Here is a 226,912-nt window from a genome sequence, read left to right as displayed (position 1 = left end):
TCGCCTGCGAGGCGATGGCCGACTGGGCCGGCGAACGGGTCGGGCTCGCCTTCATCCCGCCCGGCGAGCCTTGGCGCAACGGATGTGACGAATGCCTGAACATCAACATCTTCTGGTCGCTGGCCCAAGCCCGAGTCGTGATCAGCGACTGGAAGGAGGACTACAGCCGGCGCCGACGACACAGCTCGCTCGGCTACCAAGCCCCAGCGGTCTACGCTGCCGCTTGCACCCACCGTTGACATGCTCCCCCCTCCTGAAAAGGAGGGGGATTCCTACGGCTCGCGCCGTGGGGTTTTCTGCTTCGTCGCCGACTGCCCGCCCGGAGAACTCCGTTGAGGTCTTACACCGGCTCCACAGACGGTCACCGCCAGCCCGGCGGCCAGAAGGTTGCGTGCTGCGTTCACGTCCCGGTCGTGGGTCGTGCCGCAGTCACACGTCCAGGTGCGGACGTTGAGCGGCATCGTGCCCTGCAAGGTGCCGCAGTGGGAGCACAACTTGGACGAGGGGAAGAAGCGGTCGACCGCGATCACTTCCCGCCCGTACCAGGCGGCCTTGTACTCCAGCATGCTCCGGAAGTCCGACCACGCCGCATCCGAGATGGCGCGGGCAAGTTTCCGGTTCTTGACCATGTTGCGCACGGTCAGGTCCTCGATCACGATCGTTTGGTTGTCACGAACGAGACGAGTGGTCAGTTTGTGCAGGTGGTCTCGGCGACGGTCGGTGATCCTCGCGTGGATCTTGGCGACCTTGCGCCGGGCCTTGACCCGGTTAGATCCGTCGCCCTTGGCCTTTCGGGAGAGGCTTCGCTGAGCCTTGGCCAGGAGGGCGCGGTCCTTGCGTTCATGCCGGGGATTGGCGATCTTCTCCCCGGTGGACTGGGTCAGCAGGTGATCCAGACCGACATCGATTCCCACTGCCGAACCGGTAGCGGCAAGTCGCTTGACGGCCGGGTCCTCGCACAGCAAGGAGACGAACCAGCGCCCCGCGCCGTCCTGCGACACGGTCACCGTGGACGGGGACACCCCCTCGGGCAGCGGGCGCGACCACACGACGTCCAGCGGTTCGTTCATCTTCGCCAGAGTCAGGCCACCGGCACGGAAACGGAAACCACTGCTGGTGTACTCGGCAGATCTCCGCGACTTCTTCCGCGACTTGAAGCGCGGATACCTGGCCCGCTTGGCGAAGAAGTTACTGAACGCTGTCTGCAAGTGCCGCAGACACTGCTGGAGCGGCACGGACGACACGTCGTTGAGGAACGCCAGTTCCCCGGTCTTCTTCCATGCGGTCAGCATGGCCGACGTGGCGTTGTAGTTGATCCGCTCTTGCCGCGCCCACGCTTCGGTGCGGGCGGCGAGTGCAAGGTTGTAGACCTTGCGCACGCACCCGAACGTGCGCGACAGCTCGGCCGCCTGCGCATCGGTCGGATAGAAGCGGTACTTGAACGCCCGCTTCACACACGTCGTGGCCACGCTCACAAACTAGTAGACCGTCGTAGCTAATTTTTGGGATAAAGGTGACGTAGTTTGGTGCGTGCGTCGTGGGTGGTGAACTGCCAGTTCACTTGGCGTTGGTCGGTGTTGGTGGCGTTCTGCCAGGCCGAGAGTTCGGTGTTGAGGATGTCGAGGTCGTTGATCCGGCGGTCGAGGCATTGGCGGGTCAGCGCGGAGAGTTCGATCTCGGCGATGTTGAGCCATGACCCGTGTTTGGGCGTGTGGTGGATCTCGAGGCGTTGGGCCAGCGCGAAGGCCTCTTCTGGTTCGAAGGCCTCGTACAGTGAGGCGATGGTGTGGGTGTTGAGGTTGTCCATCACCAGCACCACGGCCTCGGCGTCGGGGTAATCCACGCTCAGCAGCTGTTTGATCTGGCCGGCCCAGTCGATCCGGGTCCGCTGGGACAGTGCCTGAACTCGACGCCACCCGCGCAGGGGTTCGACCCACACGAAGATTGAGCACGTGCCGCAGCGGATGTACTCGCTGTCCTGGCAGGTGTCGTGGCCAGGGCGGGCCGGGAGCGGGGCGCGGGCATGGTCGAGGAGCTGGTAGGGCTTCTCGTCCATGCACACGACCGGACGTGCTGGGTCATAGGGCCGGGCATAGATGGCCAGTACGTCTTCCATCCGGGCCGCGAACTGCGCGTTTGCCTTCGGTGGGATGGTCCAGCACTTCTTCAGATGAGGACGCAGTTTCGTTTTTTTAAGACCCGCCCGATGGTGGAGTGATCCAGGTTCGGGATGTCCTCGACCAGCGCGACATGCTTCTCCAGCAGCCGCAGGGACCACCGGGTATAGCCCTGGGGTGGCTGTGAGCATGCCATCGCGATCAGCCGGGCTTCGACCTCACCGGTCACCGGCGAGGGTACCGGCGGCAGCTCGCGCTTCTTCCGGGCGATCGTGGCGTGAACATCGCCACCGGTCTCGGCGAACCGCTTGGCCACCAGCCGCAGTGTCTCGCCCGAGACTCCGGCCCGGGCCGCGACCGCGTCCTGCGAGCCGATCGCGCCTGCAGAGGTGTCGAGCGCGAGCAGCACCCGCGCCCTTCTGATCACCGAGGCTGGATGGATACCCGTCGTGGTTACCCGAACCAGCTCTTCACGATCAGCCGCGGTCAGCACCACCGGCCTCTTCTTCTGCGAACCCATCACCCCAACTCCCGTCCGGCAGAAGGGAAGCAACATCTGCCGGACCCCACCATCCCAACCAAACAACCCAGAACTAAGCAACGACACGCTACTAGCTAGATCACGGCTGGTCCTTCGTGCGGGCGGCTGAGGCTTGCCGGATGTCCGCGGCGGAGCTGACGTGCCGCTCGGTCTCCTGGGGGCCGTGCCAGTCCAGGCACACGGCGGTGGCATCGTCTTGGAGCCGGCCGTCGGCGGCGTCCCGGACCGCGGCCGTCAGCGCCAGCACGGTCTCCCGCGGGTGCAGGTCCCGGGTGCGCTCCAGCAGGGCGGGCAGGTCGACCAGCTCGCCGTGACGTTCAAGCATGCCGTCGGTGAACATGAGCAGACGGTCACCGGGCCGCAGATCGAGGTCCTGCACACGATAGGGGTGGGGGGTCAGCTCGGACAGCCCGAAGGGGTGGTCCACCTCGCAGATGATCTCCTCCACAGTCCCGTCGCGCATGCGCAGCGGCCAGGGATGACCTGCGTTGACGAGCCTGGCCCGCCCGGTGTGGAGATTGATGCGCAGCAGCTGCCCGGTGGCGTGACCGTGGCCGTGGTCGATCAGTGCCTGGTCGGCCCGGTGGGCCTGTTCGGCCAGGTCGGCGCCCGCCCGGCGGGCGCCGCGCAGGGCGCCCACCAGGACCGTGGCTGCCAGGGCGGCATCGATGTCGTGCCCCATGGGGTCGGTCACCGATACGTGCAAGGTGTCGCGGTCCAGGATGTAGTCGAAGGTGTCACCGCTGAGCTCCTCGGAGGGCTCCAGGCTCCCGCACAGGGTGAACTGTGCAGCCTCGCACGACAGCGACGGGGGCAGTAGCTGGTACTGGATTTCAGCTGCCAGGGTGGGGGGCTTGGAGCGTTTGCCCCAGGTGTAGAGATCGGTGAAGCGCCCGTTGGCGATCACGACGTAGGCCAGGACGTGGGCGGCTTCCCCGACCGCATCGAGGACGTCCTCGCCGGGGCCGACCGGCAGGAGCAGTTCCAGCAGCCCGATCGCATCTCCCCGGTTGGTGACCGGCACGATCACCCGCTGCCCTTGGCCGGTCGCCTCCTGATACAGCCGCTGGGTACGGATCACCTCCTCGTAGACGCTGCCGAACAGGGGGATCCGCTCCGCTTCTCGCCCACCCTCAGCGGGGGCGGTGGACAGCCGCGCCACCGCCTTCCCCGTCAGGTCCACGATGAGGAAGGTGACCTTCGTGGCGTTGAAACGCCGCCGCAGGTCCTCCGCGATCACGTCGACGGCGTCCGCCGGCGCCGCTGTCTCCGCTGCCGTCAGCAATCGGGGAAGTCCACTCTGCCCACCACTCACGACTGCGGTCCCTTCAACCAGCCCCTCCCACCAGCTTGGGGATCGCCGCAGTGAGCGTCAATCCGTGTGCAGTCACGCTCCGGCATCCGCCCGCCGACGCGGCCGCCACGGCTGCTCTGGTATTAGACTCGACGAGGGGGCCGGCCGAAGCCGACCCATTTCTGGCAGCCAGAGGCAAGGTGTATAAGCCCGGTCGTCTCGACGGGCCCATGTCTTATGAGACACGCCAGATTCTGGAGAACGACGGCTACCGGGCGCTGCTGGGACGGTGAACCGGCGACCGGGTCCAGATCCGTTCCCACAGCGGCGGGAACCTGACGGGGGCCTTTCCCGAAATCATCGCCGCGGCCTCACAGCTGCCCGACTACACTGCGCTCGACGGGGAACTGGTGGTGTGGGAGGGCGGCCGGTTGGCCTTCGAGCGTCTTCAGCAGCGCGCGCACGTAGACCTCACCGCGACAGCCCTACTGGGCTCGCCGTGCGGCACTGGAACAGCTTTCGCTGACCACAGCTGGCAAGCTCCCTGGGCCCTGTGTCCCTCCGCTGCCGAACCCAAGCAGGCCGCCGAGTGGCTGGAATGGTCGACGGTCGGGCTGAAGCGGCTCGTCCAGAACTCCGAAACCCTGACCACCTGGGCCGCCATCACCCTCATGACCAGGCGTCTCACCCGGAGCAAGAAGGACCCCGCCCGTCCGCTCCTCACCCCACCACTGTCGGCGCGCGTCCGCTGGATGGCCTACACCATGGCCGCCACCACCGCGGCAAGCACGGTGACCGCAGCGAGAGCGACTATGACAGCCCGGCCGGTCCGAGACGGCAACAGATCGGTGACGCCTTCACACTCCGCCGCACCACGCTGATCATCGGACTCAGATTCCAGCCAGTAGGCCCCCAGCAAGGACTCAAAGGGCACAGCGAGGTCACCGCGATCATCCACGACATGGCTAACGACTGATCAAGGAATCAGAAACAGCTGCTTAACCTCGAAGTTTCGTGACGGTCCGCCGACGGAGTCGGTGGACCGTTTTCGTGTCGTGGGCTGAGGCTGTGCAGGCCGAGGGCCCGAGTGTCGTCTCGGGGGGGCGCCGGATTCCACTGCTCCGGGTGTTGGGGTGCTGTCGAAGGGACGGGAAATCCGTTGGTCAGCCAGGGTCGGGCAGTTGGGTGAGCCGGTCGAGGCCTGCGGTGATGTGACCGGTCCAGGGCCAGTGCCGGGCCAGGCGGAGGATCCGCCGACGGCCGGTGGTCACGAGCTGTCCGGCCGCGGTGAACAGGCGGAGCCTCAGTCGGCGGGGTTCCCAGACACGGGCCTTGCCGGTCAGGGCGAGCATCGGCATCCAGGCCAGCAGGTCGAGAGCGATCTGCACGATCTCCAGCCAGATCCGGTTCTGGGCCATGCGGTGCAGGGGCAGGTTCCGCAGGCCGGTGGCCCGGGCGTTTCGGATGCGGTCCTCGGCCCGGGCCCGCAGCCGGTGACGGAGCTCGAGCTCGGCGATCGGCCGGCCCGAGGTGTTGGTCGCGAAACAGGTCAGCCGCATGCCGTCCGCATCCGTGAGCCGCAACTGGGCCCCGGGGTGCGGTCGTTCCTTCCTGACGATCAGCCGCATGCCCTTGGGCCAGCCGTCCAGAACGTCGCCGGTGAGTTCGGCGACCCAGGCGCCGTCGCGGATCTCGCCGTCCGCCTCGACGGCCGCCGTCCAGGCCGATGCCGGAACCTTCATCACATGCTGGTGGACCTGCTCGGTGATCACCATGCCTACCGAGTAGGACAGCCACCGTCCCCGCTGAGCGAGCCAGGCGACGAAGTCGTGGGTGCCGCCCGCGGAGTCGGTGCGGATCAGGGTGCGGCGCCCGCGTCGGTACTTCTTCGGCAGCTGGGCCAAGGCCAGCCGGGTGGCGGTGATGTGGTCGGCCGCCGTGTTCGATCCCGCGTTGCCTGGTCTGAGCAGAGCCACGACCGGTTCACCCGTGCCGCCCGGCCCGTGGTCGACGAACCCCATCAGCGGGTGGTGGCCGTAAGTTCGCTTCCACGTAGGTGCGGCGTCCTCCTTGTCCGAGTGCGCGATCACCAGCACACCATCGAGGTCCACGGTCACCGTCCCGCCCGCGTCAGGCGCTTCCCGGCCGGCCAACCGCCAGACACGTCGGCGGACTTCAGCCCGCGCGGCACGGATGGCCCGCAGGGCCTTCTCCTCGGAGGCTGCGAGGGTGTCGACGAGGCGGGAGACCGTCGGGTCGGAGGCCACCGGCCCGAACACGGCCGACTCGGCCCGCAGCATGGCGACATCCGCGAGGCAGTCCCCGCCCAGCGCGACCGCCAGGGCCACGTCCAGCAGGATCTTGCCCGGATCGTGCACCGCCCGAACCTTCCGCCACGGCGTCAGCGCTGCTGATATCGCGGCGTCCAGGCCGGCCTTGCGGACTGTCTCGACCAGCAGCACACCCCCGGCCTGCGAGACCACCGCCCGGCCGCCGCCCTCGATGCGGACACGCCGGTACGACCGTACGACCCGATACGCTTCTTCACCTGGAGAGTGCTTCTTTCCGTGAAGCCAACAGGACCCTAGACAAGTCCCATCGTTGCAGGTCAGGAGCACTCTCCGCTTATTTGATCAAGCATCGGACACCCCACCTCGTGAAAGCGCGAGGTTAATCACAGACGGGCATGGCACACCGCTCGCTGTGATCCTCACCGGCGGCAACCGCACGACGTCACCCAGCTCATGCCCCTGCTCGACGCCATCCCACCGATCAGAGGCCGTACCGGACACCCACGATGCAAGCCGGACTCCCTCTTCGCCGACCGCGGGTACGACCACGACATCTATCGCGACCAAGTCCGACGACGCCGCATCATCCCGGCCGTCGCCCTGCCCTTGCCGAATACCTCATCCCCGCAGTCCGGACGCGCCTCGTGGAGTGCTCACGAGGACATCGCAGCCCCCAACTCGATTGCGCGGCACACCCTTGGCACTCTCACCCCACTCGCCCTCCCGGTCACGAGGTGACGAGGTGACGAGGTGACGAGGTGACGAGGTGACGAGCGAAGGTCAGGGATCGGGTGAAGATTTCCTCGACTTGGGCATCAGGCAGCCGGTGCCAGCCGTGGTCGCCGCCCGTGACTTTCCACAGCCAGGCCGGCACCTGGGCCTGCTCCAGTGCCGCGGCGAGGGATTCGCTGTGTGAGCAGGCCACCAAGGTGTCCTCGTCGCCGTGGACGAGAAGGAACGGTGGCGCACCGGCGCGGACCTGGGCGACGGGGCTGGCCGCGCGGGCGCGCTGCGGGACTGCGGCCGGGGCCGCGCCGAGCAGCAGGGCCTCGGGGGTGGCAGGGTCTTCGGGAGCGAAGGAGCCCCGTGCAGTGGTCAGGTCGCTCGGGGCGTACCAGATCACCGCACCGGCCGGTGACGGGTCGGTGTGTGTCAGGGCGAGGAGTGAGGCGAGGTGTCCGCCGGCGTACTCTCCCAACACCACCGTCCGCTCGGTGTCGATGTCCAGTTCTGCGGAGCGCAGGGTGAGCCAGCGCAGCGCGGCGCGCAGATCGTCGAGCGCGCCGGGGAACGTGGCCTCGCCGCTGAGCCGGTAGTCGGCACAGGCCACGGCGAAGCCCGCAGACGCGATGCGCGCGAAAGGCCCCGGAACCCAGGACCGCATGCACGGGCCCATGTCATCGCGTCGCCCCCGGCGCCAGGAGCCGCCGTGCACGAACAGCACCAGCGGAACAGGCCCTGCCTGGTTGACCTTTGGCAACCACAGGTCCAGCTCCAGCGGACGGCCGCCCTCGACAACGCCGTAGGGCACGCCGCGCAGCTCGCGTACGCCGGGCTCCCTCTCATCGGCGGGCGGCAAGGGGGCGCGGTCCGGGTGGGGCGCGACGATCAGTTCCCGCACCGAGGGTTCGGCTGACGTCATCAGGTCCGCCACTGGTGGTCCGGCAGGAAACGCACGTCGTACTGCTCGGGGACGCTTACGAACTTGCCGGGTTCCGGGATGACCGGCTCGGTGGGCAGGCCGAGTTGCTCGGCGGGCGCGCCGAGGTTTTCGAAGAACCGCTCGAAAGTGCTCCCGGGGCCGGCGGCGACGCCGACGACCTGGCTGTGGTGGCGCTCCATACGGTAGGCGTGCGGGCAACTCTTGGGCACGAAGCCGAAGTCGCCGGGGGTGAGCAGCTTCTCCTGCTGGTTGCCCTCGGTGTCCTCGACGAACAGCCGGACCGCGCCGGCGGCGATGTAGAAGACCTCGTGGGTGTCCGAGTGCAGGTGGGCCGGGATGAGGTCGCCCTTGGGACCTTCGACGGTGAAGAAGTTGAAGGTGTTCTCGGTCTGCTCACCGCCCGCGTAGATGGTGACCAGGTCACCGAACAGGTGAGCACGGTCGCCCTCGCCCTTCTCGATGAAGTAGGGCTTGCCCACCTCGGCGGGTATGCGCGAGGCCCGCCGGTATCGGGTGGCGTACTCGATGGTCATGGGTCTCCTCGGATCGGCTTCCACCAGGAATGTCAGGTAGCCTGACATGGAAGATGCCGGTGGGCAACCCTTGAGGCGAGCCCGACCCCCGTCCCCTGTCGCCGTGAGGAACACATGCAATCCACCCGCCGCAACCTCCCTCAACTGCTCGGTGATGCCCGGCGCTGGTTCGAAGAAGGGCTGCTGGCGGCCATGGAAGCGGGCGGTGCCGCGCCGGTCTCCCCGACGCAGGCGCAGCTCTTCGCCGTACTGGACGACGAGGGCACCACGGTCTCGGAGCTGGCGCGGCGCATGGGCGTGACCCGGCAGACCGCACACCAGGCCGTGCACGGCCTGATCGCCGCCGGACTGCTCGAACAGGTTCCCGACCCCACCTCCGCCCGGCAGCGCCTGATCCGGCGTACCCGGGAAGGGGAACGCGCGCACCGCCAGGCCGGCGTCATTCTTGAACGGCTGGAAGCGCAACTCGCCGAGCGGATCGGCCGGGAGCCGGTCGACGCCCTGCGGAGGGCGCTGGAGGCGCAGTGGGGCCAGCCGCCCTCCCCCAGGTCAGAATGAGGCCGCTGCCGCGCGGCCGTCCGCGGTCAGCGGCTCCGTGCAGATCCTGCGGGAGTGGGTGGGTCCGCTCTTGGACGCGCACACCGAGCTGGAGGCAGATCTGCAGCCGCTGATCGCGAAGGTCCGCCCGCCGCGCCCGACGCCCAGCGCAGGCCGCCCAGGAGGTGGCGGCGGAGGGCCGGGGCGGTGTAGGCGTCGATCGCGTGACCCAGCGTTGTGCAGACGGAACGGCCGGCGCCGAACTCCTTGCACCAGACCACGGGGTGATCGTCGCCCATGCCGCCGCCCTCGTAACCGGACTCGTCGATGGTGGCAAGGACGCGTACGCCGGGTCGGCGCGGATTGCTGCGGAAGTCGTACCACTCGTCGTTCCCGTCCCACCGCAGCGGGAGGTGGGCCATCGCCGGATGGCTCTGGTCTTCGACCAGCACGGTGCCGGGCTGGACGGCGGGGTGGCGGGCGAAGCGCGCGCCGAGCAGGTCGCCGTAGTACGGCCACTGGTACTCGGTGTACGCGGCGGAGTGAACGCCCATCAAGCCGCCGCCGTCCGCAATCCAGCGCCGCAGCGCTGCCTGTCCGTCCGGGGTGAGCACCTCGCCGCTCGTGGACAGGAAGACCACGGCACTGCGCCCTGCCAGGGAGGCATCCGTGAAGACCGCGGGGTTCTCGGAGGCCTCCACCGTGAAGCCGTGCGCCTCGCCGAGCTCGCGCAGTGCGGCCGTCCCGGCGTGGATGGAGTCGTGGCGGTAGCCCGTGGTGCGGGTGTAGACGAGAACGTCCGACAGGTGGCCGGTGTGGGGCATGGTGGCACTCCGAGGTGTGACAGGCATGGGAGTTGCGGAGGTCGGGCCCGCGTTGTAATGGGGTCAAGGCAGGGCGGCAACCCCCGATCCAGCAGTACAGGGATGAGCGTCGGTCGCCCAGGAACTCACGCGGAAGTCGTCAGGGCCGCGCGGGTCACGGGATGGTTGAACTCCCGCCCGGCGCAGTAGCGTTCGACCTCGTCCAGGGCGCTCCGGGTGATGCGCTCGAGCTCGCCGCCGAGCGAGCCGGCGATATGCGGGGTCAGGAGTACGTTGGGCAGCGAGTACAGCGGCGATGTCTGCGGCAGCACCTCGGGATCGGTGACGTCGAGGACGGCGTGGATGCGTCCTGACGAGGCTTCTGCGGTGAGGGCCTGGGTGTCGATGAGCGAGCCCCGCCCGGTGTTGATGAGTGTGGCGCCGTCCCGCAGGAGCGACAGCCTGTGGGCATCCATCAGATGGTAGGTCTCGGGCAGAGCGGGGGCGTGGAGCGAGACGACGTCGCAGACAGCGAGCATCTCCTCGAGGTCGACGAGCCGGGCTCCCAACGCCTCGGCCGTCGCCGCGTCGATGTGCGGATCGGCCAGCAGGACTTCGAAGTCGTAGGGGCGCAGCAGCTCCAGCACCCTGCGCCCCACCAGGGATGCGCCCACCACGCCGACGGTCTTGCGGTAGTTGCCGAAGCCGGGAAAGCGCGCCGACCAGTCCAGGGCGGCTCGATGTTCGCGGTAGAGCCCGCCGATCTCCAGTACTCGCTTGTTGGCGAAGAGGACTGCGGCGACGGTGTACTCAGCGACAGGTACGGCGTTGGCGGCGGCCGCGGTGGAGACGAGGAGTCCGCGGTCCCAGCACGCCTCGGTCACGTGGTGTTTCACGCTTCCCGCGGCGTGTACGACGGCCTTCAAGGCCGGCATTCGGGCCAGCACGGTGTCGTCGAGCGGGGGGCATCCCCAGGATGTGATCAGGAGTTCGACAGTCGCCAGGTCCGGAACCTGGCCGAAGTCCTCGGCGACGAGCTGCGGATCGATGTCGACGTGACGGGTCAGCCGTTGGACGGCGGTCGGCGGGAAGAGGGCATCGCGGTGTGGGCAGCCCATGGCGAACAGGGCGCGCGGGCGTGGCTGGGTGGATGGCATGGGGATCCTCAAGACGATGGCCTACTTGACCGCGCCGGCGGTCATGCCGGACTTCCAGTACCGCTGGAGCATCAGGAAGAGGACGATCAGGGGGGCGACGGACACCAGCGATCCGACGACGGCCAGGAGGTAGTCCTGCGGGTGTCCTTGGGAGAGCGCGGACGAGTACCAGACGTACAGCCCGAGGTTGACCGGATAGAGGTGCTTGTCGGACAGCATCACCAGGGGCAGGAAGAAGCTGTTCCAGATCTGGGTGAACTGGAAGAGGAAGATGGTCACGAAGGCGGGTGCGAGCATGGGGAAGGCGATGCGGCAGAAGGCCTTGAACTCGCCGGCCCCGTCCATCCGGGCGGCCTCCAGCACCTCGTTGGGTACGTAGGCCGCGCTGAACACGCGGGCGAGGTAGACCCCGAACGGGAAGACGAGGCCGGGGACGAACACGCCCCAGAAGGTGTTCACCAGACCGGCTTTGGCAGCGATCAGGTACAGCGGGATCGCCATTGCGGTTCCGGGGACCATGACGCCCAGCAGGACGAAGGAGAAGAGCTTCTCCTTGCCGGGGAAGGCGAGTTTGTCGAACGCGTACCCAGCGGCCACGCTGAACACCGTGGCCAGCAGCGCGCCGACACCCGCGTACAGGACCGTGTTCGCCAACCAGCGCAGATAGATGCCGTTGTCGACCTGGAACAGGTGGCTGAGGTTGTCGAAGAGCGCGAAGTCCTTGCCCGGTGCGAAGCCGTTGGTCGCGAAGAGGTCCTTGCGGCTCTTGGTGGACGACAGGACCAGCCAGAGCATCGGCAGGAGTGTGTAGAGGGCGGCGAGGCCCAGCATCGCGGTCACGCCGGTCTTGGACAGCAGGGCCGAGGAGCGCTTGCGGGGGCTCCGCGGACTGCGCCCGGTCGGCCTGCTCCGGCTCTTCCGGTCGGGGGCCGCCGCGGTGGGCGCCGGGGCGCTGAGTGTCGTTGTCTTGGTCACGCCTGGCTCCTGCTGCGCGAAAAACGGGTGACTAGGAAGGACAGCACCGCGGCGAACAGCGCGATGAGCAGCGAGGCTGCTGCTGCCAGACCGAAGTCGTTGTGGGTGAAGGCGGCGGCCTGGACGTACATGTTGGGCGTCCAGCTGCTGCCGATCGAGCTGGAGGCGCTGTAGATGACCTTCGGTTCCGTGAAGAGCTGGACGGACCCGATCACCGTGAACAGCACGGACAGGGCGATGGCCGGGCGGATCATGGGCACCTTGATCGACAGGGCGGTACGGATGCCGCCCGCACCGTCGATCTTCGCCGCGTCGAGGGTCTCGCCCGGCACCGCCTGGAGCGCGGCGTAGAAGATCACCATGTTGTAGCCGATCCACTCCCAGACGGCGATGTTCGCCGCCGAGAACACCGCGTTGTCCGCCGACAAGAAGCTGATGTCGAGGCCACCGGCGCTGAGGAAGCCGATCACCGGGCTCAGCCCCGGGGTGTACAGGTAGACCCAGATGAGCGCCGCGATCAGACCGGGCACCGCGTGCGGGAGGAACAGCGCCAGCTGGAAGAAGGCGCGTGCCTTGACCAGCGCCGAGTCCAGCAGCAGGGCGAGGGCCAGCGCGCCGCCGATCATCACCGGGATATAGATCGCGACGTAGGCGGCGATGGTGATGAATCCGTCGCGGAACGCCGGGTCCGACAGGGCGCGGACGTAGTTGTCCAGACCGGCGAAGACCTCTTCGGTGCCGCCGAAGCCGAGGCCGGACGTGCGGGTGGTGAACAGGCTCATCCAGCCCGCGTAGAGCAGCGGGGCCACGGTGACGGCGCTGAAGAGAACGAAGAACGGTGCCAGGAGCATCGCGGCGGTGCGTCGCTGGGCACGGGCTGACAGGCTTGCCATACCGGCCTTCCTCAATGAGAGCGGGAAAGTGCGGGTGAGCCGGGTGCTGGCGGTGCCGGCACTGGCTCACCAGGGGTTTCGCGACTACGGGGCGAGCGTCATACCGCGGTGCTGGATGTCCTTGACGGTGGCCTTCTGCGCGCCGGTGAGGACGTCGGAGAGCTTCACGTTGCCCTCGGCGACCTTCGGGAGTTGGTCGATGATGGCGGTGTTCGTGGTCCCCATGACGGGGCCCCACGTCCATCCGGGCACGACCGCGTCGTACGACTTGCTGCCCACGGCGTATACGTCCTGGCCGCCGAAGTAGTCAGTGGGGAAAGCGGACTTGGTGACCGGCACGAGCTCGGGGTCGGCCGGGAACATGCTGCTGGTGCCGGAGGAGACCCACGCCTTCATGCCCACGGGGTCGGTGGTGATCCACTTGATGAACTCCGCGGCGGCGCCGCTGTTCTTGGCACCCTTCGGGACGACGAAGGATGAGCCGCCGTACATCGCGGAGGCCGGCTTGCCGTCCCAGGTCGGCACCGGGGCCACGGCCCACTTGCCCTTCTGGTCGGCGACGGTTGCCTGCTGCGCTCCTGCGCACCAGCTCGCGCAGACGTAGGCGACGGTCCGGTTCTGCTGGACGCTCGTCCAGAACGGGTCGAGCGAGCTCAGTGAGCTGACGAGGTCCTTCCGGGCGAGGTCGCCCCAGAAGTCGGCCACCTTCCGGGAGGGGGCGTCGTCGAGCGAGACCTTCCAGGCGTCCTTTTTCGTGGAGAACCACTGTGATCCGGCCTGCCAGGTGAGGGCGCTCAGCAGTCCCGGGTTGTCGGTGTACAGGACCCCGCCGCGGGCCTTCGGGTCGGCCTTCTTCACCCGCTCGGTCATGTTCCGGTACTCGGCCCACGTCTTGGGGACGTCGATCTTGTGCGTCTTGAAGAAGTCGTTGCGGTAGTAGAGCATCAGCGGCGCGGCGTCGCGGGGTACACCCCACGTCTTGCCCCCCAGCTGGACCAACTTCCTTGTCGACTGCGGAAAGCGCTTGTCCACCAAGGGGCCAAGAGTTCCGTCGAGGCTCTCCAGCTTGCCCTGAGTGGCGAACTCCGGCAGCTGGGGGTACTCGACCACCGCAACGTCCGGGACGGTACCGGCCTTCACGGCGTTCGAGAGCTTGGAGTAGTACTCCTGGCCCGACGGCACCGTCTCGAAGTTCACCTTGATGTCGGGATGCGTCCGGTTGAAGGCCTCAGCCACCTTGTCGGAACCCTTGACGAAGGACCAGAAGGTGACCTCGCCGGTCTTCTTCTCCGCCGCGGATCCTCCGTTGTCCGTGCCGCCACATCCCGTGGCCAGCAGGCCGAGTGCCGCGACAGAACAGACCATCGCCGTCAGACGTCTACGAAACATGATGTGCCACCGATCGTTCGCTTGGGTGTCACCGCAATCATTCGTTACAGACGACAGCTAGTCAATGGATTCACTTTCGTTTGTTAGAAACGAAGCAATATGGCATCACATGATCAGGCGCTGGTCCGGCGGTCGGCGCCGCAGGACGCACGCACCCTCAGCTCCGGGCGCAGCAGAATCTCGGCCAGTGGCGTGGAGGGGTCGGACAGCCGGCGTACCGCCAGGTCCAGGGCCCACGCCCCCACCGCCTGCTTGGGAGGAGCCACCGCGGTGAGGGGGACCTCGCTCAACTCGGCGACCTCGTCGTCGTAGGTGACCAGGGCCAGATCCTCCGGCACACGCAGCCCCCGAGCGCGCAGAATGCCGACGAGAGCGATGGCATCGATGTCGTTGTGCACCAACGCCGCCCGCACCTCACCGGCTTCCACGGCCTGGACCACTTCCTCGAAACGCGCGTCGGCCAAAGCCGCAGCACCAGAAGTGGTGATGCGGTACTCCGGCCCCGGCGTCAGACCCATGGCCTCCACGGCTTCGGCATATCCAGCACTGAGGAGAGCCGTGTTCGGGCTCTCGGCCCTGGCGACCAGGGCCACTTTCTCGTATCCCAGCCCAGCGAGGTGACGTACCGCCAGCGCCGCACCGTAGGCGTGGTCGGAAGCCACCTGCTCAAGCCGGCCGGCCCGTAGCCCCGCCCGGCGCTCCACCAGGACAGCAGGCACCTCAAGGCCGCTCAGCCACTGCTCGGCCTCGTCCAGAGGGCGCAGGCCCGGGTGCAGCATCAGGAGCAGGCTGTCGATGCCGCCGGCCATCAGGTGGCGGACCTGCTCCTGGTTCTCCGCAAGAGACTCACCCGACACGGCCAGCACGACGCGGACACCGCGCGAGCGGGCCGCGTCCTGAACGCCGCGGATCACCTCTGCGTAGTAGTAGCCGCCAGGAGGCACCACCAACCCGACCACGTAACGCTCCCCCGCGGCGGGCGGGGCCGGGGCCGGAGACTCCGCTGCCGGCACGTCGGCCGCGGGAACCAGCGCCCTCGCACCGCCGTGCACACGAGTGAGCAGTCCCCGGCCTGCCAGTTCCCGTACGTCCTGGCGCAAGGTGACGGCGGAGACGCCCATCTCCGCCGCCAGTTCCTTCACCGTGATCGAACCTTCGCGCTCCACCGCGCGCAGGATCGCTTGCCGCCGCTCATCAGCCAACACCTTCAGTCCCCTCTCGGTAGCGAGTGAGTAGTCCTCTTTCACTCGATAACCGAAAGATATCAATCAAAGGTCAACATCGGCTTGGATCACGGGTATTCATGAAGGGACAGCGGCCGCTCAGCGCGACGGCCTGTCGTCGACCTCGACGAGGTTGTGGTCGCGGAGGGTGTAGAGCCGGCCCCCGTGGACGTTGACGTGCGGGCCGCTGTACCAGGCGCCGTTGATGCCTGCTACGACGGTGGTGAGGGCGAACGTCTTCGGGTGGAAGCGGAAGAGCGTGGTGTCCGAGACGCCGTAGACCACGCCACGGTTGACGACCATCGCGGCGAAGCCCTTGGAGACACTGCTCGCATCGGCGGTGTGCACCGTCTTCCGGGTGTTCACGTCGATGACGAACAACTTGCCCGCCGTAGTGAGTCCGTAGAGGTTTCGTCCTTGCACCGCCAGGGCCGCCACCCCGGCGGACTGTTGCGTATCGACGCGCCACTTCTCCTTGCCGGTGACCGGATCGACAGCGACGATCGTGGCGCGCGGCCCCTCCTGGGAGGCGTTGTCGCCGCCCAGATAGGCGATGCCGTCCCGGTTGACCACGGCCCGGACAAGCTGGACGTCGTCGATCGGATTGACGTAGGAGGCCGACTTCCCGGTCTTGGGGGAGTACGTCCACAGGGCGCCGCCGCCCTCGGTGTCGGACTGCACACCGACGAGGAGCAGCTTGTTGTACGGGTCCCACGAGAGGTCCAGCGGCCGGTTCTGCTCACTGGGGAAGTGCGCGGTCTGCCGCGGTTGCTGTCGCTTGGCGGGGTCGTACCGCCAGATGCCCTGCGCGTTGTACTGGCCGGTGTACAGGACGCCTTCGATCACTTCGGCGTCCTTGGCCTCGCCGGGCGCCTGGAGGTTGACGACCTCGCCGGTCTTCAGATTGTGCCGGGCGATGGCGCCGTTGCCGCCGAGGTAGACGTACCCGCGGCCGGCGGCGATCCCCATGCCCGCCTGCGCCCCGGCGACCGCACCCGCGTCGTGCAGGTCGGTGATCACCGACGTACGGGCCGACACATCGATCTCGGCGACGAAGCCGTAGCCCGAAACGACCGCCAGCTTTCCGTCGACGTGGTCCACACCCCAGATCTCGCCGAGGTCGGGCCCGTCGAACTCGACCGCGGAAATCGTCTTGTCCGCCTTCGAGTAGGCCTTCACGCCCGTGTCCGAGGCGAAGTAGATGCGCTCTTCGTCGGCGGCGAACGACTTGACCGTCGTGCCGTCCGTGGGCACCACGGTGTACGAGGAGAGGTCCTTCAGGTCCATCACGGCGAACTTCGCGGGATCGACCGCGCCCGAAGTGCCGACGACCAAGTGCCCGTCCGTGACAGTGAGTTCCCGCAGGCTGGGGTCCTTCTCCATCTCCTTGGGCACGACGGAGGTGAACGTGTGTGTCTCTCGGTCGAAGGCGAACAGAGACGCCTTGCTCGCGCCACCTCCGCCGGCGAGGACGCTGCCCGCGCCGAAGAAGACGGTAGTGTCGGAGGCCGCGACCGCCCTGGCCAGGGTCGCCTTCGGGTCGGGGGTGCCCCGGTCGGTGACGGTGCCAGTGGCGGGGTCGTACTCCCACAGGACGGGCGCCTTGCCCGGGGCGCCGCCCACGGCGTAGACCATGCCGTCGGGGGCGACCGCCAGATCGCGGATGTCGCGGTCTTCGGTCCTGCCGATGGCCACGGCGGGCTTGTCCGGCGTCTTCAGGTCCCATCGGAAGAGGTTCGGCTTGCCCTGGTCGGCCTTGACCAGGAAGCCGATGTAGAGATACCTGCCGGTGGAGTCCGCGGCGAGCGCCTGGATGGAGGGCTCGGGCCCTGCGTCGAAGGTGGTGTGCGAGACGACCTTGCGGCTCGGGAGATGGAACCCGATCACGCTGGGCGGGTTCAGGTTGCGTGACCCTATGTAGACGATGTCACCGACCAGGAGCCCGCTCATCAGCGAGAACTGGACAAGGCCCGGGCCCAGATCGGTCACCACGGTTGCGGGCCCCGCATCGTCCGCGGCATGAGCCTGCGTGGCGACGAGGGATTCGGCGACCGCCGCCAGCCCCAACGCGCCACCGGCCTGGAGCAGTCGGCGCCTGCTCAGGGAAGAACTGTCGGTCATGTGTGCTCCTCGATGTGTTGAGTCTGCGGATCGAGCCTGCGGATTCACGTCACGACAGGTCGAAGATGCGGATGTCGTCGTGCTGGACGATCCGCGTGGGTACGTCGCCGTTCTCGATCGATTCCGAGGGACGGTAGAGCCCCCACTTGATGTAGCCGTGGTCGGCAGGGTTCTCCGGCTGGTAGGTGCGCACGTTGTCGTACGAGAAGATCTGCGTGTAGTCCGCCTGCCCCGGGAGCTGCGCGGAGACCTTGAAGTAGCCCGTCTCGTCGGTGGTCCAGCGCGCGTCCACGCGGAAGTTCATCCACTTGTTGATGTAGGGACGGAGGTCCGGCACGACTGTCGTCTGCTTGTTCAGGTGCGGCGACCGGAACGCCACCTCGTTGCGCTTCGTCATGAGGTAGAACGCCGGGACATTGCCGCCCGCGTACTTGCCCTGGAAGATGATGTCGCCCGACTCGCTGTCTCCCGGCTCGTACGGCTTCCAGTCCTTGAGCAGCACACTGAACTCGTAGCGCTGGATGTCGCCCACGTTGAACTGCCCTGCTTCAAGCAGGTCCGTCGCGCTCTCGCTGCGTGGCGCGCCGTTGGACTCGTACGCCGGATCGCCGAGCGTCACCTTGTGCTGGACCGCGTACGAGCCTGCGTGCCCGGGCTGTACGACGCCGGACGCGTCCGGTGCTGTCGCGTGTGTGGTGGTCAGGCCTTCGACCCCTGAGTTCAGGGTTCCGCTCTCGTAGTCCACCCGAAGCGCTTCTGCGGCGTCTTGTGCGACCTCCGACGTGACGTGCGAGGTCATTTGCGCATCAGCGTCCTGGGCCTGCGACAGCAGGAATGGAACGGCCAGCGCTCCCGCGCAGAGTGTCGTCGCTACCATGCGAAGCTTGATCATTTCAACCCTTCGACATCATGGGACTGCAGGTCGGGTGGCGGTCGACACGGGGCGAAGCGAGGCGCCTGCGCCTGCTTCGGCCGGAGTGCCCGGATGGCACACGCTCGGCGCCGTCATATGATGCAGCCGTAAGCCACAACGGCCAACCGTCATCACTTGGGTCGAGATCGAAGGCGCCGCCGCCCGCTGCATGGTGGCATGGTTCCGAACGATATCGAAAGACTGCTGCAAGAAGGTGTTGAATCTCCGGTGGAGCTCCAGCACCGCCTCGCTTCTACCGGCATGACGTGCTGTGACTCATTAGAGCCAAGCCCAGGGCTCGCTCGTCGATGTTTCGTTCGATGAAATGAGGTGCTGAATGACGCACTCGACGAGCGAGCCGCGGACAACCTCAGGCCGCCGCCTACTGCTGCAGGAACCACCTACGCCACACAACGCACCCGCGCCCGTTCCCCGCCCGACACAGCTTTGGGTGTGCCGCGCCGCCCCCTACCCCCGGAGCGTCGCAAGCCGGGGTGCCGGGTGCGATAAGACGACGCCGGCACCTGCTCAGCACCCTCCGGCCAGGCCGGTGAATGCTGTACTGCCACCGCAACACCGTACTCAACCGGCTGCGCCGCCTCGAACGGCTGACCGGCCGACTGCTGGACCACCCGCGCGATCTGGTGGACCTCACCCTGGCCCTGGAGGCATGCCGGACCGGGTCGGCGGACGAGAGCTCTCACTGCCGACAGCATCGGCAGCGCTTCGACAGCGTCCGACTTCGGCAGGAACTCCCCCGCGCTACGGCCGTCATCCCAGGCCGCCCCTCGCACGAGAGCGTAAGGAGAGTGCCCGGCCCGCGCCGCGGCAAGAACCTCCTCGACGGGGCAGCCGGGAGTCGTCCCAGTTGCTCGCCGCCCAACTGTCCCCCGTAACGACGATCTCCCCGCTCTGCCCCACATCGACGTGTACGAACGAGCCGGTGACCACCGCGAGCACGGCGTCGTCGACCGCTCTCAGTGGCCTCGTCAACGCATGTCAGCAAGTCGCCGCCCAAGCTCCATACGCTGCGCGACGCCCACCGAAAGCAGCAGTGTCTGTACCGAGATCCCGTGCAGCGAGAACGGTGACAGCGACGACCATGTGGCGCCGTCCTTCCTGCCCTGGAAACGGATCACGAGATCCAACAGCACGATCGAGGACACTCCGAGCGCGGCCAGCACCAGGAGCAAGCGTGCGGAGATTTGAACACCGAAGTATGCCGCGGCGACGCCCCGGCACCAGCCCGCACCAGCTCTGCCGCGGCGGCGCCGGTCGATTCATCCGGCGGCGTCGCCGAGTTCGTCGACGCCGCCGGCGCAGGCCACCGCAGGACCGTGTCCGGCCGTACCGGCAGGCGCAGACGGCGCAGCACCTCGTGGGGCAGGGGCGCGAGGAGTGCGGCGAGCACGGTCCAGTCCTCGGGAGCGAACTTCACTTTCTCCGGGCCGAGTTGCCGTTTAAGCACGTCATGCGGTACGGAAGGTAGGTGCTCCCCCAGATCTCATTGCCCGCCGAGCCGGAGCGCAACGACCACGTACAGGCTCACGGACGTCGTCAGAAGCAGAAAGGCGAGAACCGTGTGGACGACGAGCCCTCGTCCCGGGGCAAGGCCCAGGTATGCCCGGGCCGCTCGGCTCACCCGGGGGCGGGGGACTCCTCGCGCGGCGTTCGCGTCGGCCTTCTCGATCGCTCGGCGAAGCTTCCCGCGGGATCTCTTCGTCGTGATGCCCAGGCGCACACCATGGGCGTCGCACACCACCAGGGTGCGGTGCGGGCCGCCGTACGAAAAGGTCGTGAGCAGGCGGACGGTGGCGATCCGGTTCAGGTCGACGGAGCGTTCGCCGGTCAGGGTGTGCGCGGTCAGGTGCGACGACGAGTGCCGGAACGGGGCTCGTTCCTCGGACAGTTCGGTGAGGAGGACGGGGCCAATGATCCCGCACAGCAGGGCGAGCAGGGTCGGTGTGTCTTCGGGGACTGCCCCGGTGCGGGCCAGTCCGTAGCCGGCGAGGGGCAGCAGAAGGACAGCCACCGCCAGTCCCGATCCCACGCGCGCACGCGTCACGCTGCGGGTTGTGCTTGCTTCCACTGACGCCCCCGTCTCTGCCGAAGGGCACCAGCATGCCTGCGCGGTGAGTCCCGCGCACTGCCTGTGTCCGGCAATCTTTCGGCGCGGGAACCGTCGGCGGCAGGGGCCGTACTTAGACCCGACAGCCAACACCTGATCGTCCATCAGGTCGAGGTCGTTCCACGCCTGCTGGACCTGCCCGGAGGCGCGACCCGTTTCGGTGTCGGTGAGTTCGCCGATGATCGCCTGGGTGGCGGCGACCATGGCGGTGAGGGAGACGGTGCCCCCGACTCCCTCGATGGGCGTGACGATCACATGGTCGGCGTCCTCGGTGAGCGGGGAGGAGGGCAGGTCGGTGAGGACGCAGCCGGTGGCGCCGCGTTCGTGGCCCATCCGGGTCAGGCCGCGCAGGGCGCGCGTGAGACGCCAGACATTGAACGTGAGCAGGCAGTCGCCCTCCTGCAGCCCGGCGACCTGGACGGCCGCGGCGGTGGCGGAGCCCAGGGCCAGCTGAATGTCGTAGCCCATGATGGCGCCGAGGTGGCCCAGGATATGGGCGGGTCCGGCCCCGCTGCCAGAGCTGACGATCACGGTGCGGCGCGCTGCCCTGATGGCCTGGGCGGTGACGCGGATCGCCCGGAGGTTCTCCTCAGTGGCGAGCGAGGTCACGTTGACCGCGTCCCGGCGGAGCATCTGGGCGGCGGCGTCGGTGGCCGGCGTCGGTCCGAGATCGCCGGAGGCCACGGAACCGAGGTACAGCGCGCGCAGCTCCTGCCGCAGGTCCGTCCAGCCCTCGAAGCCGAGCTGCTGCGCGGTGCCTACGACGGTGGAGACATTGACGCCCGCCCGCTCGGCGACCTCGCGGGCCGAGGAGTATGTGGCGAACTGCGGTGCCCGGACGAGGACATGGACCACGCGTTCGGCCTGCGAGCCGAGCGTACTGTGCCCCTGCCGCCCGGCCAGCCATGCCTCGATCGACACTCAGTGCGGAGACGACGCTCATCGCCCCGTACATCTCCGAGTTCCTGCCCGCCCGGCACCGCGGTCGCTTCGTCGCCCGGACCGTCGGCTTCCTCGCCTTCGGCTACGTCCTCGCCGGTCTCCTCGCGCCGGTGGTGATCTCCACGCGCCCCGAGACCGGCCGGCGCATCGCCGCCGTGATCACGGCGGCGTCGGTCGTGCTGCTGCTGTGGTGGTGGCGCAAGGACCTGCCGGAGTCACCGCGCTACCTGGTCTCGCAGGGCCGGCTCGACGAGGCCGCGGCGCCGACCACCACAATCGCTACGTCACCGTGCACGCCTACCACCCGCGCGGCGTCAACCAGGCTCTGCGCGCGGGCGTCCGCTGCGTCGAGCACGGCAATCTCTACGGCAACCGGCTCAAGGACATCTCCGTCCTGACGAAGCCTCGGGAACATCTCCGGCATGTCATCAAGGCGGGCACGCCTATGTGACCTACGCGAGCACCCGCGGCACGCTTCGGCCGATGCCGCGGGAGCGTTGTGTGGCGCGTCGCCACTGCTTGAGGGATGTGCCCGTCCTTGAAGTGCTCTCCTCCCTTCGCAGGCTCAGGAAGGAGATTCCTGCTTACCTTGCGGCAGCGGGCTTGACGCCACGGGTGCGCCTGACGACTGCCCTCCCGGCAGCCGGGATCGTCACGAGGCCGATCCGGTACAGGTGCAAGACGTTCCGGGCCGCGTTCCAGTCGGCATTCGCCGACCATCCGCAGTCCGGGTTCTTGCATACGAACGTGGCCTGGTCTTCGCGGCTGCCGGGCGTGATGAATCCGCACGCGGAGCAGCGCAGGGAGGTGTTCGGGGCGGGGACCTTGACCAGGGTTCCGCCGTTTCGGGCGGTTTTGTACGTCAGCAGTGTCACGGTGCGGCCCCACGCCTCTTGGCTGATGGAACGGTTCAGGCCGGACTTCTGCGCGACGTTCTTCCCCGGGTTCTCGATGGTTCCCTTGGCGGACTTGACCATGTTCGTGATCTGCAACTGCTCCACCACGACCGTGCCGTACTGCTTGGCGATGGCGGTGGTGGTCTTGTGCTGCCAGTCGGTTGCTCGGCGCGTGGCTCTTGCGCGGAGCTGCTTGATCCGGTCGTAGGTGGCGTGCAGCCGGTTGGAGCTGCGCTCTTTCGGCTTGCGGAAGCTCTTGCGGTGCGCGGCGCGCTGTTCCAGGCGGAGCAGTTTGGCCTTCTCATCCGGGTTCAGCCACTTGTCCCGGTCGGCGGTGCCGTCCGGGAGTCGGGGCGGCCGGTCGTGGTCCTGGTGGTTGCCGTCGGACAGCGCAAGCGGCAGGTTCACCCCGGCGTCGATACCGACCTCGGGACCCTGGTGGGGCTCCGGCTTGGGCTCAAGGGTCTGGATACGGAAGGCGATGTGCCATCCGAGCCCGTCTTTGACCAGCCGTGCCCCGGTGATCCGGTTCTCCTTGTTGGCGAGCTTGCCGACGGGGAGATCCTTGGTCCAGCGGAACCGGACACGGCCCACCTTGGGGATGTTGACCATGCCCCACCGTCGGTGTACTCGCTTGATCTGCAAGTCCCGGCCCTGCGGGATGTCCACCGACAATGCCGTGCGGAAGCGGGCCTTGAAGTTCGGCTCGTCCGCACGCCCGTCCCAGCAGTTCCGCCACGCCTGGAAGTACGTCTTGAGTACCGCCTGCGCGGCCTGCGCGGGCAGCACCGCGTACCAGTCGATCTCCTTGCGGGCCTGCCGCAACGCCTGATCCATGCGCGTCAGAGCGCGCTGACACTTCGGCGTCATCTGCCACAGGTCGTGGAGCTGATTCCACATCGCGCGTGCCGCGTGCGCCTGGTCATCCATGAGCCGGACCTGTGCAGGCGTCAGCGCCAGCCGGGCGCGGTGCCCGAACTGCCGCTTCTCCCACACGAGTTCACCCATGACCATCACCCTACTACAGTTGGCTTATGTCACCACGATGGAACCCGAATCCTGACGTGCGCACCGGCCGTCACGTCGTCTATAACCTTCACGTCCACTTGGTATTCGTCACCAAGTATCGGCGTAAGGCATTCACCGACGCCATGCTGACGCGCACCGAGGAGATCATGCGCGACGTCTGCACCGACTTCGAGGCCGAACTCAAGCAGTTCAACGGCGAGCAGGACCATGTGCATCTGCTCGTGCACTATCCGCCCAAGGTCCAGCTCTCCAAACTGGTCAACTCCCTCAAGGGCGTCAGCTCCCGCAGGCTCCGCCAGGAATACGACAGCCACGTCCGCCGCTACCTATGGGGCGGACACTTCTGGTCCGGCTCCTACTTCGCCGGATCCTGCGGCGGCGCACCGCTGACCGTCGTCAAGCAGTACATCGAGAACCAGCAGCGCCCCACCGGCTGAGGACAACACTGCGGACCCGTGCGAACGTGCGGGTCAGAGCAGCCCTGAGATGGCCTTCACCCCCGCCGTAAACGGCGGAGCACTGGCCAAGATCAAAGGTAGAAACAAGAAAGGCAAGGAGGTCTTCCCACTCCTTGCCACTCTTAACTTATAGCGCACTGGGGGGCTTGCGGCAAGGCCCCCACCATCCCGCACAATCGCTGGCCGAGGCCCGAACCTGCGGAAATGGGAGATCTACGAAGTGCATGTGTTGTTGTCGGTCGACAGGTCGCGCGGTGGCGTCGAGCCGGTGGTGGGACTCGCGTCGCCGGTGTGGACGCTCGGTGCCGAGGTCCGCGTGTGCGCACCGTCGGACTTCGCAGCCGTGACCTCGGATCGGAGCTGATGACATGACCTCCAGTACTTCCACGACCACCAGTGCGTTCCACCTTCCCGAGCGTCTCGCCTCCAAGGCTGATGCGACCCTGATCGCCGGCGACGAGGCACACTTCGCGGCCATCGCGAGCAGCCTCGACCAGGCGATCACCGAACTCTCCGACCGTCTCGACGCCCTGCGCAAGGCTCCCGGCGGCATCGGCCGCGAGGCGATGGACCGGGACTCGGAGATCCACCGGCTGACCGGCCGCCTGCGCGCCCTGCGCCGCTTCGGCCTGGATCTGTGTCTGGGCCGTGTCGTCGGCGCGGACGACGCCGAGCCCCTGTACATCGGGCGGCTGGGCCTCACCGACAGCGAGGGGCGCCGGCTGCTTGTCGACTGGCGCTCCCCCGCCGCCGAGCCGTTCTTCGGGGCGACCCACGCCAACCCGATGGGCCTGGCGAGCCGCCGCCGGTACCGCTGGACCGGCGGCCGGATCAGCGACTACTGGGACGAGGTGTTCACCGCCGACGGCCTGGAGCAACGCGCCGCCCTCGACGACCAGTCCGCGTTCATCGCCAGCCTGGGCAGCAACCGGTCGGCCCGTATGCGCGACGTCCTCGGCACCATCCAGGCCGACCAGGACGCCATCATCCGCGCCGGTTCGCGCGGCGCCCTCGTCGTCGACGGCGGCCCCGGCACGGGCAAGACCGTCGTCGCCCTGCACCGCTCCGCGTACCTCCTCTACTCCGACCCGCGCCTCAGCCACCGCCGGGGCGGTGTGCTGTTCGTCGGTCCGCACCGGCCCTACCTGGACTACGTAGCCGATGTCCTGCCCAGCCTCGGAGAGGACGGCGTACAGACCTGCATCCTTCAGGACCTCGTCACCGAGGGCGCCGCGGCGACCGTGGAGACCGACCCGGACGTAGCCCGCCTCAAGTCGTCCGCGGACATGGTGCGAGCGATCGAGAAGGCCGTCAGGTTCTACGAGGAACCGCCCGCCAAGGGCATGACCGCCACGACTGCCTGGTCCGACATCTGGGTGAGCGCCGACGACTGGGCCGAGGCCTTCAAGGCGCCGAGTCCGGGCGCTCCGCACAACGAGGCGCGCGAGCAGGTCTGGGAGGAACTGGCCTCGATCCTCATGGACAAGCAGGGCATGGACGAGGACGAGGACGGCGTCTCGCCCGATCTGTTCCTGCGGTCCCTGCGGCAGGACCGGGATCTGGTCGCGGCCCTCAACAGCGCGTGGCCGCTGCTCGAGGCCGTCGACCTGGTCTCCGACCTGTGGACGGTCCCCGCCTACCTGCGCATGTGTGCCCCGTGGCTCGACCGCGACGACGTGGCGAAGTTGCAGCGCAAGGACGCCCCCCAGGCCTGGACGGTGTCCGACCTGCCGCTCCTGGACGCGGCTCGGCAGCGGCTCGGTGACCCGGAGGCCGCGCGGCGCAAGCGGCGGCACGACGCCGCGGTCGCCGCCGAGCGCGAGCGCATGGCCCTCGTCATCGACGACATCATCTCGGCCGCCGACTTCAACTCGGCCGGCGACGACAGCGAGGGCGCGGTGCGGATGCTGCGCGGGAAGGACCTCCAGGACAGCCTGATCGACGAGAGCGCGCTGCCCACCGCCGACCCGGACCGGCTCGCGGGACCGTTCGCGCACATCGTCGTGGACGAGGCCCAGGAACTGACCGACGCGGAGTGGCAGATGCTGCTCCTGCGCTGCCCGTCCCGGAGTTTCACCATCGTCGGTGACCGCGCCCAGGCGAGGCACGGGTTCACGGATTCGTGGGAGGAACGCCTGGAGCGGGCCGGGCTCGACCGGATCAATCAGGCCTCTCTGAGCATCAACTACCGCACTCCGGAAGAGGTCATGACGGAAGCCGAGCCGGTCATCCGGGCCGAGCTCCCCGACGCCAACGTTCCGACGTCCGTCCGCAGCAGCGGCATCCCCGTCGTCCACGGACCGGTCACGGACCTGGACTCGATTCTCGACACATGGCTCGCCGCGCACGACGACGGGATCGCCTGCGTCATCGGCGACCCCGCGTTCCGGGCGACATCACGCGTCCGGTCCCTGACCTCGGAGCTGTCGAAGGGCCTCGAATTCGACCTGGTCGTCCTCGTCGACCCGGAGGAGTACGGCGACGGTATCGAGGGAGCGGTCGACCGCTATGTCGCGATGACCAGGGCGACGCAGCAACTCGTCATCCTGACGAGTTCCTGAGCCGGGAGAGCCGGCGTGATCGCCGTCGAAGGTTGAGTGCCCGAGCCTGCCGTATACGTGGCGGGCTCGGGCACACCGTCGTACCGGTCAGCGTGCCTCAGGCGCGGTCGTCGACGAACTGCTTGAGTTCGGCCTCGAAGTCCCCGCAGACCTCGCGCATGACCTCCTCAGTGCACGTCAGCATGGCATCGGTGAATGCCTTGCGCCGGTACTTGGTGACAAAAACCCAGTGGACGTGCAGGTTGTGAACTACGTGGCGCCCGGTGCGCACATCAGGATTAGGGTTCCATCAGGGTGACATAAGCCACCGCAGTAGAGTGATCGTGATGAACGAACTTGTCTGGGAGAAGCGGCAGTTCGGGCACCGTGCCCGGCTGGCGCTGACGCCTGCACAGGCCCGGCTCATCGACGACCAGGCGCACGCGGCCCGCACCATGTGGAACTGCCTGCACGACTGGTGGACGATGCTCCCCAAGGACAAGCGTTCCCTGGCCGCCGCCGATGCGGCGATCCGCCAAGCCCGCAAGGAGATCGACTGGCTCGGAGTGCTCCCCGCCCAGGCCGGGCAGGCGGTGCTGAAAACGTACGTCCAGGCGTGGAAGCACTGCTGGGACGGCCGCGCCGACGCACCGAACTTCAAGGCCCGCCTGCGCACGGTGATGTCCGTGGACATCCCGCAGGGTCGCGATCTGCAGATCAAGCGGGTGCACCGCCGTTGGGGCATGGTCAACATTCCCAAGGTCGGTCGGGTCCGGTTCCGCTGGACCAAGGATCTCCCGGTCGGCAAGCTCGCCAACAGGGAGAATCGGATCACCGGGGCGCGGTTGGTCAAAGATGGACTCGGATGGCATATCGCCTTCCGCGTCCAGACTCTGGAATCTAAGCCTGAGCCGCACACCGGCCCTGAGATTGGCATCGACGCCGGGGTCAACCTTCCCCTTGCCCTGTCCGATGGCAACCATCAAGATCACGGACGACCCGCCCGGCTCCCGGATGGCACCGCCGACCGGGACAAGTGGCTGAACCCGGAGGAAAAGGCCAAGCTGCTCCGCCTCGAACAACGGGCCGCGCACCGCAAGTCCTTCCGCAAGCCGAAGGAGCGCAGCTCCAACCGGCTGAACCGCACCTACGACCAGATCAAGCAGCTCCGCGCAAGAGCCACGCGCCGAGTCGTTGACTGGCAGCACCAGACCACAACGAACCTCGCCCGCGCCTACGGCACGCTCGTGGTGGAACAGCTCAACATCGAGAACATGGTCAAGTCGGCCAGGGGCACCATCGAGGAGCCCGGGAAGAACGTCGCGCAGAAGTCCGGTCTGAACCGCTCCATCAGCCAGGAGGCAAGGGGCCGCACCGTGACCATGCTGACGTACAAGACCGGCCGCCACGGCGGCACCCTCGTCAAGGTCCCCGCCCCTGGCACCTCCCTGCGCTGTTCAGCCTGTGGGTTGACCACAGCGGGCAGCCGGGAGGACCAGGCCACGTTCGTGTGCAAGAACCCAGACTGCGGCTGGTCCGGCAACGCCGACTGGAACGCGGCACGGAACATCTTGCACCTGTACAGGATCGGCCTCGTGGCGATCCCGGCTGCCGGGAGGGCAGTCGTCAGGCGCACCCGTGGCGCCAAGCCCGCCACCGCAAGGTAGGTGGGAATCTCCTTCCTGAGCTTGCGAAGGGAGGAGAGCACTTCAAGAGAAGAACGGGTTCCAGCGCTCGTCGGCCCCTTCACCGGACCGGACGGCACGCAGTCGCTGGACATGATCCTTCCACTCGCCGGCGCCTGCCGTCACAGCTCACCTGACCTGTGCAAACACTGAGGTCGGTCACAGGCCCGGCGCCGGAGGCGGACTCGTCCTCAGGTCCCCGCATCCACCCCCCTCCTGCACCCATCGCTCTACAAAAGGGGTCCGGCGGTCATACCGGGGGATGACGGGCCGCCGCGTCCGAGTACCGCAGGCGTGGGCCGGAGTCCGCCCCGGAGGCTGACATCCGGGCTCCGGAATGCGGCGACGATAGAGGGAGAAATCCTGCTGACTTCCCTGACGTGCCACGGGCACCGCCGGGCGGTCGCGCCTGCCTCCGCCTCCACCCGACGGGAGTCTCTTTCGCCGTGGCTACCTTCCTTTACAAACTAGGGCGCCTCTCCTTCAGGCGGCGCCGCTATGTGGCACTCCTGTGGGTGCTGCTCCTGGGCGGCATCGGATACGCGTCCTCGGCCGCGCCCGCGCCGCCCGCCGACTCGTTCTCCATGCCGGGCACGGACTCCCAGAAGGCCTTCGACCTGCTCGACGAGCGCTTCCCCGCCGCCAGCGCGGAGGGCGCCACCGCCCGAGTCGTCATCCGCGCGCCGGAGGGCGAGAAGATAACCGACCCCGCCGCGAAGGCGGAGGTCAACCGACTCGTCGCGGCGCTCGGCAAGGGTTCGCAGGTCGCCGGCGTGGCCGACCCGTACAAGGCGAACGCCGTCAGCAAGGACGGCACCACCGCTTACGCGTCCGTCACCTACAAGGTGATCTCGACGGAGCTCACGGACAAGACGCATGACGCGCTGACGGACGCCACCGACAAGACCCACGCCGAGGGCTTCACCGTCGAGACGGGCGGTGACGCCGTCCAGGCCGAGCAGGAGATGGGCGGATCGGCCGAGCTCATCGGCATCGCCGTCTCCGCGGTCGTCCTCGTCATCACCTTCGGCTCGCTGATCGCCGCCGGACTTCCGCTGCTGACCGCCATCATCGGCGTCGGTATCGGTGTCTCCGGCATCGCCGCCCTGGGCAGCGTCCTCAACCTCTCGGGCACGACCTCGACGCTGGCGATGATGATCGGGCTCGCGGTCGGGATCGACTACGCCCTCTTCATCGTCTCCCGCTACCGCGCCGAGATCGCCGAGGGCCGAGAACCGGAGGAAGCGGCCGGCCGGGCCACCGGAACCGCGGGCTCCGCCGTGGTCTTCGCCGGGCTGACCGTGATCGTGGCTCTCGCGGGTCTGTCCGTCGTCAACATCCCCATGCTCACCAAGATGGGGCTCGCGGCCGCGGCCACGGTGGCCATCGCCGTACTCATCGCGCTCACCATGATTCCCGCGCTGCTCGGCTTCGCGGGCAAGCGCGCCCTGCGCCGCAAGGACCGCAAGAACCTCAAGAAGAGCGGCGCGGACAGCAAGCACAGCAAGGACACCAAGGCCACCAAGGACAACAGGGCCCTCACGAAGCAGGCCGCCGCGCACAGCGCCAAGGCCGCCGAGAACACCAAGCCCAACCTCGGCACCCGCTGGGCGCGCCTGGTGCTGCGCCGCCCCGTCACCGTGCTGCTGATCGGTGTAATCGGTCTGGGCGCCGTCGCCATCCCGGCGACGAGCCTGGAACTGGGGCTGCCCGACGAGGGGACGTCGGCGCCGGACACCACGCAGCGCAAGGCGTACGACTTGCTGTCCGAGTCGTTCGGGGCGGGCTTCAACGGCCCGCTGATGGTCACCGTCGACACGGGCGGAACGAAGGGCGCCGCTGCCGCCGCCAAGACGGTGGGCGCGTCCCTCGCCAAGGTCGACGGCGTCGCGGCGGTCACGCCCGCCTCGGTGAACCCGGCCGGTGACACGGCGATCATCACGGTCGTCCCGACCACAGGCCCGAGCGACCACAGGACCGAGGAACTCGTCAGGACGATCCGCTCGAAGGCGAGCGGCCTGGAGGCGGACACCAAGTCCGATGTCCTGGTCACCGGGCAGACGGCGATGACCATCGACTTCTCGCAGACCCTCGACGACGCCCTCCTGCCCTACCTGGGTCTCGTCGTCGGGCTCGCCTTCCTGCTGCTGATGCTGGTCTTCCGCTCGGTTCTCGTCCCTCTGAAGGCGGCCCTGGGCTTCCTGCTGTCGGTCGCCGCGGCCCTCGGCGCCGTCGTCGCCGTGTTCCAGTGGGGCTGGCTCGCGGACATCGTCGGCGTCGACCAGCCGGGCCCCATCATGTCGATGATGCCGATCTTCATGATCGGTGTGGTGTTCGGCCTGGCGATGGACTACGAGGTGTTCCTCGTGACGCGGATGCGCGAGGCGTACGTCCATGGGGCCCGCCCCGCCGAGGCGGTCGTCACCGGCTTCAAGCACGGCGGACGGGTCGTCGGCGCGGCCGCGGTCATCATGATCAGTGTCTTCTCCGGCTTCATCATGGAGAACGACGACATGATCAAGATGATGGGCTTCGGGCTCGCCATCGCGGTGTTCTTCGACGCCTTCGTCGTCCGCATGGCCATCGTCCCGGCGGTCCTCGCCCTGCTCGGCAAGTCGGCCTGGTGGCTGCCGCGTTGGCTCGACAAGCTCCTGCCCAACATGGACGTCGAGGGCGAGAAACTGCACAAGACGTTCGCGCCGTCGTCGTCACCGGCAGCCGAGGACGAGGACGAGGACGAGGACGAGGACGAGGACAACGACGACGAGGAGGAGCGGGAACTGGAGCCCGTACGCGGCTGATCCCTTGTGGTCCGGCCCCGCCCGGGTCTCCTCCCCGCCACAAGCCCGCCGCCCCGGTGATCACGGTCACCGGGGCGGCGGGGGTGTCTCAGCTGCGGATCATCGACATCAACTGCCCATGGGTCTCGGCGTCGGCGGCCACCACAAGTCCCCGCCCCTCAGCCCGGGTCGGGGCGCCGTCGATCCCGGTGACGACGCAGCCGGCGGCCCGGCACAGTGCGATGCCTGCGGCGAAGTGCACACTCCCGATGAGGTCGGCGCCATCGGTGACGTACGCGGCCCGCTTACCGGCCGCGACCCAGGCCAGCGCCAGCGTCGTCGACACGACCCGCGGCCGGAACCGCTCGACGAACGCGGGGTGGGCCAGCAGGTCAACGGCCCGGAAGCCGGGCCGGTTGATGAACGGCGGGTCCAGGTTGACGTCCACGAGCGAGGTGGCGGACGTCGGGGCCAGCGGCTCGTCCACCCCGTCGCGCCGCACCCATGCGCTCGTCCCGTCCGTGAAGAACACCTCGCCGCTGAACGGGTCGGCCACCGCCGCCGCCCCGTCGCGCAGCGCCACGTTGACAGCAACGAGCATGCTGCCGGCGGCGTAGTTCAGCGTGCCGCACAACGGGTCCACCAGCCATTGGCGCGCGGCATCGGCCGTACCCTGCTGCCCGCCTTCCTCACCGACCACCGCGTCGTCGGGGCGGGCGGCGCGGATGACGTCGACAATGGCCTTCTCGGCCTCCACGTCGGCGGTGGTGGCAAAGTCCCCCGCGCCCTTGTCTATGCGGGTGAGGTGTCGCCCGTACAGGCTGCGCACCACGTCGGCACCGGCACTCGCCGCGGCTGTCGCGACCGCGGAATCGTCAGAACTCGCAGATGAGTTGATCACGCGGTGCAGAGTATCGGGCGGCGCCGAAGACGGCGGCGGAAAGGCCACCGCCGGCTCCGGCACTGGTGCGGATCGCATGGTGGACGGGTCGTTACGACGCCACTCGGCGGGTCCCGGCTTCCAGAGCGCTCGGCTCCGTCAGGCCCAAGTGGTCGCGCAGGGTGCTGCCCTCGTACTCCGTGCGGTACACCCCGCGTTCCTGGAGCAGCGGAACGACCGTGTCGGCGAAGACGTCGAGGCCGCCGGGGGTGATGTGCGGGACGAGGATGAAGCCGTCGGCCGCGTCCGCCTGGACGAAGTCGTCGATGGTCTCGGCCACCGTGGCCGGGGAGCCGACGAAGGACTGGCGGTTGCCGGTCTCGATGACGAGATCACGGATCGACCACTTGTTGGCGGCCGCGCGCTCCCGCCACTCACGGGCCGTGGCCAGCGGGTCGCGGTACATGCGGACCTGGGCTCGGCCGCGTGCAATGGTGTGCTCGCCGAGGTCGGGGTCGATGTCGGGGAGCGGTCCGTCCGGGTCGTAGCCGGACAGGTCACGGTTCCAGACGAACTCCAGGTGCTTGATCGCGGTGGCGCCGCTGACCTGCTGGCGGCGTACCTCGCGGGCCAGTTCCGCCGCTTCGGCGTCACTCTCGCCGAGTACGAACGTCGCGGCGGGCAGGATCAGGAGCTGGTCGGGCGTACGGCCGTGGCGGGCGAGGCGGCCCTTGACGTCCGTGTAGAACGCCTGCCCTTCCTTGAGGGCGCTGTACCGGCTGAAGATCGCGTCGGCGCTCGACGCCGCGAACTCGCGCCCCTCGTCGGAGTCACCGGCCTGGAAGATCACCGGGCGGCCCTGCGGGCTGCGGGGGACGTTGAACTGCCCGCTGATGTCGAAGTGCTGTCCCTGGTGGACGAAGGCTCCGGCCTGGGCGTCGCGCAGGAAGGTACCGCTCGCCCGATCGGCGACGATCTCGTCCCCGTGCCAGGAGTCGAACAGCTCGCTCGCGGTGGTCAGGAACTCCTTGGCGCGCGAGTACCGCTCGTCCTGCGGCAGGAACCCGCCGCGCCGGAAATTCTCACCGGTAAACGCGTCCCAGGAGGTGACGACGTTCCACGCGGCACGCCCGTCCGAGAGGTGGTCGAGGCTGGCGAACTGGCGAGCGACCTCGTAAGGCTCGTTGAAGGTGGAGTTGATGGTGCCGGTCAGCCCGAGGCGCTCGGTGACCGCGGCGAGCGCGGTGAGGATCGTGAAGGTGTCGGGCCGCCCCACGACGTCCAAGTCGTAGATCTCACCGCCCTGTTCGCGCAGGCGCAGGCCCTCGGCCAGGAACAGGAAGTCGAACTTGGCCCGCTCGGCGGTCTGCGCGAAGTGCGCGAAGGAACTGAACTCGACGTGGCTGCCGGCCTTCGGGTCGCTCCACACGGTGGTGTTGTTGACGCCCGGAAAGTGGGCCGCGAGGTGGATCTGCTTGCGAGGCATGGTGTCGGTGGTCCCTCCGGCTCAGACGGTGGCGGTGGCGGCGTAGCGGTTGGCAGGGCGCGTGAGCCCGAGGAGTCCGCGCAGGGTGTCGGCCTCGTACTCGCTCCGGAACCCTCCGCGCCGCTGCAGCTCGGGGACGAGCCCCTGGGTGATCGCGGGCAGGTCGTGCCCGACGACGCCGGGACGCAGCCGGAATCCGGTGAGGCCCGCCAGCTGCAACTCCTGGAGCAGATTGGCCAGTTGAGCGGGGTTGCCGGTGAAGATCCGGGCGTCGCTGGTGTACGTGTAGCCCGCCAGGCCGTCGAGCCGTTCGCGCCGTGCCGCCGCCGCGGCCGGGTCGTCGTCCAGGAAGACCACCAGGTCGCCGAAGACGTGAAGGGGCTCGTCCGCCCGTCCGGCCGCGGCCTGTGCCGCACGGATCTCGTCGACGACGGCACGCGCCTGGTCCGCGTCGTGCGGGGTCACGAATCCGATGTCGGTGGAACGCGCGACGAGTTGGAACGGCACGCTCTGGTGGGCCAGCGCGCTGACGACCGGCTGACCCTGGGGCGGCCTGGGGGTGATCGAGGGGCCCTTGACGCTGAAGTGCCTGCCCTCGAAGTCGATGTAGTGCAGCTTGTCGCGGTCGATGAAACGGCCGGTGGCGACGTCCCGGATCTCCGCGTCATCCTCCCAGCTGTCCCACAGCCGCCGCACCACTTCGATGTGGTCGGCGGCCTCGTCGAAGAGGTCGCCCGTCAGCTCCTTCACCTCCGGGCTGTCCAGGTCCTCGATGCGGAGGGCGGGGAACGTACGGCGTCCGAAGTGCGCGGCCTCGTTCCGGCGTGCCGAGACCTGTACGCGCAGTCCCGCGCGCCCGGAGCTCACATAGTCGAGCGTGGCGATCGCCTTGGATATGTGGAACGGCTCCGTGTGTGTGGCCACCACGGTCGGTACCAGACCTATGTGCCGGGTGAGCGGGGCGACGCGGGCGGCGATGAGGACGGCGTCGAGGCGCCCGCGGACCTGGTCGGTACGGGTGTCGGGCTCCGTGAAGTGCGAGGACTGTGGCCCGAGTCCGTCCTCGATGGTCACGAAGTCGAGCAGCCCGCGCTCGGCCTCCTGGACGAGGTCGGCCCAGTAGCGGGCGGTGAACAGCTCCCGGGGCCGCGACACTTGCTCACGCCAGGCGGCCGGGTGCCAGCCGGCGCCGTCGAGGGCAACGGCGAGGTGCAGCGCGGGGGTTGAAGAGGGCAGCAAAGAAGACGAGGACACGAAAGGGTGCCTTCCTGATCGACCGTACGAGATGAGCGACCCTCGGGCGGAGGGTGCGACGGCGAAGAATGCGATCAGGAACAACAGAGCGCGCCGGCGACGCGCTGGAGGTCGATATGGGCGCGGGTGTACAGGTGCACCGGGCGGTACGGGGCGAGGACGAGGGCGCACAGACGGGACACCTGGGTCATGACCGCCCCTCCCCTCTCATCGCCAGTACACACTGCATTGTCAGCAAGAACGGTCCGCCCCCGCCGTCTGTTCCCGCTTCCGGCCCGGATCTCGCACGGAACCGGTCGTGTTGGTACCGGGAGGGCTACGACTCCCCTCGCCGGGTCAGTCCTCGGCGCGATGAAGCCGGATCTCACGGTTCACGAAGAGGTGCACGTATCCGCACTTCCAGCAGATCAGGCCCGTCGCCGTCTCGTCCGCCCACGCCAGCTTCATGAACTCCATGCCGGTGCTGTTGAGCTTGATGCCCCGCTCACGGAAGAGTTCGCTGCGGCACACCTGGCAGGTGATCCACATCTCGCCCAGCGACGCGCGTACCGGCTTGGCCATCTTCGTACTCCCCCGAGTCCGTCCGCCCACCCCGAACAGGGCAGCGTGATCACCTTACCGCCCGGTAGTACCTGACACCCCCGACAGGGTTCATCGGCCCGACTGCGAGATTCCGTCGGTGAGTTGACCCGCGAGATACGGCATGCGACATCAGCCGCTCTGCGCCAGGGAACCGACCCAGTCCTCGACGGTGACGACCTCCGCCCACTGCGGGAACACTTTCCCGATGAGGGTCCGGTGCACCTCCGGATCGAGGTCGAGGCAGGCGTCCGACAGGACGGTGAGGCCGAAGTCCAGGTCGTTGGCCTGACACAGGGTGTGCAGCACCACGCCGCTGGTCGCGATGCCCGCCAGGACGAGGCTGTTGATGTCGCGAGCCCTGAGCACCAGGTCGAGGTCGCTGCCCGAGAACGCGCTCGCCCGTCTCTTGGTGACCACGGTGTCGCCCGGCCGGGGCGCCACCTCGTCGTGGATCTCGGTGCCGGGAGCCCCGTCGGTGAACAGGCCCGCCTGCAGAACGGTGGCGAGCGTCCTGTTGCGCGGGCCGGCTTCGGGCTGACCCGGCCGTAGCCGCATGACCACGTAGGTGACGGGGATACCCGCCGCTCGGGCGCCCGCGATCGCCCCTTTCAGGCGAGCCAAATAGCCGGATCCGTCGTCGGCGATGCGGACGACATCCCGCTGGACGTCCATCACGAGCAGAGCGCTGTTCGCCTTCACCATGCTTGCCGGTCCCTTCCCTCACAGAGGCCATCGAGCGGGGCCTCCATGGAATCAGAAGAGGGTGAGAAGCAGGGGCCAGTGCCGTGAAGAGTTCACCGCGTTCCGGATCCGGTGTCCGAGCCACGCTGTGCCGCGAGGTGGCGCCAGGGCCGTGAACCGGCGTCTGCCGGCGTGCCGTCCAGGATGCGGGCCGTGCTCGTGGCCGGTTCGAGGATGACCGTGGCCAGGCTTGCCCATCGCTGTCCCTCGGGCAGGTTCATGTCGGGCAGGCAGGTGAGGGCCGCCTCGCCCTCCCCCGATACGAGGAGACCGACAAGGTCGTCGGGCGACTGCGGCAGAGCGGTGGGCGTCAGGCGCTTGCGGATGAGGTCGTAGCGCTCGCCGGAATCCGGCTGGTGGAGCCACGCCTTCTCCCCGACAGCAGGAGCCGGTGTGAGGAAGTGGTTGGTGCGCACGAGCGTGTCCCGGTCGGATTCCACCGCGAACACACCCTCGGGACTCAGGTCGAGGAGTACGGCCTCGGAGGTGTCGAAGAGGGCGAACGATCCCGACGAGGCGATCGGAGCGCCGCGCACGATCTCCACGGCCTGCGCCACGCTCCCCGCTTCCTCGAGGACGACGGCGGCCAGGACGTGCATGGGGACCGCCGACGCCGTCTCGGCGGTGGCCCAGGATGTTGAAGTGCAGTGCGAGACCTGCGCTGTTGATGCCGATCTTGCCGAGGATGCCGTGTTCGGTGAGGCCGACCACGTCGTGGGTTCCACCGCGGGATTCCAGGGTGTGCCAGTAGGGGTTCAGCTCGACATGCCAGTCCCAGGTCTGGATTCCGAAGGTGTCGACGGTGCCGGCGGCGCCATCCGTGCGGCGGACGATCGTCAATCATTCGCCGGGTGGGACAGTGGCGCTGCGGGCGAGTATCTCGGTGCGGGCGTTGAGCGCCGCGATGCGCCGGACGTCGCCACCGGCGCCGTGCGCGATGCCCTCGACCTCCGCCCGCGCGCGGGGGCAGAACGCGTCGATGGTGTCGAGAGCGCGCTCGGCGTCGGCGCGAACCTGGTGCGGGCTGATGCCGCCGAGCCGGAAGAAGCGGTCGTACCCTGCGATCCCTCCGGGAAGGGTGTCGCGCAGTCGCTCACCGCGAGCTGCTCCGCGCGCGAACGGGTCGGACGAGGCGACCTCGATGTGGAGGCGTTCGGTGGGGCGGGCAATCATGACGGCGTTCTCCTCGGGGGGTGGGGGATGTCGGGGCGTGGTCCGCCGCGCGTCGGTCACACGCCCGGTGCAGGGGTCACCGCGCGGCGCCGGGTGCGCCCCGACGCCCCGTACACGACGGCGGAGACCACGAGTCCCGCGACGAGGGACAGGTTCGCGCCGCCGAGCGACGACGAGACGGGGCCGGTCCAGAAGCTCGTACTCACGCACAGGACTCCGGCGAGAGCACCGGCGAGGAACGCCATCACTCCCGCCCGGTGCACGCCCGCGTCGTACCAGAACGGGCTGCCGCGACGCTCGTCGAGGAGCTGAGGGCCGTCGTGCCGATGGACTGGAGGGTGAGACCCGCGCTGTACGCGGTCAGACCGTTGTTGGCGAGGGTGTTGAGGACGACCGCGATGACGAACAGCGGGATGAACCAGCTCGGGAGGATGCCCTCGAGCGCCGCCTCCGGGTCGCTCATGTCGAGCGTGGTGGCGGCCAGGGCGCCGACGCCGGTGAAGAGCACGCTCGGCAGGAAGGCCCCGAGTGCCGTCCACCCCGCCACCGCCATCGGCTTGCTGTCGCGCGGCAGGTATCGCGCCAGGTCAGGGCTGTTGCTGTACGAGAGCGGGGTGGACGCGATGATCGCGAAGCCGCCGATGAGCGTCACCCAGAGCTGGGCGCCGTGCAGTGATTCGGCGGGCCGGTAGGACCAGTCGGTGTGTCCCAGTACGTAGCCGCTCACGACGACGAACACGACGGTGAGGGCGACACTCAGCACGGAGTACAGACGCACGATCGTGGCGTGGCCGTACACGCTGACCACGAGGGTGGCCGCGGCGATGCCGCAGATGATGACGCCGTCGAGGACGGGGCTGTCTGGAGCGCCGAGGCGCCGGGCGAGCCCGAACGCGGCGACCGAGGCTGCGGACCAGTTCAGTGCCAGATAGGCGGCGGAGATCAGCCAGCCCGTGAGCGCGATGACGGCCTTGTTCCCGTTGACTCCGTACATGGCACGGGAGACGACCGAGCCCGTGGTGCCCGCGGCCGGCCCGCTGACGGCCAGGACTCCGGTGAGTGCCCACAGCAGGTTGCCGGCGACGATCACGGCCAGCGCCTGTCCGAGGGTGAGGCCCATCAGGACCAGCGCCCCACCGACGACGAGGCTCAGGTAGCTGACGTTGGGGGCCGCCCACACCTCGAACAGCTCCCGGGGTCGGCCGTGCCGCTCCTCTTCCGGGATGTAGTCGATCCCGTGCGCTTCCAGCTGTCCTGTTCCACGGCCGTAGCCACGTCGCTGCCGGCGGTGGCTGTCAGGTCTCTGGTCGCCATCGCGTCCTCCCTTGAAGCGTCACGGCATGACCGAGCGACCCTATTGGTCGCACGCCCAATAGAGGAGATCTAATAGCGGAGGGTCGCGAGACGTCAAGGGTTCACCGGAAAGACGTCGGCGGTACAACGGCAGCCGCACCGTCGATACGCCATGTTCAGGAGGCGGCCGGACGCCCGACGGGCGCCTCGCCCTGACACCCGCCAGGACGACGGTCACTCACGGACCGCGACGACGGAGGCGCGCGCGAGAGCTGCCAGAGTGGCCCGACCCGCCAAAGCCGCCGAAGCCGCCAGGCAGGGAACGACCCGACGTCTGCCGCCCGGCATGCGACGGCTCGTCCCTGACCTGGCGGCCCCGTGCATGGGGTGGGGTTACGCGGCCGGCTTGCCCGGCTGGTCGTGGGTCGAGCAGTGGATTCCGCCGCCACCCGCGATGGTGTCGATCGTCGAAGGACTCCCGCCGGCAGTACCAGACCCTCTCCACGTCCACCGACGCCGACGGCACCCCGATGGCGGTCACCAAGCTCCAGGGCCCGGACTACTCCCGCATCCGGTCGAGTGACGTCAACTTCGTCGCCGTGTACGCCAATTACTACGTGTGCAACGGTGCCGTGATCTCGGCCCAGTTCGGTGACACCCGCGCGGACGCCGGGGCCAAGGCGGCCCTCCAGCGGCTGTTCCCGGGCCGCACCGTCGAGCAGCTCGACATCGACAGCCTCGGAGCGGGCGGGGGCGGCATCCACTGCGTCACCCAGCAGCAGCCACGCCCGTAGCGACCGCGACCGGTGCCGGGCTACGGCTCGGCACCGGTACGTCGAGGCACCCCGCCCCACGTGCACACGGTTTAGGATCAGCGACGCCGAGGCGACAACCATGCCCTCGGCCGACTCGACGCGGTGAAGGTGGAGCACCACGTCAAGTGCCGTGGAAGGGGCGGGGAGCAGTTCGTGAGCAAGAGTGGGGCGTCCATATCGGACGAGGAATGGGAGCGATTCCAGAGGGAGGCCGAGGCCGGAACTCAGGGTGCGCCCGAGGAACCGTCGGCCAGGGCCCGGATGGTGACGCGACGGCTGCGCGAGGAGACCGGCCGGCCCGAGGGGTGGCGGACTCACCAGCCGGCCCGGCAGCGGCGCGGCAAGGGCTGGTATGTGGCCGGCCTGATCCTCGCCGCGGGCACGCTGTTCGTGGCGCTGGATCCCGGGCGCGTGACCGACTGGTTCGACGGTGGAGGTGGCGACACCCCGCTCGCCGCGGAGTCGGAACGTCCCGACCAGCCGCCCGCGACAGAGTCGGCGGCCCAACAGCCCACCCTCCAGCAACCGTTCAGGGGATCGCCGGCGGCGCAATGGGGTGACGGAACGGCGGGGATCACCGTCCCCGAGGCCCGGGCGACCGGCTGGATGAGCAAGGCTCAGGTCTCGCAGACGCTCGACAGGTCCCGGGACTTTCTTGCCGCGTCCAATCTGGATTCCGGAGTGCTGCTCGGACAGCCGCCCGAGAAGGCGATCGCGTTGATCAATCCGAAGCAGAAGGACGTCCAGGACTACCTGGCGACCGCGTTCCGCGCACCGAGCAAGGACGCCGATCCTCTGCGACTGTTCAGCCGCTTCGCGACGGAGAAGGTGCGTCTCGTCGGGGACGTGGTCAAGACGCGCGGGCGGATCACGTACCGGGAGGGCAAGCGCGGTGCGGTCGAGGTGAGCACCGACGTCACCTACGTCTACCCGGTCGCGCACGCCACGGAGGGAAGGGACGAGGTCGCCCGCACGATCGTGCGCCGTGAGGTGGTGATGAGCTGGGACGATCCGGCGAAGGTGATCATCGAGCCGGGGACGTTCTCCCTCGTCTCCTACAAGTCGGACACCGCCAACGGCGGCTGTGACAACGACACCGGTTTCTACGTCCCGGAGTTCCGGTCCGCGCGTACGGCATCCGGCTCGGGAGCCGGCCCCGAGGTCGACCCGTACGACCGGAGTACGTCGATGGACGCGCGCATGCAGGCCGCCGACGATATGGAGTGCGGGACCGCGACACGGTTGTGAGCGGTGCCGGGACGCGAGCGTGTCGACGCGAGGACTACTCGCTCCGCGTCCCGTACCAGCGCCACTCGGTGAGTCGTGGGCGATCGGGCAGTGCGGTGCGTCCGGTCGCCCACAGCAGGTTGTGCCAGGCGTCGCCGCGGACGGTGACGTGAGGGAAGAGCTTCCGCAGGACGCGCAGGCACAACTCCCTCGGCGGCGACCACTGCCGGTTCAGTCCCTGAGCGATGTCGTGGGTGTGCACGAGCGTCTCGACCACGGCCATCGCCGCAAAGCCCTCCGGGTCCGAGGGTCCGAAGACGTGGTAGGAAACGGTGGTCGACGGGGTCGTGCGCAGGACGGACGCCATCAGGCCACCACACGCCTCCAGGACGGTGAGGAGGCCGTCGGGGCCCGCGGCCCGGTCGACGAAGATGACGTTCACCGGTCCACCACTTCGGTCACTGCTCGTCCGGAACGTCACCGCAGGCTTCGCGCCCGGCGCGCCGCAGGAGCAGGCCGATCGCCACGGTCACAGCCATTGACGCGGCTCCAGTCCAGGCCGCTGTGGTGTATCCGGATTCTGCGGGGAAGGCCGTTGTCGTACCGGTATGGGCGGCAGTCACCAGGCCGCCGAGTGCGCTGCCGAGACAGAATCCCACGCTGCGGACGACTTGGTTGAAGCTCATCGCGCTCGAGGTCTCTTCTTTCGGCGTGACGGCGAGGATCTCGGCCGGCATGGCGGCGGAGAAGGTTCCGACGCCCGGGCCGAGCAGCCCCATCACGGCGAAGGCCAAAACACAATTGGCCGCGCGCCACCGCAAAGACAACCCGATGCCTCCGGATGGTTGGGCCCTGCTGGTTCCGCACCTCACGAGCGCGCCGCTCGGTCTGTCGAATACGGCCCACAAACAGGTATGCACGTGAGGCAAGGCGACCCCCACCACCACGATCTGGTACTCCCGCGCAGAGCGCACCTTCATCCGGCTACCGAACTCGGCTGCTCAGCGGCCTGCCGTCCTGGCCCGCGGCTCCGCGATGCTTGACGGCCTGGTCCCCGCCACCATGCTCACGATGGGCCGGCTTCTGCCGGCGCCTGACCGCCCGGCATTCCGCACCGCTTTGCGCTCGTCGAGCTCCATCCCCCCGGGGCGCGCATCATCAAAGGAGGGGAGACCATCGACGAGGAGTGGCGATGAGGTTGTCGTTCCTTGAACCTCTCTACGCGGAGCCGGGCCCGTTCGCCTCCGTGTACCTGGACACCTCCCGAAACGTCGAGCATCCCGAGCAGGCGATCGCGCTGCGCTGGAGGCGGCTGCGCGAAAGTCTGTCCCGGCAGGGCTCGGAGCGGGCGCTGCTCAACGTACTGGAGGAGGTGGTCGGAGCCGACACTGAGGTGCCAGGGGTGCACGGGCAGGCCATCTTCGCCGCCCACGACACGCTCGTCCTGGACGGGGAGCTGCCCAGGCCGCCCGAGCACGACTCCGCGCGCTACAGCACCCTGCCGGACACAATGCCCCTGGTCACCCAGCACCTCCCGGAGATCCCGTACATGGCCGTAGTCGTCCACTACGGCGGCCTTCCGACCGCCGAGACCCACGGCTGGGTAACTCTGGAGGCGCAGACCGGCACCTGGCCCTCGTCCACCGTCACCCCGGGTGAGCGGCTGCACCGCAGGGTCGCGGTGGCTACCTGGCACCGCGTCTCGCTCCGGCTCGGCCACCGGCTGGACGAACGGGCGCGGCGCGCCCATGCCGACGCCGTCGTGGTGGGCGGGGACGAGTGGGCGTGCAACGTACTGATCCGCCGCCTGCCGCACACCCTGCGGGACAAGGTCGTACGCGTGGGCGGCCGGACCCCCACCGACACCGGACGCGCTCTGTTGGAGCCGCAGCTCGACGGCGTCTTCCGCGGTCGCATGGCCGCGCACGACCGGGAACTCGTGGACACCTTCATCGGCCGGCGTGCTCTGGACGGACCCATGACGCACGGGCTGGCCGCCACCGTCGCCGCCCTCCAGCGTGCCCAGGTCGCGGCACTTCTGCTGAACCGACCGCCAGGCTCTTCGCTGCGGCTCTGGGCGGGCCCCCAGCCCACTCAGCTCGCCCTGACCGAGGCAGAGCTGATGACCTTCGGTGTGCGGGCCCCGCGCGAGGAACCGGCCGACGTGGCCCTCGTCCGGGCCCTCGTCGGCACCGGTGCCGAACTGGTCGTCGTGCCGGAGAGCGAGCTGAGACTGTACGAGGGTGTGGGCGCCCTGCTGCGGTACACCGACCTGGGGACCCCGTCCTGACGCCGATGCGCTGCGCCTCCCGGATCACGGGTCGCCCCTTGCAACCGACCGCCCCGGATCGCGCCGCGCGCGGAACATGCCGACACTGGGCTGGAGCGGCAGCGCGGCGTACGAGCGGCGGACGGGGCGCGTGGGCAGGAGCAGGAGCGGCGCGGAGGAGACGGACGTTGCGATCACCTCGCCGAGGACCTGGGCGGTGGGCGTGCCAGCGGTGGCCAACCCGCTGCGGTACTCCTTCGGCTGCCCGGGTTGCGCCCGGCCGGAAACGGACCGCGCTCACCGGCACCGCAACGGGGACTGTGGGAAGGCAGCAAGCACGTGAGTAACGAGGCGACGTCGGGCGGCAAGCACGATCACTCCGCGCGGCTTCTGGAGCGCACCACGAGCGGGGCCACCGGTGCCACCGCCGCGGCGCCGCGGTCCAATGGTTCATGAAGGGAGCCCCGAGGACCTGGTCCGCGCGGCCCTCGCCGTGGGCGTGACCGACGTCCGTCTCCTAGAGGCCGTACGGAGCGTCCCCCGGACGGAATTCGTCCCCGCGGACGAGGTGGCATCCGCGTACCGGGACACGCCCGTTCCGCTCCCCCACGGGCAGGTGACCACCCAGCCCTCGCTGATCGCCATGATGGTCTCTGCTCTCGGCCTCACCGGAGACGAACAAGTCCTGGAGGTCGGGACCGGCTACGGCTGGCAGACCGCGCTGCTGGCTCGCTTGGCCGCGTACGTCGTCAGCGTCGAGCGCTGGCCCGACCTGGTCGACCAGGCCCGCCTGCGGCTGGCCGGGCAGGGCATCGGCAATGCCGACGTCGTACTCGGCGACGGGACCCTCGGCATGCCGACCCGTGCCCCGTACGACGCCGTCATCGTCTGCGCGGCCTTCCCGCGAGTGCCTGAGCCGCTCGTGGATCAGCTCCGCACCGGTGGCCGGCTCGTCCAGCCGATCGGGCAGGGCGGGCTGGAGCGCGTCGAGCTGTACGAGCGGCGGGCCCACAACCTGGTGCACCGCAGGATGGTCACCGCGGCCCGGTTCGTCCGGCTGTACGGCGCCCAGGGCTAAGACCAGCTGTGACGCGCTCAGCGCTGATAGGTCCCGACCAGGGTGCCGGAGGCCAGCTCCCTGCCCTTCAGGGCACGGTGCACGTCCTCGACGCCCGGGTGATCGTGCAGCGGCAGCGGCTCGGACAGGGCGTACAGGCGGAAGACATAGCGATGCGGCCCGTGCCCCGGTGGAGGCATCGGCCCTCCCCAGCCCACGCGGCCGAAGTCGTTGGGCCACGGCAGACCCGCCTGGGGCTTCTGGCCCTCCGCCGCCCCCGTGGTCTCCGGATCGATGCCGGTCACCAGCCAGTGCAGGAAGGTCGTCCCCGGCGCGTCCGGGTCCTCGCACAGGAGCACCAGCTCTGTGGCCTCGTGCGGCACCCCCGACCAGGTCAGGGGTGGTGAGATGTTCTCGCCCTCCCCGCTGTACCGACGAGGGATCACCGATTCGTCGTCGAAGGCGGTGCTGCTGAGTTCAATTCCGCTCATGCGCGCCGCCATACCCGCAACGGCGGCACCGCCACCGGTCCACACCCCCAAAACCCCCGCTCGGCCGAGTCCACCCGCCCCCCGGAAGCGGGGGTGAAGATGGCAGTGTGCCCACAAGGATCCTGCTCAAGGGTCGCCTGGCGCGGGCAAGACGACCGCCCTGCGTCGGCTGGCCGCGCTGCTGCCTACCCACTCGGCCACCGGCTTCACCACGGAGGAGATCCGGCAATCCGGCGCCCGCGTCGGTTTCGCCCTGGAGACCCTGGCTGGCGGACGGGAAGTGCTCGCCCATGTTGACCTGCCCGGTCCGCCACGGGTAGGGAGATACGGCGTCGACCCTGGTGTCATGGATCGACTGGCGCTGCCGTCGCTTCGGTCGACAGCAACAGGGCGGCTGGTGCTCATCGACGAGCTGGGGCGGATGGAACTTGGCGTGCACGGCGTTCCGGCACGCGGTCGAGGCGCTGTTCGTCACCGAGGTCGACGTCGTCGCCACGGTCCACACGCAACGCGATCCGTTCACCGACGCCCTCAAGCGGCGCGCCGACATCGAGGTCGTCCACCTCACTCCGGCAAACCGGGACGTCCTGCCGGGGAAGCTCGCGGCCCGGCTGCAGCAGGCCCGAACGCACGGAGGGCCTCCGACTCACGGATGAGAGGCCGGCCTCTGACGCGTAAATAGCAGCAGGTCAGCATGGGTGTGGGCATGACTTGGCGCCCGGTGGTCGTTGGAGGCTGCCAGGCGTTCGGTTCGGGGAGGGTCAGGCCGCGGTCTCCAGCGGGTTGAGGGTGACGGTGTAGCCGAGTTGGTTGAGCTGGTTGATCGCGCGGCGGGTGGCCCGTTCGGGGTCGCGCTGGGTGAAATAGGTGCCGCGAACCGGGTGCCGAGGGCGGCGACGAGTTCTTGGGACGCCAGCCATTCCTGTGGCCGTCCGAGACGCTGAGCCTCACCGGGGTTGAGGAGGAACCGCCAGGTTTGCCTGCCTGCGCGCTCCACCCAGGCGACAGCGGAGCGGCAGGCAGGTCTGGAGGTACCCGGGCTGCATCTCCTCGTCGAGGAATCGCTCCACGTAGTCCCGCTCCTCCTGGGATGCAGCCGCCAGCTCGTCGGCATAGCGCTCGCGTGCCTGCGCGGGCGTCAGCCCGCTCCGGCAGGACCGGGAGATCCGGGTGAGGAGGACCGCTCGCCGGAAGCGCTTCAGGTCGTGTGCGGCGACTTCCTCCAACAAGGCCGGTTCGACGTGCCATGGCATGGTGCCGAGCAGGTGCTCGCGCACCACGCGATCGGCGGCGGGGTTCCGCGCGGACCAGGTCAGCAGACGGAGGTGATGCCCGCTCTGCGCCTGGAGGATGCCGGACCACATGCTGTCCCATGCATCGGATGCGGCACGGTGGCGCTCCATCCACTCCTCGACGTCCTCTTAGCCGTCATGCTTGTCCGGCCCGAACGGGAGGCAGTCGAGGGCTGCGGTGAACACGTCCTCGTGCAGGCCGTGTTCACCGAGTACGAGCTGGGCAGGTGTCGGTGCGGTCAGCAGTTCGGGGGTGATACTCAGGCGCGTTGCCGAGCGGCGGTGGAGCTCAGCGACAACGGCGCGGATGAGCGCTGCCCCTCCCTCCCTCCAGCCGAGCACACCGAGTCACGCCTCAGTGCACTCCCGCAAATACCGCGCCCGGTAGGCGTCCGGGCAGGCGGCGTGTGACAGGGCGACACGAGGACGTCGACGGCCAGAGAGACGACCCGGCGCACGTCCTCGCCATCGACGGTGGTGTCCTCGCAGCCCATGCACAAGATCGCAACAACGGCGGACGGTGGAACCTGATCCGTCCGACGGCTCGTCCTGAGAGGCAATGCCGAGCAGAGGGGAAGCCGTGGTGCAGTGGGATCGGCCGGCCTGGAAACGGGGGCGTGTGCTCGCCGGGCTCGCCGTCGTGACGGCCGGGCTGGTGGCCTTCCACCGGGCCGTGCCCAACTCCGTGGGGCACCTGGGCAGTCTGCTGGAGCAGTTCCTGCCGTGGCTCGGCCTGGTGGTCGTGGTGCTGCTGCGCCGTTCCGCGATCGCGTTGGTGACCCTGCTCCTGCCGGTGGCGGCATGGACGTACCTCTGCGGCGGGCTGCTGTTGCCGGGGGCGGCACGCGCGCACACGACCTGGTCGTGGTACAGCACAACGTCAGTGATGAGAACGCCGACCCGGCGGGTACCGCCCGCTCCCTGGCCGACGCCGATCCCGCTCTCATCGCGCTGGAGGAGCCGGTCCCGGCGGCGCTGCCGGTCTACGAGAAGACGCTGGCCCCGCAGTACCCCTACCACGCGGTCCGGGGCACGGTCGGACTCTGGTCGCAGCATCCGCTGACCGGGTCCCGGGCGGTGGACATCAAACCCCGCGGGATCACGGAGAGTTGGCAGCGCGGGTTGCGAGCCGTGGCGCACACTCCACAGGGCGAGATCACGGTGTACGTCGCTCACCTGCCGTCGGTCCGCGTCGGGGCGAGCGGTCTCGGATCCACGTGGCGCGACGAGAGCGCGGGCAAGTTGGGCCGGGTGGTCGTTGCCGAGAAGGTGAAGCCGGTGATCCTCATGGGCGACCTCAACAGCACGCGATCGTGGGTTGGCCCCGCTGACCTCACGCTTGAGCGCGGCGCGACGCGGCTTCGCGTTCAGCTTCCCCGCCGCGTTCCCGGTGGCCCGGATCGACCAGGTGATGGCCCGCTCGGCGACCTTCACCCATATCCGTACGCTGCCCGAGACCGGCAGCGACCATCTGCCCGTGGCCGCCCGGATCGCGCCCGGCCAGGGATGAAAGTGTGCGGCCGCCAGCGCGAGTCGGTGGCAGCCGCACAGGGTCTCAGGACAGTTGGCCGGCCAGCGGTCCCAGTACGGGGATCCACTCCCTGACCGAGACGTCACTGACGAGCCCGTTCAGGCGGAACGGATCCTTCTCCGTGGCAGCCAGCGCCGACTGCTTGTCGGCGGCGCGGAACAGGAGCAGCGCGCCGGGCGCGTACTCCTCGGCGAAGGGGCCCGAGACGAGGTTGATCCCCTGCTCGATGAGCACGCCGAGGAAGTCCCGGTGGGCGGGCGGACGGCGTCGCGGGCCGCGGAGTCGTCGGTGTAGGCGTAGGTCACGGCTTGAAGTGCTCTCCTCCCTTCGCAAGCTCAGGAAGGAGATTCCCACCTACCTTGCGGCGGCGGGCTTGGCGCCACGGGTGCGCCTGACGACTGCCCTCCCGGCAGCCGGGATCGCCACGAGGCCGATCCTGTACAGGTGCAAGATGTTCCGTGCTGCGTTCCAGTCGGCGTTGCCGGACCAGCCGCAGTCTGGGTTCTTGCACACGAACGTGGCCTGGCCCTCCCGGCTGCCCGCTGTGGTCAACCCACAGGCTGAACAACGCAGGGAGGTACCGGGCGCGGGAACCTTGTGCAGGGTGCCGCCACAACGGCCGGTCTTGTACGTCAGCATCGTCACGGTACGGCCCCATGCCTCCTGACTGATGGAGCGGTTCAGGCCGGACTTCTGCGCGACGTTCTTCCCGGGTTCCTCGACGGTGCCCTTCGCGGACTTGACCATGCTCGTGATGTTGAGCTATTCCACCACGACCGTGCCGTACTGCCTGGCGATGCTGGTCGTGGTCTTGTGCTGCCAGTCAACGGCCCGGCGCGTGGCTTTTGCGCGGAGCTGCTTGATCTGGTCGTAGGTGCGGTTCAGCCGGTTGGAGATGCGCTCCTTCGGCTTGCGGAAGGACTTGCGGTGCGCGGCCCGTTGTTCACGGCGGAGCAGCTTGGTCTTTTCCTCCGGGTTCAGCCACTTGTCCCGGTCGGCGGTGCCATCCGAAAGCCGGGCGGGCCGTCCGTGATCCTGATGGTTGCCATCGGACAGGGCCAGGGGAAGATTGACCCCGGCGTCGATGCCGATCTCAGGGCCGGCGTGCGGCTCAGGCTTAGATTCCAGAGTCTGGACGCGGAAGGCGATGTGCCATCCGAGTCCGTCTTTGACCAACCGCGCCCCGGTGATCCGATTCTCCCTGTCGGCGAGCTTGCCGACCGGGAGATCCTTGGTCCAGCGGAACCGGACCCGACCGACCTTGGGAATGTTGACCATGCCCCAACGGCGGTGCACCCGCTTGATCTGCAGATCGCGATCCTGCGGAATGTCCACCGACATCACCGTGCGCAAACGGACCTTGAAGTTCGGCGCCTCCGCACGACCGTCCCAGCAGTGCTTCCACGCCTGGACATACGTCTTCAGCACCGCCTGCCCGGCCTGGGCGGGGAGCACTCCGAGCCAGTCGATCTCCCTACGGGCCTGGCGGATCGCCGCATCGGCCGCGGCCAGGGAACGCTTGTCCTTGGATTAGACGGCGCGGCCGTCTGGGGCATGGAGCCATCCCGGCCACGTGCTGTACGGCAGCGACTGGCCGTTCGCCGCGCAGAACACCGGCACCTACTGCATCCAATTCCTCGAGAGCTACCCGGACTTCGCCCCGGGCGCAGGCGCAGGCCATCAACCGGGGCAGGGCCGAGACCTTCTTCCTCCGCGTTGCCCGCACACCTGCGGAGCGGGTCGACTGGTGCCCTGCGGGCAACGTTGTTGTCCGTGGTGGTTCAGCCGACGTGCAGGGGCAGTGACGTCAGGCCTCTGAGCAGGGTGCTGCTGCGCCACGTGAGGGTGGCCGGGTCCGTGGCGAACGCGAGGGTGGGACGGTCGTGGAGGAGTCGGCGCAGGGCGATGGTGGCTTCGGCGCGGGCCAGGGGCGCGCCCAGGCAGTGGTGGAGGCCGTGACCGAAGCCGAGGTGGCTGTGGGGCGCGCGGTGTATGTCGAACCGGTCCGGGTCTGGGAAGTGCAGTGGGTCCCGGGACGCGGCGGCAAGGGAGATGAGTACGGCGTCGCCCGCAGGGATGTGTGTTCCGGCGATGTCGAGCGGTTCGGCGGCGAAGCGGAACGCGCTTGCGTGTACGGGTGAGTTGTAGCGCAGCGATTCCTCGATGGTCGCGCCGGTCAGCTCGGGTTCGGCCTTGAGCAGGTCGAGCTGGTCGGGGTGGGTGAGCAGTGCGTGGAGTGTGCCGGAGATGAGGTTGACGGTGGTTTCGTGGCCCGCGACGAGGAGGAGGAAGGCCATGCCGAGGAGTTCTTCGCGGGTCGGAGGGGCGTCGCCGGTCGTGGTGTCGGCGGTGGCGAGGATGCTGAGCAGGGCGGAGTCCGGTGTGCGACGTTTGCGTTCCGTCAACTCGGCGAGGTAGGTGGTCAGTTCGGTGGCCGGCGAGGTCGCGCGCTCTGGGTTCTCCGGCATGACCAGCGCGTTGGACCAGGCGTGGAAGGCAGCTCGGTCGGATGCGGGGATGCCCAGGAGGTCGCAGATCACGGTGACCGGCAGGGGCAGTGCGTAGGCGCTGACCAGGTCGACGGTCCCGTGGTGCGGGAGTTCGGCGAGCAGGTCGGCGGCTGTGGCTTCGATCCGCGGGCGCAGGGCGGTGATGCGGCCCGGGGTGAAGTGGCCTGCGACCAGGCGGCGGAGGCGGGTGTGCTGGGGTGGGTCGGTCTGGAGCATGTTGCGTCCGATGGCATGTCCGCCGTCGTCGTGCCAGGAGGAGGAGTGCCGGATGTCGTTGCGCAGGCGCGGGTCGGTCAACGCGGCGCGTGCCGCGTCACGTGTGACGACCAGCCACGTCTCCCCGCTCTCGGGGACGAGGACGCGGTGCACGGGACCCCTGGCCCGTAGGGCCGCGTAGACGGGGTAGGGGTCCGCGGCCACGTCGTGCCCGTCAGGGGCCAGGTCGTTGAGGGTGGGTGGCTGAGTGCTCATTCCCATTTCCGTCACACCTTCCAGAGACGGGACACCGCGTCTGCGAGCGCCGTGGCCTGGGCATGGCCGGCGCGCGCGGCGCCGGGCCTGGGCGTATCCGCGGCCATGTCGCGTCCCATGGCGCGGCGGGAGGTACGGTCCGGGGACACCAGCAGGATGTCGGCCCCCGCGGCCGCGAGTTCGGCCGCCTGTTGCTGGGCGCTCGGGTGCGGGCCCGGCGCCGAGGTCAACGGAGCGATGGCCAGGACGCGGCGGTAGCCGCGGGCGAGATGGATGTTGGCGGTGGCGCGGCTGCCGCCGTCGATCCAGCGACGCCCGGCGGCCGACGCCGGAGGCCAGACAATGGGGACGGCACAACTGGCCGCGACCGCCTCGGCGAGGGTGACCTGTCCGGCGGCGTCGAACGCCTCCAGGGATCCTGTGTGCGCGTCGATCGCCGTGATCCGCAGATCCGTGTTCCCGGGCCAGGCGGTGGCGTCCCGCAGCAAAGCGGCGATGGTGGGACGGACGTCGGCCTCGGGTGCTGTGCGAGCGGCAAGGGCGGCTCGTCCCAGCCGTTGTACGGACCGCTGCGAGTCACGGGAGCCGAGTGCCGCCCAGAGAAAACGCAGGGTCTGGGCGGTGGTGACCGGCAGGTCGATGCGATCGGCTCGGGCCAGCTGCCGCTCGTACATTGCGCGAGCGGATTCGCCGCAGGCCAAGCGTGCACCAAAGATCGCGCCCGCCGACGTGCCGATGACCACGTCCGCACTCAGGAGATCGATTCCCGCGTCGGCGAGACCGGCCAGCACTCCCGTCATCCAGGCCCCGCCCACGGGCCCGCCACCGCCCAGCACCAGCGCCGTGCCGTCTCTGTCGCCCTTGCCGCTGATCTCGCTCTTGTTGCTCACGTCGCTCATGTCGCAACCCCTCGAAACCGTAAACGGGGAGTACTCCCCACTTCTCGTATCGACGTTAGCATCAGTACTGGGGAGCACTCCCCGGTACCGTGAAGGGCAATGAAGATGGCAGACAGCGCGGACCGCCCGGACGGAACCGCGGACACCGGCAGCGGCAGCGGAGCTGGCGGCGGCAAGGACAGTTCGGGCGCCGGCGCACCCGTCCGCCGCCGAGACGCGCGGCGCAATAGAGACCTGCTGCTCGAAGCCGCCCACGAGGTGTTCACCGAACTGGGCCTCAACGCGCCGCTGGACGTGATCGCCCGTCGCGCCGGCGTGGGAAACGCCACCCTGTACCGGCACTTCCCCCACCGTGCCGCACTCGTCGACGCGGCCTTCCGCGACCAGCTGACCGGCACCATGGACGCCGGCGACCGCGCCCGGGACGTCGACGATGGCTGGACAGGGCTGACCGGCTACCTCCAGGCCGTCTTCACCGTCCTGGCCACCGACCGCGGGACGAACGACCTCATGACCACCCACCTCGAGGGCGTCGAGTCACTGGAGGCCGTCCACGCCCACAACCACCGCACCGTGGAACTCCTCCTCGAACGCGGTCGCCACCAGGGCACCATCCGCCCCGACGTCACCACCGAGGACGTGCTCTTCGCCCTGGCCGCACTCGGCCGCGCGGTCCCCGCGCTCACCACGGCGACCGCCCCCGACGCGTGGCGTCGGCCCCTCGCGCTCCTCTGCGACAGCTTCCGCGCCGCACCGACGTCGCCCCCGCTCCCCTCCCCCGCGCTCACGCCCGAGCAACTCGACGACACGTTGCACCACTTCAACCGCTGAGGGCCGAACGCGTCCGCCATGACCGTCCGCGAAGGCGCTCCGCGTCCGCCGCCGGAAGTCCTCAGAAGTCCAAAGGTGGCACACCGGCCGCGCGCCACGGATACGGTCATCAGGTGGAACAGGACGAACGGCTACTTCACAGCTCGTCGTTCGGTGCAGCGGCGACCGCGTACGCCGAGCACCGCCCGGACTATGCGCAGGCCGCGGCGCGCTGGGCGCTCGAGCCCGCGCCCGGCCTTCGAGTGCTCGACCTCGGCGCGGGAACCGGCAAGCTGACCGCCACGCTCGTCGAGCTGGGCGCCGAGGTCATCGCGGTCGAGCCCGACCCGGCGATGCTGACGGAGCTGCGCCGAACGCTGCCGACCGTCCGCGCCCTGCCGGGCAGCGCCGAGGCGCTACCGCTGCCTGACGCGTCCGTCGACGCCGTCGTGGCCGGCAATGCCATGCACTGGTTCGACATGGACGTCGCGGGACCCGAGATGGCCAGGGTCCTCGCACCCGGTGGCGTGCTCGCCGGCTTGTGGAACGTCTTCGACAACCGGGTCGACTGGGTTGCCGGACTCGAGCGGATCAGCGGGAGCGCGGCCATCGGCCCGCGGGACACGCTCAGCAGTTGGCGCGCCCGGACGGCCGACATGCACCTTCCCGGCGTCGGCTTGGCGGCCCGGTTCGGCTCGCCGGAGCAGACCGAGTTCCCGCACGGGCAGCGCCGGACCGCCGACTCCCTCGTCGCGACATTCGCGACCAAGGCGGGGATGCTGGTCATGCCGGAACAGGAACGAGAGGCCGCGCTCGACCCGATCCGCGCCTTCCTCGCAAGTACGCCGGAGACCGCCCGAGGCGAGTTCACCCTCCCGATGCTGACCGGCGTGCTGCGCGTCCGACGACTGTGAAAGTCATCAACTCCGCGACGGGCACGCCGTTCCCGCGCCCGGCTGCTCCGCGACGACGGTTCGAGCACCGGTTCTGTCCGATCGTGTGAACTGGTGTGCGTGCCGGGTTTGTTGGGACGTAGGTTATGCGGTGGAAACAGTTCACGCCTCGGTTGGAAGACGGACGGTAACCATGACGGACCACGCGACGACGCCCGGAGCTGCGGCTCACCAGAAGATCGACACGTCGGTTCCGCATTCGGCCCGGATCTGGAACTACTGGCTGGGCGGTAAGGACAACTACCCCGTCGACGAGGAGGCGGGTGACGCGTACAGCGCGCTGTTCCCCGGCATCTCCACCATCGCCCGCAGCAGCCGCGCCTTCCTCCGCCGCAACATCTCGTACCTGGTCACCCAGGCGGGCATCCGCCAGTTCCTGGACATCGGCACCGGCCTGCCGACCGGGGACAACACCCACGAGGTCGCCCAGCGGATCGCCCCCGAGACCAAGATCGTGTACGTCGACCACGACCCGATGGTCCTCGCGCACGCCCGCGCGCTGCTCACCTCGACCCCCGAGGGGGCGACCGCCTACGTCGACGCGAACCTGGCCGACCCCGACCGCATCCTCGCGGCGGCCGCCGAGACGCTGGACTTCACCCGCCCCACGGCTCTGATCCTCAGCAACATCCTGGGCCACATGGGCGACTACGAGCAGGCGCGGACCATCGTCAAGCGGCTGATGGACGGACTGCCGTCGGGCAGCTACCTCTCCATCAACGACGGGTCGCGCGGCATCGACGCCGGCTTCGAGCAGGCCCAGGACGGCTACAACAGCTCGGGCGCCGTCCCCTACTTCCTGCGTCCGGTCGACGAGATCACGGCGTTCTTCGACGGCCTCGAACTCCTGGAACCCGGCGTGGTCTCGGTGCCGTTCTGGCGCCCGGAACCCGACTCCCCGGCCCCGCAGCTCATCGCCGAGCACGGCGGCCTGGCCCGCAAGCCGTGATGGGTAACTCCCGTTCCGCGGAAGGGAGTTACTGACCAAGCACTCCCGGAGGCCGAGGCCGGCCGCCGTCGCCGGGGGCGGATCGGGCTACGCGTCCGGATCGTCGTTCCGCCACCGCGGGCCGACGCCGAGTCTGCGCCGGCCGGAGTCCGTCGGCTCCGCATCGTCGGCGGAGGACGGCTCGGGGTCGAAAGGCTGTGGGGCGGCACCTGCTCGCTCCGCGGCCGTGCGGCCTCGTGCGGCGCGCGCGGGCTCAGTGGCCTCGTCGAGGCTCGGTCCGGTGCCCAAGGGGCGGCGGGAATGGCTCACGCGGCAAAGTCTCGCAGGTCACCGAGGCAGGTTGCACCACGCACAGCGCCTCATCACAACGCCCTCACGACAGCGCTGTCACGACAGCGCAGACGGTCTCTTCGGTGGCGGGACCTTGGGCAGCGGTTCCCACAGCGGTCGCGATCCGGCTGCCCACGTCGCCAAGGTGCGTCGATCGACCAGGCACACCCCCCACCTCCGACGTACTGAGCGCCCCCGCAGCCGTCACGGCCCATCAGATCCCGTACCGCGTACTCGAAGTCACGATGGTGCGGGGAGTCCAGCTGAGGCAGCGCCTACCGGAGACCCTGGCTGCGTACACGCGCGACAGACCGCCCTTGCACCCACCCCCGCCACCAGGTGAGGCGGGAACCACGCAATGTGACATGGAGTCATCCGGCCCCCGCCGAATGGCGTAAGTGCGATGGCAGGAGGAAGGGAAACGACCCTAAATTTCCGCCATGGCTCGATTCGTAGGCTTTTACCCCTGTATTACCAAATCAGTTGTCGCCTCCTTCGCCGGTGCGGCTATCGCGGTCGGCCCGGTCGGCGGCGTCGCGGCCGCGGTGCCCCGCTCCGACGGTGTGAGCAATGAGATCCAGACCGCGCCGGGGACGCCGGACGCACCGGAGGTCTCCGCCCTGTCCTGGACGGTCACCGACGTCGGCACCGGCAAGCTGCTGGGCGCCAAGGAGCCGCACCTTCGCCTGGCGCCGGCCAGCACCCTCAAGACGCTGTTCGCGCTGGCTCTGCTGCCGCAGCTGCCCGCCACCACAGAACACACGGCCGTCACCGCCGACATCGACGACGTAGCTCCCGGCAGCAGTCTCGTCGGCGTGCACGAAGGCACCAGCTACACCGTCGGCGACCTGTGGCGCGGTGTCTTCCTCAGCTCCGGCAACGACGCGGTGCACACACTCGCCAGACTGAACGGCGGAATGGATCGCACGCTCGCGCGGATGCAGGCCACCGCGGACCGGCTCGGCGCGCACGACACCTCGGTGCGCTCCGCCGACGGGTTCGACACTCCAGGGCAGTACTCATCCGCGTACGACCTGTCGCTGTTCGCGAAGGCAGGGTTGCAGAACCCGGACTTCCGTCGCTACTGCGGGACGAAGTCGGCCCAGTTCCCGGCCGCGGGCGGCCCCGACTCCTTCGGCATCCAGAACACCAACCGCCTCCTGGTCGGGTCCCACGGCGTGGAGCCCTATCCGGGGCTGATCGGCGTGAAGAACGGATACACGTCCGAGGCCGGCAACACACTCGTCGCCGCCGCGACCCGGCACAACCGAACGATCCTGATCACCATCATGAATCCGCAGGACAACGCGGCCAACGCCGTCTACGAAGAGAGCCGCGAACTCCTGGACTGGGGCTTCGACGCCGCTCCACAGGCCGTGGCGGCAGGGCAGCTGCGAGGGTCGGCCCCGCCCACCGCGCCACGTCACTCCGAGGCGGCCCACCACGGTGCCGGCGCCGCGCAGGCATCCACGTCCGGGAACGGGTCGTCCGGCCTCGCCCGCCATCTGGAAGCGGCCGTCGCCCTGCTCAGCCTCGCCTGTGTGCCCTTCATCCTCAAGGCTGTCCGGCGCAGGCGCAGGCGCTCCACCAGGTGACGGTCCACGCGCGCACCAGGGCCCGGCGCCTGACAGGCGACCCTCCGCGATTCCGCGCAGAATAAGGAGGTGGGGCCACGCCCGGCGCAGCCGTGAACCGGCGCGCCCACGGTTGCCGAGGGCGTACGGGCCAGGAGGTTTCATGGATCGCCCTTCCGAACCGAGCGGCGTGCCCGATACACAAAGTGATCCCGAGGCCGCCGCCCACGTCGCCCTGGCGGTCAACGGCATGGGCACCTTCTCGTGGGACGTGGACGCGGGACTGATCAACTATGACGACGGGGGCCTGGCCGTCATGGGGTTCCGTCCCGGCGAGTTCGACGGCCGCCTGGCCACCCTGGGTGAGCGAATAGTGCCCAGCGAGGTGCCGGCCATCGAGGACCTGGTGGAGAGGGCGCTGCGGGAGCGCTCCGGATTCAGCCTCTACTTCCGGGTGCGGCACCCCGACGGGCGACTGCAGTGGACACACACGCAAGGTCACATCGTCCGGGACGAGCACAACCGTCCGGTGCGGGTCATCGGGATCATCCGGGACGCCAGCCAGGAGCTGCGGGCGGTGGACCAGACCGAGCTGCTGCGGCAGGCCCGGGAGGAGCGCCACCGTCCGTCCGACGTCGTCGTCCACGTCAGCGACGCCCTCGTGCCGACCGTCACCGTGGAGGACGTCGCGGAGGCCCTCACCGACTCGCGGCTGATGGAGCGGATCGGCGCCTCCAGCGTCCTCCTCGGCCTGATCGACAACGGCCGCATGGAGCTGGTGGGCTCCAACGGCGTCCACGAGGGCCTCATCCAGGACTTTCACCTGGCACGTCTGAGTGAGCCGCTGCCGCTGACGGAGGCGGCTCGCACCCGCGAGGCCGTGTTCGTGACGAACAGGCTGGACTTCATCGCCCGCTTTCCGGCGCTGACGCCGTACATGGCGCACTTCCCGGACGCCGCGGCGGCGGTGTATCTGCCGCTGATCGCGCAGGACACCCCGATCGGTGCCGTCGGGCTCACGTACGAGGGGCGGGCCAGCTTCCCGCCGGAGGAGCGGACCGTACTGACGGCGCTCGGCAAGGTCATCGCGCAGTCGCTCCAGAGGGCGCTGCTCTACGACCAGGAGCACGAGCTCGCCGCGGGGCTGCAGACGGCGATGCTTCCCGGGATCCTGCCGCACGTGCCCGGCGTGGACCTCGCGACCCGTTACCGGCCCACGCGGGCCCGGGGCGGCATCGGCGGCGACTGGTACGACGCGCTGACGCTGCCCGACGGCCGGATCGCGGTCGTCGTCGGCGACGTGCAGGGCCACGATGTGACGGCCGCCGCCGTGATGGGGCAGCTGCGCATCGCTCTGCGCGCGTACGCCGCCGAGGGGCATCCGCCGTCCACGGCCATGGCGCGCGCGTCCGCCTTCCTCGCCGAACTCGACACCGACCGGTTCGCCACCTGTCTCATGGCCCTCGTCGATCCGCTCACGGGGATGACGTCGGTGGTGCGCGCGGGCCATCCGGAGCCCGTGCTGCGCGGCCCGGACGGAAGCTGCACCTGGCTCGACATCCCTGGTGGCCTGCCCCTCGGTCTCAACGCGCCGGGTGGCCAGCCCGCGTACCCGGTCTTCGAGACCGTCGTCGAACCCGGCTCGACTCTGGTGCTGTGCACGGACGGGCTCATCGAGTCGCGCGCCGAGGACATCGACCAGGGGCGTGAGCGGCTCCTCGACGCGCTGGGCGCCGGGCCGGGGCCGCCCGACGCCCTCGCCGACCATCTGCTGGACACCATGGCCACCTACACCGGCGAGGAGGACGACGTGGCTCTCCTGGTGCTGCATCGGTCCCGGGGGAAGGCGTCCCCGGCACCGCGTATGGAGGCGGTCATCTCCCCCAGCGATCCCGACGCCCTGCGCAACGCGCGGATCGCGTTGCGCGAGGCGCTGCACAGCTGGTCGCTGGAGGCTCTCAGTGACACGGCGGAACTCCTCGCCTGCGAACTCGCCACCAACGCCCTGGTGCACACCGACGGCAGCGCCACACTGACGGCCAGACCGGTACGGCACAGTGGCCGGGGCCTGCGTCTGGCCGTCAGCGACACGTCGACGGCGTCGCCCCGGCGCCGGGCCGCCCCGGAAAGGGCCACCTCCGGACGCGGCATGATGCTCATCGAGGAGCTCGCCACCGCCTGGGGCATCGAACCCCGCGGCAACGGCAAGACGGTGTGGTGCGAGCTGTCCCTCGATCTGGTCTAGCCACGGACTTGACGAGCCTTACGAGCTTTCTCCCATGCTCAACTCCGGTGTGGGGCGGCTGAATCCGCGGGTGAGCCAGAGCAGGTGGGCGCCTCCCGCGGCGAGCCAGCACAGTCCGATGGTGAGGGCGACCGCGCTGAGCTGGGTCATCAGGTAGATGGTGACGCAGGCGCCGAGCGCCGGCGCGACGACGTAGCCAAGTACCTTCACGCCGCCCTCGCCGCGGTGGCGGACGAAGTAGACGACGACACAGGCGTTGACCGCGGTGAAGGCGAGGAACGCCCCGAAGTTGATGAACGACGTCGCGGTCGCGAGGGAGATGTCGAGGCCGAGCACACACATGGCGCCGGTGAGCAGGATGCAGAGCACCGGGGTCCTGGTCCTCGGGTGCAGCGCCCCGAAGAACCGCTTGGGCAGCACGCCGTCACGGCCCATGGTGTAGAGCAGGCGGCTGGAGCTGAGCTGTACGGCGAGGCCCGAGGCGAACCCGCCGACGATGCCGGCCATGTTGGTCCAGTCGGCGAACGTCTGGCCGCCGACCTCGATGGACATCGCGTACGAGACGACCTCCGGGTCCTCGAACACGCCGCCCGGGTGCACCAGTTGCATGACGTAGGCCACGGCGGCGAAGAGGAGTCCGCCGATCGCGATGACGAGGACGACGGCCCGCGGGATGGTGCGCCGCGCGTCGCGGGTCTCTTCGGAGAGCGTGGTCACCGCGTCGAATCCCAGGTAGGAGTAGGCCGCGATGGCGGCGGCCGCCGAGATGCCGCCGAGGCTGCTCCCGCTGTTCCACAGCGGCTGTGTGTAGGACTTCGGGGCGTGGTGTCCGAGGTGGACCAGGCAGTACGCGACGAAGAGCAGCACGATGAACACGGCCAGGCCGGTCAGGAGCTTGTTGACGCGGTCGGTCAGGGTGAGCCCGATGATGTTGACGAGCGTGGTCAGGCCGGCGTTGAGGAGCATCCACACCCAGACCGGGATACCGGGGAACTGCGCGTTCAGGTAGATCGACTGGACGAGCCAGGCGACCATCGGCAGGAACAGGTAGTCGAGCAGCACGGCCCAGCCGACGAGGAAGCCGACCGGTGAGCCGAACAGGTTCCTGGTGTAGACGTACGCCGAGCCGGACGTCGGGTAGTGGCGGGCCATCTTCGCGTAGCTTCAGCGCGGTGAGGAACATGGCGCCGGTGGCGACGAGGAGCGCGGTCGGCGCGGCGCCCGAGCTGGCCGCGGAGATCACGCCGAAGATCACCATGACCATGCTGGGCGCCATGTAGGCGAGGCCGAAGGTGACCACCGACGTCAGCGACAGTTTCGGGGTGAGGCTCACGGAGGTGTCACTCATCGCCGGGCTCCTCGGAATCGCCGGACTCCTCGGCGGGGCGCGCGAAGACCGTGTGTCCGGTGGGGCGCAGATCGTTCGGGGTTTCGCGGGAGACGGCGGGCCGCCAGGTGGCGGGGTCGATGCGGCCGTTGTAGAGCGGCAGCTCCAGCGGGGTGTCACCGGCGGTGAAGTGGTCCCACGGCCAGGAGTCACCACAGGTCCCGTACTTCCGCGCAGCCGCGACTCGGTCGAAGTCGACGACGCTGGTCAGCGTGACGTGCTCCATACCGGCGGCGGCGACCTGGACGTGTCCCTCGGGGGCCACCAGGAGGCTGCGGCCGTGGGCCGTGGGGCCCGCGCCGTTCACACTGGCCACCCAGACCTGGTTGACGATCGCGTTGGCCTGGTTGATCGGGATTTCCTGGGCGCGTCCGGCGGTCGACGTCTGGACCACGTTGATCACCAGCTCGGCGCCCATCCACGCGAGGTGGCGGGTGAGCTCGGGGTACCAGCTGTCGTAGCAGATCGAGAGGCCGACGCGGCCGTGTCCGGGTATGTCGAAGACGACGAAGTCCCGGCCGACGCACACCGGTTCGTAGGGGCGCCAGGTGAAGATCTTCCGGTAGCTCGCGACGAGTTCGCCGTCCGGGTCGTAGACCACGGCGGTGTTGTAGACGCTGCCGTCCGCGGCGCGTTCGAGGACCGTCCCGGGGACGAGCCAGATCCCCAGCTCACGGGCCAGGACTCCCAGCGCCTTCCCGCGCGGGCCGTCCAGCGGCTCCGCGTGGGCGTCGTACAGCTCCTCGGCGGACATCGAGTCCGTGCCCAGCGAGTAGAGATGCGCCTCGGGATAGACGACGAGGTCGGCCGCATTGGGCGACTTCATGCGCAGCCGCAGGCCCTCGGCGAACTGCTCGAAGGATTCCGCTGGTGCCTGGACGAGGGCAAGACGTAGGTGGCGGCTCATGGGGTTCCTGACTCTGGTGGACGGACCGGCACGACCGCTCGACGGCCTGCCGATCGGTGTGACGGGGACACCGAACCCGATGCGCAACGACGTTGTCAACGGTGTTGTCAGTTCTGCTGACGAACCTTGGTAAAGTTCCGCCATGGCGAAGAACACCGCGACCGCGGCCCCGACCGAGCGGTCCGGGGGCGACGCCGCCCGGCAGCCCACGCGGCGGGAGCGCAGGACCCTGCGGCAGGAGGCGGCGGTGAACGCCGCGTTCACGCTCGCCGAGCGGGAGGGTGTCGCCGGCCTGACGATGCGCAGGCTCGGCCAGGAGCTCGACGTCGATGCGGCCGTGCTCTACCGGCTGTTCCGTGACAAGGACGAGCTGCTCCTCGCCGTGTGCGAGCGCACCATCGAGACCATCCTCGGCGAGATCGGCGAGGTGCCCGGCGACGAGCCCTGGCAGGACACGCTGCGCCGGATCGCCGAGGCCACCTGGCAGGTGCAGACGCGCTTCCCGGCGATCACCGTGCTGACCTTCGCGCGCACCACGGGAGGGCCGTGCGAGGCCCGGCTGGTCGAGCTGCAGCTCGCCACGTTCACGCGCTCGGGGCTCGCCCCCGCCGCGGCCGTCCTGTATTACAGGACCTTCGTCGACACCGCCCTCGGACTCTGCGCCCACTCCGCGGCGCTCAGCTCACTGGACCCCGAGGTGCGGGAGAAGGACGCCACCGCGTGGACGCGGGTCTACGCGCATCTGCCCGCGGACGAGTACCCGGCCACCCGGGCCCACATCGACCAGCTCAGCTCCGTCAGCCAGAAGGCCCTGTACGACACTGCGGTGGAAGCGGTCATCGCCGCGATCGAGCGGGCCGCCGACGGCAGTTGACGCAACGCCCGAGTCCGCGGCCCGAGTCCGCGCGTCGAGCACCGCTAAGAGCTATCACGTAATGCCGGTGGGAACGTGCCCCGCTGCGGAGAGTGCCCCGTTTACCGGATGTCGAGCTTGAGGTTGTGGAGTGCGGCAACGCCGGCGACGGCGTGATTGATCGCGTCGCGGCGGCGTCGGCACTGACGCAGGATCTGGTGGTCTTTGAGTCGGGCGATGGTGTGCTCGGCGACGGCCCGGCGTTTGCGGAACCGGTGGTAGATGCGGTCTTTGATGATGCGGCCGTCGGGGCCGCGGCGGGGTGTTCGGATGCGGTCGCATCCTCGGTAGCCGCCGTCGCCGGACAGGCGGGGATGGTCGGGCAGCGTTTTCGCAAGGGTTTCGCGGAAGACGACGATGTCGTTGCGGTTGCCCGGCCACGCGTCTCCGACGGCGACAACCCTCCGGTCCCGGGCCCGGCAGACGACCTGTACGTTGACGCTGCGCCGGTAGTTTTTGCTCTTCGCGGTGCGCCGCTGGTCGTGGACGGGGATCAGTGTGCCATCGACAACCCACAACTCCCGCCGGTCGGTTGGCGGCGGCCCGAGAAGCTGCGCGAGCGGTTCGGCGAGCCTGGTAATGACGCGGTGGGCAGCGGCGTGGGAAATGCCGAACAGGAAGCCGAGCTGCTGCATGGTGAGATTGGTCCTGTAGGAGAGGACGACCAGCAGGACCCGGTCGGCGAACGGGAGCGCCCAGGGCCGGCCACGACCAGTGTCCGGTGCGATGTCCCACAACTGCCCGACGAGATGCTGCATTTGTGGTCCGGTCAAGCCGGTCCAGGCGTGGAGGTCGGCCGAGGTGCAACGGGCGAGACGCAGGCGCATGCAGGGAGCATAGAGCCCGAAGTCCGGCCGCAGCACGGTGCGTTGTCAGTGGGGTCTTGTAGCTTTGGCGTTGGTTGCCGCACCAGCCCGCGGTGCGGACAAGTCACGCCGTCCGGCATGAGCAAAAAAAGGGGGAGGTGGGTCAGCAGTGAGCAGAGAACTGGGTGCGCCCGTGCCCGCCTCCGATGTACCGGCTTCCGACGCTTCTCCTGCTCGCCGGTTTAGGGGGAAGAACAAGAGCAAGCGGTGGACGCGGGGGAAGGACACCGAACTTGCGGTGATCCGCCTGCCGCTCGACGTCCACGACCCCGGAACCCGGCACCGGACCGAGGACCTGTACTCGGCGATGTGGTCCGTCAAGCGGGCACTGCAGCGCGATGCGCGGGACGCCATCGACGCGTACTGGGCCGGCGATGTGCGCCGGGCTACGGACGCGCAGGCGTGGCGTCTGGAGCTGGGCCTGTCCCGGGAGGGGATGGAGCGCCGCGCCTACCGCCACATGGAAAACTCCCGCCACCTCGCCCATCACGTCACCAAAGCGCTGGTGATGCACCAGGCAGACGAGGTGTTCGAGACGTCGGCGAGCCGGCATCTGTTCGCGGACTCCTCCGGCCGCAGGTTCGGCCGGCCGAAGGTCGGCCGGTGGTGGGATTACACCCGAATTCCCGGCCGCGCCCGCTCCCACACCGCCGAGCGGAAATGGGAGACGTTCCGCCTGCACGGCACGCTTGCTGGGCACCTGGAGGCCTACCGGCACCGTGGCCTTGACCGTACGGTCACGACTCCCGAGCAGGCCGCTCTGCTTCCTCCCGATGTGCGGGTCCTCGAGCAGCCGCGGCAGCTGCCTACACCCGTGCGGCCCACGGGACGTGTTGAGACGGGTGAGGTAACACCGAAGGGCACCCCGAAGAAGCGGGCAGCAACCTGGTGGGATCACACCGGGCCGCTGGCCGTCGTCTTCACAGGCGGCGCCGACTCGAGTCGCGGCGACCTGGTCCTTCCCGTCCGCTTGCCGTCCGGCTCCGGACGCTGGCCATACCTGCTGCACTTCCTGAACAACCCCGAGACCTGGCACAAGATCGACCTCGTGCGGCGCCGGGATACCTCCGCGCCGGGCGGGTGGGCGTACGAAGCCCACCTGATGGTCCTCTGCGGCAGCTATGCGTCACCGGCGACGAAGGCCCGCCGCCAGGCGGCGGCCGCACTCGAGCGGCGCGGCGGGGTCGACGGCAACGTCTCCAACCTCTCGATTGTCTCCTTCCCGGCCACCTTCGACCCCGCCGACGGCGACGTCGAAGCCACCCGCATCGAGCCGTCCGACGAGGAACTCGCAGCCCTGGCGAAAACCCGGCAGAAGGAACGCGGCCGCAAGAGGGCACTCGACCGCTCTCGCCGAGCGGCCAACCCCGGCCAGTACCGGCCGTCGAAACGCCAGCAGGCCCGGGCCGAACGGCGCCAGACCGTAGGCCTGCCCGCACGGGCCGTCGACATGCCCCGCGGTGCGAGGTCGGCAAACAAGGCCGGGGTGCCGAGGCAGGCGTATCGGCGCGACCGCCTGTCGGCCGGCTACCGCCTCAACCGGGCACGGCTCGCCGAAGCCGCCGCAACCGCGGCCGCCGCCAAAGACCACCGCGCGAGGTGGATAGCCGCAGACATCATCGCCGACCACGGCGCCAACCTCGTCGTAGAGGACTGCGACATCCGCACCTGGTACCGCCGGTGGGGCAAAGCCCTCCAGGCCACAACGCCCGGCAGGCTCGTAGCTGCCATCAGCCGGGAGTGTGAGAAGACCGGCGGGCGGATGCTCCGCGCATCCACCTTCACCACCAAACTCTCCCAGACATGCTTCTGCGGCGAGAAGGTCACCAAGACTCTCTCCGACCGCATCCATGTCTGCATCTCGTGCGGGCTCGTCGGCGACCGGGATATGGTCTCCGGCGCTCTCGGCGCCCACGTTGGCCTCACCGACCCGGACGACCCCAGCACGGCGCGCCTGGACATAGTCCAGGCGCGCCATACACAGCTTTTGTTTCATGAAGGGCTGCAAGAGGCCCTGTCCAGTCAACCGCAGCGCGGTGCCCGCCCCACCCGGGGCCGCACCCACGCGGCAGCCCAGAAGCCGGACACCTCCGGCTGTGGGCCTCTGCTCGACGAAATGCCACCACCTGGTACCGGACAAACCCCGAATGAGACCCGACCCGCAGTCAAGCGGCACAAGGCCCACGTCGGAGCAGCCGGCTGCACGGACAGCACGCCACCCCGGCGCGCCAGTTCCGTGCAGACACCGGGCGGACATCACAGCACTACGTGATGACTCTTAGCGCAGCGTGATGTACGGCTCGAAGGCGTCCAGCAGCAGCTCGCGCATGCGTGCCGCGTCCATGTCGCCCGTACCCGCGAGGACCTGGATGGCCATGCCGTCGACCATGCTGGTGAAGCGGCTGGCCATGGCCCCCGCGTCCGCGCCCTGCGCCATCCCCTCCTGCTGGCAGGTCCGCAGCAGGTCGAGGACGATCTCGCGCCAGCGGACGTGGACACCCTTCTGGCCTTCCCTGAGGGTCGGGTCGAGGATGGCCTCGTTCCACGACTGCACCCACACCGACCACTCGTCGGCGTCCTCGTCGGTCGTCGTCAGCTGCACCTCGATCAGCCGGCGCAGCTTCTCGACGGTGGTGTCGGCCGTCCTGAACTCCTCTTCGAGGCGCGCGTGGAAGCGGTCGGCGTATAAGACGAGGGCGGCCCGCAGCGCGTCGTCCTTCGTCGGGAAGTGGTAGTGGACGGTGCCGGTGCTGGTCCCGCACGCGCGGGCGATGTCGGCGACCCGTACCTTGTGGAACCCGCGGCGGGCGATGAGGCGGGCGGTGGCTTCGAGGATCTGGGCGCGGCGGAGGTCGGCGTCCACGGCGTCGGCGCGGCGGCGGGCCGGCTGCCCGCCGTCCGCTCCCCCGCGCGCGACGGGTGGCTTTCCCGCCCCGGTCCGCAGATACCGCTGCGACACCTTGCCGACCTGCGCGATCGCGGCGACCTCGTGGTCCTGGAGACGGCGGTTGCCGCGCAGGGCCTTGGACAGCGCGGTGGGATCCATGCCCACACGGTCGGCGAACTCGCGCTGGCTGATGGGCGCCGAAAGCACCACGAGCCGCGCCCGGTCCGTGAGGGTCGCGGTGTCGTCCGCGATGTCCTCCGCCCCGCCTTGGATCGACGTCATTGCGCTGGGTCCGTTCAGCCTTCCGCTTGCGATGAGAGTGCCGACACGACCTCGTCGGCCGCTCGCTGGCCCGACGAAATGGCACCGTCGATGTAGCCGTTCCACACACTAGCCGTCTCGGTTCCGGCCCAGTGCACGGTCCGGGTGGGTTCCCGCCAGCCGCGACGCCCGTATCCCGTCCAGCCGCCGGGAGTTACGTACGCCTCGTAGCCGCCCCGCGCGAAAGTGTCCCGCGACCAGATCTTCTCCGTGTAGTCGAGCGGACGTGTCGCGCGCTCCCCGACGACGGTGGTGAAGCTCTCCAGTACGGCCGCGCGGCGGCGGGCGTCGTCGAGGTCGCTCCAGTCGGTGACGCGGTCGCCGTACACGAAGCCGACGAGCACGCCCTGGGAGGCGTCGTCCGGCGAATTGTCGAACACGACGCCGACCGGCCCGTCGTCGTAGAGCGTGGCGACGCCCGAGAGTCCGGCGGCCCGCCAGAACGGGGCGTCGTACACGGCGTGGACCTTGGCGACGCGTCCCATCGGGCTGTGGGACAGCCAGCCGTCCCTGCTGACGGGGAGCCCCGGGGTGAAGCGGATGGTGCGGGCCGCCTGGGGCGGCAGCGCGACGATCGCCCTGCGGGCCTCGAACACGGTGGACGCCGTCCTCACGCGGACGCCGCCCTCGTCGTACTCGATCGACTGCACCTGCTCGCCGAGCCGGACGCGCCGGCCGAGCAGGCCGGCGACGGCGCGGGCCGGCCCCGCCGCGCCGGTGACGAAGCGGCTGTCCTGGGCGCAGTCCCGCGTCTCCATGAGCTGCTCGTACCCGCCGGCGGCGGCGATGTAGAACAGCACGTGGAACAGGGAGATCTCGTACGGCTCCGCGCACCACAGGCCCTGCACGGCGAGTGTCAGGCGGCGCCGGGCGTCCGGGTCGTCGGTCTGCGCACGGAAGAACGACTCGGCCGTCTGGGCGTCCCACTTTGCGAATCGGGGTGTGCGCCAGGGCTGTTGGGTGTCCACGGTCCGGGCGAGCTCGTCGAGGACTTCGCTGACGCGGGTGTACTCCGCGATGCCGGGGCCGTCGGCCGGTGCCGCGCCGAGGTAGGGGACGGTGCCGCCGTCGTGCCACACCTCGACGTGCTTGCCCGTCTCCCAGGTCGGGAAGGTGGCGCAGCCGAAGCGGTCGGCGAGGGCGAGCAGATGTGTCTGGGTCGGGCCGACCCACTGGCCGCCGTGATCGAGCGTCACGTCGCCGGCCCGGATCTCGGTGAGCACGCGGCCGCCCACCCGGTCGGCGGCTTCGACGAGCGTGAAGTCGACACCCGCGTCGTGGAGTCGAAGAGCTGCGGCCAGTCCCGCGTAGCCGCCACCCACGACGACCACCTCGGATTCGACCAGGTCCATTTCGGTCTGTTCCCACATGGCCGCAGAGCATGTCGCAAGACTGATCAACCAGTCAATCGTTGCGATGAATCTGTCCGGAAACCTTGACACGCCCTCCACCGACAGCATCATTGACCCACGCATCAATCTTGCGATTCGCCGCCCACCCCGGACAGGGGGTTCGCCCATGGCAACGTCACGTGACACCACTTCGGAAGCCGCACCCGACAGCTCGCAGGAAAAGGGCCTGCGCACCGGTGCCCTCGGCATGACCACGAGCCTGATCCTCTCGGTGGCGTCCGCCGCCCCCGCCTACAGCCTCGCCGCGACTCTCGCGTTCATCGTCGCCTTCGTCGGATTCCAGGCGCCGTCGATCGTCGTGCTCGCGTTCGTCCCGATCCTGTTCGTCTCCTTCGGCTACGCCGCCCTCAACCGCCAGGAGCCGGACTGCGGAACCATCTTCACCTGGGCCACCCGCGTCCTCGGCCCGCGCGTCGGCTTCATGGGCGGCTGGGCCATCATCACCTCGTTCACCCTGGTGATGGCCAGCCTGGCCCAGGTCGCCGGCCAGTACGTGTTCATCCTCTTCGGCGCGAAAGGCATCGGGTCAGACCCGTCCAGCCCCTGGGTCCTCCTCGTGGGACTCGGCTGGATCGCCCTCATGACGGCCGTCTGCTACCGCGGCATCGAAGTGGCCGCCGCCGTCCAACGCGCCCTGCTCTTCCTTGAGTTCGCCATGCTCGCGGTCTTCTCGGTGGTCGCCCTCGTGCGCGTCTACACGGGGAACGCCGGTGCCGGCGCACGGCATCCGCACTGGTCGTGGCTCAACCCGTTCGAGATCTCCTCACCGAGCGCGTTCGTCAGCGGCCTCGTCCTGATGCTGTTCATCTACTGGGGCTGGGAGACCGCGCTCACCGTCAACGAAGAGACCACCGACCGGCACCGGACACCCGGCGTCGCCGCCGTCTCCTCCACGGTCATGCTGCTCGTGCTCTACCTCGTCGCGACCGTGGCGACCCTGGCCTTCGCAGGCATCGGCACGACCGGCGCGGGGCTCGGCAACCCCGACAACTTCGGTGACGTCTTCTCCGCCATCGGCAGGGCCGTCTTCGGCGACAGCGGTCTCGGCTCCTTCCTGTGGCATCTGCTCGTCCTGATGGTGCTGTCCTCCGCCGCCGCGTCCACCGAGACGACCGTGCTCTCCCTGGGGCGCACGCTCCTGGCCATGGGCGGCCGCGGGGCCGCGCCGCGCATCTTCGCGAAGGTCCACCCGCGCTACTCGATCCCGCAGTTCAGCACCATCGCCACCGGAGTCGCGGGAGCGGTCTGCTACGTCGTCATGAACTTCCTGAGCCACGGCCAGGTCATCGGCGACGCCGTCTCCTCCTGCGGGCTCATGATCGCGTTCTACTACGGCCTCACGGGCCTCACCTCGGCCTGGGCCCACCGCACCGAGTGGCGACACAGCGCCACCGACTTCTGGCTGCGCCTCACCCTGCCCGCGATCGGCGGCCTGACCCTCGTCGCGGCCGGGCTGTGGAGCCTGAAGAACGACTGGGACCCGGTGAACAGCTACACCTCCTGGACCCTCCCCTTCGCACCCCACTGGCACATCGGCGGAGTCTTCGTCATCGGAGTCGGGACGCTCCTCGTCGGCTACCTGCTGATGCTGGCGTACGGCCGCATCGCACCACGGTTCTTCACCGGCACGCCCCAGGAGACCGCGGCCGTCGCCGAGCACCGGACCCCGCACGAGCGCATCCCTCAGTGAATGTCACAGCCCCTCAGTAACCCTCCCACCACGGAGTTCGCCATGCCCTACCCCGTACGCGACGCGCTCGGCCTCTCCGCCGAGCAGCACGACTTCATCCGGCTCGCCCGCGACTTCGCCGCCGCCGAGATCCGTCCCCGCGCCCGCGCCGTCGACGACGCCCAGACCGAGTCGCCGCTGGACCTGTGGGACAAGGCCGCCAGGACGGGCCTGGCCGCTTTCATGATCCCCGCGGAGTTCGGCGGCGGCGGAGTGACCGACATGGTCACGCAGGTGCTCGTGCAGCAGGAGCTGTGCCACGGCGACATCGGCATCGGGAACCTGCTCACCTCCAGCGGCTTCTTCGCCGATCCCGTCCTCGAACTCGGCACGCAGGCGCAGAAGGAGCGGTGGCTTCGGCCGCTCACCACCGACACACCCCCGTTGACCGCGCTCGCCGTCACCGAACCCGACCACGGCTCGGACGCCGCCGGCATCCGCACCCGCGCGGTGCGCGACGGAGATCACTACGTGCTCAGCGGCCAGAAGGCGTGGATCTCCAACGCCCCTTACGCACAGCGGTTCGTCGTGTTCGCCACGGTCGACCCGTCGCTCCGCGCGCGCGGCGTGACCGCGTTCGTCATCGACCCGGACACGCCCGGACTGACCGTCGGCAGGCCGATGCGCAAGATGGGGCAGCGCGCCATCGTCAACGCCGAGGTGTTCCTCGACAACGTGCGCGTCCCCGCCGCGGACCGGCTCGGCGCCGAGGGCCAGGGCTTCTTCGGGCTGATGCGCACCTTCGACGCCTCCCGGATCCTGATCGGCGCGTCCTGCGCGGGCCTGTGCCGGGCCGCTCTCGACCTGGCCGTGGAGTACGCCCAGGAGCGCGTGCAGTTCGGCGTGCCCATCATCGAACACCAGGCGGTCGCGTTCCGGCTCGCCGACATGGCGACCCGCGCCGACACCGCCCATCTGGTGACGATGCGCGCGGCACGCCTCTTCGACCAGGGCGAGAAGGTCACCGCCGAGTCGGCGATGGCGAAGCTGACCGGCTCGGAGAACGCCATGTTCAACACGTGGGCCGCCGTGCAGACGCTGGGCGGCTGGGGCTACTCGCAGGAGTTCCTCGCCGAGAAGTGGATGCGTGACGCGAAGCTGGAGGAGATCGAGGAAGGCACCTCCGACATCCAGCGGCTGGTCATCTCCCGGGCGCTCGCGAAGTCATGACCACTCTCGACGTCTTCCGCGCGCCGGAGTCGGTCGCCGTCGTCGGCGCCACCGACAACCCGGCCAAGTGGGGCCACTGGCTCGCCCGGGGCGCCGTCGCGGGCGCGCACCGGCGCCGCGTGCACCTGGTCAACACGCGCGGCGGCCAGGTCCTCGGCCGACCCGCCCTCCCGGGCCTCGACGCGCTGCCCGAGGTCCCCGATCTGGTCGCCTTCGCCGTCCCCGCCTCCGCCCTGGCCGGCGGTGTCTCCCGAGCTGTCGCGCTCGGCGCGCCCGGCCTGCTCGCGATCACCGCGGGCATCGAGGACGAGGCCGCGATCGGTGACGTGATCGCCGCGAGCGCGACCCGGCTGCTCGGGCCGAACTGCCTGGGCCTCTACGACGCGTCGAGCGAACTGGAACTGGCCTGGGGCCGGTTCACGCCCGGCAGCCTCGCGATCGTGTCGCAGAGCGGACAGCTGGGACTGGAGATCGCGGGGATGGCCGCGAGCGCCGGCATCGGTGTCTCCAGGTTCGTCTCCGTCGGCAGCCAGCTCGACGTGTGCGCCGCCGAACTGCTCGCCGACCTGGCCCACCACGAAGCCACCCGCATCGTCGCCGTCTATCTGGAGAGCTTCGGCGACGGCGAGGGGCTGCTGGACGCCCTGGACCTCCTGCGTGAGGCGGGCAAACCGGTGCTCCTGCTGACGGTCGGCGCCAGCAGGGCCGCACAGCAGGCGGCCCGCTCGCACACCGGATCCATGACGTCAGGCATCGACGTCGTGGACGCCGCCTGCCGCACGGTCGGCGCCGTCCGCGTCGACACGCCAGCCCAACTCGTCGACACGGCACAGCTGTTGAGCAGATGCGCGCCGGTGCGGGGGCGTCGGGTCGCGATCGTGGCGGACAGCGGCGGACAGGGGGCCGTCGCCGCGGACACCGCGTCACGGCTGGGCCTGACCGTCGCCGAGTTTCCCCCGGCGGTCCAGGTGCGCCTCGCGGACCGGCTGCCGCCGCACGCCGCGGTCGCGAACCCCGTCGACCTCGCCGGCGCGGGTGAGGACGACATCTCCACGTACGCGTCGACACCGGCCGCCCTCGCCGACAGCTCGGTCACCGACGCCGTCGTGCTCAGTGGCTACTTCGGCAGTTACGGTCGTGACATCCCCGAACAGCAGGCGGCCGAGTCGGAGGTCGCGCGGGCCATCGGCTCCCTGGCCGCCGAGCGGGCGATTCCGGTCGTGGTCCACTCGATGGCCGAACACACCGAAACAGTGCAGGAGTTGCACGCGTCCGGGGTGCCGACCTTCGCCGATGTCGAGGCGGCGCTGCGGGCGGTGGCGACGGCGCACCGCTTCACTCAGGCACCCCGTCCGCGCGTAGGCCGTGCGCCCGCGCCTGAGCATCAAGTGCCTCCAGCCGGTGGATATCTGGTTGCCCGACGACTGCTGGCCGACGCGGGAGTCCCGTTCCCGCCCGCGGTCGGGATTGCGCCGGGTGCGCCGGATCCTGGCGGCGCGATGCGGTCCCTCTCCGCTCCGGTCGTACTCAAAGCCGACTGGCTGGAGCACAAGACGGAGCACGGCGGTGTCGCGACCGGGCTGGGCGATACCGCCGCGCTCGGCGCCGCGTACGACGCCATGGTGGCGCGGCTCGGGTCCCACGGGTACGTGGTCGAGGAGATGGACCGGCGCACCGACGTGGTCGAAGTGATCGTCGCCGCGCGGCGCGACCCGTCGTTCGGCCCGGTCGTCGTGGTCGGCGCCGGCGGAGTCCAGGCCGAGCTCACCCAGGACCTCGCGCTTGAACTCGCCCCCTGCTCCCACGACACCGCGCGCGAGATGATCCGCCGACTCCGGTCCGGGCCACTGCTGGCCGGCTGGCGCGGCAAACGGCCGGTCGACGTCGACGCGCTGGCGGCGGTCGTCGTCGCCGTCTCCGAGCTGATCGCCGACCGTGGCGACATCGGCGAGATCGAGCTCAACCCGGTCCGCGTCTCACCTGAAGGAGCCCTCGCGGTCGACGCCCTCGTCATCGCGACAGCGACGCCCGACAGCCCTTCCTCTCCCTGACCGGGTTCCGGCCGGCGGACCACCGGCCGGAACGCGGTGTTCACGAACTCGACCATGTAGAGGTCTAGTCACAGACCATTAAATGTCGGCACTCTTGCGCCCGTTGTGTCAGGACGTACGCGTGAGACAAGGGTGAACCGATGACACCGATCAGCCGCAGAGGTTTTGTCGCGCTGGGCGCCGGGATCGCGGCCGGCGCCGCGCTGCCCGCCACCAGAGCGGGGGCAGCCACCTCGGGCACCGTCAAGGACGTCAAGCACGTGGTGATCCTCATGCAGGAGAACCGCAGTTTCGACCACTACTTCGGCCGCCTCAAGGGCGTCCGCGGGTTCGGCGACCGCAGCGGCATCACGCTCTCCGGCGGGCAGCCCGTCTTCAACCAGCCGAACGGGCTGGGCCGCCAGTACCCGTGGAAACTCAGCTCCACCCCGGCCGCGGGCGGCGTGGACGGCGAGACACTCGCCCAGTGCAACGGCGACCTGCCGCACAGCTGGTCCTCCCAGCACTCCGCGTGGAACAAGGGCCGGCTCGACCACTGGGTCGCCGGTGTCGGCAACGTGCGCAGCCTCGGCTACCTGGACCGCGGCGACATACCGTTCCACTACGCGCTGGCCGACAACTACACCGTCTGCGACGCCTACTTCAGCTCCACCCTCAGCGCCACCGGGCCCAACCGCACCTACCTGTGGAGCGGCAAGGTCGACGGCTCCAGCTACGACGGCGGCGATGAGTCGGGGCTGACCTGGGAGACGTACGCCGAGGAGCTCCAGCGGGCCGGTGTGAGCTGGAAGGTCTACCAGAATGCCAATGACAACTACGGCGACAACGGTCTCGCCTACTTCTCGAAGATCGCCGGCGCCAAGCCCGGTGACCCGCTGCACGACCGCGGCATGGCCTCCGTCTCCGCGGTGACCGGTTCCACGCCCGACGACATCGCCGCCGCGATCAAGGCGGACGCGCTGGCCGGCAAGCTCCCCCAGGTCTCCTGGGTCGTCGCCAACCAGGCGTTCTCCGAGCACCCCTACGCCCCGCCCGGCGACGGAGCCCACTTCGTGGACCTCGTCCACCGCGCCCTGGCCGCATCCCCCGAAGTGTTCGACTCGACCGTCCTCTTCCTCAACTACGACGAGAACGACGGCTTCTTCGACCACGTCCCCCCGCCGTCACCTCCCGCCGATACGGCCGGCGAGTTCCTCAACGGAACCCCCTTCGGCCTCGGTTTCCGTGTCCCGATGGTCGTCATGTCACCCTGGACCAGGGGCGGTTGGGTCTCCTCGGAGGTCTTCGACCACACCTCCGTCCTGCGGTTCATGGAGACCTGGACGACCGCCCTCGGCACCCCGGCGACCTGCCCCAACATCAGTGCATGGCGCCGCAAGGTCACCGGCGACCTGACCGGCGTGTTCGACTTCACCCGGCCCGTGTACGGAATGCCGTCCGGCCTGCCCGCCACCAAGGTCATCGGGTACGACACCTGCGGCCCACTGCCCAACGCCGCGCCGCAGACGAACGCCCTGCCCGGCCAGGAACCCGGCACCCGCCCCGCGCGCGCCCTCCCGTACCAGCCGAACGGCAACCTCGACCACTTCGAGTTCGGTGCCGCCGGCAAGATCCTCGCGTGGTTCTCCATGGCGAACCAGGGCTCCCCGGCACGCAGCGCCGCCCACCTCTCCATCCACCCGAACGCCTACCGTGACACGACGCCGTGGCAGTACACGGTCGACGCGGGCGGCACGGCCACGGACTTCTTCAACATCGGCGCGGGCTCCGGGGCGGGAGCGTACGACATCACGATGGCAGGGCCGAACCGCTTCCTGCGCCGCTTCACGGGGGATGCCACGAAGGCGGGCAAGGCGATCGAGGTCGCCGCCCGGTACGCCGTGGAGTCCGGCACCGGCAAGATGGCCATCTGGTTCAAGTTGACCAACTCGGGCTCCGCGTCGACCCAGTTCACCATCACGTCGAACAACTACCGCACGGACGGGCCGTGGAACTACGCGGTCCCCGCCGGCGGCTCGACGGAGGACTTCTTCAACGCCGTGGCGAACCAGAACGGCTGGTACGACTTCACGATCACGTCCAGCACGGACACGACGTGGTCCCGCCGTTACACGGGCCACATCGAGACCGGCGCGGCGTCCGTCAGCGGCTGATGCCCCGGCCGCGCCCGCTGCGGGCGATCCGTCCGGTCGACGGGGCGGTCGGTCGGCAGGTCGGTCGGTCAGCGGGCGGTCGGCGGGTCGGTCAGTCGATCAGCGGTCGGTCGGGAGCGCCCAGCCCGGCCGACCCGGCGCCGGTTCCTTCACCGGCCGACCGGTCACCGACTGAAACTGATCGCTTTTGACCGTTTCTCGCTGGGGGGGTGGGCCCGCGCGCAACCGCACGGCAGGATAGGCCCGGTGGCAACGCGTACGACACGGCATGCCACCGCGCCCTGACGGACGACGCCGAACACGGCCTCGCGCACGCGCTCCAGGGGCACGCCGGTCCCTGACCCCGCCTGACGAGACAGGGTTCGTCTCCCCCTCGGACGGTAGGACCATTTGTGTACCCCGGCACGCCGACACGTTCGCAGGCTCGAACGGCGGCACGGTCCGCCATACGCTCACGCAGTGTTCAACATGCCCGCTCTGCTCAAACGCCTGGTGATCGGCCGCGCCATGCGCAGCGAGGAGCTGGGCGAGACACTGCTGCCCAAGCGCCTCGCCCTGCCGATCTTCGCCTCCGACCCGCTCTCGTCGGTGGCGTACGCGACCCAGGAGATCCTGCTCGTCCTCACCCTGGGCGGACTCACCTATCTGCACTTCACGCCGTGGATCGCCGCGGCCGTGGTGGCGCTGATGGCGGTGGTCGTACTCTCGTACCGGCAGGTCGTGTACGCGTATCCGAGCGGCGGCGGCTCCTACGAAGTCGCGTCCACCAACCTGGGGCCGTCGGCCGGTCTCGTGGTCGCCGCCTCGCTGCTGGTCGACTACGTGATGACGGTGGCGGTGTCCGTCGCCTCCGGCGTGGACAACATCATCTCGGCGCTCCCGGCACTGAACGACTACCGCGTCCTGCTGGCCGTCGGTTTCGTCGCCCTCCTCACCGCGATCAATCTGCGGGGGGTACGCGAGTCGGGCAACACCTTCGCCGCACCCACCTACCTCTTCATCGGCGGCGTGCTGATCATGGTGATCACCGGCCTGATCCGGTACGCCCTGGGGGACGCGCCGGTCTCCGAGACCGCCGCGTACGGCATCACGCCCCAGAAGTCCGACACGCATCTCGCGGGCCTGGCCCTGGTGATGCTCGTGCTGCGCGCCTTCTCCTCGGGGTGTACGGCGCTGACCGGCGTAGAGGCGATCTCCAACGGCGTACCGGCCTTCCGCAAGCCCAAGTCCAAGAACGCCGCAGCCACTTTGGTGGCCATGGGCGTCATCGCCGTCGTCATGTTCGTCGGTGTGACGACGCTCGCGCTGATCAGCAAGGTGCACATCACGGACGACGCGTGCCGGCTGACGGGACTCGACGGGGACTGCGCGAGCTATACGCAGCGCACGGTCATCGCGCAGGTGGCGGCCGCTGTGTTCGGCGGTGAGCACAGCGTCGGGTTCTACTTCATCCAAGCCGCCACGGCTCTCGTCCTGATCCTGGCCGCGAACACCGCGTTCAACGGCTTCCCGATGCTGGCCTCGATCCTCGCCAAGGACCGCTTCCTGCCGCACCAGTTGCACAACCGGGGCGACCGGCTTGCGTTCTCCAACGGCATCCTCGCGCTGGCCGTCGTCGCCGCCGCGCTGCTCTGGGGATTCAAGGCCGACGTCACCAGCCTCATCCACCTCTACATCCTGGGTGTGTTCACCTCGTTCACCCTGTCCCAGCTGGGCATGGTGCGGCACTGGAACCAGGAGCTGGCGACCGAGCGCGACCCCGTGGTCCGCCGCCGCCACCACTCCACCCGCGCCATCAACACCCTCGGCGCGTGCGTCACCGGCCTCGTCCTGCTGATCGTGCTCGTCACCAAGTTCACCGAGGGCGCCTGGCTGGCCGTTCTCGCCGCTACGGTGCTGTGGCTGATGATGCGCGGCATCCGCCGCCACTACGACACGACGTCCGCCGAGCTGGCCGTCGAGGACCCGCACGCCGAACTCGTGTCCCCCTCAAGGGTCTTGGCGATCGTCCTGGTCTCCAGGCTTCACAAGCCCACGATGCGCGCTCTGGCCTACGCGCGAGCCTCCCACCCCGACCGGCTGGAGGCGCTGACCGTGTCCGTCGACCGCGACGAGGTCGCCGCCCTGCGCGAGAGCTGGGACGAATTCGGCATCGACGTACCGCTGAAGGTCATCGACTCCCCGTACCGCGAGGTGACGAGGCCCGTCGTCGAGTACGTGCGCGCCATCCGCCGGGACAGCCCCCGCGACATCATCGCCGTGTTCATCCCGGAGTACGTGGTCGGCCACTGGTGGGAGAACCTGCTCCACAACCAGTCGGCGCTCTGGCTCAAAAGCCGCCTTCTGTTCACGCCCGGGGTGATGGTGACGAGCGTCCCCTGGCAGCTCACCTCGTCCGCACACGCGAACCACCCGGCCCGTCGGGCGCCCGGTTCCGTGCGCCGGGGCGAACCTCAGCACCCACCGGCCGGTGCGGGCCGGTCGCACGGCACCGGGCACGACTGACGAACCGGGGTACGACATCGATTCCGGTGCGGCACGGCCCCAGGGACGGCATCCCGCCAACTCTGGCGCAAATGAGCATAGGGGCAGCACGAATGAGCAGGTAAGCAGGGGGCATGTATCTTCTGCCGATCAAATTTGGACCACTCAACGCCCAAGTCGAAGTCCTGGCCGTGGCCCTCATCCTCTTCGCCGTCGTCTTCCTCTGGTTCAAGCGCTTGCTGCCCCGCATCAACGAGGTGCTGGCCGAGCGCGCCGACCGTACCGAAGGCGCCTTGGAGCGCGCCGAGGCGATCCGGGCGGAGGCCTCCGCCGAGCACGCCGGCGCCCAGGCCCTGCTCGCCGAGGCCCGTCGCGACGCCGCCAGGGTCACGCAGGCGGCGCGCGAGGAAGGTGCGGCGCTGATAGCCGCCGCCCGCGAGGACGGACTGCGCGAACGCGAGGCGCTCCTCGCCGACGGCCAGGCCCTGATCGAGGCCGAACGGGCCGCAGCGGAGGCCGAACTGCACCTCACCGTCCCCGAACTGGCCGCCGAACTGGCGAGCCGCATCATCGGGGAGCGCGTCCCGGCGGCGGCGCCCACGCAAGCCTGAAACGCGCTCGCCGCACGGGGCGACAACGCACCAGGGCCCGGATCCATTGGATCCGGGCCCTGGTCGGCAGTAGCGGGGACAGGATTTGAACCTGCGACCTCTGGGTTATGAGCCCAGCGAGCTACCGAGCTGCTCCACCCCGCGTCGGTAGACACCACCGTACGCCATCGGAGCAGCTACTCCTGACCACCTCCTGCCGGGACGGCAGGCACCGCTGTCGCCAGGAGCTACGCGCCGCTCGCCCTGAGCATGTCCTCACGCTCGACGATCTTCACGCGCTCACGGCCCTCCAGCTCGCCCAGCGCCTTCTCTGCGGCGTCCAGCCGGTACCAGCCGTCCCACGTCGTGTAACGCACGTTCCGCTCGTCGAGGAACGCGTCCACGGCCTCCGGGTCGGGCGCGGAGGGCGTGCTCAGACGGCCGTTCTCACGGTCGTCGAGGAGGCTGGCGACCGTCTCGTTCGCGTCGCCCTTGGTGTGGCCGATCAGACCCACGGGACCGCGCCGGATCCAGCCGGTGACGTAGGTCGACTGCAGGTGCTCACCGGACTCCTCGATCACCCGGCCGGCCTTGTCCGGAACGGTGCCCGACGCCAGGTCCCAAGGCAGCTTGGGGAGTTCGTCGGACAGGTAACCCACCGCGCGGTAGACGCCCTTGACGTCCCAGTCCTTGAACTCGCCGGTTCCCTTGACGTTGCCGGTGCCGTCGAGGGCGGTCCGCTCGGTGCGCAGGCCGGTCACTTCGCCGTTCTCGCCGAGGATCTCGGTCGGGGACTCGAAGAAGTGCAGGAACAGCTTGTGCGGCCGGGTGCCGACGTCGCGGATGGCCCAGTTCTCGAGCGTCTTGGCGACCATGTCGGCCTGCTTGTTGCCGCGCCGGGTCGCGATCGAGCCGTCGTCGTAGTCGATGTCCTCGGGGTCGACGATGACCTCGATGTTCGGGGAGTGGTCGAGCTCCCGCAGCTCCATCGGACTGAACTTCGCCTGCGCCGGACCGCGGCGGCCGAAGACGTGGACCTCCAGGGCCTTGTTCGCCTTGAGGCCGTCGTAGACGTTCGGCGGGATCTCGGTCGGCAGCAGCTCGTCCGCGGTCTTGGCCAGGATGCGGGCCACGTCGAGCGCGACATTGCCGACACCCAGGACCGCGACCTTCTCCGCTTCGAGCGGCCAGGTCCGGGGCACATCGGGGTGACCGTCGTACCAGGAGACGAAGTCGGCAGCGCCGTACGAGCCGTCGAGGTCGATGCCCGGTATGTCGAGCGCGCGGTCGGCCGTCGCACCCGTGGAGAAGATCACGGCGTCGTAGAACGAGCGCAGATCGTCCAGGCTGATGTCGCCCGGGTAGTCGACGTTGCCGAAGAGACGGATCTGCGGCTTGTCGAGGACCTGGTGCAGGGCCGTGATGATGCCCTTGATCCTCGGATGGTCCGGCGCGACGCCGTACCGGATCAGACCGAACGGCGCCGGCATCCGCTCGAAGAGGTCGATGGACACACCCGGGTCTTCGGCCACCGCGGATTTCAGCAGCGCGTCAGCGGCGTAGATTCCGGCAGGGCCGGCTCCCACAACGGCTACCCGCAGAGGGCGAGGCATGATCAGGTTCCCTTCGTGGCATGGGCACTCGAAGGGAATCCTAAACTAAGGCAAACCTTAGTTAGTAGTCGGGCTGGGTCTATGACCCCATAAGGCCACCTTATGGGGTCCTGTGGGTGAGCCTTATGGCTCGCCTCGGGTGTCAACCAAGTACGCCACGAAGGAGAGGCCGCGGCTCACGCGGGCGCGTTCCCGAAGGAGCACGCCGCCGGCCGAGGGCAGGGCGTGCCCCGCCCGAGTCCAGGCCTCCTCCCTCAGGTGACGCCGAACCACCACCGCCCCCGGCCGCCTGGCCCCGGATTCTGTTCCCGCACAGCGCGGCCGACGGGCAGCGCCGCGTGCACGTATTCGACCGAGGAGGTGAGTCCCGTCACCACTGCATCAGGCTGGGCGCTCTCCTCCCGCACGGTGGTGCGGTTCACCTGTATGTCGGCAAGCTCGCGCTGATCACGCCTGACGTCCGGGCGGTCGGCCGGGCTCGACGACGCGGGCTGGTTCGTGACGGCCACGGCGGGCTTTTTCAGGGTGGCGGAGAGGTGCGCCCGGGGCGTCCGTGCTGCTGCGGCCCATGGACGAGTGACGCGAACGCACCCCTCCGTAGGTCAGTGGTCGGAGTAGCTGAAGTCGCCCACGGTCCAGGCGCTCACGTCCTGGATCGCGACGCGGTACATGCCGCCCGTCTCGGGGATGCCGACGGTGCCCTGAAGGATCCGGGCCACATGGAAGTGCAGATGAGTGGGTGCGAGGCCGTCATCGGTCTCGCCCCGCTTCCGTTCATCGGGCTTCTCGTCGGCGGTGAAGATCTCCGAGAAGGAGCCGAGGTGGTCCGAGTCCGTCAGGACCTCCGAGACGCGCTGCCTCCACACGGCCTCGGGGGCCAGGCGTCCGGTGATCACAGCACCGCTGGTCACCACAGTCAGGGACATCTGATTGCTCTGCTCGGACTCCACCATGCCGGCAATATCGACGAGCAGTTCGTCAGGGTTCGACATGAGAGCGGATTCTAACGGCAGACACCTCCCGGGAAGGCCCCGACGCCCCAACTTCCCCAGGGACACGGCCTCGGCGGTTCCGGCGCACCTGCTCCGCCTCACGCGCTCCGGCTCACCGGCGCACACCTCACGGCCGAGGCCACGGCCGGCCGCCCAGGCGCTCGATGTCCATGTTGAAGCGCCTCAGGTAGGTGGTGAAGGCCGTGATGTCCTCGTCCGCCCAGTCGGTCATGACGCGGTCCAGGCTGCCCACGATGTGATCGCGTTCCTCGTCGAGGACGCGCGCGCCCTTGTCCGTGATGCGGAACTTGCGGGCCATGCCGCCCTCGGGATCAGGGATGCGCTCCACCAGTCCGGCGCGCATCGCGGCGGCGGTCTGCCGGTTCAGAGTGGAGGCGTCGAGCCCGAACGCGTCGCTGAGCTCACCGATGGACATGGGCCCCTGCACGCGAATGCGGCTCAGCAAGACGTAGGCGCTGCGCTCAAGGGTGCCGTTCTCGGGGCGCCCGCCTTTGTGGTGCACGAGTCCGTGCCGGCTGAGCAGCATCTGCTCGTACTCAAGCTCGTACGTGGGCCTGGCCATGCGTCTGCCGCCTCCTGCTGTCGTCCCGCGGCGTCGCACCGCGCGCTCGTGCACACCCCCGCGCCCATCCTCGCACAGCCGAATGTATCCACCACACAATGTGCCCCATGCATGACATGTGTACGATGCATACCGATGCCATCGGGATTCCGCGCGGGCATCCCGACGGACATACCGACCGGCCTCACCGTCGGCGCCCCGCAGACGCTCAGACCCCGCAGACGCCCACACTCCGCAGTCACCCGAATTTCGCAGACACGCAAGGAGCCCCTTGATGGACGCCCCCCAGCCGACGGCACGCGCCGGCGGCGTGGTCGCCACTCTGGCTTTCGCCGGCACCACAGCCGCGATCATGCAGACCCTGGTCACCCCGCTCATCGCGGAGCTGCCCAAGATCCTTCACACCACGTCGTCGAACGCCGCCTGGGTCATCACCGTGACCCTGCTGGTGGGAGCCGTGTGCGTGCCGGTCACCGGACGTCTCGGCGACCTGCTCGGCAAGCGCCGCATGCTGCTCGTATGCTCGGTCCCGCTCATGGCGGGCTCCGTGGTGTGTGCGCTGTCGTCCTCCGTCGCGCCGATGATCGTCGGACGCGGTCTGCAGGGCATGGGGATGGGCATGGTGCCGCTGGGCATCGCCCTCCTGCGGGACGTGGTGCCGAAGGAGAAGCTCAGCTCCTCGATCGCCCTGGTCAGCGCGTCCATGGGCATCGGCGGCGGCCTCGGCCTGCCCATCGCCGCCGCAGTGGCCCAGTACGCCAACTGGCGTGTGCTGTTCTGGGGTTCGGCCGTCCTCGCCGTACTGATCGCCGCCCTGATCTGGTTCCTCATTCCGGACGTCCCGGCGAGCGCCAAGGGTCAGCGTTTCGACACACCCGGCGCGCTCGGTCTCGGTGTCGGCCTCGTCTGCCTTCTCCTCGCGGTCTCCAAGGGCGCCGAATGGGGCTGGGGCTCGGCGACGACGCTCACACTCTTCGCCGCGGCCGTCCTCGTACTGCTGAGCTGGGGCTGGTGGGAGACACGCACCCGGGACCCGCTGGTCGACCTGCGCACGACCGCCCGGCCCCGCGTGCTGTTCACGAACGTCGCCTCGATCTTCGTCGGCTTCGGTATGTACGCGAGCATGCTCGTGATCCCGCAGCTGCTGCAGTTCCCCGAGGCCACCGGCTACGGCCTGGGCCAGTCGATGCTCGCGGCGGGCCTGTGGATGGCGCCCGGCGGCATCATGATGATGATCGTCTCCCCGCTCGGCGGGAAGCTCACCGATGCCCGAGGCCCGAAGTTCACGCTCATCTGCGGTGTCCTGGTGATCGCCGCCGGATATGGCCTGTCGCTCGCGCTGATGGGCTCCGGCCTGGGTCTCATGGTGGTCTGCATGGTCATCAACAGCGGCGTCGGACTCGCCTACGGTTCCATGCCCGCGCTCATCATGAGCTCGGTGCCGCTCTCGGAGACCGCCGCCGCCAACGGCTTCAACACGCTGATGCGCTCCCTCGGCACCTCGGTCGGCGCCGCGGTGATCGGCGTGATCCTCTCCCAGATGACGACCACCATGGGCGGCTACAGCTTCAGCTCCGAGGCCGGTTTCCGTACAGCTCTCATCGTCGGCGGAGGCGTCGCGCTCGTCGCCGCGCTGATCGCTGCGGTCATCCCGGCCGTACGCGCCACCCCCGTCGAAGCGGGCACCGAACCGGCTGCCGCACCGGCCGAGGTCAAGGCCTAGGCCGGGCCGCAGAAACTGGACTTGCGGGTCCAATTTCATCGGAGCACAGTCGGCCTCACGGTCCGGATGAACGGACCGCCGGGCCAGGTCGGGCGGTGTTCCCGACCGGCTCGGTGAGCGGGAGAACCGAGACCGAGGAGAGCCGGCCATGAGTGGACGACTGCAGGACAAGACCGCACTCGTCACGGGGTCAACCAGCAACATCGGAAAGGCGATCGCCGAGGCGTTCGCCGCCGAGGGGGCCCGTGTCGTCGTATCGGGGCGCAATCGGGAGCGCGGCGAGCACGTCGTCGAGGGCATCCGCGCGGCCGGAGGGCGGGCCGACTTCGTCGAGGCCGACCTCGACGGCAGCGCGGATGCCTCCCGCCGCCTCGCGGAGCAGGCCCGAGAGGCGCTCGGCGGGCACCTCGACGTGCTGGTGAACAACGCGGGCATCTACCCGCCCGGGACCACCACCACGACGGACGAGAAGACTTTCGACCAGGTCTACGCGGTGAATGTGAAGGCGCCCTTCTTCCTGACCGCGGATGTCGCCCCGGAGATGGCACGGAACGGTGGCGGAGTCATCGTCAATCTCGGCTCCTGGATCGCCCGCCTGGGCGTCCCGGTGGGGTCGCTCTACAGCTCCACCAAGGGAGCCATGGAGACGCTCACGCGCGCGTGGTCGGCGGAGTTCGGTCCGCAGGGGGTGCGGGTGAACGCGATCTCACCCGGCGTGATCGTCCCCCGCGCGGCCGAGGGCGGCGAGCCGCACCCGGGCGAAATCATGATGAAGGGCACGCCGTTCGGCACGATCGGAACGCCCGACGCCATCGCGCACGCCGCGGTCTGGCTGGCCTCGGACGAGTCGGCGTTCGTCCACGGCACGGTCGTGGACGTCGACGGCGGCCGCGTCGGCGCCGCTGTGATCGCCGCGTAGCGCCAGCCGGCGCCTGTTCCTGGCGGAACCGTCTCATCCGCGGATCGACAATGGCCTAGCGTGGCCCCACAGTTCGAGTGGGCGCCACGCTCGCTCGTTGTCCACCCCTGGCGATTGAGACGTGATCACGGCATGCCCCTCCGCCCCCACACCCCCCACCCCGTGCCCTCCCAGGGTGAACGCGCCCTGCAGGCCCACATGGGTACGAGCGAGCGCGCCGATGACTTCTACGACCGTCAGGTCCAGCCCCGTCTGACGCCGGCGATGAGCGAGTTCATCGCCCGGCAGACCATGGTGTTCCTGTCCACGGCGGACACACGTGGTCACTGCGACGCCAGTTTCCGTGCCGGGCCGCCCGGGTTCGTCACGGTCCTCGACGACCTCCATCTCGCCTACCCGGAGTACCGGGGCAACGGAGTCATGGCCAGCGCGGGCAACATCACCGAGAACCCCCATATGGGCCTGCTCTTCATCGACTTCACCCATGACCACATAGGGCTGCACGTGAACGGATCGGCCCAACTGGTCAGCGATCGTGAACTACGGGCCATCTGCCCCACGCTGCCCAGCGATTCGGCCCCGGGGCGGCAGGCCGAGATGTGGATACACCTCACCGTGCAGGAGGCGTACGTCCACTGCTCCAAGCACATTCCCCACCTGGAACCCGCGCACCAGCCGAACCGAAGGGCCCCTGGACGCCCCAAGGACGGCGACTACTTCACCGAGCAGATGTCCCACGCCTACCTGGGACAGAGATAGGTCAGGTTCCGGCCGGTCCACGCCGCTTCCCCCGGCGGAAGGCATAACCGGAGCGCACGAGGGCACACGCTCTGGCACGGGACCGAGACGAAAGGCAGGGACATGACGGCAAGTTCGGTGCACGCTCATGAAGATGCGCGAGCGCAGGCCACGACGACGCACGACGCCGACGCCACCGTCGGCGCGAGTGGGCTTCCGTGGGTCGAAGACGCCGGCAAGGTCGCGCCCAAGGACGCACGGGATCTCTCCAGGGTGTTCTTCGAGCAGCTCCAGGTACTCGAAGAGGGCACTGAGGACTACCAGTACGCCCGTAACACGCTGATCGAGATGAACCTCTCCCTCGTCCAGTTCGCGGCGTCCCGCTTCCGCCACCGTGGCAGTGGCGAGATGGAGGACATCGTGCAGGTCGGGACCATCGGCCTGATCAAGGCAATCGACCGGTTCGACCTGTCGCGCGAGGTCCAGTTCACCTCCTTCGCCGTCCCGTACATCGTCGGCGAGATCAAGCGCTTCTTCCGCGACACCAGCTGGGCCGTCCATGTGCCGCGCCGGCTCCAGGAGTTGCGCGTCGACCTGGCCAAGGGCAAGGACGAGCTGTCCACCGTCCTGGACCACGAGCCGACTCCCAAGGAGCTCGCCGAGCACCTGGAACTCAGCGAGGACGAGGTGCTCGAGGGCATGGTCGCCTCGAACGGTTACACCGCGGGTTCCATCGACATGCCGAGCGATCCCGGCGAGCACCCGACCGACGCGTCGAGGACCTTCGCCGACGTTCTCGGCGAACCGGATCCGGCCATGGAGACGGTGGAGGACCTCCACACGCTGGCGCCGCTCCTGGAACAGCTCGACGGCCGTGAGCGCCGCATCCTCGAGATGCGCTTCGGCCAGGAGATGACCCAGTCGGAGATCGGCGCCGAGATCGGCGTGTCCCAGATGCATGTCTCCCGGCTCCTGACCCGCACCCTCACCAAGCTCAGGACAGGCATGTTCGCCTGACGCAGAGGGGCTCCACGATGATCCAGGCGGCGGATGTCCGTGAATGGCGCTCCTACGACGTCGTCGACCCGGACGGCCACAAGATCGGCACGCTCGAGGCGGTCTACGTGAACACCCGGACCGACGAGCCGGCCATGGCCACCGTCCTGATCGGCCTCCCCACGCGGCACAGGCTCGTCTTCGTACCGCTGGACGGCGCGGTCGTCGGGCCGACCTACGTCAAGGTCGGCTACGCGAAGGCGCTGGCGAAGGAGTGCCCGTCGATCGGCACGGACGACGTGCTGCCCGCTGAGGACGAGGAACCCCTGTTCCGGCACTACGGACTGCCGTACGAGCCCGGGACGAAAGGGGAGCGGCAGCTCGCCCGTCGCTGACGCGCGAGCTGCCTCGCACCCATCCGTTCGGCCCGCGGCTACGGATTCGTCATGATGGCCTCGCAGCGCCGGGCCACGTGGCCGGGGCACGACGAAGGGGAGACAGCGTGCTCGTATGGGACGACGATCCGCGATCGGCACTCGTGGCACCCGTGGCCCTCGAACCGCCGCGGGCCGCGGTGCTCGTCCTGCACGGTGGCCGCTCCGAGGGGACGGAAGCGGTGCCGTGGTTGAGTCTCGCGAGTGCGCGCATGCGTCCGTTCGCCCGGGCCGTCGAGCGGGCCTGCGAGGACCCGGGGCTGCTGGTGGGGAGCGTCCGTTATCGCTGCCGGGGCTGGAACGGTGACCGCGAGGATCCGCTCCGCGACGCGCTGCGGGCGCTGGACGAACTGGCCGTACGCGCCGGGGACGTGCCGACCGTGCTGGTCGGTCATTCCATGGGCGGACGTGCGGCGCTGCGCGCCGGCGGCCATCGGCTCGTCCAAGGCGTGGTGGGACTCGCTCCGTGGTGTCCGGAGGGTGAGCCGGTGACGCAGTTGCGCGGCCGGCGCGTGGTGCTGCTCCACGGCGACCGGGACCGCACGACGGATCCCGAGGCCTCCGTCGACTACGCCGACCGGGCCTCTGCCGCGGGCGCCGAAGCCTGCACGCTGCTGATGCCGGGCGGCGACCACGCGATGCTGCGGCAGGCCGGTTCCTGGCACCGCCAGACCGGCCGGATCGTGAGCGGCCTGCTGGGGTTCGCGCCGCTCCCCACCGAAGTCGCCGGCCGTCTCGCCCTCAACGGCCGTACGCCGTAAGCGTTCTCGTACGCTTGACGTCCCAGGTATGCCTCGGGGAGTTCCGCCGAACGGGCGACAGTGAATCCTTTCGGCTTCTGTCGCCGGCGTGACGGGAGGGCCCATGGGCGAAGCTGCCATGGACCTTCCCCAAGCACCGAATGATGAGGCCGTCCATGCGCCGTCGCTCCACCGTTGCCGCATCCCTCGCAGCGTTCGCCCTCGCGCTGACCCTTCCGGCCTCCGCCCAGGCAGCCACCGGGGACTTCTCGTACAAGTTCGTCGGGCTCAACGGCCGGGCGCAGTCGGTCACCCTCCACGAGCTGCCGAGCCGTCAGTGCGTCACCCTCCCCGAAGTCGCCGACCCGAGCTCCTCCGAACCGGCGTTCGCCCCGCACAACGACACGGACGAGTGGGCCATGGTCTTCACCGGGCCCGACTGCGAAGGCGACTCCTGGACACTGCGTCCGCACGGCAGGCCGGCCACCGACAGCCTCAAGCTGCGCTCCGTGTTCCTCACCTCGACACAGGACTGACGGGTCGGACGGGCGGAGAGGGGCGCCCTGCCCCTCTCCGCCCACTGGGTCCACGCCGACTGCCGGAGCACCAGTTCGGGCTCGGAGATCAGGGACGTGGGCTCGCTCCGCGTGCCCTCGATGTGTTCCTTGAGGAGGCGGGCCATCACTCCGGCCGTCTCCTCCACCGGCCGGCGAACGGTGGTCAGTTGCGGCTTGCGGATGGCGGCCTCGCTCAAGTCGTCGAAGTCGACGACCGCGACGTCCTCCGGCACCCGCCTCCCCTGTTCCCGCAGGACCTGACAGACGCCCTGGGCCATCAGGTCGTTGGCCGCGAACACCCTGCCGATGTCGGGGTGTTGGCCGAGCAGCCGCTCCATCGCGGCCGCCCCGCTGTCGAGAGTGAAGCCGCCTTCGGCGATCGGCACGTAAGGGACGCCGCCCCCTCCATCCCGTCGCAAAACCCCGCCGGCCGCTCCTGGCCCGCCGGGACGTCCAGAGGCCCCGCCACCGTCGCCACCCTGCGGCGCCCCCGCGACAGCAGATGCTCGGCGGCGAGGAGCTCCGGCAGCGGGTCCTCGGCGTGGGTGGAGACACGAACGCACCGTCCGCGCTGCCCTGCCACAGATGGGCGATGACCGTGTCAGGAAACGGCCAACACCTCTTCGTTGAAAGGGTGTTGGGGCATCGAGAGCGGCTGGGCGACTCGACGCGATCCCCAACAGCCCCACGCCCGCCACTAATTTCGATGATTCTGGATTTAAGTCTTGACGCATCGTTCACACAGATGAAGCATTCGACCCCAAGAGAGCGCTCCCACCCCCCTCATTCGTTCATTTACTGAACCAGGAGAGCCGCCCTATGCTCACACCCCCCACGAACCCCTCAACCACGTCCAGTTCGCCCACAGCCGGTACCGTCACCCCCTCGCGCCGGACCGTTCTCGGCGTCATGGCGGCGACCGCGGCCACCGTTCCCGGCCTCCTCGCACTCGGGTCCCCCGCCTCCGCGGCGCCCGCCGCCGACCCACTGCCCGGCGGCGGTGACCTGGGCCCGAACGTGATCGTGTTCGACCCCTCCACCCCTGGCATCCAGGCCAAGCTGGACGAGATCTTCAAGCAGCAGGAGTCCGCACAGTTCGGCTCCGGCCGTTACGCGTTCCTGTTCAAGCCAGGCGCGTACAACGGCCTCAACGCCCAACTCGGCTTCTACACCTCGATCGCCGGTCTCGGCCTGTCCCCCGACGACACCTCGATCAACGGCGATGTCACGGTCGACGCCGGCTGGTTCAACGGCAACGCCACCCAGAACTTCTGGCGCTCCGCCGAGAACCTCGCCCTCACCCCCGTCAACGGCACCAACCGCTGGGCCGTCGCCCAGGCCGCGCCGTTCCGCCGTATGCACGTGAGAGGCGGCCTCAACCTCGCCCCCGACGGCTACGGCTGGGCCAGCGGCGGCTACATCGCCGACAGCCGCATCGACGGCACGGTCGGGCCGTACTCGCAGCAGCAGTGGTACACCCGCGACAGTTCCGTCGGCGGCTGGACCAACGCCGTCTGGAACATGGTGTTCTCCGGCGTCGAGGGCGCCCCCGCCCAGAGCTTCCCGGACCCGCCGTACACCACGCTCAACACGACGCCGGTGTCCCGCGAAAAGCCGTTCCTGTACCTCGACGGCGCCGACTACAAGGTCTTCCTGCCCGAGAAGCGAACCGACGCGCGCGGCACCACCTGGGGCAGCGGCACACCCCGGGGCACCTCGCTCGCGCTCACCCAGTTCTACGTGGCGAAGCCCGGTGTCACCGCCGCCACCCTCAACGCGGCGCTCGACCAGGGCCTCAACCTCCTTCTCACGCCCGGGATCTACCACCTCGACGCGGCGATAGAGGTGAAGCGCGCCAACGCCGTGGTCCTCGGCCTCGGCTACGCCACCCTCATCCCGGACAACGGCGTCACGGCGGTGAAGGTGACCGACGTCGACGGGGTGCGCCTGGCCGGGTTCCTGATCGACGCGGGAGCGGTCAACTCGCAGACCCTGCTGGAAGTCGGGCCTTCCGGGGCGTCCGCCGACCACTCGGCCAACCCCATCACCGTCCAGGACGTCTTCGTGCGGATCGGCGGCGCCGGCCCCGGCAAGGCAACCACCAGCATCGTCGTCAACAGCCGGCACACGATCATCGATCACACCTGGGTCTGGCGCGCCGACCACGGTGACGGCGTCGGCTGGGAGACCAACCGCGCCGACTACGGCGTGCGCGTCAACGGCGACGACGTGCTGGCCACCGGCCTGTTCGTCGAGCACTTCAACAAGTACGACGTGTACTGGGCCGGCCAGCGCGGCCGCACGATCTTCTTCCAGAACGAGAAGGCGTACGACGCCCCGAACCAGGCCGCCGTCCAGGACGGCAACGTCAAGGGATTCGCCGCGTACAAGGTCGCCGACTCCGTCACCACGCACGAGGGCTGGGGACTGGGGAGCTACTGCAACTACACGTCGGACAACACCATCCGACAGGACCACGGCTTCGCCGCGCCCAACACGTCGGGGGTGAAGTTCCACGACCTGCTGGTCGTGTCCCTGGGGGGCCAGGGCCAGTACGAGCACGTCATCAACGACATCGGCGCCGCCACGTCCGGCACGTCCACCGTGCCCTCGACCGTGGTCTCGTACCCCTGACCCGACCGTGAAGGGCGACGGACCGTGGTCCGTCGCCGTTCACCGGCGTCAGCCGATCTCCACTCGGATCGAGTGGTAGCCACTCGCCCCGTCCGGTACGGGGTCGGCGCGATCCGCCGTCTGCGTCCGGCCCGTGCCGTCGGTCGCGCGGACCGTGAGTCGGTGTCCTCCGGAGGTCGCCTGCCACGGGTAGGACCACTGGCGCCAGGTGTCGCGGGTGTCCTCCGCCGCGAGGGTCGCCCGTTCCCAAGGGCCGTCGTCGACGCGGACCTCGACCTTCTCGATCCCGCGATGCTGCGCCCAGGCCACACCCGCGACCATGACCGTGCCGGCCTCGCGGCTCACGGAGGGCTTGGGGGTGTCGATGCGGGACTCCGTCTTGATGGGTGCCTGCTGGGCCCAGTCCCGTTTCACCCAGTACGCGTCGTAGTCGGCGAAGGTGGTGAGCTCGATGTCCTCGATCCACTTGCAGGCCGACACGTAGCCGTACAGGCCGGGGACGAGCATGCGCACGGGGAAGCCGTGTGCGAACGGCAGGGGCTGACCGTTCATCCCCAGCGCCAGCATCGCGTCGCGCCCGTCCATGATGTCCTCGACGGGGCTGCCGATCGTCATGCCGTCGACGGAACGCGCGACCAGCTGGTCCGCGGGGCCGCCCTTCGACGGGGGTCTGACGCCGCTCTCCGCGAGCACGTCCGCGAGGCGTACGCCGATCCAGCGGGCATTGCCGATCAGGGAGCCGCCGACCTCGTTCGACACGCAGGTGAGGGTGATGGCGCGTTCGATGAGCGGCCTTCGCAGCAGGTCGTCGAAGGTCAGGGTGACGGGGCGGGTAACGCCCTTGCCGTGGATCCGCAGCCGCCATTTCATCGCGTCCACCATCGGCACCACCAGAGCGGTGTCGACCCGGTAGAAGTCCTTGTTCGACGTGGTGAACGCGCCGATGCCGGGGATCGCCAACTGGGCGCCCGCCGGAGTGGGTCTTCCCGGAGACGCCGGAACGGGCAGTTTGACGCCGTTGCGTGAGGACACGGCGTTCACGTCCTGCGTGCCGCGCGACGACCGGGCCAGCAGCCCGGCGCCGGTGGAGATGACGGCGGCGGCCGTCGCGAGCGTGACGAACCCGCGCCGGTCCCATCCGGGTTCGGTGCTGCCCTCGGGTGGCTCCTCGGTCGGCGTGGAGCGCGCGCGTCCGCTGAGCGCGTACAGGAGCCAGGCACCCACCAGCGCGCCGACCACGGACGGCGCGGCGTCGGCGATGCCCGTCGAGTCGGGGCGCGTGGTGGCCGCCAGTGCGCCGATCACGCCGAACAGCAGGACGCCGGCAGATCCGACGCGGCGGTGGTGGACGGCGACGAGGCCCAGGACCACGGCGAGGACGGCCAGCACGGCAAGGATGCCGAGCTGCAGAACGAGCTTGTCGTGCGTTCCGAAATTCCGGATCGCCCAGTCCTTGAGCGCGGTCGGCGTGCGGTCGATGGCGGCGCCTCCCACGGCCACCACGGGGCTCGCCTGGGGACGGACGACGGCCGCCGTCAGCTCGGCGGCGGCCAGGGCCGCGTAACCGGCCAGCAGTCCGCTCAGCGCGCCGAGGCAGGCACGCCGCCGCGCACCGCGCCGCCCCCGGAAATTCCGGTTCTCGCCCGATCCAGAAATGGGGAAACCTTCCTCGCGGCATGCCGCCGCACCCTCGAGCTTCGTCAGCCCGACCATGCTGGAGGCGATCCCGCACGCATTCAAGCGGACATGCGTGCGCGTACGGGCGCAAAAGCCGCGGGAACGCGTCAGGCCGCGTTGTCCCTGAGTCCCCTCCCCTGCCGGTGCCTGCGGACGATGTCCGCGTAGCGGTGGCCGCTGCCCTTGATGGTGCGGCGCTGCGTCTTGTAGTCGACGTGGACGAGGCCGAAGCGCTTGTCGTAGCCGTAGGCCCACTCGAAGTTGTCGAGGAGGGACCAGGCGTAGTACCCGGCGAGCGGTGCTCCCTTGCGGGCGGCGGAGGCGCAGGCCGCGAGGTGGTCTTCCAGGTACTCGACGCGTCCGGGGTCGTCGACGGAGCCGTCGGGCCGTACGACATCGGGGAAGGCGGAGCCGTTCTCGGTGACGTAGAGCTTGCGGGCGCCGTACTCGTGGGTGAGCCGCAGGAGCAGGGTCTCGATACCGCTCGCGTCGATCTCCCAGTCCATGCCGGTGCGCGGGACGCCGAGGCGGCGCACCTCGCGGGCGTGCGGGGCGGGGCCCGTGGGGTCGTCCGCGACGATGGCCGGCATGTAGTAGTTCAGGCCGAGCCAGTCGAGCGGGGCGGCGATCGTCTCCACGTCGCCTGCCTGCTCGGGTAGTTCGACCCTGTAGACGTCGCGCATGTCGGCGGGGAAGCCGCGGCCGTGGACGGGGTCGAGCCACCAGCGGTTGGTGTGGCCGTCCATGCGGTGGGCCGCCGCGAGGTCCTCGGGCCGGTCGGTGGCTGCCTGGACGGTGGAGAGGTTGTTGACGATGCCGATGCGCGCGTCGGGCGCCGCGGCGCGGATCGCCCGGGTGGCGAGGCCGTGGCCGAGCAGCAGGTGGTACGAGGCGCGGACAGCGGCGGTCAGGTCGGTGAACCCGGGGGCCATACGGCCTTCGAGGTGGCCGATCCAGGCCGAGCACAGGGGTTCGTTGAGGGTGGCCCACTGGGTGACGCGGTCGCCGAGGCGTTCGGCGACGACGGTGGCGTAGTCGGCGAAGTGGTTCGCCGTGTCCCGCTCGGGCCAGCCGCCGCGGTCCTGGAGGGTCTGCGGGAGGTCCCAGTGGTAGAGGGTGACGGACGGCTCGATCCCGGCTTCGAGGAGGCCGTCGATCAACTGATCGTAGAAGTCGAGGCCCTTGGCGTTGACGGGGCCGTCGCCGCCGGGCACGATCCGCGGCCACGCCAGTGAGAGCCGGTAGGCATTGGTGCCGAGCTGCTTCATCAGCGCGATGTCCTCGCGCCAGCGGTGGTAGTGGTCGCAGGCGACGTCCCCGTGGTCGTCGCCTGCTACCTTGCCGCTGGTGTGCGAGAAGGTGTCCCAGATCGAGGGGGCACGGCCGTCCTCGGCGACGGCTCCCTCGATCTGGTAGGCGGAGGTGGCCGTGCCCCAGGCGAAGTCCTTCGGGAGAGCGGCGAAGTCGATGGGCTTGGACACTGACGTCCTTTCGGGCGAGGGGTCGGCGACACGGTCCGGGGTACTGCTCACTTCACGGCCCCGGCGGTCAGGCCGGCGACGAGGTAGCGCTGGAGCAGCAGGAATCCGGCGACCACGGGGATGCTCACGACGAGCGAGGCGGCCATGATCTGGTTCCAGTACACGTCGTTCTGGGTGGAGTAGTTCTGGAGGCCGACGGCGAGGGTGCGGGTGGCGTCGGTCGTCAGGACGGACGCGAAGAGCACTTCTCCCCAGGCGGTCATGAAGGCGTACACCGCGACCGCGACGATGCCGGGGATCGCCGCCGGGACGACGACGCGGAACAGCGCCTTGAGGGGTCCGCAGCCGTCCACCATCGCGGCCTCGTCGAGGTCCCTGGGGACCGATTCGAAGTACCCGATGAGCATCCAGATCGAGAAGGGCAGGGAGAACGTGAGGTAGGTGAGGATCAGTCCGCCGCGTGAGCCGAACAGGGCGATCCCGGTGGACTGGCCGATGTTGACGTAGATGAGGAACAGCGGCAGCAGGAAGAGGATGCCGGGGAACATCTGGGTCGACAGGACCGTCACCGTGAAGACGCGCTTGCCGCGGAACTGGTAGCGGCTGACCGCGTAGGCGGCGAAGACGGCGATCACGACGGAGCAGACCGTCGCGGCGCCGGCCACGATCAGCGAGTTCCAGAAGTACTTCGCCAGCGGGACGGTTTTCCAGATGTCGAAGTAGGGCTGGATGGTGAGCCCGCTGGGCATCCAGCGGAACTTGCCCGACACGTCCTCCAGCGGTTTGAGCGAGCTGGAGATCATGACGTAGACGGGCAGCAGGACGAAGCCCGTGAGCAGGGTCAGGAAGATCCGGCGGGACCAGATGAAGGAGCGCGGGGACGCCATGGGCGAGCGCGGAGCGCCGCGGGGGACGGTGGGGCTAGCCACGGGAGGCCTTCCTCCCTCGTGAGGTGAGCACCAGGTAGATCCCCGTCACCAGGAGCAGGAACAGCAGCAGGAGTACGGACATGGCCGCGCCGGTGCCGAAGTTCCAGGTGGCGAAGGACGACTGGTAGATGTGCACGGAGATGAGATCGGCCGCCTCGGGCGCCGCCCGCCCGAACAGCACGAACGGTGTGTTGAAGTCGTTGAACGTCCACAGGAACAGGACGAGTACGAGCACCTGGTTGACCGGGCGCAGTGAGGGAAGGGTGATGCGCCGGATCTGCTGCCAGATGCCCGCGCCGTCCATGGCGGCGGCCTCGTAGAGCTCCTTGGGGATGTTCTGGAGGCCGGCCATCACGATCAGGAACGCGAACGGCCAGCCCTTCCACACCGAGACGGTCAGCAGTGCGAAGAAGCTGTTGTCGCCGATGAGCCAGAAGGGATGCCCGTCGGCGAGTCCGAGCTGGTCGTGGAGTACGTGGTTGACCAGGCCGTTGTCCCTTTGGAACATGAACGCCCAGGTGATCACGGCCGCGTAGACGGGCAGCGCGTACGGCACCAGGAACAGGGTCCGCAGGAAGCCGCGTCCGGTGAACGTCTCCTGCATGAAGACGGCCGCCGCCGTGCCGAGGAGCCAGCACAGGCCGACCGACATGAGCGTGAAGACGCAGGTGATCCAGAACGAGTGGAGCAGGGCCTTTCCGACGGGTTCGTTGAAGTCGACGGCCACGTCGAAGTTGCCGAGGCCGGTCCAGGGAGCCGCGCTCCAGTCCCGCAGGAAGTTCTGGGTCAGCTCCTTGAACGCCATGACGAAGCCGATGGCGATCGGCAGCAGGTGGACGAGGATCTCTAGCAGCAGCGCGGGGAGCAGCAGCAGGTACGGCAGCCCCAAGCGGCGGATGCGCCCGGGGCGGCGCGGCCTGCGCGTCGCCCCGGGGGTGTCCTCACGCACCGCCGGATCCCCCTTCGGGGAGTTCACGAGGGTGGTCATGGGCACATCACTCACTGACTGGCCATCTGCTGCTGAGCCTTGGTCAGCTCGGCCTTGACGTCAGCCGTCGAGAGCTTCTTTCCGTTCGCGGCCTGGGCGAAGAGGTTCTTGACCGCGGTACCGACGGAGGTCTCGAACTGGGACTCGTTCGACACCTGGGGCAGCGCGGTGGCGCTGGTCGCGAGGGTCTCGCGCAGCACCTTGAGCTCCGGCCGGTCGAAGGCCGGGTCGCTCTGGGCGGCCTTGACCGGCGGGATGGAGCCGTAGGTCTTGCAGAGCAGCTTCTGCTCGGCGTCACTCGTCATGAACTTCACGAACTTCAGGGAGCCGTCGGTGTTCTTGGTGTTCTTGAAGACCGCGAGGTTGATGCCCGCCACCATCGAGTTCGTGGCCTTGCCCGCGCCGGGCGCACCCGACTGGACCGGCACCGGGGCGACGCCCCACTCGTCGTCCTTCATACCCTGCGACTTGAACGTGGTGGCCGCGGCCTGCCACAGCACCATGGCGGTCTTGCCCTTGGAGAAGTCGCTGAGGGACTGGTTCTTCGCGTACTCGGCGTTGCCGGGGGCGATGATCTTGTTCGTGGCCATCATGTCGACGTACTGCTTGACGGCCGCGACGGCGGCGTCGTTGGTGAAGTCGGCCTTGCCGTCCGCGGTGAAGAAGTCGCCGCCGTGCTGCTTGGCGAGGACGAACACCTGGTGGATGTTGTTGGACAGGTTGGAGCCCTCGGCGCCGAGTCCCCACTTGCCGCCCTTGGATATCTTCGCGCCGTCCGCGGTGAGTTCGTCCCAGGTCTTCGGCGGCTCGGCGATGCCGGCTTCCTTGAACATCGCCTTGTTGTAGTAGAGCGCGTAGGCCATCGAGTAGAGCGGTACGGCTGCCGGGTCCTTGCCCTGCGCGCCCGTCGAGCCGAGCGCCGACTCGACGAAGCGGTCCTTGCCGCCGACCTTGTCGAAGTTCTTCCGGTCCCACGGGAGAAGGGCGCCGGTCGCCTGGAGCGAGGACGACCAGGTGTTGCCGATGTTGAGGACGTCGGGGCCTTCGCCCGAGGTGGTCGCCGTGAGGATGCGGGTGAGCAGGTCCGACCAGGGGACGACCTCCAGCTTGACCTTGATGCCGGTCTGCTTCTCGAACTTGTCGAGTTCGGGCTGGAGGATCTTCTTGTCGGCCTCGACGTTCGGCCCCTGGTTGGACGCCCAGTACGTGAGGGTCTTGGGCGACTCGTTCGATCCCTCACTGGATGAACCCCCGCCGCAGGCGGTCGCGGCGGCCAGCAGGGAGACGACGACCGCGCTACTGGCGAGTGCTCGAATTCTTCGCATGGCTCCAGGTGTCCCTTCCTCAGGAGCGTCCAAGCCGGGGCGCGGGTCTGCAGGCCGAAGCGCTCGGCGTTCAGTTCCTGAAGTCACCCACGACTTAATTTAGGCTGTGAGTTAAACCGCGCGGAAAGGTCGCGTCAAGGGTTTCAGCAGGGGTACCTTGCATCTGTCGCAGGTCAGGAAGGAGCCCAGATGGATCGGCTGAGCAGACGCACGGTGAGTGACCTGCGCAGAGCCAACCGCGCGGTGATACTGCAACAGTTGTATTTCGACGGCCCGACGAGCCGCCAGGCACTCGGCCCTCTCACGGGTCTGAGTTCAGGATCCGTCAGCAACGTCGTGGCCGAACTCGCCGCCGACGGCCTGGTGGAGGAGGCGGGCAGCCTGGACTCCGACGGCGGCCGGCCGCGCATCCTGCTCCGCGTCAGCCCGCGCAGCGGCAACCTGATCGGCATCGACGTCGGCGAGACCCGCGTCCGCGTGGAGGTCTTCGACGTGACCCTCACCGAACTCGCCCGCGCCGACATCCCGTTGACGGGCGACGGGTACGACGTCGCCGTCATCGTGGAACACATCCGCAGCGGCATCGAACGGGTACTCGCCGAGGCCGGCGTGCCGGCCGACGACCTTCTCGGGATCGGCATAGGCGTCCCCGGCGTCGTCGAACGAGTCCCCGAGTCCGGGGCCGTGGTCCACTGCCAGACCATCGGCTGGGACGCGGTCCCCCTGGAGGCGCTGCTGCGAGAGTCCTCCCAACTCCCGTCCACAGTCCCGTACTTCATCGACAACGGTGCGAAGACGCTCGGACAGGCGGAGATGTGGTTCGGCGCCGGACGCGGTGCGCGCAGCGCCGCGATCGTCCTCTTCGGCACCGGGGTCGGCGCCTGCCTCTTCGCGGACGGCAAGGGGCGGGCGCTGGAGTGGGGCCACCTGACGGTGCAGGCCGGCGGGCGGACGTGCCGCTGCGGCGCGCCGGGCTGCCTGGAGGCGTACGCGGGGGCCGAGTCCGTACTGGAGCGGTGGCGCGAGGCGGGTGGACAGCCGCCCCGACACGTCGACGAGGAGACCCAGTTGACGGCGCTGCTCGCCGCCGCCTGCCCGACCGACGGGACCGACCCCGACCCGGTGGCCTACGAGGTGATGGCCAAGACGGCCGAATACCTGGGCGCCGGACTGTCCGACCTGATCAACCTCTTCCAGCCGGAGCGCATCCTGATCGGCGGCTGGGCCGGGCTCCAGTTCGGCTCCCGTTTCCTCGACGACGTCCGGAAGCACACCACGAAGTACGCCCTGTCCTACCCGGCCGGAAAGGCCACCATCGCACTGGGCAAGCTGGGCCCCGACGCGGTCACCGTCGGCGCGGCGACCCTTCCCCTGGAGGACTTCTTCGCCCGCGGCGGCCGCCGCGACACCCCGGCCCAAAAGCCGACACCGCCCGCCTGGCGCACGGCACTCGAGGGCCGCGTTCTCGGGTGACCCGCGCCCGGCTTCGTCACGCGGCGGCCGAACGGTGCGCGAGGTCTTCCAGCAGCGCCACCGCCTCTTGCGCCCGCTCGTGCGGGACGAAGAGGTGGTCGTGGTGGAACCCCGCCACGACGTTGCAGCTCAGGCCCGCGGTGGCGAGCTCCTGGGCGACGGCTGCGGTCAGGCCCACGGCCTCCAGCGCCGAGTGGACGCGCAGGGTGATCCACCCCGCCACGTAGTCGTGGGCGAGACCTGCCGTGTCGGCCTCCTCCAGCGGGACCACCAGCGTCAGGGCCTCCCGCTCGGCGACGGTCACCACGGGGGTGACGCCGGGCGGAATCGCACCGTCGACGGTGGTGAAGACTTGACTTGCTCCTCGGGCTGAAGCCCGGGGATTCTGGCCTTCCCTGATGTTGCTGCGCCGCTACGCGACGCGGGCGGCATCGGGGAGTCCGTGGCTTCCTGTTTCGCTGCGCTGTGCCACGACCGGGGCCGTGGTCTTACCTGCGCTCCACAGGCTGTGACCACCGAGTCCGGCGGCCTTTTTCACGTTGATCGCGGAGTTGATGTCCCGGTCGTGCACCGTATGGCAGCCGGGGCAGGTCCACTCGCGAATGTGCAGGGGCTTGGCGCCATCGATACGACCACAGACGTGACAGGTCTGGGACGTGGGAACGAACCGCCCGATCTTGATCAGGGTGCGTCCGTAGCGCTGGGCCTTGTACTGGAGCATGGTCACGAACTGGGACCAGCCCGCATCGTGCACACTCTTAGCCATCCGGGTGCGCGCCAGCGCCCTGACCGCCAGATCCTCCACACCGATCGCTTGGTTATCGCAGATCAGCTTCGTGGAGAGCTGGTGGTGGAACTCGCGGCGCGCATCGGCGACGGCCGCGTGGCCGCGGGCGACTTTGAGGCGGGCCTTCTCGCGGTTGCTGGATCCCTTCTGCTTGCGGGCCAGGTTGCGCTGGGCCTTTTTGAGTTTCTTCTCCGCGCGGCGCAGGAACCGCGGGTTTTCGATCTTTGTGCCGTCGGAGAGGATCGCGAAGTGCTTCAGGCCCAGGTCGATACCGGTCTGGTGGCCGGGGCCGGCGGGCCCGAAGCGCTCCAGGTCGGCGGCAGGGTCGGTGTCGATGACAAAGCTGGCGAAGTACCGTCCGGCACTGTCCTTGATGACCGTGACCGACGAGGGCACCGTGGGCAGGGTGCGCGACCACCGCACCCTCACCTCACCGATCTTGGGGAGCAGGAGGTGTCCGGCGCCGGTGAGTTTCCAGCGGGCGTTCGCGGTGAACCGGATCGCCTGGCGGGTGTCTTTGCGGGACTTGAAGGACGGCTCCCCGAGCCTGGGGCCCTTGCGCTCGCCCTTGAGGGAGGCGAAGAAGTTGCTGTACGCGGCCTCGGCATCCCGAAGGGACTGCTGCAGGACGACCGCGGACACCTCGCCCAGCCAGGCCCGCTCCGGGGTCTTCTTCGCCTCGGTGATCAACCGGCGGGACAGTTCGCCGGCCCTGGGGAAGGGCAGCTTGTTCTCGCGGGCGGCACGCCGGGCACGCACGGCGTCGTTGTAGACGACGCGGGCGCAGCCGAACGCCCGGCCCAGAGCGGCCTGCTGGCCGCGGGTCGGGTACAAGCGAAAGCTGTACCTCAGCTGCATGAACGGAAACCGTACCCGGCACGGTGATGCCGGGCAGAGGGAAGATCCATATTGATCACCGACGCCTGCTTGTGATCACGTGTGCGCCGACACCGAGCAGGGCAATGCCCTTCTCTGATCTCACGAGTTCGCCTGTGCCCCAGGCCGTGTCCAGCTCCGCCGGAAGGCAACCACGCCGCTTTGCGGCAGCCCTCACCTGCTACGCGCTGGTCCGCGCCGCGGCCCGCAACACTGCGCCGCTCCGCGCCGCTGCCACATGATTCGCTTCACCCCCGGCGTCAACGCCGGAGCACTGCGGATGAAGCCGGTAGCGCTCGGGATTCAGCTCCGGCTGCATGCCGCTCAGCAGTGCCCGCAGGTCTCTCTCGCCACTCGTGATCACCAGAGTAGGCGGCGCGCACGATCGCGCACGCCGCACGGCTGCGGACGCCCGCATCCCTCGCATCTTCTTGCCTGCTGATGCGGCTCACCTTCGCCGCCGACACCGGGTGGCTCCCGCCGCGTAGCTCTCCGAACTGGAGGCGTACACCGGTCAATGACGCGGGAGGCCCGGGGCCGGCCCCACCGAGGCGAAGTCAGCCCGCCGGTGGGTCCGGCAGGGGCCGGTTGGGCGCCATGGCCCAGCGCACCAACGAAGTGACGCCGCGGCCCAGCGGGCGGACGGCAACGGTGTCGACCAACGGAAGCCGCGGCAGGCGAAGTTCCGCCGCCGCCCAACTGGGCAGCAGCGAAACGGCGTTCGCGGCGAGAACCCCGTACGGGAGCCGGGCGACCAGCGGCACCGGTGGGTCGAGGAGGAGGAAGCGGGCGGCGCCGCGCGCCTCCGGTGTCGCACGCAGCTCACGCCGGTACGCCGTGAACCGCTCGGCGAGCTCCTCCCGGTTCGTGGGCGGCTCCAGGACTCCGAGCGCGGTGGCCACGCGCGCCGCGTCGGCGACGTATCCGTCGTACTCGTCGCCGGTCAGCGGGTGGGCGCCGTACCGCTGATGAGCGCGCAGGAAGCTGTCGACCTCCGCGATGTGGACCCAGCCGAGCAGATGCGGGTCCCCCGCGTGGTAGGCCTCGCCGTCAGCGGTCACCCCGCGCACCCGGGCGTGGACGGCCCGCACCCGGTCGCAGGCCTCTTGGGCACCTTCGGCGGGGCCGTATGTCGTCATCGCCAGGAAGGTGCTCGTGCGCTGGAGCCTGCCCCAGGGGTCGCCGCGGAAGCCCGAGTGGGCGGACACGGCGGCCATGGCGAGGGGGTGGAGCGACTGGAGCAGCAGGGCCGAGATCCCGCCGATGAACATGGACGCGTCCCCGTGCACCGTGCGGATGGGGCGGTCCGGGCCGAACCAGCGTGGTCCGGGGGTCTGGTGGATGCGGACGCGGTTCTTCGGGCCCTCGGGGCCCGCGACACGGGCGAAGAGGTTCTTTCCCAGCCGCTCCTGTACTCCGCGGCCGTCCGGTCCGGTCAGTCTCATGATGACGTGACGTCCCTTCGGATGCGCGTATCCAGCCTACTTTGTCCAGTCGTGGCAGGTCGGGGGTGTCCGTCCCGGCCACCCGGGGAGACTTCGCGGCGGTGGTGCGGCAAGGATGGGGTCATGATGCAGCATTCCGGCGGCCAGGAGGAACGGCCTTGAGCGCAACGATCCGCACCGTGTCCTATCCCACCGGCAGGGAGCACAAGCCTCTCGACATCCACAACTCGCCCCAGGCCGACGGTCCTTGTGTCCTTCTGTGGCACGGCATCGGGACCGACGAGCGCGACGTGATGGTCCCGCTGGCCCAGGACATCGCCGAACTGGGCCTCACCGTCCTCGTCCCCGACTGGCGTTCGGACACCCCCGACGAGGGCCGCGCGCATCTCACCGATTCGCTGCGGTTCGCCCACGACTTCGCCGGCGACTCCCGGCAGGTGGTCGTCGCCGGCTGGTCGGCGGGTGCGGGTGCCGCGCTGGGGGTGGCCCTGGACCCGGAGCTGGTCGATGGCCGGCCACCCGCCGCGGTCGTCGGGATCGCGGGCGGCTACCGGCGCCCGGCCCGTACCACGGGAGTCGTGCCCCTTCAGGCGCTCGGGCGCGCGACGGCACGTGTGCCCGTACGCCTCGTGCACGGCACGGACGACGCCTCCGTCTCCGTCGACTCCTCGCGGGAACTGCACGAAGCGCTGCGCGCGCACGGCTGGGACTGCGCACTCAGCGAACAGGCCACCGATCACGCCGGGGTGCTCGGCTGCGTGTACGACCCGGCGGCGGGCCGCTGCGTCGCCGGTTCCTCCGTCCGCGGCTTCGGCCTGGCGACGGCCCAGGTGGTGGCGGCCGTCGCCCGGTCGGTGTAGCCCGGGGATCCGGCGGCCGTCAGCCACCACTCCCCTATGAGGACGCCGTCACTGGTCGCGGCGCAGCAGGTCCTCGTACGTCTCGCGGCGGACCACCGCGCGGGCCTCGCCGTCGTGGCAGAAGACGACCGGGGGGCGGCGGGCGCCGTTGTAGTTGTTGGAGATCGAGTAGCAGTACGCGCCGGTGACCGGTACCGCGATCAGGTCGCCGACGGCCGGTGCCCGCAGCGGTACGTCACGGATGAGGGTGTCGCCCGACTCGCAGTGGCGGCCGACCAGGTCGCAGGGCTCGCCGCCGCCGACGCGGGAGGTGACGGTCGCCTCGAAGCGCTGGCCGTACAGCATCGGTTCGAGGTTGTCGCCCATGCCGCCGTCGACGGCGACGAGGGCGCGGGGACGGCCCCGTTTGACGGTGACCGCGCGGTAGAGGGTGAGCGCCGACTCGGCGACCAGGGACCGCCCGGGCTCGATGATCAGCCGGGCGTTCGCGGGGAGGTGGGCGCGGGCGGCGTCGGTCAGGGTGCGTACGTACTCGTCGACCGTCGGCGCCTGGTCCGCGTACGTGTAGCGGACGCCCAGGCCGCCACCCAGGTCGTACACGGCGTGCTCGCCCAGCTCGCCGAGGGAGGCGATGGCCTCGACGGCGCGGGCGAACGGGGCGGTGTCGAGGAGCTGCGAGCCGACGTGGACGTGCACGCCGTCGAGGCGCAGCCGGTCACTGGCGCGCAGCAGGGCCGCGGCGCGCACGGCGTCGGGCACGGAGAGGCCGAACTTGGAACCGGCGTGGCCGGTGGCCATCGCCTCGTGGGTGTCAGCCTCGACGTCCGGGATGACACGGATCAGGACGCGCTGCTCGTCCGTGACGATCTTCTCCAGGCGGTCGATGTCGTCGAAGTTGTCGATGACGATCGTGCCGGCTCCGGCGCCGACCGCCATGGCGAGTTCCTCGTCGGTCTTGGCGTTGCCGTGGACCACGAGCCGGGCCGGGTCGGCGCCCGCGGCGAGCGCGGCCACGAGCTCCCCGCCGCCGGCGACGTCCACGCCGAGCCCCTCCTCGACCATCACCCGGACGACGGCGGTGCACGGGAAGGACTTCGAAGCGAAGACGACTTGTCCGTTCGGCCAATGGCGGCTCAGGGCGTCCACGTACTCGCGCGCACGGGCCCTGAGAGCACCCTCGTCGACGATGACGGCCGGGGTGCCGAAGCGTTCGGCGAGGTCGTCGAGGCGGCATCCGCCGACGATGATCTCGCCGTCCGGGGCGAGATCTGTCCCCTTCGGGAAGAGTTCGACGATGTCTGGGGTGGCGGTCGTGGCGCTCATGGGCGATGGCTCCTGTCCCTGGTCGATGGGCCTATCCTGACGGCTTCCCCCGTCGCCTTCACCGGTGTCCCGCCCCAGGAATCGAGGCCCTTGTTGTCTGATCGGACAATCCCCGACGGCCGGGCCGCGGGGTCCTTGCGCTTCCTGGTCGGCTCCACCGGTCCCCTCCGCGTACTCGCAGCGCCCGGTGGCCTCGACGTCCCCGTGCGCGGCACGGTCATCCACGACCCGGGCGACCCGCTGCCCGCGGCCCCGTCGGCACTGCTGCTGCTCGTCGGCGCGGACGTGGCCGATCCGCGTACGGGCACCGTGCTGCGCCGCGCGGCGGCGCAGGGATACGCGGGGGTGGTCGTCAAGTGCCGTGGCCAGGAGGCGGATCGGCTGACTGCCGAGGCCGAGCGGTGCTCCCTGGCGGTGCTTGCCGCCGGGGACGCGATGCCGTGGCGGTATGTGGATGCGGAGATCGGCTGCGCGCTCGCGGCGTACGGGGTGGGTGACCTGTCCCCGTCGGCCCCCGCCGGAAGCGAGGAGCTGTTCTCGCTGGCCGACGCGGTGGCCGCGGTGGTGGGCGGTTCGGTGGCGGTCGAGGACCTGGACCAGCATGTCGTCGCCTACTCGAACGTCCCCGGTCAGCGCATCGACAGTCTGCGCGAGCGCGGCATCCTGGAGCGGCGGGTTCCTGACGACCCGGGACAGCGGCAGCAGTACCGCGACGTGCTGGCGGCCGACGGCGTGGTTCGGTTCCCCCGGGCCCGCGACGAGCTGGCGCGTGCGGCGGTCGCGGTGCGGGCGGGGACGCTGCCACTGGGGACGCTGTGGGCGATCGAGCCGGAGGGCGGCCTGTCGGAGCAGGCCGAGTCGGCGTTGCGGGACGCGGCGCGGCTGGCGGCCCCGCACCTGCTGCGCGCGCTGAACGCGACGGAGACCGAGCAGCGCATGCGCCGGGACACCCTGCGCGCGCTCCTGGAGGGGTACGGACCGCCGGCAGACGAGGCGGCGGCGCGGCTCGGGCTCGGCCAGGGGGAGAAGGTGTGCCTGGCCGCGTTCGCCCCGGACGAGGGCAGCGCCCTCATCGCCCACCTGGAGTCGTCCCTGGTCCGGTACTGCGCGGCGCATCTCCCGTCGGCGACGGTGACGGCGTCGGCACGTGCGGTGTACGTGCTGCTGACCTCGCTCTCGCCCGCCGCCGCGCGGCGGTTCGCGGACGGTGCGCTGGGAACCGTACGGGCTGCCCTCGGTACGCCGGTGCGGGCCGTGGTGACGCGGGCGTACCCGGATCTGCTGCGGGCCGGTGCGCTGCGGCGCGAGGCGGACGACATCCTCCGGGCCACCGACGGCGGGCGGGCCGGCGCGCCCGCGGCCACCGCGGAGGACGTACGCCATGTCGTCCTGCTGAACCGGCTTGCCGACGAGCTGCGTCGGGAGCCGTGGCTGCGGCTGCCCGGGGTCGCCGCGCTGCTGGCGCACGACGCGGAGCAGGGCACCGACTACGCGGCGACGGTCACGGCCTGGCTGGACGCTACCGGCGACGTCGCGAGCGCCGCAGCCGGTCTGCGGGTGCATCCCAACACCCTGCGCTACCGGCTGCGGCGCGTTCGTGAACTCTTCGGCCTGGACCTCGACGACCGCGAGGTGCGGCTTGCCGCCTGGCTCGAACTCAGGCTTGCACAGCGGTAGTCGATGCCTCGGCCGCCGCGTGCTCGGGTGCGACGGCCCGCTCGCGCAGGGCGGAGTGGCGACGGCCGAACACCAGGTAGAGCGCCGCCGCGAGCACCAGCCACCCACCGAAGAGCGCCCACGTGATGCCGGGCAGCAGCCACGCGAGGTAGAGGCAGGACGCCGCGGACACGATCGGCACGACTGGATACAGGGGCACCTTGTACGGCCGCGGTGCGTCGGGGGCGATGCGGCGCAGGACGACCACGGCCGCCGCCACGGCCACGAACGCGACGAGGGTTCCCATGCTGGTCAGGTCGGCCAGGTACTGGAGCGGCACGAACGCGGCCAGCGCTCCGACGCCGGCGCCCACGATCCACGTATTGCCGACCGGCGTGTGCCGCTTGCGGTCGACACGGCGGAAGATCTCGGGGACGAGCCCGTCGCGGGCCATCGAGAAGAGGATGCGCGTCTGCCCGTACAGGGTCACCAGCACCACGCTGAAGATCGACACCACGGCACCGGCCGACAGCAGGACGACGGGCCACCCCGCGCCCGTGACGTCGCGCAGGATCTCGGCGAGGACCGCCTCGCCCGCGTCGGCCTGCGCACCGAACCGCCCGGCGGGCTGTGCGCCGACCGCCGCGAGGGACACCAGGATGTACAGCACCGTGACCGCGCCGAGCGTTAGGAGCAGCGCGAGCGGGATGGTGCGCCGCGGGTTGCGGACCTCCTCGCTCGCCGTGGCGACGGTGTCGAAGCCGACATAGGAGAAGAAGACGGCGGAGGCGGCAACCCCGATGCCGGACGCTCCGTGCGGCGCGAAGTCGGCGAAGTGACCGGCCCGGAACGCGGTGAACGCCACGGCGACGAACAGTACGAGGACGCTCAGCTTGACGCACACCATCACGGCGTTGAGGCGTGCGGACTCGCGTGTGCCGCGCGCCAGCAGCAGGGAACAGAGCAGCACCACGACGAGCGCCGGGATGTTCACCACTCCCCCGGCCCCCGGCGGCTGGCTGATCGCGTCGGGCAGCGTGAACCCGAAGAGCGCGTCGGTGAGTTCGTTGAGGTACTGCCCCCAGCTCACGGCCACGGTGGACACCGCGACGCCGTACTCGAGGATCAGGCACCATGCGACCAGATACGCCGCCCCCTCACCGAGGGAGGCGTAGGTGTACGAGTACGTGCTGCCCGCCACCGGGATCGCGCCGGCCAGTTCTACGTAACAGAGCGCCGCGAGTCCCGCGACCGCCGCCGCGACGACGAAGGAGAGCACCACGCCCGGTCCCGCCTTGGGGACCGCGGTGCCGAGCACGAAGAAGATGCCCGTGCCCACGACGGAGCTGATCCCCAGCAAGGTCAGCTGCGTCAGCCCCATACTGCGCCGCAGACCGCCGGGCCCCGAGGCCTCGCCCTCCGCCTCGCCGATCATGCTCTCCAGCGGATTACGGCGGCACAGTTGACGGGCCGTCACGCGCATGCGTCCTCCTGGATGTCCCACGCCCCGCGGTGGATCGCGAGGCGCTGCGGGGGATGCTGCGGCACCCGGACCGCGCGCTCAACGTCGGATCCGTACAAGACCGGCAGGACGCTTTGGCCAATGCGACAGATGCGCGAACCATGCGTCGTATCGCCGGAGGTGCGGGTGGCGACGCAGGTGAAAGCGCAGGTGAAAGCGCCTTCTCCGATAGGCAGTTGATGTCCGACTTTGTGCGGTGATTACGGCGTTCGGGTGCTGTGTCCGGCAGGACGCAACCAACCGGCGGCCCGGCAGCCTCCTGACCGACACAGTCCGACCGTCGTGAGGAAGTGCCATGAACTCTGCTGCCACCGTCCTGCCGACCCCCGACCTGGACGCGGGCGCCGACTTCCTGCTCCCGCTGCCCAACCCGGCGCAGCGCCTGGACCTGGCCCCGCCGGCCCCCACGTGCCTGACCCCCCGTGACCGGCACCGCCTCAGCCTGAACGCCACGCTCACCACCGCCGGGATCCCGCCCCACCCCGACGACATGAAGGCCATCGACGCGCTCAGCGCCCTCGACGACACCGTCGCGCTCGCCGTCCAGAGGTGGCTCATGTCGCGCCCCGCCGCTCTGCTCGGGTGACCTGAGACACCGCCCTGTCCCCGCCGCGGACGCCTTACAGCGGCTGGTCCATCCGCACCTGCATCGGCCGCAGCCCGATGGCCTCGTAGAACGGCCGTGCCGCGGCGTTGAACTCCCATACGCTCGCGACCAGGCGCCGGCATCCGGCTCGGCGTCCCACTTCACGGACGGCTTCCACCAGCGCCGCGCCGACCCCGCTCCGAGCGCTGGCGGGGTCCACGGCCAGGTGCTCCATGGAGACCACGGCGGCGGGCAGGGTGATCACGGATGCCTCTCGTCTCTCGACACGGCAGAACGTGTAGCCCACCACGTCGCCCCCGTCGGACTCGGCGACCAGGAGGGTCGCGGCTCCGTCCCTCAGCCATCCCCGGAAGCGCTCCGTCATCCCCGCCTGCGACGGCTCGTCGACGAACAGGTCCGGCCGGTGCTGCGCGTGCAGCCGCTGAACCATGCCGTTCAGACGGACCATGGCGTCGATGTCACCGGGGGTGGCCTCACGGATCGTCGTCATCACCCCATGGTCGTGAGAACCTCCCACGGCCACCAGCCGGATTCCGGCCTGGCGCGGCTCCCCCGCGCGCGGAGTGCTCCGGCGCTGATCACTCACGTGCCTGTGCCTGCTCACCTGCCTGTGCCTGCTCACGAGCCTCTGCCGGGCGCGCCGCGACGCCCCCGCGCCGGCTGCGCGGGGGCGTCGCGGCGTCGACGTGTCAACGCCTCAGGCTCGACTCGGCCACGCGCGCGGCGATGGCGTTCACCTCGTTCTGGGGCAGCCCCGCCTCGCACACGATGGTCACCACGCGACCGTCGTCCAGCGTGGCCCGCCGCACCCCGACGCCCAACGGCACAGACGGTTCCCGCCGCGTCTCCACTTCAAGTTCCTGCTCGGGCATGCGCGCTCCAACCCTCGACGAGAGGCCACGGTAAGCACAGCCGGGAACGAAGATCACGACAGCCACACAGGCGCATCACACAAACGAGCTCTCACGTTCCACGCAGACGGAGCACCCCGCCCGCCGGCCGTCAGGACGCCCGACGCACACCGGCGAAGACGGTGGTGGCCGAGAGCACGAACGCGTCGGGGCGTCGCAGGATGCCCTCCGGCGCCGCGTCGTCGAGCAGGACGTCGAGAGTCTTGCGGTCGTCGGCGTCCAGGGACTCGCTCATCACGTCGCGCAGCCGCGTCAGTTGGTTGTGCAGAAAGGTGCGGGCCGTCTCACCCAGGGGCGCCGGCAGGTCGAGCAGGTACGTGAAGCTGCCGACGTCCGTGAGTCCTGCCTCGGCGAGCATCGCGGGCCAGTCCTCGACCGTGCTGGTGCTGCCCGGCAGCTCGGAGCGCATCCGCTCGAACCAGTACTCCTGCAGGGCGTCGAGACGCGCCTGGAATCCCGGCTTGCCGATACCGATGTCGCGGGGGAGGCAGCGCATCGGCAGTCCGCCCTCGGCGACCGCGAGCATGCCGCCGGGCCGCAGCGCGCCGGTGAGCGCGTCCAGTACCCCCTGCTGATCACCGATGTGGTGCACGGCCTTGCTGCTCCAGATCAGGTCGGCCTCGCCGAGACCGCCGCCCGCGTGCCCGTCGCCGCCTTCCAGGTCGCCGGGCAGCTCCGCGTGCCGGATCGCCACCCTGTCGCCGAGTCCGAGCCGCTCGGCTCGGGCCAGAGCTCGGTCGAGGAGTGCGGGCGCGCCGTCCACCGCGACGACTTCGGCGTCCGGGAAGGCCTCGGCGAGCGCACAGGTCATCACGCCCGGGCCGCTGCCGATGTCGAGGATGCGGCGGACCTCCTTGTCCGGGCCGAGCAGTTCAGCGAGCCGGGCCGCCGTCTGCCCCAGGACAGGGAGATGCAGATCGCCGTTGTTCTCCAGCGTGTCGGCCATGGCCTCCCAGTCGATCTCGGTGCTGTCGGAACCGTGGTCATGCCCGTGCCCGTGACCATGCCCGTTCTCGTGTGCGTGGCTCTGCGCGGGATTGCTGTGTGTGCTCATGGCCAGGAGCGTGCACCCGTCGCGCGTGAACGGCAATCTGTGTTGCCATTTCCGGGACAGCCGGGTGAGATGCCCGCATGGACGATGTGGACGACACGAACAACATGGACGAACCAGTGCCCTATCAAGCGGTCCTCGACGAGGTGGCCCCGCGGCTGAGACGGCTGCGCGACCGGCGCGGTCTCACCCTGGCGGCGCTCTCGGAGGTCACCGGCATCTCCAAGAGCACTCTTTCCCGTCTGGAGTCCGGGCAGCGCCGCCCGAGCCTTGAGCTGCTGCTGCCGCTGGCCGGTGCGTACGGTGTGCCCCTGGACGAGCTGGTCGGCGCTCCCGAGGTGGGGGATCCCCGGGTCCGGCTCACGCCACGCCCGATGCCGAGCGGCGGCACGTTCGTGCCCCTGACGCGGTCGCCCGGACCTCTTCAGGCGTACAAGATGGTCATCGCCGACCGGGGATGCGAGCCGGATCTCCGTACGCACGAGGGCTACGAGTGGCTGTATGTGCTGGACGGCCGGCTGCGGCTCGTGCTCGCCGAGCACGATCTGGTCCTCGGCCCGGGCGAGGCCGCCGAGTTCGACACCCGGGTCCCGCACTGGTTCAGCAGCGCGGACGGCCGGCCTGTCGAACTCCTCAGCCTCTTCGGGCGCCAGGGGGAACGGATGCACGTCCGCGCCAAGCCCCACCGGTGAGCCGCCTCCCCCAGGAGAGCCCGGCGCCCGGCGCGGCTAAGGTTTTGATGTGTCGTCGTACAGCATTGGCCAGGCCGCGCGCCTGCTCGGGGTGAGTGGGGAGACCGTGCGTCGGTGGGCCGACAGCGGCCGGCTGGCCATGGGGCGGGACGGGACGGGGAACCGTGTGATCGACGGTGTCGGTCTCGCGCGGTTCGCCAAGAGCCGGGCCGCGGAGGCCGATCGGGGCGTGGCAGAGGCGCCGCGCACGTCGGTGCGCAACTCGTTCACCGGAATCGTGACGGCGCTCAAGGCCGACGACGTCGTGGCGCAGGTGGAGATCCAGGCCGGGCCGCACCGGATGGTGTCGATGGTGACGCGTGAGGCTGTCGAGGAGTTGGGCCTCGCCATCGGGGTCACCGTCACCGCGCGCGTGAAGTCGACGAGCGTGCACGTCGACCGCTCGTAGCCGGGGTCTCGCGGCTCAGCAGCGCGGCCCAGAGGTCGGCGCGGTCGTAGAGCCGGGAGAGGTCACGGCCGGTGAAGTGCTCGATGCGCTGGATGCGGTAGTGGACGGTGTTGACGTGCAGGTGCAGTACCTCCGCCGTACGCGCCCATGAGCCGTCGCAGGCGAGGAAGGTCTCCAGGGTCTGCAGCAGCACGGACGCGGACGCGTTGGTCTCGTCGAGCAAGGGGCCCAGCACAGTGCGGCTGAACGCGGCGCGCATCTCGGCGGGTACGCCGGTGAGCAGCGCTTCCAGGCCGGTGAGCGAGGCCGCGTCGGTCAGCCGCGAGGCGCCGGGCGTGGTGGTGCGGGCCGAGGTGAGGGCGTAACGGGCCTCGGAGAGCGCGCCGTTCAGGTTCCGGGGCGCGGCGGCCGGGGAGGCGATGCCCGCGTGCAGCGGGTCGGACGGCTCGCCGGCCGCGAGCAACGGCCATACGCCGGCCAGCGCTTCGTTCACGGTGTCCGGCCCTGCGACGACGGCGAACGCGGTGCCGTCGGGGAGCCGGCCCACGGCGGCGCCGGTGTGCGGGACGTGAGCGGCCGCCTCGGTCAGCGCGCCCTGCGCCCAGTCCTCACGCCCCGAGCCGACTTCGGCGACGACCACGCGGTACGGGCCCTCGTCGGGGAGCCCGCAGCCGCGCAGCGCGGCTTCGAGGGCCGCCTTGTCTGTGTCGGGCGCGGTGAGCAGCGTGCCGAGTTCGCGCACCGCGCGGTCCCCGTCGGCCCGGCGGCGGGCCCGGATCTCCTGGCATCGGCCGAGGACCTCCGCGATCTCGTGCAGCATGCGCGGTGGGGCGTGGTCGGCGTCGGGCACGTGCAGATGCCACCGCTCGTAGGGCGAGACCGTGTCGGTGTCGGCCTGGACGGGCACGGTGACGGACGCCCGGCCGAGTGCCGGACCGGCTTTGATTCCTGAGGAGTTGTGGCTGTTTCTCTGTGCGGGGGCCGTGTCTGTCGCGATCAGGGCGGCGGCGTCCCGCGTCGGGAGATCGGCCGAGGCGGCGGTGGCGGCCACGGTGCGTCCCGTCGGTGTGAGGACGTAGGCGACCGGCCGGTCGAGGTGGGCGAACGCGGCGTCGACGATCGCGGCCGGGTCCGCCTCCTGTGCCAGGAGCCGGCTCAGCGTGGTGCGTACGTTCTCGGGCAGGGCGTGGTGGCGGCTGAGTTCGCCCCACTGCTGGAGGTACACCGTGTCCGTGATGGCGCGGAACATGATGTGCGCCGGGACCGCCGCGACGGGGAGTCCGTGGCGGCGGCATGCTTCGACGAGGTCGTCCGGGACGGCGCCGTGCGTCTCCTCTCCCGCGAGGAGCACGGCCGCGCCGGCCGTGCGCAGCGCGGAGTCGAACCGGTCCGCCTTGGCCCGCCCGCTCCGCTGCGTCCACCACACCAGGCCGCTGAGGACGACCTCGGCCGGCCGCACGAAGCGGGCCGGGTCCTCCAGGTCGGTGACGGTCACGCCGCTGATCTCCTGCCGCAGGTGCGGGTCGTCGGCCCAGAGCAGGCGCAGGCCGAGTGACTCGTCCCTCAGGAGATGTTCGATGTGCATGTGCTCTGACTCCCTGTGTACCCGGGGACGCAGGAAAGCGGCACCCCCTTTCTCACATTCGCCAGGCGAGTGCGAGTTATCGCATCGTAAATGCCAGAGCACGCGAGCGAAATGGGTCTTGGTTGAACATCCAAGGACTCACCCCTCAGAGGTGGAGATTCCGTGCTGCGAACCAGTCGTCCGGACCTCGGTGCGTGCAGCCCGTCCGCTCCCGTCGGCGCGATCCGGAAGCGGCGTGTCCGCGTCCACTCGTAAAGAACGACCCTCAAACGACCCCGGGCATGTAGTGAAAACCGGCCGGTAGATCGTCACCGTAGAGACAGGTCCTCCTCTGAGGTGCAGCGACGCACTCAGGAGTGGGACCGTCCGACTGTTCCGGCAGCGGTCACACCGTGTGGCCGTGGAACGTGCTGGTCCGACCACGGGAGCGAAGTGAGGCGATACGTGATCCAGGTGCGCGCCGTCGACGCGAGTGTCCGCGCCGAGCGCACAGGCACGCCCCCGCCTGCTCCCGCCCGGTCCCTCCTGTCGCGGAGGACCTCCGGATGAAGTGTCGGCGGCGGACGGCCGCGATCCGCCACCCATCAGCGAACGCGCAATTCACCTCCTGACCGGAGGGCCCCCGCAGGGCTTCGCCGCCTGGAGCGGCGGGTCGGACCGCGATCGGACGCGCGCGAACACCACGTCTCCCTGTTCCTCGTTTTCGTATGTCCACCAGATGGCCGGCCCGGCCACGTGCCCGTCGGGGCGAGACCGGGGTCCAAGCGGCCTGCGTGCAAGGAAGGGTTACAGATGGACGGCTACTTCATGACGGAGCGTCACGAGATACTGCGGGCCGAGGTCCGCGCCTTCGCCGAGGCGAAGGTGGCTCCCCGGACAGCGGACATGGAGGCATCACGGGCCGTCGAGCACGAACTGTCCCGGCTCATCGCCAAGGAGGGCTGGCTCGGTGTCACCATCGACCGGGGCTACGGCGGCATGGGCATGGGCCATCTGGCGAAGACGATCATCATCGAGGAACTCTCGCGCGTCAGCGGCGCGATGGGCGCCATGGTGCAGGCCTCGCAGCTGGGCGTCGCCAAGATCATCCACTTCGGCGACGAACGGCAGAAGCTGAAATGGCTGCCCGCGGTCGCGGCCGGCGACTGCCTTCCCACGATCGCGGTGACCGAGCCCCAGTCCGGCGGACATGTACTCGGCATGGAGTCGACGGCGCGGCGCGAGGGCGACGAGTACGTCCTCAACGGGCGCAAGGTCTTCGTCGGCAACAGCCACGTCGGCGACCTGCACGGCGTGGTGGTGCGCACCGGCGAGGGATCCACCGGCCTGTCCGCGTTCCTGGTGGAGTCCGACCGCCCCGGATTCTCACTGGCCCCGCACCAGCCGGCGATGGGTCTGCACGGATTCAGCTTCGGCGAGATCCGTTACGCCGAGTGCCGCGTCCCCGTCGAGAACCTGCTGGGCCACGAGGGTCAGGGCCTCGACGTGGCGTACTCGTCCAGCGTGCTCTACGGCCGGCCGAACCTGACCGCCGTGTCGCTCGGCATCCATCAGGCGCTGCTGGAGGAGACGACCCGCTACACGTCGGAGCAGCTGCGCTACGGCAAGCCGCTCAGCGCGCTGCCCACGATCCGTCAGAAGCTGGGCGAGATGCAGTCACGCCTGATGACCGCCCGCCTGGCCGCCTATCACGCCGTGCATCTGCTGGACTCAGGGATCGCCTGCGACGCGGAGCTGATGAACGCCAAGTACCTGAACGTGGAGTCCGCCATCGACTCGGCGCGGGCGGCCATGGAGATCCACGCCGCGTGCGGCCTGTTCCCCGACCGGCCCGTCGAGCGGTTCGCCCGGGACGCCTCGCACATGTACGCCCCGGCCGGCACGTCCGACATCCAGCTGTACAGGCTGGCGGAGGTCGCGCTCGGCACGTCCCTCAGCGACTGGTCGAGCCGGCTCGCCGCTCCGCGCGTTCCCGAAGCGGCGGCCGTGTAGCGACGTCAGAGGCGGGGCTGCCCGGCACGCTCGTAGATGCGCACCATGGCCTGGTCCCGGAACCTCTTGATGAGGTCGAGGGAGCCGCGCGCCGTCGCCAGGGCGCGGGGCTCGGTGCCCACCGCGCAGACGGTGCCGAGCGCGATGCCGGTCTCCTCGTCGATGAGCGGCGCCCCGAGGTACACACGGATGCCCAGTTCGTCGACCACCGGGTTGCCGGCGAACCGGGGTGCCGCGTACACGTCGGGCAGGACGAGCGGGATGCGGCGGCTGATGACCTCGGGGCAGTAGCCGTGGTCGCGTGCCATCACGCGGCCGACCTCGGGCCCGTTCATCGCGTCGTGCGGGCCGAGGGTGTTGGGCAGGCCCTGCGGCGTGTGCAGGCCGGCGAAGAACTGCTGGTCGGTGATGAGGTTGACCATCGCGTACGGCGTGCCCGCCGCCTCGGCGAGTTCCGAGGCGAGGGCGTCGAGGTCGGCGGCCGCGTCGCCCAGGCCGAGCTGGGCGAGGCGTTCGACGCGCGCGTCGAGTTCGGTGTCGGGGGCTGCGATGTGCAGCCCCGTCTCAGCGTCAAAAGGCACGGTGCGGGTTCCCGTCGAAGGAGGAGGCGGCGGAGGAGGGCAACGAAGCGGAGGAGGGCAACGAAGGTGAAGGGGCGGGGGCGGGCGGGTCGAGTGCGGGCTCGGACGCCGGCGCGGAGCGCAGCGACAGCGTGAGCGCGTACTCGACGAGCCTGATCAGGACCTGCTGGGTGGAGAACGGGGCGCGCGCGTCGAACATGATGACGGGGACGTCGGGGTTCAGCTCGATCGCGGACTGCACCTCCTCCGCCGTGTAGCGGTGGGCGGTGTCGAACTCGTTGACGGCCACGACGAAGGGCACGCCGCGGTCCTCGAAGAACTCGACGGCGCTGAAGCAGTCGTCGAGGCGGCGGGTGTCGGCGAGGACGACCGCGCCGATGGAGCCGAGGGCGAGGTCGTCCCACATGAACCAGAAGCGGTCCTGACCGGGGGTACCGAACAGCAGGAGCTGCAACTGCTGGCGCCACAGGGTGATGCGGCCGAAGTCCATGCTCACGGTCGTGGTGGTCTTGTTCTCCACGCCGACCAGGCTGTCGGTGGCCGCGCTGGCCGTGGTGAGGATCTCCTCCGTGGTCAGCGGTTCGATCTCGCTGACCGTGGCGACCATCGTGGTCTTGCCCACGCCGAACCCGCCGGCGATGAGTATCTTCAGCGCGGTCAGAGGGATGTCGTCAGAGGCTTCGAAGGCCTTCAAGTGCCGCCTCCAGGAGGAGTGGGTCGCTTCCGTCCGCCTCTCGCGGGGGAAGCGCGGGAACGAGTACGTGGGAGTCGAGCAGATCGGACAGAAGGATCTTGGTGACCTGTACGGGGACCCCCAGCCGGCCGGCGATCTCGGCGACCGACCGCGGTTCCCGGCCGCACAGTTCGAGCACCTGGGCGCTCTCGGGGCCGAGCCTGTCCACGGTCGAGGGGGCGAGGCCGGGGGCAGCCCGTACCCGGGACACGAGCCCCAGGGCACGGGCTGGGCGGGTGCGGCCACCTGTCAGCGCGTAGAGCCGCAGCTGAGCGGTGTCCTCGGCCAGCCAGGGCTCGTCGGTGAAGTCCGCCACCGTTAGTCGACCAGAGCGCCGGAGGGCCCCGGTGCGGTGCGCGCGGGCGTGCCGAGGTGGCCCCTGACGCTCTTCACGAGCATCGCGATCTCGTAGCCGACCACTCCGACGTCCGCGCTCTTGTCGGTCAGCACACCGAGTACGCCGTTGACACCGGCCCGGGAGACGAACAGATAGCCGCCCTCGCCCTGCACGATGACCTGCTCGACCCCGCCGAAGGCGCGCTGGATGGTGCCGAGACCGCCGCCGAGCGAGCACATGCCGGTGGTGATCGCGCTCAGCCGGTCCGCGTCGTCGTAGCCGAGACCGTGGCTGTGCCGCATCACGCCGTCGCTGGAGGCCAGGACCGCGCCCGTCACGGCGGGCACCCTGGCGGCGAGGTCGGCGAGCAGCCAGTCCAGGTCCTGGTCGAATGATGGCTGGGTCATCGGTACTCCTGGGAGTCATAGCGCTGAGTGGGTGCCACCGGGGATCCGGGGGTGGCCCCGTCGTCCTGCTCGGCCCGCTGCAGTCCCGCGGTGAAGCGGGCGAGCAGGCCTGCGTCGATCGACTCGCCGTCGCCGTGGTCGGCGGCCGGCCCCTGCTCGCGCAGTTGGGGGGAGATGTGTGAGCGGCGTTCCTTGTTCCGCTGGGCCAGGACCGGGCGCCCTGTGGGGTCCTCGGTCGGCGCGGCGGCGGCGGGGGCGGCGGGCGCGGCGGGCACCTGCCGCTGGGGAAGGGGCGGCTGCGTGGTCACGGCCGTGGCCTCCCGGGGTGCGTGCGGCCGTGCGGGGTCCACGGCTGCGGGCAACGGCTGCGCTCGGCGGCTCGCGACCGCGGCGGGCGCGCGGGCCGGCTCCGGCTCGGCGGGGGCCGCCGGAGCCGCGGGCTTCTGCGCCGCCGCCTTCTGCCCGGCGCGGGACTCGCTGAGCACCGAGTGCGACAGGATCAGGACCGCCTGGACGCCTCCGTAGAGGTTCTCCTGGAGCTGTACGGCGAGCCCGCGCCGCCTGGCTATCTTCGCGACCACGAACAGGCCGGTGCGGCCGTCCTGCAACTGCTGGTCGACGTCGAAGAGTTCGGGCTGGGCGAGGAGGCGGTTCATCTCGTCCCGCACCTCGGGGGGCATGCCGAGGCCGCGGTCCTCGATCTCCACGACCATGCCGGACGCGGCCATCTGGGCGCGGATCATCACCTGCGTGTGGGGCGGCGAGAACTTGGTGGCGTTCTCTGCGAGTTCGGCGATGAGGTGGATGATCTCGACGGCGGAGTGGCCGAGGACCTCGTAGCCGGACGGCGGCGGCAGCACGCGGACGCGGGGGTAGTGCTCGATCTCCGCGACGGCCTGGCGCAGCACCGTGGCGAGCGGGACCGGGGAGCTGAAGTGGCGGGGCACGGCGCCGCCGAGGACCGCGAGGCTCTCCACCGCGCGGTGTACGCGGGTGACGAGGTGGTCGATGGTGTAGAGCCGGTCGAGGTGCTCGGGGTCCTCGACCACCCGCTCGGCGTCGTCGAGTTGCTTCAGCGCGCGCGTCACGAGGAGCTGCAGCCGTCGGGCGATGTTGACGAAGGCGTCCACCTGCTGGCGCGTGCCCGCGTGGATCACTGCGGTCTGCGCCGTGTGCTGGAAGTGCCGCAGGTGCTGCTCAAGCGCGCCGAACGCGTGCGTCGCGGCCGTCTCCGGGACGGGCGCGGGGGCGTCGGGGCGGTCGCCGCTGCGCAGTTGCTCCGCGGTCCGGGCGACGCTCTGGTGCCCGTCGGCGGCGAGCGATGTCAGATGCTTGATCCACTCGCCGACCGCCGCGTCGTTCTCGGCCCGCTGCCGGGTGAGCGTGTCAGCGGTGCTGTGCGCGGCTCGCCGTGCGACGGCGAGGACCGCCGCACAGCACACGCCGGCCGAGACCCCCGCGCCCCACACCAGCGGCCCCGAGGCCCCCGCCGCGGAGACGGCGAACGCTCCGCCCGCGAGGACGGCCACCGTTCCGGCGGGGGCCATGCCGAGCATCGTGGTGCGTCGGCGCAGGCCACGCTCGGTCCTCAGGTCGGCCGGAGCGGCCTTGCCGGCTCTCCGGCCGCTGCGGTGGGCGCCGGATGCGGTGGCGTCCGACGAGAAGTGAGACATAGGCGTCCTCAAGACGAGCGGGGGGCAGCGCCGGCGCGCCGACGTCCTTGTACGTGTCGGCCGCGCCCGCGGTCGTCCGAACCTCCTTGTGGAGGAGGCTCGTTGTGACTCGCGTGCATCTTGTCCAGGGTGGCTGCCGCGTGGCAAAACGGCCTCTGCGACGAACATCAACTCTGTCGGTCCGGCCCGGGCTGAGCTACGGGAAACCAGGGTCGTTCCAGGGTCGTTTCCCTCTTCCAGGTGTGAGATCGGCACCCGCCCGGCACTCCTACCGCCGGGTAGCCGGATGCGGCACCGCTCCCCCGGGCCCGGGGGCACACCCCCAACGACCCGCAAACGACCCTGCCCGCGCCGGTGGCCAGACCGGGCCCGATCGCGGGCCCGGTCCCCGGCCCCACCGTCACCCTCAGCCGTCGAACTCGCCCGCGAAGCGCAGCACTCCTTCGAGTTCCTCGACGGAGATGAGGCGGCTGCGCGGGCGCAGCATCCCCGCGATGCCGAACGCGCCCAGCTCGCGGCAGCGCCGCACCAGCCAGCCCCAGTCGAGGTCGAGATGGTGGGCGAGTGACCGCAGCCGCTCCTCCGAGCTGTCGCCCTTGGTGACGCTCTGGCTGCGGGCGTGGTCGACGACCTGGGCATAGGCGCTGACATCGGCCAGGCTGTCGGTGGTGTCGACGTGCCAGATGCCTTCGGAGCCGAGCCAGTTGGCGGAGATGACACGGCGTCCGGGCACGAGTACGAAGCCGTCGATGCGCTTGTACTCCGGCTCGGCGCACACCGAGATCGTCTGCCCGTCGCGTTCCATCATGGCCACGGCCAGCCACAGCAGGATCCGCTCGTAGCGCTGGCTCGCCCCGGCGTCCGTCGCCGGGATGCAGAACACCCGCTCGGGAGGGGCTCCGTCGTCGGCGAGGCGCTCCTGGAGCGCGTGGCGGAACTGCGTCCACGACGCGAAGAACAGCCACACCGCGGCTTCCTCCCCCGTCCGCACCGGGCTCCAGAAGACCGGCGGCGAGCTGCCCTCGTCGAGGCGCCGGATGATGTGCTCGGCACAGAAGTACATGCCGAGCCAGGCACTGCCGACATTCGTGAGATCCGGCACGGCGGACCGGGCGACCGCCGAACGCCGCTGTGCCCACAGCGGTTCCAGGGTCTGCTTTTCGGCGTGCAGCACATGGTCGTTGGCCAGCAGGCTGTCGTCCAGGTTCAGCATCGCCCACAGCAGCCCGTACGTGAGGTCGTCGATCTTGTACGGGGTCGAGATCGGCAGCGTGTCGGCGGTGACCGCTAATTGACGGCGGGCGTGGGCGGCGTCGATGGCGTACAGGCCTTCGTCGCCGAGTGTGCCGAGGACCAGCGCGCGGCGGGTGGCCCGCGTGAAGGCCCGTACGTGCGCGTGGTGGTGGGCTCCGATGACCACGCGGCCGTCCTGCTCGTCGGCCTCGTAGAGCTGGACGGCGACAGAGGTTCCGTCGAAGAACCGCTGGCCGTCCAGGTGCCACACGCCCTCCATGCCGGAGGCCCGGCCCAGGGGGTCCAGGTATGACGTGTCGAACATGGAGTTCAGGAGCCGCGCCGCGTCCCGCGCGGCGCTGGGTGCGATCTGCGGCAGTACGACGCCGCGCTCCACCGCGGGCCGCAGCAGCGTCTCGACGTCGACGCCGAGCATGAACTCGAGGACGGCGCCGGCGTCACTGCGGGGTATCTGGTCGCCGGAGAGCCAGCGCTTCCAGGTGGCCTGGGAGGCGGTCACCGTCGCCAGGTCGGGTCGGTTCAGTTTCGCTGCTGCGAGCTGGGCGGACCGGGTGAACTCTTCTTCGAACGTAGCGAAGTGGCCGCAGCCCCGCTCCGTCAGCAAGGCCCGCAACAGCGTCCGGGGGCGCATCGATTAACTGTCTCCACGTCTAAGAGAGTCGCGAGCCCCCCGTGGCTCGCCGATTGTCCGGCCAGATTCGGTCAGCCCCGGGTCACGGGTCCGGGTCCGAGTGCGGACGCGGCCGTGTCCGGGGCGACAGGGCCCGGGCCGCGGAGATCAACTTCTTCATGCCGAGCATTATGCATACGGACCGTCAAACCATGGGCATTGGTTGTGGAATTGGTGTATCACCCGCCCGTCGACGCAATGGCTGAAACGCCAACTCGTGCAGCTGCCACATCGCCCTCCCCCTCAGCGAGCGTCAGCTTGATCACAGACCGCAGGCCTTCTCGCCGCCACCTACAGCAGTCGCTCCACGTGTTGAAGCAGCGCTTCCGATGACGGGGTCGCCGTCGCCCTGTCCGTCGGCGCGGTCGCGGCGGTGCGCGGTGCGATGCGCCTGACGGGACAGAGGCTCGGCGCCGCACGCCAGAGGTGACGCCACTTCCCCCTCGGCGAGGATGAGCCTCAGGGACGGTCGCCCGCCGGGAGGGCGAGCGGCCCGTCCGTGCCGAAGGCCAGGGTGTTGAAGCGTTCGCCCATGCGCCGGTGGGTGGCGGCGTCCGGGTGGAGCTGGTCGGGCAGCGGCAGCTCGGCGAAGTCCGCCTCGCCGTAGAGGTCGCGGCCGTCGAGGTAGTACAGGTGCGGATCCTCCGCCTCCCGCTGCTTCACGACGCTCGCCAGCTCGTCCCGGATGACGTTGAGCGTCAGCTTCCCCGCCGCCCGCTCCGCCGGGTCACCGACGGCCACGAACTGGAGCCTGCCCGCACTGAGGTTGCTGAAGTCCGGGGCGCTGGGGCCCGGAGTGTCCTCGTGGATGGCGCAGTAGATCGGCGACACGACCAGCAGCGGCGCGGTCGGGTGTCCCTCACGGATCGTGTCGAGGAAGCCGTGCACCGCCGGAGCGAACGCGCGCACGCGCATCAGGTCGGCATTGACGATGTTGATGCCGAGCTTGACGCTGATCAAGTCCGCGGGCGCGTCCCGCAGGGCACGCGCGGTGAACGGGTCGAGCAGGGCACTGCCGCCCAGACCGAGGTTCATCAGCTCCACGCCACCGAGGGAAGCGGCCAGCGCCGGCCAGGTCGTGCTGGGGCTCGCGGCCTCCGAGCCGTGGCTGATCGAACTGCCGTGATGCAGCCACACCTTCCGTCCGCTGTCCGGCGCGGACTCGACCGGGGCGTCGGCGCGCAGGGCGACCAGCTCGGTCATCTCGTTGTACGGCAGCCAGATCTCGACGTCCTTGACGCGGTCGGGCAGCCCGGTGAACCGCACGGTACCGACGGGGCCGGGCCGGGTCTCCCTGGTGCCGGTGGTCATGTCCATCATCTGCACGTTGCCGCCGGTGACGCCGGCCTGCGCGGCCAGGCGGCCGTCAACCAGCAGGTCGTACACGCCGTCGGGACGGGGCGGAGCGCCCTTGTAGGCCATCTTGGTGCGGAGCGCGTCCAGCTCGATGACGGTGGCCGTGGTGCGGAACACCAGCCGTACGCCGGAGGGCTGGGCCTCCGCCATGGTCAGTTGTGCGTCGGCGCACTGCGCGCGGGCCCGCGCGGGCAGCCGGTGCGGGAGCACGCCGTGCTCGGTGCGCTCCAACTCGTACGCGCCACGCACGAGGTCGGAAGTGACGGGAGTGGTGGTCCAGTTGTCGTTCATGTGGATTGCCTCAACCTGTTGATCAATATGCCTGAGTGGGCTGGAGTTGTTCCCCCGCCGTCGCCGATGCGTCCGCGGTCGGCGCGGGGCCGCGGTCAGGGTGCGGGCCAGTTCCGCAGCGTGGCGTCGAGGGAGTCGAGGATCCGCGACCAGCTCTCCTGCGACTCGGGGGCGCTGTGGCTGAACCCTCCCTGCATCTCCAGGCTCACGTAGCCGTGGAAGACGCTGCCCAGGAGCCGGACCGCGTGGGTCTGGTCCGGCTCCGTGAGGTCGTAGCCCCGCAGGATCGCCCGCGTCATCTGCGCATGCCTGACGCCGGCGCTGGCGGCCGCCGTCTCCGGGTCGAGCGGCAGCTGAGCGGCCGCGTAGCGACCGGGGTGTTCCCTGGCGTAGTCGCGGTAGACGTTCGCGAAGGCGGCGAGGGCGTCTTTGCCCGCGCGCCCGGCGAGCGCCGCCGCTCCCCGGTCGGCGAGTTCCTCCAGGGCGAGCAGTGCGATCCCGGTCTTGAGTTCCTGGGAGTTCCTCAGGTGCGAGTACAGGCTCGCGACCTTGACGTCGAACTGTCTCGCGAGCGCCGAGACGGTCACCTTGTCGAACCCGACCTCGTCGGCAAGCTCGGCGCCCGCCCGGATCAGGCGTTCCCTGGTCAGCCCTACTCGCACCATTACCTTCACCCCAATCAACGAAAGCGATTATGCAGTTGCCTAATATCTTTAGGCAAATCCATGAGCACCTTAGGGGGCGCAGGAGCGGATGAGGCCGCCCGCAGCGCGGCGCGCCGCAGCGGCGCGCCGCCCGGCCGATCGGGGACGGGAGTGGTGGCATGGGCCACGTCATTACCGGTCGCGCCCTTGGGTAGGCGGCCGGATGATCGTCTGGGTGGGCCCGCTCATCCAGGCAGGACCGAAGAACAGCGACACCTGGGAGGTAGCAATGTCCTCGAAGCGACGCCGCAAGAAGAAGGCCCGCCGCAAGCACGCCGCGAACCACGGCAAGCGCCCCCAGTCCTGAGGGCCCTCGCCGGATGTGTCAGGGGCGGCGCCGGACGGCGCCGCCCCTGACCCGTTTCGCTCACACCCCTCCGGCATTCGTGTCACCCGCGCGAGCGCTGACCGGGATCGCCTTCACGGCGACCTAGGATCCGCTGCGTGGCACACACCTTCGACGAACTCGTCGAGAGACAGCAGGCCGCGAACGCGGCACACCACGAGGTCCTGAGACTGCGGGACGGCTACGGACCACCGGGGCTCGAGCCGCGGAGCGAGGCCCAGACCCAGACGTACGAGACGGCCTGGCGTGCCTGGCGCGACCTGGCCCGCGACGTCCAGGAGGCCGTCACCGAGTACGCCAAGGACGAGGGCCTCGCCAGGAGCGACGTCGAGGCCGAGGTCAAGGCGAAGGCGGGTGAAGGCGAAGGCGGGTGAAGGCGAAGGCGGGTGAAGGCGAAGGCGGGTGACGGCTCCGGCGCACAGCGCTCTCAGGTGGCGAAGACCTGCGAGTCGTCGGCGAACGCCTTGAACTCCAGGGCGTTGCCCGCCGGGTCGAGCAGGAACATCGTCCACTGCTCGCCGGGCTCGCCCGCGAAGCGTACGTAGGGCTCGATGACGAACTTCGTGTCCACGGCACGGAGCCGCTCGGCGAGCTCCTGGAACGCGGGGATCGCCAGGATCAGGCCGAAGTGCGGCACGGGCACGTCGTGTCCGTCGACAGGGTTGTGGACGTGCTGGGCGCGGGTGGGCGCGAGGTGGGTGACGAACTGGTGGCCGTGGAGATTCCAGTCCACCCATGTGTCGGCGCTGCGGCCCTGCTCAAGGCCGAGCACCTTGCCGTAGAAGTTCCGGGCGGCGGCCAGGTCGTCCACGGGCACGGCCAGGTGGAACCGCGGGATCGGCGAGTCGAGTTCGGTCATGGTGGGCCGGTCTCCTTTTGGAAGACTGTTCGGGAGGCTGCGCGGTGGCGGAGCGCCGGTCACGCTTGCCACTTCGGACGACGTGGGCCTACCCGTGGGCAGCCTCGCGGTCACGCCGTCGGGGCCGCGATCCGTAGGGGCGCCGGATCTTGGCGCGTTTTCGCCGCCCACCGCGCCACCGGCCCCAGCGCGTACGACGCCGCCAGGACCAGGCCGCCGAGGAGTAGCCATCCGGTCGTTCCCATTCCCATCAGCAGCGCCGTGAGCAGCAGCGGGCCCAGTGTGCGGGCGACGGTGACGCCCGTACCGAAGAAGCCCTGGTACTCGCCGACGCGTCCGGCCGGGGCGAGGTCGAAGCCGAGCTGCCAGGATCCGGCCGACTGGAGCATCTCGGCGGCGACCAGAAGCACCGACCCACCGACCAGGGCGGCGACCGCCGCCCAGACCGAGTCGGCGGCCGAGGCGGCGAAGACACCGCAGGCCAGCAGCATGAGCACGCCTGACCTGCGGATGGCGCGGGCCGCGGTGGGGAGGCCCGAGACCGAGCGGGCCGTGCGGACCTGGAAGAGCATCACGGCGCCGGTGTTGAGGATGAAGAGCGCGGAGACGAGCCATGTGGGGGCGTCGGTGCGCTCGTTGATCCACAGCGGGAGCCCGACGCTGAGCAGCGGCATCCGCAGGAGAAGGACGGTGTTGAGGAGGGTCACGGCCGCGTAGGGCCGGTCCCGCAGCACTTCGAGCTTCGCTCCCCGGACGGCCGGCGCCGGTGCGAGGGCCGGGAGCCGCAGCAGGACGAGCGCGCAGAGGGCGAAGCTCAGGGCGTCGATCGCGAAGACCGTGAGATACGCCGACCTCGTCCCTGCGGACAGCGCGAGGCCGCCCAGCGCCGCGCCTACCGCCAGACCCGCGTTGAGTGTCGACTGCAGGTGGGCGAGCGCGCCGGTGCGGTCCTCCTTGGCCACGAGACCGGCGAGCAGCGCCTGACGTGCGGCCGCGAGTCCCGACTGCGCGCTCGCGTAGAGGCAGGCGGCCACGAGGAAGGGGAGGAAATCGCGTACGGCCAGGAAGGAGGCGACCGCCGCGCCGGTCGCGAGGGCGAGCAGGACCGCTGTTCCGCGCGGGCCCCTGCGGTCCGCGATCCTGCCGAGCGGCACCCCGACGACCGAGCCGACGGCCCAGGCGACGGTGAGGCCGAGGCCGATCCTGGCGGGCGCGAGACCGACGACCTGAGTGAAGTAGAGCGCCGAGGTGACGTAGTAGGCGCCGTCGCCGAGCGAGTTACTCAACTGGGCCAGGGCGAGGGTGCGTTGAGGGCCGGCGGGCGGCAGAGGGTTCGGCATGTCATGGACGGTACGCGCAGAGCGGCCCATCCCTGTGGGGCAATTCATGGCCTTACGCTTGGGCCATTTGACGGGCGCACTGCCTGGCCGGAAACCGTCGTAGACTCGAACACACGTCCGAACTTCCGCCCGACCTGCCAAGGCTCCGCACGCTGGAGACAGGGCTCGTGCTGTCCCTGGACCGGGTGCGCCGCAAGATCGCGGAGGCGGAGCGGCGCGAAGCCGAGAAGGAGCGCGGCGAACGGGACCGGCCACCGGCCCCCGACTGGCTGATCGAGATGGGCCTCGGCCGACGCGCGCCTGTGTACGTGCACGCCGGCGGCTGCCACATGGCGGGCAAACGGTCGCGAGGCGTCACTGACGACCAAGCGCGCCGCGCACTGTGGGAACAGGTGCCGGCCTGCCCGCACTGCAACCCCGACGGGGTGCTCGGAGTGCTGGACTGACCCGGTGGCGGGCGCCCGTCAGCGCGCCGGTTCCGAGGCGGCCTCCGGATGATCCGCCGCCCAGGACACGAGAATGCGCAGTCCGTCATGGCTGGGCGTGCCGACTTCGGCAGTCCAGAACTGCAACTGCGGCTGGACCTTCTGCCGCGTGCGCTTCCGGGACCGACCGGGGCTTTTCCCCACCAGCCCGAACAGGTAGTCGCGCTGATCGTCGTCGACGTGCAGGACGCGCGCCGGCGTGCCGAGGACGGGCGCCGACGCCTGTATGCGCCCCTGCTCCAGGCGGGTGTAGTAGTCGGCGCTGATCGATGCCAGCTGCGCGACCTCGTCTCTGCGCGTTCACCCGGCTGCTCCGCCGGCCGCCCTCGGAATCCCCCGGCCGACCGGAATAACTCGGTCGCCCTTCAGACGGGATGGTCCGGTCGCATTTCAGACCTGAGAAACAGGCCGCCTCGCTTCGAGAGGCATCTCCCGTGCGGGCACAGGCCGTTGAGCCCAGCGGACGGCGAAGGGGGCCGCCAGTCCGGTGACGGTGAACAGGGCTCCGACCACGTACCAGCCGGGTCGGCCCCACGTGATGCAGAGCGCGATCAGCAGGCTGGGGCCGAGCGTGTCCGCCAGGCCCGCGCCCAGACCGAACACGCCGAGGTACTGGCCGGTGGCCCGTTCGGGGGCGAGGGCGAAGGACACCTCGAACCCCGCGGCGGAGTGCCACAGTTCGCCGACCGTGTGGACCACCACCGCGGCCATGAGGAGCGTCACCGCGGCCCATGCCGGGACACCCGCGGACAGCGAGATCAGCGAACAGGAGACGAGGAAGACCGCGCCTGCCCGCCGGTACGCGCCGCCACCCGCCTCCGGGGAGTCGATGGTGCGGCCGGCCCGCACCTGAAGGGCGATGACGATGACGGTGTTGACGAGCATCGTGCCCGAGATGAGCCAGTGCGGTGCGCTCGTGGCGACGACCAGCCACAGCGGAATGGCCACGGTGAGCACCTTGAACTGGATCGCCATGATGCCGTCCAGCGCCGTGAGGAGGAGGTAGGGCCGGTCCCGCAGTGCGATCCAGCGGGGGCCGGCGGCCGTGGGTTCCGGGCCGACCGGCGGCAGGAGGAGCAGGATGACCGCGGAGGCGCCGAAGGCGATCGCGTTGCCGATGACCAGGAGCTGGTACGCGGTGTGGGTGCCCACCTGGAGGGCCCAGCCCGCCAGCAGCGCGCCGAAGGAGATGCCGATGTTGGTGACGGCCCGGAGGTAGGCGCGGAACTCCTGCGGCCGGTCCCCGCCGAAGTGCCTGATGAGCGGGCTGCGCGCGGCCCGTCCCGCCGCTTGCGCCCCGGTCGCGGCACAGACGGCCAGGACGAACGGCCAGAAGCTGCCCACCAGGGAGAAGCCCGCCGTCGCCAGCGCCTGCACGACGATGGTCGCCGCGTAGACGCCGCGCGCTCCGCGCCTGTCCGCGAGGTGGCCCGCGGCTATGCCCATGGCGAGCGAGGCGAAGCCGGCGACACCGAGTCCGAGTCCCACCTGCGTCGCGGGGAGACGGACGTCCTGGGTGAAGTACAGGACTCCGGCGGTCAGATAGAGGCCGCTGCCGACGGTGTTCACGAAGTTCGATGCGGCGAGGACGCGTCGGGGTCCCGCTTCGGGCATCAGCTGGGGCATGACGGGCATGTCGTGGCTCCGCGTCCTGGGGCAGGCGGTAAGGACCGGAACAGCTTGTTGCATATTACTTGCAATAGCAAGAGAGTTGCGTGATGCCGCCGACTGAGAACCACTGGGGGAGCCCCCACGCACAACCTCTACGGGAGCCCGCACACACAGAGCGAGCCCCGCCCGGCCGGGGGGGGTGGGCCGAGCGGGGCTCTGTCTCTATCTTCCAACAAAAACGCCTGATCACCGGATGTACGCGCCCAGCATTCGGATGACCCTGTAGTTATGGGCGTCGCGCCGACAGGCGTGCACCGCCCCTCGCCCACGAGTGGGCGCAGGGTGACGACGCGCGGACAGATACTCGGCCTCGCGCCCTCCGACATGGAATTCGTCGGGTCCCTGCACCGGGCCGGGCTGCCGGACGCGGAGATGCTGCTCGACGACCCGGCGCGGGTGAAGTGGCGCGGCGGCGGTGCCCACCACCAGGAGGCGGCGTGGCCGGCCCTCCGAGGGGCCCCCGACCGCTCAGCCCTCCCGGCTTCCGGCCCTGTTCAGCAGGTCGAAGAAGACGTCACCGCGGACGATCTCGAACGGGTCCCCGAGCAGTTCGCCGAGCTCCGCGACATCGCTCGGGGTCCAGCTCCAGGCGTTCACGGCACCCGCGATGAACAGCGGTGAGCCGCCGTCCCAGTCCTTGATGTGCTTCAGCAGCCCGTCTCGGTACTCGGCCGCCTTTCCCTGCGGGAAGAAGTTGCCGATCACCGGCAGCCCCGCGGGCCTGATCTGGAGATCCCCCGTCTCCCAGGACTGGATGATGCCGCGCAACTGGGTGTGGTCCCGATAGGAGCGGATGACGCGCTCGTCGAACGGGACCCAGCCGTCGCCGGCCGCGTTGCGGGGGTTGTACGCGTAGACGAGATCCAGGCCGGTGCGGCGCAGGAAGCGTCCCGTGAGTGCCGTGTACGCGTCGAGCGCTTTCTCGGGCCAGGAACCGGCATAGGTGTAGCCCGCGCCCGAGGGGCCCGCGATCAGCAGGTCGTTGCCGGTGGCGGTCTTCTGGTAGTACGCGAGGATCGCGGGTCCGATGTCGGCGAGCAGGGGACTGACCGTCCAGTTGACGGGGACGGCGCCGCGCTTCGGGTCGTCCCAGATGTCACGCATGTGGCGCTGGCAGTACTGGACGTTGTCGCCCTCCCCGAACGTGAGGGTGAGGTGGACGCGGTTGCGGAGGGTCGACTTCTGCCGGGGCCGGATCTTGGCGGAGACCTTCGCCGGGACGCCGGCGTGCACGGTGCCGTTCATGTAAAAGTCGGCGGGCACCACCTCGACGCCGTGCTGCGAAGCCCGGTCGACGCCACCCCACTCCCCCGCCACGTCGTTGGAGAACCAGCCGGCGTACGGGGTGGTGGGCTCGACGAGGCTGAAGATCTCGTCGAGGAGCTCGCCCGTCCCGCCGGACGGCGGCAGCCATACGACCATGGCGCGGCTCGCGACCGCGTAGTCCCGGAAGTACGGGAACGGTTCGGTGCGCGTGGGTGCCGTCGTCGTCGCGGTGACCAGGTACTGGTTCCACACGTCGACCTCGGCCACGAGTTCCCGGGTGCCGGCCGGCGCGGTGAACCGGTAGATGAAGTAACCGCCGCCGTCGCAGAACCGGTTGGCGTCCCCGCCCATCGAGGAGTTGACGCCGTCGAAGAGGTACGGGGTCTCTGCGTCCGTGCCGGGCGCGAAGGAGGCGACCACCTGCCCGTCCGCCTTCACCTTGACCGAGCCGACCGACGCGCCCCAGCCGTCGTCTCCGTAGGAGTCCTGGAAGCGGAGGTAGACGCCGTCCTCGCCGGTCAGTTCCGCGCTCAGGTCGAAAGTGCGCACCTGCCGGTTCGACGAGTCGCGCACGCGCTCGGCCTCGCGGGCGACCTCGCGCCACTGCACGCCGTCGGCGCGTACGGTCCTCGTCGGCGGCAGTCCGGCCAGAAGTGTGTGGGTGCAGCGCGGGAACAGATGGTCCAACTGCCAGCGGTACGTGGCGAGTACGTCGTCGGCGTCGAACCGGCCGCGCAGATCGGCGACGGTGGCGAGGCCGTGGCCGCGGGCCCGGCCCTCCGTGGCGGCGACGGCGTTCTCCAGGCCGGCGAGGGTCGTGGCGATGTTCACCGAGTCCGGGACGTCCGGGTCGTAGAGGACGGCTCCGCGCACCTCGTCGCGGTAGCGGCGCACGAGGTCGGTCGCGTGGTCGTGGCGGGTGACGGCGGCGCCGGTGCCGGGCAGCCAGCGCAGGTCCACGTCGCCGCTGTCGAAGTTGAAGTACAGGCGTGGGCGGCGGCGGTTGACGACGCCCTGAAGGGTCGTCAGGAGCAGCTGGTCGTGGCCGTCCAGAGTGCTGACGTCCGCGACGTCGAGGTGGGTGGGGCGGCCGAAGGACGGCAGGAGGGGGCGGGTGGCAGCGGATTCGGCGGCACCGGCCGGGTGCGGCAGGCCTAAACCCAGTCCTCCCGCCGCGAGGGCCGCACCGCTTGCCTGGAGAAGGCTTCTTCGGGACACCATCGGCGATCACTGCTCCTTGGGAGAAGTAGAGATGACATCGTTGTCACACGGCCGGTTGCACTCGATCGAAGACTGCGGCGCCGTGGAGCATGACAACACGGGTGCGGCACCGTGTCCACCCATCCGTCAGGGCCTGGCAGGGCGGGCGGAATTGGGCACGACCGCACTCTTGCCTCCGGACCACCTGGCTCATATAACGTTGCAAAGCACACGTGGTGAAGCACCGCTTCCGCACCTGCGGTCCGCGCGGCTGCGCGTCACAGCCGTGAACAAGAGCGCCGAGCGCTACCTTCTCCGACAACCCGTCAGCACCCCGAGGCCCCTCCGTATTCGGCAACAGCGCCCCCTGACGGGTGACAACGTTATCAATTGCCCTGCAGCCGTGGGCTGTCGGGCAGAAGGCGAGATCCCCGCATGACTTCGACCTTCCCCTCCCCCTCCCCCTCCTCCCCCGACAGGAGAAGCCTCAGCCGACGCGGCATCCTGCGCGGCTCCGCCCTGCTCGGCGCCACCGCCGCGGCCTCCGGGCTGCTCGGCTCCCCGCTCGCCGGGGCCGCCACGAGGCCCTCCGCAAGTCCGGGCGGCCGCCATCTGCCCCCGGCGGACCGCGCGAAGGCGGCCCAGGTGCGCGCCGAGTTCCTCCATGGCTGGAACGGCTACAAGAAGGCCGCCTGGGGGCACGACGAGGTCAAACCGGTGTCCGGCACGAGCAGCGAGTTCTTCGTCCCGGGCCGTCCCGTCGCGCTGTCGGTGATCGAGGCGCTGGACACGCTCTACGTGATGGAGCTCGACGACGAGCTGAAGTTGAGCTGCGACTACCTGGAGAAGCATCTCGACCTCGACATCGACGGCGACTTCCATGTCTTCGAGGCGATCATCCGCGTGGTCGGCGGCCTGCTGTCCGGCTATCTGGTGACCCGCAGGCCGAAGCTCCTGGAGCTGACCCGAGAGGCGGCGGACCGGCTGCTCCCGGCGTTCACGAAGTCGCCGACCGGAATCCCGTACACACAGGTCAACATGCGTACGGGTGCCGTCTCGGGGAACACGCCGCCGCTGGCCGAAGTGGGCACGAACATCCTCGAGTTCGGGGTGCTGTCCCAGCTGACCGGCGATCAGAAGTACTACCGGGCGGCGAAGAAGGCCTATCGCGAGACGATGCGACGGATCTCTCCGCTCGGCCTGCTCGGTACGTCGCTGAACGTCGAGACCGGGAAGTGGGCCGACGGGACCGACACGGCTCCGAACCCGCCGGTGGACTCGTTCTACGAGTACCTGTGGGGCGGCTGGGAGCTCTTCGGTGACCGGGATCTGCTCAACTGGTACCGCGAGACCACGCGCGCGATCCTGCGGCGCCAGTCGGTGACCGTCGACGGTCATCTGTGGTTCCGCCAGGTCGACATGAACACCGGAAAGACCACCGGGACGCGTGCCTCGGAACTCGCCTCGTTCTACGGCGGCCTCCTCGCGATGGGCGGCGACCAGCCGCAGGGTGAGGCGTACTACCGGTCCTGGTCCGCGGTGATGCAGCGCTATCCCGTCCTGCCCGAGGAGATCGACTACACCGACTTCTCGGCGACGCAGAAGGGCAATCAGCTCAGGCCGGAGTACGTGAACTCCGCGTTCAACCTCTTCCAGCTGAACGGCCGGCAGGAGTGGCGCGACACCGCGTGGACGTACTTCCAGGGGATGAAGAACCTGCGCGTCGACGGCGGTTACACCATCGCGTCGGACGTGACCGTCTCGCCGATGGCGCTCGGAGACCTGACTCCCGCGTACTGGTTCGCCGAGAACATGAAGTACCTCTACCTTATCTTCGCCGCTGCCCCGCGCTACGACTACCGGACCGGCTATCTCTCGACCGAAGGCAAGCTGCTGCGCGGCGTGCGCTGATCCCGGCCGGCCCCTCGCGCTTACCGAGGGTCGTCTTGTCATGACCCTGGACAGCGCGCCTGAGGGCGTGCTGTCATGCCAACTGCCCGCTCCTTCCAACGTTGTACAGACGCAGGTAACGAGCCGCCCCCCCTTCCTCAGTCAAGGAGGATTCGTGCGCACCAAACGACTCAGAGGCCGACTGGCCATGCTGCTGGCCGCGGGACTGGGCCTCGCGGCACTGACCGTGTCACCGTCGGCGACAGCGGCCGACGACCCGGTCGAACCCCACGGCCTGAAGGGCGAGTACTACACCCAGTCCGCCTCCGGAGCCTTCGACTTCCACGAACTCAAGGCCACCGGTTTCGACCCGAAACTCGATTTCGACACCCTCGAGCCGCGGCTGCGGACGGCCACCGGCCAGGCCGACGACGCCAGTGTGCGCTGGACGGGCAAGGTCGTACCGGAGAAGACCGGCGCGACAACGTTTTCCATCACCGGCGACAACGGCTTCCGGCTCTGGGTCGACGGCAAGCTCGCCATCGACCACTGGGTCGACGACTGGGACAAGGAACAGACCTCCCAGCCCGTCGAGTTGACGGCCGGCAAGGCGTACGACATCAAGGTCGAGTACTTCGAGCACTTCGGCGGCTCGAACCTCCATCTGCGCTGGACCGAGCCGGGCGAGACCAAGGAAGCGATCCCCTCCTCCGCCTTCCGGCTGCCCGAGGGCTGGGACTACGACGGGGCGATATCCACGACCGTCCTCAAGGACGGCCGAACCCTCAAGCTCGACTTCGCGCAGTCCCTCGCGGCCCCGCCGGCGGGCCTCGCGGATCACCTCCAGGCCGTGATCGGCGGCGCCAAGTGGCCGCTCTCCACGATCAAGGCCGACCCGGCCGACCCCCGCACCCTGCTCGTCGGGCTCAAGGAGCCGGTCGTGGGCAAGAAGGGCGGCGGCGCGTCCGGCCAGGCCGATGTCACGTACGACGGCAAGGGTGGGCTGACCAGCACCGGCGACAAGGCCGTCGGCCAGTTCTGGAGCAGCGGCCCGAACGACTCCGAGTACGAGCTGCGCACCAAGTGGGCCGACGAGGTGGGGCCGAAGAACGCCCACCCCGAGTACCCGCGCCCGCAGCTCACCCGGGACGCCTGGCAGAACCTCAACGGCGAGTGGCAGTTCGCCGCGGCGAAGTCCGGTGACAAGCCGCCGGTCGGCAAGCAGCTCGGTGAGAAGATCCTCGTGCCCTACCCGGTCGAGTCGCAGCTCTCCGGCATCGAGCGCCACGAGGACCGCATGTGGTACCGCCGCACCTTCACGGTCCCCGCGGGCTGGAAGGTCGGTGACGGCAAGCGCCTCCAGCTGAACTTCGGCGCCGTCGACTGGCAGTCCGAGGTGTATGTCAACGGCACCAAGGTCGCCGAACACAAGGGCGGTTACGACAAGTTCAGCGCCGACGTCACGGACGCGCTGAAGCCGGGGCGCACCCAGGAGCTGATCGTCGGCGTCTACGACCCGACGGACGCGCAGGGCGGCGAGAACCCGCCGGTCGGCAAGCAGCGCCTCGACCCGAGCGGCATCTGGTACACCCCATCCTCCGGTATCTGGCAGACCGTGTGGATGGAGCCGGTCGCGGCCGATCACGCCGCCGACCTCAAGATCACCCCGGACGTCAAGGAAGGCAAGGCCACCGTCGAGGCCAAGGGCGTACGGGACGGCGTGCCGGTCACGGCGACGGCGTACGACGGCAAGCGCAGGGTCGCCACGGCGAGCGGGGTCACCGGCGCGCCGCTGACCCTGAAGATCGACAAGGCGCATCTGTGGTCGCCCGACGACCCGTTCCTCTACAACCTCAAGGTGAACGTCGGCAAGGACAGCGTCGGCAGCTACTTCGGGATGCGCTCCATCTCCGTGGAGAAGGTGAACGGCACGCCGCGCACGCTCCTCAACGGCAAGCCCGTCTTCATGATGGCCACCCTCGACCAGGGCTTCTGGCCCGACGGCCTGCACACCGCGCCGACGGACGAGGCGCTGGCCTACGACCTGAAGATGCACAAGCAGATGGGCTTCAACTCGGTCCGCAAGCACATCAAGGTCGAGCCCGACCGCTGGTTCTACTGGGCGGACAAGCTGGGTCTGATGGTGTGGCAGGACATGCCGGCCATGAGCGCGGCGCCGGACGCGGCCGCGCGCGCCGAGTACGAGCGCGAGATGAAGACGATGATCGACCAGCACAGCAGCCACCCCTCGGTGGTCATGTGGGTCACCTTCAACGAGGGCTGGGGCCAGTACGACGTGGGCCGCATCGCCGAGCAGGCCAAGGCCTGGGACCCGACGCGGCTGGTCAACAACATGTCGGGCCTCAACCTCGGGGCGGACGGCGGGACCGGCGACATCATGGACGAGCACGGCTACCCGAGCCCGGCCCTGCCACCGCATCCCGACGGCAAGCGCGCCCTGGTCAGCGGCGAGTACGGCGGCCTCGGTCTCGCGGTGCCCGGTCACGCCTGGGCGGTGCAGCAGTCGTACGTGGACGTCGACCCCGCGAAGTACACGGACGACTACCTCGCGCGGCTCGCCGAGGTGCACAAGCTGGCCTGCCAGGGCAGCAACGCCGCCGTGTACACGCAGATCTCGGACGTCGAGGGTGAGCTCAACGGCCTGGTGACGTACGACCGCAAGATCGTCAAGCCGGATGTGAAGCGGGTGAAGGCGGCGCAGGACGCGCTGATCCGCGACGCCTCGCAGGCGACCGTGGCCGGCTGCTCCGGCAGCTGAGCACGGTCTGACATGTGCCCGGTCCCCCTTCCGCGCTCCGTCGGGGCGGAAGGGGGACCGGGGCACGGCTCGCCCTTCTTGCGCGAGCGCGGCTCTTCGTATCCCCTCCCCCGTACCCCCCGAACAGGAGCATCCGCATGCCTGTCAGCAGACGCGCTCTTCTCGGCGCCGGCGCCCTGGGCCTGGGCGCCGCGGCCCTCGGCGGCCCGTTCGCCACGTCCGCGGCGGCGGCTTCACGCCCGTCGGCCGGCACGCTGGTCCCGGACGCGTTCCGGAAGCTGCCCTCCGGCAGTGTCACCGCCCGTGGCTGGCTCGCCGGACAGCTGAAGCTCCAGCTCGACGGGCTGTGCGGCCGGTACGAGGACCTCTCCCACTTCCTGGACTTCGACAACACCGGCTGGGTGCACCCCGAGCGCGGCGCGTGGGAGGAACTGCCGTACTGGCTGCGCGGATACGTACCGCTCGCCGTCGCCACCGGTGACGAGCACGCTCTGGCCCGTTCGCGCGAGTGGATCGACGCCATCCTCGCCACGCAGGAGAGTGACGGCTTCTTCGGACCGCGCGCGCTGCGTACCTCGCTCAACGGCGGTCCGGACTTCTGGCCGTTCCTGCCGCTGCTGATGGCGTTGCGGACCTACGAGGAGTACTCGCGCGACCGGCGCGTGGTCCCGTTCGTCACGCGCTTCCTGCGTTTCATGAACGCCCAGGGGGCCGGGGCCTTCAACTCCAGCTGGGTTTCATACCGTTGGGGCGACGGGCTCGACGTCGTGGTGTGGCTGTACCGCCGTACGGGGGAGAAGTTCCTCCTCGATCTGGCGGGCAAGATGCACACCCTCGGGGCGGACTGGACGGGCGGCACGCCCTCGCGCCACAACGTGAACATCGCCCAGGGATTCCGTGAGCCGGCCCAGTACGCGCAACTCACCGGCTCGGCCGAGCTGACCCGGGCCACCTACCGCGGTTACGACGCCGTGATGGGTGCGTACGGCCAGTTTCCCGGCGGTGGCATGGCGGGCGACGAGAACTACCGGCCCGGCTTCGGGGATCCCCGTCAGGGCTTCGAGACCTGCGGCATCGTCGAGTTCATGGCCAGCCATGAACTGCTCACACGCATCACCGGTGACCCGGTGTGGGCGGACCGCTGCGAGGAACTCGCGTTCAACATGCTGCCCGCCGCACTGGACCCTCAGGGCAAGTCCCTGCATTACGTCACCAGCGCCAACAGCGTCGACCTGGACAACACCCCCAAGACACAAGGGCAGTTCCAGAACGGCTTCGCCATGCAGTCCCTGCAGCCCGGTGTCGACCAGTACCGCTGCTGCCCGCACAACTACGGCATGGGCTGGCCCTACTTCAACGAGGAGCTGTGGCTCGCGACGCCCGGCGACGGGCTCGCCGCCGCCATGTACGCCCCCTGCACGGTCCGTACGCGGGTCGCCGGCGGCACCGAGGTGACCATCGTCGAGGAGACCGGCTACCCCTTCACCGAGACCGTCGAGTTCAGGCTCTCCACCCCGAAGCCGGTACGTTTCCCGCTCCGGTTGCGTATCCCGGGGTGGTGCCGCGGGCCCGAGCTCCTCGTCAACGGCAAGCGCCTGGCGGCCGGGGACGGGCCGGTCTGGGCCGAGGTGGCACGCACCTGGCACGACGGGGACGTGGTGACGCTGCGCCTGCCGCAGCGCACTTCCGTTCGCCACTGGCCCGGCAACCACGACGCCGTCAGCGTCGACCACGGACCGCTCACCTACTCCCTGAAGATCGGCGAGCAGTACGAGCGCTACGCGGGCGACGACACCTTCCCCCACTACGAGGTGCACGCGGCCTCCGCCTGGAACTACGGCCTGTCGCCCGACGCCGGGCTCTCGTTCCGGCGCGACGACGGGCCGGTCGGGGACAACCCGTTCACCCACGGGACGACACCGGTGCACATCACCGCGCGCGCCCGTCGCATCGAGGAGTGGGTCGCGGACGACGAGCACGTCGTCGCGCCCCTGCAAAGCGGACCGGCCCGCAGCGACGCACCCGTCGAGACCGTGACACTCGTCCCGATGGGCGCGGCCCGGCTGCGGATCACGGCGTTTCCCCAGGCCTCGCCCGACGGCAGGCCATGGACACCGGAGCCCGCGTTCCGGCGCATCGAGAACAAGCACAGCGGGAAGGTTCTGGCGGTCGACGGCATGTCGACGGAGAACAGCGCCCGCGTCGTCCAGTTCGCCAACTCCGGTACGGGCGACCACGCGTGGCAGCTCGTGGACAAGGGCGACGGCTGGCATCTGATCCGTAACGGCCAGAGCGGCAAGGTCCTCGGGGTCGACGGGATGTCCACGGCCGACAGCGCCCGCGTCGTCCAGTACGAGGACAACGGCACCGCCGACCACCTGTGGGCGCTCGTCGACAGCGGGGACGGGTGGTACCGGATCCGCAACAAGAACAGCGGCAAGGTCCTCGGCGTGGACGGGATGTCCACGGCGGACAGCGCGCAGGTCGTCCAGTTCGGCGACAACGGGACGGACGACCACTTGTGGCGGCTGCTCTGACGTCGTGACCGATCGTGGCGCGCCGGGGGTGTCCCGGCGCGCCACGGCGTCGGTGTGTCGTGTGCCGGGGGTTCTTTGTGTCGGGGTCCTGTGTGTCAGGGGCCGGTGTGCCGGGCGTCCTGTGTGTCGGGGGTTCGGTGCGTCGTGAGTCCGGTGGGCCCGGGTCCGGTTCCCCCGCTGGTCCGGCTGCCGGTGCCGGGTAGATCCGTTCCCCTTGCCACCTTTCGCCATGCGGACGTATAACGTTGCAAGCCCGGCTCCAGAGCCTTTGCGCCGGGGCCATGGCTCCGGCGCCGTGCGGGCACGCACCGGTCCCGGCGCCCGGCAGGCCACCGGAAGGAATGTTGTGCGGGTCAGCCTCAAGGACGTCGCCGCGCGTGCGGGCGTGTCGATCAAGACCGTCTCGAATGTGGTGAACAACTACCAGCACGTCACACCCGCGATGCGCGAGCGGGTGCAGCAGGCCATCGACGAGCTCGGCTACCGGCCCAACCTCACCGCGCGGCACCTGCGTCAGGGGCGGACGGGCATCATCGCCCTCGCCCTGCCCGAGCTGGGCAACCCGTACTTCGCCGAGCTCGCGGCCGCGGTGATCGACGCCGCCGCCCTCCACGACTACATCGTGCTCCTGGACCACACGGGCGGCCGGCGCGAACAGGAGGTCCTGGTCAGCCAGGGTTTCCGCGCCCGCGTCATCGACGGCCTGATCCTCAGCCCCATCGAGCTGGAGGCGGAGGACCTCCGTGAGCGCACGGAGAACGTGCCTCTGGTCCTGCTCGGCGAGCGCCACTACGACCTGCCCTACGACCACATCGCGGTGGACAACGTCGCGGCGGCCCGTGCCGCGGTGCGGCATCTCATCGATCTGGGGCGCCGCGAGGTGGCGTTCATCGGCGCCCGCCGCGGCCACAGCCAACCCGCCCACCTGCGTCTTCAGGGGTGGCGCGAGGAGCTTCTCTCGGCGGGCCTCTCCGTGGACGACGGGCTGATCGCGACGACCGAGGGGTGGGGGCACGCGGACGGTGCGGCGGCGATGACCCGGATCCTGGAGACCGGGCGCCGGCCCGACGCCGTGTTCGCGTACAACGACCCCATCGCCATCGGAGCGATGCGGGTGATGTCGGAGCGCGGCATGCGCGTACCCGAGGACGTCGCCGTGGTCGGCTTCGACGACGTCGTCGAGGGGCACTTCGGGACGGTCACGCTCACCTCCGTGTCACCGGACAAGGAAGCCATCGCGCGGATGGCGGTGGAGTCGGTCCTCGCCCGCCTCAGCGGCCAGGCGCCCGAACCCCGCCGCGTCTGGGCGGACTACCGGCTCATCGCGCGCGAGAGCACGCTGGGGCGGAGCACACAGGCCGCGCGGAGCACGTAGGCCGGGCAGCGGGACCGCGTGCCGGTTCGCCGGCACAGGGACTTCCCGCGAAATCCCCGACCGGGCGGCCGCCGGATGACCGCCGGATATCCGAAAGACCTGAGCAGATACCTGTACCGGCCCCTTACAACGTTGTAATGTCCAGGCGTCCGCAGCTGCCGGTCTCCGGCTCCGTCCGCGCCCCGTCGGCATCGCCCGCGTCCGGCGCCGGACGGAGCCCGGCCCTCACCCCCGCGAGGAGCCCATGTCCTTCGCCGTCCCTTTCCCGGCACCCTTCGGCGCCACCCCCTCGGACCTCCCGGTCGAGCGCTGGACTCTGCGCAGCCCGAGCGGAGTTGAGGCCGCCGTGCTGACGTACGGCGCCGTACTGCACTCCCTGCGTGTCCCCGGCCCCGAACGCCGGCCGCCCGCCGAGGTCGTCCTGAGCCTCCCGGACGTGAAGCACTACGCCACCCACGGCGCGTATCTCGGCGCCGTGGTGGGGCGGTTCGCCAACCGCATCGCCGCGGGCACGTTCACCCTGGACGGAACGCGGCACCACATCCCCGGCAACGACCGGGGCAACTCGCTGCACGGCGGAGCCGACGGGTTCGACCGCCGGCTGTGGCGTGCCGAGCCGTGCGAACGGCCGGACGGCGCCGCGAGTGTCCGGCTGAGCCTGGACAGTCCGCACGGCGACCAGGGCTTTCCCGGTTCGCTCCAGGTGTCCGTCACCTACACCCTCGCGTCCGACGGATCCCTGACGCTCGACTACCACGCCGTCACCGACCGCCCCACGCCCGTCAATCTGACGCACCATGCCTACTTCAACCTCTCCGGCAACCCGGACCGAGGGGTGCTCGACCACCTGCTGACCGTGGACGCCGCCGCGTATCTGCCCATCGACGAGACGGGCCTCCCGCTCCCTGGGGCACCCGCACCGGTGGCCGGTTCGCCGTTCGACTTCACCCGGGCACGGCGGATCGGTGCGCGGGTCGCCGAGCCCGACGAGCAGTTGGCGCGGGCCGGCGGCTACGACCACTGCTGGGTGCTCGACGACCACGACCGTCCATCCGGCGAGGGGCAGTCGGGCCTGCGCCGTGCGGCCCGCCTCGAAGACCCCGGCAGCGGGCGCGTGCTCGAGGTGCACACCAGCGAGCCGGGGCTCCAGGTCTACGCCGGGCAGCAACTCGACGGCGGATTCGGCGACTTGCTGGGGCGCAGGCTGGGCGCCCACTCGGGCCTGTGCCTGGAGACGCAGCACTTCCCCGACTCGCCCAACCGTCCCGACTACCCGAGCACCGTCCTGCGCCCGGACCAGACCCTGCGCAGCCGGACCGTGCTCAACTTCCCGCACCTCGCAGCGGTCGCGCGTTGACCGCGGTCGGGCGGCCCACCCGAATCACAGGGCGGTCACGTCCCGCACAAAGGCTTTACACCCTCCTTTCAACGATGTAAAAACTCCTGCGGGCGGACCAGTCGAGGCTCTCGCCTCGTCGAGCCGCATACTCGCCGCCCGCGCTGCTCCCTGCCAACCCTCCGTCGCCGCGCCACCCGGATCGGGGTCACCATGAAGCACTTCACCCACCGCCGTCACCTCACCGCCCGCCCTGTGATCGTGGCCCTGGCCGCCGCCATGGCCCTCACCGCCTCCGGCTGCGCCAAGTCCGAGGACGACGCCGCGAACAAGTCCGACTCCTCCGCGTCAGCCGCCGACGCGGGCCAGAAGGTCGTCACACCGAAGCCCGGCAGCAAGGGCTGCACGATCGACGCGTACGGCGGGAAGAAGCTCGACCTCAAGAACGCCACGGTCGGCTTCTCGCAGTCCGAGAAGGAGGCCAATCCCTTCCGGATCGCGGAGACGGCCTCGATCAAGGCCGAGGCGAGCAAGCGCGGTCTGAAGCTGCTCACCGCCAACGCCCAGTCACAGTTCTCCAAGCAGATCAGCGATGTGCAGGACCTCCTCGCCAAGGGCGCCGACCTGCTGGTGATCGCTCCGCTCAACTCGGACGGCTGGGAGCCGGTGTTGAAGGCCGCCGCGGCCAAGAAGGTGCCCATCGTCACCATCGACCGCAAGATCAACGCCGCGGCGTGCAAGGACTACGTCAGCTTCATCGCGTCGGACTTCGTCGACCAGGGCAAGCGCGCCGCCGACCAGATGATCGAGGCGACCGGCGGCAAGGGCGAGGTCGCGATCCTGCTCGGCGCCGCGGGCAACAACGTCACCACCGAGCGCACCAAGGGCTTCAAGGACCGCATCAAGGAGAAGGCCCCGGACCTCAAGGTCGTCTTCCAGCAGACCGGCGACTTCGCCCGCGAGAAGGGCCAGCAGGTCACCGAGCAGCTGATCCAGTCCAAGCCCGGCATCAAGGGGATCTACGCCGAGAACGACGAGATGGGCCTCGGAGCGGTCGCCGCGCTCAAGGGCGCCGGCAAGAAGGCCGGCGACGTGAAGATCGTGACGGTCGACGGAACGCGCAACGCGGTCCAGGGCATCGTCGACGGCTGGATCAGCGGTGTCATCGAGTCCAACCCGCGCTTCGGCCCGCTCGCCTTCCAGACCCTCGACACGTTCACCCAGGGCAAGGAAGTCCCCCAGGACGTCATCATCCAGGACGGGTCCTACGACGCGAAGAACGCCAAGTCGGACATCGGCAAGGCCTTCTGACACGGCTTCAGGCGGGGGTGGGCGGGCCTGCGCCGACCCACCCCCGCCCCTGATCCAGCGTGATCCAAACGAAAGACCCCAGCCCTCACCCACTCTGGAGGCACAGGTGGCTCCCTCCGCCGAAGTCCTCACCGTCCGCGGACTCAGCAAGTCGTTCCCCGGTGTCCGGGCCCTGGACGGCGTGGACCTCGCGCTGCACGCCGGTGAGGTCCACGCCCTGATCGGCGAGAACGGCGCCGGCAAGTCGACGCTCATCAAGGTGCTCACCGGTGTGTACCGGCCCGACGCGGGAGACATCACCTTCCAGGGCCGCCCGGTCTCCTTCGCCACACCGCTGGAGGCCCAGCACGCGGGCATCTCCACGATCTACCAAGAGGTCAACCTCATCCCGCTGTTGAGCGTGGCCCGCAACCTCTTCCTGGGGCGCGAGCCGCGCAACCGCTTCGGGCTGCTCGACTTCGGCCGCATGCACCGCGAGGCCGAGGAGAGCCTGCGCGCGTACGGGGTGCGGGTGGACGTCCGGCAGCCGCTGCGGACGCTGGGCGTCGGCGCCCAGCAGATGGTGGCCCTGGCCCGGGCCGTCGCCACCGACGCGCGTGTCGTCATCATGGACGAGCCGACCTCCTCCCTCGAACCGCGCGAGGTGGAGACCCTGTTCGAGGTGATCCGCCGGCTGCGCGCCGACGGGATCGCCGTCATCTACGTCAGCCACCGGCTCGACGAGCTGTACGCGATGTGCGACACGGTCACGGTGCTGCGGGACGGGTGCCGCGTGCACACCGGACCACTCGCCGAGCTGGACCGGCTCACCCTGGTGTCCACGATGCTGGGGCGTGACCTGGGCGAGGTCCGCAGTGAGGGCCTGACCAAATTCACCGGCGACCACCATGCCGCCGACTCCGTACCCGTGCTCAGCGCAAGGGATCTGACGGTTCCTCACAAGCTGCACGGGGTCTCGCTGGACATCCGTCCTGGCGAGGTCGTCGGCCTGGGCGGGCTGCTGGGGTCGGGTCGTACGGAGACCGCGAAGGCGATCTCCGGCGCTCTGGCGTCGAAGGCGGCCAGCGTCACGGTGGCCGGCGTCCCGCTGCGCGCGGGATCCACGCCCGCCGCCATCCGCGCCGGCATCAGCCTGCTGCCCGAGGACCGCAAGAGCGAGGGCATCGTCCCCGGGCTCTCCGTCCGCGAGAACATCGCCCTGGCCGCGCTGCCGAGGCTCTCCCGCTTCGGTCTGGTCTCCGAGGCCCAGGTCGACAAGATCGTGGACACCTTCGTCAAGAGACTCCGTATCAAGGCCTCCTCGCCCTATCAGAAGGTCGGCGAGCTGTCCGGAGGCAACCAGCAGAAGGTGCTCCTGGCCCGCTGGCTGGCCATGAACCCGAAGGTACTGCTCCTGGACGAGCCCACGCGCGGCATCGACGTGGGCGCCAAGGCCGAGGTGCAGAAGCTGGTCGACGAACTGGCCGAGGACGGCCTCGGTGTCCTGCTCATCTCCTCCGACCTGGAGGAACTCATCGAAGGGTCCGACCGCGTGGTCGTGCTGAAGGACGGCGCGGTCGTCGGCGAACTGACCGGCGACGACGTCACGGAGGACAAGCTGATGCAGACCATCGCGGCGGGCAGCCCCGCCCCCGGCGCCGCCGGGGAGGTGACCCGCCATGGCTGAGGCCGCGATACGGCCGGCCGCCCTCGACCGCGCCCGCGTCCTGCAGTGGATGCAGACGTACGGCGTGTACGCGGGCGTGGCCGTGCTGCTCGTCGTCAATATCGCAGTGACCCCGCACTTCCTGTCCGCCGAGAACTTCCGGACGCAGGCCGTGCAGGTCGCGCCCGTGATCATCGTCGCGCTCGGCATGGCCCTGGCCATCGGCACCGAGGGCATCGACCTGTCCGTGGGCGCCGTCATGGCGCTCGCGGCCTCGGTCACGGCCCTCTATCTGGGGTACGGGCTCGTGCCGGCCCTGCTCACGGTGGCCGTGTTCGCCGCCGTGGTGGGCCTGGCCAACGGGGCGCTGGTCGCCTGGGTCGGCGTCCAGCCGATCGTGGCCACGCTCGCCCTCATGGTCGGCGGCCGGGGCATCGCCCTGGTGCTGCTGCCGCAGCTCAAGGACCTGCACAACCCGGCGCTCGCGTCGCTGGGCTCGGGTGACGTCCTCGGCATCCCGTACCTCATCGTCATCGCCGCCGCGCTCGCGCTGCTGGTGGCCTTCGTCATCCGGCGCACCACCTTCGGGCGGCAGTTGCTCGCCATCGGCGACAACCGGGCGGCGGCGAAGCTCGCGGGGCTGCCGGTGCGCCGGGTCCTGATGCTCGTCTACGTGGCGTGCGCGCTCCTCGCCGCTGTCGCGGGTGTGCTCGCGACCGCGCGGCTCCAGGCCAGCGACCCCACGTCGCTCGGCAATCTGATGGAGCTGTCCGCGATCACCGCGGTGGTGGTCGGCGGCACCCCCCTGAGCGGCGGCAGGGTCAACATCGCCGGAACGGTGGCGGGCGCCGTCCTCATCCAGCTGCTCACCGCCACCCTCATCAAGCACGATCTGCCGCCTTCGTGGACGCAGATCGCCCAGGCCATCGTGATCGTGCTGGCGGTGTACGCGGCGCGCGGACGGGGGAAGCGATGACGGCGACCAGGACGGAAACGGAAGAGACCGTGGCCCGTACGGAGAAGGAGCTCCTCGACGCCGCCGAGCCCGTCGGCAGCAGCCGCTCCGAGCGGCTGAGCGCGCTGGTCCAGCAGCACGGCGCGCTGGCGGTGCTCGTGATCGTGTCGGCGGTGGCGTCCCTGAGCTTCGACTCGTTCGCCACCGGGGACAACTTGTCCAACATGGCGACGAGTTCGGCGTTCCTGGCGGTCGTGGCGCTCGGCATGACGTTCGTCATCATCACCGGGGGCATCGACCTGTCCGTCGGTTCGCTCTTCGCTCTGGGCGGCGTTCTGGCCGCGTGGGGTTCCCAGTACGGCACCCTGGTGGCGCTCCTGCTGCCGATGGCGGTCTGCGGTCTCATCGGTGTGGTCAACGGTCTGCTGATCGCCCGCTCGCGGCTCGCTCCCTTCATCGTCACGCTGGCCGCGATGCTGGGCGCGCGCGGCCTGATGCTGTCCCTGACCGACGAGGGGGCCAACACCTATCTCGTCGCCAAGGGGTCGTTCCTCGCGGAGCTCGGCCAGGGCACGACCCTCGGCCTCGGCAACCCCGTGTGGATCACCCTGGCCCTGTTCGTGGCGGGCGCGGTGGTCCTGCGGCGCAGCCGCTTCGGCCAGCATGTCTACGCGGTCGGCGGCAACGAGGACGCGGCCGCCCTCATGGGTGCTCCCGTGGCCCGCACCAAGATCATTGTCTATACGCTGTCCGGCGTCCTCGCGGGCCTGGCCGGCGCGCTCAACGCCGCCTGGCTGGCCTCCGGCGTCACGATTCTCGGCAACGGCATGGAGCTGGAGGCCATTTCCGCGGTCGTCATCGGCGGCACGCTGCTGACCGGCGGCCTCGGCTATGTCAGCGGCTCCCTGGTGGGGGTGCTGCTCCTGAAGGTCATCCAGAACGTCATCAACCAGATCGGCTCCCTCGACTCCTCCTACCAGCAGGTCGTCAGCGGCGCGTTCCTGGCGGTCGTGGTCATCGCGCAGACGTGGCTCGGCCGCAGGCGGCAGTTGTTGTGACCGGTCTGCTCCGTGCCCTTACGCCGTGGTACCCAGCGGGCGGGCCCGGGCGATCAGGAGGGCCACGTCGTCGTGGTCGTCCTGATCGCGCAGTGCGACCAGGAGGTGGTCGCAGACCTCGTCCAGGGACCCCTGCGGGTCGGAGAGCAGAGCGAGCAGGGTGTTGATGCGGGCGTCTATCGCGTCGGAGCGCGTCTCGATCAACCCGTCGGTGTAGAGCACGAGTTGGTCGCCGCACTCTATCTTCACCGTCGTCTCCTGGAAGGCGATGTCGCCCACGCCGAGAGGTGTTCCCGAGGGCAGGTCGAGGAGTTCGGGGCGTCCGCCCGGTCTGACCAGGATGGGCGGCAGGTGGCCCGCGACGGCGATCCGGCACTCGCCGCGGTGCGGGTCGTACACGGCGTAGATGCATGTGGCGAACGCGGGGTCGAGTTCGGCGGCGGTGTGGTCGAGGTGGCGGAGCACCTCGGCCGGCGCGAGGTCGAGGTCGGCCAATGTGCGGGTGGCGGTGCGTAGTTGGCCCATGGTGGCGGCGGCGTTGATGCCGCTGCCCATGACGTCGCCGATGACGAGGGCGGTCTTGTCGCCGGCCACCGGGATGGTGTCGAACCAGTCGCCACCTATCTCGCTGGCCGACTGGGCGGGCTGGTAGCGGTAGGCGATCTCCAGGCCGGGCCTGCGCGGCGGCCTGGGCGGGAGCAGGTGGCGCTGGAGGGTGAGCGCGGTGCGGCGTTCGCTCTGGTACGAGCGGGCGTTGTCGATGGCGACCGCCGCGCGGGCGGCCAGTTCGCCGGCCAGGACGACATCGTCCTCGTCGAACGGCAACTCGTTTCGCGCGCGTCCCAGGTCGAGCGCGCCCAGTACTTCACCGCGGGCGATGAGCGGCACCGCCAGATAGGAGTGCAGTCCCGCGCGGGACAGGACCCGGGCGGACTCCGGATCGGGCGCGATGCGCTCCAGGTCCGCTTCGCTCACGTGTTCCACCAGGACCGGGCGCCCTGAGGTCACGCACTGGGTGATGTACCGGTCGGCCGCGTAGCTGGCTATCTGCCCGGGGGTGTCGGCGGCGTGGAGCGCGTTGGTGGAGTAGGCCGCGGTCACCGCCAGCGCCCGGAACAGAGCCGGCTCTCCGTCGGCCGGGGTGTTCTGGCGCCGGCCCTGGAGCACGGCGTCGAGGATGTCGACCGCCGCCACGTCGGCCAGCTCGGAGACGACCACCGACGCCAGTTCGTGCGCGGTCTGCTCGACGTCCAGCGTGGTGCCCACGGTCGTCGACGCGTCGGCGATGAGGGCCAGGCGCCGGCGCGCCCGGGCGGCTTCCTTCGAGGCCCGGTGCTGTTCGCTCACGTCCACCACGGAGATCGCCAGGCCGAGTACCCGGCCGGCTGGGTCGTCCAGCCGGTAGTAGGACACCGACCAGGCGTGTTCCACGTCGGCGGCGCCGCCGGGGCGGCCGACGGTGAATTCGTTGAGGACCGGGGTGCCCGTGGCCAGGACCTGGCGCATCGTGGACGTGATGGCTTCGGTGTCCAGGAACGGAAGGGCCTCGCCGACGCCGCGGCCGATGTGCTGCTCGGCGGGCAGGGCGTTGATGCGTTCCAGCGCGGGGTTGACCATCACGTAGCGCAGGTTCGTGTCCAGGACCGCGAGCCCGATGGGCGACTGGGCCACGAGTTGCACGGACAGCGCGAGGTCCCTCTCGACGCGGCGCAGGAGGGCACGGTCGCTGGCGATGCCCAGGGCGTAGACGTCACCGAGTTCGTCGTGGAGCCGCATGTTACGGAACTCCACCAGGCGGGTGCTGCCGTCCTTGTGGCGTACGGGGAAGACACCTGCCCAGCTCCGGCCGCTCTCCATGACCTCGGCGAACAGGCCGAGGACGAGGTCGACGTTCTCCGGGGCGACCAGGAGCTGAGCGGCTCCCCGTCCGAGCGCCTCCTCGGCGGTGAACCCGAACAGTTCCTCGGCCTGGGGGCTCCACAGGCTGATCCGGCCCTCGGCGTCGACCATCACCGCGGCAACCGCCAGGGCGTCCAGAAGGCCGCCGGGCTCGGATACCGTGCCCGCCGTCAGGCCCGTCCGCGACGAACCGATCGCATCCATCCAGACACCTCCCCAGAATCGCCGGGGTCCGAGGGGCGGCTGAAGAAGATCAGCCCGGTTCGGGATGTCATCGACTCCATCGAAGACGAGTATTTTGTCAGCCGGAGCCCCGGCGTGTGGTGCGGTCCAGATTCTCGGCCATGCTGCCTCCAGACTCCCCACGGCATTTTATGCCCCTTTCCCGGAGAAGGTCATGTTCGCTTCCTCCGCTGCTGGTGGGCCGCGCCCACGCCGGGCCGGTGGGCTATCGGGCGCCGATCATCGCCAAGCTGTCGACCGCCGCGGGGGACAGCCGCGATTCCCGCAAGCCGGACAGGGGCATCCAGGTGACGGCGCTCGTGGAGTCGTACGCCTTGGTCACCACGAGTGGGGCCGGCTTGACGTCGACGCGGTAGAAGAGCCCCACCAGATGCCAGTCGATGCCGAGCCGGTGAGCGGTGTACGCCCGCGCATCGACCAGCCGGGCGTCCAGGACTTCCAGGCCCGTCTCCTCGTACAGTTCGCGCCCCAGTGTCTCGTACGGCTGTTCCCCCGGGTCGACCCCTCCGCCGGGCAGGTGCCACAGGCCGGGCTCGAAGACCGGTGAGCTGTCCGCGAGTTGAGTCAGCAGCAGCTGCTCCTCCATGACAGCGATCGCATACGCCGAGACTCGCGAACGCATCTGACCTCCTACGTTGCACCACTGAGGACATCACCGTCCCCGATGACGGCCAATGCAGGGGAACAACCTATCGATCACGCGCCCCGCGCGGTCAGGAATCACGCTGAACCTACTGAGCTCGCACAGCGCGTCAACGTGACACGCCGATCAACCACGTGCGGGTGCCCTCTGCGGCCATGGCAGAACATGGCACATGCCGGCTCGTTGAGATACCCGAGGACGTCTTCGGGTTCCTGTCGTGGCGACGGCAACCGGTGCACACCCTGAGGGCGGGCCTCCATCACGGCCCCCTCCTCGCCCTCACCGGGTGCGGAGGGGGCCTTCTCTTCGTCCCGCCCGGTGGGCCGGCCCAGTGGGCATCAGCCGATCGGCTGACCCCGGTGTCGTCCGTAGGGGTCCGCAGCCGCAGACGGCAGGCCTACCGGTGAGGGCGTGAGGCAGCCGGAGAATGGACTGCGGAACGGACATCGGAGGCGCCCCCGTTCCTTCCCCTACGGACTTGGAGCATCGAGATGCACGACCGCGACCGCCGACTCCTGGAGGCCGCCCGGCGTGGTGACGCCGCCGAGGTGCGCGCAGCCCTCGACGCCGGCGCCTCGGTGGAGACCTGCGACGAGGAACTGCGCTCCCCACTGCTCCTTGCCGCTCTCCACGATCACGTCCAGGCCGCGCGGGTCCTGGTCTCGGCCGGAGCGGACCCGGACGCCCAGGACCGGCGGCACGACAGCCCGTGGCTCGTCACCGGCGTGACCGGAAGCGTCGCGATGATGCGCGTCCTCCTCCCGGCGGGCCCGGATCTCACTCTGCGTAACCGCTACGGCGGCGTTTCGGTGATCCCCGCCGGCGAGCGCGGCCACGTCGCGTACGTGAGGGCGGTACTCCGGGAGACGGACATCGACGTCAACCACGTCAACGATCTCGGATGGACCGCGCTCCTGGAAGCCGTGATCCTCGGCGACGGGGGCCGCGCGCACCAGGAGATCGTGGAGCTGCTGCTCGCGGCGGGCGCCCGCCCGGAACTCGCGGACGCGGACGGCGTCACGGCCCTGGAACACGCGGAACGCCGCGGCTTCGACGCGCTGGCGGCGCTGCTCAAGGCGGCGGCATGACGGCCCGCGCGCGCGGTGTGCTCGGGGCAATGGCCGTCGTCCTCGTCGCGGCGGGGTGCACGGCGACCGGCTCGGCCGACTCCACCGCGTCCTCGCCCCCGGCCGCCACCGTCACGCCCTCGGCGCCCGAGCGGACCGCCCAAGGCACCCTGCTGGTGACCGACTTCGGCAGCGACACGGTCACGTTCGTGGACCCGGATCGCGGCGCACTCGACTCGGTGAAGGTGGGCACGGCACCGTACGGGCTGGTCGTCGGCAAGGACGGCCGGGCCTGGGTGGCGACGGCCGAAGGGGTGGCCGTCGTCGACACCGAGAGGCGCGAGAACGTCGGCCGCATCCCGTACACGACGGAAACCGGCCCCGCCACGACCGGCGAGTACCGCGGCGGCGGCATGGGCATCGCCCTCGCGCCCGACGGAAAGCATGTCTACGTGGGCGTCAACGTCCCGGACGAGAGCGGGGTGTTGGAGGTCATCGACACGGCGACGCGGAAGGTCACGGACACCGTCCCGGTCGGCCGTCGCCCCTTCGATGTCGACGTCTCGCGGGACGGCGGCGAGGTGTACGCCACCGGCCACGACTCGTTCGATGTGACCGCCGTACGCGCCGACACGCTCACCCCGCGCCGGTTCGAGGTCGCGCCGTACGGCACGGAGGGCGGACTCGGCTCGTGGCTGAAGCCGCACTACGCCGCTGTACGCGATGACGGGAAGCTCCTGCTGCCCTTCGAGGGCGAGAAGCTGGCCGTGCTCGACCCGCGCACCGGCGAGGTCGCCGTCGAGCCGATGACCGCCGACACGCACCAGCACGGCGCCCAGCTCACCCCCGACGGCACCCTGCTCGCCGTCGGCACGGGACCGATCAGCGCCGGGGACGACGACGCCTCGCTGACGATCCGTTCCGCCGACGGGAAGGAGCGCGTCGTCCCCCTCGACGGCCCGCACGAGGACGTCGCCGCGTCACGGGACGGCCGCACCGCCTATGTCACCGGGGGCTTCACCCGGGACGGATTCTGGGACGGGATCACCGTCGTGGACCTGGAGAGCGGGGACACCCACCGCCTGCCCGCAGGCCATCGGCCGCTGGGCATCGCCGTACTGTGACCGGGCCCTGCCCGTGCGCGTCCGACCCTAGATGCGGACCGGCAGCGCGATCGGGTAGGTGCCGTCGCCCGCGAAACCGACGCGCTCGACGGCGTCCCGGTCGACGGCCAGCTTGAGGCTGTCGCGCCGCAGGAACAGCTCGTCGATGATCACCTCGGTCTGGAGGTTGGCGAGCGCGGCTCCGATGCAGCGGTGCGCGCCGTGCCCGTAGGCGATGTGCCCGGCCCCGCGCGCCGCCTCGCGTGCGAGGTCGAGCCGCGTGGCGTCGTCGAAGGTTCCCGGGTCGCGGTTGGCGGCGAGCAGACCGCTCGTGACGCCCTCCCCCTGGCGTACCAGGACGCCGCCGAGTCGCACGTCCTCGGTGGCGTACAGGGTGGCGCCGACCCGCACCGCGGACACGTGACGGAGCAACTCCTGTACGGCGCGCGGCAGTAGGTCGCGCTCCGCCCGCAGCCGGGCCGCCTCCTGCGGGTGGTCGAGGAGAGTGAGGACCGCGTCGGTGATGAAGAAGGCGGGCGGTGCGATCCCCGTGTTGATCAGCAGGAAGACGAGCGCGATCATCTCCTGGCGCGTGAGGCGCTGCCCCTCGGCCGCCACCGCGCTGGAGCGCAGCAGATCGGAGACCAGGTCCTCCCTGGGCGCCGGGCCACGGAGGTCGAGCAGTTCGCCGATGTACTCGGCGAGGTGGTCGATGCCGGGCAGGAACCGGTCCGGCTCACCGGACTCGTAGTCCCGGATCCAGCCGCTCACCTTCGGCCGGTCGGCCGCGTCCACGCCGATGATCTCGCAGATGACGTCCGTCATGACCGGGTAGGCAAAGGCACTCAGGAGATCGAACTGGTCGCCCTTTGCGGCGAGTTCACCGGTCACGTCCTGGACGATGCGCTCGATGCGCGGACGCAGCGCGGAGATCCGGCGCGGCGCGAAGGCCCGCATCACGTGCGTGCGCAGGCGGGTGTGCTCGGGCCCGTCGACCATCACGAGGATCTCCAGGTACTGCCGGTACTCCGGCGGCAGCCCCGAGCCGTCGAGCAGTTCCGCGCCCACACCTCTGCCCCGCGCACCCGGAACCCTCGCCAGGTCCCGCACGAAACGGGTGTCGCCGAGCGCCGCCTTCACCACGTCGTAGCGCGTGGCCAGCCACACGGGGGTCGTGGTCCCCGGGAGCGTCACCCGCACCAGCGGTACGCCGTGGCCGTGCGACGCCTCGTCGATCTGAGCGTGGGTCAGTTCCACTGGTGCGGCGGCCGGATCGGTCATGTCCTCACTCCGTTTCGCGAGCACGTGTCCCCTGACGTGATCTCGGTCGCCAGCATCCAATAGAACATGGGTACGGATGGGCGGCGTGACCAGTTCGTGACACGAGGGTGAGCCTCACGCTCAGCGGCCGGAATCACCTCCGGAGAGCCGCTCGACGACCTGGGACGTCCTCGCCGAGTTCCGCTGGGCGGCCTTTTGTTCGCGTGCGGCGTCCCGGACGCGTACGGACGCCTCGTCCGCCGCCTCGGCAGCGGTGCGCCGCTCCTCCTCGGCCTCGCCGAGCTGAGCCGTCAGGAGTGCGACGCGTTCGTCCGCCGCGGACCGGCGGGCGGTGGCCTGTTCGTGCTCCTCCTCGGCCCGGCGCACCTCGTCGTCGCGGCGGCTCGCCTCGGCCGCGGCCTCGGTGGCCGCCTTCATCGCCTCCTTGAGGCGGGCGCGGCGCTTCTCCTCGGCGGCGTCGGGGGCCTTTCTGCTTGCGGGAGCCGGGGTGGGCTTTTCGGGCCTTGCGTCCTTCTTCGGCACCTGCGCGAGAGGCGACGTACCGGGGAAGTCCGTGGACACGGCGGGGACCTTCGTGAGCCTGCCGGTGGCCCACTGCTCTGCGACCTCCGGGTCGGCCAGCGCCGCGTGGAGGATCTGTTCGACCTCGTGCAGAACGCTCGGGCTCACCGGCTGGCCGGCCTGCCGGGCGAGACCACCCGCCTGTCGCGCGAGGCCCGCGATCACTACGTGCTGCTGGTGACTGAGGGTCCGGAACTGCTCCGGGTCGAGCGTACGATGTGCTTCCCGCAGCGCCTGTGCGAGCTCGAGGAACTGCCCCGCCTCCTCCTTCTGCCGCGCCAGCAGGTTCGACACCCAGGCGGCGAGAGTCGGCTTGTGGAAGGCAGCAATCCGGCGCGCGGCGGCCGCGTCACCGGCGCGTTTCGCCTCGACGGCCTGCGCGTTGCGCGCGGCCGTGAACTGGACGGGCGGCAGGCGGTAGAGATCCTCGGCGACATCATCTGCATCCACATGCCCACTCTGCCCTGCGGGCAGCGCAGGCGGCCGAGACGCGCCGGTCACCGTGGTCCGCCCGCCACCGCGCCGTTGCGCCGAGCACCGAGCACCGAGCACCGAGCACCGGCGAACGTGTCGCGTTCGGCGCGAGGCGAGTACGCGGTCGAGGGTCAGCCGGCCGGCCCGCCCTCACGCGGGCTTGCCGCCGGGCAGAGCCCGTTCTCCTGCTTGGCCGATCGCGAACAGGGACAGGGCCGACAGGACGGCCCACCTGGCCCACCCGCCGGCGCGTCGGATCATGGCCTCGTCGACTGCTCCGTCTTCGTCGATCGGCTCGTCGATCCCGTGGTCAGTCATCCGGAGAGTCCGCACGACCGGCGAGGCGGTCCCCCGCCTCCGTGCGCCGGTAGACCACGCGTCGCCCCACTCTCGTACCGACGACCATGTCCGCACCGCGCAGGACGGCCAGGTGACCGCCGACGGTGCCGAGCGACTGGCCCAGGTGCGCGGCGAGTTCGCTGCTGGTCGCCGGGCGTTCGAGTTCGTGGAGGAGGGCGGCTCGGCCGCTGCCGATCAGCCGGTCGAGAGCCCGCGGCGCCCGCGCCCGCCCGGTCCGCTCTGCCGTACCGCGGGCCGGGTACACCAGTGCGTACCGGTCGGGAGGCGCCTCGGCCAGCCAGGTGCCGCTGGTCACGCAGACCGGGACGAACAGCATTCCGCCCTCGCCGACGATGCGGTCAGGACCTGGCTGGTCACTGAAGCGGATCCCGTCGGCGCCTACCCAGGCACTGCGCCGGTTCATGTGCTGGAGGGCTCTGGGCCAGCCGTACGCGGCGAGCAGCCCCGCCCGGTATGTGACGTCCCGCTCCAACAGGGCGCGGCGGCGCGGCCAGTCCGGCGACACATGCGTCGTCCACACCTGCCGGAAGAGGTCGGCGGTCCGGGCTCCCCACCCGTGCCCGGTCAGCCACCCCAGGTCGTGCCGCTTCCAGCTGCGGGCCACCGCCGCGTCGAGGTCCGCGCGTATGTCGTCGTCACGGGCCGCGGCGACGGCCTTCAGTTCATCGGCGAGCGCGGTGCGCATTCCGCCGGACGGCGGGCGGCTCACGTACCCGGGGAGGTACTTGGTCGAGCAGATCAGCTCGACGAGGCCCCTCGCGAACGGGTCCGCGTCGAGCGCGGCATGGAAGGCGTCGTGGTGGCGGGTGTACCAGGGGGTGAGCCACGGGTCGGAGCAGGGCTTCGTCAGGACGCTCATCGACCCCAGCGTCTCGGCGCTCGGGGACAGCGCGAACCGGGACTGTGACAGGGCCATCGAGCTCAACCGCAGCAGCACCATCTTTCGCCTCCTGCCGAAACGTTAGCGTGCGCGCCCACCGCTCCCCACACTCGGGCCGGTGCGTTCCTCCCTCCTCCAACAGGCCGCGTTCCGCTCGTTCTTCGCCGGACGTCTGGTGTCCCTGCTCGGCAGCTCGATGGCTCCGGTGGCGCTCGCCTTCGCCGTCCTCGACTCCTCGGGCAGCGGTCACGACCTCGGTGTCGTCCTCGCCGCCCACATGCTTCCGCTGCTCGCGTTCCTGCTCGTGGGCGGCGCCGTCGCCGACCGGTTCCCGCGCCGGACCGTCCTGGTGACCGCCCATCTGGGGGCGGCGTTCACGCAGGGCGCCGTCGCCGCGCTCCTGCTGACCGGGCGCTACTCGCTGCCGCTGGTGGCCGCCCTCGAGTTCCTCAACGGCGCGCTCGCCGCCTTCACGACCCCGGCGCTGCGCGGCATCGTCCCTCAGCTCGTGGCCAAGTCCTCTCTGCGGCAGGCGAATTCCCTCCTGGGTTCCGCCGGTAACGCGACGAAGATCCTCGGTCCGAGCCTGTCGGGCGTGCTGGTCGTGACGGTCGGGAGCGGGCCCGCCATCGCGTTCGACGCGTTCACGTATCTCGTCGCGGCCGGATTCCTCGCGCGGCTGTTCCTCACCGGCGCCTCGGAGGCGTTACAGCGAAACACGGTGTCGGCCGACATCCGCGACGGCTGGAGGGCGTTCCGTGCGATCCGGTGGGTGTGGGTCGGCACGCTGTCCTTCTGCCTGCTGAACCTCGTCCAGACCGGTACGTGGCAGATCCTCGGCCCCCAGCTCACCCGGCAGCTCAGCGGCGAGACGACCTGGGGGTTCGTCCTGAGTGTGCGCGGCGTCGGCATGCTGGCGTCGAGTCTGCTGATGTACCGGCTGATGGTGCGACATCTGCTGCGGTTCGGGCAGCTGGCCGGGGTGCTGGGCGCGCTGCCCCTGATCGCGCTGGGGGCGCAGGTGCACGCCCCGTGGCTGATCGCGGCGGCGTTCGTCGCGGGGCTGGGTTCCTCCGTCACCGCGGTCGCGTGGGACACCTCGCTCCAGGAGCACGTCCCCGCTCATGTGCTGTCGCGTGTCTCGTCCTACGACGACCTGCTGTCGTATGTCGCGATTCCGGTCGGGCAGCTCTGCGTGGGCCCGCTGGCCGAGGCGTTCGGCGCGTTCCGGGTGACCGCGGTCGCCGGCGCCGTCTCCGCCGCGGCCATGCTGATACCCCTGGCCTCCAGAGCCGTACGCCGACTGCCCCACGCACAGCCCGACAGCTGCGCACCCGCCGCGGACTCGTGCTCGGCCACCTGATGACACGCCGGCTCACCGGCGGTCCGGGCCAGGTCCAGGCCAGGCCCAGGTCCAGGGCGGAAGTCCGGTGCCTGGTGGTCGTGGCCGTCCCGGGACCGTTCAGATCCCACGTTCGCCCGCCGTCGACGGCGGCGCTCCGTCGGGGTGTGCGCCGGCCCGGTCCGTCATGGGGTGGCCGTCGAGAAGCGGGCGGAGCAGGTGGCGGGTGGGTACGCGTTCGATGACGAGGAGCGCGACGTCGTCGTTGAGCTGCCCGTCGGCGTGGGCGAGCAGGTCGCGGTGAATGTGGTGCAAAAGGGAGTCGGGGCCGCCGCCGGGAAGGGACGGGAAGGAGGCGAGCCGCTCGGCGAGCGGGTAGAAGGCGCCGGTGGGCGAGCGGGCCTCGATGACGCCGTCGGTGTACAGGACGAGGTAGTCGCCGGCCGTGAAGGCGAAGCGGTCGGCACGGAGCGGGGCGTCGGGCAGTACACCCATGCCCAGGGGTGGCGCGGAGTTGCGTGTGGTCAGCTCCGTGACCTGGTGCTCGCGCACCAGCAGCGGCGGTGGATGGCCGCAGGTCACCATCTCCGCGTGACCGCCCTCGTCCGGGATGTCGAGCACGAGGGCGGTGACGAAGTGCTCTCCGGCGTCGTGCTCGGTGTCGGCGACCTCCTCCAGGTTCCGGGTGACGCTGTCGTCCATGGCCGCCACCAAGTCGGGCAGCAGAGCGTGGCGGTGAGCGCCCTCGCGGAACGCCCCGAGCACGACCGACGCCTCACCGATGGAGGCGAGGCCCTTGCCGCGTACGTCTCCGATGACCGCGCGGGTGCTGGGGTGAGCGGCGCGGGCGACCGCCAACAGGTCGCCCCCGATCTTGGCCTCGTCCCCCGCGGCCAGGTACAGCCAGGCCACGCGCAGCGGACCGACCCTGCGGGGCGGCGGTCTCAGGAGCACCCGCTGCGCCGCTTCGGACACCGACCGCACCCGGTTCAGCTCGCGACTGCGCCGGTCGCGCGCGCGGGCGAAGAGCACGATCAGCGCGGAGAGGAGGGTGATGGCGATCATCTGCGAGATGTGGTTCGAGGTGGTGAGACCGCCGTGCAGCACCGCTATCAGGACCTGAGCGCCCACGGCCAGGAGCCCGACCAGGGCGGTCAGCCTGGCGCCGGCGATGGAGGCGGTCAGGGCCGGTGCGATGACGAGCAGCGGGCCGAGGTGGACATCTGTCGGTGAGTGGAGGTCCACCAGGGTGATCACCACGATCAGACCGAGCGGAACAGCCACCAGACCGCGGCCCGACGGCCGCTCGAAGAGGCGATCCATCGACCATCGCCGGAATCTCACAAGGGAAATTTTATACCCGAGTGACGTCGGTGCCCGGTCACACGGACGGCTCACCGGCACCCACCACACCCCTGCGACCTGTGCGAATACCGTGCGTACCCAGCGCGCCACTCCCCCGGCGCGGATGTGCCAGTCAGGTGTTCCCACACCCGCCCACAGGACGCGGACTACCTCCGACCACCCAAAAGGGAAGTAAAACTGCTCAGCTCAAACTGGACAGGCAAAACTGTCGAATCTACGGTAGAAGCATGAGCAAGCACGTCGAGACCGCGCCACACACCCGCCAGGGGCTGACCCGCCCATGAGCAACCCCGACATACCCGCACCGGCGGCCGCCGGACCGGCGGCAGAGTCCGACCCCGGCGAGCACGACGCCCCGGCGCGGCACTTCGACCGCAGGCTCATCCCGCCGATGGTCCTCGGCGCGGTCCTGAACCCGATCAACTCCACGATCGTCGCCGTGGCCCTCGTCCCCATCGGGGCGGCGTTCGGCGCGCCTCCCTCGCAGACCGCGTGGCTCGTCTCGGCGCTCTATCTGGCCACCGCTCTCGGGCAGCCCGTCGTCGGACGGCTCATCGACCTCTTCGGACCGCGCCGCCTCTTCCTGATCAGCACGTCCCTGGTCGGCATCGCGGGCATCGCCGGCACGCTCGCCCCCGACCTGGGCTCGCTGATCGCCGCACGCGTGCTGCTCGGCTTCGGCACCTGCGCCGGGTATCCGGCCTCGATGTCCCTGCTGCGCAGCGAGGCGGAACGGACCGGTCGCGACAGTCCCGGCGCCATCCTCACCACCCTCGCGGTGTCCGGCCAGACGATCGCCGTCATCGGCCCCTCCCTCGGCGGGCTCCTCATCGACGTGGGCGGCTGGCGCGCCACGTCCGCCCTCAACATCCCCCTCGCGGCGGCCGCCCTGATCCTCGGCGCACGCCGGCTGCCGGCGCAGCCCCGCCCCCGCCGCACCGGCGGCAGGTCTCTCGCGTCCGAGCTGGACCTCCCCGGGATGGCTCTCTTCGCCGCGCTGCTGTTCTCGCTCCTGCTGTTCCTGATGAACCTGCACGCCGACACGTGGTACCTGCTCGCCATCGCCGCCGCCGCGGCCGCGGCGTTCGCGGTACGTGAACTGCGCGCCGCCGTACCGTTCATCGACCTCAGGGTCCTCGCCGGCAACACCCCGCTGCTCACCACCTACGGCCGCGCCCTGGTCGCGTACGTGGTCTCGTACGCCTTCCTCTACGGCTTCACGCAGTGGGCCGAGGAGGGCCGCGGGCTCTCGCCCTCCCAGGCCGGCCTCGTACAACTGCCGATCTTCCTCACCGGTATCGCCGTCTCCACCCTCACCGGCCGCCACCAGGCCATCCGCGGCAAACTGCTCATCGGAGCCGTTTTCCAACTCGCCGCCTGCACACTGCTGTTGAGGCTCGGCGGCACGAGCCCGATCTGGCTGCTCCTCGCCGTCGCCCTGATCTTCGGCGTGCCCCAGGGACTCAACAGCCTCGCCCTGCAGAACTCGGTGTACTACCAGGCCGATCCGGAGCGCATCGGCACCTCGTCCGGACTGCTCCGCACGTTCATCTACCTCGGCTCGATGGTGGCCTCCGCCGCCTCCGCGACCGCTTTCGGGCAGCACGCCGACACCGGCGGGATGCACCAGCTCGCATGGTTCATGCTCGGTGCCGGCGCGATCTTCCTGCTCCTGACGGTGTTCGACCGGGGGCTGCGCCGCGTCGCCGCCCCGGGCTCCCCCGCCTGACCCGGGAGGTCGTGGCCCGGGAGGTCGGCTACCGTGCCTCGATGACCACTACGGCGATCGGCACGGACTTCAACACCCCTATCGACGAACGCTACTTCGAGGACTACGTTCCCGGGTCCAGCTATGTGTTCGGGAGCGTCACGGTGGCCGAGGAGGAGATCCTCCGGTTCGCGGGTGAGTTCGATCCGCAGGACATCCACACGGATCCCGAGGCCGCGGAGCAGGGCCCCTTCAAGGGGCTGATCGCGAGCGGCTGGCACACCGCCTCCCTGATGATGCGCATGTACGCCGACCACTACGTGAGCAAGGTCGCGAGCCTCGCCTCTCCCGGCGTCGACGCGTTGCGCTGGACCCGCCCCGTGCGGCCCGGTGACAGCCTGTCGATCCGTACGACGGTGGTCTCCGCACGTCCCTCGCGGTCCAAGCCCGACCGCGGGATCGTGCACACCGACATCGAGGTGTTCAACCAGCGCGGCGAAACCGTGCTCACCCTGTCCGCGATGAACTTCCTGCGGCGCCGGACGCGGTGACGGGGCGGGCCCCGGACCCGACAGGGCCGCCGAGGCCCGGGCGGGCAGCTCCCTTCTCGCATGCTGGAAAGGCCGGTGCACACACCACCGGCCTTTCTAGGGTGCGTACATGTCACCTGCTCTCACCCGGGTCCTCCCGCCGCAGCTCGCCGCCCGCGCCGTCACGGTCACGGCCTCGCCTGTACGGGAGATCCTCGCCCTCACCGCGCGGCCCGAAGTCATCTCCTTCGCGGGCGGGCTGCCCGCACCCGAACTCTTCGACACCGAGGGCGTGTCCGAGGCGTTCCGTGCGGTCCTGGACGAGCAGCCGAAGGCGGCGCTCCAGTACTCCACGACCGAGGGCGACCCCGGTCTGCGTACGGCCGTCGCGGCCCGCGTCGGCGCGCGCGGGCTGCCGACCGCCCCCGACGACCTCGTCATCACCACCGGGTCCCAGCAGGGACTCTCACTGCTCGCCTCCGCGCTGATCGAGCCGGGCGACGTCGTGCTCGTGGAGAATCCCTGTTACCTCGCCGCGCTCCAGGTCTTCGGCTTCGCGGGCGCCCGTGTGGTGCCCGTGCCCGACCTCGCGGACCTGGACGACATCGTCCGGCGCGAGCGGCCGAAACTCTTCTACAGCGTCCCGAACTTCCAGAACCCCACCGGTCGCACCATGAGCGACGCACAGCGCGCGTCGGTGGCCGAGGTCGCGGCCCGGCGCGGGATGTGGATCGTGGAGGACGACCCGTACGGCGAACTGCGGTACGAGGGTGAGGCGACCGGCTGGATCGCTTCGTACCCGGGGGCCGAGGACCGGACGGTGCTCATGGGGAGCTTCTCCAAGGTGATGGCGCCCGGCCTGCGCATCGGCTGGCTGCGCGCGCCCGCGGAGCTCCTTCGCGCCTGCGCCGTCGCCAAGCAGGCCGCCGACCTGCACACACCGACGGTGACCCAGCTCGCGGCAGCCCGCTATCTCGCGGACCGTGACCTCGACGCGCACATCGCCACAGTCAGGGAGGCCTACGGGGAGCGGCGTGACGCGATGCTCGCGGCCCTTCCGGACGCTCTGCCGGACGGCGCCGAGTGGAGCCGTCCGCAGGGCGGGATGTTCCTGTGGGCGCGGCTGCCGCAAGGCGCGGACGCCACGGCTCTGCTCCGCACGGCCATCGGCCACGACGTGGCGTACGTGCCCGGGGCCCCCTTCTACGCGGGCGAGCCCGACCCGGCCACGCTGCGCCTGTGCTTCGTCAGCGAGACGCCCGAGGTGATCCGGGAGGGCCTCGGACGGCTGGGGGGGGCGCTGCGGGGGTGACGCGGACCGTCGGTCACGGACGGTCCGCGGGCCTCTCCGATGTCGGCTCCGCGGCCCTGTCCGGGCGCATTCGGGGTGCGAAGACCGTGAACCGGGCGCCCTCGGGGTCGTGCAGGGTCACGGAGTCGCCCGTCGAGTCCGCGTGCCGGCTCGTGACCGCTCCGCCGTGCTCCACGGCGGCCCGGGCGCACGCCATGGCGTCACGGACGGTGTAGCGGACCTGCCAGTGCGGCCGCACCTGCGGGTCGGGGGCCGATCCCGGCGCCCCGCCGCCGAGTGTGGCCACCGGCTGTCCCGCACAGACGAGGACGATCTCCTCGTCCTCGTACCGCACGTCGCAGCAGCCCGGGCTCGTCCACCCGAGGACTTCCCCGTAGAAGATCGCGGCATCGAACGCGTCGCGCGTGACGAGGCGCAGCCACAGGGGCGCCTCCCGGCGCCACGCGCCGAAGTTGCGGAGGAGCGCGCCTGCCCAGATACCGAAGACGGCGCCGGCGCGGTCGGACACGAGGGCCGCCCGCCCGGTGGGGAAGCCGATCGGACCGACCCCGACCGTGCCGCCGCGCTCCTGTACGCGGCCGGCCGTCTCGTCCGCGTCGGCCACCGCGAAGTAGGGCGTCCACGCGACGGGAACCTGCAGGGCCGGAGCGACCGCTCCGATCCCCGCCACGGCCCGCCCCTGCGCGAGCGCCACCATGAACCGCTCACCCAGCGTGCCCGCACGGAACGTCCAGCCCAGGACAGCGCCGTAGAACGACTGCGCGGCCGACAGGTCACGCGCCGCGAGGCTCACCCAGCAGGGAGAACCGAGGATCGCGTGGTGCGACGTCGCTTCGTCCGATCCGGTCCTGGAGATCAGCTTGCTACTCATGAAAGGCCGCCCCCTTTCGCCCGGGGGGCTCGGTCAGGGCCCTGGCTGCGACCGGGTACCCGCAACACCGCGTCCGACACACCACGTCCTGGAGGAAACACCGTCCGCCTAGCTCCGATGACCTGCCGTGACGCCGCGCCCGCCGAGTCGCATCCGGGCACGTGCGGCCGGACAATCGTAGTGCAGTCGCATGTCGATACTTCGGACCGGAGGCACTTACCTGCGAGCGGCGTACCGCTCCTGATGGATGCCGGCGCCCGTTCCCGCGGCCCGCGCCGGTACACCGTTGAGGAGCGAATCACGATGCTCACTAACATCACCGCGGTCGCCACCCACCACCGTCGGACCTCGCACCACGTCCACGACGAGTGCCCCGACACGGCGGCGGCCTTCGGGCGCATGGCCGGTCTCGCCGAGGGGCCCGAGCGGGATCTCCTGTGCGAGGAGCTCGTCGAGGCGTGGCTGCCCATGGCGCACCGCATCGCCCGCCGGTACCGCAACAAGGGCGAGAGCACGGAGGACCTGGAGCAGGTCGCGGCCATGGGACTGGTCAAGGCGATCAACCACTACCAGCCCGAGCGCGGCCCCTTCCAGTGCTACGCCGTGCCCACCATCACCGGCGAACTGCGCCGGCACTTCCGCGACCGGATGTGGGACGTGCACGTGCCCCGCCGCGTACAGGACCTGCGCAACAAGGTCCGCGCGGCCCGCCGCGACCTCACCGAGCGCCCCGGCAGCCCCGAGCCGGGCATCAGCGCCATCGCCGCGTACGCGGGGCTGACCGAGGCGGAGGTCCGAGACGGGCTCAGGGCGATCGAGAGCTACAGCGCGCTGTCCCTCGACGCGGAGCTCTCCCCGTCCGGTCACGACGGACAGAGCCTCGCCGACGCGCTCGGCGAACCCGACACCGCGTACGACCTCATCACCGACCGTGAAGCCGCGAAGACGGGTCTGCGCCACCTTCCCGAGCGCGAGCGCGCCATCCTCTACCTGCGTTTCTTCGAGGGCATGACGCAGGCCCGCATAGCCGAGAAGTTCGGCATCTCGCAGATGCACGTCTCCCGCCTCATCCATCTCAGCTGTGCACGGGTACGCGCCGAGGCGGGGCGGGAGTACGGGGCGGCCGACGGCCTGCCGGCCGCCTGAACCCTGGCGCTCCGACCGGCCAGGGGGAGGACACTGGGATCAGGGGTTGTACTCCGCCCCCTGCCCCGGCTCCCGGTGGGAGCAAGGGTGGCAGCCGGCGGGGAGCGGCCGCCGCCGGGATGTCTTGGGCGACGGCCGTAGGGCGCGAGGACGCAGCGTTTCCCCTCCGCGACGTCCTCGCGTCCGCCGTCCGCCTCCCCCGCACTCGACGAGCGCCCCACCGGCATCGCGCTCACCATGTTTTAGGGGGCCGCCGGGGAAGGAGGCCTTGACCGTGGCGCCTGGACCGGAACTTCCCGGACGGGGCGAGTCGTACTGGATGCACACCAGTGGCACGACCGCCTACCCGCAGCTCACCGAGGACGTCGAGGTCGACGTCGTGGTGATCGGTGGCGGAATCGCCGGGCTCAGCACGGCCTGGGAACTGACGCGCGCCGGCCGGACCGTCGCCGTTCTCGAGGCCGACCGCATCGCCGCCGGAGTCACCGGCTACACCACGGCCAAGGTGTCGGCGCTGCACACCCTCGTGTACGACCGCCTGCGCCGCACGCACGGCGAGGAGGCCGCCCGGCTGTACGCGATGTCGCAGCAGGGCGCGGTGGAGCGCGTGGCCGAGATCTGTGCCGGGGTGGCGATCGACTGCGACCTGGAGCGCGCCCCGGCCTTCACCTACTCGGTCCGCCAAGAGGGCACGGACATACTGCGCGCCGAGGCCGAGGCCGCCCGCGAGGCCGGTCTCCCCGCGCGGTACACCGAGGACACGGGCCTGCCCTTCGCCGTCGCGGGGGCGGTGCGCGTGGACGACCAGGCGCAGTTCCACCCCCGCAGGTATCTGCTGGCCCTTGCCGAGGATCTGGTCGCGCAGGGCTGCGTGATCTTCGAGCGGTCCCGCGTGACCGAGATGCTCGGCGGCATCCCGTGCACGGTGACCACCGAGGCGCAGCACACGGTGACCGCGGAGGCCGTCGTCGTCACCACCCACTACCCGATCTTCGACCGCGCGTTCCTGTTCGCCCGCCTCCAGCCGCGCCGGGAACTCGTCGTGGCCGCCCCGCTCGCCTCCGGCCCGGGCCCGCTCGGCATGTTCATCACCGAGGACGAGGGCAAGCGTTCCGTGCGTACCGCTCCGTACGGCGCCGACGGGCAGCGGCTGCTCATCGTGACCGGGGAGAGCTTCACACCGGGTACGGGCGACGCGGCGGCGTCCTTCGCACGGCTCGACTCGTGGATGCGCGAGCACTTCGCCGTCGAGGACACCGCGTACCACTGGGCAGCCCAGGACAACGACTCCGGCGACGGGATCCCGATGATCGGGCCCCTGCACCCCGGGGCCCGGCACGCGTATGTGGCGACGGGCTTCGGCGGGTGGGGCATGAGCAGCGGCGTCCTGGCCGGACAGCTGCTGAGCGGGCTGATCACCGGCGACGAGGTGCCCTGGGCCGAGCTGTACGACCCCCGCCGCCTGTGGAGCGCGATGCGGGAGGCGCCCGCTCTGCTGCGCCAACAGGCCGATGTCGCACGGCACTTCGTCCGCGACCGGCTGCACACCGCCCACGTCGACTCCGTCACCGAGATCCCGCCGGGGTCGGGCGCGGTGGTGCGTGTGGACGGGCACCGGTGCGCTGTCTACCGCGCCGAGGACGGCACGGTCCGCGTCGTCTCGGCGCGCTGCACGCACCTGGGCTGCATCGTGGCGTTCAACGCGGCGGAGACGACGTGGGAGTGCCCCTGTCACGGGTCGCGGTTCGCCACGGACGGTTCGATCCTTCAGGGACCGGCCATGTGGCCACTGGCACCGGTGGAACTGCCGGATGCTCCGCCTGCACCGGGGCAGGGGGAAGGAGAAGGAGGCGCCACGGCGAGCGGGCCATGACAGTGGCGACCGGCCGTACCGCTTCCCGTAGAGACCGTTCCGATAGAGACATAGAGACCTAGAGACACGGAGAACGACGTGAACGGCACATCAGCTTCGACAGCCTTCCCCGCGGAGGCCCCCTCGTCCCGGGACCTGGTGGAGGTCGTGCTCGGCGACTGCTCCGCGCCGGACGCCGACGCGGTCTTCCATTTCCTGGGCGACCACTTCGACTCCGACCGCGGCGAGGCCGTCCCGCACGGCAACGAGGGGCCACGCCCCGCCGCGTGGACGGGCAACTTCCTCGTGGAGCACTCCCCCGCCGAGGTCTCCGGCACCGTGCTGGCCGGAACGGTCACGGCTGATCTCCAGGGCTGCCCGGTGGCGGTGGAACGCCTCTGCCGGACCTTGGACGCGGCCTTCGCCGTCGAGAAGGTCGGCAAGGTCTCCGGCGACCAGGAGGTCGAGGTCCAGCTCCACCTCAACAACCCGTGACCTTCGCCCGACACCCTCAAGACCCTGGCGAAAGACACTGTTCACCCAGGTCAGGTCACGGCGCTGACGTGCAGGCCGCCCGCCGCCCGCTGGCGACGGCGATGGCGATGGCCTGGACGCTCCTCGACCTGGCCGTGGCCCCCCAGTGGCGCACGCGCGGCGTGGCTTCCCGCCACGGCTGATCCGCCCGCGCGATGGTCAGGTCATGGCATGGAGGTGCCCAGGTCCCACTAAGGCCTTTCGTCCGGATCATGCTGGGCCGCGATCAGTTCGGCGAATGTCCCGACGGGCACGTCCAGTTCGCGTTCCGCGGTGGTGATGGCCATGGCCGTCACCGCCGGGGGGCGGTTGGCGCGCTCCGTGTTGGCGTGGACGCCGAGGCCGTCCAGGACCACGAGGATCTGGATGGCGGTCACTTCGGGGTTCTCGGTGCGCAGGGCTCCGGCCGCCACGCCGTCGCGAATGAGCTGGGTCAGGCGTTCGCGCCACTGGGCCTCCTGGTGCCCCACACGGTCGCGCAGCCTGTCGCGGTAGCGGCTCAGGTGCCTGGCGTTGAGCCACAGGCGGCTCATGCCGTCGAAGCGGTTCCCCGTGGTCAGGTGGAAGAAGCGGGCCAGGTCCGCCAGCGTCTCGCCCTCGGGCCGATCCACGGGAATCAGTTCGTCCAGTTCGGCCGTCGCCGCCACACCGAAGGCCTCGGCGACGAGGTCCTCCGCGACCGGGAAGTAGTGGCTGATCAGGCCGGGGCGCACAGCGAGCTCGTCGGCGACCCGGCGCATCGTGATGCATTCGAGGCCCTCCGCGAGGGCGATCGCCGCCGCGGCGGCGACGATCTCGGCGCGGCGGGCCTCAGGATTCTTCCGCACCCGTTTCGGCCGGGTGCTCGACGGCACCCCCTGCTCACTATTGGATTCGCGGCCAATAGACAAGTCGGCTCCCGCGCTCGCCTGTTCGGAGGACTGCATGGCTTCCACGATCCCAGACCCCTCGGCACAAGCCGCCGCACCCCCTGCCGACCAGGCCGGGCGCGTGGAGGCGCACGGCGACTTCATATCCGACGCCGAACGGCACGGCCGCGCCCGCGAACTGTTCGCCGTGCGGGCGGCGCCCCACGTCAGCTACCTCACCGGAGTACGCGCCTGCGCCGCGCGCTCGCCACCAGTTCATCGACCGTGGCCAGCTTGACCCGTGGCCGGCCGGCCTCGCGCCCTCGCGCGGCCTCGGCCCGTTCGATCGCCATCAGGCCCTTCGCGTCGAGGACGCGCCGGTTGCGGCGCCTGGCCACCCGGTGGAAGGCCTTGGGCGCGTGCGGTGGCGTCGGCAGCGCGCCGGAGACGGCGTCGGCCAGCAGTGTGGCGACCGTCTCGGCCGCGCAGGTGCGGTTGGCGCCGATGCCACCGCTCGGGCCGCGCTTGATCCAGCCCACGACATACGTTCCGGGCATGCCGGTGACGCGCCCGCCCTCGTGCGGAACGGTGCCGGCGACCTCGTCGAAGGGGAGGCCGGAGAGCGGTCCTCCGCGGTAGCCGATCGCACGCAGCACCATGCCCGCCTTGATCACCCGCTCCCCCGACGCCCCTTCGGCGCGCACGGCTTCGACCTGTTCCGGTCCGAGCAGCTCTACGGGCGAGCTGTGGAAGCGCAGGACGATGCGCCGCCCGGGCGGCGGTGCCACGTCTGTGTCGAAGGCACCGCGGGGAACACCCTTCAGGACGGCGGCCTTGTCGTTCGTACCGGCCGCGTCGATGGCGGCGCCGATACGGGGATCGTGGTCGTCCACGAGCAGTTGCAGGCCCGGCACGTGCTTGAGCGCGAGCAGTTCCGGCGTGGTGTACGCGGCGTCCTCGGGGCCGCGGCGGCCCAGCAGGACCACTTCGCGTACGGAGCTCGCGCTCAGCGCCTTCAGGGCGTGGTCGGCGATGTCGGTGCGGGCGAGGGTGTCCGGGTCGGCGAGCAGGATCCGGGCGACGTCGAGGGCGACGTTGCCGTTGCCGACGACCACAACGCGTTCGGCACGGAGGTCGATCGCGTCGTGTGCCACGTCCGGATGGGCGTTGTACCAGGCGACGAAGGTGCGTGCCGAGATGCTGCCGGTGAGATCCTCGCCCGGGACGGACAGACGGCGGTCGGCGGCGGCCCCGACGGCGTAGATGACCGCGTCGTGGTGCTCGGCCAGCTCCTGCGGTGTGACGTCGTCGCCCACTTCGAGGCCCAGGTGCATGCGTACCCGGTGATGCGTGTGGAATCTCGCGAAGGTCTCGCCGACCTTCTTGGTGGCCGGGTGATCCGGCGCCATGCCGTAGCGCACGAGGCCGCCGGCCACGGGCAGCCGGTCGATGAGGGTCACCTCGGCGTTGGTATGCAGCAGCAGGTCCTGCACCGCGTACATCCCGGCCGGTCCGGTGCCGACGACGGCGATCCTGAGCGGCGCGAGGTCGGACGGCAGGACACGCGGGAACGAAGGGCTGCCCCAGGCATGGAAGTTGGGGCCGTCCTCGACCGCGTCCGCACCCGAATCCGTATGCCTGTCCGTGTCTTCGAAGTACGCGGCGTTGATCGCGGCGTACTCCTTCTGTGCCGGGGCCAGCCTGTCCACCGGGAAGATCGCGTCGACCGGGCAGGCGTCGGCGCACGCGCCGCAGTCGATGCAGGACACCGGGTCGATGTGCAGCATCTCCGTGCTGCCGAACGCCCGCTCCTCGGGGGTGGGGTGGATGCAGTTGACCGGGCACACGGCGACACATGTCGCGTCGCTGCAGCAGGTCTGGGTGATGGCGTACGTCATGTCGTCAACTCACGTCGGCCAGATGAGGTTGGCACGCTTTTGAAGTGCTCTCTTCCCTTCGCAAGCTCAGGAAGGAGATTCCCGTCTACCTTGCGGTGGCGGGCTTGACGCGTTTGTCACGCCTGACGACTGCCCTCCCGGCAGCCGGGACGAGCGCGTGGCCCATCCGGTACAGGTGCAAGATGTTGCGGGCCGCGTTGAAATCGGCGTTGCCCGACCATCCGCAGCCCGGGTTCCTGCATACGAACGTGGCCTGGTCCTGTCGGCTGCCGGGCGTGATGAAGCCGCAGGCAGAGCAGCGTCGGGAGGTGTGCGGGGCGGACACCTTGTGCAGGGTGCCGCCGTACCGGCCGGCCTTGTACGTCAGCATCGTGACCGTCCTGCCCCACGCCTCCTGGCTGATGGAGCGGTTGAGTCCGGCTTTCTGGGCGACGCCTGTCCCCGGCTCGGCGATGGTGCCCCGAGCGGACTTGACCATGTTCGTGATGGTGAGTGCTTCGACCACCATGACGCCGTACCTCTGGGCGAGGCGGGTGGTCGTCTTGTGCTGCCAGTCCTGGTGTCGTCGCGTGGCTTTTGCGCGCAACCCTCGGATCTGGTCATAGGTGTGGTGCAGGCGGCGACTGGTGCGCTCGCCGGGCTTGCGGTGTGTCCTGCGCTGGGCGGCCCGGCGCTCCAGGCGCAGGAGTTTGCCCTTTTCCTCAGCGGTCAGCCACTTGTCACGGTCGGCGCTGCCATCCGGGAGGCGAGGCGCACGCCCGTGGTCCTGGTGATTGCCGTCCGAGAGGGCGAGGGGCAGGTTCACCCCGGCATCGATTCCGACCTGTGCCCCCGGGTGGGATGCGGGCCTGGCTTCGAGGCTCTGCACACGGAAGGCGATGTGCCATCCCAGGTGGTCCTTGACCAGCCGTGCCCCGGTGATCCGGTTGTCGGCGTTCGCCTTGTTGCCCACCGGGAGGTCTTTGGTCCAGCAAAAGCGGACACGGCCGGCCTTGGGAATGCTGGCCATGCCCCAGCGGCGGTGCACCCGCTTGATCTGGAGGTCACGGCCCTGCGGGATGTCCACGCTCATCACGGACCGCAACCGGCCCTTGAAGTTCGGAGCATCAGCGCGGCCGTCCCAGCAGTTCTTCCAGGCCTGGAAGTACGTCTTGAGGACCGCTTGCGCGGCCTGCGCAGGAAGGACGGCGAGGAAATCGATCTCTTTGCGGGCCTGGCGTATCGCGGCGTCCGCGTTCGCCAGAGTCCGCTTCTCCTTCGGCATCATCTGCCACCACGCGTGCAGGCAGTTCCACACCGTGCGGGCAGCGTGCGCCTGCTCATCGATGAGGAGATTCTCGGCAGGGGACAGTGCCAGTCGGGCACGGTGCCCGAACTGCCGCTTCTCCCAGCCGAGTTCACCCACGGTGATCACCATACTGCAGTTGGTCTAAATCAACCGGTGGACCTGCTCGTGCACTACCCGCCCAAGGTCCAGCTCTCCAAGCTGGTCAACTCCCTCAAAGGCGTCTCCTTACGGCGGCTGCGCCAGGAGTACGACGCGCACATCCGCCGCCACCTATGGGCGGCCACCTCTGGTCCGGCTCCTACTTCGCCGGAAGCTGCGGCGGTGCGCCCCTGACCCTCGTACGCCAGTACATCGAGAACCAAAAGCGCCCCGTAAGCTGAGGTGAACAGTGCCGACCCGTGCTCACCTGCGGGTCAGAGCAGTCCTGAGAGGACCTTCAACCCGGGCGTAAACGCCGGAGCACTGGCCAAGATCAAAAGGTAGAGCGTGCTCCAGTCCGGGCTCGCGCCGTGGAAGTCCCTGTCCAGCGGCGTCTCCCAGTCCACCTCGGTCGCCGGGTCGTACGCCAGCACGGCGGCCGATTCCAGCAGTCGGCGCGAGACGCCGCGCTCGTCGGGGAGTTCGTGCGATTCCGGCCGAACAGTGCTGCTTGCCATGCTGCGGCTCCTTGGATCAGACGTGTGCGTTCCCTGTTGTTGCGCTGCCGTGTCCGTCGCCGTCCGTGGGTGTGCCCGGCGGTACGCGGGGCTCATCACGGAGGCCACCGTGCGGGCACACGCACGGGGCTACGGACCGTCGCCCCGTCGCGGCCCGTCGGCGGGGCGCCGCCTGCCGGCTCCGCGGGCTGCGCGAAGGCACCAGGTCAGCACAGGTGGACGGGGGCTCTGCAGAGGCCACCCGCCCGCTTGTTAGACGGACCGTATAACAAGGGGGGCGCGTTGGCCTACCCCCCGGTAAGTAGCGGGCGACAGCCCTCGTACGGCGTGGCCGAGGGCTCGGCACGCGGTCAGGCCTGCCGGTAGCCGCGGTCCTTGACCAGGCCGTGCGCGAGGCGGGCGAACGCGCGCGCGGCCGCGCTCTCGTAGGCACTCTCCCTGCGCAGGAGCACGGCGGTGCGGGTGGGCAGCGGCGGGTCGAGAGGGACGGGCCGAAGGTGTGGGTGATCGTCGGCGATGGCGTCGGGCAGCACGGTGGCCAGCAGTGACGAGCGGCGCACGATCTCGGTGAGTGCCAGGATGCTGTTGGCCTCGACGGCGACCGTCGGATCGACGCGATGCGCCGCGAGATAGTCGTCGATGTGACCCCTCGTCGCGAAATCTCCGCTGAGCAGGGCGAGTTGACGGCCACCAAGTTCACGTACGGGCAGCGGCCGGTCACCCCGGACCTCATCGCCGTCGGCGCTCACGACGAGGCTCAGGTGTTCGGTGAACAGCGCTGCGGCGGCGATACCCGCCTGGTGCGCCCCCTCGAAGGCGATCCCGAGGTCGAGTTCGTCGGCGAGCAGGTTCGCCTCGATGTGATCCTGCGTCATTTCCCTTACGTCGACCGTGATTCCGGGGTGGCGGCTGCGGAGCGTGTCCACGAGCGGGCCGATGAGGTAGACGGTGAACGTGGGCGTCATGGCGAGCCGGAGATGACCCCGCGAGAGGTCCGCGACGTCGAGCACGGCGCGGTCGGCGGCCGCCAGGTCCCTCAGTACGCGCTTCGCGTAGTACACGTAGGCCTCGCCGGCGTCGGTGGGGCGCACCGTGCGGCCGCTGCGGTCCAGCAACTGGGCGCCGACCACACGCTCCATCTGTTTGATCTGCTGCGACAGCGTCGGCTGGGAGATGCGCAGCTCCTCGGCCGCACGGGTGAAGTTGCCGTGCTCGGCCACCGCGATCAGATAGCGGAGATGACGAAGTTCGGGGCCCATGACCTGACTATAGACCGCGTCATAGATGTCATCGATAGGAGTCATGGTCGTTGCGTCTTGGACGCTATAGCTGCCGGTCATGCATGGTGGATCTCGTCAGCCCGACGGGCCGGCACTCATCGAAGGGAGTCACCCCATGCATGACCTCTCGGACGGTCTCGCGCGCTTTCGCCGCGACGTCTTTCCCGCAAAGGCGGGGCTCTTCGCCCACCTGGCCACGACCCACCGCCCGACGACGCTCTTCATCGGCTGTTCGGACGCCCGCGTGGTCCCCGAACTGATCACACAGAGCGAACCCGGCGAGCTGTTCGTCGTCCGCACGGCGGGCAACCTGGTGCCGGCCTACTCCTCGGACCCCGACGGCGTCGCGGCGAGCATCGAGTACGCCGTCGCCGTGCTGCACGTGAGCGACATCGTCGTGTGCGGCCACTCCGCCTGCGGGGCGATGACCGCGCTGGCAGAGGGGCACGACCTCAGCGCCGCGCCGGTCGTCTCCGGCTGGCTGCGGCACGCGGACGCCGCACGGGCCGGGGCCGCCGCGGTCCCAAAAGCGTCGGGTCCCGGCAGGGTCGCCGCCCTGGTGCGGGCGAACGTGTCCGCGCAACTGCAGAACCTGGCCACCCACCCCTCCGTGGCCCGCGCTCTGGCCGAAGGGACGCTCACGCTGCACGGCTGGGTGTTCGACATCGCCACCGGAGCAGTCAATCCGGTCGACGCCGCCGCGATCGCGGCCTGACCGCACCGACCAGAACCAAGAAACACCGAACCCTTCCGAAAGAGGAACTCTTCATGCCGCACGCCCAGTTCGACCCCACCGCCCGCGAGACCCTCGCCGTGGCCGCCGTCGATGCCAAGACCCGCAAGGACCTGACCTGGCAGCAGATCGCCGACGTCGCCGGGCTGTCGCCGGCCTTCGTCACCGCGGCCGTGCTGGGCCAGCACGCCCTTCCGCAGACGTCGGCCGAGGCCGTCGCGGAACTCCTCGGTCTCGACGAGGACGCCGCCCTGCTGCTCCAGACCATCCCCACACGCGGTTCGATCCCCGGCGGCATTCCGACCGACCCGACCATCTACCGCTTCTACGAGATGCTCCAGGTCTACGGCACCACCCTCAAGGCCCTCGTCCACGAGCAGTTCGGCGACGGCATCATCAGCGCGATCAACTTCAAGCTCGACGTGAAGAAGGTCGCCGACCCCGAGGGCGGCGAGCGCGCCGTGATCACCCTCGACGGCAAGTACCTGCCGACGAAGCCTTTCTGAGCTTTCGTCAGGACAGACACCAGAGCCGGTCACGCAATTCCCCGGAGGACCCCCATGGACTTCGCCCAGCGCACCATCGACCTCGCCCGCCAGAACGTCGAAGAGGGCGGACGCCCCTTCGCCACCGTCATCGTCAAGGACGGCGAGATCCTCGCCGAGAGCCCCAACAGGGTGGCTCAGACCTCCGACCCCACCGCGCACGCGGAAATCCTCGCCATCCGCGACGCCTGCCGCAAGCTCGGTACCGAGCACCTGGTCGGCGCCACCATCTACGTACTCGCCCACCCCTGCCCGATGTGCCTGGGTTCGCTGTACTACTGCTCCCCCGACGAGGTCGTCTTCCTCACCACCCGCGACGCGTACGAGCCGCACTACGTCGACGACCGCATGTACTTCGAACTCGACTCCTTCTACGGCGAGTTCGGCAAGGACTACACGGAGCGGCGCCTGCCCATGCGCCACGAGCCGAGGGACAGCGCCGTCGACGTGTACCGGCTGTGGCAGGAGCGCAACGGCGGCAGCCGCCGGGTTCCCGGGGCGCCGACGGCCTGAGGCGGTCTCTCGCCGGCTCAGCCCGGGATGCCGCTGCCGACCTGCGCGGGGATGGCCACTCCCGTAAGCCCCCGTGGCACAGTCGCCGTCGGCGGGCCGCTACGGCTCCCCCGGTCGATGTCGGTGATCAGATCCCGCAGCGCGGCACAGCCGTGCGGTGCCGGCAGCCGGCCGTCCAGGGCGGCGAGCGCGCGGTGCGCACGCAGGCGGGCCCTGCCGGTGCGGCCGTCGCTGTGGTCGACGAACGCCTGGGCGTACCGGGCGACGAGACAGGCCCAGGCGTCACCGCGGATGCTGGGCTGACTCAGGGCGCGGCGGGCACTCCGCCGCGCCGCCCGCGGCGACTGCTCCGCCTGCGTCACGGCGAGAGCGGCCAGGCTCACCGCGGGCGGCAGACCGCCGGACACGTGCGCCGGGATCGTGCTCGCCGCCTCCTGGAACTGCTCGATGGCCCGTTCCAGGTCGCCCTCATGGAGCGCCAGCATGCCCTGGACGTGCGCGATCCGCCCGATGGTCGCGTCGTCCCCGGTCAGCACCGCGGCCGACCACGCGTGCTGGAGCAGCTCACTCGCCCCGTACGGGTCGCCGTACGCCGTGAGCCAGGCCGCGAGGCACAGGCCGCGCGCGACCAGGAGGGTGTCCGAGCGGCACATCGGGAGCAGCCGCAGCAGATGGCGGCGCCCTTCGTCGGCGGCGTCGTAGACCGCCCACCAGAACCACAGGTTCAGTACGGACTCCAGGGCCGCCGCCGCGAGTTCGGGCTGGCGGGGCGCGTACTCCAGCATCGCCCTGAGCCCTTCGGCCTCGTCCAGGACGAGTCGTACGGCCTGAGGCTGGCTGCCGAGGCTCCACAGGTTCTCGGCGAGGGCGGCCACCCGGTGGAAGTGGATCGCGCGGCGTTCGGCGGCGACCTCGAACTCCCTTGCCTCACGCAGCCGTTCGCCGCCGAAGTCGTGGGCGGCGGGGGCCATGCGGTAGCGGGGTTCGCGGATGCCGCCGGGGTCGCGCACCGGAGTCAGGACGCCGACCGCGGCGAGGCGGGTCAGGCAGGCCGGCACCCGGGCCGGGGCGAGTCCGCCGCCGGCGCAGACGAACGCCGCCGTCGACTCGTCGAACTCGCCGGCCAGGATGCTGGCGCGGGCCCACACGATCCGCTCATCGCGGTCGCACAGCACGTAGGCCGCGGCGACGGCGTCCCGCAGCGAGCGGTGCCGGGGAGCCGCCATGTCCGGTGCGCTCAGCCAGCACTGGTGTTCCTTGAGCCGTTCCGCGACCTCCCCCACGCTGCTCCTGGCGGCCTGCTCCGCGGCCAGCTCGACCGCGAGCGGAAGCCCGCCCACGTACCGGCAGATGTCCGCCACCGACCTCAGGTCCGAATCGTCGGCGTCGAAACAGGCACCCGCCCGCTCCAGGGACCGGTCCAGGAACCGGTCCAGGAACAGCTTCATGGCAGGCGCGGTCCTGTGCTCGTCCGCGGGCTCAGCGCTGAGCGGCGCCAGGCGCAGCACGGCCTCGCCGCCCAGGCCGAGGGGCCGGCGCGCGGTCACCAGGACGCGCAGCGACGGCACGAACTCCAGCAGCGTCTGCACCATCCCCACGCACTCGGCATGGACCGGATCGACGTCGTCGAGGAAGAGCAGCACGTCAGCGGCGCGCAACCGGTCGGCGACGGCGCCGACACCGGCCGCTTCGCGCCGCCCGTGGACCCCGGCCGCCGCCTCCAGGACGGCGGCGGTCAGTGAGGCGGGCGAGCCCGGCCCGGCACCGGACCCGGCGCCCTGACCGCCCTCCGGCCAGCGGACGACCATGACGCGCGGCCCGGCCCCCTGCGCGCCGACGCCGGCGGCCGCCTCCGCTGCCGGCCGCCCCTCGCCCCCACCGAGCACGCACTCCCCCGCCCCGTGCGCCACGACATCCGCGACCGCCTCCGCTGCGAGCCGGCTCTTGCCCACGCCGACCTCGCCGGCCACCGTCACCAGTCGATGGTTCTCCAGGAGCGCGCGCAGGTCCCGCGACTCCCGTTCCCGGCCCACCAGCGGACCGGGCACCTGGCCGCGGTCCTGTGCCGACGGCGCGCTGTCGCCGCCCTTGCGTGTCCACACGTCCGCCATGCTCCGCACATTCCTGCCCCTCGTCCGTCGACCGCCGCCGCCATCCGTAGCCCGCGCCCACTCTGTGCAGAACCGTCACTGCACTTGCGCCACGGCAACCCCAACGCCTGAGCGGCCCCAGGGTGTCGTCGCCGGGCGACGGTCCACCCTTGGCGCGGAACAGTCGAACGCGCGCCCGACTCCACGGTGGGGCGGAGGCCACTCGAAGTGAGCAGTTTTGGAGAAGCGCCGGTCATGAGCCGCGCCTAGCCTGAACTCCGTGGACAGCGCCCCTCACGGCAGCTCTCCCGCCGTCCTCGAACCGGACAACGGCGACCACACCCACGACCTTCAGGAGTGATCATGACCAGCTCTTCCACCCAGGGGATCAAGACCGTGCTGCACCCCGTCTCCGACCTGGCGAAGGCCAAGGCGGTGTACGTGGCCCTGCTCGGCGCGGAGCCGACGGCCGACGCGCCCTACTACGTCGGCTTCGACGTCGCGGGCCAGCACATCGGGCTCGTGCCCGGCGGCGGGGGCATGACCTCGCCGGTGACCTACTGGCACGTGCCGGACATCGAGGCGAAGCTCTCCGAGGTCACGGCCGCGGGTGGCGTGGTGAAGGAGGCCGCGCACGACGTCGGCGGCGGCCGCCTCGTCGCCACCTTCACCGACGCCGACGGCAACGTCCTCGGGCTGCTCCAGGACAGCTGACGGACGGCCCGGCCCACCGGGTCCCGGGCAGAAGCGGAACAGCATCAGGCGGACCGGTCGGAACTGGTTAGATCGAGCCGGGCGACGCCGACGGGGCCCGCGAGGGCGGTCCCGCGCAACAGATGGAGACACGATGAGCATGGCCAAGGGGACGCAGGCGCAGTCACCTGCGCTGCACGCTGCCGACAGCCACGACCTGATCCGCGTGCACGGTGCGCGCGTGAACAACCTCAAGGACGTCAGCGTCGAGCTCCCGAAGCGCCGGCTGACGGTGTTCACCGGTGTCTCCGGCTCGGGCAAGAGTTCGCTGGTCTTCGGCACGATCGCCGCGGAGTCGCAGCGGATGATCAACGAGACCTACAGCACGTTCGTCCAGGGCTTCATGCCGACGCTGGCCAGGCCCGAGGTCGACGTACTCGACGGTCTGACGACCGCGATCATCGTCGGCCAGGAGCGGATGGGCGGCGACGCCCGCTCCACGGTCGGCACGGCCACCGACGCCAACGCGATGCTGCGCATCCTCTACAGCCGGCTCGGCAAGCCGCACATCGGCTCGGCCAAGGCCTTCTCCTTCAACGTCGCCTCGATCAGCGGCGCGGGTGCGGTCACCGTCGAGCGCGGCGGCGAGAAGGTCAAGGAGCGGCGCAGCTTCAGCATCGTCGGCGGCATGTGTCCGCGCTGCGAGGGCCGGGGTTCGGTCACGGACTTCGACCTGACGGCGCTGTACGACGACAGCAAGTCGCTCAGCGAGGGCGCACTCACCGTCCCCGGCTACAGCGTCGACGGCTGGTACGGCCGGATCTTCCGCGGCTGCGGCTTCTTCGACCCGGACAAGCCGATCCGCAAGTTCACCAAGAAGGAACTGCACGACCTGCTCCACAAGGCGCCGACCAAGATCAAGGTCGACGGCGTCAACCTGACGTACGAGGGCCTGATCCCGAAGATCCAGAAGTCGATGCTCTCCAAGGACATCGACTCGCTCCAGCCGCACATCCGCGCCTTCGTGGAGCGGGCGATGACGTTCACGTCCTGCCCCGACTGCGGCGGCACACGGCTGAGCGAGACGGCCCGGTCGTCCAAGATCAAGAAGATCAGCATCGCCGACGCCTGCTCGATGCAGATCAGCGACCTCGCCGAGTGGGTGCGCGGCCTGAAGGAGCCGTCGGTCGCACCGCTGCTGAAAGCGCTCGGAGACACCCTCGACTCCTTCGTGGAGATCGGGCTCGGCTACCTCGGCCTCGACCGCCCGGCGGGCACGCTCTCGGGCGGTGAGGCGCAGCGCGTCAAGATGATCCGCCACCTCGGGTCGTCCCTGACCGATGTCACGTACGTCTTCGACGAGCCGACGATCGGGCTGCACCCGCACGACATCCAGCGGATGAACGACCTGCTCCTGCGGCTGCGGGACAAGGGCAACACCGTGCTGGTCGTCGAGCACAAGCCGGAGGCGATCGCGATCGCCGACCACGTCGTCGACCTCGGCCCGCGGGCGGGCACCGAGGGCGGCGAGGTGGTGTTCGAAGGCACGGTCGACGGGCTGCGGGCCAGTGACACACTCACCGGGCAGCACCTGGACGACCGCGCGACGCTGAAGCCCGCGGTGCGGACACCGACGGGGAAGCTGGGGGTGCGCGGCGCGGGCACCAACAACCTCCAGGACGTCGACGTCGACATCCCGCTCGGCGTACTGACCGTCGTCACCGGCGTCGCGGGCTCGGGCAAGAGCTCCCTGATCCACGGCTCGGTGTCCGGACAGGAAGGCGTGGTCACGGTCGACCAGGCCGCGATCCGCGGCTCGCGGCGCAGCAACCCGGCGACGTACACCGGACTGCTCGACCCGATCCGCAAGGCGTTCGCCAAGGCCAACGACGTGAAGCCAGCACTGTTCAGCGCGAACTCCGAAGGCGCCTGCCCCACCTGCAACGGCGCGGGCGTCATCTACACCGACCTGGCGATGATGGCCGGCGTCGCCTCCACCTGCGACGACTGCGAGGGGAAGCGGTTCCAGGCCTCAGTCCTCGACTACCACTTCGGCGGGCGCGACATCAGCGAGGTGCTCGCGATGTCGGTGGCCGAGGCCGAGCAGTTCTTCGGCGCCGGGGAGGCACGCACGCCGGCCGCGCAGAAGATCCTTCAGCGGATGGCCGACGTCGGACTCGGCTACCTCACGCTGGGACAGCCGCTCACCACGCTGTCCGGCGGCGAGCGACAGCGGCTCAAGCTGGCGACGCACATGGCCGAGAAGGGCGGGGTCTACGTCCTCGACGAGCCGACGACCGGCCTCCACCTCGCCGACGTCGAGCAGTTGCTCGGCCTGCTCGACCGGCTCGTCGACTCCGGGAAGTCCGTGATCGTCATCGAGCACCACCAGGCGGTCATGGCCCACGCCGACTGGATCATCGACCTCGGTCCCGGCGCCGGTCACGACGGCGGACAGATCGTCTTCGAGGGCACACCCGCCGAACTCGTCGCGGACCGCTCCACCCTGACCGGAGAACACCTCGCGGCATACGTGGGCGGCTGACCGAAAGGCGAGCACGAACACCCTTTGGGCCGGACACGAGCAACTCGGTGTCCGGCCCGGAGGATTGCAAGAACAGCGCGTCGGCGGATCCGCCCGCTTCCGGCAGCAGCAGGACGCGTATGCCCTCCCCCGTGGCCCCTGTTCCCGCTAAGTCCCTGCACGAAGGCGCGTGCGACGGCACGGGGCGCAGCCAATCGCTCAAGTCACGGCTCCGGAGTCCGCGATCTGCGAAGCCATCGCCGCGAGTTCCTCGTAGGCACGTCGCAGGACCCTGCTGAACGTGTCCGGCTCGGTGAGCGGGAGCAGGTGCGGCCCGGGGACGTGGACGAGGCGGACCGGGGTGTGGACGGCTTGCACCCGCTCCAGGAACTTCCGCTCCTGGAGCCGGAAGAGCGGATCGTCGAGCCCGTTCGCCAGCACGAGAGGTGCGTCGACAAGCCCCGCCATGGCGAGCGTGTCCCAGCGCGACATCTCCGCTATGGCCTCACCGAACACGCGGCGGGACAGGCCGCCCTCCATGACACCCCGGAAGCTGTCGGCGGGCAGTTTCGCGCGCAGGACACGCCTGTTGAGCCGGAACGCGCGCTCCTCCCCCATCAGCCTCTGCAGCACGGCGGCCGTCCGGTGCGGGACCGTCACAGGTCCGTCGGTCCTGATCGTGGCGGCATGCGCGAAGAGCCCCGCGGCGCCGTCCGAACCGTGTGCGCCGTAGGCAAGAGTGGAGATCGCGCCGAGCGAGGTGCCCGCGACGACGGGCCTGCGGCCGGTCGCCCCGGTCGCCTCGGCGACGGCCGCCTCGATCTGCCCGACCACGCCCTCAAGGGTGAACGGCCGCTCGCTCAGGGCTCCGTGGCCCGGCAGGTCGCAGGCGGTGATGCGGAAGTCGGGTGCGAGGCGTGCGGCTACCGCGCTCCACATGTGGGCCGACAGGCGAATTCCGTGGACGAGAACGAGGGGGTGCCCATGGGGGGAGCCAGTGGTCCACAGACCTGGCTCCTGTGCCTGCCACAGCATGTCGATCTCCTTCGGAACGGGGGCACCATGACCTCTTCGACGCCTCCCCGAACCGGGAAGGGACCTGCGAGTAGCTGCGGGTCTCACGGAGCGTAGTCGTCCACCGCGCGGCTTCGGGGCCGCCGTTCTACGTTGGTCGAGCAAGACCCGTACAAGACAAAGGAGTCGTAATGGCTGACAAGGGCGGCATGGACAAGGTCAAGGGCAAGGCCAAGGAGATGACCGGTAAGGTCACCGGCGATCGCCGCAAGGAGGCCTCGGGCCGCGCCGACCAGGCGAAGGGCGAGGCCAAGAAGGCGATGGGCGAAGCCCACGACCGCGCCCGCGGAGTCCACGACTCCATCCAGCGCGACGGCTCTTGACCGAGCCTCGAAGAAGCCCCCGCGCGTGCTGCGCGGGGGCTTCCCCCTGCCGTCACACGGTGCGGGCCAGCCGGAACCCGAGGTCGTCGATGGCGAACGTCGGATGGCTGCGGCGGCGCACGGTGGCCCCGCAGCCGCGCTCCGACTCGGCCCAGCCACCACCGCGGAAGATGCGGTACGAGCCGTAGACCTCCTCGTCGTACAGGTCCCAGCACCACTCCCAGACGTTGCCGAGCATGTCGTGCAGGCCCCACGCGTTGGGGGCCTTTCCGCCCACGTCGCGGACTCCGCCCCCGGAGTTGTCCGCGTACCAGGCGATGTCGTCGATCGCCCCGTACCGGTAGCCCTCGGTTCCCGCCTTGCACGCGTACTGCCACTCGGCCTCCGTCGGCAGACGGTAGCCGTCGGCGTCCGAGTCGCATGTCACCTCGCCGCCGTCCGCGTCGCGGATGTAGGCCGGGGTCAGACCGGAGCGCGCCGAGATGGCGTTGCAGATGTCGATCGCGTCGAGCCAACTGACGTTCGTCACCGGCGAGGCACCACTCGTGGCGGAAGCGGGGTCGGCTCCGGTGGCGGAGCGGAGGAGGTCCGCCGTGACGGGATGGCGGCCGAGCAGGAAGGGGGCGATGTCCGTCGTCCAGCGCGCGCCGCGCCGGTCGTCCCGTAGGTCGACGGTGCCGCCGGGGATGCGCACCATCCCGTTGGCGATGGTGTCGACGGTGGCGTCGGTCGCTTGGTGCACCTCGTGAAGCCTCTCCATAGCAATCATCCGTAGAAATTGCGCTGCCAGCGGTGCCGCGCCAGCACGGCGAGTTGGCCGGCGGTCAGCGGCCGGCCGTCGCTCAGGGCCGTGTTGCGCTCGACGTTGCGTACGGTGCGCATGCCGGGGATCACCGTGGAGACGGCGGGCGAACTCAGCACGAAGCGCAGCGCGTTCTCGGCGATCTCGTCGGGCGCGATGCCGAGGTCGGCGACGATGGCGGCGACCTTCCGCTCGACCTGCGCCGGCCGGTCGTCGCGGAAGTAGCGGGCGCGGAAGTCGCCTTCGGGGAATGTCGTCCCTGCGGTGATCCGGCCCGTGAGCCCGCCCTCGTCCAGCGCCACGCGGACGATGACGCCGACGCCGTGTTCTTCGCAGGCGGGCAGCAACGCGTCGGCGGGTGCCTGGTCGAAGATGTTGTAGATCACCTGCACGGTGTCGACGGCGCCGCTGCGTACGAGAGCGAGTGCGTTGTCCGGTTGGTGGTCGTTGACGGAAACGCCGAACAGGCGGATCTTCCCCTCCTTCTTCAGCTCTTCGACCGTCTGCAGCCAGTCGCTCCGGCCCACCCACTCGTCGCTCCAGACGTGGAACTGCACCACGTCGAAGTGGTCGAGGCCACTGACCCGCAGACTGGTCTCCACGCTCTCGCGTATGTGGGCGCCGGGGAACGCCTCGGCGGGGTCGATGCCGTCGGGCGCGGGCCAGATCCTGTTCAGTGGCGGCACCTTGGTCGCCACCAGCACCTCGTCGCCTGCCCGTTCGCGCACGACCCGGCCCACGATCCGTTCGCTCTCGCCGTAGCCGCGGGCGGTGTCGATGAAGTTCACCCCGAGGTCGACGGCCCGGTGCAGGGCGCGTACGGACTCGTCCTCGGTGGCGCCCACCCACCCGCACGCGCCGATGCCCCAGGCGCCGTAGCCGATCTCGGAGACGGACATTCCGCTGCGGCCCAGCTCGCGGTAGCGCACTCTCAACCTCCACGTCGAGTTTCTTCGCCCGGGCCAGCATCGAAGCCGGCGCCCGGAAGCGTCCCGACGATCCATACCCTCTTCAGGGGGCGCGCGTCCCCCGATATGGACACTTTGCCTACGCCGGAAAGGTCACCGGTAGACTCGTTGGCTGATTCCTCCGGTGCCGGGGGCGTCGCCAGCCAAGGAAAGAGGGAAGTCTCGACGTGTGGGCCGCACAGCACGAAGCTCCGATCTACAGTCGGCTCATCCAGGAACGCGGCGACATCCCCGCCCAAGTCCGTGCCGTAGCCGAACAGACCCTGCGGGATCTGGAACGGGTGATGCCGGCGCCGCTGCCGCGCGCCATGCCGACGCAGCAGACGCACTCCCCCGCGCTCAACAGCGGCGGGCTGGGCTCGCTCTAGCGCATGCGGAAGCCGGCGGCACCGGGAAGGTTTCCCGGGCCGCCGGCTTCCGTCTGTGCGGTTCGCGATCAGCTCTTCGCGGCCAAGTCCTTGAGCGCGATGTTGAGTTCGAGGACGTTGACGCGGGGCTCGCCCATGAAGCCGAGGACGCGGCTGCTGGTGTGGTCCTTGACGAGCTTGTCCACCTGGCTGACGGACAGGCCGTTCCTCTCCGCGACACGGTGGACCTGGAGGTCCGCGTACGCCGGGGAGATGTCCGGGTCGAGGCCGGAGCCGGAGGACGTGACGGCGTCGGCGGGCACGTCCGCCTTGTCCACCTTGTAGGTGGCCGTCGCGTTGTCCTTGATGACGGCCTGCTGCGCGGCCCTGACCTGGTCGATCAGGTCCTTGTTGTCGCCGGACAGGTTGGTGGCGCCGGAAAGGATCAGCTTGTACTGGGTGTTGACGCTGTTGGTGCCCAGGCCGTTGGAGGGGCGCGGCTGGAACCACTTGAGGTCGGGTTCCGCGGTCTCCTGGCCCTTCTTCAGCGGTAGGTCGTAGCGCTGGCTGATGAGGGACGAGCCGACGACCTTGCCGTCCGCCTTGACCTCCGAGCCGTTCGCCTTGTTGTGGAAGAGGGCCTGGGCGACCCCCGTGACGGCGAGCGGGTAGATGACTCCGCAGACCAGCGTCAGCACGAGGAGGGCACGCAGCCCGGCCCCGAGCAACCGGGCGGTGTTCTTAACCGAGTTGTTCATAGCCGATCAGCCGATCCCGGGGATGAGTGAGATGAGGAGGTCGATGAGCTTGATGCCGATGAACGGCGCGATCAGACCGCCGAGGCCGTAGATCCCGAGGTTGCGTCGCAGCATCCGGTCTGCGCTCATCGGCCGGTACCGGACGCCCTTCAGGGCGAGGGGTACGAGCGCGATGATGATGAGCGCGTTGAAGATGACCGCGGACAGGATCGCGGAGTCGGGCGAGGACAGGTGCATGACGTTGAGCTTGTCCAGGCCCGGGTAGACCGCCGCGAACAGGGCCGGGATGATCGCGAAGTACTTCGCGACGTCGTTGGCGATGGAGAATGTCGTCAACGCGCCTCGGGTGATGAGGAGTTGCTTGCCGATCTCGACGATCTCGATGAGCTTGGTCGGGTTGGAGTCGAGGTCGACCATGTTGCCGGCCTCCTTGGCTGCCGACGTGCCCGTGTTCATCGCGACGCCGACATCGGCCTGCGCGAGCGCGGGGGCGTCGTTCGTGCCGTCGCCGGTCATCGCGACCAGCTTGCCGCCCGCCTGCTCCCGCTTGATGAGGGCCATCTTGTCCTCGGGAGTGGCCTCGGCGAGGAAGTCGTCGACGCCCGCCTCCTCGGCGATCGCCTTCGCCGTCAGCGGGTTGTCGCCGGTGATCATGACGGTCTTGATGCCCATGCGGCGCAGCTCGTCGAACCGCTCCCGCATGCCGTCCTTGACGACGTCCTTGAGGTGGATGACGCCGAGTACCCGCGCGCCGTCGACGTCCTCGACCGCCACGAGCAGCGGCGTGCCGCCCGCTTCCGAGATGGAGTGGGTGAGGGTGTCGGCGTCCGGGGCGACCTGGCCGCCGCGCTCCTTGACCCAGGCGATGACCGAACCGGCCGCGCCCTTACGGGTCCTGCGGCCCTCGACGTCCACGCCGGACATGCGGGTCTGGGCGGTGAAGGTGATCCATTCGGCGCCGGCCAGCTCGCCCTGGTGGCGTTCGCGCAGCCCGTACTTCTCCTTCGCCAGGACCACGATGGAGCGGCCCTCGGGGGTCTCGTCGGCCAGCGAGGACAGCTGTGCGGCGTCGGCGAGTTCGGCTGCGGTGACGCCCTTGACGGGTGCGAACTCGGCGGCCTGCCGGTTGCCGAGCGTGATGGTGCCGGTCTTGTCGAGGAGCAGGGTCGACACGTCGCCCGCGGCCTCGACGGCCCGGCCGGACATGGCGAGGACGTTGCGCTGGACCAGGCGGTCCATGCCCGCGATGCCGATCGCGGAGAGCAGTGCGCCGATCGTCGTCGGGATGAGGCAGACGAGGAGGGCCACCAGGACGACCATGGTGAGGTGCTTGCCCGCGTAGTCCGCGAACGGCGGCAGGGTCACCACAGCGAGCAGGAACACGATGGTGAGGGACGCGAGCAGGATGTTGAGGGCGATCTCGTTGGGCGTCTTCTGGCGGGCCGCGCCCTCGACCAGGTTGATCATCCGGTCGATGAACGTCTCGCCGGGCTTCGTCGTGATCTTGATGACGACGCGGTCGGAGAGGACCTTCGTGCCGCCCGTGACCGCGCTGCGGTCACCGCCCGACTCCCTGATGACGGGGGCCGATTCACCGGTGATGGCCGACTCGTCGACACTCGCGACGCCTTCGACGACGTCACCGTCGCCGGGGATGATGTCGCCCGCCTCGCACACCACCAGGTCGCCGATGCGCAGTGCGGTGCCGGGCACGTGCTCTTCCGCGGAGCCGTCGAGGCGCCGGGCGACGGTGTCGGTCTTGGCCTTGCGCAGGGTGTCCGCCTGGGCCTTGCCGCGGCCTTCGGCCACGGCCTCCGCCAGGTTGGCGAAGATCACCGTGAGCCAGAGCCAGGCGCTGATCGTCCAGCCGAACCAGTCGGACGGGTCCTTGAAGGAGAACACGGTCGTCAGGACCGAACCGACGAGCACCACGAACATCACGGGCGACTTGACCATGACGCGTGGGTCGAGCTTGCGGCAGGCGTCCGGCAGCGACTTCAGGAGCTGCTTCGGGTCGAACAGTCCGCCGCCGACCCGGCCTTCCTGTGTGTGCCCGGAGGGCACGTCGCTGTGCGGCGCCCGCGTGGGAGTGGCTGTGGACATGGCGTCCTGTGACCTCTTCGAGTCGTGCTTGCTGGTTCCGGTGGTCATGACGCCAGACCTTCCGCGAGCGGGCCGAGGGCCAGGGCGGGGAAGTACGTCAGACCGGCGACGATCAGAATCGTGCCGACGAGCAGCCCGGTGAACAGCGGCTTCTCGGTGCGCAGGGTGCCGGCCGTGCGAGGGACGGGCTGCTGCTCGGCGAGCGAGCCCGCCAGGGCGAGGACGAACACCATCGGCAGGAACCGGCCCAGCAGCATCGCGAGCCCGATCGTGGTGTTGAACCACTGTGTGTCCGCGCCCAGACCGGCGAACGCGGACCCGTTGTTGTTGGCGCCCGACGTGTACGCGTAAAGGATCTCGGAGAACCCGTGCGCGCCGCTGTTGAGCATCGAGTCGCGGGGTGTGGGCAGGGCCATCGCCACCGCCGTGAACACCAGGACCAGGGCCGGGGTGATGAGGATGTAGCAGGCCGCGAACTTGATCTCGCGGGTGCCGATCTTCTTGCCGAGGTACTCGGGCGTACGGCCGACCATCAGGCCCGCGATGAACACCGCGATGATCGCCATGATCAGCATGCCGTAGAGCCCGGAACCGGTGCCACCGGGCGCGATCTCACCCAGCTGCATACCGAGCATCGTGATACCGCCGCCGAACCCGGTGAACGAGGAGTGGAAGGAGTCCACCGCACCCGTCGAGGTAAGGGTCGTGGCCACCGCGAAGATCGACGAACCGCCGACACCGAAGCGGTTCTCCTTGCCCTCCATCGCGCCGCCCGCGATGTCGAACGCCGGAGCACCGTGGTGGAACTCCGTCCACATCATCAAAGCCGTGAACCCGATCCAGATCGTGACCATCGTCGCGAGGATCGCGTAGCCCTGCTTGAGGGAACCGACCATGCGGCCGAAGGTGCGCGTGATCGCGAACGGGATGACGAGGATCAGGAAGATCTCGAAGAGGTTCGTGAAGCCGTTGGGGTTCTCGAAGGGGTGGGCGCTGTTGGCGTTGAAGTAGCCGCCGCCGTTGGTGCCCAGCTCCTTGATGGCCTCTTGCGAGGCGACCGCGCCGCCGTTCCACTGCTGCGAGCCGCCCATGAACTGGCCGACCTCGTGGATTCCGGAGAAGTTCTGGATCGCACCGCACGCCACGAGGACGATCGCGCCGAGCACGGAGATCGGGATCAGGATGCGGATCGTGCCGCGCACGAGGTCCGACCAGAAGTTGCCGAGCTCTCCGGTGCGGGACCGCGCGAAGCCACGCACCAGCGCCACCGCGACGGCGATGCCGACGGCCGCCGAGACGAAGTTCTGCACCGCGAGGCCGGCGGTCTGTACGACGTGGCCCATGGCCTGCTCGCCGTAGTACGACTGCCAGTTGGTGTTCGATACGAACGAGGCTGCCGTGTTGAACGCCTGGTCCGGGTCGATGGACCGGAAGCCGAGCGAGCCCGGCAGGCTGCCCTGGAGACGCTGCAACAGGTACAGGAAGAGGACGCTGACCGCGGAGAAGGCCAGCACACCGCGCAGATAGGCGGGCCAGCGCATTTCCGTGTCCGGGTTGGCGCCGATGCCCTTGTAGATCCACTTCTCGACGCGCAGGTGCTTGTCGGAGGAGTAGACCCGGGCCATGTAGTCACCCAGGGGACGGTGGGCCAGGCCGAGCGCCGCTATCAGGGCGAGGAGCTGGAGCACACCAGCGAGTACGGGGCTCATATCGGTGCTCAGAACCTCTCCGGGTAGATGAGGGCGAGGACCAGATAGCCGAGGAGGGCGACGGCCACGATCAGGCCGACGATGTTTTCGGCAGTCACAGCTTCGTCACCCCCTTGGCGATGAGAGCCACCAGCGCGAACACCGCGATCGTGGTGACGACGAAGGCCACGTCGGCCATCGTGAGCTCCTGAATGAGGTTCGGAATTGAACGGACGCTTAGAGGAAACCCCCGTTCAGGACCGGAATCGCCCGCCCTTGACGCCTCCCATACGGCGGGGTGCGCGGCCTTGACGCATCCCATACGCCTCTTCGCGCCAAGGTGACGTGGACCACCCGGGCGTGCCCGTTTTCCCGCAGATCAGGAGGACCTGGACTACCTCGCCGCGGCGCCCCTCAGCTGGTGCCAGTCCGGGGCCAGGACCGACCAGACCTCCTCGTCGTGCCGGACGCCGCGGTACAGGTAGCTCTCCCGCAGCACCGCGTCGCGGGTCATGCCGAGGCGCCGGGCCACGTTGAGGCTCGCGGCGTTCCCGGCCCCCGCCACCCAGTCGACGCGGTGCATGCCGCGCACGTCGAAGGCCCAGTCGAGCAGGACACGGATCGCGCCCGTGACGATGCCCCGGCCGACCATCGTCGCCTCCAGCCAGCAGCCGACCTCACAGTTCCCGGCCGCGGTGTCGAAGAGCCGGAACATCACCCCGCCGACGAGCGTGCCGTCGGCCCAGATGCCGTAGAGGCGACCGGCGTCGGCGGCGGCCTTGTCCGCGTAGCGCTGGAGGAAGGCCGTGGCGGACGCCAAGTCCGTTACGTGGTCGGGGAGTTCGACGAACCGGCCGATGTGCTCGCGGCCCCGGTCCATATGGGCGAGGAACTCCTCGGCGTTCCACGGCTCCAGGGGTCGCAGCTCGACTCCGTCATCGCCCAGCGGTATCGCGAACATGCTGCTCCTTGGGTACGGGTTGCCGCCGCGCGGCAGCCTGGGCCGAAACCTCGCCACCACAGCGGCCATTTTTGGTCTAGACCTTGACAGGTCCAGACCAGGTTCGCTTGAGTGGCCGGCACCCCCCATGGCGGCGCCGGGCTCCCCAACTCGCGCCGCGCCGAAGGAGCGTTGGCATGATCAAACGCGTCACGAGTCTTGTCGCCACCCTGGCCGCGGTCAGTGCAGTGGTCGTCATCGGACCGGCCACCACGGCATCGGCGGCCGAGTGCGCCGCACCCTGGAACTCCTCGTCCGTCTACACGGGCGGCGGGTCGGCCTCGTACAACGGGCACAACTGGAACGCCAAGTGGTGGACCCAGAACGAGACGCCGGGCACCTCCGACGTCTGGGCGGACCAGGGCGCCTGCGGCGGCGGCGAGACGAACCCCGGCGATCCCGATCCGTCCGGCTTCGTCGTCAGCGAGGCCCAGTTCAACCAGATGTTCCCGAACAGGAATCCGTTCTACACCTACAGCGGACTGACCGCCGCGCTCAGTGCCTACCCCGGCTTCGCCAACACCGGCAGCGACACGGTCAAGCGCCAGGAGGCCGCGGCGTTCCTGGCCAATGTCAGCCATGAGACCGGCGGCCTGGTGTACATCGTCGAGCAGAACACCGCCAACTACCCGCACTACTGCGACACCAGCCAGTCCTACGGCTGTCCGGCCGGCACCGCCGCGTACTACGGCCGCGGCCCGATCCAGCTCAGCTGGAACTTCAACTACAAGGCCGCGGGCGACGCACTCGGCATCGACCTCCTCCACAACCCGTACCTCGTGGAGCAGGACGCGGCCGTGGCCTGGAAGACGGGCCTTTGGTACTGGAACACGCAGAGCGGCCCCGGCACCATGACGCCGCACAACGCCATGGTGAACGGCGCCGGCTTCGGCGAGACGATCCGCTCCATCAACGGCAGCCTGGAGTGCAACGGCGGCAACCCCGGCCAGGTCCAGAGCCGCATCGACCGGTACAAGGCGTTCATCCAGATCCTGGGCACCACACCGGGCGACAACCTGAGCTGCTGACACGCCACCGCGTGTGACGTGACCTGCCGCCGCCGGGCGGGCCTTGAGTTCACCAGGTCCGCCCGGCGGTCTCGCCATGGGGCGCGGGGCGCACCAGGGGACCGAGCGAAGTGGCGGGTCCGGCGACGGAGGCGGGCTAGCCGTTGAGCAGCTTGTCGACGGCCCTTCGGAGCCGAGTGCGCCGGGCCTCGGGGGTGAGGGCCTGGAGCAGCGGCAGGATCGCCTGGTAGCGCCCGGACCGGTCGAGCGCGTCGAACGCATTCCTGGCCTCGGGTTCCGCGTCGAGCGCCGCGGCGAGGTCGGGTGGCACCGTCGCCGTCTTCTGCGACTCGTACGCCGCCGCCCACCGCCCGTCCTCCTGCGCCCTGCGCACCTCGGCGAGACCGGGCTCGCGCATCCGGCCGGCGGCGGACAGCATCGCGATCTTGTCGACGTTCACCCGGGACCACAGGCTCCTGGCCCGGCGCGGCACGTACCGCTGGAGGTAGTACCGCTCGTCGAGGGAGCAGCGCCGGCCGGAGATCCAGCCCCAGCACAGCCCGGTGTCCACCAGCTCGTCCTCGGTGACGGACGGGATGCCGGATCTCTTCTTGGCGACCTTGACCCACACACCTTCCTGCCGCGTGTGATGCTCGCCGAGCCAGGTCTCGAACGCCTCGGCATCCAGGAAGGCGATGATCTCCACCCCGTCGGCCCCGTACACCCCGCCCGTCCCGTCCATGGGGCGCAGCGTACCGCCGCCGCGACGAGCGTCAGCCAGAAATGTACAATTTTATGGCGTTCAACGTATGGGTGATCCCGTTCGCGAGGTGGCGCCATGCAGTCGTGTGTGTCTAGGCATCGCAGGGCCGTACTGCTCCCGGTGAGCGCCGCCGTCGTCTGCGTGAGCGCTCTCGCGGGGGTTCCCGCGTTCGCGGACGACGGGGGCGACGCGTCGAAGCTGAGCGCGCGGCAGCTCGCCGACGACGCGAAGAAGGAACTGCTGGACGCGAAGTCCCTCCATGTGGTCCTGAAGAACAGATCCACGGGACCCGCCGACGCCCAGTCCCCCGCGGTCCTCGATCTCGCCCTGGACCGGGACGGCAACTGCGCCGGGTCCCTGACCATGGGCACGGGCGGTGCCAAGGGCGGCAGTGTCGAACTCATCAAACGCGGCGGCGAGTTGTGGATGAAGCCCGACACCACGTTCTGGAAAACCCAGGTCACCGGCGGCGCGGGTGAGCTCGCGGCCCGGTTCTACAACGGGCGCTACGTGCACGGCAACGCGAACGACGAACTGCTCAAGGCTTTCGGCGACACATGCGACTTGACCGCGTTCCAGGCTCAGGTGGACAGCGGCCCCTCGGGCGCGCCCCCCGAGAAGCTGACCAAGGGCAAGGAGACCAAGGTGGACGGCACGGACGTCGTGCCGGTGAGTGGCAGGAACAACGGCGGTGAAGTCGTCCTGTTCATCACCTCGAAGGATCCGCACCGGCTCGTGCGTGCCACCGAGAAGATGGGCGATCTGAACACGACGATGACACTCACGGACTACAACCGGCCGGTGCCGACCGCGACTCCGTCGAAGGACGAATCCGTCGACGTGTCCAAGCTCCAGAGCCTCTCCCCGAAGGCCACCCCGCCGCAGGCCGCGGCGCCGGACCGGGCCGTGCGGTGAACTGCCCGGTCGGGGAACGGAGTTGAGCAGTAGAGCCGCGCGGCCTCGTGCCCATCGTCACAGGACCTCAGCTACGGCTTGCAGGCGGTCGGTTGCCGACTCCGCCGAATCGGTCGTGGTCGGCAAGGACTTCGTCGATCACCCGGTCGCTGGACGCGGTGCGCTCCGGGTCGGTGCCGAGGGACTCCGACATGACCAGCAGGGACTTCCAGAGGGACCAGCCGCGGGCTCGGGCCCATGTGCCGGCGTCCTGGGCGACCGTGCGGCGGAAGGCCGCGCGGCTGTCTCCGGAGAACAAGCCCCAGGTGATCACCAGGTCGCAGGCGGGGTCACCGACGCCCGACGTGCCGAAGTCGATGACGGCCGTGAGTGCGCCGTCGGCGACGAGCAGGTTGCCGGTGGCGATGTCTCCGTGGAACCACACCGGCGCACCCTGCCACCGCGCCGCGAGCGCGGCCTCCCAGACGGCGGCCGCCCGGCGCGTGTCGACATGGCCCTCCAGCGCCGTGAGGCAGCGGCGGGTCTCGTCGTCGTAGTGGGTGAGCGACGCGCCCCGGTACCAGCTGTGCTTTCCGGCCGCCGGTCCCCCGGTGGTGTCGCAGCGTTGCAGCGCGAGGACGAACTCGCCGACCGAGACCGCGAACTGCGTCATGTCGTCTATGCGGCCGCGCTCCGCCGTCTCTCCGCGCAGCCAGCCGCGCACGGACCACGGGAAGGGGTATCCCTCGCCGGGCTCGCCCTGGGCCAGGACGGGCGGGACGGCTACGGGCAGTGAGGGCGCGAGCCGCGGCAGCCACTCGTTCTCCTTGGCGACCGCGGGAACGTAGCCCTCGCCGGTGGGCAGGCGGGCCGTCATCGCGTCACCCAGGCGGTACGTCCTGTTGTCCCAGCCGTCGACCTCCACCGGTGTCACGGGGAGGCCGCTCCACTGGGGGAACTGGGCGGCGATCAACCGCTCCACGAGCGCCGCGGTGATTCCGGCACGGCCGTCGGAAGGATTCGGAGTCGAAGCCATTCAGGGATCATCACGCCCGGAAGCCGTACGGGGCAACGGAATATCCGTCCCCGCGGACGCCGCCGCGACTACGGCCTGCGGCGCGGCTTCCCGCGCTTGGCGCCGCCCTTGGAACCACCCTTGGGGCCGCCCTTTGCAGCGCCCTTCGGCCCGGGTTTGATGCCGCCCTTGGCGCCGCCGCCGCGCGGGTTCTTCCCGGCGGCCGGCTTCTGCCGCGCCGCCCCGCTCTTGTCGGTACGCGCGGCCTTGGGCTGCGGCGGGGTCGCCGTGCGGCCGCGTGAGCTGTTGACCGTCCGCCCGCGGACGATGCCGATGAACTCCTCCACCAGATCGGTGGTCTCGTCCTCCGGCCACGACAGCGCGACCTGGGACTCCGGGGCGTCGGTCACCGGCCGGTAGGTGAGGTCCTTGCGGTGGTGCAGGCGGGCGAGCGACTGCGGGACCACCAGCACACCGATCCCGGCGGCCACCAGCTCGACGGCGTCCGCCGTCGTCTCCGGGCGCTCGAACGCGGGCTCACCGGGAAGCCGCTCCCAGACGAGGGTGTCGTCGAGGGGGTGCAGCACCGTCTCGTCGGCCAGATCCTCCAGGGACACCTCGTCGACCGCGGCCACGACGTGGTCCTTGGGGATCACCACCACGGTCGTCTCGGTGTAGAGGGGGATCGCGCTGAGCACGGTCCGGTCCACCGGCAGTCGCACGAGGCCGGCGTCCGCCCCACGGTCCCGCAATACGTCGGATGCCTCGCCGGCGGGAGTAGCGACGAGGGTCAGCGGAACGCCGGGCAGCCGCTCGTTCCAGATCCGCACCCACTTGGTGGGCGTCACTCCCGGGACATACGCGAGCCGGAACGAAGGGGATACATCCGAGCCTGTCACTCCGCCAGGTTACCGGTCGTGGTCGGAGGTATCGCACACAGTCGATACCCTTGACACCATGACGTCGCACCAGACCACCCAGACCATGAAGCCCGCGACCGCGGCCAAGAAGCTGGGTGTGTACCTCGAGGCCACCCCCGCCGAGTTCCAGGAGGGTGTCGTCTCGCGCAGCGAGCTCAACGCGCTGCAGGCCGATCCGCCCGAGTGGCTCCAGGAGCTGCGGCTCAACGGCCCGCACCCCCGGCCCGTCGTCGCCTCCAAGCTCGGCATCTCGATCTCGGGTCTCGCCCGTGGCGGGATCACCGAGGCGCTCACCACGGAGCAGATCGAGGCGCTGAAGACCGAGAGCCCCGAGTGGCTCCAGCAGGAGCGTGCCACCCAGGCCGCGGTGCGCAAGGAAGCCGTCCGCATCAAGGAGCGGAACGCGCAGCGCGCCGAGCAGTCCGGCGACCAGCGTTCCTGACCTCCCGGCCTGACCGACCTCCCCGGCTTCGCCTCCGGCCTGTCAGGGCACGAACTCGATCTCGGGGAAGCGCGGGGACGGCCCGGACAGGACACGCCTGTCCCGGCACCGCGGGTGAAGGTCGAAGAAGGCGCCCTGCCAGGCCCGCCCGACGACTACGGCGCGGTCCGCGGTGATCGTGCCGATCGCGTCGGTCATGGCGTCGACCGCCTCGGGCGGGAGCGGGAGCGCTCTGTCCAGCTGTCGCATCAGCGGGGACAGGTCGGTGCGGGTCCGGTGCCCGGACGCGCGCGGGCGCGGGCTCCGGCGCCAGCCACGCAGATGCCACCAGAACTCCTCACGGGTCGTTCCGCGGCCCCGGCTCGCATTTCTCATCAGCACGAAGAGCCGGTCGAGGCCCGTGGTGGCGACAGACCCGTTGACGCTCCCGTCCAGATCGGCGCCCGCCATGATGCGGTGATCCGCCGCCATCACTCCGCCGCCGTGTCCCCGCCGAGCGAGTGCGGCCGCTCCCATCGCCGTCAGCACCGACCAGCACGTCGGACGGCCCGTCATGTCCCTCATGCGGCTCCCTCACCGGCAGCGGGTGCGACCACCGCGAGTTGCCGGTGTGGCGCAGGTCACCGGAACGCGTACCGGAGTGCGGAGAGGTACCGGATGTGAAGCGCGATGAGAGGGAGTGCGGATGCGTGCACGGATCCGGGCAGGGGACCGCGAGGCGTTCGCCGACCTGTATGAGGAGTACGCGCGGGCGATCTACAACCACGCCCTGCGCCTGACCGGCGACTGGTCGCTCGCCGAAGAGATCATGTCCGACACGTTCCTGACCGCGTGGGCGACCAGGGAGCGACTCGACCCCGACGCCGACGCGCCCCTCGGGCCCTGGCTCTACGGCATCGCGACGAACAAGGCGCACAACGCCCGGCGCGGTCTGCGGCGCCGGCTCGCCTTCCTGGCCCGCCAGCCCGCCGTACCCTACGTGGACGACTTCTCGGAGGAGACGGCGGGCCGTATCGACGACGCCCGCCAACTCGTCCGTATCCACAGCTCGTTGGCCGAACTGCGGCGCCCCGAGCGGGACGTGATCGCCTTGTGTGTCTGGGCCGGGCTCGACTACGCGCAGGCGGCGGAGGCGTTGGGCGTCCCCGTGGGCACGGTCCGCTCGCGGCTGTCCCGGGCGCGCGCCAAACTGCGGCGGCTGAGTCAGCAGGAAACACCGGAACCGCGCTCCGGCCGCGGAGAGGTATCGAGTGAGGCCGCGTTCGCGGCCCTGCCCCTGCGGGAGGAAACCCGATGAACGCAGCACATCCCTCCGGGAGTGACCGCGAGGAGGCCCAGGAGGTGTCACGGCTTCTGCCCGAGGCGCCCGAATGGGATCTGCCGCGGGGGCGACACCGCCACCACAAGGACATCCTGATGCAGCAGATCGACCTCCACCACGAGAGCGTCGCAGCCGCCACTCCGCCGCACGGCCGGGCGAGCGCCGCCCCCACCCCGCTGCGGCGACGTCTCCTGCGCCCCGCGGTGGCCGTCCCCGTCGCGGCCCTGGCGCTCACGGGCGCGCTGGCCGCCACCCTCACCTTCACCGGCGACGACCACGGAGCGACGCCCGTGGCGCAGGCTCCCGCGTCGGACGGCGGAGCCACCGTCCTTCTGAACCAGATCGCCGACGCGTCCCTCCGGACGGACACCGCACCGGTCAAGGACGGCCAGTACGTGTACGTACGCAGCACCGTCCGCTCGAACGAGGGCACGTTCGCCGGGCCCGTCGAACTCGGCGCCCCGCACCGGCGCGAGGTCTGGATGGCGCAGACGTCCAAGCCGGTGAAAACCCTCGGCACCATGAAGGAGACCGGCAGGGGCGTTCCGATGTCCGGGCAGCTCCTCCCCTACAAGTCGACGGACGCACTGGCCCCCGGCCTGGAGAGTCCGACGTACGCCTGGCTGGCCTCGCTGCCCACCGACCCGGACCAGCTCCTCGACGAGCTCTACGCCGGGACCCGGACCGGGGGCCGCGAGTCCGAGGACCAGGCCGTCTTCGAGAAGATCGGGTCCCTCCTCGACGAGACGGTGATGCCGCCGAAGAACGCCGCGGCGCTCTACAAAGCCGTCGCGCGCATCCCGGGCATCAAGCGGATTCCCGACGCGGTCGACGCCGCGGGGCGCCACGGGGTCGGCGTCGCGCGCCAGGACGACAGGTCCGCGAGCCGCAGTGAGTGGATCTTCGACAGCGAGAGCCTCACCTACCTCGGCTCACGCTCGTACCTGGACAAGGACGGCAAGGGCATGAAACTGGCGGGGACGAACGCGATCCTGCGCCGCACCGTCGTCGACAAGTCCGGCACGATGCCCGCCGACACGACGGCCGACAGCTGACGGAGCAGCGGAGCGGCGGCCCGCTTCGGGCGCACCCCCGTTCGGCTCAGGCCCCCTCGGGGCGGTCCACCGTCTCCGCGCCGTCGAGCGGGCTGCGCTCCAGGAAGGCCGCCGCCGCGGGGACGGCCGCGCGCAGGCGCAGCAGTCCGGCTGCGGTCAGGGTGCGGCACACCGAGTCCTCCTCGGCCATGACGCGCTCGCCCAGGCGGGCGTGAAAGTCGGCGGGGGTGAGGGCCGCGCCGGGCCCCGCGGACCAGGTGCGGCCCGCGGGTGTGGGCCGCGAGCTGTGGGCACACACGGCCAGGCGCCCCGACTCCACGTACCAGAGGACCACGGGCTCCGCGCGGGGTGGCTCGACGGTCTGACCGGCGGACAGGGACATGGTGCCGAAGCAGTCGGAGACGGCCTGCGCGGCCTGCTCGCCGGCCCTCCCGAAGAGGTCGCTGTCCGTCAGGGGAACCGGCGCGGAGGGGGCGAGTCCGAGGTCGGTCAGGAGTTCGTCCTCGCAGGATTCGATGGCGCGTCCGAGGTCGGCGAATTCGTCCTTGGCGTGCGTGACGGGGCGCGCCGACGGGTCGGCGATCACCATGCGGATCCCGCGTTCGCGCAGGTCGTGGCCGAGGGCGCGCAGAAGGTCGGCGGCGACGGGTTCGATGCGGCCGACCCGTGCGAGGTCCAGAACGAACCAGCGGGCGGCCTTCGGTAGGTCGCGGGCCGCGCGCAGGGTCTGTTCGGCGGTGGCGAAGTCCAGGTCACCCTGGAGGACGTGGACGCGGATGCGGTCGGGCCGTTCGTCGAGTGCGGCGCGCTGGTCGCGCGGACGGTGGCGCAGCGAGCGCAGTGGGCCCGGGTCGAGGGAGCGCGGCGGCAGCGGACGACCGCTGCTGCCGGTGGCGCGCATCAGGTGCAGCCCGAACTGTTCCGACAGGAGGTGGCAGGCGGCGATGGCGCGGACGCTGTTGCCCTTCTCGTCCAGGGGCGGGCTGAACACACCGATGCCGAACTGGCCGGGCAGCGCCACGCCGATCCCGCCCGAGACTCCGCTCTTCGCCGGCAGGCCCACGCGCAGCATCCACTGCCCGGAGGCGTCGTACATGCCGCAGGTGGCCATGACGGCGAGGACGTGCTGGGCGTGGCGGGAGGCGACGACCCGTTCGCCGGTGAGCGGGTTGGTGCCGCCGCCGGCCAGGGTCGCGTGCATCACGGCGAGGTCGTCGCAGGTCACGAGCACGGAGCACTGACGGAAGTAGACCGCGAGCTGCTCCTCCACGTCGCCGGTGAGCGATCCCGCGTTGTGCATGAGGTAGGCGAGGGCGCGGTTGCGGTCACCGGTGGCGCGCTCGGAGGCGAACACCGCGTCGTCGACGGTCAGGTCCCGGCCCGCGAAGGCTCCCAGGCCGGCCAGGATGCGGGCGAAGCGCTCGTCGGGGTTCGCACCGGCCACCAGTGAACTGGTCACGATGGCACCGGCGTTGACCATCGGGTTGGGCGGGCGTCCGGTGCCGGGTTCGAGGCGGATCGAGCTGAACCCCTCACCGCTCGGTTCGGCGCCCACGCGCGCGAGGACGTCCTCCAGGCCCTGGTCGGCGAGTGCGAGCGCGAAGACGAAGGGCTTGGACACGGACTGGACGGTGAACGGCACCTCGCTGTCGCCGCAGCTGTACACCTGCCCGTCGAGCGCGCACAGGCTCAGTCCGAACAGGCCCGGATCGGCCCCGCTCAGCTCCGGGATGTACGAGGCCGGCTCGCCCTCCGTGAGGTCGCGCAGCCTGATGAGGACGCGGTCCAGGAGCGCGGCGAGCGGATCGTCCGGTGGCTTGTTGTGCCTCACACCGCAATCGAACACCACGGCCGGACGACGCGCCTTCCCAAGCAGGCCACGGGTGCCTGCGGTGCCCGAGTCAGATCCGGCTCCCGGACGCCGTGTCCGAGGACAGACGCTGGGCGAGATAGATCGGGATGACGGACAGCAGGACGAGAACGGCGGCGACGACGTTGACGACGGGGGCCTGCTGCGGGCGCGCCATGTTCGAGAAGATCCAGACGGGCAGTGTCTGGATGCCGGGTCCGGCGGTGAAGGTCGTCACGACGATCTCGTCGAAGGAGAGGGCGAAGGCGAGCAGGCCGCCGGCGACCAGCGCGGAGCGCACCAGCGGGAACGTGATGTCGAGATACGTACGGAAGCTGTGCGCCCCGAGGTCCATCGCGGCCTCTTCGTACGACCCCGGCATGCGCCGCAGCCGGGCGATGACGTTGTTGAAGACCACCACGATGCAGAACGTGGCGTGGCCGACGATGACGGTGAACAGCCCGAGGCCCACGCCGAGCGGTTCGAGGACCGTGCGGAAGGCGGTGTTGAGGGCGACGCCGGTGACGATGCCGGGCAGCGCGATCGGCAGGACGACGACGAAGGAGATGGCGTCGCGTCCGAAGAACCTGTAGCGCTGGCAGGCGAACGCGATGAGCGTGCCGAGGACCAGGGCGATGGCGGTCGCGCCGAGCCCGGCCTTGACCGACGTCCACAGGGCGTCGCGGGCGCCGGAGCTGTGCCAGGCGTCGGCCCACCACTCGAAGGTGAGCCCGGGCGGCGGCCAGCCCGAACTGCGGTCCGGGTTCAGGGAGTTGACGAGGACAAGGAACAGAGGGACGTAGATCACCGCGAAGCCGAGCGCGGCGGCGATGCGCAGGGTGATGCGCGCGGGGCGGGAGAGATTCACTGGAGGGACCTTCGCTGTGCGTGATCCGGAGGGTCGGCTGGGGCGGGCGGCGGCCCGGGACATCAGGGGCTTCAGAGGAACCGGCGGGCTCGGGGCGTCACAGGCTGCTGAGGGCTCCGGTACGGCGTACCGCGAGCAGATAGAGCACGATGATCACCACGGGCACGGTGCCGAGCGCGGCGGCGAGCGGCAGGTCGAGGGTGATGTTGGAGTAGATGAGGTTGCCGATCAGCTGGGTCTTGCCGCCGACGATCTGTACGGCGATGTAGTCGCCGAGGCTGAGCGAGAAGGTGAAGACCGAGCCGGCCGCGACGGACGGCAGGATCATCGGCAGGACGACGGAGCGGAAGGTGCGGCCCGTGCGGGCGCCGAGGTCGGCGGAGGCGTCGAGGAGGCTGTCCGGGAGCTGTTCGAGTCCGGCGTGGATCGGCAGGATCATGTACGGCAGCCACAGGTAGGTCAGGACGAGGACGGTGGCGGTGAGGCCGTAGCCGGGCCCCTTGAGGCCGAGCGGTCCCAACACCCAGTCCAACAGCCCTCCTTGGGCGAGGATGAGCCGCCAGGCGTACGCCTTGACGAGGTAGCTCGCCCAGAGCGGGGTGAGGATGGCGACGACGAGGAGCGGCCGCCACCGGGGGTGCGCGATGCGGGCCGTGTAGAACGCGATCGGGAACGCGATCAGTACGCACAGGGCGGTGACCGCGAGGGCGACGCCGACGCTGCGCAGGGCCACCTGCCGGTAGACGTCGGTGGTGAACAGCGCGGTGAAGTTGTCCGTGTTCCAGATCTTCACGACGTTCGAGGTGAAGGAGTCCGTGGTCCAGAACGCGGACAGGAACAGGACGGTGAGCGAGCCGAGATAGGCCAGGACGAGCCAGGCCGTCGGTGCGGAGAGCAGCAGGGACAGCTGTAGCCGGGGGCGGCGGTACAGCGCCCCGGCGAGCCGCCGGACAGGTCCGGCGGCAGGCGCGGTGTCGGTCATCGGCGGCAGGTCCTAGCCCTTGATCTCGGTCCAGGCCTGGACCCACTTGGCGTACGGGACGCACTTGGTGTCCGTGCGGCCGTCGATGCACTGGGCGATGGGCGTGGTCCAGAAGTGGACGTTCTTCCAGTACGCCTCGTCGGCCGCGTGGTAGGTGGCGCAGTGGTTCTTGTCGGCCGTCAGGTCACAGGCCTTCGCGTTGGCCGGAGCCTCGCCGAAGTACTCGGCGACCTGCGCGTTGGCCTTCGGCGAGATGATCCAGTCCATCCACTTGTAGGCGCAGTTGGGGTGCTTGGCCTTGGCGGAGAGCATCCAGGTGTCGGACCAGCCGGTGGCGCCCTCCTTGGGCAGGACCCCCTTCACGGGGACCTTCTCCGCCTGGGCGGTGTTGAGGATCACCTGCCAGCTGGTGCCGACGACGGAGTCACCGCTCTTGAACGCGGAGACCTCCTTGAGGTAGTCGCTCCAGTACTCGCCGACGTTGGAGTTCTGCGCCTTGAGCAGGGCGACCGCCGCGTCGAACTGCTTCTGGTCCAGCGCGTACGGGTCCTTGATGCCGAGGGACGGCTTGGACTTCATCAGGTACAGGGCGGCGTCCGCGAGGTAGATCGGCGAGTCGTACGCGGTGACCTTCCCCTTGTGGGCGGAGGCCTTGTCGAAGACCGCGGACCAGGAGTCGGGCGCCGGGGAGACCTTCTTGGTGTTGTACATGAGGAGGTTGGCGCCGCGGCCGTGCGGGATGCCGTAGGCGACACCCTTGACCGAGTTCCACTGCTGGTTCTTCAGCCCGGCGAAGACGTCCTTGTAGTTGGGCACCAGCTTGGTGTTCACGGGGGCCGCGTCACCCGAGGCGATCAGCCGCAGCGACGCGTCACCGGAGGCGGAGACCGCGTCGTACTGGCCGGTCTTCATCAGGTTGACCATCTCGTCGGACGTGCCCGCGGTCTTGGTGTTCACCTGGCAGCCGGTCTGCTTCTCGAAGTCGGTGACCCAGTCGACCTTCGGGTCGTTCGAGCCGTCCTCGGCGTAGCCTGCCCAGGCGATCAGGTTGACCTGCCCCTCCGGCTTGCCGAGGGTCTTCTGCGCGGAGAGCTTCGGCGGGGTGAAGTCGCTGCCGCCGGAAGAGGATCCGGCGGTGTCCGAGGAACCGCAGGCGGAGGCGAGGAGCAGGGCGCCGAGCGCGGCCACCGCTCGGGACGTTCGGGTCAGTCGCACGGGGATCTCCACGGAGAGGGGACGGGCGGGCGGTAACGGTCGTACGGGTCTACTTCGAGACGTGCTTGCCAGGAGCGTCCTGGACGGATGGCCGACTGGCTTCAGGCACCTGGAAGTTGTGCCGCCGGTGCCACTGGAGGCTGACCCGGGAGCCGCGCAGGGCGGCCACGTCCTCGGACGACGTCTCCAGGTTCTGCTGCAGGGCGGTGAGCCGGCCACCGGCGTCGAGGTCGACGAGGAACCGGGTCGCGTCCCCCAGATAGACGACCTCCGCGACGGTGCCGGTCGCGCTCGCGTGCTCCGGCTCGGCGGCGGCGGACTCCTTGAGCACGTGGATCTTCTCCGGGCGGATGCTGTACGTGGCCCGGTCCCCCACGACCTGCTCCGCCGCGTCGCCGGACAGCAGGTTCGAGGTGCCGACGAACCCCGCGACGAAGGGGGTGGCGGGACGCTCGTATATCTGGGCCGGGGTGCCGACCTGTTCGACGCGGCCCTGGTTGAAGACCGCGATGCGGTCACTCATCGTCAGCGCCTCCTCCTGGTCGTGCGTGACGAAGACGAACGTGATGCCGATCTCGCGCTGGATCGCCTTGAGTTCGACCTGCATCTGCTCACGGAGCTTGAGGTCGAGGGCGCCCAGCGGTTCGTCGAGGAGCAGCACCTTCGGGCGGCCGACGAGGGCGCGGGCCAGGGCCACGCGCTGACGCTGGCCACCGGAGAGCTGGGAGGGCCGGCGCCCGCCGAAGCCTTCGAGCCGCACGCTCGCCAGTGCCTCCCTGGCCCGCGCGAGGCGCTCGGCCTTGGGCACCTTGCGGACCTTGAGGCTGTAGGCGACGTTCTGCTCCAGGGTCATGTGCGGGAACAGCGCGTAGTCCTGGAACACGGTGTGCACATCACGCTCGAAGGGGGCCCGACGGGTGACGTCGGTGCCCGCGAGCTCGATGGTTCCGGCGGTCGGGGCCTCGAAGCCCGCGATCATCCGGAGCACCGTGGTCTTGCCCGAGCCGGACGGCCCCAGCATCGAGAAGAACTCGCCGTCCGCGATCTCCAGGTCGACCCCGGCCACGGCCTCCGTCCTGCCGAAGGACTTGCGCAGGCTCTGCAGCCGGATGGCCATTCCCTCCATGGGCGGGAACCTTTCTGGTGCTGTCGGGAGTTGGCCGTAAACATATGAAGCCATAGTTCTAATTTCAAGGCCCCGCTAAGGTAAAGGCTGTGCCAAGTGGCAAGGTGGTGACCGTGAACCGAGACAAAACCGGCGTCCGAAGAGCCGTCTTCACACCCGTCGACACGCTCGCCCGCGTGGACGCCGTGGTGCGGCGGCTCGGTGACGCCATCGACCTCGGGCTGCTCGCCGACGGTGAGCAGCTGCCCGGCGAGAGCGACCTCGCCGCCCAGCTCGGCGTCTCCACCGTGACCCTGCGCGAGGCGCTCATGGCGCTGCGGCAGCGCGGGCTGGTCACCACCCGCAGGGGCCGCGGCGGTGGCAGCTTCGTGACCGTCCCCGACGGCCCCGCCGAGAACCGACTCCTCGCCCGCCTCGCCGACTGGAGCACCGAGGAACTGCGCGATCTCGCCGACCACTGGGCCGCCGTCTCCGGCGCCGCCGCCCGTCTCGCGGCCCGGCGCACGGAGCCCGCCGATCTGCGGCAACTGCAGAGGTCTTTGGGAGAGTTGATGGACGCCAAGGACTCGGGAGCCCGCAGCCGCGTCTACGGGCGCTTCCATGTCGAGCTGGCCGCCGCCGCCCAGTCCGCCCGTCTGACCAGGGAGGAAGTCACTCTGCAGACCGAAGTCGGGGCCCTGCTACGGCTCGTGCTGCACGACGACGCACTCCTCGCGGACGCGGCGGACCGTCACCGCGCCGTGATCTCGGCCGTGCATGATGGGGCTGACGACCGTGCCAGGGCCCTGGCCGAAGAATGCGTGCAGACCTCCATGGCGCGCCTGATCGAACTCCGCCTCGGCCCGGCCGGCGGCGCGAGCGGTCCCGGTCCGAAGGAGGCCCCCGATGGGCAGCAACCCCCGTCCCGCACACGCCGGATCGGCGCTGCTTGACGACCGGCCGGCAGCCGAGGCGGCCGCCCGCGTCCGTGACGCGCTCGAAGGTGTCTTCGACGCCGTCGGCGCCACCGCCGTGGACATCGAGTCCGTGCTCTCCTCCGTCACCGCGAAGGGCCGCCGCCCGGTCACGGACGACCTGACCGCGCTCCGCCCCGGGCTGCACACCCGGCTCGACCGCTACGACCTGGTCTCGGGGATCGGCTTCGTCGCGGCGCCCGGCCTCCTCGACGACGTACCCGCGTGGCTGGAGTGGTGGCAGCGGACCGCGGACGGGGCCGTGCAGCCGCTGCTGCTCGACCTGGACCCGCAGCGCTCCGCGTACTCGGACTACACCCACTGGGACTGGTTCACACTGCCCCGTGACACCGGACAGCGGGCTGTTGCGGGCCCCTACGTCGACTACCTCTGCTCCGACGAGTACAGCCTCACACTCTCCGCCCCCGTGACGGTCGAAGGAGGCTTCATGGGAGTGGCCGCCGCCGACGTCTACCTGCGCCGCTTCGAGTCCGTCGTCATGCCGCTGCTCCAGCGCCTCCCGGGGCCCGCCCGTCTGGTGAACGCGCGCGGCCGCGTCGCCGCCTCCACGGACCCCCGCCACCTCGTCGGCTCCCTCAGCAAGGGCCCCGACCTCGCGGCGGTACTGGCCGGACCGGCGGAGGGCACGGACCACGAGGGGCTGCGCCTGCTGCCCTGCGACGGCGTCCCGCTGGTCCTGGCGACGGCGACGTCTTCCGCCGTGCGGCCGTAGACCCACGTCCTGTTCCCTCAGGCGCCACCCGGCGCGCGCACCGCCGCTGCGACGGCGCTGTAGGTGCGGCCGTCCACGACGTACTCGCCCAGGGGCCGCATACCGAACCCGTCCACGTGGACGCGCCAGGAGGGCCGGTTCGTGGACTCGATGAACGCGACCACCGCGTCGGCCCGCGCCGCGGCCGCCTCGACAGCCATGGTGAACAGTCCGCGCGCCACCCCGCGCCCCCGGTAGGCCGCGTCGACGACCACGGGCCCGTAGAGCAGCCAGCGCACCTCGCTCAGCGGCCGGCCCTCCCAGCGCAGCGTGTCCTGCGCCGCGAGCAGTCCGACGACCGGTGGCGGCGGCGCGGGCAGTTCCTCGGGGCCGGAGAGGGCGAGGAGACCCGCCACCTGCCCGTCGTCGTCGGCCACCAGCAACGTCCCGGCCGCGGCCATGGAGCGGAGCGTTGCCGCGTCGAAACCCCCTTGCACGAAGCCCTGCTCCTCCCGCTGACGTTCCGTCAGGGCTTCGCGGTGATTGGCGGCGAAGAGCGCGGCCATGGCGGGAGCGTCGGCCTCGGTCGCCCAGCGATACATCATGGGACCGATCTTGACACGGCTGGCGCGGCACACACGGCACGCATTGCAGCGGCTATCCCAGGAACGAGGCCACCGTCCGCGTGAAGCGCTCGGGGTCATCGACCCACGGGAAGTGGCCCGAGCCTTCCTGGACGACCAGTTCGGCGTGCGGGAGCAGCTCCGCGAAGGCGGCGGCGACCCGGGGCAGCGGGCCACCGTCCCGCTCGCCCGCCAGGACCAGGACCCGCGCGTCCCACCCGGCCAGCGCGGCGCGGGCCGCGGCGGGGTCGAAGGCTCCGGCCGACGCGTAGACGTCCGCCGCCGCCTCGTTGGTCTGCTCGACCTCACCGGCGGCGTGCGCCTCGGCGGCCGCGTCCCAGCGCCCGTAGAAGAACGGCACCGACGCGTCGAAGTCGGCGTCGGTCGCGGTGCCGTCCCAGACCCGTCCGTACGCGTCGCGCGCGGACGCGAACCACGGTTCGTCCACGCGCAGTGCTGCCGCTTCGAGGCGGTGCTCCGTGGTGAAGTCGACGCCCAGGGCGCGTGCGCGGGCGGTGACCATCGTGAGGGTGCGCACGCGCCGGGGGTACCTGGCCGCGTAGAGCAGCGCGAGGTCGCCGGCCGCCGAGTGCGCGAGCAGATCGACGCTCTCCAGGCCGAGTTGGGTACGGAGCGCCTCGACGTCGTCGACCTGCCGGTCGCAGCGGTACGTGGCCGGATCCGCCGGGGCGTCGGAGTCGCCCGTGCCACGCAGGTCGAGCAGCACAAGGCGGCGTCGCTTCGAGAGTCCGCCGAGATCGCCGAGGTAGGCGGAGGCACGCATGGGGCCGCCGGGCAGGCAGATGAGGGGCTCGCCCTCCCCCACGACGTGGTAGGCGAGCCGGGTGCCGTCGGGTGCGGTGAAGGCGGGCATGGCGTCATCCTCGGGTCCGGGCGCCGATCATGGCAAGCGGATTGGCGCGCGCCCGGCGGGGCCGGGAGTCACCAGCGGGGGTCAGGACCGGGTACGCACGTGAACTCCCGTACAGCTAAGGCCAGTTCGGTCGGCTGGTCCAAGGGGACGAGGGTGTAGCTGTCCTCGATCTCGACCAGCCGGCCCTGCGGGAGGAGTTCGGCGAGGCGTCGGCCGTGGGCGAGCGGCATCACTCGGTCGTCGCGCGCCCACACGATGAGCGCGGGCCGGTCGAACACCGGCAGGCGCTCCGCCGCCCGGAGCAGGACGCGGGTGTCGGCGAAGACCGCGCGCAACATCCGTACGGCATCACGGCGGATCTCCTGTTGCGTGATGACGGGCCTCATCCACCGGCCGGTCGCGGCGCCGCCTCGTCTGGTCAGCCGCCCGAACGCAATGGGCAGCCGCCGCACCGCGCCGATGCGCATCTGCTGCATGAAGAGCCCGAACATCCTTGGCGACAGCTTCCCCGCGAGAGCGAGCGTCCTGCCGGTCAGCCCCGGTGGAAGGTTGTCGAACGCCTCGCACGAGACAAGCACCACGCGGCCCACGCGCTCGGCGGCGCCCTCGGAGATGACCAGTTGGACGAGCGCCCCGCCGGTGTCGTTTCCGACGAGGGTGACGTCGCGCAGGTCGAGACGGTCGAGGAACTCGACGACGAGGCGGGCGACCCCGGGCAGCGACAGGTCGGCGTCGTCGCGCATCGCGCGGCGGTGCGCGCCCAGGGGCAGCGTCGGCGCCACGCACCGGTGCTCGCCGGACAGTTCCGCGATCGGGCCGTCCCAGAGCGAGGCGTCCATCATCAGGCCGTGCAGGAAGACGAGCGTGGGGCCATCGCTGCCCGCGTCCGCGTCCGCCCGCTCTCCCGTGTCCTCGTATGCGACGGTCCCTGCGGTCAGCTCGATCTCCCTCATGACCGGCTCCGGGCCGAAGGATCAGAGGTGACGGCGGCCTCAGGGCCGGCGGGTGGCGTCCTGCCGAGCAAGTGGCGCTGCAGAAAGGCGAGTTCGGCTTCGACGGCCGGGTCGTGCGCGTCCATGAAGGGCGCGTAGTGCCCTCCCGGCAGGTGGACCACCTCTGCTTGCGGTGCTTGTCGCGCTGCGTCGACGGCCGGCCCCGGCAGGGCGGACCGGTCCTGGTCGCACACGACGACCAGCAGGGGACACCGCGCCTTGGACGCCTGGCGGCCCGGCCGGTAGAAGCTGAGGCTCAGCGCCGAGCGGGCGGCGACCTCCTGCTGCCAGTCCGGGTAGCGGTTGCCCGGGTTGAGCGCCCGGTCGCCCTCGTTCCCGTCCGGCGTGGTGAGCATCGCCACGGTCCCGGGCGGACCGGCGAGCGGCATCAGCAGGGGCTTACGTCCGACGAGACCACCGGCGGCATCGAGGAGGCCCCTCACGGTGAGCCGGAGCATTCCCCACGGCGTCTGATACGCCATCGCCCGGCGCGACGCCACGGGCCCGTCGGCCAGCGGCGTCTGGGCGATCGCAGCCGCCAACCGCGGTGCGCGCGCCGCGACTTGGAAGATGTGACCGCCCGAGGCCGAGAACCCCCAGGCCGCGACGCGTGCGGGGTCGACCTCCGGCAGTGTCGCGGCACGGGCGATCGCGGCACGCCAGTCGGCGAGTTGCTCCTCGATGTCCAGGATCTGGCGCGGCGCGCCCCCGCTCTCGCCGAAGCGCCGGTAGTCGAAGGCCAGGACGCTGAACCCGGCGGCGTGGAAGCGCGCCGCGAACGGGTCGGTGCCCGGCTCCTTGGTCACCCCGCCGCCGGGCGCCATGACCACGCACGCGCCGTTCGTCCCCGGGTAGTGCCACGCGGCGCATTCGGTGCCGCCGCTGGGGAATCGGACTTTCTCCCGCTCCATGGACATCCGCATGACCGGCCTCCGAGTGGACCCGCGTGGATCCGAGTGGATGAGAAACACCCTCACCGAAAGTGAACCATGTGGTTCACAACCTGTCCACGGACTCCGCCCACGCGGTCCGGCCGGATCGGGTGCCGTCCGGGCACCGCGGTCACGCCTCCGCGGCCTCCTCCCGCTCCAGCGCGCGGGCCAGCGCCTCGAACCCGGCGGCGACACCCTCGGCGTCACCGCTGGTCCGCGCGTCCACCAGAAAGCCCCGGAGCGTGGCGAGGACCATCTCGGCGACCTCGAGCTTGCGACGGTCGGACCAGTGCCCGGGGCACACGGACAGCAGCGTGGGCAGATACTGCTGCGACGCCTCGCGGCCCAGTGCGGCGTGGCGCTCCGGGTCGTACATCGCCAGCCCGATGGCCTGGTCGAGCACGCGCGCCTCCGGCCCCACGAGGATCGGCCAGACCGCGCGCACCCATTCCGCCAGCGTCCTGCGGTCGTGGCCCTCGGTGGCGGCGGCGAGCGCCTTCGCGATGCGCCGCTCGCGCAGCTGGACGATCGCCTGCGTGAGCAGGTCGTCGGCCCCGTCGAAGTGGTAGAGCAGCACCTTGTGCGTGGTGCCGGCCGCTCGCGCCGCGCGCCGGAGCGAGAAGTCCACGAGCCCGTTGACCTCGAGGTCATCGGTGACGAGGGCGAGGAGTTCCCGCCGCCGGGCTTCGCCGCGCGGCGACCCGGCCGACCTCCGGTATCCCGCCCGTCCTGGTGAGCCGTCGTCGGCAGGGGTGTTCACATCGGCGGCTTCCATGGCCGGTCCTCCTCGCGCAGCGAACGCTCGGGCCGACCTTAGCCCCCGGGGACGGACCATGATCAAGCTCAGCCGGAGGTCTCACTGAGGCCCGGTCAGCGCGGGAGCGCCGCCACCGGTCGCGGGCGCCGCAGCAGCCACTGCCAGAAGCCGCGGCGGGGCGGCCTGGGCGGCCGTATCGCGATGCTGCCGCCGTGCACCTCACCCGACATCTGGATGCGCAGCCTGACCGGTGTCGCGGGCTCGGGCCGCGCCTGATGGCGCACGCTGCCGTTGCGTACGGCCACGTCGTCGACGTCGGCGACGACGTCCGGCGGCACGAGCAGCGTCACCGACCCGCTGCGCACCGCGACCTCGATCTCCAGGGTCGGCTCCGCGACGACGGCCTGGGTGAAGTCGAGAACGACGGAACCGCTCCTCGAGTCGATCGCCAGACGCCTCGGGACCACCCAGCCGCCGTCCCGCTTCGCGCTCGCGCCGTCGACGACGATCCGCGACACGTCTTTCGGTGCGGCGGCCGCGACCCCGGCGGCCCACGCGGGACCGGCGTCCGGCAGGTCGGCGAGCAGGGCCGCCAGCTCACCATGGGTACGGGCCGTCAGCGCGGCCTCGAGCCGCTCGTCCAGCTCGTCCGCGGTCAGCCGGCCGTCACCGGCGGCGACGGTCAGCCGCTCCACGACCTGGTCGCGCTCCTCGTGCGACGCACGCAGTTCGCGGCGGTCTGGCACCATTTCACCGGGCATGGAGGCACTCTAGTGGCGTGGCCGCCACCCAGGGAACCGGGCCCGAGCGGCCACCCGCGATCGGGTCTCTAGTGGCGTGGCCGCCACCCAGGGAACCGGGCCCGAGCGGCCACCCGCGATCGGGCGATCGGCCCGCCCCCGTCAGGAGTCCAGTACCGCCGCGACGCCCTCGATCTCCACCAGCTGGTCCTCGTACCCGAGCACCGTGACCCCCATCAACGTGCTGGGGACGTCGTGGTCGCCGAACGCGTCACGCACCACCTGCCAAGCCGTCACCAGGTCCGCCTGGCGCGTGGACGCGACGAGGACACGGGTGCTGATCACGTCGTCGAGGGTGGCGCCCGACGCGGCGAGCGCCGTCCGCATGTTCTCGACAGCCTTGGCCGCCTGTCCGGCGTAGTCGCCGACGGCAGCCGTCGAGCCGTCCTCGTTCAGCGGACAGGCCCCCGCGAGGAAGATCAGCCGCGCTTCGGCGGGAGCCGTGGCCGCGTAGGCGTACTCGGCGACGTCGGACAGCGAGGACGAGCGGATCAGCGAGACGGCGCGGGGCACGTGAATTCCCTCCGGAGCGGGCACGACGGGCGGTCATCTTCGCAAGGAACGCCCGCGGGCGCCCCTGATTTTCCTGGCGCGGCGGCGCACACCTGCCGTCATCGTCACACGAGGTGAAGAATGGGCGGGAGAGAGAAACCACTCTCAGGACGGAGCGGGACACCGTGGGGACGAGCGAGCAGAGCGACGCCGCAGAGCAGCGCTTCGACGTGGCGGATGCCGCGCCGGTGCTGTTCGACACACATGGCGTGGTGTCCGGCTGGTCCGGCGGGAGCGAGCGGCTGCTGGGGTACGCGGCCGCCGAGGTGGTGGGCCGGAAGGTGGCCGAGCTCCTGATGCCCGAGGACGCGGTCCGCGCTGTCGCGCTCGCCGAGCAGTGCAGGCGGGGCGGCGGATGGTCGGGGATCCTGAGGGCGAAACACCGCGACGGGCACCCCGTCCCCCTGATGGTGCACGTCGTCGAGGCACAGCTCTGCCCGGAGCCCGAGCGCTGGATCGCGCTCGTGACGGACCTGGCGCGGGCGCCCGGATGGGAGATGAGCCGCTCCGTCCTGGAGCAGATGGCCACGCGTTCCCCCCTGGGCATCGCGATCGTGGACACGGACCTGAGGTACGTGTGGTCGAACGACGCGCTGGCGCAGTTCGGCGGCGGTCCGGCGCGGGACCGTATCGGCCGCAGGCTGGCGGACATCCAGCCCGGACTCGACTCCGAGCAGCTCGAGGGGCAGATGCGGCAGGTCCTCGACACGGGGGTAGCGGTCGTGGGCTACGAGCAGGTTGGCCGCGTGCAGTCCGCGCCGCACCGCCAGTGCTGCCACGCCATGTCGTTCACTCGGCTCAACGACGAGAACGGGTCCCCGCTGGGCGTGTACTACACGGCGATGGACATCACCGAGCGCTATCTGGCCCGGCAGCGGCTCGCCCTCCTCGACCGGGCCGGTGAGCACATCGGCCGGAGTCTGGACGTCGTACAGACCGCGCAGGAACTGGCAGACGTGGCAGTGCCCGGCCTCGCGGACTTCGTCGCCGTGGATCTGCTGGAGTCGGTCCTCGAAGGGGCCGAGCCGACGGCGGGGACGCCGAGCGACCCGGAGATGGTCACGCTGCGGCGCGCGGGCCACCGGTCGGTGCGGGACGGCCTTCCCGAGACCCTCGTCCGCATCGGGGAGGCGGCCCGCTACCGCCCGGAATCACCCCCTGTCCGCGTCCTGACCAGCGGCGTGTCCTGGTACGCGGAGCAGGTGGATCCCCGGGACGAGGACTGGACCGCCACCGACCCCGGCCGCCCGGCGGCCTCCCTCATCGAACTCGGGCTGCACTCGATGATGATCGTGCCGATCCGCTCGCGCGGCATCACGATGGGCGTCACCAGCTTCTTCCGGCGCGACCGCCCCGACCCGTTCGACGCGGAGGATCTGGCGCTCGCGGAGGAGTTCGTCGCCCGGGCCGCGATCTGCGTCGACAACGCCCGCCGCTACACACGCGAACGCGACGCCGCGCTGGTGCTTCAGCGGAGTCTGCTGCCGAGCCACCTGCCCGAGCAGAACGCGGTGGACGTCACCGCCTGCTACCGGCCCGCTGACGAGTTGACGGGCCTCGGCGGCGACTGGTTCGACGTCATCCCGCTGTCCGGCGCCCGAGTCGCCCTCGTTGTGGGCGACGTCCCCGGCCACGGCATCGACGGCGCCGCCGCCATGGGGCGGCTGCGCACCGCGGTCCAGACGCTCGCCGATCTGGACCTGCCGCCGGAAGAGGTGCTCGCCCACCTCGACGACCTCGTCAGCAGGGGCGCACGCGAGGAGGACGCCCGCAGCGCGGTCCAGGCCGTGGGCTCCAGCTGTCTGTACGTGGTGTACGACCCGGTCAGCGGCCAGTGCGCCATGGCCAGCTCCGCGCATCCCCCGCCCGCGCTCGTCACCCCGGACGGCGAGGTCTCCTTCCCCGACCTCCCGATCGGGCCTGCGCTCGGCACGGGCGGTCTGCCCTTCGAGGCGGCCGAGCTCTCCCTCGCGGAAGGCACTGTGCTCGCGCTGCACACCGACGGACTGCTCGCCGTCGACCCACGGGAACCCGGCCGCGAGCCCGGTCTCGACGCGGGCCGGGAGCGCCTGCGCAATGCCCTGGAGCTACGCGGCCCGTCCCTGGAGGGCCGCTGCGTGGCCGTCGTCGACGCGCTGGTGCCCTCGCGCCCGAACGACGACGTGGCCCTGCTGATGGCCCGCACCCACCGCCTGGGCGCCGGGCAGGTCGCGTCGTGGGATCTGGAGAGCGACCCGGCGGTCGTCGCCGAGGCACGCAAGAAGGTCACCCGGCAGCTGTCCGAATGGGGGCTCGACGAACTCGCCTACACCACGGAACTCGTCGTCAGCGAACTCGTCACCAACGCGATCCGGTACGCCTCCGGGCCGATCCGGCTGCGTCTGATCGTCGAACGGGCGCTGATCTGCGAGGTGTCCGACGCGGGCGCCAGCGCTCCGCATCTGCGCCACCCCCGCACCACCGACGAGGGCGGGCGCGGCCTGTTTCTCGTCTCCCAGTTCTCCCAGCGCTGGGGAGCGCGCTACACCCTCGACGGGAAAGTCATCTGGGCCGAACAGTCCCTCACCGACCAGACGGACGAGCCGGTCTCCGATACGGACGAACCGGCCGCCGGGACCGACGGACCGGCCCCTGAGACGACGCGCTGAAGCAGCGCCGCGCTACCGCGTCGCCGGGACCGTCGGTCGCCGAAGCGGTCGCCCGATCACCGACGCCGGGGCGCAGATACGCAGTTGACGTGCGGCGACGCGCACGCTTTCCTGCTGCGATGACTGATCTCCGCATTGAGAAGGTGCAGGGCGACGCCCTGATCGAGGACTGGCGACACGTCCACAACCTGATCATCCCGGCCGACCCGCTGTCCCTCGACGACGTGCGGGAGCGGGTGGGGCGCAACCATCTGGAAGTCGCCTATCTCGGCGACACCCTTGTGGGCTGCACGACGGTGCGCCCTCCTGCGGACGACACCGCCACCGCCACGGTGATCGCCCGCGTGCTCCCCGACCACCGCCGGCAAGGCTTCGGCGAAGTGCTCTACCGGCACGGCCTGGAGCACGCCCGCACACTGGACGCCGCCGTCATCGAGACGGTCATCCTGGCGTCGAACGTGGCCGGGGTGCGGTTCGCGGAGAAGCACGGGTTCGTGGAAGTGGAGCGATACGTGCTGCCGGAGGACCCCGCCCTCTGGTTCACGATGCGGCTCACCGAGGACGGGCTCACCTGAGTATTCGTCTATCTTGGCGCGTATGCAGTCCTACACGATCGGCCAGGCCGCCCGGCTCCTCGGCGTGAGTCCGGACACCGCACGCCGATGGGCCGACGCGGGCAGAGTGGCCACCCATCGTGACGCGGGTGGGCGGCGGCTCATCGACGGCAGGGACCTGGCAGCTCTCTCGGTCGAGGTCGCCAGGACCGGCGGCGAGGACGACATCTCGTACACCTCCGCGCGCAACGCCTTCCCGGGCATCGTCACCGCCGTGAAGCTGGGTGACGTGGCGGCCCAGGTGGAGATCCAGGCGGGCCCTCACCGGCTCGTGTCGCTGCTCACGCGTGAGGCCGTGGAGGAGCTGGGACTTGAGGTGGGCGCGAAGGCCACCGCCCGCGTGAAGTCGACGAACGTGCACATCGACCGCACCTGACGTTCGCGAGCGGCGGCCGTCTCGGCAGCCTCAGGAGTCACCGGGCGCCGTGGAGCAGGAGTACGCGCCCGCGCCGGCCGGCGCGCCGCCCGCCACGATCAGGTACTCGTCACGGATCGGCTTGCCGTCCAGCCAGGCCTCAAGGATCTCCCGGGTACCCGCCGCACAGAGCACCCTGGCCATGACGCGGGACTCCTCAACTCCGGTGTCGGAAGGTGCCGTTCAAGGTCCTCGCGACGAACTCGACCGGTCAATGCGAACCTTGCCGTGCCGGGACAGGAGGCTTCCATCCAGGCCACCGCCAGGGGTCCCGCGCCATTGGGCATCCCCGTCGGGGGCCCGGTGGGCCGGTGGCGCTCCCGCCGCGTCACGCCCACGACGCGTAGCGGCCGTCCACGCGGATCGCGTTGATGCCGCTGATGTGCCGCGCCCCGCAGCGGTCCTGGGGCAGGACGAGCTGGGGTCCGGCCCGGTCGAGTGGCGTGTCGTCGATGGTGACGGCGAGCAGCACGGGGGCCCGCCCGAAGTCCGGGTCGATCTCCGCCCAGGACAGCAGGGCGTGATGGCCGTCCGCCCCGGTCACCGCGATCAGGAACCGCAGCCGGTCCTTGCGGCGGGCGGGGTCGAAGCCGGGCCCGGCGTCATGCAGGACGTCGTGCAGCAGTGGGCCCGCGAAGCTGTGCTCCTGGACGCCGCTGGTGGCGCACTCGAAGCTGACCCGGGCCGTGTGCTGGGGCCAGTCGAGCAGATCGGGCACCGTCAGCCGGGCCGGGCGCGCGACATCGCCGGTCAGGGCGAGCTCTGCCACCGGATCGGCGGCCGTAAGGGATTGACGCACGGACTACCACCTCCCGAATGACCGTACCCGGGCCGCGGCCGCTGCACTCTCATACAAACGCACATGCCTACCCCCATCCACACATGATCCAGCTCATGCGATGCAACAAGAGACTTCCCCCTTGCATCTGCGGCAGTATGATCCGTGCATGCGCACCTACCGGATCGGGGAGGCGGCCGCCTTGATGGGCGTCAGCGCCGACACCCTTCGGCGCTGGGTCGACGGCGGGAGGCTGCGTGCCGAGCGTGACGAGCTGGGCCGCCGGATCATCCCCGGAGCGGACCTGGCGTCCTTCGCCCGACAGCTGCACCGCACCGAGCGGACGAACAACGGATCCTCGGCGCGCAACCGCCTTTCCGGCATCGTCACCGAGGTGATCCTCGGGGATGTGTCGGCGCAGGTGGAGATCCAGGCCGGGCCCTTCCGGGTCGTGGCCATGGTCAGCCGGGAGTCGGCCGAGGAGATGGAGCTGGAACCCGGTGTGCCTGCCGTCGCCGTGATCAAATCGACCAACGTGGTCGTCGAACGCCCTTGAAGTGTCCGCCGGACGCTTCGCGGAGAATCAGCCCGATTCTTCTCCAAGAGCCCTAGGGAGTAACCCCGTGATGACCCGTTACACGCGCCGGACCCGCCGGACCCTGCAGGTGACCGGCGTAGGCGTCGCCGCGCTGCTGGCGCTGAGCGCCTGCTCCTCCGGCTCGGACTCGTCGTCCAAGAAGGACTCCTCCTCTGCGTCCAAGGACTCCGCCAAGAAGGTCACGGGCACGGTGACCGTCTTCGCGGCGGCCTCGCTCAAGGAGAGCTTCACGACCCTTGGCAAGGATTTCGAGAAGGCCCACCCAGGTACGAAGGTGACGTTCAGTTTCGGCGGCAGTGACACCCTCGCCGCGAGCATCACCGGTGGCGCGCCCGCCGACGTGTTCGCCGCCGCCAGCCCCAAGACGATGGCGATCGTGACGGACAAGAAGGACGCGGCCACCGCCCCGTCCACGTTCGTGCGTAACCAGCTGGAGATCGCGACCCTGCCGGGCAACCCCGACAAGGTCGCCTCCCTCAAGGACCTCACCAAGTCCGGCCTCAAGGTCGTGCTCTGCGACAAGACGGTGCCGTGCGGCGCCGCCGCGCAGAAGGCGCTGGACGCCAGCAAGCTGAAGCTCACCCCGGTCTCGTACGAGCAGGACGTCAAGAGCGCCCTGACGAAGGTGGAGTTGAAGGAGGCCGACGCCGCCGTCGTCTACAAGACCGACGTGAAGGCCGCGGGCAGCAAGGTGGAGGGCGTCGAGTTCCCCGAGTCCGCGAACGCCATCAACGACTACCCGATCGCTCTCCTGAAGGACGCGCCGAACGCCGAGGCGGCGAAGGAGTTCATCGCGCTCGTGCAGTCCGTCGAGGGCCAGGAGGTCCTGACGGCGGCCGGGTTCCTCAAGCCGTGACCGAGCTCGACAAGTCCGGCGCCGCGGCCGAGGTCCTCACGGGTGGCGACACCCGTGGGGCCGGGCCGCGGCGTCCGCGTGCCCGGCCGGGCGCCCGGGGCCGCGGGGTGCCTCTGCCGCTTCTGGTGCCCGCCCTCGTCGGCCTCGCGTTCCTGCTGCTGCCTCTGATCGCCCTGCTCGTACGGGCCCCTTGGCGCACCCTGCCGGATCAGCTGACCAGTCCGGAGGTCTGGCAGGCCCTCCAGCTGTCGCTGATCTGCGCGACGGCGGCCACGGCGGTGAGCCTGGTCCTGGGGGTGCCGCTGGCCTGGCTGCTCGCGCGCACGGAATTCCCCGGGCGCGGCTTCGTCCGGGCACTGGTGACACTGCCGCTCGTACTGCCCCCGGTGGTGGGCGGTGTGGCCCTGCTGCTGGCCCTCGGACGCAACGGCGTCGTCGGGCAGTTGCTGGACTCGTGGTTCGGGATCACGCTGCCGTTCACCACGGCGGGTGTCGTGGTCGCGGAGTCGTTCGTGGCGATGCCGTTCCTCGTCATCAGTGTGGAGGGCACGCTGCGGGCCGCCGATCCGCGGTTCGAGGAGGCCGCCACGACGCTGGGCGCCTCCCGCTTCACGGCGTTCCGCAGGGTGACGCTGCCGCTGATCATGCCGGGTATCGCCGCGGGTGCCGTGCTTGCCTGGGCGCGCGCGCTCGGCGAGTTCGGCGCGACGATCACGTTCGCGGGCAACTTCCCCGGCCGTACGCAGACCATGCCGCTGGCCGTGTACCTGGCGCTCCAGAACGACCCGGCCGCCGCGCTCGCCCTCAGCCTGGTGCTGCTCGCCGTGTCGATCGCGGTCCTCGCGGGGCTGCGGGACCGCTGGATGACGGCGTCATGACCGGCCCCGCCCTCCCCGACACGGTCCTCGCCGGACCGTCCGACCACCGGATGACCGCCTCATGACGCACATCGACCACGTCAGCGGTGGCCTCCCTGCCGACGACATCCGCGCCGACGGCCTGGACGCCCACCTCGTCGTCGACCGCGGCACCTTCTGCCTCGACGTCGCGCTGCGCGCCGCCCCCGGCGACGTGGTCGCCCTGCTCGGTCCGAACGGCGCCGGCAAGACCACAGCCCTGCGCGCCCTGGCCGGGCTCACGCCCCTGACAGACGGTCATCTGTGCCTGGACGGGGCCACGTTGGACCGCATGGCGCCCGAGTCCCGGCCGGTCGGCGTGGTCTTCCAGGACTACCTCCTCTTTCCCCACCTGAGCGCCCTGGACAACGTCGCCTTCGGACCGCGCTGCCACGGCGTGTCCAAGGCCGAGGCGCGCGAGCAGGCCGCGAAGTGGCTGGACCGCATGGGCCTCGCCGACCACCACGGCGCCAAGCCGCGCCGGCTGTCCGGCGGCCAGGCGCAGCGCGTCGCCGTGGCCCGCGCCCTGGCCACCCATCCCCGGCTGCTGCTCCTCGACGAGCCGCTCGCCGCGCTCGACGCGCGCACCCGTCTCGACGTACGCGCCCAACTCCGGCGCCACCTGGCCGACTTCGAGGCCGTCGCCGTACTGGTCACCCACGACCCGCTGGACGCTATGGTGCTCGCCGACCGGCTCGTCGTCATCGAGCACGGCCGCGTCGTCCAGGAGGGGGCCCCGGCCGACATCGCCCGTCATCCGCGTACGGACTACATCGCCCAGCTGGTCGGCCTGAACCTCTACAAGGGGCAGGCCGACGGGCATGTGGTGCGGGTCGACTCCGGGCCGGACGTCGCGACCAGCGAGGAGCTGTCGGGGCCCGCCTTCGTGGCGTTCCCGCCGAGCGCCGTGACCCTCTACCGGGACCGTCCCACCGGCGCCAGCGCCCGGAATCTGTGGCGGTGTCAGGTCGCCGGGCTCGAGACGCACGGGGACCAGATCCGCGCGGACCTCACAGGTGAACTCGCGCTCGCCGCCGACCTCACGACGGTCGCCGCCGCGGAGCTGAACCTGCACCCGGGCGCGCCGGTCTGGGCCACGGTCAAGGCGACGCAGACGCACGCGTACCCCGCCTGACGCCGCACCCCCGCCTCCCTGCATCCGCAACAAGCCGCACCCCTGCATCCCCGTAACGAACAGGGCGCCTCCGACCTGCCAGGTGCTCACGCCCCTTCACCTCGCAGATGCGACGGGCCTCACGCCAGCCACATCCCACCCGGCTACGGTGAGCCCTACACAGGCCCAAAGCCTGACATTCCATACCTTTTCTGTGAGGCGTTCCGCATGAGCCTGAGCATCCGCAATCAGCTTCCCGGCAGCGTCACGGGCATCACCGCGGGTGAAGCCATGGCGACGGTCAAGGTCCGCCTCGACGGCGGCCAGGACATCACCGCGGCGATCACCCTGGATGCCGTCAAGGACCTCGGCCTCGCCGAGGGATCCGCCGTGCGCGCCCTGGTCAAGTCCACGGAGGTCTCCCTCGCCACCGGCAGGGTCGATGGGCTGTCCATCCGCAACCAGCTCGCCGGAACGGTCGACGACATCGCCACGGGCGGCGCCATGGCCTCCGTCAAGGTCAGCGTCCCGGGCGGCGAACTGACGTCCGCCATCACCAAGGACGCCGTCACCGACCTGGCCCTGGCCCCCGGCACCTCCGTCGTGGCCCTGATCAAGTCGACCGAGGTCTCGCTCGCGACCGCGTGACGGTCGGGCGTCGATCGGACCCTGGCCGAAGAGGCGTGGCTGCCGGAGGAGGCGCCGCCCGGACGACCGTCACATGTTGATCATGTGTCCGGCCAGCCCGTGCACCGCCTCCTTCACGGCCTCGCCGAGTGTCGGGTGGGCGTGCACGTTGCGGGCCACCTCGTGGACGGTCAGGTCCCACTGCTGAGCCAGCGTCAATTCCGGCAGCAGTTCGGTGACTTCGGGGCCGATGAGGTGGGCGCCCAGCAGTTCGCCGTACCGGTTGTCGCTGATGACCTTGACGAAGCCCGTCGGCTCACCAAGTCCGTGGGCCTTTCCGTTCGCGGAGAACGGGAACTTCGCCACCTTCACGTCGAAGCCGAGCTCGCGGGCCTGCGCCTCGGTCCACCCGAAGCTGGCGATCTGCGGCTGGCAGTAGGTGGCGCGCGGGATCATCGTGAAGTCGACCTCCATGGTCTCCGCGCCGCCGATCGTCTCGGCGGCGATCACGGCCATGGCCTCCGCCGCGTGCGCCAGCATCAGTTTCGCGGTGACGTCGCCGATCGCGTACAGGTGGGGCACGCTGGTGCGGCCGCGTCCGTCCACGTCGATCGCGCCGCGCTCGGTGAGCCGGACGCCGGTGTTCTCGAGCCCGTATCCGGTGGTCCGAGGCGCGAAGCCGATCGCCTGGAGGACCTTGTCGGTCTCGATCACGCGCTGCTGCCCGTCCTTGGAGACGGTGACGCGCACCTTGGCCGCGGGATCGCTGTCGTCGATGGATTCCACCCGGGTCCCGGTGTGGACCTCGATGCCCAACTTCCGGTACTGGCGGGAGAGTTCCTTGGACACGTCGGCGTCCTCGGTCGGCACCATGCGGTCAAGGAACTCGACGACGGTCACCTTGACGCCGTAGTTGTGCAGGACGTACGCGAACTCGACGCCGATCGCTCCGGCGCCGGCGATGACGATGGACTCGGGCAGTGTCTCGGAGAGGATCTGCTCCTCGTAGGTGACCACGCGGTCGCTCAGCGCGGTGCCCGGCAGGAGGCGGGTGGTGGCGCCGGTCGCGATGATGCAGTTCCCGAAGGTGACGGTCTCGGTGCCGCCGGCCGTGAGATCGATCCGGAGCGTGCGGTCGTCGGTGAACGATCCGCGGCCGTCGTACTCGGTGATGTCGTTCTTCTTCATCAGGTAGTGCACGCCGGCGACCCGGCCGTCGGCGACCTTGCGGCTGCGCCGGTAGGCCTCGCCGTAGTCGAAGCTGACCTGCCCGTCGACGTGGATGCCGAAGGTCGAGGCCTGCTGCGTGAAGATGTGCGCGAGTTCGGCGTTGCGCAGGAGCGCCTTGGACGGGATGCAGCCCACGTTCAGGCAGACACCGCCCCAGTACTTCCCCTCGACGACCGCGGCACGAAGGCCCAGCTGGGTGGCGCGCACGGCCGCGGTGTAGCCACCCGGCCCGGCGCCCAGGACGACGACGTCGTAGTGCGTGGTACTCATGGAGCGTTCCTGCCGTTTCGGTGAGACGTGAGTCTGGCCCTGACGTGCACGACGGTACGTCCGCGACCGGGACCCGCGCAGATACGCAACGCCAGCGCCTCCCGGGTGTGCGCGCCGTCACGCCCCGGGACGAAGCTCGGTCCCCGGCCCGAGCCGCGCTTCATCTACTCCACCTCGATGCCGAAGTCCTGGACGAGCTGTTCCAGGCCCCCCGCGTAGCCCTTGCCGCCCAGGACGAAGTCCCAGTCCCCGTTCGGTCTGCGGCGGAAGGAACCGAGCACCAGGGCGGTTTCGCCCGGGCGGCCGTCGGAGACCTCGAGCCGTCCCAGGTCGGCCAGCCTCGGGTCGAGCAGGCGGATGGAGGCGTCCGTGAAGCCGGAGAGGTCGGCGTCCGGGTTCACCTCCGGGTCGATCGCGGCCACGAGCACGAACCGGTCGGCCTCGTCCGGCAATTCGTCGAAGGAGACACAGATGGCGGCCTTGTCCGGTGCGGTCGGAGGCAGAACGCGTACGGAGCCGTCCGCTGTGTGCGGGTTGTTGTAGAAGACGAAGTGATCGTCACTGAGGATGCTGCTGCCACGGCAGACGAGAGCGCACACATCCAGGGCGACGCCTCCGGTCCACGACATGCCCAGGACGTTGTAGTCGTCGGGCAGTCGAAAGTCCGGAACCGTCGGAGTCGGCTGCGCTGCCTGGCGGCGGGTGCCGTCGCCCAGACGCCCTCGTAGCCCGTGCCGGTGCAACAGGTCGACGAGTTCGGTGCCGGAGATCAGTTCCAGCGGCTTGCCGTTGGCGAAGGTGTGCGAGCCCGGGCCGAACCCTGATGTCGTCACGAGGACACCCTTGTTGGCGCCGGCGTCCTGCACGGTCCCGTACAAGTCGCGGACGGCGGTGGGCGGCACCGTGTTGCGGTAGCGCTTCACCTGCACGACGATTTTGCCGCCCCGGATCGGTGTCGGATCCAGCGCGTCGACGTCCACCCCGCCGTCGTTCGAGCGCTGGGTGGTGACCGCCTGCATCCCCATGGCCCGGAAGAGCTCGGCGACGAGATTCTCGAAGGCGATCGGATCCATGTCGTAGAGGTCGGGTTCCTCGTCGCTGCCATGCGTGACCACGCGGTTTCCGACGTCCTGCGGCCGACGTCCGGGCCGGACCGGCGTGAGCTGATCGGGGCGACCGGAGAGTTGCCCACGTAAGGCGTCGGACAGACAACTGCCGGCGTCCACCTGCGCCAGGTACAGGTCGCGGAACGTCGCTCTCGACGTCATGACGGTCGCCAGGTAGATGTGGCCCGGCCAGCCCGTCGTGGGGTCGTGCCCGTCCACGAACCCGTTCAAGGTCACCGCTTCGAGCGTGCCCATCTCGTCCGCGGCGAAGAGTTCGTGCAGGACGAGCAGCATGCACTGCGCGAGAACTTCCCGGTACAGAGCCCGACGTTGGCCCACTGGACGGGCCGTCTCCTTGTCCTGGTCCAGCCCGGACATGTACCGGACGGACTTGACCTCGGGGACGACGGTGTAGGCCGGCAGCTCCCAGTCCAGCACCAGCTGGCGAGCCGCCGAGTCGTACGCGGCTGCCACCTGACGCGGGAAACCCTCCGGCCATGCGGTCGAGGCGTAGAGAGCAGCGGAGAAGTACTCGACCACGGAGTCGGGTTCGCGGCGCCTGACTGCTTCGGTCAGTTCTTCGATGCCTGCGTTGTGCCGGCGCACCTCGGCCAGTTGGGCATCGGCCCACTGCTGGTACTCCCGCTGGTACGACGCCAGCTGTTGCTGCCGTAGAGCCTCGGCCGCCTGGGCCGACTGCCAGTCCCTGTCGAACCGCGCCCGGGCCTCGGCCTGCGCCTGGGCCCGCCGAGTGGCAGTCCACCCGCTCTGTGTCTGGTAGTGCTGGAAGTCCGGCATGGGCACGGGCTGCGCCAGGGGACCTGGAGCAAAGGGCTGGACATCTTCAGGACGCATGAGGGAGGGAGCCCTGAAAGGCGAAGCCTGACAACCCGAGGCGAGAAGCCCTTGCAGCGACGTGACTTGAGCGTCCAGTTCCTCCGAGCGGCGCAGGGCCTCTGCCTGCCGGTACTCGCGGTGGTTCTGGATCGCTCGCCGTTGATAGGCACGTGCTTGCTGCGCCTCTTGCCTCTGCCGTCTGGCTTCGGCCTCCATCTGGCGCTGCTGCTGCCGCTGCATCTCGGCCCAGACGCCGACCGAGCCACTGGAGCGTCGACTCATGTGTTGCAGGCCCTCCCCAAGGCGCTCCGGTTGTCCCCACAACCAGTTGTAAAGAGACGACTGTATCGAGCGATACCCATTTCGCATATCCACTCGTCACAGGCCGACCGCAGCCGGGCTGGCTCCGTTGGTCAGGTGGCGGTCGGGCACGCACGCGAGTCGGACTTCACCTGGCCATCGGCATATGCTGTGGCCGCCCGGAGGAGGGGCCATTCAGTGAGTGCACAGCGATGCCCCTTGTGCGGGTCCGAACCGATCGCCGACCAGCAGCCGGCGTGCGGCTGCGCGACGTCCGCACCGGCGGTGCCGTCGAACCCGGTGTTCGGGCAGGTGACCCCGCCCGGTCAGTCCGCCGGGACGGTGGCCCAGGAGGATCTGCGGCTCTTCGAGGGGCCGGTCGGCGACGGGCCGGCCGTCGACGGCATGTCGGTCCGGACTTCGGAGCATGTCGTCGCCGGCCGTGGTCGTCGGTCACCCGCGCGCCTGAGGCGCCAGCGGGTGATCGTCGGGACCGCGGCGTTGGGTGTCGGGGCGGCCGCCGTGATCGCCGTGGCGAGTGGCGCCTTCAGCTCCGGGAACGCCCCGAGCCGGACCGTGTCGGCGACGGACGACTCCGCCGTGCCCGCACCGTCCGGATCCGTCTCGTCGCGATCGGCGGCCCCCTCTCCCGGGAACGGCGGTGCGCACGCGACCGGCTCCCCCGGCCCGTCGTCGTCGGCGGCCTCCGGAACGGCGTCCGCCTCGGCGACCGCACCCGCGTCCGCCTCGGTGAAATCCTCCTCCGCGACGCCCTCCGCGCCCGCGCCCACGGTGTCTTCCGCCGCCCGCCCGGGATCCGGCACCCGAGTCCTGTCCCCCGGCAGCCACGGCGGTCAGGTCAAAGACCTCCAACGACGGCTGACCCAGCTCAACTTGTACACGGGGCCGGCCGACGGCAGGTACTCGACCGATGTCGCGGACGCCGTCCACCGCTATCAGGTGGCCCGCGGCATCGACGAGGACGCCGGTGTGTACGGTCCCGAGACGCGGGCCGCGCTGGAGTCGGAGACCCGGGGCGGCTGAGAGCATGGCCGTCCGTCGTCGTCCCGTACCACGTGAGGAAGTTGACCCGTCATGTCATTCGTGCCCGCCGATCCGACCGTGCTTCACCCGATGCCGGGCCAGTCGCGGGTCGTGCTGCTCAAGCCGCTGGTGACGTCGCCGTTGATCGAGGTCGGTGAGTTCTCGTACTACGACGATCCGGACGACCCGACCGCCTTCGAGACGCGCAATGTGCTGTACCACTACGGGCCGGAGAAGCTGGTCATCGGGAAGTTCTGTGCGCTGGGCGAGGGCGTGCGGTTCATCATGAACGGGGCCAACCACCGTATGGACGGCCCGTCGACGTTCCCCTTCCCCATCATGGGCGGCTCGTGGGCGGACCACTTCGATCTCATCAGCGGGCTGCCCGGCCGGGGTGACACGGTGGTCGGGAACGACGTGTGGTTCGGCTACCGCACCACGGTGATGCCCGGCGTGCGCGTCGGGCACGGGGCGATCATCGCCTCGGGTTCCGTGGTCGTCGACGACGTGCCCGACTACGGGATCGTCGGCGGCAACCCGGCGAAACTCATCCGCCGCCGCCACTCCGACGAGGACGTCGAGCGCCTGCTCGCCCTCGCGTGGTGGGACTGGCCCGCCGAGCACCTCACCGAGCACGTGCGCACCGTCATGTCCGGCTCTGTCGACGCGCTGGAGGCCGTGGCCCCGAAGTCGCGGTGACCTGGGCGGCGGGCATCGCCTCCAGAACCTCCCGTGTGTGGGCGCCCAGTTCGGGTGCCGGCGTGCGGAAGGTGTTCAGGCCCGACCCGAAGCGGACCGGGAAGCGCGCCTGCGCCGCCGGACCGGAGGCCTGGGAGAACAGGTTTCTCGCCGTCAGATGTGGGTCGTCGAGGAGCTGTTGCGCCGCGGTGAACACGGGTGCCCATGGCGCGCCGATCCCGGTCAGGGTGTGCTCCCACCACGCGTAGTCGTGGGTGGCGAACACTGCGGTCAGCAGGTGGTGGACCTTCTCCTTGGCGGCCGTACGGGCGGGCCGACGGTCGTACGCGTCCGTGTCCAGGCCGGGGAACTCCGTACCCAGCGCGGTGCGGAGCTCCCGCCAGAACTTGTCCTCGAACGTGGCGAGCGAGAGCAGCCGTCCGTCGGCCGTGCGGAAGACGTCGTTGTCGCCCTGCACGAGCCCGCTCTTCAGCGGATCCCCGGCATCGGCCTGGGCAGCGCGAACAGGGCGCACCAGCCGGCGATCGATTCGGCGAGGGAGACGTCGATGTGCTGCCCGTGTCCCGTGGCGGCCGCGCCCGCGAGCGCCACGGTCAGTGCGAACGCCGCCTGCATCGCGCCCGCCATGTCACCCACCCGCACGCCGGGCCGGGTGATCTCCCCGTCGATGCGCCCGGGGACGGTGAAGAACCCGGACAGGCCGAGGAAGTTCAGTTCGTGGCCGGGCCTGTTCGCGTACGGTCCCGTCTGGCCGTATCCGCTGAGGGAGCACAGGACGATGCGCAGGTTCGCCTCGCGCAGGACGGGATAGGAGAGGCCGAGCCGGTCGAGGACGCCGGGGCGGAAGCTCTCCACCACCGCGTCGGCGGTGCCGACGAGGCGCAGGAACTCGGCCCGGTGCGTGTCGTCGCGAAGGTCGAGGGTGACGGAGCGCTTGTTGCGGTTGAGTGCCTCGAACAGTGCGGGTGCCGACCGCGCGGGGTCCCCGCCGTCGGGCTCCTCGATCTTGATGACGTCCGCGCCCACGTCGGCAAGCATCGAGGTGGCGTACGGGCCCGGCAGCAGCCGCGACAGGTCGAGCACGCGCTTGCCGGTCAGGAAGGACCAGTCCGGGGGTCCGCCGTGTGCATCGCCGGCGACTTCGGCGCGCTCGGCCGTCTCGGCCGTCTCGGCATGCTCGACGCCTTCGGAGTTCGGTTGGTCAACTGCCATGGGTTGTCCACTCCTTGAGTGAAAGTCAGGTGACGCGGTGGCTGTGCCCGCGTCGCGTCACAGCCCCGTCGCCAGCGGTAGGACGAGAAGAGCCGGGGGCAGTACCAGCGCCGCGCCGACGGACCACGCCATCAGCCGCCGGAAGACGCGCGGTGCGTCCGCCTCCTCGGTGTTGGCGAGGATCAGGCCGCCACCCAGGTGGAGGGGACTGATCGCCACGGCGCCGATCGTGGCGCACACAGCGATCAGCAGCACGGTGAACCGTGCCGAGTCGGCATGCGGCAGCACCGCGGCGGCCAGCGGGACGACCACGCCGAGCACGGCGACCGTCGAGGACTCCACGGTCGCGAAGACTGCGGCGAGGTAGGAGACGGCGAGCACCGCGAGGAGGGTGTTGTCGATGCCGCCGAGGTGTTCGGCGATCGCCTTGAGCGTTCCCGTCCGCTCCAGTACACCGACGTACACCATGATGCCGCTGGTCAACAGGACGACCGACCAGGGGAGTTCGGACACGACGCGCCGCGAGTCGGGGCGGAAGACCAGTTGGAGCGCGAGGCCGATCAGGAGTGCCACGAAGCTGACGGGCACCCCGAATCCCAGGACGGCGACCACGAACACGCCCAGGCCGATCAGCGACCCGGTCTCGTACGGGGTGGCCGGCGCGGCACCTCGCAGGACCGGTACCTCGCTGTCCCGCGAGGCAGCCCGGCGTACCCGGGAGGCGCGCACGAGCCGCAGACCGCCCAGGGCGCAGAAGGCGATCAGCGCCAGGAGCAGGTTGAGGATCGCGAGGCCGGCAAACAGTGCCGTGGGCGAGTAGGTGACGTCGAGCTTCCCGGCGAGCTCCTTGACGAGCGCGCCCCACGGCGACAGCGGCGAGAACCCTCCGACACCGGCTCCGCCGCACGCCACCACGGCCATGAGCACAGGGTCGACGTCTCTGGTACGGGCGATACGCATCGCCATCGGAAGCACGACGGCGACCGTCGCGCTGGGCAGCGTCCCGATGGCGCTGAGCACCGCCGCGACCAGGAACATGCCCCAGGGCAGGAACCAGTCACGGCCTCGCGACAGCCTGACCACGAGACGGACGACCCGGTCGATCGCGCCGCTGCGCTGGGCGTGGCCGAACATGTACATCACGCCGAGGATCAGGACGACGAGGTCCGCGGGGAACCCGGCGAGCACTTCCTCCTTGGGGATGCCGGCGATCGCCGACATCACGAACGCCGCGGGCAGCACGACGAGACCCACGTTGACGTCGCGCCACATCGCGAGGCCGAACGCGGAGACGAGCAGGACGATGGACAGCACCTCTGGCAGGGACATGCGGGCTCTTCCCGTGGGCGGCTCATAGATATCGGACATGTTGTTCAGTATCTTGCGATGAGATCAGCAATGTAAGTCACGGTGCCGTCGCCACTCAAGAGGGAGGGACAGGGAAGAGCAGAGGAGAAACGCCGCCTCCGGGGCAGCCGTCGGCCCCGCCACCTCGGGAGGTGGCGGGGCCGACGGGCTTCTCCGCGCGGGGGTGCGCCGTGCGGCGCCGGGGTCACTCGGGCGCGTCGAAACCGCTCGCCCAGTAACGGCCGCGCAGTGCGAGGTCGAGCAGCATCCGCACGACCTCCTCGGCGGGCGCGGGGGGCGTCTCGCTCTCGGCCCACCACCGCAGCACGGCGACCTGCTCCCCGACCCAGACGCGGGCGAGCAGCTCCGCATCGATGCGCGGCTTCACGTCGTTGCGTTCGGCGCGGGCGCGGAACTCCTGCGCGGTGTTGGCGGCGCACACGTCCGTGAACATCTGGAGCGGCTTGCCGTCCCCCTCCCCGCGCAGCACGATCCGGTACAGGTCACGCTCGTCGCGCGCGTGGCGGAGCATCTCCAGGAGGGGCTTCCCCGTGAAGCCCACCGCGCTCCCGGCGACAGACGGGGCCAGGCGCCGGCCGAGTCCGTCGAGGAGGTCGGCGGTCACCCGCGCGAACAGGGCGTCCTTGTCCTTGAAGTGGCTGTAGAAGGTGGCGCGGGCGACGTCGGCGCGCTCCGTGATGTCCTCCACGCTCAGCGCGCTGAAGCCGCGCTCCAGGACAAGTTCCACCAACGCGTCCGCCAGGGCGCGCCGCGTGCGCCTGGTCCTTCTGTCCTCAGCCATCGCTGCCTTCCACGTCTTCCGCCGTCGCCGGACTCACCGTCTCCGGGCCCGCCTTCACGTCTGACCCAGTCTAGGAGAGCCTTGACAGCCAATGCGTTAATGAACAAGCTGTCTGTTATTGAACAGACTGATCACAAAGATCAGAGTGTCCATCTTCCGGCTCTGGAGTACGTCGATGAACCTCGGCACCTATCTCTCCCGCAGCGCCCGCTACTGGCCTGACACCACGGCCCTCGTCTGCGGCGAACGCACCTGGACCTACTCGCGACTCGACAGCGAGACCAACCGTCTGGCATCCGCCCTCATCGCACGGGGCCTGCGCCCCGGTGACGCGGTCGCCTCGCTCGCCTGGAACAGGGGTGAGCTCGTGGAGGTCGAATTCGCCCTCTACAAGGCCGGGTTGACCAGGGCGCCCATCAACGCCCGGCTCGGCCGCGGCGAGATCGAGCACATCCTGCGGTACGCGCCCGTACGCGTCCTGGTCTTCGACGCCGCGCACCGCGAGGACGCGCTGGCGGCGATCGCCGCGGCGGGCACGGGTTGCGTACCGGTCCTCCTGGACGACCCAACACCCGAAACGGATACCGCCGCCAACACCTCGGTGACCGTCCGGTACGGCGACCTGCTCGCCGAGGGCAGCACCGAACCGGTCACCGTCGACGTGTCCGAGGACGACGCGTGTGTCCTCAACTTCACGTCCGGGTCGACCGGAGCGCTCAAGGCGGCCGTCCAGAGCGTTGGCAACCGCCTGGCCAACATGCGCAAGCAGCTGATGAGCGACGAGTCACGACCGGGGCCCACCACTCGCTACCTCGCGTGCGGTCCCATCACCCACGCCACCGGTATGGGGCTGCTCGCGGGGGTGTTCGGGGGTTCGACGACTTACCTTCTTCCCGCCTGGAGCGCCGAGGCCTTCCTGGACAGCGTGGAGAGGGAGCGCATCACCGCCACGTTCCTCGTGCCCGCGATGCTGAACATGGTGCTCGCCCACCCTGGCGCCGCCGAGCGCGACCTCTCCTGCCTCACCAGCGTCCGCGTAGGCGGCGCGCCGGTGTCACCTCAACGGCTGCGCGATGCCGTCGCGCTCTTCGGCCCGGTGGTCGCGCAGGGCTACGGTCTCGGCGAGACGACGAGCGTGGTCGCCGGGCTGAGCGGCGCGGAGACGGCCCGCGCCGTGGCCGACGACCCCGAACTCCTGCAGTCGTGCGGGCGAGCCAAGTACGACACGGAGATCCGGATCGTGGACGACGCGGGCCGCGAGCTCGGGCCGCGTGAGGTGGGCGAGGTCATCGTGCGCGGACCCGACTGCGTCCGCGCGTACTGGAACGAGCCCGAGCTGTCCGCCGAGACCTTCCGCGACGGCTGGGTGCACACCGGAGATCTGGCGTGGATGCGCGAGGACGGCTATCTGTTCCTCGTCGACCGCAAGAAGGACATGATCATTTCAGGCGGATTCAACATCTACTGCACCGAAGTCGAAGCCGCGCTCTACGAGCATCCCGCCATTCAGGAGGCCTGTGTCGTGGGCGTGCCGGACGAGAAGTGGGGCGAGGGGGTCAAGGCCGTCGTCGTCACGCGCCCCGGTCATTCCCTCAGCGCGGAGGAGGTCACCGCGTTCTGCGCACAGCGCCTGGACCGCCTCAAGAAGCCACGCTCCGTGGACTTTGTCGCCGAACTCCCCCACAACCGCAACGGCAAGCTCGACCGCAAGGCGGTGCGCGAGCCGTTCTGGGCCGGCACAACCCGCCGCGTGAACTGACCCGGAACGCCGGACCTCAGAACCAGCACCAGAACCAGAAGTCGGAACTCGGAACGAGGACCCCCGCACATGACGTTCTCCCTGCGCCCCACCTACGACGAACCGCGCCTCGCGGCCCTCGTCGACGCGCTCCGCGACTACCTGGACGGCGAACTCGCCGACTACGAACGCGACCGCGGCATCACCCACACCTCCCGGCTGACCCGAGCCGACCTGGAACCCGTCTGGAGGCGCAGCCGCGAACTCGGCTTCTACGGGATCCACCTGCCCGAGGAGTTCGGCGGTCAGGCCCTCTCGTACACCCAACTCGCCGCGCTCAAGGAGGAGATAGGCGCCAGTGGCCGCGTCCTCGGCCACTGCGTGCTCGGTGACATGGGCGGTCCGCTGCGTGCCGGTGACATCCTGCGCCACGCCACGGACCATCAACTCCACAAGTATCTACTGCCGTTGGTCCGGGGCGAGCGCGCCTGTTGCTTCTCGCTCACCGAGGCCGACGCGGGTTCCGACGTACGCTCCATGCGCACCACTGCCGTACGGGACGGTGACGGCTACCGGCTCACCGGGCACAAGGTGTTCAGCTCGGCCGGCCCCTTCGCCGATTTCGCGATCGTGGTGGCCCGCATGGCGGACGCCGGCGGGGACGAGGACCCGAAGCCCTCGTTCTCCGCGTTCCTCGTCGACCTGGACAGCCCTGGGTGCCGGGTCCTGGACGGTGCCACCCCGATGTCCGGCGAGCACATCGAGAGCGACATCCTCCTGGAGGACTGCCACGTGCCCGCCGCCAACCTCCTGGGCGAGGAGGGCGAGGGCATGCGCATCGCACTGGGCCGTGTCACCACCAATCGGCTGCTGCACTGCCCGAGCGTGCTGGGCGCCACCCGGCGCGCCCTCGACCTCACCCTGGAGCGCACCCGTCACCGCAAGGCCGCCGGCGGACAGCCGCTGCTGGCGCTCCAGTCCATCCAGCACAAGGTCGCCGACATGGCGACGGAGTTCTACGCCGCGCGCTCGATGACGTATGCGGCTCTGGCCGCCCTGGACAAGGGTGGTGAGGTGCGGACCGAGGCGTTCATGTGCAAGCTCTTCGTCGCGGAGTCCGCGTTCCGGATCCTCGACCAGGCCGTGCAGATCCACGGCAAGGAGGGCCTCACCCAGGGCAACGAAGTCGAGTTCCTCTTCCGCAAGATCCGGATGTTCCGCGTCCTGACCGGCACGTCCGAGATCCAGAAGAACGGCATCGCCAAGGGCCTGGCGTTTCTCGGGTCAACTTGACCCGGTCCTAGTGGACCGGGTTTGGAGGTAGCGCCCAACTGGCTGCTGGGTGGGCTCCTCCGTCCGGACACCCTTATGGGGTGGCAGGGACGCGTGACTCACGCCCCGCAGTCCACACAGCCTCGCCCTTGCGGGCGATGTTGTGGGAAGCGTTCCGGTCTGCGTGGGCAACGACCCCGCACTTCCGGCAGGTGAACAGGGCCTGGCTTGCCCGGTTCTTCTTGTCGATGTGGCCGCACTCGCAGCACCGCTGCGAGGTATGGGCGGGATCGACGAAGACCACGGGGACGCCGGCCCTGCGGGCCTTGTAGACGATGAAATCTGCGAGCTGGGCAAAGGCCCAGGAGTGGAGCGCGACCCGTTGGGGCTTGCGGAGCCGTACCCTCTGCCGGATTCCCTTGAGTTCCTCCAGGGAGATCCCGGCCGAGGTGCGTTCAGCCTCGGTCACGATCGTCTTGGCGATGATGTGGTTCTGGTTCTTCACGTGGCGCTGTTCGCGCCGGTTGCGCTTCTTCAACAGCCGCTTGGCGGACTTGGTGCCCTTGGCCTGGGGGCGTTTCCCCTTGAGCGTGGACACCCTGATCATTGGATCGTGATGATCCATAGGACAGGAGTTCCCGTTGGGGACGTCGAAGTACTCGCCTGAGTTCCGGGCCGATGCCGTCGCGCTGTACCACTCGAGCCCGGGTGGGACATACGCGTCGGTGGCCAAGGACCTGGGCGTCAACCACGAGACGCTGCGCACGTGGGTGCGGGATGCCGGGCAGGCCGCCCGGCCCGGGGCGGTGGAGGCCACCGCGATGGAGAAGGAGAACCGGCAGCTGCGGGCGCGGGTGAAGGAACTCGAGCTCGAGCGGGAGATCCTGCGGAGGGCCGCGAAGTATTTTGCGGCCGAGACCAGCTGGTGAGCAGCCGCTTCCAGTTCGTCGAGGATCACCGTGGCGCCTTCGGCGTCAAGCGGCTGTGCCGGATACTCGCGGTCTCGCGGTCCGGCTTCTACCGGTGGCTGGCTGGCGCATCGGCGCGGGCCGGCCGGGCGAGGGCGGATGCCGAGCTCGCCGAGCACATCAACCGGATCCATCAGGAATCGGACGGCACCTATGGGGTTCCGCGCGTCACCGCCGAGCTGAAGGATGCCGGGAGGCCGGTCAATCACAAGCGGGTCGAGCGCGTCATGCGCAAGTTCCACATCGTCGGGCTGCACCTGCGCAAGAAGGTCCGCACCACCATTCCCGAGCCGTCGGCGACACCGGTGCCGGACCTGCTCCAGCGGGACTTTGCTGCCCAGGTGCCGAACACCAAGTACGTGGGCGACATCACCTATCTCCCGATCGGCAACGGCCAATTTCTTTATCTGGCAACGGTGTTGGACCTGTGCTCGAAACGCCTGGCGGGCTGGTCGATCGCCGACCACATGCGGACCTCGCTGGTCACCGACGCGCTCAGGGCCGCAGCGAGGGCCCGCGGCGGGGACGGTCTGCGCGGGGCGATATTTCACAGCGACAACGGGGCGCAATATGTGTCGAAGGAGTTCGCCCAGGTCTGCTCGGAGCTGGGCGTGACCAGATCGCGCGGCGCGGTCGGCACGAGTGCGGACAACGCCGCCGCGGAGAGTCTGAACGCGACCATGAAGCGCGAGACGCTACAGGGGCGGAAGCGGTGGAACGGGGCGCGTGAGGCCCGCCTCGCGGTCTTCCGCTGGGCGACCCGCTACAACACCCGCCGACGGCACTCCCGCCTCGGCCAGATCAGCCCGATCACCTACGAGCATCGATCAACTACGCTGGCCACCGCCGCATGACAACCGGTGTCCACGATCACGGGGAAGGCCCCTGGAGTTTCTTGCGCAGGTCGAGTTGCCCCTTGCGGTGGCGGCTCAGGCCGCGCCCGGCCGTTTGGTGGCCGGTGGATGTGGTGGCGATGTTGGCGATTCCCAGGTCTACGCCGATGAAGTGGTCGGGCTCGTACTGCTCGGCCTCGGGAACGTCACACGTCGCGAGGAGGTAGAACACGCCGTCACGTTCGATCAGGTCGGATTCGCCCTGCCGGTGGTCCCGGAGCGTCTTGAGCGCGTCAGGGGAGCACACGAATGAGACGTTCTTGACCCGGCCTTCCACCGTCCAGATGGACACGGTCTGCTGGTCGTACTGCCAGCTCAAACACCGGTCGTCATACGGCTGCGCAGCCTGGGACCGAAACGTGATCGGCTTGGACTCCGCCTTGCGGCGACGCCGAGAACTTTCCTTGCCGAGATTCCCGGCACGGATGTTGGCCCTGAGCGTCGTGTACGAGTCGCGCACCTTCTTGA

206 protein-coding genes, 1 tRNA gene and 15 pseudogenes (2 of these 222 running past the window's edge) are annotated in these 226,912 nt (G+C 70.1%); 93 read left to right on the top strand and 129 right to left on the bottom strand.

What is annotated here, in order from left to right:
• Nucleotides 1-239: pseudogene (locus OG456_RS37165) on the top strand (DDE-type integrase/transposase/recombinase); its annotated part reaches 272 nt to the left of the window's first position; the annotation flags it as partial.
• Nucleotides 240-272: 33 nt separating this feature from the next.
• Here the strand turns inward: OG456_RS37165 and OG456_RS37160 are convergent.
• The 5 genes from OG456_RS37160 to OG456_RS37140 all read right to left on the bottom strand — a co-directional run bounded on the left by OG456_RS37160 (nt 273) and on the right by OG456_RS37140 (nt 6,456).
• Nucleotides 273-1,469: an RNA-guided endonuclease TnpB family protein gene (locus tag OG456_RS37160; protein WP_266568881.1), complete on the bottom strand. Its 1,197-nt coding sequence runs from the start codon at nt 1,467-1,469 to the stop codon at nt 273-275.
• 26 nt (nt 1,470-1,495) lie between these two features.
• Complete coding sequence (locus OG456_RS37155; protein WP_266557090.1) at nt 1,496-2,278, bottom strand: IS630 family transposase; 783 nt, start codon at nt 2,276-2,278, stop codon at nt 1,496-1,498.
• Complete coding sequence (locus OG456_RS37150) at nt 2,167-2,637, bottom strand: helix-turn-helix domain-containing protein (RefSeq protein WP_266563812.1); 471 nt, start codon at nt 2,635-2,637, stop codon at nt 2,167-2,169. Before OG456_RS37150 ends, OG456_RS37155 begins: the two co-directional genes overlap by 112 nt.
• Before the next feature lie 100 nt (nt 2,638-2,737).
• Nucleotides 2,738-3,943 carry a PP2C family protein-serine/threonine phosphatase gene (locus tag OG456_RS37145; RefSeq protein ID WP_266568879.1) on the bottom strand — a complete coding sequence of 402 codons (1,206 nt, stop codon included), beginning with the start codon at nt 3,941-3,943 and terminating at the stop codon, nt 2,738-2,740.
• Between the two features lie 1,172 nt (nt 3,944-5,115).
• Complete coding sequence (locus tag OG456_RS37140) at nt 5,116-6,456, bottom strand: IS1380 family transposase (protein ID WP_266569553.1); 1,341 nt, start codon at nt 6,454-6,456, stop codon at nt 5,116-5,118.
• A gap of 166 nt (nt 6,457-6,622) precedes the next feature.
• Here OG456_RS37140 and OG456_RS37135 point away from each other — a divergent pair.
• A pseudogene (locus tag OG456_RS37135) lies at nt 6,623-6,843 on the top strand (transposase); the annotation flags it as partial.
• A gap of 127 nt (nt 6,844-6,970) precedes the next feature.
• On the opposite strand, the gene OG456_RS37130 reads toward OG456_RS37135, so the two are convergent.
• Together OG456_RS37130 and OG456_RS37125 are read right to left on the bottom strand one after the other, a co-directional pair.
• Nucleotides 6,971-7,885: an alpha/beta hydrolase gene (locus tag OG456_RS37130; protein WP_266568877.1), complete on the bottom strand. Its 915-nt coding sequence runs from the start codon at nt 7,883-7,885 to the stop codon at nt 6,971-6,973.
• Nucleotides 7,885-8,439 carry a quercetin 2,3-dioxygenase gene (locus OG456_RS37125; RefSeq protein WP_266568875.1) on the bottom strand — a complete coding sequence of 185 codons (555 nt, stop codon included), beginning with the start codon at nt 8,437-8,439 and terminating at the stop codon, nt 7,885-7,887. The genes OG456_RS37130 and OG456_RS37125 overlap by 1 nt, the downstream gene beginning before the upstream one ends.
• 114 nt (nt 8,440-8,553) lie before the next feature.
• Here OG456_RS37125 and OG456_RS37120 point away from each other — a divergent pair, with 114 nt between their 5' ends.
• The gene (locus OG456_RS37120; RefSeq protein WP_266568873.1) at nt 8,554-8,997 is read left to right on the top strand and encodes a MarR family winged helix-turn-helix transcriptional regulator; all 444 of its coding nucleotides are present in this window, start codon (nt 8,554-8,556) and stop codon (nt 8,995-8,997) included.
• Between the two features lie 26 nt (nt 8,998-9,023).
• Here the strand turns inward: OG456_RS37120 and OG456_RS37115 are convergent, their stop codons facing one another.
• The 8 genes from OG456_RS37115 to OG456_RS37080 all read right to left on the bottom strand — a co-directional run bounded on the left by OG456_RS37115 (nt 9,024) and on the right by OG456_RS37080 (nt 18,336).
• Complete coding sequence (locus OG456_RS37115) at nt 9,024-9,800, bottom strand: ThuA domain-containing protein (protein ID WP_266568871.1); 777 nt, start codon at nt 9,798-9,800, stop codon at nt 9,024-9,026.
• Nucleotides 9,801-9,925: 125 nt separating this feature from the next.
• Entirely contained in the window at nt 9,926-10,897 is a 972-nt protein-coding gene (locus OG456_RS37110) for a hydroxyacid dehydrogenase (protein WP_266569552.1), read from the bottom strand.
• 60 nt (nt 10,898-10,957) lie between these two features.
• Entirely contained in the window at nt 10,958-11,911 is a 954-nt protein-coding gene (locus tag OG456_RS37105) for a carbohydrate ABC transporter permease (RefSeq protein ID WP_266568869.1), read from the bottom strand.
• Nucleotides 11,908-12,804, bottom strand: a complete 897-nt coding sequence (locus OG456_RS37100; protein WP_266568867.1) for a carbohydrate ABC transporter permease — start codon at nt 12,802-12,804, stop codon at nt 11,908-11,910. The genes OG456_RS37105 and OG456_RS37100 overlap by 4 nt, the downstream gene beginning before the upstream one ends.
• A gap of 84 nt (nt 12,805-12,888) precedes the next feature.
• The gene (locus OG456_RS37095; protein ID WP_266568865.1) at nt 12,889-14,193 is read right to left on the bottom strand and encodes an ABC transporter substrate-binding protein; all 1,305 of its coding nucleotides are present in this window, start codon (nt 14,191-14,193) and stop codon (nt 12,889-12,891) included.
• A gap of 113 nt (nt 14,194-14,306) precedes the next feature.
• Nucleotides 14,307-15,398 carry a substrate-binding domain-containing protein gene (locus OG456_RS37090; protein ID WP_266568864.1) on the bottom strand — a complete coding sequence of 364 codons (1,092 nt, stop codon included), beginning with the start codon at nt 15,396-15,398 and terminating at the stop codon, nt 14,307-14,309.
• Nucleotides 15,399-15,515: 117 nt separating this feature from the next.
• Nucleotides 15,516-17,537, bottom strand: coding sequence for a PQQ-binding-like beta-propeller repeat protein (locus OG456_RS37085; RefSeq protein WP_266568862.1), 2,022 nt, complete (start codon nt 17,535-17,537; stop codon nt 15,516-15,518).
• 49 nt (nt 17,538-17,586) lie between these two features.
• Nucleotides 17,587-18,336, bottom strand: a complete 750-nt coding sequence (locus tag OG456_RS37080; RefSeq protein WP_266568860.1) for a heparin lyase I family protein — start codon at nt 18,334-18,336, stop codon at nt 17,587-17,589.
• A gap of 659 nt (nt 18,337-18,995) precedes the next feature.
• On the opposite strand from OG456_RS37080, the pseudogene OG456_RS37075 reads away from it, so the two are divergent.
• Nucleotides 18,996-19,127 (top strand): annotated as a pseudogene (locus OG456_RS37075) (helix-turn-helix domain-containing protein); the annotation flags it as partial.
• Between the two features lie 312 nt (nt 19,128-19,439).
• Here OG456_RS37075 and OG456_RS37070 read toward each other — a convergent pair.
• Complete coding sequence (locus OG456_RS37070) at nt 19,440-19,634, bottom strand: hypothetical protein (RefSeq protein ID WP_266568858.1); 195 nt, start codon at nt 19,632-19,634, stop codon at nt 19,440-19,442.
• Between the two features lie 320 nt (nt 19,635-19,954).
• The gene (locus OG456_RS37065; RefSeq protein WP_266568856.1) at nt 19,955-21,499 is read right to left on the bottom strand and encodes a MurR/RpiR family transcriptional regulator; all 1,545 of its coding nucleotides are present in this window, start codon (nt 21,497-21,499) and stop codon (nt 19,955-19,957) included.
• On the opposite strand from OG456_RS37065, the gene OG456_RS37060 reads away from it, so the two are divergent.
• The gene (locus OG456_RS37060) at nt 21,484-21,918 is read left to right on the top strand and encodes an MFS transporter (protein ID WP_266568854.1); all 435 of its coding nucleotides are present in this window, start codon (nt 21,484-21,486) and stop codon (nt 21,916-21,918) included. The two genes, OG456_RS37065 and OG456_RS37060, sit on opposite strands and share 16 nt — an antisense overlap.
• 186 nt (nt 21,919-22,104) lie before the next feature.
• Here the strand turns inward: OG456_RS37060 and OG456_RS37055 are convergent, their stop codons facing one another.
• Nucleotides 22,105-23,424, bottom strand: coding sequence for a transposase (locus OG456_RS37055; protein WP_266568852.1), 1,320 nt, complete (start codon nt 23,422-23,424; stop codon nt 22,105-22,107).
• Nucleotides 23,425-23,450: 26 nt separating this feature from the next.
• Here OG456_RS37055 and tnpA (OG456_RS37050) point away from each other — a divergent pair, with 26 nt between their 5' ends.
• Together tnpA (OG456_RS37050) and helR are read left to right on the top strand one after the other, a co-directional pair.
• On the top strand, nt 23,451-23,882 hold the full coding sequence (gene tnpA / locus OG456_RS37050; protein WP_266558385.1) for an IS200/IS605 family transposase: 432 nt from the start codon (nt 23,451-23,453) through the stop codon (nt 23,880-23,882).
• Nucleotides 23,883-24,271: 389 nt separating this feature from the next.
• Entirely contained in the window at nt 24,272-26,464 is a 2,193-nt protein-coding gene (helR, locus tag OG456_RS37045) for an RNA polymerase recycling motor ATPase HelR (RefSeq protein WP_266568850.1), read from the top strand.
• A gap of 115 nt (nt 26,465-26,579) precedes the next feature.
• On the opposite strand, the pseudogene OG456_RS37040 reads toward helR, so the two are convergent.
• Nucleotides 26,580-26,735 (bottom strand): annotated as a pseudogene (locus tag OG456_RS37040) (transposase); the annotation flags it as partial.
• 55 nt (nt 26,736-26,790) lie between these two features.
• Here OG456_RS37040 and OG456_RS37035 point away from each other — a divergent pair.
• Both OG456_RS37035 and OG456_RS37030 read left to right on the top strand, forming a co-directional pair.
• A complete protein-coding gene (locus OG456_RS37035) occupies nt 26,791-28,110 on the top strand; it encodes a transposase (protein WP_266568848.1) in 1,320 nt (439 codons plus the stop codon).
• 464 nt (nt 28,111-28,574) lie between these two features.
• Nucleotides 28,575-30,929: an MMPL family transporter gene (locus OG456_RS37030; protein WP_266568846.1), complete on the top strand. Its 2,355-nt coding sequence runs from the start codon at nt 28,575-28,577 to the stop codon at nt 30,927-30,929.
• 88 nt (nt 30,930-31,017) lie between these two features.
• Here OG456_RS37030 and OG456_RS37025 read toward each other — a convergent pair whose 3' ends face one another.
• From OG456_RS37025 to OG456_RS36985, 10 genes are all read right to left on the bottom strand, one after another.
• The gene (locus OG456_RS37025) at nt 31,018-31,809 is read right to left on the bottom strand and encodes an inositol monophosphatase family protein (protein WP_266568839.1); all 792 of its coding nucleotides are present in this window, start codon (nt 31,807-31,809) and stop codon (nt 31,018-31,020) included.
• 91 nt (nt 31,810-31,900) lie between these two features.
• Nucleotides 31,901-33,274: an NtaA/DmoA family FMN-dependent monooxygenase gene (locus tag OG456_RS37020; RefSeq protein WP_266568837.1), complete on the bottom strand. Its 1,374-nt coding sequence runs from the start codon at nt 33,272-33,274 to the stop codon at nt 31,901-31,903.
• A gap of 21 nt (nt 33,275-33,295) precedes the next feature.
• Complete coding sequence (locus OG456_RS37015; RefSeq protein WP_266568835.1) at nt 33,296-34,528, bottom strand: LLM class flavin-dependent oxidoreductase; 1,233 nt, start codon at nt 34,526-34,528, stop codon at nt 33,296-33,298.
• Between the two features lie 74 nt (nt 34,529-34,602).
• Entirely contained in the window at nt 34,603-34,719 is a 117-nt protein-coding gene (locus OG456_RS50570; protein ID WP_323136385.1) for a putative leader peptide, read from the bottom strand.
• A gap of 145 nt (nt 34,720-34,864) precedes the next feature.
• A complete protein-coding gene (locus OG456_RS37010; protein WP_100594425.1) occupies nt 34,865-35,089 on the bottom strand; it encodes a hypothetical protein in 225 nt (74 codons plus the stop codon).
• A 150-nt stretch (nt 35,090-35,239) separates the two neighbouring features.
• The gene (locus tag OG456_RS37005; RefSeq protein WP_266568831.1) at nt 35,240-35,812 is read right to left on the bottom strand and encodes a cysteine hydrolase; all 573 of its coding nucleotides are present in this window, start codon (nt 35,810-35,812) and stop codon (nt 35,240-35,242) included.
• A 92-nt stretch (nt 35,813-35,904) separates the two neighbouring features.
• On the bottom strand, nt 35,905-36,450 hold the full coding sequence (locus OG456_RS37000; protein WP_266568829.1) for a C45 family peptidase: 546 nt from the start codon (nt 36,448-36,450) through the stop codon (nt 35,905-35,907).
• Between the two features lie 241 nt (nt 36,451-36,691).
• Nucleotides 36,692-37,024, bottom strand: a complete 333-nt coding sequence (locus tag OG456_RS36995; protein WP_266568827.1) for a hypothetical protein — start codon at nt 37,022-37,024, stop codon at nt 36,692-36,694.
• A gap of 56 nt (nt 37,025-37,080) precedes the next feature.
• Nucleotides 37,081-37,287, bottom strand: coding sequence for a hypothetical protein (locus OG456_RS36990; RefSeq protein WP_266568825.1), 207 nt, complete (start codon nt 37,285-37,287; stop codon nt 37,081-37,083).
• Nucleotides 37,269-38,204, bottom strand: a complete 936-nt coding sequence (locus OG456_RS36985; RefSeq protein ID WP_266568823.1) for a cytosine permease — start codon at nt 38,202-38,204, stop codon at nt 37,269-37,271. Before OG456_RS36985 ends, OG456_RS36990 begins: the two co-directional genes overlap by 19 nt.
• A 325-nt stretch (nt 38,205-38,529) precedes the next feature.
• Between OG456_RS36985 and OG456_RS36980 the strand changes: the two genes are divergently transcribed.
• Both OG456_RS36980 and OG456_RS36975 read left to right on the top strand, forming a co-directional pair.
• Nucleotides 38,530-39,111, top strand: coding sequence for an agmatine deiminase family protein (locus OG456_RS36980; RefSeq protein ID WP_323136419.1), 582 nt, complete (start codon nt 38,530-38,532; stop codon nt 39,109-39,111).
• Between the two features lie 174 nt (nt 39,112-39,285).
• Complete coding sequence (locus OG456_RS36975; RefSeq protein ID WP_266568821.1) at nt 39,286-40,380, top strand: hypothetical protein; 1,095 nt, start codon at nt 39,286-39,288, stop codon at nt 40,378-40,380.
• Nucleotides 40,381-40,414: 34 nt separating this feature from the next.
• Here OG456_RS36975 and OG456_RS36970 read toward each other — a convergent pair whose 3' ends face one another.
• Both OG456_RS36970 and OG456_RS36965 read right to left on the bottom strand, forming a co-directional pair.
• Nucleotides 40,415-40,801 carry a hypothetical protein gene (locus OG456_RS36970; RefSeq protein WP_266568819.1) on the bottom strand — a complete coding sequence of 129 codons (387 nt, stop codon included), beginning with the start codon at nt 40,799-40,801 and terminating at the stop codon, nt 40,415-40,417.
• A gap of 16 nt (nt 40,802-40,817) precedes the next feature.
• A complete protein-coding gene (locus OG456_RS36965; protein ID WP_266568817.1) occupies nt 40,818-41,339 on the bottom strand; it encodes a hypothetical protein in 522 nt (173 codons plus the stop codon).
• A gap of 212 nt (nt 41,340-41,551) precedes the next feature.
• On the opposite strand from OG456_RS36965, the gene OG456_RS36960 reads away from it, so the two are divergent.
• Entirely contained in the window at nt 41,552-42,649 is a 1,098-nt protein-coding gene (locus OG456_RS36960; protein WP_266568815.1) for a hypothetical protein, read from the top strand.
• Between the two features lie 24 nt (nt 42,650-42,673).
• Here OG456_RS36960 and OG456_RS36955 read toward each other — a convergent pair whose 3' ends face one another.
• On the bottom strand, nt 42,674-42,868 hold the full coding sequence (locus tag OG456_RS36955; protein ID WP_266568813.1) for a hypothetical protein: 195 nt from the start codon (nt 42,866-42,868) through the stop codon (nt 42,674-42,676).
• A gap of 205 nt (nt 42,869-43,073) precedes the next feature.
• Between OG456_RS36955 and OG456_RS36950 the strand changes: the two genes are divergently transcribed.
• Complete coding sequence (locus tag OG456_RS36950) at nt 43,074-43,706, top strand: protein-L-isoaspartate(D-aspartate) O-methyltransferase (RefSeq protein WP_266568810.1); 633 nt, start codon at nt 43,074-43,076, stop codon at nt 43,704-43,706.
• A 17-nt stretch (nt 43,707-43,723) separates the two neighbouring features.
• Here the strand turns inward: OG456_RS36950 and OG456_RS36945 are convergent, their stop codons facing one another.
• The gene (locus tag OG456_RS36945; RefSeq protein WP_266568808.1) at nt 43,724-44,176 is read right to left on the bottom strand and encodes a YbhB/YbcL family Raf kinase inhibitor-like protein; all 453 of its coding nucleotides are present in this window, start codon (nt 44,174-44,176) and stop codon (nt 43,724-43,726) included.
• Between the two features lie 160 nt (nt 44,177-44,336).
• On the opposite strand from OG456_RS36945, the pseudogene OG456_RS36940 reads away from it, so the two are divergent.
• Nucleotides 44,337-44,555: pseudogene (locus OG456_RS36940) on the top strand (nucleoside-triphosphatase); the annotation flags it as partial.
• Between the two features lie 49 nt (nt 44,556-44,604).
• On the top strand, nt 44,605-44,832 hold the full coding sequence (locus OG456_RS36935; protein WP_266568806.1) for a nucleoside-triphosphatase: 228 nt from the start codon (nt 44,605-44,607) through the stop codon (nt 44,830-44,832).
• 105 nt (nt 44,833-44,937) lie between these two features.
• On the opposite strand, the gene OG456_RS36930 is transcribed toward OG456_RS36935, so the two are convergent.
• Genes OG456_RS36930 through OG456_RS36920 form a run of 3 tightly spaced genes read right to left on the bottom strand, consistent with a single transcriptional unit; the run spans nt 44,938 to nt 45,810 of the window.
• Nucleotides 44,938-45,096: a hypothetical protein gene (locus tag OG456_RS36930; protein ID WP_266568804.1), complete on the bottom strand. Its 159-nt coding sequence runs from the start codon at nt 45,094-45,096 to the stop codon at nt 44,938-44,940.
• Between the two features lie 27 nt (nt 45,097-45,123).
• Nucleotides 45,124-45,579, bottom strand: a complete 456-nt coding sequence (locus tag OG456_RS36925; protein WP_266568802.1) for a hypothetical protein — start codon at nt 45,577-45,579, stop codon at nt 45,124-45,126.
• Between the two features lie 18 nt (nt 45,580-45,597).
• A complete protein-coding gene (locus OG456_RS36920) occupies nt 45,598-45,810 on the bottom strand; it encodes a hypothetical protein (protein WP_266568800.1) in 213 nt (70 codons plus the stop codon).
• A gap of 459 nt (nt 45,811-46,269) precedes the next feature.
• Here OG456_RS36920 and OG456_RS36915 point away from each other — a divergent pair, with 459 nt between their 5' ends.
• Nucleotides 46,270-47,073: an endonuclease/exonuclease/phosphatase family protein gene (locus tag OG456_RS36915; protein WP_353963579.1), complete on the top strand. Its 804-nt coding sequence runs from the start codon at nt 46,270-46,272 to the stop codon at nt 47,071-47,073.
• Here OG456_RS36915 and OG456_RS36910 read toward each other — a convergent pair.
• The 4 genes and pseudogenes from OG456_RS36910 to OG456_RS36895 all read right to left on the bottom strand — a co-directional run bounded on the left by OG456_RS36910 (nt 47,024) and on the right by OG456_RS36895 (nt 50,879).
• Nucleotides 47,024-47,233, bottom strand: coding sequence for a YciI family protein (locus OG456_RS36910; protein ID WP_266568798.1), 210 nt, complete (start codon nt 47,231-47,233; stop codon nt 47,024-47,026). The two genes, OG456_RS36915 and OG456_RS36910, sit on opposite strands and share 50 nt — an antisense overlap.
• 120 nt (nt 47,234-47,353) lie before the next feature.
• A pseudogene (locus OG456_RS36905) lies at nt 47,354-48,277 on the bottom strand (RNA-guided endonuclease InsQ/TnpB family protein).
• 503 nt (nt 48,278-48,780) lie between these two features.
• Nucleotides 48,781-49,980: a cytochrome P450 gene (locus tag OG456_RS36900; RefSeq protein WP_266568796.1), complete on the bottom strand. Its 1,200-nt coding sequence runs from the start codon at nt 49,978-49,980 to the stop codon at nt 48,781-48,783.
• 11 nt (nt 49,981-49,991) lie between these two features.
• Entirely contained in the window at nt 49,992-50,879 is an 888-nt protein-coding gene (locus tag OG456_RS36895) for a patatin-like phospholipase family protein (protein ID WP_266568794.1), read from the bottom strand.
• Nucleotides 50,880-50,984: 105 nt separating this feature from the next.
• Here OG456_RS36895 and OG456_RS36890 point away from each other — a divergent pair, with 105 nt between their 5' ends.
• The 3 genes from OG456_RS36890 (at nt 50,985) to OG456_RS36880 (ending at nt 53,591) form a co-directional block, all read left to right on the top strand.
• Complete coding sequence (locus tag OG456_RS36890; protein ID WP_266569550.1) at nt 50,985-51,710, top strand: TetR/AcrR family transcriptional regulator; 726 nt, start codon at nt 50,985-50,987, stop codon at nt 51,708-51,710.
• 113 nt (nt 51,711-51,823) lie between these two features.
• Entirely contained in the window at nt 51,824-52,603 is a 780-nt protein-coding gene (locus tag OG456_RS36885; protein WP_266568792.1) for a class I SAM-dependent methyltransferase, read from the top strand.
• 172 nt (nt 52,604-52,775) lie between these two features.
• On the top strand, nt 52,776-53,591 hold the full coding sequence (locus OG456_RS36880) for an SAM-dependent methyltransferase (RefSeq protein WP_266568790.1): 816 nt from the start codon (nt 52,776-52,778) through the stop codon (nt 53,589-53,591).
• 87 nt (nt 53,592-53,678) lie between these two features.
• Here OG456_RS36880 and OG456_RS36875 read toward each other — a convergent pair whose 3' ends face one another.
• Both OG456_RS36875 and OG456_RS36870 read right to left on the bottom strand, forming a co-directional pair.
• A complete protein-coding gene (locus OG456_RS36875; protein WP_266568788.1) occupies nt 53,679-53,900 on the bottom strand; it encodes a hypothetical protein in 222 nt (73 codons plus the stop codon).
• Between the two features lie 78 nt (nt 53,901-53,978).
• A pseudogene (locus OG456_RS36870) lies at nt 53,979-54,223 on the bottom strand (hypothetical protein); the annotation flags it as partial.
• A gap of 138 nt (nt 54,224-54,361) precedes the next feature.
• On the opposite strand from OG456_RS36870, the gene OG456_RS36865 reads away from it, so the two are divergent.
• Entirely contained in the window at nt 54,362-55,516 is a 1,155-nt protein-coding gene (locus tag OG456_RS36865; RefSeq protein ID WP_266568786.1) for a D-alanyl-D-alanine carboxypeptidase family protein, read from the top strand.
• 142 nt (nt 55,517-55,658) lie between these two features.
• On the top strand, nt 55,659-57,740 hold the full coding sequence (locus OG456_RS36860; RefSeq protein ID WP_266568784.1) for a SpoIIE family protein phosphatase: 2,082 nt from the start codon (nt 55,659-55,661) through the stop codon (nt 57,738-57,740).
• Between the two features lie 18 nt (nt 57,741-57,758).
• Here the strand turns inward: OG456_RS36860 and OG456_RS36855 are convergent, their stop codons facing one another.
• Nucleotides 57,759-58,892 carry an APC family permease gene (locus tag OG456_RS36855; RefSeq protein WP_323136384.1) on the bottom strand — a complete coding sequence of 378 codons (1,134 nt, stop codon included), beginning with the start codon at nt 58,890-58,892 and terminating at the stop codon, nt 57,759-57,761.
• Between the two features lie 188 nt (nt 58,893-59,080).
• The gene (locus tag OG456_RS36850; protein ID WP_266568782.1) at nt 59,081-60,034 is read right to left on the bottom strand and encodes a carbon-nitrogen hydrolase family protein; all 954 of its coding nucleotides are present in this window, start codon (nt 60,032-60,034) and stop codon (nt 59,081-59,083) included.
• Between the two features lie 142 nt (nt 60,035-60,176).
• On the opposite strand from OG456_RS36850, the gene OG456_RS36845 reads away from it, so the two are divergent.
• The gene (locus OG456_RS36845; RefSeq protein ID WP_266568780.1) at nt 60,177-60,908 is read left to right on the top strand and encodes a TetR/AcrR family transcriptional regulator; all 732 of its coding nucleotides are present in this window, start codon (nt 60,177-60,179) and stop codon (nt 60,906-60,908) included.
• Between the two features lie 101 nt (nt 60,909-61,009).
• On the opposite strand, the gene OG456_RS36840 is transcribed toward OG456_RS36845, so the two are convergent.
• On the bottom strand, nt 61,010-61,774 hold the full coding sequence (locus tag OG456_RS36840) for a transposase (RefSeq protein ID WP_266568778.1): 765 nt from the start codon (nt 61,772-61,774) through the stop codon (nt 61,010-61,012).
• 148 nt (nt 61,775-61,922) lie between these two features.
• Between OG456_RS36840 and OG456_RS36835 the strand changes: the two genes are divergently transcribed.
• The gene (locus OG456_RS36835; RefSeq protein ID WP_266568776.1) at nt 61,923-64,085 is read left to right on the top strand and encodes a transposase; all 2,163 of its coding nucleotides are present in this window, start codon (nt 61,923-61,925) and stop codon (nt 64,083-64,085) included.
• 6 nt (nt 64,086-64,091) lie between these two features.
• On the opposite strand, the gene OG456_RS36830 is transcribed toward OG456_RS36835, so the two are convergent.
• A complete protein-coding gene (locus tag OG456_RS36830; RefSeq protein WP_266568774.1) occupies nt 64,092-64,982 on the bottom strand; it encodes a TetR/AcrR family transcriptional regulator in 891 nt (296 codons plus the stop codon).
• A 14-nt stretch (nt 64,983-64,996) separates the two neighbouring features.
• Entirely contained in the window at nt 64,997-66,391 is a 1,395-nt protein-coding gene (locus OG456_RS36825; RefSeq protein WP_266568772.1) for an FAD-dependent oxidoreductase, read from the bottom strand.
• Between the two features lie 148 nt (nt 66,392-66,539).
• Between OG456_RS36825 and OG456_RS36820 the strand changes: the two genes are divergently transcribed.
• The 6 genes from OG456_RS36820 (at nt 66,540) to OG456_RS36795 (ending at nt 76,631) form a co-directional block, all read left to right on the top strand.
• A complete protein-coding gene (locus tag OG456_RS36820; protein WP_266568770.1) occupies nt 66,540-68,123 on the top strand; it encodes an APC family permease in 1,584 nt (527 codons plus the stop codon).
• A gap of 42 nt (nt 68,124-68,165) precedes the next feature.
• A complete protein-coding gene (locus OG456_RS36815) occupies nt 68,166-69,332 on the top strand; it encodes an acyl-CoA dehydrogenase family protein (protein WP_266568768.1) in 1,167 nt (388 codons plus the stop codon).
• A complete protein-coding gene (locus OG456_RS36810) occupies nt 69,329-71,383 on the top strand; it encodes an acetate--CoA ligase family protein (RefSeq protein WP_266568766.1) in 2,055 nt (684 codons plus the stop codon). Before OG456_RS36815 ends, OG456_RS36810 begins: the two co-directional genes overlap by 4 nt.
• A gap of 140 nt (nt 71,384-71,523) precedes the next feature.
• Nucleotides 71,524-73,536 (top strand): phosphocholine-specific phospholipase C, encoded by a 2,013-nt coding sequence (locus OG456_RS36805; RefSeq protein WP_266568764.1) that lies wholly within the window; start codon nt 71,524-71,526, stop codon nt 73,534-73,536.
• A 468-nt stretch (nt 73,537-74,004) separates the two neighbouring features.
• Nucleotides 74,005-76,041 carry an amino acid permease gene (locus OG456_RS36800; RefSeq protein WP_266569549.1) on the top strand — a complete coding sequence of 679 codons (2,037 nt, stop codon included), beginning with the start codon at nt 74,005-74,007 and terminating at the stop codon, nt 76,039-76,041.
• 113 nt (nt 76,042-76,154) lie between these two features.
• Nucleotides 76,155-76,631, top strand: coding sequence for a hypothetical protein (locus tag OG456_RS36795; protein WP_266568762.1), 477 nt, complete (start codon nt 76,155-76,157; stop codon nt 76,629-76,631).
• Nucleotides 76,632-76,701: 70 nt separating this feature from the next.
• On the opposite strand, the gene OG456_RS36790 is transcribed toward OG456_RS36795, so the two are convergent.
• From OG456_RS36790 to OG456_RS36770, 5 genes are all read right to left on the bottom strand, one after another.
• A tRNA-Met gene (locus tag OG456_RS36790) sits at nt 76,702-76,775 on the bottom strand.
• 83 nt (nt 76,776-76,858) lie between these two features.
• Nucleotides 76,859-78,223 (bottom strand): FAD-dependent oxidoreductase, encoded by a 1,365-nt coding sequence (locus tag OG456_RS36785; RefSeq protein ID WP_266568756.1) that lies wholly within the window; start codon nt 78,221-78,223, stop codon nt 76,859-76,861.
• Nucleotides 78,224-78,477: 254 nt separating this feature from the next.
• On the bottom strand, nt 78,478-78,732 hold the full coding sequence (locus OG456_RS36780; RefSeq protein ID WP_266568754.1) for a hypothetical protein: 255 nt from the start codon (nt 78,730-78,732) through the stop codon (nt 78,478-78,480).
• Nucleotides 78,733-78,825: 93 nt separating this feature from the next.
• A complete protein-coding gene (locus OG456_RS36775) occupies nt 78,826-79,215 on the bottom strand; it encodes a hypothetical protein (protein ID WP_266568752.1) in 390 nt (129 codons plus the stop codon).
• 127 nt (nt 79,216-79,342) lie between these two features.
• Entirely contained in the window at nt 79,343-79,798 is a 456-nt protein-coding gene (locus OG456_RS36770; protein ID WP_266568750.1) for a MarR family winged helix-turn-helix transcriptional regulator, read from the bottom strand.
• A gap of 274 nt (nt 79,799-80,072) precedes the next feature.
• Here OG456_RS36770 and OG456_RS36765 point away from each other — a divergent pair, with 274 nt between their 5' ends.
• The 6 genes from OG456_RS36765 to OG456_RS36740 all read left to right on the top strand — a co-directional run bounded on the left by OG456_RS36765 (nt 80,073) and on the right by OG456_RS36740 (nt 85,369).
• Nucleotides 80,073-81,521, top strand: coding sequence for an MFS transporter (locus OG456_RS36765; protein ID WP_266568748.1), 1,449 nt, complete (start codon nt 80,073-80,075; stop codon nt 81,519-81,521).
• A gap of 148 nt (nt 81,522-81,669) precedes the next feature.
• Entirely contained in the window at nt 81,670-82,440 is a 771-nt protein-coding gene (locus OG456_RS36760; RefSeq protein WP_266568746.1) for an SDR family NAD(P)-dependent oxidoreductase, read from the top strand.
• A 132-nt stretch (nt 82,441-82,572) separates the two neighbouring features.
• On the top strand, nt 82,573-83,199 hold the full coding sequence (locus OG456_RS36755) for a pyridoxamine 5'-phosphate oxidase family protein (RefSeq protein WP_266568744.1): 627 nt from the start codon (nt 82,573-82,575) through the stop codon (nt 83,197-83,199).
• Nucleotides 83,200-83,301: 102 nt separating this feature from the next.
• The gene (locus OG456_RS36750; protein ID WP_266568743.1) at nt 83,302-84,195 is read left to right on the top strand and encodes an RNA polymerase sigma factor SigF; all 894 of its coding nucleotides are present in this window, start codon (nt 83,302-83,304) and stop codon (nt 84,193-84,195) included.
• A 17-nt stretch (nt 84,196-84,212) separates the two neighbouring features.
• Nucleotides 84,213-84,569 (top strand): PRC-barrel domain-containing protein, encoded by a 357-nt coding sequence (locus OG456_RS36745; RefSeq protein WP_266568742.1) that lies wholly within the window; start codon nt 84,213-84,215, stop codon nt 84,567-84,569.
• Between the two features lie 107 nt (nt 84,570-84,676).
• Nucleotides 84,677-85,369 (top strand): alpha/beta hydrolase, encoded by a 693-nt coding sequence (locus OG456_RS36740; RefSeq protein ID WP_266568740.1) that lies wholly within the window; start codon nt 84,677-84,679, stop codon nt 85,367-85,369.
• Nucleotides 85,370-85,937: 568 nt separating this feature from the next.
• On the opposite strand, the pseudogene OG456_RS36730 reads toward OG456_RS36740, so the two are convergent.
• A pseudogene (locus tag OG456_RS36730) lies at nt 85,938-86,502 on the bottom strand (LacI family DNA-binding transcriptional regulator); the annotation flags it as partial.
• Between the two features lie 312 nt (nt 86,503-86,814).
• Between OG456_RS36730 and OG456_RS36725 the strand changes: the two are divergent.
• A complete protein-coding gene (locus OG456_RS36725) occupies nt 86,815-88,539 on the top strand; it encodes a coagulation factor 5/8 type domain-containing protein (RefSeq protein ID WP_266569548.1) in 1,725 nt (574 codons plus the stop codon).
• A 48-nt stretch (nt 88,540-88,587) separates the two neighbouring features.
• Here the strand turns inward: OG456_RS36725 and OG456_RS36720 are convergent, their stop codons facing one another.
• From OG456_RS36720 to OG456_RS36700, 5 genes are all read right to left on the bottom strand, one after another.
• Nucleotides 88,588-90,252: a sulfite oxidase gene (locus OG456_RS36720; RefSeq protein WP_266568736.1), complete on the bottom strand. Its 1,665-nt coding sequence runs from the start codon at nt 90,250-90,252 to the stop codon at nt 88,588-88,590.
• Between the two features lie 71 nt (nt 90,253-90,323).
• Complete coding sequence (locus OG456_RS36715) at nt 90,324-91,697, bottom strand: GH1 family beta-glucosidase (protein ID WP_266568734.1); 1,374 nt, start codon at nt 91,695-91,697, stop codon at nt 90,324-90,326.
• A 47-nt stretch (nt 91,698-91,744) separates the two neighbouring features.
• Complete coding sequence (locus OG456_RS36710; protein WP_266569547.1) at nt 91,745-92,584, bottom strand: carbohydrate ABC transporter permease; 840 nt, start codon at nt 92,582-92,584, stop codon at nt 91,745-91,747.
• A gap of 34 nt (nt 92,585-92,618) precedes the next feature.
• A complete protein-coding gene (locus tag OG456_RS36705) occupies nt 92,619-93,614 on the bottom strand; it encodes a carbohydrate ABC transporter permease (RefSeq protein ID WP_266568732.1) in 996 nt (331 codons plus the stop codon).
• An 11-nt stretch (nt 93,615-93,625) separates the two neighbouring features.
• Nucleotides 93,626-94,939 carry a sugar ABC transporter substrate-binding protein gene (locus OG456_RS36700; RefSeq protein ID WP_266568730.1) on the bottom strand — a complete coding sequence of 438 codons (1,314 nt, stop codon included), beginning with the start codon at nt 94,937-94,939 and terminating at the stop codon, nt 93,626-93,628.
• Nucleotides 94,940-95,128: 189 nt separating this feature from the next.
• Between OG456_RS36700 and OG456_RS36695 the strand changes: the two genes are divergently transcribed.
• Nucleotides 95,129-96,412 carry an ROK family transcriptional regulator gene (locus OG456_RS36695; RefSeq protein ID WP_266568728.1) on the top strand — a complete coding sequence of 428 codons (1,284 nt, stop codon included), beginning with the start codon at nt 95,129-95,131 and terminating at the stop codon, nt 96,410-96,412.
• A 16-nt stretch (nt 96,413-96,428) separates the two neighbouring features.
• Here the strand turns inward: OG456_RS36695 and OG456_RS36690 are convergent.
• The 3 genes and pseudogenes from OG456_RS36690 to OG456_RS36680 form a co-directional block, all read right to left on the bottom strand.
• A pseudogene (locus tag OG456_RS36690) lies at nt 96,429-96,764 on the bottom strand (ACT domain-containing protein); the annotation flags it as partial.
• A 60-nt stretch (nt 96,765-96,824) separates the two neighbouring features.
• Complete coding sequence (locus OG456_RS36685; protein ID WP_266568726.1) at nt 96,825-98,057, bottom strand: RNA-guided endonuclease TnpB family protein; 1,233 nt, start codon at nt 98,055-98,057, stop codon at nt 96,825-96,827.
• 575 nt (nt 98,058-98,632) lie between these two features.
• Entirely contained in the window at nt 98,633-99,520 is an 888-nt protein-coding gene (locus tag OG456_RS36680; RefSeq protein WP_266568724.1) for an oxygenase MpaB family protein, read from the bottom strand.
• Between the two features lie 158 nt (nt 99,521-99,678).
• On the opposite strand from OG456_RS36680, the gene OG456_RS36675 reads away from it, so the two are divergent.
• Nucleotides 99,679-100,380, top strand: coding sequence for an alpha/beta hydrolase (locus OG456_RS36675; RefSeq protein WP_266568722.1), 702 nt, complete (start codon nt 99,679-99,681; stop codon nt 100,378-100,380).
• Between the two features lie 48 nt (nt 100,381-100,428).
• Here the strand turns inward: OG456_RS36675 and lysA are convergent, their stop codons facing one another.
• A complete protein-coding gene (lysA, locus tag OG456_RS36670; protein ID WP_266568720.1) occupies nt 100,429-101,703 on the bottom strand; it encodes a diaminopimelate decarboxylase in 1,275 nt (424 codons plus the stop codon).
• 93 nt (nt 101,704-101,796) lie between these two features.
• On the opposite strand from lysA, the gene OG456_RS36665 reads away from it, so the two are divergent.
• Nucleotides 101,797-103,380 carry a CdaR family transcriptional regulator gene (locus OG456_RS36665; RefSeq protein WP_266568718.1) on the top strand — a complete coding sequence of 528 codons (1,584 nt, stop codon included), beginning with the start codon at nt 101,797-101,799 and terminating at the stop codon, nt 103,378-103,380.
• Here OG456_RS36665 and OG456_RS36660 read toward each other — a convergent pair.
• Nucleotides 103,361-104,842, bottom strand: a complete 1,482-nt coding sequence (locus tag OG456_RS36660; RefSeq protein WP_266568716.1) for an APC family permease — start codon at nt 104,840-104,842, stop codon at nt 103,361-103,363. The genes OG456_RS36665 and OG456_RS36660 overlap by 20 nt on opposite strands.
• 334 nt (nt 104,843-105,176) lie before the next feature.
• On the opposite strand from OG456_RS36660, the gene OG456_RS36655 reads away from it, so the two are divergent.
• On the top strand, nt 105,177-105,467 hold the full coding sequence (locus tag OG456_RS36655; protein WP_266568715.1) for a hypothetical protein: 291 nt from the start codon (nt 105,177-105,179) through the stop codon (nt 105,465-105,467).
• 34 nt (nt 105,468-105,501) lie between these two features.
• Here the strand turns inward: OG456_RS36655 and OG456_RS36650 are convergent, their stop codons facing one another.
• The 3 genes from OG456_RS36650 to OG456_RS36640 all read right to left on the bottom strand — a co-directional run bounded on the left by OG456_RS36650 (nt 105,502) and on the right by OG456_RS36640 (nt 107,453).
• Nucleotides 105,502-105,978: a GNAT family N-acetyltransferase gene (locus tag OG456_RS36650; protein ID WP_266568713.1), complete on the bottom strand. Its 477-nt coding sequence runs from the start codon at nt 105,976-105,978 to the stop codon at nt 105,502-105,504.
• Between the two features lie 199 nt (nt 105,979-106,177).
• On the bottom strand, nt 106,178-106,360 hold the full coding sequence (locus OG456_RS36645; protein WP_133305482.1) for a hypothetical protein: 183 nt from the start codon (nt 106,358-106,360) through the stop codon (nt 106,178-106,180).
• Nucleotides 106,361-106,490: 130 nt separating this feature from the next.
• Complete coding sequence (locus OG456_RS36640; protein ID WP_266568710.1) at nt 106,491-107,453, bottom strand: class I SAM-dependent methyltransferase; 963 nt, start codon at nt 107,451-107,453, stop codon at nt 106,491-106,493.
• A gap of 104 nt (nt 107,454-107,557) precedes the next feature.
• Here OG456_RS36640 and OG456_RS36635 point away from each other — a divergent pair, with 104 nt between their 5' ends.
• Complete coding sequence (locus OG456_RS36635; protein ID WP_266569545.1) at nt 107,558-108,142, top strand: helix-turn-helix domain-containing protein; 585 nt, start codon at nt 107,558-107,560, stop codon at nt 108,140-108,142.
• Nucleotides 108,143-108,191: 49 nt separating this feature from the next.
• Entirely contained in the window at nt 108,192-108,590 is a 399-nt protein-coding gene (locus OG456_RS36630; protein WP_266568708.1) for a molybdopterin-binding protein, read from the top strand.
• On the opposite strand, the gene OG456_RS36625 is transcribed toward OG456_RS36630, so the two are convergent.
• Nucleotides 108,544-110,175, bottom strand: a complete 1,632-nt coding sequence (locus tag OG456_RS36625; protein ID WP_266568706.1) for a helix-turn-helix domain-containing protein — start codon at nt 110,173-110,175, stop codon at nt 108,544-108,546. The two genes, OG456_RS36630 and OG456_RS36625, sit on opposite strands and share 47 nt — an antisense overlap.
• Nucleotides 110,176-110,967: 792 nt before the next feature.
• Between OG456_RS36625 and OG456_RS36620 the strand changes: the two genes are divergently transcribed.
• The gene (locus OG456_RS36620) at nt 110,968-112,167 is read left to right on the top strand and encodes an acyl-CoA dehydrogenase family protein (RefSeq protein WP_266568704.1); all 1,200 of its coding nucleotides are present in this window, start codon (nt 110,968-110,970) and stop codon (nt 112,165-112,167) included.
• Nucleotides 112,168-112,172: 5 nt separating this feature from the next.
• On the opposite strand, the gene OG456_RS36615 is transcribed toward OG456_RS36620, so the two are convergent.
• The 8 genes from OG456_RS36615 to OG456_RS36580 form a co-directional block, all read right to left on the bottom strand.
• Nucleotides 112,173-112,748 (bottom strand): GAF domain-containing protein, encoded by a 576-nt coding sequence (locus OG456_RS36615; protein WP_266568702.1) that lies wholly within the window; start codon nt 112,746-112,748, stop codon nt 112,173-112,175.
• Nucleotides 112,738-113,442 carry an ATP/GTP-binding protein gene (locus OG456_RS36610; protein ID WP_266568700.1) on the bottom strand — a complete coding sequence of 235 codons (705 nt, stop codon included), beginning with the start codon at nt 113,440-113,442 and terminating at the stop codon, nt 112,738-112,740. The genes OG456_RS36615 and OG456_RS36610 overlap by 11 nt, the downstream gene beginning before the upstream one ends.
• Complete coding sequence (locus OG456_RS36605; protein ID WP_266568698.1) at nt 113,420-113,797, bottom strand: DUF742 domain-containing protein; 378 nt, start codon at nt 113,795-113,797, stop codon at nt 113,420-113,422. Before OG456_RS36605 ends, OG456_RS36610 begins: the two co-directional genes overlap by 23 nt.
• 2 nt (nt 113,798-113,799) lie before the next feature.
• Nucleotides 113,800-114,225: a roadblock/LC7 domain-containing protein gene (locus OG456_RS36600; RefSeq protein ID WP_266568696.1), complete on the bottom strand. Its 426-nt coding sequence runs from the start codon at nt 114,223-114,225 to the stop codon at nt 113,800-113,802.
• A complete protein-coding gene (locus OG456_RS36595; protein WP_266568694.1) occupies nt 114,222-115,898 on the bottom strand; it encodes a sensor histidine kinase KdpD in 1,677 nt (558 codons plus the stop codon). The genes OG456_RS36600 and OG456_RS36595 overlap by 4 nt, the downstream gene beginning before the upstream one ends.
• Before the next feature lie 406 nt (nt 115,899-116,304).
• Nucleotides 116,305-117,783, bottom strand: coding sequence for a hypothetical protein (locus tag OG456_RS36590; RefSeq protein ID WP_266568692.1), 1,479 nt, complete (start codon nt 117,781-117,783; stop codon nt 116,305-116,307).
• A gap of 498 nt (nt 117,784-118,281) precedes the next feature.
• Complete coding sequence (locus OG456_RS36585; protein ID WP_266568690.1) at nt 118,282-119,469, bottom strand: GDSL-type esterase/lipase family protein; 1,188 nt, start codon at nt 119,467-119,469, stop codon at nt 118,282-118,284.
• Nucleotides 119,470-119,564: 95 nt separating this feature from the next.
• Nucleotides 119,565-120,134: a TetR/AcrR family transcriptional regulator gene (locus tag OG456_RS36580; protein WP_266568688.1), complete on the bottom strand. Its 570-nt coding sequence runs from the start codon at nt 120,132-120,134 to the stop codon at nt 119,565-119,567.
• Nucleotides 120,135-120,336: 202 nt separating this feature from the next.
• On the opposite strand from OG456_RS36580, the gene OG456_RS36575 reads away from it, so the two are divergent.
• A complete protein-coding gene (locus OG456_RS36575; protein ID WP_159032477.1) occupies nt 120,337-120,480 on the top strand; it encodes a hypothetical protein in 144 nt (47 codons plus the stop codon).
• Nucleotides 120,481-120,617: 137 nt separating this feature from the next.
• Complete coding sequence (locus OG456_RS36570; protein WP_266568684.1) at nt 120,618-120,893, top strand: hypothetical protein; 276 nt, start codon at nt 120,618-120,620, stop codon at nt 120,891-120,893.
• 53 nt (nt 120,894-120,946) lie between these two features.
• Here OG456_RS36570 and OG456_RS36565 read toward each other — a convergent pair whose 3' ends face one another.
• Together OG456_RS36565 and OG456_RS36560 are read right to left on the bottom strand one after the other, a co-directional pair.
• Entirely contained in the window at nt 120,947-121,378 is a 432-nt protein-coding gene (locus OG456_RS36565; protein WP_266568682.1) for a VOC family protein, read from the bottom strand.
• Between the two features lie 110 nt (nt 121,379-121,488).
• The gene (locus OG456_RS36560) at nt 121,489-122,718 is read right to left on the bottom strand and encodes an MFS transporter (protein ID WP_266568680.1); all 1,230 of its coding nucleotides are present in this window, start codon (nt 122,716-122,718) and stop codon (nt 121,489-121,491) included.
• 167 nt (nt 122,719-122,885) lie between these two features.
• On the opposite strand from OG456_RS36560, the gene OG456_RS36555 reads away from it, so the two are divergent.
• Nucleotides 122,886-123,164, top strand: a complete 279-nt coding sequence (locus OG456_RS36555) for a DUF6233 domain-containing protein (RefSeq protein ID WP_266568678.1) — start codon at nt 122,886-122,888, stop codon at nt 123,162-123,164.
• A gap of 120 nt (nt 123,165-123,284) precedes the next feature.
• Here the strand turns inward: OG456_RS36555 and OG456_RS36550 are convergent.
• Nucleotides 123,285-123,500, bottom strand: a pseudogene (locus OG456_RS36550) (helix-turn-helix domain-containing protein); the annotation flags it as partial.
• 93 nt (nt 123,501-123,593) lie between these two features.
• The gene (locus tag OG456_RS36545) at nt 123,594-124,838 is read right to left on the bottom strand and encodes an MFS transporter (protein ID WP_323136383.1); all 1,245 of its coding nucleotides are present in this window, start codon (nt 124,836-124,838) and stop codon (nt 123,594-123,596) included.
• A gap of 264 nt (nt 124,839-125,102) precedes the next feature.
• Here OG456_RS36545 and OG456_RS36540 point away from each other — a divergent pair.
• Nucleotides 125,103-125,312, top strand: a pseudogene (locus tag OG456_RS36540) (hypothetical protein); the annotation flags it as partial.
• 30 nt (nt 125,313-125,342) lie between these two features.
• On the opposite strand, the gene OG456_RS36535 reads toward OG456_RS36540, so the two are convergent.
• Nucleotides 125,343-127,361 carry a GxGYxYP domain-containing protein gene (locus OG456_RS36535; protein ID WP_266568676.1) on the bottom strand — a complete coding sequence of 673 codons (2,019 nt, stop codon included), beginning with the start codon at nt 127,359-127,361 and terminating at the stop codon, nt 125,343-125,345.
• Between the two features lie 414 nt (nt 127,362-127,775).
• Between OG456_RS36535 and OG456_RS36530 the strand changes: the two genes are divergently transcribed.
• The 9 genes from OG456_RS36530 (at nt 127,776) to OG456_RS36490 (ending at nt 142,226) form a co-directional block, all read left to right on the top strand.
• The gene (locus OG456_RS36530; protein ID WP_266568673.1) at nt 127,776-129,251 is read left to right on the top strand and encodes a glycoside hydrolase family 47 protein; all 1,476 of its coding nucleotides are present in this window, start codon (nt 127,776-127,778) and stop codon (nt 129,249-129,251) included.
• Between the two features lie 154 nt (nt 129,252-129,405).
• On the top strand, nt 129,406-132,009 hold the full coding sequence (locus OG456_RS36525) for a PA14 domain-containing protein (RefSeq protein ID WP_266568671.1): 2,604 nt from the start codon (nt 129,406-129,408) through the stop codon (nt 132,007-132,009).
• Between the two features lie 137 nt (nt 132,010-132,146).
• The gene (locus OG456_RS36520; protein WP_266568669.1) at nt 132,147-134,546 is read left to right on the top strand and encodes a beta-L-arabinofuranosidase domain-containing protein; all 2,400 of its coding nucleotides are present in this window, start codon (nt 132,147-132,149) and stop codon (nt 134,544-134,546) included.
• Between the two features lie 346 nt (nt 134,547-134,892).
• Entirely contained in the window at nt 134,893-135,921 is a 1,029-nt protein-coding gene (locus OG456_RS36515) for a LacI family DNA-binding transcriptional regulator (protein WP_266568667.1), read from the top strand.
• Between the two features lie 244 nt (nt 135,922-136,165).
• A complete protein-coding gene (locus OG456_RS36510; RefSeq protein WP_266568664.1) occupies nt 136,166-137,278 on the top strand; it encodes an aldose epimerase family protein in 1,113 nt (370 codons plus the stop codon).
• A gap of 192 nt (nt 137,279-137,470) precedes the next feature.
• A complete protein-coding gene (locus OG456_RS36505) occupies nt 137,471-138,568 on the top strand; it encodes an ABC transporter substrate-binding protein (RefSeq protein WP_266568659.1) in 1,098 nt (365 codons plus the stop codon).
• Nucleotides 138,569-138,674: 106 nt separating this feature from the next.
• Nucleotides 138,675-140,234 (top strand): sugar ABC transporter ATP-binding protein, encoded by a 1,560-nt coding sequence (locus OG456_RS36500; RefSeq protein WP_266568657.1) that lies wholly within the window; start codon nt 138,675-138,677, stop codon nt 140,232-140,234.
• Nucleotides 140,227-141,189 carry an ABC transporter permease gene (locus OG456_RS36495; RefSeq protein ID WP_266568655.1) on the top strand — a complete coding sequence of 321 codons (963 nt, stop codon included), beginning with the start codon at nt 140,227-140,229 and terminating at the stop codon, nt 141,187-141,189. Before OG456_RS36500 ends, OG456_RS36495 begins: the two co-directional genes overlap by 8 nt.
• Nucleotides 141,186-142,226 carry an ABC transporter permease gene (locus tag OG456_RS36490; protein WP_266568653.1) on the top strand — a complete coding sequence of 347 codons (1,041 nt, stop codon included), beginning with the start codon at nt 141,186-141,188 and terminating at the stop codon, nt 142,224-142,226. Before OG456_RS36495 ends, OG456_RS36490 begins: the two co-directional genes overlap by 4 nt.
• A gap of 18 nt (nt 142,227-142,244) precedes the next feature.
• Here OG456_RS36490 and OG456_RS36485 read toward each other — a convergent pair whose 3' ends face one another.
• A complete protein-coding gene (locus tag OG456_RS36485; RefSeq protein ID WP_266568651.1) occupies nt 142,245-144,329 on the bottom strand; it encodes a SpoIIE family protein phosphatase in 2,085 nt (694 codons plus the stop codon).
• A gap of 244 nt (nt 144,330-144,573) precedes the next feature.
• The gene (locus OG456_RS36480) at nt 144,574-144,990 is read right to left on the bottom strand and encodes an NUDIX domain-containing protein (protein WP_266568649.1); all 417 of its coding nucleotides are present in this window, start codon (nt 144,988-144,990) and stop codon (nt 144,574-144,576) included.
• Nucleotides 144,991-145,502: 512 nt separating this feature from the next.
• Here OG456_RS36480 and OG456_RS36475 point away from each other — a divergent pair.
• Nucleotides 145,503-146,099 (top strand): ankyrin repeat domain-containing protein, encoded by a 597-nt coding sequence (locus OG456_RS36475; protein WP_266568647.1) that lies wholly within the window; start codon nt 145,503-145,505, stop codon nt 146,097-146,099.
• Nucleotides 146,096-147,202 carry a hypothetical protein gene (locus tag OG456_RS36470; RefSeq protein ID WP_266568645.1) on the top strand — a complete coding sequence of 369 codons (1,107 nt, stop codon included), beginning with the start codon at nt 146,096-146,098 and terminating at the stop codon, nt 147,200-147,202. Before OG456_RS36475 ends, OG456_RS36470 begins: the two co-directional genes overlap by 4 nt.
• Before the next feature lie 27 nt (nt 147,203-147,229).
• Here the strand turns inward: OG456_RS36470 and OG456_RS36465 are convergent, their stop codons facing one another.
• From OG456_RS36465 to OG456_RS36450, 4 genes are all read right to left on the bottom strand, one after another.
• Nucleotides 147,230-148,462, bottom strand: a complete 1,233-nt coding sequence (locus tag OG456_RS36465) for a cytochrome P450 (protein ID WP_266568643.1) — start codon at nt 148,460-148,462, stop codon at nt 147,230-147,232.
• 120 nt (nt 148,463-148,582) lie between these two features.
• Nucleotides 148,583-149,473 carry a hypothetical protein gene (locus OG456_RS36460; protein ID WP_266568641.1) on the bottom strand — a complete coding sequence of 297 codons (891 nt, stop codon included), beginning with the start codon at nt 149,471-149,473 and terminating at the stop codon, nt 148,583-148,585.
• Between the two features lie 174 nt (nt 149,474-149,647).
• Nucleotides 149,648-149,815 carry a hypothetical protein gene (locus OG456_RS36455; protein WP_266568639.1) on the bottom strand — a complete coding sequence of 56 codons (168 nt, stop codon included), beginning with the start codon at nt 149,813-149,815 and terminating at the stop codon, nt 149,648-149,650.
• On the bottom strand, nt 149,808-150,797 hold the full coding sequence (locus OG456_RS36450) for a helix-turn-helix domain-containing protein (RefSeq protein ID WP_266568637.1): 990 nt from the start codon (nt 150,795-150,797) through the stop codon (nt 149,808-149,810). The genes OG456_RS36455 and OG456_RS36450 overlap by 8 nt, the downstream gene beginning before the upstream one ends.
• Nucleotides 150,798-150,855: 58 nt before the next feature.
• Between OG456_RS36450 and OG456_RS36445 the strand changes: the two genes are divergently transcribed.
• Nucleotides 150,856-152,100, top strand: coding sequence for an MFS transporter (locus OG456_RS36445; RefSeq protein WP_266568635.1), 1,245 nt, complete (start codon nt 150,856-150,858; stop codon nt 152,098-152,100).
• Between the two features lie 99 nt (nt 152,101-152,199).
• Here OG456_RS36445 and OG456_RS36440 read toward each other — a convergent pair whose 3' ends face one another.
• Nucleotides 152,200-153,423: a PP2C family protein-serine/threonine phosphatase gene (locus tag OG456_RS36440; RefSeq protein ID WP_266568633.1), complete on the bottom strand. Its 1,224-nt coding sequence runs from the start codon at nt 153,421-153,423 to the stop codon at nt 152,200-152,202.
• Between the two features lie 301 nt (nt 153,424-153,724).
• On the opposite strand from OG456_RS36440, the gene OG456_RS36435 reads away from it, so the two are divergent.
• The 3 genes from OG456_RS36435 (at nt 153,725) to OG456_RS36425 (ending at nt 156,994) form a co-directional block, all read left to right on the top strand.
• The gene (locus OG456_RS36435; RefSeq protein ID WP_266568631.1) at nt 153,725-155,173 is read left to right on the top strand and encodes an MFS transporter; all 1,449 of its coding nucleotides are present in this window, start codon (nt 153,725-153,727) and stop codon (nt 155,171-155,173) included.
• 41 nt (nt 155,174-155,214) lie between these two features.
• Nucleotides 155,215-155,703 carry a MaoC family dehydratase gene (locus OG456_RS36430; protein WP_266568628.1) on the top strand — a complete coding sequence of 163 codons (489 nt, stop codon included), beginning with the start codon at nt 155,215-155,217 and terminating at the stop codon, nt 155,701-155,703.
• A gap of 109 nt (nt 155,704-155,812) precedes the next feature.
• Nucleotides 155,813-156,994 (top strand): PLP-dependent aminotransferase family protein, encoded by a 1,182-nt coding sequence (locus OG456_RS36425; protein WP_266568626.1) that lies wholly within the window; start codon nt 155,813-155,815, stop codon nt 156,992-156,994.
• Between the two features lie 13 nt (nt 156,995-157,007).
• On the opposite strand, the gene OG456_RS36420 is transcribed toward OG456_RS36425, so the two are convergent.
• Entirely contained in the window at nt 157,008-157,865 is an 858-nt protein-coding gene (locus OG456_RS36420; protein ID WP_266568624.1) for a VOC family protein, read from the bottom strand.
• Nucleotides 157,866-158,168: 303 nt separating this feature from the next.
• Between OG456_RS36420 and OG456_RS36415 the strand changes: the two genes are divergently transcribed.
• The 3 genes from OG456_RS36415 to OG456_RS36405 all read left to right on the top strand — a co-directional run bounded on the left by OG456_RS36415 (nt 158,169) and on the right by OG456_RS36405 (nt 161,358).
• Nucleotides 158,169-159,011, top strand: a complete 843-nt coding sequence (locus tag OG456_RS36415) for a SigB/SigF/SigG family RNA polymerase sigma factor (RefSeq protein WP_266568622.1) — start codon at nt 158,169-158,171, stop codon at nt 159,009-159,011.
• Between the two features lie 319 nt (nt 159,012-159,330).
• Nucleotides 159,331-160,884 carry an FAD-dependent oxidoreductase gene (locus OG456_RS36410; RefSeq protein ID WP_266569543.1) on the top strand — a complete coding sequence of 518 codons (1,554 nt, stop codon included), beginning with the start codon at nt 159,331-159,333 and terminating at the stop codon, nt 160,882-160,884.
• Between the two features lie 78 nt (nt 160,885-160,962).
• Nucleotides 160,963-161,358 (top strand): hypothetical protein, encoded by a 396-nt coding sequence (locus tag OG456_RS36405; protein ID WP_266568621.1) that lies wholly within the window; start codon nt 160,963-160,965, stop codon nt 161,356-161,358.
• 230 nt (nt 161,359-161,588) lie between these two features.
• Here OG456_RS36405 and OG456_RS36400 read toward each other — a convergent pair whose 3' ends face one another.
• The 3 genes from OG456_RS36400 to OG456_RS36385 all read right to left on the bottom strand — a co-directional run bounded on the left by OG456_RS36400 (nt 161,589) and on the right by OG456_RS36385 (nt 165,560).
• The gene (locus OG456_RS36400) at nt 161,589-162,224 is read right to left on the bottom strand and encodes a TetR family transcriptional regulator C-terminal domain-containing protein (RefSeq protein ID WP_323136382.1); all 636 of its coding nucleotides are present in this window, start codon (nt 162,222-162,224) and stop codon (nt 161,589-161,591) included.
• A 257-nt stretch (nt 162,225-162,481) separates the two neighbouring features.
• Entirely contained in the window at nt 162,482-164,143 is a 1,662-nt protein-coding gene (locus OG456_RS36390; RefSeq protein WP_266568618.1) for an FAD-dependent oxidoreductase, read from the bottom strand.
• An 85-nt stretch (nt 164,144-164,228) separates the two neighbouring features.
• A complete protein-coding gene (locus OG456_RS36385) occupies nt 164,229-165,560 on the bottom strand; it encodes a transposase (RefSeq protein WP_266568616.1) in 1,332 nt (443 codons plus the stop codon).
• A 24-nt stretch (nt 165,561-165,584) separates the two neighbouring features.
• Here OG456_RS36385 and tnpA (OG456_RS36380) point away from each other — a divergent pair.
• A pseudogene (gene tnpA, locus OG456_RS36380) lies at nt 165,585-165,811 on the top strand (IS200/IS605 family transposase); the annotation flags it as partial.
• Between the two features lie 99 nt (nt 165,812-165,910).
• Here tnpA (OG456_RS36380) and OG456_RS36375 read toward each other — a convergent pair.
• A pseudogene (locus tag OG456_RS36375) lies at nt 165,911-166,087 on the bottom strand (diiron oxygenase); the annotation flags it as partial.
• Between the two features lie 350 nt (nt 166,088-166,437).
• Nucleotides 166,438-167,346, bottom strand: coding sequence for a transcriptional regulator CynR (cynR, locus tag OG456_RS36370; RefSeq protein WP_266569542.1), 909 nt, complete (start codon nt 167,344-167,346; stop codon nt 166,438-166,440).
• 136 nt (nt 167,347-167,482) lie between these two features.
• Here cynR and OG456_RS36365 point away from each other — a divergent pair, with 136 nt between their 5' ends.
• The 3 genes from OG456_RS36365 to OG456_RS36355 are packed head-to-tail and all read left to right on the top strand — an operon-like array spanning nt 167,483 to nt 169,158.
• Entirely contained in the window at nt 167,483-168,082 is a 600-nt protein-coding gene (locus OG456_RS36365) for a carbonic anhydrase (protein ID WP_266568614.1), read from the top strand.
• 53 nt (nt 168,083-168,135) lie between these two features.
• Nucleotides 168,136-168,606: a cyanase gene (gene cynS / locus OG456_RS36360; protein WP_266568612.1), complete on the top strand. Its 471-nt coding sequence runs from the start codon at nt 168,136-168,138 to the stop codon at nt 168,604-168,606.
• A 54-nt stretch (nt 168,607-168,660) separates the two neighbouring features.
• Nucleotides 168,661-169,158 carry a nucleoside deaminase gene (locus OG456_RS36355; RefSeq protein ID WP_266568610.1) on the top strand — a complete coding sequence of 166 codons (498 nt, stop codon included), beginning with the start codon at nt 168,661-168,663 and terminating at the stop codon, nt 169,156-169,158.
• A gap of 17 nt (nt 169,159-169,175) precedes the next feature.
• Here OG456_RS36355 and OG456_RS36350 read toward each other — a convergent pair whose 3' ends face one another.
• Entirely contained in the window at nt 169,176-171,269 is a 2,094-nt protein-coding gene (locus OG456_RS36350) for an AAA family ATPase (RefSeq protein WP_266568608.1), read from the bottom strand.
• 342 nt (nt 171,270-171,611) lie between these two features.
• Between OG456_RS36350 and OG456_RS36345 the strand changes: the two genes are divergently transcribed.
• On the top strand, nt 171,612-171,962 hold the full coding sequence (locus tag OG456_RS36345) for a VOC family protein (RefSeq protein WP_266568606.1): 351 nt from the start codon (nt 171,612-171,614) through the stop codon (nt 171,960-171,962).
• Between the two features lie 133 nt (nt 171,963-172,095).
• On the top strand, nt 172,096-174,486 hold the full coding sequence (locus tag OG456_RS36340) for an excinuclease ABC subunit UvrA (protein WP_266568604.1): 2,391 nt from the start codon (nt 172,096-172,098) through the stop codon (nt 174,484-174,486).
• 198 nt (nt 174,487-174,684) lie between these two features.
• Here OG456_RS36340 and OG456_RS36335 read toward each other — a convergent pair whose 3' ends face one another.
• Nucleotides 174,685-175,500, bottom strand: a complete 816-nt coding sequence (locus OG456_RS36335; RefSeq protein WP_266568602.1) for an alpha/beta fold hydrolase — start codon at nt 175,498-175,500, stop codon at nt 174,685-174,687.
• 170 nt (nt 175,501-175,670) lie between these two features.
• Here OG456_RS36335 and OG456_RS36330 point away from each other — a divergent pair, with 170 nt between their 5' ends.
• Nucleotides 175,671-175,862: a CsbD family protein gene (locus OG456_RS36330; RefSeq protein ID WP_266568600.1), complete on the top strand. Its 192-nt coding sequence runs from the start codon at nt 175,671-175,673 to the stop codon at nt 175,860-175,862.
• A 52-nt stretch (nt 175,863-175,914) separates the two neighbouring features.
• Here the strand turns inward: OG456_RS36330 and OG456_RS36325 are convergent, their stop codons facing one another.
• Complete coding sequence (locus tag OG456_RS36325; RefSeq protein WP_266569541.1) at nt 175,915-176,559, bottom strand: SUMF1/EgtB/PvdO family nonheme iron enzyme; 645 nt, start codon at nt 176,557-176,559, stop codon at nt 175,915-175,917.
• A gap of 68 nt (nt 176,560-176,627) precedes the next feature.
• On the bottom strand, nt 176,628-177,593 hold the full coding sequence (locus tag OG456_RS36320) for an aldo/keto reductase (RefSeq protein ID WP_266568599.1): 966 nt from the start codon (nt 177,591-177,593) through the stop codon (nt 176,628-176,630).
• A 206-nt stretch (nt 177,594-177,799) separates the two neighbouring features.
• Here OG456_RS36320 and OG456_RS36315 point away from each other — a divergent pair, with 206 nt between their 5' ends.
• Complete coding sequence (locus OG456_RS36315) at nt 177,800-178,000, top strand: hypothetical protein (RefSeq protein WP_266568597.1); 201 nt, start codon at nt 177,800-177,802, stop codon at nt 177,998-178,000.
• 68 nt (nt 178,001-178,068) lie between these two features.
• On the opposite strand, the gene OG456_RS36310 is transcribed toward OG456_RS36315, so the two are convergent.
• The 6 genes from OG456_RS36310 to OG456_RS36285 all read right to left on the bottom strand — a co-directional run bounded on the left by OG456_RS36310 (nt 178,069) and on the right by OG456_RS36285 (nt 183,489).
• Complete coding sequence (locus tag OG456_RS36310; protein ID WP_266568595.1) at nt 178,069-178,737, bottom strand: potassium-transporting ATPase subunit C; 669 nt, start codon at nt 178,735-178,737, stop codon at nt 178,069-178,071.
• Between the two features lie 6 nt (nt 178,738-178,743).
• Nucleotides 178,744-180,840, bottom strand: coding sequence for a potassium-transporting ATPase subunit KdpB (kdpB, locus tag OG456_RS36305; protein ID WP_266569540.1), 2,097 nt, complete (start codon nt 180,838-180,840; stop codon nt 178,744-178,746).
• Nucleotides 180,841-180,884: 44 nt separating this feature from the next.
• On the bottom strand, nt 180,885-182,549 hold the full coding sequence (gene kdpA / locus OG456_RS36300) for a potassium-transporting ATPase subunit KdpA (protein WP_266568593.1): 1,665 nt from the start codon (nt 182,547-182,549) through the stop codon (nt 180,885-180,887).
• Nucleotides 182,550-182,557: 8 nt separating this feature from the next.
• Nucleotides 182,558-182,647 (bottom strand): K(+)-transporting ATPase subunit F, encoded by a 90-nt coding sequence (gene kdpF, locus OG456_RS36295; RefSeq protein ID WP_018536030.1) that lies wholly within the window; start codon nt 182,645-182,647, stop codon nt 182,558-182,560.
• Nucleotides 182,644-182,850 carry a hypothetical protein gene (locus tag OG456_RS36290; protein ID WP_266568587.1) on the bottom strand — a complete coding sequence of 69 codons (207 nt, stop codon included), beginning with the start codon at nt 182,848-182,850 and terminating at the stop codon, nt 182,644-182,646. The genes kdpF and OG456_RS36290 overlap by 4 nt, the downstream gene beginning before the upstream one ends.
• A gap of 72 nt (nt 182,851-182,922) precedes the next feature.
• On the bottom strand, nt 182,923-183,489 hold the full coding sequence (locus OG456_RS36285; RefSeq protein ID WP_266568585.1) for a GNAT family N-acetyltransferase: 567 nt from the start codon (nt 183,487-183,489) through the stop codon (nt 182,923-182,925).
• Between the two features lie 176 nt (nt 183,490-183,665).
• Between OG456_RS36285 and OG456_RS36280 the strand changes: the two genes are divergently transcribed.
• Nucleotides 183,666-184,556 carry a glycoside hydrolase family 19 protein gene (locus tag OG456_RS36280; RefSeq protein ID WP_266568583.1) on the top strand — a complete coding sequence of 297 codons (891 nt, stop codon included), beginning with the start codon at nt 183,666-183,668 and terminating at the stop codon, nt 184,554-184,556.
• A 136-nt stretch (nt 184,557-184,692) separates the two neighbouring features.
• Here OG456_RS36280 and OG456_RS36275 read toward each other — a convergent pair whose 3' ends face one another.
• Nucleotides 184,693-185,277, bottom strand: coding sequence for a YdeI family protein (locus tag OG456_RS36275; RefSeq protein WP_266568581.1), 585 nt, complete (start codon nt 185,275-185,277; stop codon nt 184,693-184,695).
• Nucleotides 185,278-185,385: 108 nt separating this feature from the next.
• Here OG456_RS36275 and OG456_RS36270 point away from each other — a divergent pair, with 108 nt between their 5' ends.
• Nucleotides 185,386-186,213 carry a hypothetical protein gene (locus OG456_RS36270; RefSeq protein WP_266568579.1) on the top strand — a complete coding sequence of 276 codons (828 nt, stop codon included), beginning with the start codon at nt 185,386-185,388 and terminating at the stop codon, nt 186,211-186,213.
• A 67-nt stretch (nt 186,214-186,280) separates the two neighbouring features.
• Here OG456_RS36270 and OG456_RS36265 read toward each other — a convergent pair whose 3' ends face one another.
• Together OG456_RS36265 and OG456_RS36260 are read right to left on the bottom strand one after the other, a co-directional pair.
• A complete protein-coding gene (locus tag OG456_RS36265) occupies nt 186,281-187,228 on the bottom strand; it encodes an aminoglycoside phosphotransferase family protein (protein ID WP_266568577.1) in 948 nt (315 codons plus the stop codon).
• A 68-nt stretch (nt 187,229-187,296) separates the two neighbouring features.
• Nucleotides 187,297-188,106: a LysR family substrate-binding domain-containing protein gene (locus tag OG456_RS36260; protein WP_266568575.1), complete on the bottom strand. Its 810-nt coding sequence runs from the start codon at nt 188,104-188,106 to the stop codon at nt 187,297-187,299.
• Nucleotides 188,107-188,164: 58 nt separating this feature from the next.
• On the opposite strand from OG456_RS36260, the gene OG456_RS36255 reads away from it, so the two are divergent.
• Complete coding sequence (locus OG456_RS36255; RefSeq protein ID WP_266568568.1) at nt 188,165-188,569, top strand: DUF5997 family protein; 405 nt, start codon at nt 188,165-188,167, stop codon at nt 188,567-188,569.
• A 42-nt stretch (nt 188,570-188,611) separates the two neighbouring features.
• On the opposite strand, the gene OG456_RS36250 is transcribed toward OG456_RS36255, so the two are convergent.
• Nucleotides 188,612-189,133, bottom strand: coding sequence for a hypothetical protein (locus OG456_RS36250; protein ID WP_266568566.1), 522 nt, complete (start codon nt 189,131-189,133; stop codon nt 188,612-188,614).
• A 121-nt stretch (nt 189,134-189,254) separates the two neighbouring features.
• Between OG456_RS36250 and OG456_RS36245 the strand changes: the two genes are divergently transcribed.
• Nucleotides 189,255-189,866: an RNA polymerase sigma factor gene (locus OG456_RS36245; protein ID WP_266568564.1), complete on the top strand. Its 612-nt coding sequence runs from the start codon at nt 189,255-189,257 to the stop codon at nt 189,864-189,866.
• Nucleotides 189,863-190,945: a CU044_5270 family protein gene (locus OG456_RS36240; protein WP_266568562.1), complete on the top strand. Its 1,083-nt coding sequence runs from the start codon at nt 189,863-189,865 to the stop codon at nt 190,943-190,945. Before OG456_RS36245 ends, OG456_RS36240 begins: the two co-directional genes overlap by 4 nt.
• A gap of 46 nt (nt 190,946-190,991) precedes the next feature.
• On the opposite strand, the gene glsA is transcribed toward OG456_RS36240, so the two are convergent.
• The 5 genes from glsA to OG456_RS36215 form a co-directional block, all read right to left on the bottom strand.
• Complete coding sequence (glsA, locus tag OG456_RS36235) at nt 190,992-192,776, bottom strand: glutaminase A (RefSeq protein WP_266568560.1); 1,785 nt, start codon at nt 192,774-192,776, stop codon at nt 190,992-190,994.
• A 70-nt stretch (nt 192,777-192,846) separates the two neighbouring features.
• Complete coding sequence (locus OG456_RS36230) at nt 192,847-193,662, bottom strand: ABC transporter permease (protein ID WP_266568558.1); 816 nt, start codon at nt 193,660-193,662, stop codon at nt 192,847-192,849.
• 97 nt (nt 193,663-193,759) lie between these two features.
• Complete coding sequence (locus OG456_RS36225) at nt 193,760-194,644, bottom strand: ABC transporter permease (RefSeq protein ID WP_266568556.1); 885 nt, start codon at nt 194,642-194,644, stop codon at nt 193,760-193,762.
• Nucleotides 194,645-194,656: 12 nt separating this feature from the next.
• The gene (locus OG456_RS36220; RefSeq protein WP_266568554.1) at nt 194,657-195,859 is read right to left on the bottom strand and encodes an ABC transporter substrate-binding protein; all 1,203 of its coding nucleotides are present in this window, start codon (nt 195,857-195,859) and stop codon (nt 194,657-194,659) included.
• Nucleotides 195,860-195,908: 49 nt separating this feature from the next.
• Nucleotides 195,909-196,985, bottom strand: coding sequence for an ABC transporter ATP-binding protein (locus OG456_RS36215; protein WP_266568552.1), 1,077 nt, complete (start codon nt 196,983-196,985; stop codon nt 195,909-195,911).
• A gap of 113 nt (nt 196,986-197,098) precedes the next feature.
• On the opposite strand from OG456_RS36215, the gene OG456_RS36210 reads away from it, so the two are divergent.
• Together OG456_RS36210 and OG456_RS36205 are read left to right on the top strand one after the other, a co-directional pair.
• Nucleotides 197,099-197,917, top strand: coding sequence for a FadR/GntR family transcriptional regulator (locus tag OG456_RS36210; protein ID WP_266568550.1), 819 nt, complete (start codon nt 197,099-197,101; stop codon nt 197,915-197,917).
• Nucleotides 197,871-198,671: a hypothetical protein gene (locus OG456_RS36205; protein WP_266568548.1), complete on the top strand. Its 801-nt coding sequence runs from the start codon at nt 197,871-197,873 to the stop codon at nt 198,669-198,671. Before OG456_RS36210 ends, OG456_RS36205 begins: the two co-directional genes overlap by 47 nt.
• A gap of 17 nt (nt 198,672-198,688) precedes the next feature.
• Here OG456_RS36205 and OG456_RS36200 read toward each other — a convergent pair whose 3' ends face one another.
• From OG456_RS36200 to OG456_RS36170, 7 genes are all read right to left on the bottom strand, one after another.
• Nucleotides 198,689-199,255 carry a GNAT family N-acetyltransferase gene (locus OG456_RS36200; protein ID WP_266568546.1) on the bottom strand — a complete coding sequence of 189 codons (567 nt, stop codon included), beginning with the start codon at nt 199,253-199,255 and terminating at the stop codon, nt 198,689-198,691.
• Between the two features lie 52 nt (nt 199,256-199,307).
• Nucleotides 199,308-200,147, bottom strand: coding sequence for an alpha/beta fold hydrolase (locus tag OG456_RS36195; RefSeq protein WP_266568544.1), 840 nt, complete (start codon nt 200,145-200,147; stop codon nt 199,308-199,310).
• A 68-nt stretch (nt 200,148-200,215) separates the two neighbouring features.
• Nucleotides 200,216-201,100 (bottom strand): alpha/beta fold hydrolase, encoded by an 885-nt coding sequence (locus OG456_RS36190; RefSeq protein ID WP_266568542.1) that lies wholly within the window; start codon nt 201,098-201,100, stop codon nt 200,216-200,218.
• On the bottom strand, nt 201,097-202,062 hold the full coding sequence (locus tag OG456_RS36185) for an alpha/beta hydrolase (RefSeq protein WP_266568540.1): 966 nt from the start codon (nt 202,060-202,062) through the stop codon (nt 201,097-201,099). Before OG456_RS36185 ends, OG456_RS36190 begins: the two co-directional genes overlap by 4 nt.
• A 139-nt stretch (nt 202,063-202,201) precedes the next feature.
• Nucleotides 202,202-202,846 carry a TetR/AcrR family transcriptional regulator gene (locus OG456_RS36180; protein ID WP_266568538.1) on the bottom strand — a complete coding sequence of 215 codons (645 nt, stop codon included), beginning with the start codon at nt 202,844-202,846 and terminating at the stop codon, nt 202,202-202,204.
• Between the two features lie 95 nt (nt 202,847-202,941).
• Nucleotides 202,942-203,589, bottom strand: coding sequence for a DUF1707 domain-containing protein (locus OG456_RS36175; RefSeq protein WP_266568536.1), 648 nt, complete (start codon nt 203,587-203,589; stop codon nt 202,942-202,944).
• A gap of 141 nt (nt 203,590-203,730) precedes the next feature.
• The gene (locus tag OG456_RS36170) at nt 203,731-204,141 is read right to left on the bottom strand and encodes a RidA family protein (RefSeq protein ID WP_266568534.1); all 411 of its coding nucleotides are present in this window, start codon (nt 204,139-204,141) and stop codon (nt 203,731-203,733) included.
• Nucleotides 204,142-204,305: 164 nt separating this feature from the next.
• On the opposite strand from OG456_RS36170, the gene OG456_RS36165 reads away from it, so the two are divergent.
• The 3 genes from OG456_RS36165 to OG456_RS36155 all read left to right on the top strand — a co-directional run bounded on the left by OG456_RS36165 (nt 204,306) and on the right by OG456_RS36155 (nt 207,818).
• Nucleotides 204,306-206,828, top strand: a complete 2,523-nt coding sequence (locus OG456_RS36165) for a SpoIIE family protein phosphatase (protein WP_266568532.1) — start codon at nt 204,306-204,308, stop codon at nt 206,826-206,828.
• A 119-nt stretch (nt 206,829-206,947) separates the two neighbouring features.
• Entirely contained in the window at nt 206,948-207,403 is a 456-nt protein-coding gene (locus OG456_RS36160; protein ID WP_266568530.1) for a GNAT family N-acetyltransferase, read from the top strand.
• 22 nt (nt 207,404-207,425) lie between these two features.
• The gene (locus tag OG456_RS36155; protein WP_266568528.1) at nt 207,426-207,818 is read left to right on the top strand and encodes a molybdopterin-binding protein; all 393 of its coding nucleotides are present in this window, start codon (nt 207,426-207,428) and stop codon (nt 207,816-207,818) included.
• A 30-nt stretch (nt 207,819-207,848) separates the two neighbouring features.
• Here OG456_RS36155 and OG456_RS36150 read toward each other — a convergent pair.
• Nucleotides 207,849-207,983: pseudogene (locus OG456_RS36150) on the bottom strand (NAD-dependent formate dehydrogenase); the annotation flags it as partial.
• Between the two features lie 202 nt (nt 207,984-208,185).
• A complete protein-coding gene (locus OG456_RS36145; RefSeq protein WP_266568526.1) occupies nt 208,186-208,656 on the bottom strand; it encodes a molybdopterin-dependent oxidoreductase in 471 nt (156 codons plus the stop codon).
• A gap of 148 nt (nt 208,657-208,804) precedes the next feature.
• Between OG456_RS36145 and OG456_RS36140 the strand changes: the two genes are divergently transcribed.
• From OG456_RS36140 to OG456_RS36120, 5 genes are all read left to right on the top strand, one after another.
• Entirely contained in the window at nt 208,805-209,191 is a 387-nt protein-coding gene (locus OG456_RS36140; RefSeq protein ID WP_266568524.1) for a molybdopterin-binding protein, read from the top strand.
• A gap of 70 nt (nt 209,192-209,261) precedes the next feature.
• Entirely contained in the window at nt 209,262-210,089 is an 828-nt protein-coding gene (gene modA / locus OG456_RS36135; RefSeq protein ID WP_266568522.1) for a molybdate ABC transporter substrate-binding protein, read from the top strand.
• On the top strand, nt 210,086-210,967 hold the full coding sequence (gene modB / locus OG456_RS36130) for a molybdate ABC transporter permease subunit (RefSeq protein ID WP_266568520.1): 882 nt from the start codon (nt 210,086-210,088) through the stop codon (nt 210,965-210,967). Before modA ends, modB begins: the two co-directional genes overlap by 4 nt.
• A 61-nt stretch (nt 210,968-211,028) precedes the next feature.
• The gene (locus OG456_RS36125; protein ID WP_266568518.1) at nt 211,029-212,120 is read left to right on the top strand and encodes an ABC transporter ATP-binding protein; all 1,092 of its coding nucleotides are present in this window, start codon (nt 211,029-211,031) and stop codon (nt 212,118-212,120) included.
• A gap of 207 nt (nt 212,121-212,327) precedes the next feature.
• Nucleotides 212,328-212,747 carry a molybdopterin-binding protein gene (locus OG456_RS36120; RefSeq protein ID WP_266568516.1) on the top strand — a complete coding sequence of 140 codons (420 nt, stop codon included), beginning with the start codon at nt 212,328-212,330 and terminating at the stop codon, nt 212,745-212,747.
• 69 nt (nt 212,748-212,816) lie between these two features.
• Here OG456_RS36120 and lpdA read toward each other — a convergent pair whose 3' ends face one another.
• Entirely contained in the window at nt 212,817-214,226 is a 1,410-nt protein-coding gene (gene lpdA / locus OG456_RS36115; protein WP_266568514.1) for a dihydrolipoyl dehydrogenase, read from the bottom strand.
• A 164-nt stretch (nt 214,227-214,390) separates the two neighbouring features.
• Nucleotides 214,391-216,451, bottom strand: a complete 2,061-nt coding sequence (locus OG456_RS36110) for a restriction endonuclease (RefSeq protein WP_266568513.1) — start codon at nt 216,449-216,451, stop codon at nt 214,391-214,393.
• A 216-nt stretch (nt 216,452-216,667) separates the two neighbouring features.
• On the opposite strand from OG456_RS36110, the gene OG456_RS36105 reads away from it, so the two are divergent.
• Together OG456_RS36105 and OG456_RS36100 are read left to right on the top strand one after the other, a co-directional pair.
• Nucleotides 216,668-217,513: a peptidoglycan-binding protein gene (locus OG456_RS36105; protein WP_266568510.1), complete on the top strand. Its 846-nt coding sequence runs from the start codon at nt 216,668-216,670 to the stop codon at nt 217,511-217,513.
• A gap of 51 nt (nt 217,514-217,564) precedes the next feature.
• Nucleotides 217,565-218,212 (top strand): CatB-related O-acetyltransferase, encoded by a 648-nt coding sequence (locus OG456_RS36100; protein ID WP_266568508.1) that lies wholly within the window; start codon nt 217,565-217,567, stop codon nt 218,210-218,212.
• Here OG456_RS36100 and OG456_RS36095 read toward each other — a convergent pair.
• From OG456_RS36095 to OG456_RS36080, 4 genes are all read right to left on the bottom strand, one after another.
• Nucleotides 218,160-218,669, bottom strand: coding sequence for a CoA transferase (locus OG456_RS36095; RefSeq protein ID WP_266568506.1), 510 nt, complete (start codon nt 218,667-218,669; stop codon nt 218,160-218,162). The genes OG456_RS36100 and OG456_RS36095 overlap by 53 nt on opposite strands.
• Nucleotides 218,670-218,680: 11 nt before the next feature.
• A complete protein-coding gene (locus OG456_RS36090) occupies nt 218,681-219,424 on the bottom strand; it encodes a CaiB/BaiF CoA-transferase family protein (RefSeq protein ID WP_266568504.1) in 744 nt (247 codons plus the stop codon).
• Between the two features lie 57 nt (nt 219,425-219,481).
• Nucleotides 219,482-220,753 (bottom strand): SLC13 family permease, encoded by a 1,272-nt coding sequence (locus OG456_RS36085; RefSeq protein ID WP_266568502.1) that lies wholly within the window; start codon nt 220,751-220,753, stop codon nt 219,482-219,484.
• A 223-nt stretch (nt 220,754-220,976) separates the two neighbouring features.
• Nucleotides 220,977-221,573 carry a TetR/AcrR family transcriptional regulator gene (locus OG456_RS36080; RefSeq protein ID WP_266568500.1) on the bottom strand — a complete coding sequence of 199 codons (597 nt, stop codon included), beginning with the start codon at nt 221,571-221,573 and terminating at the stop codon, nt 220,977-220,979.
• A gap of 175 nt (nt 221,574-221,748) precedes the next feature.
• On the opposite strand from OG456_RS36080, the gene OG456_RS36075 reads away from it, so the two are divergent.
• Both OG456_RS36075 and OG456_RS36070 read left to right on the top strand, forming a co-directional pair.
• Nucleotides 221,749-223,332 carry a class I adenylate-forming enzyme family protein gene (locus OG456_RS36075; protein WP_266568498.1) on the top strand — a complete coding sequence of 528 codons (1,584 nt, stop codon included), beginning with the start codon at nt 221,749-221,751 and terminating at the stop codon, nt 223,330-223,332.
• Between the two features lie 69 nt (nt 223,333-223,401).
• The gene (locus OG456_RS36070; RefSeq protein WP_266568496.1) at nt 223,402-224,604 is read left to right on the top strand and encodes an acyl-CoA dehydrogenase family protein; all 1,203 of its coding nucleotides are present in this window, start codon (nt 223,402-223,404) and stop codon (nt 224,602-224,604) included.
• A gap of 73 nt (nt 224,605-224,677) precedes the next feature.
• Here the strand turns inward: OG456_RS36070 and OG456_RS36065 are convergent, their stop codons facing one another.
• Nucleotides 224,678-225,181: a transposase gene (locus tag OG456_RS36065; RefSeq protein ID WP_266568494.1), complete on the bottom strand. Its 504-nt coding sequence runs from the start codon at nt 225,179-225,181 to the stop codon at nt 224,678-224,680.
• 43 nt (nt 225,182-225,224) lie between these two features.
• Here OG456_RS36065 and OG456_RS36060 point away from each other — a divergent pair.
• A protein-coding gene (locus OG456_RS36060; protein WP_266568492.1) for an IS3 family transposase occupies nt 225,225-226,405 on the top strand; the annotation gives its coding sequence in 2 pieces (ribosomal slippage) (nt 225,225-225,492 and nt 225,492-226,405; 1,182 coding nt in all).
• Nucleotides 226,406-226,436: 31 nt separating this feature from the next.
• Here OG456_RS36060 and OG456_RS36055 read toward each other — a convergent pair.
• A pseudogene (locus tag OG456_RS36055) lies at nt 226,437-226,912 on the bottom strand (RNA-guided endonuclease TnpB family protein); its annotated part runs 181 nt beyond the window's last position; the annotation flags it as partial.

Source organism: Streptomyces sp. NBC_01446 (genome assembly GCF_026340095.1).
Taxonomy (GTDB): Bacteria; Actinomycetota; Actinomycetes; order Streptomycetales; family Streptomycetaceae; genus Streptomyces; species Streptomyces aureus.
Note: the sequence above shows the minus strand (reverse complement) of the source record. Positions and strands in the feature narration are given on the sequence as shown.

Bases quoted from the DNA above. Each gene is read 5' to 3' on its own strand.
- OG456_RS37150 (WP_266563812.1), bottom strand. From the start codon at position 2,637: ATGGGTTCGCAGAAGAAGAGGCCGGTGGTGCTGACCGCGGCTGATCGT.
- OG456_RS37130 (WP_266568877.1), bottom strand. From the start codon at position 7,885: ATGACGTCAGCCGAACCCTCGGTGCGGGAACTGATCGTCGCGCCCCAC.
- OG456_RS37125 (WP_266568875.1), bottom strand. From the start codon at position 8,439: ATGACCATCGAGTACGCCACCCGATACCGGCGGGCCTCGCGCATACCC.
- OG456_RS37120 (WP_266568873.1), top strand. From the start codon at position 8,554: ATGCAATCCACCCGCCGCAACCTCCCTCAACTGCTCGGTGATGCCCGG.
- OG456_RS37115 (WP_266568871.1), bottom strand. From the start codon at position 9,800: ATGCCCCACACCGGCCACCTGTCGGACGTTCTCGTCTACACCCGCACC.
- OG456_RS37110 (WP_266569552.1), bottom strand. From the start codon at position 10,897: ATGGGCTGCCCACACCGCGATGCCCTCTTCCCGCCGACCGCCGTCCAA.
- OG456_RS37100 (WP_266568867.1), bottom strand. From the start codon at position 12,804: ATGGCAAGCCTGTCAGCCCGTGCCCAGCGACGCACCGCCGCGATGCTC.
- OG456_RS37095 (WP_266568865.1), bottom strand. From the start codon at position 14,193: ATGTTTCGTAGACGTCTGACGGCGATGGTCTGTTCTGTCGCGGCACTC.
- OG456_RS37085 (WP_266568862.1), bottom strand. From the start codon at position 17,537: ATGACCGACAGTTCTTCCCTGAGCAGGCGCCGACTGCTCCAGGCCGGT.
- OG456_RS37080 (WP_266568860.1), bottom strand. From the start codon at position 18,336: ATGACCTCGCACGTCACGTCGGAGGTCGCACAAGACGCCGCAGAAGCG.
- OG456_RS37060 (WP_266568854.1), top strand. From the start codon at position 21,484: ATGCCTCGATCGACACTCAGTGCGGAGACGACGCTCATCGCCCCGTAC.
- OG456_RS37055 (WP_266568852.1), bottom strand. From the start codon at position 23,424: ATGGGTGAACTCGTGTGGGAGAAGCGGCAGTTCGGGCACCGCGCCCGG.
- tnpA (WP_266558385.1), top strand. From the start codon at position 23,451: ATGTCACCACGATGGAACCCGAATCCTGACGTGCGCACCGGCCGTCAC.
- helR (WP_266568850.1), top strand. From the start codon at position 24,272: ATGACCTCCAGTACTTCCACGACCACCAGTGCGTTCCACCTTCCCGAG.
- OG456_RS37035 (WP_266568848.1), top strand. From the start codon at position 26,791: ATGAACGAACTTGTCTGGGAGAAGCGGCAGTTCGGGCACCGTGCCCGG.
- OG456_RS37020 (WP_266568837.1), bottom strand. From the start codon at position 33,274: ATGCCTCGCAAGCAGATCCACCTCGCGGCCCACTTTCCGGGCGTCAAC.
- OG456_RS50570 (WP_323136385.1), bottom strand. From the start codon at position 34,719: ATGACCCAGGTGTCCCGTCTGTGCGCCCTCGTCCTCGCCCCGTACCGC.
- OG456_RS37010 (WP_100594425.1), bottom strand. From the start codon at position 35,089: ATGGCCAAGCCGGTACGCGCGTCGCTGGGCGAGATGTGGATCACCTGC.
- OG456_RS37005 (WP_266568831.1), bottom strand. From the start codon at position 35,812: ATGGTGAAGGCGAACAGCGCTCTGCTCGTGATGGACGTCCAGCGGGAT.
- OG456_RS37000 (WP_266568829.1), bottom strand. From the start codon at position 36,450: ATGCACGTCCTGGCCGCCGTCGTCCTCGAGGAAGCGGGGAGCGTGGCG.
- OG456_RS36995 (WP_266568827.1), bottom strand. From the start codon at position 37,024: ATGATTGCCCGCCCCACCGAACGCCTCCACATCGAGGTCGCCTCGTCC.
- OG456_RS36965 (WP_266568817.1), bottom strand. From the start codon at position 41,339: ATGAAGGTGCGCTCTGCGCGGGAGTACCAGATCGTGGTGGTGGGGGTC.
- OG456_RS36960 (WP_266568815.1), top strand. From the start codon at position 41,552: ATGAGGTTGTCGTTCCTTGAACCTCTCTACGCGGAGCCGGGCCCGTTC.
- OG456_RS36950 (WP_266568810.1), top strand. From the start codon at position 43,074: ATGGTTCATGAAGGGAGCCCCGAGGACCTGGTCCGCGCGGCCCTCGCC.
- OG456_RS36945 (WP_266568808.1), bottom strand. From the start codon at position 44,176: ATGAGCGGAATTGAACTCAGCAGCACCGCCTTCGACGACGAATCGGTG.
- OG456_RS36930 (WP_266568804.1), bottom strand. From the start codon at position 45,096: ATGGCTGGCGTCCCAAGAACTCGTCGCCGCCCTCGGCACCCGGTTCGC.
- OG456_RS36925 (WP_266568802.1), bottom strand. From the start codon at position 45,579: ATGGAGCGCCACCGTGCCGCATCCGATGCATGGGACAGCATGTGGTCC.
- OG456_RS36915 (WP_353963579.1), top strand. From the start codon at position 46,270: ATGGACGTACCTCTGCGGCGGGCTGCTGTTGCCGGGGGCGGCACGCGC.
- OG456_RS36900 (WP_266568796.1), bottom strand. From the start codon at position 49,980: ATGAGCACTCAGCCACCCACCCTCAACGACCTGGCCCCTGACGGGCAC.
- OG456_RS36895 (WP_266568794.1), bottom strand. From the start codon at position 50,879: ATGAGCGACGTGAGCAACAAGAGCGAGATCAGCGGCAAGGGCGACAGA.
- OG456_RS36890 (WP_266569550.1), top strand. From the start codon at position 50,985: ATGGCAGACAGCGCGGACCGCCCGGACGGAACCGCGGACACCGGCAGC.
- OG456_RS36880 (WP_266568790.1), top strand. From the start codon at position 52,776: ATGACGGACCACGCGACGACGCCCGGAGCTGCGGCTCACCAGAAGATC.
- OG456_RS36865 (WP_266568786.1), top strand. From the start codon at position 54,362: ATGGCTCGATTCGTAGGCTTTTACCCCTGTATTACCAAATCAGTTGTC.
- OG456_RS36860 (WP_266568784.1), top strand. From the start codon at position 55,659: ATGGATCGCCCTTCCGAACCGAGCGGCGTGCCCGATACACAAAGTGAT.
- OG456_RS36855 (WP_323136384.1), bottom strand. From the start codon at position 58,892: ATGGCCCGCCACTACCCGACGTCCGGCTCGGCGTACGTCTACACCAGG.
- OG456_RS36850 (WP_266568782.1), bottom strand. From the start codon at position 60,034: ATGAGCCGCCACCTACGTCTTGCCCTCGTCCAGGCACCAGCGGAATCC.
- OG456_RS36845 (WP_266568780.1), top strand. From the start codon at position 60,177: ATGGCGAAGAACACCGCGACCGCGGCCCCGACCGAGCGGTCCGGGGGC.
- OG456_RS36840 (WP_266568778.1), bottom strand. From the start codon at position 61,774: ATGCGCCTGCGTCTCGCCCGTTGCACCTCGGCCGACCTCCACGCCTGG.
- OG456_RS36830 (WP_266568774.1), bottom strand. From the start codon at position 64,982: ATGACGTCGATCCAAGGCGGGGCGGAGGACATCGCGGACGACACCGCG.
- OG456_RS36825 (WP_266568772.1), bottom strand. From the start codon at position 66,391: ATGTGGGAACAGACCGAAATGGACCTGGTCGAATCCGAGGTGGTCGTC.
- OG456_RS36820 (WP_266568770.1), top strand. From the start codon at position 66,540: ATGGCAACGTCACGTGACACCACTTCGGAAGCCGCACCCGACAGCTCG.
- OG456_RS36815 (WP_266568768.1), top strand. From the start codon at position 68,166: ATGCCCTACCCCGTACGCGACGCGCTCGGCCTCTCCGCCGAGCAGCAC.
- OG456_RS36810 (WP_266568766.1), top strand. From the start codon at position 69,329: ATGACCACTCTCGACGTCTTCCGCGCGCCGGAGTCGGTCGCCGTCGTC.
- OG456_RS36805 (WP_266568764.1), top strand. From the start codon at position 71,524: ATGACACCGATCAGCCGCAGAGGTTTTGTCGCGCTGGGCGCCGGGATC.
- OG456_RS36800 (WP_266569549.1), top strand. From the start codon at position 74,005: ATGCCCGCTCTGCTCAAACGCCTGGTGATCGGCCGCGCCATGCGCAGC.
- OG456_RS36795 (WP_266568762.1), top strand. From the start codon at position 76,155: ATGTATCTTCTGCCGATCAAATTTGGACCACTCAACGCCCAAGTCGAA.
- OG456_RS36785 (WP_266568756.1), bottom strand. From the start codon at position 78,223: ATGCCTCGCCCTCTGCGGGTAGCCGTTGTGGGAGCCGGCCCTGCCGGA.
- OG456_RS36775 (WP_266568752.1), bottom strand. From the start codon at position 79,215: ATGTCGAACCCTGACGAACTGCTCGTCGATATTGCCGGCATGGTGGAG.
- OG456_RS36770 (WP_266568750.1), bottom strand. From the start codon at position 79,798: ATGGCCAGGCCCACGTACGAGCTTGAGTACGAGCAGATGCTGCTCAGC.
- OG456_RS36765 (WP_266568748.1), top strand. From the start codon at position 80,073: ATGGACGCCCCCCAGCCGACGGCACGCGCCGGCGGCGTGGTCGCCACT.
- OG456_RS36760 (WP_266568746.1), top strand. From the start codon at position 81,670: ATGAGTGGACGACTGCAGGACAAGACCGCACTCGTCACGGGGTCAACC.
- OG456_RS36755 (WP_266568744.1), top strand. From the start codon at position 82,573: ATGCCCCTCCGCCCCCACACCCCCCACCCCGTGCCCTCCCAGGGTGAA.
- OG456_RS36750 (WP_266568743.1), top strand. From the start codon at position 83,302: ATGACGGCAAGTTCGGTGCACGCTCATGAAGATGCGCGAGCGCAGGCC.
- OG456_RS36745 (WP_266568742.1), top strand. From the start codon at position 84,213: ATGATCCAGGCGGCGGATGTCCGTGAATGGCGCTCCTACGACGTCGTC.
- OG456_RS36725 (WP_266569548.1), top strand. From the start codon at position 86,815: ATGGCGGCGACCGCGGCCACCGTTCCCGGCCTCCTCGCACTCGGGTCC.
- OG456_RS36720 (WP_266568736.1), bottom strand. From the start codon at position 90,252: ATGGTCGGGCTGACGAAGCTCGAGGGTGCGGCGGCATGCCGCGAGGAA.
- OG456_RS36710 (WP_266569547.1), bottom strand. From the start codon at position 92,584: ATGGCGTCCCCGCGCTCCTTCATCTGGTCCCGCCGGATCTTCCTGACC.
- OG456_RS36705 (WP_266568732.1), bottom strand. From the start codon at position 93,614: ATGACCACCCTCGTGAACTCCCCGAAGGGGGATCCGGCGGTGCGTGAG.
- OG456_RS36700 (WP_266568730.1), bottom strand. From the start codon at position 94,939: ATGCGAAGAATTCGAGCACTCGCCAGTAGCGCGGTCGTCGTCTCCCTG.
- OG456_RS36695 (WP_266568728.1), top strand. From the start codon at position 95,129: ATGGATCGGCTGAGCAGACGCACGGTGAGTGACCTGCGCAGAGCCAAC.
- OG456_RS36685 (WP_266568726.1), bottom strand. From the start codon at position 98,057: ATGCAGCTGAGGTACAGCTTTCGCTTGTACCCGACCCGCGGCCAGCAG.
- OG456_RS36680 (WP_266568724.1), bottom strand. From the start codon at position 99,520: ATGAGACTGACCGGACCGGACGGCCGCGGAGTACAGGAGCGGCTGGGA.
- lysA (WP_266568720.1), bottom strand. From the start codon at position 101,703: ATGAGCGCCACGACCGCCACCCCAGACATCGTCGAACTCTTCCCGAAG.
- OG456_RS36660 (WP_266568716.1), bottom strand. From the start codon at position 104,842: ATGCGCGTGACGGCCCGTCAACTGTGCCGCCGTAATCCGCTGGAGAGC.
- OG456_RS36655 (WP_266568715.1), top strand. From the start codon at position 105,177: ATGAACTCTGCTGCCACCGTCCTGCCGACCCCCGACCTGGACGCGGGC.
- OG456_RS36650 (WP_266568713.1), bottom strand. From the start codon at position 105,978: ATGACGACGATCCGTGAGGCCACCCCCGGTGACATCGACGCCATGGTC.
- OG456_RS36645 (WP_133305482.1), bottom strand. From the start codon at position 106,360: ATGCCCGAGCAGGAACTTGAAGTGGAGACGCGGCGGGAACCGTCTGTG.
- OG456_RS36640 (WP_266568710.1), bottom strand. From the start codon at position 107,453: ATGAGCACACACAGCAATCCCGCGCAGAGCCACGCACACGAGAACGGG.
- OG456_RS36635 (WP_266569545.1), top strand. From the start codon at position 107,558: ATGGACGAACCAGTGCCCTATCAAGCGGTCCTCGACGAGGTGGCCCCG.
- OG456_RS36625 (WP_266568706.1), bottom strand. From the start codon at position 110,175: ATGCACATCGAACATCTCCTGAGGGACGAGTCACTCGGCCTGCGCCTG.
- OG456_RS36620 (WP_266568704.1), top strand. From the start codon at position 110,968: ATGGACGGCTACTTCATGACGGAGCGTCACGAGATACTGCGGGCCGAG.
- OG456_RS36600 (WP_266568696.1), bottom strand. From the start codon at position 114,225: ATGACCCAGCCATCATTCGACCAGGACCTGGACTGGCTGCTCGCCGAC.
- OG456_RS36595 (WP_266568694.1), bottom strand. From the start codon at position 115,898: ATGTCTCACTTCTCGTCGGACGCCACCGCATCCGGCGCCCACCGCAGC.
- OG456_RS36590 (WP_266568692.1), bottom strand. From the start codon at position 117,783: ATGCGCCCCCGGACGCTGTTGCGGGCCTTGCTGACGGAGCGGGGCTGC.
- OG456_RS36585 (WP_266568690.1), bottom strand. From the start codon at position 119,469: ATGAACGACAACTGGACCACCACTCCCGTCACTTCCGACCTCGTGCGT.
- OG456_RS36580 (WP_266568688.1), bottom strand. From the start codon at position 120,134: ATGGTGCGAGTAGGGCTGACCAGGGAACGCCTGATCCGGGCGGGCGCC.
- OG456_RS36575 (WP_159032477.1), top strand. From the start codon at position 120,337: ATGATCGTCTGGGTGGGCCCGCTCATCCAGGCAGGACCGAAGAACAGC.
- OG456_RS36565 (WP_266568682.1), bottom strand. From the start codon at position 121,378: ATGACCGAACTCGACTCGCCGATCCCGCGGTTCCACCTGGCCGTGCCC.
- OG456_RS36560 (WP_266568680.1), bottom strand. From the start codon at position 122,718: ATGCCGAACCCTCTGCCGCCCGCCGGCCCTCAACGCACCCTCGCCCTG.
- OG456_RS36545 (WP_323136383.1), bottom strand. From the start codon at position 124,838: ATGCCCGTCATGCCCCAGCTGATGCCCGAAGCGGGACCCCGACGCGTC.
- OG456_RS36535 (WP_266568676.1), bottom strand. From the start codon at position 127,361: ATGGTGTCCCGAAGAAGCCTTCTCCAGGCAAGCGGTGCGGCCCTCGCG.
- OG456_RS36530 (WP_266568673.1), top strand. From the start codon at position 127,776: ATGACTTCGACCTTCCCCTCCCCCTCCCCCTCCTCCCCCGACAGGAGA.
- OG456_RS36520 (WP_266568669.1), top strand. From the start codon at position 132,147: ATGCCTGTCAGCAGACGCGCTCTTCTCGGCGCCGGCGCCCTGGGCCTG.
- OG456_RS36510 (WP_266568664.1), top strand. From the start codon at position 136,166: ATGTCCTTCGCCGTCCCTTTCCCGGCACCCTTCGGCGCCACCCCCTCG.
- OG456_RS36505 (WP_266568659.1), top strand. From the start codon at position 137,471: ATGAAGCACTTCACCCACCGCCGTCACCTCACCGCCCGCCCTGTGATC.
- OG456_RS36495 (WP_266568655.1), top strand. From the start codon at position 140,227: ATGGCTGAGGCCGCGATACGGCCGGCCGCCCTCGACCGCGCCCGCGTC.
- OG456_RS36490 (WP_266568653.1), top strand. From the start codon at position 141,186: ATGACGGCGACCAGGACGGAAACGGAAGAGACCGTGGCCCGTACGGAG.
- OG456_RS36485 (WP_266568651.1), bottom strand. From the start codon at position 144,329: ATGGATGCGATCGGTTCGTCGCGGACGGGCCTGACGGCGGGCACGGTA.
- OG456_RS36480 (WP_266568649.1), bottom strand. From the start codon at position 144,990: ATGCGTTCGCGAGTCTCGGCGTATGCGATCGCTGTCATGGAGGAGCAG.
- OG456_RS36475 (WP_266568647.1), top strand. From the start codon at position 145,503: ATGCACGACCGCGACCGCCGACTCCTGGAGGCCGCCCGGCGTGGTGAC.
- OG456_RS36470 (WP_266568645.1), top strand. From the start codon at position 146,096: ATGACGGCCCGCGCGCGCGGTGTGCTCGGGGCAATGGCCGTCGTCCTC.
- OG456_RS36465 (WP_266568643.1), bottom strand. From the start codon at position 148,462: ATGACCGATCCGGCCGCCGCACCAGTGGAACTGACCCACGCTCAGATC.
- OG456_RS36455 (WP_266568639.1), bottom strand. From the start codon at position 149,815: ATGACTGACCACGGGATCGACGAGCCGATCGACGAAGACGGAGCAGTC.
- OG456_RS36450 (WP_266568637.1), bottom strand. From the start codon at position 150,797: ATGGTGCTGCTGCGGTTGAGCTCGATGGCCCTGTCACAGTCCCGGTTC.
- OG456_RS36435 (WP_266568631.1), top strand. From the start codon at position 153,725: ATGAGCAACCCCGACATACCCGCACCGGCGGCCGCCGGACCGGCGGCA.
- OG456_RS36430 (WP_266568628.1), top strand. From the start codon at position 155,215: ATGACCACTACGGCGATCGGCACGGACTTCAACACCCCTATCGACGAA.
- OG456_RS36425 (WP_266568626.1), top strand. From the start codon at position 155,813: ATGTCACCTGCTCTCACCCGGGTCCTCCCGCCGCAGCTCGCCGCCCGC.
- OG456_RS36420 (WP_266568624.1), bottom strand. From the start codon at position 157,865: ATGAGTAGCAAGCTGATCTCCAGGACCGGATCGGACGAAGCGACGTCG.
- OG456_RS36415 (WP_266568622.1), top strand. From the start codon at position 158,169: ATGCTCACTAACATCACCGCGGTCGCCACCCACCACCGTCGGACCTCG.
- OG456_RS36410 (WP_266569543.1), top strand. From the start codon at position 159,331: ATGCACACCAGTGGCACGACCGCCTACCCGCAGCTCACCGAGGACGTC.
- OG456_RS36390 (WP_266568618.1), bottom strand. From the start codon at position 164,143: ATGACGTACGCCATCACCCAGACCTGCTGCAGCGACGCGACATGTGTC.
- OG456_RS36385 (WP_266568616.1), bottom strand. From the start codon at position 165,560: ATGGTGATCACCGTGGGTGAACTCGGCTGGGAGAAGCGGCAGTTCGGG.
- cynR (WP_266569542.1), bottom strand. From the start codon at position 167,346: ATGGGCCCCGAACTTCGTCATCTCCGCTATCTGATCGCGGTGGCCGAG.
- OG456_RS36365 (WP_266568614.1), top strand. From the start codon at position 167,483: ATGCATGACCTCTCGGACGGTCTCGCGCGCTTTCGCCGCGACGTCTTT.
- cynS (WP_266568612.1), top strand. From the start codon at position 168,136: ATGCCGCACGCCCAGTTCGACCCCACCGCCCGCGAGACCCTCGCCGTG.
- OG456_RS36355 (WP_266568610.1), top strand. From the start codon at position 168,661: ATGGACTTCGCCCAGCGCACCATCGACCTCGCCCGCCAGAACGTCGAA.
- OG456_RS36350 (WP_266568608.1), bottom strand. From the start codon at position 171,269: ATGGCGGACGTGTGGACACGCAAGGGCGGCGACAGCGCGCCGTCGGCA.
- OG456_RS36345 (WP_266568606.1), top strand. From the start codon at position 171,612: ATGACCAGCTCTTCCACCCAGGGGATCAAGACCGTGCTGCACCCCGTC.
- OG456_RS36340 (WP_266568604.1), top strand. From the start codon at position 172,096: ATGAGCATGGCCAAGGGGACGCAGGCGCAGTCACCTGCGCTGCACGCT.
- OG456_RS36335 (WP_266568602.1), bottom strand. From the start codon at position 175,500: ATGCTGTGGCAGGCACAGGAGCCAGGTCTGTGGACCACTGGCTCCCCC.
- OG456_RS36330 (WP_266568600.1), top strand. From the start codon at position 175,671: ATGGCTGACAAGGGCGGCATGGACAAGGTCAAGGGCAAGGCCAAGGAG.
- OG456_RS36325 (WP_266569541.1), bottom strand. From the start codon at position 176,559: ATGGTGCGCATCCCCGGCGGCACCGTCGACCTACGGGACGACCGGCGC.
- OG456_RS36310 (WP_266568595.1), bottom strand. From the start codon at position 178,737: ATGAACAACTCGGTTAAGAACACCGCCCGGTTGCTCGGGGCCGGGCTG.
- kdpB (WP_266569540.1), bottom strand. From the start codon at position 180,840: ATGTCCACAGCCACTCCCACGCGGGCGCCGCACAGCGACGTGCCCTCC.
- kdpA (WP_266568593.1), bottom strand. From the start codon at position 182,549: ATGAGCCCCGTACTCGCTGGTGTGCTCCAGCTCCTCGCCCTGATAGCG.
- OG456_RS36290 (WP_266568587.1), bottom strand. From the start codon at position 182,850: ATGGGATGCGTCAAGGCCGCGCACCCCGCCGTATGGGAGGCGTCAAGG.
- OG456_RS36285 (WP_266568585.1), bottom strand. From the start codon at position 183,489: ATGTTCGCGATACCGCTGGGCGATGACGGAGTCGAGCTGCGACCCCTG.
- OG456_RS36280 (WP_266568583.1), top strand. From the start codon at position 183,666: ATGATCAAACGCGTCACGAGTCTTGTCGCCACCCTGGCCGCGGTCAGT.
- OG456_RS36275 (WP_266568581.1), bottom strand. From the start codon at position 185,277: ATGGACGGGACGGGCGGGGTGTACGGGGCCGACGGGGTGGAGATCATC.
- OG456_RS36265 (WP_266568577.1), bottom strand. From the start codon at position 187,228: ATGGCTTCGACTCCGAATCCTTCCGACGGCCGTGCCGGAATCACCGCG.
- OG456_RS36255 (WP_266568568.1), top strand. From the start codon at position 188,165: ATGACGTCGCACCAGACCACCCAGACCATGAAGCCCGCGACCGCGGCC.
- OG456_RS36250 (WP_266568566.1), bottom strand. From the start codon at position 189,133: ATGAGGGACATGACGGGCCGTCCGACGTGCTGGTCGGTGCTGACGGCG.
- OG456_RS36245 (WP_266568564.1), top strand. From the start codon at position 189,255: ATGCGTGCACGGATCCGGGCAGGGGACCGCGAGGCGTTCGCCGACCTG.
- OG456_RS36240 (WP_266568562.1), top strand. From the start codon at position 189,863: ATGAACGCAGCACATCCCTCCGGGAGTGACCGCGAGGAGGCCCAGGAG.
- OG456_RS36225 (WP_266568556.1), bottom strand. From the start codon at position 194,644: ATGACCGACACCGCGCCTGCCGCCGGACCTGTCCGGCGGCTCGCCGGG.
- OG456_RS36215 (WP_266568552.1), bottom strand. From the start codon at position 196,985: ATGGAGGGAATGGCCATCCGGCTGCAGAGCCTGCGCAAGTCCTTCGGC.
- OG456_RS36205 (WP_266568548.1), top strand. From the start codon at position 197,871: ATGGGCAGCAACCCCCGTCCCGCACACGCCGGATCGGCGCTGCTTGAC.
- OG456_RS36200 (WP_266568546.1), bottom strand. From the start codon at position 199,255: ATGATGTATCGCTGGGCGACCGAGGCCGACGCTCCCGCCATGGCCGCG.
- OG456_RS36195 (WP_266568544.1), bottom strand. From the start codon at position 200,147: ATGCCCGCCTTCACCGCACCCGACGGCACCCGGCTCGCCTACCACGTC.
- OG456_RS36190 (WP_266568542.1), bottom strand. From the start codon at position 201,100: ATGAGGGAGATCGAGCTGACCGCAGGGACCGTCGCATACGAGGACACG.
- OG456_RS36185 (WP_266568540.1), bottom strand. From the start codon at position 202,062: ATGCGGATGTCCATGGAGCGGGAGAAAGTCCGATTCCCCAGCGGCGGC.
- OG456_RS36180 (WP_266568538.1), bottom strand. From the start codon at position 202,846: ATGGAAGCCGCCGATGTGAACACCCCTGCCGACGACGGCTCACCAGGA.
- OG456_RS36175 (WP_266568536.1), bottom strand. From the start codon at position 203,589: ATGCCCGGTGAAATGGTGCCAGACCGCCGCGAACTGCGTGCGTCGCAC.
- OG456_RS36160 (WP_266568530.1), top strand. From the start codon at position 206,948: ATGACTGATCTCCGCATTGAGAAGGTGCAGGGCGACGCCCTGATCGAG.
- OG456_RS36155 (WP_266568528.1), top strand. From the start codon at position 207,426: ATGCAGTCCTACACGATCGGCCAGGCCGCCCGGCTCCTCGGCGTGAGT.
- OG456_RS36140 (WP_266568524.1), top strand. From the start codon at position 208,805: ATGCGCACCTACCGGATCGGGGAGGCGGCCGCCTTGATGGGCGTCAGC.
- modA (WP_266568522.1), top strand. From the start codon at position 209,262: ATGACCCGTTACACGCGCCGGACCCGCCGGACCCTGCAGGTGACCGGC.
- OG456_RS36125 (WP_266568518.1), top strand. From the start codon at position 211,029: ATGACGCACATCGACCACGTCAGCGGTGGCCTCCCTGCCGACGACATC.
- OG456_RS36120 (WP_266568516.1), top strand. From the start codon at position 212,328: ATGAGCCTGAGCATCCGCAATCAGCTTCCCGGCAGCGTCACGGGCATC.
- lpdA (WP_266568514.1), bottom strand. From the start codon at position 214,226: ATGAGTACCACGCACTACGACGTCGTCGTCCTGGGCGCCGGGCCGGGT.
- OG456_RS36110 (WP_266568513.1), bottom strand. From the start codon at position 216,451: ATGAGTCGACGCTCCAGTGGCTCGGTCGGCGTCTGGGCCGAGATGCAG.
- OG456_RS36100 (WP_266568508.1), top strand. From the start codon at position 217,565: ATGTCATTCGTGCCCGCCGATCCGACCGTGCTTCACCCGATGCCGGGC.
- OG456_RS36090 (WP_266568504.1), bottom strand. From the start codon at position 219,424: ATGGCAGTTGACCAACCGAACTCCGAAGGCGTCGAGCATGCCGAGACG.
- OG456_RS36085 (WP_266568502.1), bottom strand. From the start codon at position 220,753: ATGTCCCTGCCAGAGGTGCTGTCCATCGTCCTGCTCGTCTCCGCGTTC.
- OG456_RS36080 (WP_266568500.1), bottom strand. From the start codon at position 221,573: ATGGCTGAGGACAGAAGGACCAGGCGCACGCGGCGCGCCCTGGCGGAC.
- OG456_RS36075 (WP_266568498.1), top strand. From the start codon at position 221,749: ATGAACCTCGGCACCTATCTCTCCCGCAGCGCCCGCTACTGGCCTGAC.
- OG456_RS36070 (WP_266568496.1), top strand. From the start codon at position 223,402: ATGACGTTCTCCCTGCGCCCCACCTACGACGAACCGCGCCTCGCGGCC.